The sequence below is a fragment of the Mucilaginibacter gossypiicola genome, from assembly GCF_900110105.1.
Classification (GTDB): Bacteria; Bacteroidota; Bacteroidia; order Sphingobacteriales; family Sphingobacteriaceae; genus Mucilaginibacter; species Mucilaginibacter gossypiicola.
In genome coordinates this window covers 922,389-1,153,074 of record NZ_FOCL01000001.1, presented here as the reverse complement: position 1 = coordinate 1,153,074, position 230,686 = coordinate 922,389, and the positions used below count along the sequence as shown (strand labels likewise).

Genomic DNA, 230,686 nt, shown 5'->3' with positions numbered 1-230,686 from the left:
AACAGTTATTTCCTTAAACCTGATGGCGGGTGGCCCGGTCTCTGTTGCTGATCAATACAATTCCATAGGGAGTAACTTATGGCTATATCAAAATACCGAGATGCTGGCGTTGAACCAGGATGGCTTTGTGGGCAAGCCGCTTAGCAATGATCCCACCAATGCCCTAAGCCAGGTATGGAAAGGGCAGATGAGCAATGGCGATTGGATAGTCGGCTTGTTTAATCGCGAAGACAACGCGCAAACCCGCAGCATAAATTTTGCCACCGATCTGGGTGTAACAGGTAATGCCACTGTAAGGGATTTGTGGCAGCATAGTGATTTGGGGGGGATGGGCTCTTATACTATCAGCGTACCTGCCCATGGTTGTGTTATTTTAAAAGTCGCACCCGAAATCGTATCCGGCGGTATTTATAAGATGATTAACCGAAATAGTAATAAAGCGCTTGATGTTTATCAGCAGTCTATAGCCGATGGTGCAATCATTCATCAGTGGGATTATCTTAATGCAAGCAGCCAGCAATGGAAGTTCACCAGCACCGGTAATGGTTATTTTACGCTCACCAACATCAATAGTAATAAGAACCTGGATGTTTACCAACAATCAACAGCAGATAATATTCAGATACACCAATGGACAGCAGCGAGTGTTAACAGCCAAAAATGGACCTTTGTAAGTGTTGGATCGGGGTACTATAAAATAGTAAACCTCAACAGTGGGAAGGTACTTGATGTTTATGGCGCTTCAACAGATAATGGGGGCTTGGTTAAACAATTTACTTATACCGGTGGCAATAACCAGCAATGGATTATTACCAGGATACAGTAAATAAATTCTTTATACCGCCGGGCTATACCGGCGGTATTTTTTCTATTTATCACTTTTTAATTTATTAACATAAACAGATGGGCTGACACCAAATTGCCGCTGAAAATCGCGCGAGAAATTGGTGGGTAAGCTATAACCTATCATGTTGGCCACTTCATTTATCTTAAGATCGCCTTCGGCCAGCAATTCTGCGCCTTTTTTTAGACGGGAAAGATTAATAAGCTCATTCGGTGTCATATCGGATATGCCTTTGATCTTTCTGTAAAGGGTTGGCCTGCTCATGTTCATCATATTTGAAAGCTGGTCTACGTCAAGGTCCATATCGGTTATATTATCATAAATAACTTTGTTCAAGCGATCCAGGAAATCTTTATCCGCTTTTGATACTGCAATACCTTTAATATGGGTAAGCGGCGACCGGGCAAAATACTCTTTCATCATATTCCGGTTCATCAGCAGGTTGCTCACCTGGGCCTGGAGATGTTCAAATGCAAAAGGTTTTTCTATATAAGCGTCGGCACCAACTTCCAGCCCTTCAATTTTTGAATTAAGGGAGTTTTTGGCAGTAAGCAGGATAATGGGGATATGACTGTATTCAACATCGGTTTTAAGCTTTCGGCACAAGGTTATACCATCCATTACAGGCATCATAATATCGCTGATCACCAGTTGAATGTTTTCTTTTTTTAACGTATCAATGGCTTCAATACCGTTATAGGCTTTTAATATATGGTAAGTACCGGCCAGTTCGCGCTGTATATAATTTATAATTTCTTTGTTATCCTCTACAAGCAAAATGGATGGTTTATCTTTTTCCCCCTCATTTTCTTTTTCTAAAGACTCTTCTGCTGGCAGGTTGACCGGTTCTTCGGCCATTTCAAGGTTTATCTCCGTTTCCTGGTGTATGGGTAGCGACAGTAAGAAGATATTTTGGTTGTTTGCTGATGGTTTTAATTCGAGGCTACCCTTGTGTAGTAATGTTAGCGACCGGGCTAAAGGCAATCCTATCCCTGTACCTGCTTCTTTCTCTGTTTCTTTGATGCGATAAAAAGGTTCAAATATCTTTTCCTTCAACTCGTCAGGAACCAAAAAACCGTCGTTACGTACTTCAATCCTGAACATTTCATCCTCGCTGCTAAAAGGCAAAAGTTTGATAGTTACCATTGCCGATGCATATTTGATGGCGTTATTGAAGAGGTTGCCCAGTATTTTCTTTAAAGCCTCGTGGTCAACAAAAGCATGTAGTGTTATCCTTGGTAGTTCCAACTTATAACTAAGCTCCTTTAACTCAGCGGCCGGTTTAAAGGTACTGTAAACCTCTTCCAACAGTTCGTTAATATCCGCTTTCGAAAAATTAAGACTGAATTTATTGGCTTCGGCTTTTCTGAAATCAAGGAGCTGATTGGTAAGCCCAATAAGCCTGTTGGTGTTTTTCTTTATCATGGCAAGGTTCTCCATTGTTTCCGGATTTTCTATTTGACTGCTGATGAGTTTATCAAGGGGCATTTTTATTAAAGTAAGCGGCGTCCTGATCTCGTGGGCTACGTTTGTAAAAAACTCGATCTTGGCGTTATAAATCTCTCGTTCGGTATTGATCTCAATGGTTTCAATACGCCGTTTATTTTTCTCGCTCACAGCCAAATGGTAATATCGTACTATCGTTATCACAATACCTGCTATTACCAGCAGGTAAATGGTATAAGCCCAGGAAGTAGCCCATAGCGGCGGCAAAATATGGACAGCCAATTGCACCACTTTGTTATTCCAAACACCTTCGCTGTTGGCGCCTTTCAGGTTAAATACATAATCGCCGGCGGGTAATTTGGTATAATATATTTTGCGGCTGTCCCTGAACGATATCCAGTTTTTATCAATCCCCTCCATCTTGTATGAATACTCATTCATTTCCGGAATCAAGAAACTAAGCGAAGCAACGTCTAAACTAATGCTTGAACTATTGTAAGGCAATGTTATTGATTTTGTATAAGTTATGGATTTCTGGAGTGCGGAATTAGGTTTGCTAATGCTTACATCAACGTTGTTAACTTGTAATCCGGTAATGTATACCGGCGGGATATATGGATTTCTAACAAACTTTGCCGGATCGAAGCTTACCATTCCTTTTACCGTACCGAAATACATGGAACCATCATTATCCCTGAACGATGAATTGTAATTAAATTGCTCGGTTGGTAAGCCATTAACTGTATGATAGTTGCTGAACGTATTGATTGCCGGATCAAATCTGGCCAATCCCTTTGCTGTTGAGATCCACAGTTTGCCTGCTTCATCTTCCTGCATCCTGAAGATCTGGTTGTCGGGTAATCCAGTTTCGGTGGTATAGTTTTTTATTTGGTTCGTCCTTCCGTCAAGTCTGCTTAATCCGCCTTCGGTACAAAACCATTTGTTGTTGCGGTTGTCAATAAACACACCGTTCACGTAATCATTTAAAATACTGTTTGATGTGCCTGTGCGATAACTGATATGGCCTTTTTTACCGCTCGTACTATTTTGGTAATATATGCCGCTTCCATAGGTACTAACCCATAAGGTACCATCCTGCTCTTCGCGAATAGACTGGATATGCCCAGTAAAAAACGACAGTTGACTGAATGTATCTGAATCCCGGTTATACTTGAAAAGCCCGTTCCAGGTACCCACAAGCAGATCGCCTATATGGGTTTTATAAAGTGTTACTATAAAATTACTGGTGAACGATTTGTTATTTTGAGCCGCGGTATAGTGTTTAATAATACGTTCGGTTCGTAGGTCCATAAGGTCGAGCCCGTGTTCGTAAGTTCCAATCCATAGCCGGTCGCCATCTGCCACCAGGCCATGAATGTTGCGATAGGCAATGCTGCCGGGAGCTTTGCCGGGCAGTAAATGCTTTGTAATGCCTGTTTTCTGATCTATTTTATTCAGGCCTGCGTCTTCCGTTCCAACCCATAAATTACCAAGTTGATCTTTAGTTATTTCGTGGACTATATTACCGCTGAGGCTGTTAACCCCGGGCTCGGGAAAATATTTCTTAAAATTATTGTACTGGCCCGAATAGTAGTTTATCCCGCCAAAGTATGTCCCTATCCAGGTGCCTCCTTCGCGGTCTTTATAGATAGCCGAAACAATATTATCAGTTATCGAATAAGGGTTACTATACTGTTTTTGTACAATTGTGGTATGGCTGCTTTTTTCATCGAATATGTAAAGCCCGTTTTCGGTGCCCAGCCAGTAGGTATTATCATTTTGATGAAAAATAACGTGCACGTGGATATCTCCAAGTGCATGTTGATCCTTTAATGCATTGGTGATGGTATTGTGCTTATAATTGAATAAAACCGCCTGATTCATAGTACCGATAATCAACGCGGTATCTCCCATCGGGTAAATCCCCTGTACTGTAGAGAATTTACGTCCTTTATTGGCGTTCGATAGATCGTAACTGGCCAACTGGCGGCCCGCTGTATTATAATGGTTAACAAGGCCCTGATTAGTCGCCGTCCATAACGAGCCGTCGCGGGCCATATTCATGGTAACGGTGATGTCGTTTTTTTGAGGATAGGCCGTTAGTTTATTAGTCAGTTCATCATACTGGTATAAATTAAGGTTGGATATGATCCAGATGTGGTGCTGTTTATCCCCGGCAATGTACCTTACCTCGCCTGGAGCAATTAGTTTGAAGGCACTGAATGTTTCGGTAAGCGGATCGAAAATATAAATTCCTTTGTAAGTGCCAACCCATAGTTTTTCATTCCTGTCTTCATATAAACTGAAAATAGAGTTACTGCCTATACTGGTACTGTCTCCCAGTTTATTGCCAAATAACCTGAACACGTTGCCATCAAAACGATTAAGGCCATTGCGGCTGCCAAACCACATGAACCCTTTTTTATCCTGTAAAATACTGGTGATGGTATTGCTGGATAAACCGTTTTGAACCTGGTAGTTTTTAAAATAATAAGATGCCTGCTGGCATTGGGCAACAGCAAAATAAAAAACCTGAAACAGTAAGATATAAGCTTTTTTCAAAATCAATTTATAATTCCGCCCGTGTTGTATGGCCTTGCTTTTCCAAGTTATGCGATTAATTAAGGATTATACCGGTTATGTAAATATAGTGACATTGATTGTTTGATATTTCCCGATTTAAACTTTGATACATTTTGAATTTAAATTGAAATGCTGTGATTGTAAGCTCAGTTAGTAAAGCTCTTACTTAGTGCCAGTCCAATACGGCCCGAACAGGCTTTGCTATAAACCAATTAAACAACATCAATATGAAGAAATTTTACAACACGCTTTTTTAACCTTTCATAATAGCAATTACTACAACCAATTGAAAAGGCTTCCTATGCCTTTAACTATAACCTAAAATACGATATATGAAATTTCGTTTACGAAAATTACATGCTGGCCTATACCCCAGGGTATTAGTCCTATGTCCGCTTATAGCGGCATGCCCATTACCCGCTTTTTCAAATGCAGCCATCAATAAAGCGCCGGTAACCATAAACGCCGTACAAACCATAGCCATAACCGGTAAAGTTACTGATGCTGCAGGCCCTATGCCGGGTGTTGCTGTTACCGAAAAAGGAACTTCGAACGGGACACTGACGGATGCCTCAGGTAACTATAAACTAACTGTTAAAGATCATAATGCTGTACTGGTGTTCAGTTTTGTGGGATATGCTGCCCGGGAAGTTGCAGTAGGGGATCAAACAGTGCTTAATGTGATGCTAACCGAAAATGTAAAAGCCTTAAATGAGGTGGTAGTAGTAGGTTATGGCACGCAAAAGAAAAAGGATGTTACCGGTGCCGTAACTTCGGTAAATGTTAAAGAAATTGCATCACAACCGGTGCCGGATATTGGCCAGGCTATTGAAGGCCGTGCCGCCGGTGTGCAGGCTGTTACTTCTGGTTCGCCTGGTAGTAATGTTACGCTGAGAGTGCGCGGTGTTGGTACCATCAACAACAGCGACCCGCTGTTGGTTATAGATGGCGTGCCTACCGATGTTCCGCTCAATACGCTTAACCCTGATGACATCGCTTCATTGGATGTATTGAAAGATGCCTCTGCTTCGGCAATTTACGGTTCGCGCGGCGCAAATGGGGTAGTGTTGATCACTACAAAAAAAGGTTCAGCAGGAGCAAGTCATCTCAATGTTAATGCATTTGCCGGGGTTCAGCAGGCTACAAACGTTATAAAGCTGTTAAATGCCAGCCAGTTTGCACAGCTGAACAATGAATTGTTGACTAACAATAATCAGTCGACCAATCCTGCTTATGCTGATCCTTCTTCATTAGGCGTGGGTACTAACTGGTTAAATGCGTTGTTCAAAAAATCTCCTATTCAAAGCTATACCATGTCCTATTCCGGCGGTACGGAAAAATCAGACTATTATGTTTCGGGTAGTATACTTGATCAAAAAGGAATTGTTACAAACACAGCCTACCGCAGGTACACCTTGCAATTCAATGGCAACGACAAAGTACTTAAATGGTTGAAATTCGGTCATAACATTACCTTAAATCATGACGAAAAGCCGAGCGGAGCATATGATATCCGCGCAACCATGGCCGCCAACCCTGCACAACCCATTTTCAATGCCGATGGCAGCTACTCGGGACCGGTTGGACAACCCCAGTTTTATGGCGATGTGAAAAATCCTATCGCAACTGCTAAACTGGTTCAAAATAATACTGAAGGTTACAACGTGTTGGGATCTGTTTTTGCGGAGGCTACCATTATCCCGGGTTTGACCTTTAAAAGCACTGCGGGCATACAGGCGTCATTTTTTAACAGCCGCAGCTGGTCGCCAAAGTATAATTACCAGCCAATTCCGCAGCCTAACTCTTACCTGGCCGAGCAGTACAATAAAAGTATTACCTATACCTGGGACAACTTCCTTACCTACGATAAATATTTCGGCGAAGATCATCACCTTACCGTTTTAGCCGGTACCGACGCGCAAACCAACAGTTACCATTTTGCGGGCGGCAACGTAAGCGGTTTTGCCAGCGATGTTACCCAGCAACTCAATAACGGCACATTAAACCCGGTACTTAACGGCGATGGTTCAGAATGGGCTTTGCTGTCATACGTTGGCAGGGCCAATTATGCTTATAAAGACAGGTACCTGGTAACCGGTACCATAAGGCGGGATGGTTCATCGCGTTTTGGGGATAATAATAAATATGGTACGTTCCCTTCCGGTTCCATCGCCTGGCGCATATCCCAGGAGCCTTTCTTTAAAAAGGTTACTTTTTTTGATGATCTGAAACTTCGTGCCGGCTACGGTACCACCGGTAACCAGAATATCGGTAATTATTCGTTTGCATCTGTGCTGACTTCGGCAGTTTACAATTTTAATGGTACAGTTGTGCCGGCGCAAATTGCTTTAAACGCGGCTAATCCTAACCTGAGGTGGGAAACAGTAAAACAAAGCAATATTGGTTTGGATGCAACCTTTTTTAAGCAGCGTATCACTGTAAATATTGATGCCTATATCAAAAAAACTACCGGAATGCTGGTGCCCGTTAACCTGCCTATTTCAACCGGGTATTCAGGGGCCGCGCCGCCAAGCAATGCCGGTGATGTAGAAAATAAGGGTATTGAATTTTCGGTAGCATCAAAAAACATAACCGGTAAATTCAATTGGACTACAAGCGCTAACATTTCCTTCAATCAAAATAAGATAACCGCCTTAAGCGATAACACTTCAATTTTTGGCGGTAACATTGGTCTCAACGGTAATATTAATATTAACGCCGTAGGCAGGCCAATCAATAACTTTTACGGTTTTGTAACTCAGGGCATTTTTCAAACCCAGTTTGATGTGGATGCGCATGCCGCACAACAAACCGGAGCCGACCCGTATAACCGCACCTCTCCGGGCGATATCAGGTTTAAAGATCTTAACAATGATGGAGTGATCAATGATGCAGATCGTACATTTATCGGTAACCCCAACCCCAAATTCATCTACGCCATGAACAATACCTTCAGCTATGCTGGGTTTGACCTAAGCGTGTTTTTACAGGGGGTGTACGGGAACAAGATTTTTAACGCCAACAATGTATACCAGGAAAGCATGGCTGTTGCCCAAAATCAAACCATCAGGGTTTTGGGCCGCTGGGAGGGACCTGGCACCAGCAATACTATGCCACGGGCTATTTATAACGACCCGAATAAAAACTCCCGCATTTCTGACCGCTTTGTAGAGGATGGCTCATACCTGCGCATAAAAACGGCCACATTAGGCTATACCTTGCCCAAAGAGCTTATTAAAAAGGCTGGTTTTACAAATGCTCATATTTATGTAACGGGCCAAAATCTGTTCACATTCACTAAATATACCGGCTTCGACCCAGAGGTGGGCAGCAACGGTATCGACTTTAGCGTTTATCCCGTTACGCGTACTATCAGCTTAGGTATCAATTTAACACTTTAACATTTAAAGCATTAAGTAATGAAAATCAACAAATATATTATCGCTTTAGTGTTTACTACCGCCTTTGTAGGTTGCAAAAAGGATTTTTTGGATAAAGCGCCGCTTGATTCTGTAAACACTTCTAATTATTATAAAACAGCCGAAGATGCTGTGAATGCCGTAAACGCTGCTTATCAACCTCTGCAACGCCCCAAATTGTATAATTTCCGGATCTGGACTACCGATATCATGGCCGGTAACAGCATAACCGGCGCAGGTGGCGGTACCGACGGGATAGAAACCCAGGACGAACAAAACTTCGTAACCACATCGGCCAATGCCGGGGTACTTGATGTTTACCGTGGCCCGGCCCCCGGTATTTTACAATGCAACATTGTTTTGCAAAAAGTACCGGCCATTAGCATGGATGAAACCCTGAAGAACCGTGTATTGGGCGAGGCCAGGTTTTTACGTGCCCTTTATTATTTTAATCTCGTTCGTTTATTCGGCGATGTGCCGCTTATTACCAAACCACAGGTTGTAGGTGATGATCTGAAAGTAAAACGCGCACCTAAAGCGGATGTTTATGCGCTTATTATCCAGGATTTGACCGAGGCAATAACAGCACTGCCTGCCGCAAGCAGTTATAGCGGCGCAGATATAGGGCGTGCGTCCAAAGGCTCGGCCACTGGTTTATTGGCCAAGGTATATTTAACCCTGGGCGATTATCAAAAAACTGTCGATCTGTGTAAGCAGGTTACGGCGCTGGGCTACTCGCTCAACTCCAATTATGCTGATAACTTTTCGGCAACGAAAAAAAACACTGCCGAATCATTATTTGAAGTGCAGTACAGCGGTGCTACTACTTATGGCTTTTTCGATGATTTTAACCAGGCTTCCTGGACCAGTACCTTTACTGGCCCGCGCAATTCGGATTTTGTAGGCGGCGCGTACGGCTGGGACCAGCCAACGCAGGAGTTTGTTAATGATTATGAAAGCGGTGATCTGCGTAAGGACTTGACCGTACTATATCCTGACTGCCCGGCCTTTGATGGTAAAACTTACCTGGCATCATATTCTACAACTGGTTTTAATCTGCGTAAGTTCCTGGTTCCTAAATCAATCTCGCCGGATTATAATACCAACCCTGCCGATTTTCCGGTTTTGCGTTATGCTGATGTATTGCTGATGCAAGCCGAAGCAATGAACGAGCTTGGCCAGGCCGGTGCCGAAGCGCCTTTAAACCTGGTACGTAACAGGGCAGGCCTAGCAAGCGTGGCTGGCGGTTTATCAAAAGACGCCTTTCGTACGAAGGTGCTGCATGAACGCCGCATGGAGCTTGCATTTGAGGGCCAGCGCTGGTTTGACCTCATCCGGGTGAGCAATGGGCAATATGGGCTGGATTTTTTGCATTCGATAGGAAAAGTGAATGCTACTGCTAAGTTCTTGCTTTTGCCAATACCTCAGCAGGAAATTGATGCCAATCCTAATCTTACTCAAAACCCAGGTTATTAATCATCAAAATACAGATCATCACAATGAAAGCTTTAAATTTCAACGGCATATACGCGCCGGGATCAAAAAATATAAAACCTTCATGGCCGGCGCTAATGATGGCGCTCCTTTGCCTTTTTACTTTCTCATGTAAAAAAGATGCGATAACAGCAAAGGTGACATCCACGCCGGTATTAACAGCTTCGTCGAATGCGGTAGTGCTTACGCGTGATAATGCGGCAAAGCCGGCGCTTACCTTAAACTGGTCGGCAGCTAATGTACAGGGTATGCAGGGATCGGTAACCTACTTTTTGCAGTGGGATATTAAGGGGAACAGTTTTGCCAATGCTGCTACTATTAAATTAGGAAAAGACACGCTGACAAAAGCCTATACCCAGGAGGCCCTGAATGATATGTTCATTACCTTGCCCGTTGCTACGGCTACCGCCGTGGAGATGCGTTTGGTTACAGCTACCTCGGATGGCTCGGTATCACCATTTAACTCCAATGTTGTTGCGCTTACAATAACTACCTATTCAAAAACCATCCCGCCGCCTTACAGCCAGTTGTGGATGGTTGGCGATGCCACGCCAAAAGGCTGGGACATAGGCAATGCAACACCAATGGTTCAGGATGGCAACGATCCTTACCTGTTTACTTACACTGGAGTATTGGTAGCCGGCGAGTTTAAGATTGCAACTGTTAAGGATTTCGGCGGAGCTTTTTATCGCCCGTTGGCAAATCATCCTGCTCTTACCGAAACAGCGGTACAGGTGGGCAGCGGAGATCCGGACAATAAATGGCAGATAAGTGCGGCACAAGCCGGTAATTATAAAATTACCCTGAATCTGCATACCAATACTATCAGTATAGTCAGTACCGATCCGCCTAAAGCGCCTTTCAGCCAGTTATGGTTATTAGGCGATGCTACACCCGGCGGCTGGAGCCTCGATGCTGCCACTCCATTAACTGTTGATGCCAACGACTCGTTTATATTTACCTGGACCGGCCCACTGACGGTTGGCGACTTTAAAATAGCAACAGCCAAAGATTTTAATGCGCCGTTTTACAGACCAACTACCAACGCACCAGATATGTCGGCAACTTCGGTACAACTCAATGCCGGCGATCCGGACAACAAATGGCACATTGCTACGGCCAGTACCTATAAAATTACGCTGAATTTGCATACCAGTACCATTAGCATCGTCAACACGGTTGTAACTACTCCACCTTACACCGCGTTATGGATCATTGGCGATGCCACGCCGGGTGGATGGAGTTTGGATGCAGTCACACCGATGGTGAAAAGCGCTACCGATCCGTTTGTGTTCAGCTGGACAGGGCCCCTGGTAGCTGGCGAGTTCAAAATAGCAACAGCTAAAGATTTTGGTGCCAAGTTTTATCGCCCGGTGGCCGATCATCCGGCCTTATCTGCAACAACAGTTCAGCTAAGTGCCGGCGACCCGGATAATAAATGGATAGTTACCGCTTCAACAGCCGGTAACTATAAAATAACACTCAATATGAAAGATCTGAGCGTAGCTATCGTAAAACAATAATCAATTGAAAACAGGAAATAAAATACTTGAAATGAAAATATACAGCGCAGGCGTATTGATGATGCTGGCAGCTATTAGCTGTGGATGCAAGAAGGATAAACTGGTTGATAATACCGACCTGATAAAAACAATAACTACAACCAACCTTGCCGGTATCAGTACGGATAAAGCTTTTTACAAACCCGGCGATGAAATCGTTTTTACGCTCGATAAAGCGTTACCTGCTACAGCAAAAGTAAGATATAAGCAGTCGGGCACCATTGTACAATCCGCAACGGTAACCGGCACATCATGGAAGTGGACAGCTCCCACCGCGGATTTTACCGGTTATATGGTGGAGCTTTTTGATACGGTGAATGGCCAGGAAAAAATCTACGGAACTATTGCTGTCGATGTATCGTCAGATCCGGCACGCTTTCCGCGAAACGGATTTTTATCGGCCTATGGTAAATTGAGCGATGCCGATATTAAAACAGTAATGAGCTCATTGAACCGTTATCATATGAACTATGTACAGTTTCAGGATTGGGAATATAAACACCACGAACCCCTCGCTGGTACAGTGGCCAAGCCCGATGCCAGCTGGAAAGATATAGCCAATCGTGATAATTATCTTGCAACTGTTCAGGGTTACATTACGGCGGCGCACAGTTACAACATGAAAACCCTGCATTATAATCTTGCGTACGGGTCTTTGAATGATGCAGCGGCAGATGGTGTAAATGAGCAATGGTATCTGTTTGATGATGCAACCCACTCTGAAAAGGAGGTGGCCTCACTGCCGCAGCCGCCGTTTAAAAGCGATTTGTATATTATGGATCCTTCAAATACCGGCTGGCAGCAATACTTAGCGGGTAAAACCAATGACATGTATAAAGTGTTCAATTTCGATGGTTATCAAATTGATCAGTTGGGTAACCGCGATAAAACCTTGTATAACTATAGCGGCGGAACGGTTGATCTGCCAACGGCTTTCAATTCGTTTATAAAGGCGATGAAAGTGGCATCGCCAACAAAAAGTTTGGTGATGAATGCGGTAACACAGTATGGCCAGCCGCAAATTGCTGATGCCCCGGTTGATTTTCTGTACTCGGAGGTATGGCCCCCCAATGAGGGATATAAAGATCTGGTCGATATCATTAAAAGCAATGATGCCCTCACCGGCGGTACTAAAAAAAGTGTATTGGCCGCCTACATGGATTATGACCTGGCAGCTAACCCAGGTTATTTTAGTACCCCGGGCGTTTTATTTACCGATGCAGTGATCTTCGCTCATGGCGGCTCGCACCTGGAGCTCGGCGAACATATGCTGGGCAAGGAATATTTCCCCAACAATAACCTGCAAATGCGCGACGATCTGAAAGTCGCGATGGTTAGCTATTATGATTTCTTAACCGCCTACGAAAATTTACTTCGCGATGGGGGCACATTTAACAATCCGGCTATTACGCCGGGCGATAGCCAAACCAAGCTCAATAACTTTCCGCCGCAAACAGGGCAGGTATCGGTAATTGGTAAAGATTTTGGTAACAAACAGGTTATTCATCTTATTAACTTTGCTAATGCTGCAAGTTTTGACTGGCGCGACCGTAACGGAACACAAGCCGTTCCGCATCCGGTTAGCAACGGCCGTTTTAATTTTACATCTGCTAAGACCGTTAAGAAAATCTGGGTAGCATCGCCGGATATCGATGGCGGAGCATCTAAAGACGTTGCCTATACCCAATCGGGCAATGCCGTTACTTTTACATTACCTATGCTAAAGTATTGGGATATGATAGTAGTTGAATATCAATAATAAAATAGGTCACTTTACTCTTTTTATTCCGCCGGGCTTGTTACACTGTCCCGGCGGAATGTTGTGTTTATAATCAAAATATGTTTAAATGAAATATTCTGTTCCTATAGTTATCAGTTTATTGCTAAAAACTGTTTGCGTAAATGCGCAAAATACAAAACCCATATACACCTCCGGTGCATATACTATTTATCCGGATAGGGTTGTGCAGGATAAATACACAGCAATAGCGGCATCGCCAACTGATCTGAAATCCAATTTCCAAAGCCCCGCCAACCTGTTTAAAAGCCCGATGGTTGATTTTAAGTTTAGCATCAACGGTAAGGATAATGAAATGCTATCAGGCAATGATCATCATTTTATTTGCTCAGGCACCAATAACGACACCCCTCTTATCAGGTTCGGACAGTCTGATGCCGATAAGAAGACTGTACCCCAAGGTCTTTATTTGAAACCATCCTCGCAATTCAGGATCCGTGTAGACATGCGTGCGGTGTTAGACGCGTTTACGACCAAGGGTTATTATACCTGTTTCAATGGCGACAAGATCTATAAAGATGATTTCAAAGGTGTATTTGTTGCAGGCAGTGCTGCCCCAATGATATGGGATTTTAATAACCTGATCAATCATCCCGAATTGGAGTTGAAAGATCCCGACGGGGATGGCATCTACGAAACCACTTTAGTATTAAATAAACCAGGGGATGTAAGCAGCACGGCATCAGCATGGAAACTGGATAAGGACCTGAGTGCCTTCCCTCAATATCATTCAACTTATCAGTTATCCGACGCGCTTTATAACCTTGCCCTGGATGAAATGCAGAATGCTGTTGAACCAGATAGCACATTTAGAACAGGGAAGGAGTGGAGCGGGGTATGGACACGGGATATCAGCTATAGTATTATTCTTTCTATGGCGGTTTTGCAACCCAAAGTAGCTATGTACAGCCTGATGCGAAAAGTAAAAAACGGTCGTATCATCCAGGACACGGGCACGGGGGGAGCCTATCCGGTATCGTCAGACAGGATGATCTGGGCTGTTGCCGCCTGGGAGGTGTACAAAGTAACCGGCGATAAGGCATGGCTTGAAAAAGTGTATCCCATCATTAAAAAATCGGCAGCAGATGACGCACTGAACGTATATGACAGGCAAACGGGCCTTGTGCGAGGGGAATCGTCCTTTTTAGACTGGCGCGAAGAAACCTACCCAAGATGGATGCAACCGGCAGATATTTATGAATCGGAATGTTTAGGCACCAGCGTTGTTCATTACCAGGTGAACAAAGTTTTGGCTGCAATGGCCGGGTTGCTGGGGGATGGTAAAGCTGTTTCAGGCTATCTTCATCAGGCTGATTTAATAAAAAAAGGACTTGATCATTTATGGCTGACTGATCAGGGCTATTTCGGCCAATACTTGTATGGCCGGAACAATAAAATCGTATCGCCGAGGTCGGAAGCATTAGGTGAGGCCCTTGCTGTGTTATTTGATGTTGTGGATGCCGGTAAGCAACAACGTGTTATCAACAGTACACCGGTGAATGGATTTGGTATTCCTTGCATCTATCCGCAGATTCCTGATATTTTGCCATATCACAATAACGCGGTGTGGCCTTTTGTTGAAAGTTACTGGGCTATGGCTTCCGCAAAAGCGGGTAATGAAACCTCGCTTATGCGGGCTATTGCGGCTATTTATCGCCCGGCCGCCCTGTGGCTTACCAATAAGGAGAATTTTGTGGCCAGTGACGGCGACTTTGCTGGCACCCAAATCAATAGCAGTAATATGTTATGGAGCTTATCGGGCAATATCGCATTGGTATATAAAGTGTTATTTGGTATCCATTATAATGAAGATAATCTGGTGCTTGCACCCTTTGTGCCTAAGGCATTGGCCGGTGAGCGCTCGTTGCTTCATTTTAAATACCGTAATGCTGTGTTGGATATCGACATGGCCGGTTATGGCAATCAAATTAAACGCATAACGCTTGATGGTAAAACAATAACAGAAGCTATAATCCCTGCCGACTTACAGGGAAATCATAAGATTAAGATCGAACTTATGAACAATACCTTTGCCGGAAAAAGCAATTTAGTTCCGGATTATACAGCACCCGAAACTCCGGCTGTTACTTACTACAAGGGCAAACTAACCTGGCCTAAAGTACAAAATGCCATAAGTTACAGGGTGATCAAAAATGGGAAACTACTTGCTGTAACTCAATCACTAACTTTTAAAGTAAATGCCGATACATATGGAGAGTACCAGGTGATTTCCATAGATGCTAAAGGTGTAGCCTCTTTTGCAAGTGAACCTGTTTTCGTTATCCCTGCCAATTCACAACAGATCATCGGTGCTGAAACCGTTGCAGATAAGTCAAACCTTCCTTACCTGGGTTTTACAGGTAGTGGCTTTGTAGAAATCAGCAAAACCATAAATACCACCCTAAATATACCGGCAAATATTACCAAAGACGGTATTTATATAATAGACCTGCGCTATGCTAATGGCAACGGGCCTATTAACACCGAAAACAAATGCGCCATACGCACGCTGACTGTTGATGGGCATTTTGCCGGAACTGCTGTATTGCCGCAACGTGGTAAAGGCGAATGGAGTAATTGGGGATATAGCAACGGGATAAGGATTAAACTAACCAAAGGCAAGCATCTTATTGCGCTATGTTTTAAGGATGCTAACGAGAACATGAATGTTGATATTAATCAGGCTATGATCGATCATATCCGTTTGATAAGGATTAGCGATAATTGATACCTTTTGATTGGAAGTTGATATTCAGAGATCAGTACTCCTCCGAAAAATATGCTTTATTTGAACTACGCTCAGGTGAGATGGAGCTATTTTTAGTTGATTAATTTAAATATTGCAAGGCGTTCTGTATTAAATACAGAGCGCTTTGCAATATTAACTTGCTTAGTTATCTAAGTCCTCCCAATTTTGGGTTTGTTTAAGATTAGGTGATGTTCAGCAAAAAATATTTATCGGATACTTGTATAAGTATGAAGAACGCTAAAATCATACATGCAATCAAGCATGTCGAAATGTCCAAAATGTGTCGCTTCAGGTAATGAGCTTATTGTTCGGATTTACTTCTTTGCAGGTGTTACTTTGTTTTCTCCGATTGGATATACGCACGGGTAGCTATGCCAAAAACTTTTTTGTCATTGCTGAAAAAATAGAAACTTTGCCTGGTAGTATTGCCGTTATTGTAATTTAGTTCGATGCAGTATCCGTCCAGCTTATAATTACCTGCTTTATTTTTACTGGAATAAGCTGTTACATTAGCGCCCGAACCGTTATAGCTTCCCCCGCCGGTACTTTCATAGGTGAACTGTCCGCTATTGTTAAACGTGATATCCGTCGACGACACGGTTATCGAACCGCCACCCATAGCTGTATTACCTCCTCCAGTTAAAGAATTGTAGGATGCATTCAACTTTTCATTTGGAGTGGCAGGGGTTGCCCAGGTCCACCAGCCACTTTTCCATTCTTCGGGTTTACCGGGCAAACCATTTTTGCTGCCCCGGTTAACGGTTATTATTTTTCCGTTGATTTTCCAGGTGCCCCATTTTTCCGGTTCCTGCTCCTTTGATTTTGCTACATCCAGATCATAAGGGCTTACGTCCGGATTTTGGTACATCATGCCGTTTTTTAATAAAAGGTAAGGTCTCCACACTATAAGAACCATTCCGCCTACACCAATGCCTGTTTCGCTATGCAACGCCATGCCCGCTATATCGCCTGCAGACAGACCTTTTCCTGGTGCGGTTGTAGGTGACGGCAGCCTTGGGCTATTTGATTTTGTTGTAACCGGATGCTGAACACCAGCATTAGAAACTGCCGCATTTACAGGACTTTTCTGTGTTTCCTGCTTCATTAGCCCCGCGAAATGACGGGTTGCCGTATTAAGTGAAGTCCCCTGAGCACCCGGAGCCCATATAACTTTGCCAAGCCGGATAGCATTATCGGGCAACTTGTATGCTATGTACATAATACCCCATTTTTTGTTTTGTTGATCGGTCGCCATTACGGTATAAGTTGCTGCCGATTGTACATATTTTGCTATAGGTGCCGGCGACATCGAAGGTTCTGAGTAACCGGAAGCCTGCAGGTCCTTCACAGAGAAAGCCTTGATCCATTCCATAAGGTTGCTAACCTGCTCTGTTTTAAGAGGCATGATATCGTATTCTAAATTACCGTCTGGCGGCGTAAATTTATATCGCCCGCTGACTTCTTCCATATTCCACCCGGAAATTGGCGGTAAGCTGGTTTGGGAAAAAAGTAATAAGGGGAATAGTAAGCAAATAATAAGGAAGCAAGGATATTTCATCGATAAAAGTTTATGCTGCCTGATAAAAAGCAAATTTCAGACCAAGTCTTACTACTTATTTTAAAAAGGGCGATAGAAAAATAGTTTGAAAATCACACCTCACCCTTTGGCTTCATTGTGGTTGTAGTGATAGCAGCTATTCCGGCATTTACGCATTTTTATACTAAAGTTCTCCTTGCCTTAATGAGTGGGAGCCTTAGGTTTGGCCCGGCCGGAAGCGAACAAATAACTGTCCGTTTTTGTTACACTTAAACGGATTTATAAGATGTATTTATTTGTTTTTCAGTTATATGTACTTTGGGATAAAGTATTGCTTTAACGTATAGCTTGAAAATGTTCACACTCCACATGCACCTCTATGACCTCGCTTTATTGGCTGTGGTTTTTGTTGGTATGCCTTTTAGCCTGATGCTGTTCTGTGTTAAAAGAGGAAATAAACGTGCCAACCGATATCTCGGTGTGATCCTGCTTATCATCATCCTGGATATGATCCGGGTTTTAGGCGCACAAATTTATCCGACAACCTTCCCCCAAAATACGGGCCTGACAGTGCCTGGATTTTCTTTAGCATTGGGCCCCCTTATATACTTTTATGTATCTGCCATAACGAAACCTAACTGTAAACTTCGTTACATCAGCTTGTTCCATTTTATCCCATTTCTGGCAGAGGCTATCTTAGCGTTTTATTATAAAATGAGTCTCCGGGATGGAATCACCGCATTTTGTTTACCGATATTTATATCCGTTGGCATTTATTTGTTTGCCGCCCGCAACCGGATCAAAGACTATTTCCGCGAGTTAAAGTTTAACGGTGCAGACCGGTTCCGGCATAGACTGCGCTGGCTGAATAATTTATTGTCATGTTTTGCATTGTCATGGTTATTATCGGTACCGGTGCTGATCGTCGTTTGGCTATATAATAATGCCGGGATGATCCCCGTACTTAGTATTATATATTTCCTTTACGCTGTGCCGGCGATAGTTGCGGCAGGAATGGTGATTTTAGAACCTGAAATCAGTTTGCCTGCAGAAGACCCTTATTTCTTGAGGTTGCAGCCCGACGAATCCCAGCGTAGGGGTAGCTGGCTAAAAAAAGTTGTAAAGGAAGCAGGGTACTACAGGGATCCTGACTTAAGCTTGACCTCCCTGGCTGCAAAACTGGAATTAACCACCCACGAATTGTCACGGCTCATCAATACTGTGCTTAAAACGAATTTTAATGATTTCATTAACGCTTACCGTGTAGCAGACATTGTAAGTAAGATGAAAGACAAAGCTTACGAGCACATCACCCTTGAGGGAATTGCTTATGATTCTGGTTTTAACTCGCCAAGAACATTCCATCGCGCATTTAAACAGCTGACGGGAGAAACGCCCGCAGCCTACAAAAAACAACTGCCATCTTATAATATGGCATATGGTTCACGACGCCCGGTAATAATTTCGGACCAGGTAAACCGTAATCATATGTTTAAGAATTATTTAAAGATAGCCTGGCGCAATTCGGTCAGGCACAAAGCTTCCTCATTTATTAATATCTCCGGGCTCGCCGTTGGCATGGCCGTGGCTATGCTGATCGGCCTGTGGATATGGGACGAAGTATCGTTCAACAAATTTAACACCGGTTACGACCGCATTGTACAGGTAATTGCTAATAAACATACCGGCGGCGGCCTGGTGTCGCAATCCTCGTTGCCTTTGCCTTTATCCGCAGAACTACGCAGAACGTATGGAAGTAATTTTAAGCAGATTGCCGCGGCCCTTACTTTCGAGCAAAATATCAACTATAATAACCATGCCTTTTCAAGGACGGGCTGTTATACCGAACCGGCATTTACTGATATTATCACTCTGAAAATGATCAGGGGATCGAAAACTGCATTTAATACACGCGGCACTGTATTAATTGATGAATCACTTGCAAGGACGCTATTTGGCGATAAAGATCCGGTAAATAAAATAATTAAGATCAACGATATTTACCTGGTACAGGTGGGCGGGGTATACCAGGACCTGCCGCCGAACACGCAGTTTAGTAATGTAGATTTTATCGCACCGATAAATATCTTGTTTCAAAATCCCGGAGACATGAATAATTGGTACGATAGCTCGTTCCAGATTTTTGCCTCGTTAAATTCTGGTAGTGACATACAACAACTATCGCATAAAATACAAAGCGTCCTTTACGAACACGCAAAAGATGCTGCCAGGCCAGAGCTGCTGCTTTTCCCGATGCGGCAATGGCATCTCTATGAATTCAAGGACGGCGCTGTCGTGCCTGGACGCTTACAGTACGTATGGCTTTTTGGCGTCATCGGCGTATTCGTGTTATTGTTGGCGTGCATCAATTTTATGAACCTTAGTACTGCGCGGAGCGAAAAACGCGCAAAAGAAGTGGGCATACGTAAAGCCATAGGCTCTCTACGCGGTCAGCTGATAGCGCAATTTCTCAGCGAATCTTTTTTAATAGTTGCCGTGGCGTTTCTGATTGCCGTCGTTTTAGCCTGGCTGGCTCTTCCTCTTTTCAATAATGTATCGGGCAAACAGCTCAGTCTGATCTGGGACGAGCCGCTGGTGTGGTTAATATGTTTCTGCTTTTGCCTGTTGACCGGCCTTATAGCAGGAAGCTACCCGGCTATTTATTTGTCGTCTTTTAACGCCGTTAAAGTATTAAAGGGAACTTTCAGAGTTGGCCCTGCAGCCTCGGTGCCCCGTAAAATATTGGTGGTTATTCAATTTGCTGTTTCTGTGGCTATGATTGTAGGCACCATCGTTGTTTTCAAACAAATTCAATTCGCCAAAAACAGATCGGTAGGATATAACCGGGATAACCTTGTATCAATTCCTTACAACGCTATCAAGGGATATGGTGCTTTCCGCGAAGAACTGCTGAGAACCGGTGCTGTATCCGGCGTGTCAGCGTCATCTAACCCAATGACAGGAATCTGGTCTGGGGCAGATAATCTGAGCTGGCGGGGAAAGGATCCCAACCGGCAGGAAGAATTTGGTACGGTGCTGATTGAACCCGATTTTGGCACTGTTGTCGGCTGGAAAATGAAGGAAGGCAGAAGTTTCTCCAGCGAGTTTTTAAGTGATTCGTCGGGATTCCTGTTTAATGAAGCCGCCATCAGGCAAATGGGACTGAAAAATCCGGTGGGAGAGACCATTAAATGGCACGGCAAAGACTGGAAAGTGCTGGGTGTGGTAAAAGACATGGTCATGACCTCGCCGTTCGATCCGATCACGCCGGTGGTGTTTTTAATGGATGACCGGCAGCGCTCTTTCAATGTGGTCAACTTGAAACTCAATTCGGGGCTGCTGGCTGCTCAGGCACTCGCCAGGGTAGAAGCGGTTTTCCGGAAATTTGCTCCGGAGGCGCCATTCAACTATAAGTTTACTAATGACGAATACGCCCGAAAATTTATGGCGGAAGAACGTACAGGAAGGCTTGCATCAGTATTCGCCGTGCTTGCCATTTTCATATCCTGCCTCGGTCTGTTCGGGGTAGCATCCTTCGTCGCAGAGCAGCGTGTTAAAGAAATAGGCATCCGAAAGGTGCTCGGAGCATCAGTGTTTGGCATCTGGGGCTTACTATCGAAAGAATTTGTGGTGCTGGTAGGTATCGCTTTACTTTTTGCAATCCCGCTTTCCTGGTATACAATGCACCAGTGGTTACAACATTATACATATCGCACAGAGCTGTCATGGTGGATATTTGCATTCACCAGCACAGGTGCCGTAGCCCTGACGATGTTGACAGTTAGCTATCACAGTTTCAAAGCGGCCCTGGCCAACCCGGTGAAAAGTCTTCGTTCGGAATAAGGTGCGGCAATTCAAGCCCGCTCTCGGAGCTTCGTGTAAGCGTCGATGAGCGGGCAATATTATTATGAATGTGACTTTAGGTGCCAAAAGCAACCTTGATTGGCTGTTTACTGAAATGCCATTTGCTTAATTTATTATATAAATTCTATAGATATAATGGGTTTTATTTTTTTCTTTTATTTTTGCTGAGTTTTTCATCATTACTCAATTAATTCTCTGGATGTATTTGAAATTTAAATCTTCATTAAAAGATAAAGTCGCAGGCTTTGATTCAAGTGGCAATTGTTGTTGAATTGTCGCTTTATCTCAACAGATAAGTCTTATATCAGACCTTTTTATCCAGATTACTTTTCAGCATACAACCCGATCATATGTCAAAGCCAGCCGATGAAGTTAACTTTTCTCAAGCTTCAGATGCCGCACTTTTAATACAAACAAAACAAGGCTCCAGGGCTGCCTTCAGCACAATCTATCACAAATATTGGGGGCCAATGTATGTGCATGCCTATAAAATGCTCGGAGACGAGGATGAAGCTAAGGATGTGGTCCAGGAGCTTTTTACCTCGATATGGGCGCAGCGAGCCGAACTGGAGTTAGTTACTTCATTGAAAGCCTATTTGTACACTGCTTTGCGTAACCGTGTGCTTAATGTATTTGATAAAAGGAAAGTTCGTGAAAGCTACCTTGAAGCTATGGCAATTTATTTCGATGAGAATCACCAGGTTGTGGAAGACAACCTTCGTGAAAAGGAGCTCGCCTGTATCATCGACAAAGAAATAGCGAACCTGCCCGAAAAAATGCGAAACGTTTTTGAGCTCAGCCGTAAACAAAATCTCAGCCATAAAGAGATCGCGTCTGAACTTCAGATCTCCGATAAAACCGTTAAAAAGCAGATCAACAATGCAATCAGGATATTAAAGCTCAAAATATCTTACCTGTTTTTCCTGCTGATATTCATGCGTTAATCAATCCCAAATAAAAAATAAAAATATTTACGAAAGCTCTACTACCAGGGCCTTCGGAAACTGTCTTATATACAACAGCAATGAAAACACTCTTTAATAAACAAACTGCCGACCAGCCGGATGTGCTGAAACGTTATTTGAGCGGAAGCTGTACAGATGAGGAGCGAGCGCTTGTTGAGCAATGGTATAACGCATGGGCCGCAAAAGGTGAAGATTTGCTGGTGGAGATCGATTTGGAAAAGATCAAACAGGAAATGTGGGAAAACATTGGCAGCCCGGACGCCATTGTTAGACCTATCAGGTATAAAATAGCTTTGGTTGCTGCATCGGTTACACTGCTGTTGCTGGTAGGGTTGGGGGTGTTTATCAAAAATGCCTATAAAGGCAACGAAAAACAGACATGGGTAAAAATAAATGCTCCGGGCGGAAGCGTGGTCAAAGCAGAGTTACCGGACGGATCAAAAGTTTGGCTTAATGCCGGTAGTACTTTGGCTTATCAGCGAGATTTTGGCAAAAAGATCCGCGTGGTTCAGTTGATTAACGGGGAAGGATATTTTGATGTTGCCCATGACCCGCAAAAACCGTTTGTAGTATCCACAGGAGAGATAAAAACGCAGGTGCTTGGCACCTCGTTCAATATTCGCGCGGCTGCCGAAACAAAAAAAATTACGGTAACAGTGCTTGGAGGAAAAGTAGCGGTGATAAAAAAGAATTCGGCGCCAATATTTCTTTTACCAAATCAGCAAGCGGATTTCAATAAAGCAACCGGTGAAATAACCCGGTCGAGTGTGATAGCGCAAAACACCAACGGATGGATAGCAGGAAAATTCAGGTTCCATAATGAAGAGCTTGAGGTGATAGCAAGCGAATTGCAGCGCAGGTATAATACTTCATTTGAGTTTGAAACAAGCAAGCTTAGGAGCATCAGGTTCAACACAGGTTTTAACGCTACCGATAATCTGAATGATATATTGAGTGATCTTGCAAAAACAGGAGATTTCCGCTATCGGATTTCCGGAAACCACGTAACTGTTTTTTCTGCCGTGGATAAAGAGAAAAAAGTTTAATAACCCCTTATATAATATGAATATAAATTTCCCTAACAAATTATTGACGATACAACGACTGGCCCGGGTGCTTATGCTCAGTTTCCTGTTAGTAACCAGCACATCCTTACTGCTGTTTGCCGGTACTATAAACGGGCAAACCATAAATGATACTAAAATTTCCGTAACATTTGAAAAGGTAAGTTTAAAGGCCGCACTTACACAGGTTGAACAAAAAAGTGGGTTCGTTTTTGTTTATAATGAAAGTCTACTTAATCCATATAATAACTTTACTTTAAATAGAGTAAACATACCGGTTGCCGATTTGCTGAATCTATTATTCAAAAACACTGGTCTCACCTATAAAACGCATGACAATAAGGTTTTAATTGTACAGAAAGAAAAGCCAAAGCCGGTAGTGTCAAAACCTGTCGTAAACATTTCGGTAAGCGGTAGGGTAACAGATGATAAAGGTGTAGCGCTGCCCGGCGTTACCGTAAAAGTTAGGGAAGCAAACCAGGCGGTGGTAACTGATGCGGATGGTAATTATAAGATTGCTGTCAACGAAGCAAACGCCACGCTTATTTTTTCATTTGTTGGTTTTAAAAGTCAGGAAATAGCGCTGAACGGCCGAACTGAAATAAATGTTCAACTTGCTGTTGCTGCCGGACAGCTGGATGCCGTAGTGGTTGTAGGCTATGGTACGCAGAAAAAGACCAGCCTTACCAGCGCCGTGAGCCAGGTAAGCGGCAATACGCTGGTGCAAAGGCCCGTATCAAATGTGCAGCAATCATTACAAGGCCTGGCACCGGGTGTAACCGTATTAGACAGGGGAGGTGCGCCGGGGCGTTCAAATGCCACCATACGTGTACGTGGTATTACTACTTTCAATATTAACAGCAGCAGCACCGGCGGGTACGACCTCAGTAAGAATGATGCATTGGTTATTGTAGATGGTATCGAGCAAAAACTGACTGATATTAACCCTGATGATATTGATAACGTATCTATTTTAAAGGACGCGGCGTCTACGGCGATTTATGGTTCAAGGGCCACTAATGGTGTTATACTAATTACTACTAAACGTGCTAAAGAAAATAAATTATCCATTAATTATAACTATTACTATGCTTCACAAAACGCAATAAACAAGCCCGAAATGATGGGGCTTGAGGCATATATGCGTTTGGAGCAAGTTGCTTATACTAATGCAGGCGCAGCTCTCCCGGACCGTTTTACTGATGCATCTATCAATACCTGGGTAAACGCTACCGATCGCTTGAAATATCCTTTGCCCAATACCTGGTTTCAAACCATGTTACATGCCGCGCCTCAACAAAACCACAGCTTGTCTGTAGCGGGAGGAGATGATAAGATCAAAGCGCGGTTGAGTGCCCGTTATATGGATCAGGATGGCATCGTAGTTAATTTTAAAGACCAGATCAAAGAGGTAAAACTGAATACGGATTATACCGCAGCCAAAATCCTGAAATTTAGCGGCGACCTGAATTACCGGAGCAATTACTCGACTGTACCTACGGTTGATCCTTTTAATAACTTCTACCATGGATCGCTTTGGGCTGTGCCAAAATATCCCGACGGCACTTACGGTTTAAGTACGCAGGGCAACAACCCATTGATGTTCGCTGAAATAGGAGGCTTGTCATCACAATACGATGATAACCTGATCGCTAATCTAAAAGCCGAACTGGAGATATTGCCTGGCCTTAAATTGTCTACACAGTATGGTGCAAGGGTAGAGTATATCCAGCAGAAGAATTTTACAAATGCTTATTCTAATACCGATAAAAACACCAATATCACCAAAACGGTTGCCAATAACAGTTTAACAGAGGTGCGCAATAATTTACGGGAATATACCTGGAATAACCTGCTTACCTATGAAAAAACAATCGGTAAGCACTCGTTTCGCGGACTGGTTGGATACTCCGAGATCTACGATACCCAAAGTTATTTGAGTGCTTATCGCGAAAGGTTTTACAATAATGATGTAGAATCGATAGGGCAGGGTGCCAACGATGGCACCAAGAGTAATTCGGGATATGACGCCAATTTTGGTTTGCGCTCTTATTTTGGAAGGATCAATTATACTTATGACAACAAATATCTTTTTGAGGCCAACGGCCGTTATGACGGTTCCTCGAAATTCACAGGCGATAAACGCTATGGTTTCTTTCCTTCATTTTCAGGTGGCTGGCGCATTTCGCAGGAAGGTTTCTGGGATGATGTGAAAAATGTAGTTAATGATCTTAAACTACGGGGATCATGGGGTAAAACAGGTAACCAGTCAGTCGATTTGTACAGCTATTATTCCGCACTGGCTTTAACAACTTACACCTTTGGCGGGGCATCCGTTCCTGGCTATCGCCAATCAACACTGGCCAATACCAACCTCGGATGGGAATCGACCACGCAGCTTGACCTTGGCCTGGACGCTACATTCCTGAATAATCGCTTAAACGTAACAGCAGACTACTACAGGAAAGTAACTAACGATATTTTATTAAATCTGGGGATCCCCGCAACGGTAGGTCTCGCAGCGCCTCCACAAAATGCCGGTTCTGTCGAAAATAAAGGCTTTGAGTTTAGTGTTGGCTACCATGGCGGCGAATCTGGTTTCAGGTATAATATCAACGCCAACCTTACCATTAACCAAAACAAAGTGCTCGATCTGAAGGGTACGGGACCTTATATTACCGGTTCTGATATCGACCCCCGGTATATCATCAAGGTAGGTTTGCCGGTGAATACCCTTTGGGGATATAAAACCGACGGTTTGTTTCAGACACAAGCCCAGGTTGACGCCTATCCAACCTATGCGGCAAATTCAAAACCGGGCGACGTGAAATATGTCGATCTGAATAAAGATGGCAAGATCGATGCAAACGACATGACCGCCATCGGCAACCCGTTTCCGAAATACACCTTTGGCTTAAGCAGCGACTTCGCATACAAAAACTTCGATCTGAACTTCTTATTCCAGGGAGCCGCAAAGGTGGATACCCGCCTGTCGGGGGCCCTTGCCGAAATGGGTAACCAGGAGGGTTTTACATCAGCTATTTATACCAATAACTATTGGACACCTGAAAACACAGGCGCGCGTTTTCCAAGGCCTATCAAGTTCGATCTGCGCAATGTTGCTACTTCAGACAGGCTGATCATCAATGGTTCATACCTGCGCCTTAAAAACATACAATTGGGTTACAGCCTTGCAAAAGAAACGGTGAGCAAATTGCATCTCAGCCGGATCAGGTTTTATGTATCAGCAACCAATCTGCTCACGTTCTCCAAACTTAACGAGTGGAAGCTGGATCCCGAAGTGGAATCGGGAAGGGCTACTTATTATCCTCAAACATCGCTTTATACCGCGGGTGTCAATGTTCAGTTTTAACCCATCAATCAAACGTCATGAAAAATACTTCATATAAATATCTTATTGCTTTAATTCTGGCCGGAGGCCTTTCATCCTGCCGTAAAAACCTGCTTGATTCTGTACCGAATGATCGTGTATCGTCCAATATTTTCTGGAAAACGGAAAGCGATGCCCTGCTGGCTGATAACGCCTTGTATACCGACCTCGATGGTACTAATATCTTTACCTGGGATGCATTAAGTGATATTGCCCACACCAACCAGAATTTTGATACGCAGGCATTCATCGAGCTGGGTACCTATGATATCGCGAACGCTAAAATATACAATGAGTGGTCGGCTGCTTATACAGGTATCCAGGCAACTAATTATTTCCTTGAGAATATTGATAAAGTTTCTTCAACAAATACTACGCTTATTAACCGCTTCAAAGGCGAAGCTAAAGTATTACGGGCCTACCAATACATTAAATTAGCAGGCTTTTTCGGTGATGTGCCCTTAGTTACCAAAACGCTTACCATTGCCGAAGGGCAACAAGTTACCCGTACGCCTGTAAGCCAGGTATGGGATTTTGTTGATAAAGAGTTGAGTGATGCCGCGGCTTTATTGCCTGCCTCATATGCTGCGGCCGACAAAGGACGTATTACTTCAGGGGCCGCCTGGGCGCTAAAAGCCAGGGCCGATCTTTGGGCCGGCAGATACCAGCTTGCGGCAGATGCTGCAACACAGGTTAAAGGTTATACGTTGTATAGCTCCTACCAAAACCTATTTAAATATGCTGCCGAAAACAATTCGGAAGTTATCCTGGATAAGCAATTTTTGAAAGATTCCTATTCGAACGGGGTATTTGCTTTACTTGCGCCGTACAGTCAGAAGAACGCGCAAAGTTATTATGTGCCTACCAAAACGTTGGTAGATGCTTACGAAACATCTGCCGGTAAAAACATCAATGATGCAGGCAGCGGTTTTGATCCTTACCATCCGTATGATAACCGCGACCCGCGACTTCGCTTCTCTGTTTATGTTGACGGAGATATACTACCAAGCGGCATTGCCTTTAAACCTGCTCCGGGTAGCGGTACCGCAGATGCGATTGGAAGTACTTACATTGCTTCAACAACGGGTTATAATATTAAAAAATATATAAATACCGAGGATTACGCTAATCCATCTAACAGCGGCATTAATATTATCTTACTACGCTATGCTGAAGTTTTGTTAACACTTGCCGAGGCTAAAATTGAACTGAACCAAATAGATCAATCGGTATATGATGCCATCAATACCGTACGTAACGGCCGAAGCGATGTTAAATTGCCAAATATCCCAACCGGTTTAACCCAGGAGCAACTCAGGCAAATTGTGCGCCATGAACGCACGGTTGAGCTTGCCTTTGAAGGATTGCATTTATTTGATATCCGCAGGTGGAAGACCGCAGAGACCGTGATGACCGGACCTGTTTATGGTATCACTTATGCCGATGCAGGCAACAAACTGGTTACGGTACAGGTGGTGTCTTTTAACCGTGTTTTTGATAAATCAAGGCATTACCTGTGGCCTATCCCCCAAAAAGAAACTAATTTGAATCCCAACCTAAAACAGAACCCTAACTGGTAAATGATGATAAGGAAACGAGATATGAGACACAAACAAACCTCTTATTTAAAAGCGGGCAAATGGATGCTTGCCGCGGCATTGTCATTAGTATTGGCTGGTGCAAAGGCGCAGCAACGTCCCAATATTATTTTTGTACTGGCCGATGATATGGGCTATTCAGATCTGAGCTGTTATGGCAACCCGGTTATCAAAACCCCTTTTCTGGATAAAATGGCATCTAAAGGTGTCAGGGAAACCAACTATGTAGTTACAAGCCCCTCATGCTCACCCTCACGTGCCTCATTGCTAACAGGCAGGTATGCTTCCCGGATGAACGTGCCTTATCCACTTTCGCCGGGATCAAAGCTTGGCCTGCCCGACCAGGAGGTGACCATAGCCGAAATGCTGAAGGGGGTAGGTTACCGTACAGCCATGATCGGAAAATGGCACCTTGGAGATCATTTTTCCTTTCAGCACCCCATGGCCCAAGGCTTTGACTCATACTATGGTTTGCTTTACAGCCACGATTACCGGTCGCCTTATGTAGTTACAGATACTACCATTAAACTATTCCGTAACCATAAACCCGAGGTCATTAAACCGGCCGATTCTTCCATAGTTGATCTGTATACCAATGAGGCAATTAAATTTGTTAAAAATCAGAAGAAAGATAAGCCATTCTTCCTGTACCTGGCCCATAATATGCCGCATTTACCGGTAGCATTTGCTTCATCTAAAAAGAATAAAGGCCGTTCGGATGGCGGGCACCTTGGTGATGTTGTAGAACAGTTGGATGCCAGCCTGGCCGAGATCTGGAAACAACTGGAAAAACAGGGACTGGCGGATAATACCGTGTTCATGTTTTCGAGCGACAACGGCCCATGGATAGAATTTCCATCGCGCATGAGTGGCGACGGCGCAACCAAACACTGGGATGCAGGCACTGCGGGCGTGTTTCGTGGCAGCAAAGGTTTGAGCTATGAAGGTGGCGTGCGCGAACCATTTATTGTTTATTGGAAAGGGCATACTGCTGCGGGGGCTTCTTTAACCAGTATGACCAGTAACCTTGATGTATTGCCAACCCTTGCCGAATGGGCCAAAGCGCCCCTGCCGAAAGGCCGTACGCTTGATGGGCAATCTATTTCGGGCTTGTTGCTGGGCAAGGAAGCTAAACCCAAACACCGGGAGATATATTACGTAAATAATGGTATTTGTGAGGCAGTAAGACAGGGCGATTGGAAATACCGTGAAATTAAAAGCAGTAACACGAACACCGGAATTGTAAAACAGGTTCAGGAATCTAAAACGGAACTGTTTAACTTAGCGTACGACCCAAGCGAGCGTACCAATGTTATAGAAGAATACCCCGAAATTGCGAAACAGCTTAAATCCCTGTTTGACCAGTTCCCGGGTAATACAGAAAATTAAATTAAAAATCTTATGAAAATCCCTTCCTTCGTCTGTCAAATCATAGCAGCGTTTTTGATGCTGGTTCCCATAGCTGCAAATGCGCAAAAAAAGCCTAACATCATCTATATTTATGCAGATGATCTGGGTTATGGGGAATTAGGTGCTTATGGTCAGCAAAAGATAAAAACGCCATTTCTGGATAAAATGGCGAAGGAAGGGATCAGGTTTACACAGCATTATACCAGTACGCCGGTTTGCGCACCGGCGCGCTGTATGTTACTTACCGGCAGGCACGGCGGCCATTCGTATATCCGCGGAAATTATGAGTTCGGTGGTTTTGCCGATTCGGTAGAAGGAGGGCAAATGCCCTTGCCCGAAGGTACGTTTACCATTGGCCACATGCTAAAACAGGCTGGCTATACTACCGGAGCGATAGGTAAATGGGGCTTGGGAATGAGTACTAATACCGGCGATCCGAATAAACAGGGATTTGATTATTTTTATGGTTATCTTGATCAAAAGCAGGCCCACAACTATTACCCAACCCATTTGTGGGAAAACGGCAAATGGGATACGCTGCATAACTCAAGCATTTTTGTTCACAAGAAACTTAAAGACGACGAAACTGATAAAGCAGCCTATGATTACTTTATAGGGAAAGATTACTCGATAGATCGCCTATCGGCCAGGGCGCTCGATTTTATTGGCAAGAACCGTGACAAACAATTTTTCCTGTATCTGCCGTTTACCATTCCGCATTTATCATTGCAGGTGCCACCTGAGGCGCTGAAACCTTACCTGGGAAAGTTTGATGACAAGCCTTACCGTGGTGAAAAAGGCTACGCGGCTACTTTATATCCGAGGGCTACCTACGCGGCCATGATCACTTATATGGATACACAGATCGGGAAGATTTTTGCTTTATTGAAAAAACTGGGTCTGGACGAGAACACCATCGTGATGTTCTCAAGCGATAACGGAGCCACCTTTGATGTTGGCGGTGCAGATACCCGTTATTTTAACAGTGTTGCGGAGCTTCGCGGCCGCAAACAGGACCTTTATGAAGGTGGCATCCGCGAACCTTTTATAGCCCGCTGGCCAGGTAAGATTTCCGCCGGTAAAGTGAGCGACCTTGTTTCGGTACAGTTTGATATGATGGCTACATTTGCTGATATCGCAGGTATAAAGCCACCGCAAAATGATGGATTATCTATTTTGCCCACTTTATTAAATAAGCCGGGGCAAAAGCTGCACGAGTATCTGTATTTTGAATTTCCTGAAAAAGGCGGACAAATTGCCATCAGATATGGGCATTGGAAAGGCGTAAAATCAAACATGAAGAAAAATACCGCGGCTCGCTGGGAGCTTTATGACCTCGATAAGGATCCGTCGGAAGAAAATGATATCGCTTCAGCACATACTGATCTTACTGCTTATTTTGATCAGGTTGTTAAAAAAGAACATCGCCAGTCGCACATTCATGAATGGGAATTTGTTGAACCGAAGTTTAAGGCCGACGATTGATAGCAGGGCCGCAGTTTTACTGCGGCCCTTTTCTATAAAAGATATCCGGATACTCTCGTACCGGTTAAAATCATATTCATAACTCCTGTTTCGTTGTTAAACACTGTACGGATTATATAAGTAGCGGTACTATATCGATACTTTGGAAAGTATAATTCTATAATTATCTTATTTTTAATTCTTTACGCAAGCGTTTGCGTTGGTGATTTAGTGCTGCTTCTCACATCTCTACAGCTATTTTTCCTTTCTGAATGAATCTGCCGGCAGGCAGTCCTTTTTACGGCTCTTTGCCGACACTAGCTCCTGTTATTTCTTTAAAAATCAGCTAAACTAAAGCAAACGTTTGCGCTATGTTAAAGTAAACCGGTGGTAGTTTTCGATATATATTCACTTCATGGAAATGAACAATTTTGTTTTTTAACATGTTGCAGAATAGCTCAATAGATACGGATAAAATACTTATGCAAAGGATTGCTTCCGGTGATCAGAAGTCATTTGCGTTTTTTTTTGAGCATTATTCCAAAATGATTTATCCATTTGCGCTCAAGCTTACACGGTCGGAGGAGCTCGCTGAAGAAATTTTACAGGAGGTTTTCCTTAAAATTTGGCTTAACCGCCAGAGCCTTCCGGAGATTGAAAATCTGGGAGCTTATCTCAATCGCATATGCCGTAATTATGCATACAATGCATTAAGGCGCATTGCACACGAAAACCTGGTTGCTTCTGAACTGGGCAAACAAATGACCGTGGAAGTAAATAATACAGAAGATGATGTTATTTACCGGGACATGGAGCGGGCGCTTAATGACGCTATAAGCGGCCTTACACCTCAGCAAAAACTTATCTACACGTTATGCCACCAGGAAGGATTAAAATATAGCGAAGTGGCCGGTCGTTTAAATATCTCATCCTCAACTGTTCACACCCATATGAAATTGGCCCTGAAATTTATCAGGACCCATTTTGTCCGTATTAATAGCCTTGTACTGTTCTATTGGCTTTTTAAATAGCGAAATTATATACTTGACTTTCAATTGGTTAATGTAAAAATCGAAAAAAAGTTATTTTCAGCTCACCCTCGCTTTCTTGCCGTGTGTCAGTGTATATAAAGGGCCACGTACGCGATCTGCTTTCCCGTAAACAATCCCTTTCATTATCATGGATAATAAACAACTCGGTAATTTACTGGACAGGTATATGAACAAAGAGGCATCGGAGCAAGAAACCCGGGAGCTTTTTTTATATATTAATGATCCGCAGAACGAGCAACAGGTAACAGAATTGTTTGGCGATTTTTTAAATAAAGAAAGCGAAGAACGCATATTACCTGCTTACAGGCAGCAAGAGATTCTGAACCGCATCTTTGAACATCAATCATCATCCGGAAAAAAGTTTAAACACGGCATATTAACCCAGACTAAATGGGCAGCTGCCATACTCTTGTTTATGTTATGCGGGGTATATCTTCTTAAAAGTAATAAACCCAAGCCCGCGGTGTTAACGGCAATAAATAAGCCAAAGACTTTTGATAAAAAACCGGGAAGCAATAAGGCCATATTAACGCTCGGCAATGGCTCGCAAATAGTTTTAGACTCGGCCCGGAACGGAATGCTTGTGCAGCAGGGCAATACGAAAATTATAAAATCGGCAAACGGGCATATCGCCTATAACAAAACACTTGCCGCCACCGCCGCCCCTATATATAATACCATGACAACGCCCCGCGGCGGCAAATATGATCTGCAATTATCCGACGGTACCAGGGTATGGCTCAATGCCTCGTCATCTATCACGTATCCAATTGCTTTTTCCGGAACCGAACGCAGGGTAACCGTTACCGGCGAAGCCTATTTTGAAGTGGCAAAAAATAAAAATATGCCATTTAAAATTAATGTAAATGATAAGGAAGAAGTGCAGGTTTTAGGTACACACTTTAACATTATGGCTTACAGCGATGAATCTCAGATCAAAACAACATTGCTGGAGGGATCTGTAAAAATTGTAAGAAACAAAATTATGGGAATGTTAAAGCCTGGCCAGCAGGCGCAACTGAGTAGCGACGGGAAATTATCTGTTACAGATGATGCCGATATCAATGCAGTTATGGCCTGGAAAAACGGGCAAACCCTGTTTGTAAACGAAGATATAAAAACCATTATGCGGCAGGTATCCAGGTGGTATGATATAGACGTGGAGTACCAGGGAGACATACCTGCACGCTTGTTTACCGGAGGTATATCCCGCGAATCAAACTTGTCTGTTTTATTGAAAGTGTTGGAAATAAATAAAATACATTTTAGAGCAGCTGGCAAAAAATTAATAGTAACCCCCTAAACCTTATCAAACTAACCAAATAATCACCTTAAACAAAAAATACATGGCATAAAAGATACTCACCACCCCATCATGCGGTTACCAAAAAAAATCCGGCAGTGCTTCCAACACCGCCGGGGTAGTATTTGGTTAACCCTTTCCTGATTTTATCAGGATAAAAAATCCAGTTTCAGATAATCTATTCAGTTAACCTAACTCCTAAAGTATGAATTTTTATACGCTTTTCAGGCCTTTGTTTTTTAAACACAGGCAACTCATTAAAACTTTCATGGTTATGAAATTTGTAGTTTTTTTTATGACATTGGCCTGCTTGCAGGCATCAGCTACAGGATTTGCGCAGCAAGTAACACTTTCAGAAAAGAACGTTTCATTAAAAAAGGTTTTTACTGCCATACAAAACCAAACCAAATTTATTATTTGGTACGAAGACCAGGTATTGCAGGGTACCCATAATATTGATATTTCATTAAGTCATGCTACGCTGCAACAGGCACTTACAGAGTGCTTTAAAGATCAGCCATTAACTTATACTATTGTTGACAAAACAATAGTAGTTCAAAGAAAGAACCCGCAAGTACCGGTTGTACAGGCTGCAAATATAATAGTGAAGGGACAGCTCACCGACGAAAACGGAATACCGTTGCCCGGTGTAACTGTTAAGGTAAAAGGATCATCTGTTTCAATGGCAACCGACAACAAAGGTAATTATGCCTTATCGCTGCCTCAAGCCAGTGGTGTACTCGTTTTTAGCTTTTTAGGCTATGAAACGCAGGAAATTGCTATTAACGGTAGGGTAGAAATCAATGTCCAGCTAATACCGCATAAAAGTGATCTTAACGAAGTTGTAGTTGTGGGCTTTGGTACCCAGAAAAAGGTTGACCTTACCGGCGCAGTTGATCAAATAAAAGGCAAAGATTTGCAAAACAGGCCGGTAACTAACGTAGGCGACGCTTTGCAGGGCATGATGGCCAATCTGAATATCACTACCAATTATGGCGGCGGTTCTCCCGATGCGAAAAAAAGTATCAACGTACGTGGTTTTACCGGTTACGGCGGCCAGCTTGCCAGCCCACTGGTGTTGGTTGACGGTGTAGAAACAGATATCAACTCTATTAATGTTAACGATATTGATAACATCAGCTTATTAAAGGATGCGGCTTCGTCGGCAGTTTATGGTTCAAGAGCGCCAAACGGGGTTTTGCTGATCAGTACCAAACAGGGCAAAAAGAACCAGGCGCTGCGTTTAAGCTACTCCAATAACTTCTCTTACTCGCAGCCATTAAATGAGCCCACAATGTCCAATTCACTTACCTGGGCAAATACTTATAACGAAGCTTATACTAACGCAGGTTTACCACCGCTGGTAACGGACGATGCTATAACAAGGATAAAAGCGTATCTGGCCGATCCGAAAAGCGTACCTGCTACCATCCCGGTACCGGGAAGCAATAGTTGGGCTACATATGATCCGGTATTTGGAAACGCAAATAACGATTGGTTTAAAATCTACCTTAAAAAATGGTCGGCCAGTCAACAGCACAATGTGAGCATGGACGGGGGCAGTGATAAAATAACTTATTTTATCGGATTAGGGTCGACCAAAAAAAACGGATTATTTAATTACGCTGATGACAGCTATCTGCGCAATAATATCAGGGCAAATGTCACTGCCGATCTTAATAAGTATGTGACCTTTAGCTTAAAAACATCTTTTTCACAAGAAAATGATCATTATCCTTATAATGGCGGCGCTAATACCGGCGGCAACTTTTTTCATCAGATAGCAAGGTTATGGCCTATTGTTGCTTTAACTGATCCTAATGGCGGCTATGATTCAAACTCGTACATAGCGCAGCTGCAGCAGGGCGGCACAAACAACAGCCGTACAAACAATAGTCGTATCAGCGGTGATATTACCATTAAACCAATATCTGGTTGGGATATTACCGGTCATTACAGTTATGATTATAACAGCTATAACATTACATCAACCGTTTTGCCGTATTACTATTCTACTCCTAATAATCCGCAAACGCTAAGTAATACTATATCTTCCATCAATGAAAATTATGGCTTAACCAGTTATTATAACTACAATGTTTTCACCAGCTATGAAAAAAGAATAGGCGGTCACTTTTTTAAAATATTGGCAGGTGAGCAAACCGAACAAAAAACCTATTCTAACCTGAGTGGATATAATCAATACTTATATAGCACTAATCAGCCATCGCTCGCACTTACCAGCGGCACAACGCCATCAACAACGGATGCCGGCGGATATAGCTGGGCTACTAACAGTACCATTGGCCGTATCAATTATAATTATAAGGAGAAGTACCTGGTTGAAGCTAATGCAAGCTATATGGGCACCTCGCTTTTCCCGCAAAGTTCAAGATACCATTTATTCAGTTCAGGATCTGTGGGATGGAACATTTCAAAAGAAGCTTTTTTTAAACCAATTGAAAAATGGGTGAGCAACCTCAAATTAAGGGCATCTTATGGCGGCTTAGGCGATATTTCATACTTCCTCAATGCCTCTCCGGCAGTTTATTATCCGGCTCTTAGTAGTTTACAAACTAACCCTGCAACAAATAGTCAATGGATATTTAACCCGGGAAGCGGAGGGCGTTTGCCTTATGTATCTAATCCCGGAAATTTGATCAGTCCTACCTTAACCTGGGCAAAACCATCAATGCTTGACATCGGGATTGACGTAGATTTCCTTACAGATTTCAGCATTACAGCCGATTGGTACAATAAAAAGATAACTGATCAGTTTGCTCCGTCTATCACACCTCCCGGGACATTGGGCATCGCTGCGCCAACAGTAAACAACGCTTCTTCAAGCACCAAGGGCTGGGATCTTACTGCTTCCTGGAAGCACCAGTTTGGCGAATTTGGCGTAATGGCGAGAGCCAATATCGGTCACTATTCGGGCAAGATAACGAAGTATGACGCTAACCCGCAACAATTTATCAACCAACCCTATGTTGGCCAGCAATTGGGTGCTATCTGGGGTTTCAAAACTGTGGGTAAATTTCAAACGCAAGCTCAGGTTAACGGCGCACCTAACCAGGATGCCATTAATGCCAGCGGTTATAAACCCGGAGATATACAATATGCAGACCTGAATAAAGATGGCAAAATTACCTACGGAAGCAATACAGTTGGTGATCCGGGAGATCGAACCATTATTGGTAACACTACACCGAAGTATTTGTACGGCTTTTCGACCGGAGTAAATTGGCGGGGAATAGACCTTTATATATTTATCCAGGGACAGGGACACACAGATTACGCACCTGGCAATAACTACTTCTGGGGACTTACTTCAGAATATCAAAGCACGATAACACCTAAATTGGACGACAGGTGGACACCTACTAACACGAATGGCTATTTCCCAAGATTGGATATCAACAACGGGAGCAGCAAAAATCAAATCACCCAATCAGGTTACCTGCTAAATGCCGCATACATGCGCTTAAAGAATGTGCAATTGGGCTATACTTTTCCCAACAGCCTTACCCAAAAATTCCATGTTTACCAGCTAAAGCTATATGGCAGTGTTGATAATGCACTCACATTTACAGGTGCTCTGAAACACCAATACGTTGATCCCGAATTACTGCAATCGGACGAAAAGATATATCCGCTGCAACGCAGCTTTTCTTTCGGCTTACAAATGAATATTAAATAACATTTAACGATTTGAGTTTATGAAACCGATAAAAATCACATATCTCTATATAGCAATTGTCTTGATGGCCATTGTTTCCTGCAAAAAGGATGCATTGTTAAATCAAACCCCACCTACAAAACTTACCGAATCATCGTACTGGCATACTGCTAATGATTTGCAGAACTATATGAATAACCTTTATGGCATTGACGGAATCTTTCCGCACTATCGGGGTTATAGCAGCTTAGGCATATACAGCGTTGACGAAAACAGCGACAATATGGTTCCGCAGGGTGAGAATGCCCGGCTGAACGGAGAATTAACTGTTGCCAGCAGCGGCGGCTATGCCGATTGGAGTAGCATCCGCAATGTGAATTATTTTTTGACCAATTACCAGAAAGTAAGTGCATCGGCAAGTGATGTTGCCCCTTACGTGGGCGAGGCTTATTTTTTCAGGGCTATGCTTTATTACAAAGCAGTTAAAAGTTATGGCGATATGCCATGGGTGAATAAACCCCTGAATATTGATGATAAAGATCTGTTAAATGCCCCCAGGTTGCCCCGGAACGTAGTGATAGATTCTATAGTTAATGATTTGGACAGGGCTATTGCAAAACTCCCTGCTAAAAGCAAAGCCCAGTCGCAACGTTTATACAAGGAATATGCCCTGGGTTTTAAAGCACGGGTATGCTTGTTTGAAGGTACCTGGGAAAAATATCATGCCAACGATGTGTTTGGCGTAAGCGGTCAGGATGGTAGTAAATACCTGCAACTGGCGTCTGATGCCGCCAATCAGGTCATCACCTCAGGTACATATCAACTTGATAATGCAGGAGTACCTAACGGCTATTTTAATTTGTTTAACCAAACGGATTATACAAGCAGCAAAGAGATCATGTTTTGGGGGGCCTATAATCAGCAGGCGGGCATCACCACTTACTGGCAAAATTATTACCAGTTTGGTTCCGATGGATCTGAATCTACAGGTATTTCAAAAAGCCTGGTAGATGATTATTTATGTACCGATGGCAAACCAGCCAGTATAAGCCCGCAATATAAAGGCGATGATTCGCTTAGTCATATTGTTAAAAACCGCGATCCGAGATTGAGGCAAAGTGTGTTTTTGTATGGCGATACGGTGATATCAAACGTGCCCGGCGGAACACCAATTAAGCTGTTCACTTATCCCGCACTGATAGCAGGCGACAATTGTACAACAGGTTTCCAGATTAGAAAAGGACTCAATACCGACTTTTTTCAGGATAGTCATAACGGGCCAGGAGGTACTGATGGGGTTATTTACATGCGTTATGCCGAAATCTTATTGATTTACGCGGAAGCGCGTGCCGAATTAGGCTTACTGACCCAGGCCGATGCAGATAATACCATTAATAAATTAAGGGATAGGGTAAAAATGCCGCATTTAAATATCAGCGCTATCGCTACAGATCCTAAATGGGCTTTCCCGGAACTGTCGCCCGTTATCAATGAGGTTAGGCGGGAGCGCAGGGTTGAATTAGCCTGCGAGGGTTATCGTTTTGATGACATATGCCGCTGGGCTGCAGCACCTGCACTTGTTGTACATAAACAACCATTAGGAACAATGGCCAAACAGTTCCTGACTGTTTTGCCAACCATTGTTATAGGAAAAAACCTGTTTGTTAACGCACAGGGGTATATACAGCCTTACGCACAGGTGAGCAGCATGGCCAATGGCTACAACTTTAACCCGGGCCGGGATTATCTTTTACCTATTGCGTTGCAGGAAACTACCGTAAATCCTAAAATAAAACAAAATCCGGGTTGGTAAATGACTAACAGCTTTAGCCGGGTTGGTAACGGCATTGTTGTTAAAAGAGCCCTTCTCCGGAAGGGTTCTTTTTAAATATGATACAGCAGGTTGCAATACAGGTGTCAACAGCTTGTAATTAACAGATTACGCAACCTATTATAGCGCAATTATGAAAAGAAGAGATTTAATAAAAAAGGTAGGGTTGGCTGCCGGAACAATAGCCTTGAATAAGCCCATGGCAGCCATGTCTGCTGTTAACGGCCATAAAAAGCAGAAGGTTTTAAGGATAGCACACATTACCGATGTTCATATCAGGCCTGAATATAATGCCGTGGCGCGGTTTAAAAAATGCCTGGAGATGATCCGCAAGGATAATGTAGACCTGATCCTGAACGGTGGCGACTCGATTTATGCAGCTGATTACAGCGATATAAAAAAAGAAAGGGTGTTGGAATTATGGTCATGCTGGAAAGATAGCGTGGCGCTGGTAAAAGATATTCCGATGTACAGCGTACTGGGTAACCATGACATGTGGTGGCAGGGAAAAGGCGACGAATTATTTGGTAAGCCAGGTGTGCTTAAAATGCTGGGGCTGCAAAATAACTATTACAGTTTTGACAAAAACGGCTGGCATTTTATTATGCTGGATAGTAATCATCCCAAAACTCCGGGTATGCTGGATGATGAACAATGGAACTGGTTTGTGCAGGATGTACAAAGCCACCAGGATAAACCAACACTCATCATGTCGCATTACCCCTTGCTGAGCTGTACGGGCATTACCGATAACAAGCCGGAGGCTATAGGGCCGTTTAAAGTAGAAGGTAGCTACAATCACCTGGATATTATGAAATTTATAGAGGTGTTTAACCACAATAAAAACATCAGGATATGCCTGAGCGGGCATGTTCATTTACTGGATAAAGTTTGGTATAACGGTGTAAGTTATTTGTGTAATGGGGCCACAAGTGGTTTTTGGTGGGAGCCCGGCGATGACGGTAAAAGTTCGTATAAGCAAACAGAACCGGGATACTCATTATTAAACCTTTATAATGATGGTAGCTTTGATGATGAATATATTAAATACGAAACGTTAATTAAGTAAATGAAAAATCTATTATTGGTATTAGCGATAAGCTTTTGCTCTGTAGCTCATGCACAAAATTACACAGCCATTATTCCCGAGCCGGTATCTTTGGTTCAGGGTAAAGGTACATTTGTGATTGACAACCATACCTCCTTGATCATTCCGTCAGGTAGCCCCGAGCTTACCGCCCAGTGCAACCGTGCTAATGAATGGATCAACACACTGGTGGGTTTTACATTGCCTGTAAAAAACAAAACAACTGCTTCGGAACGCTCCATTAAGCTATTGTTGAACCCCACATTAAACAATCCCATTAATGACGAAGGGTATGAGCTATCCATTACGGAAGATGAAATAAAACTGCAGGCACGTAAAACGGCTGGTATATTTTATGGCTTACAAACCATGCGGCAACTGCTTTCTCTTTCAAGCGAAACCAATAAGCAGCAGCATAGCCTGCCTGTTGTAGAAATCATTGATTATCCCCGGTTAAAATGGCGCGGGCTAATGCTTGACGTAAGCCGGCACTTTTTTTCAAAAGACTTTGTGAAAAAATATATTGATGACATGGCCCGCTATAAATTCAATATCTTTCACTGGCACTTAACAGACGATCAGGGATGGCGTATAGAAATAAAATCGCTGCCCCGCTTAACGGAAGTGGGTGCCTGGCGTGTGCCCAGAACAGGGCAGTGGTGGTCTTATGATCCGCCTCAAAAAAACGAAAAGGCTACTTATGGCGGGTATTATACGCAGCAGGATATAAAAGAAGTTATTGCCTACGCGGCCGAAAGAAATATAACCATTGTGCCCGAAATTGATGTTCCGGGTCATTCGTTGGCAGCCATTGCAGCCTATCCTTATTTGTCTGCAACAGGCTACATTTACCCCGTAAACCCCGGAAGTAAATTTTATAATATTGACGATAATACCTTAAACCCTGCAGACGAACGCGTGTATACCTTTCTGGATAAAGTTTTTACTGAAGTAGCTGCTTTATTTCCGGGAGATTACATCCATATCGGCGGCGACGAAGCTACAAAGTACTTCTGGCAGCAGTCGGCCGTTGTGCAGGATTTTATGAAGCAACAGGGGATAAAGACGGAGCATGAATTACAAAGCTATTTTATAAAAAGAGTAGAAAAAATCCTGAAGAAAAAGAAGAAAAAATTAATTGGCTGGAATGAAATTCTGGAAGGTGGGTTGGCCCCTGAAGCAACAGTGATGAGCTGGCAAGGTATGCAGGGGGGGATAGATGCCGCCAAACAAGGGCATCAGGTTATTTTTACTCCCAGCAGCAATACATACCTGGATCTTTACCAGGGAGATCCGCTGTTAGAACCTGACACATACGACATGTTGCGTTTACAAACAGCCTATAAATGGAACCCTGTCCCGACAGGAATAGACAGCACATTGGTTTTGGGAGGACAGGGTAATTTATGGTCGGAGTCTGTCCCTAACGGGCGACATGCCGAATACATGACATGGCCGCGATCCCTGGCATTATCCGAAGTTTTTTGGTCGCCGCAGGCAAAACAAAATTGGATTGGTTTTCAAAAAAAATTAGAGCCTCAATTTAAAATTTTAGATGCTGCTCAAATCAATTATTCCAAAGCAGCCTTTGATGTGCTTGCAACTGCAAAACTTGATGAGCAAAAACAGTTATTGGTTTCGCTTAGTACCGATATCGACAGTCTGGATATTTACTACACCCTTGATAATACCAATCCTGATACATCTTGCGCCCGTTATAACGGCACTCCAATAGTTATTCCCAAAGGCATCTACCAAGTAAGAGCACAAGCATTTAAAGGAAATGCTACCGCAGGAAAATTGTTAATTGCTCCGCGCGAAGAATTAGAAAAAAGGGCCAGGTAATAAATTGTCCGGTTTCCAAAATGTAAACTAAGTAAATGAAAAATCTATTATCTATAATAGCTATAGGCTTTTGCTCTACAGCTTATGCACAAAATTATACGGCCATTAGCCCACGCGATTCCAAACAGGAAATTGTAAATAAAGCCGCGCACATTACTCCTTCACCAAGGCAATTACGCTGGCAGCAGTTGGAATTCACCGCGTTTTTCCATTTTGGCATGAATACCTTTACCAATCAGGAATGGGGCAATGGCAAAGAAGATCCTAAACTGTTTAATCCAACGCAGCTGAATGCCTCCCAATGGGTACGTACCAGTAAACAGGCGGGGATAAAACAGGTAATCATTACGGCCAAACATCATGACGGCTTTTGTCTGTGGCCCAGTAAGTACACGGAACATTCTGTAAAAAATAGTCCCTGGAAAAACGGGCAGGGTGATGTGGTAAAAGAAGTTGCCGAGGCCTGCCATGCTCAGGGTGTTGGTTTTGGTATTTATCTTTCACCATGGGACAGGAATAATCCTGATTATGGCGATACCGAAAAATATAACGCCTATTTCATGAACCAGTTAACCGAATTATTAAGCAATTACGGCCGTGTTGATGAGGTTTGGTTTGATGGTGCGAATGGTGAGAGCCCTAACGGCAAAAAGCCGGTATATCATTTTGAAGAGTGGTATAGCCTGATTCGTAAGCTGCAGCCGGGCGCGGTTATAGCCATCATGGGGCCGGATGTACGCTGGGTGGGTACCGAAAGCGGTTATGGTCGTTTATCGGAGTGGAGTGTTGTACCAATTGACAAGCAAGCTAATGCCAGTACCGCTCAAAATTCGCAAAAGGATATCGCCTTTGCACCAAAAGGGGATATGACGGGCGATGACCTCGGTAGCCGCGATAAGATTGGCAACGCACAGGCCCTTGCCTGGTATCCCGCCGAAACAGATGTATCCATCAGACCGGGATGGTTTTATCATGAGGCGGAGGATGATAAAGTAAAATCTCCCGAAAAGCTATTAGATATCTATTACAGTTCTGTAGGCCGTAATTCGGTTTTACTGCTCAACATCCCGCCTGATAAAAGAGGCTTGATCAATGAGCACGATCAGAAAAATATCTTGGAATGGAAAAACATCATCAACAGAACTTTTAAAAACAACCTTGTAAAAGGAGCGCGGATCAGCTCAGAAAATGGCATCAATACCGCTGCCCTGGCAAAAGGCAGTCTGGACAATTACTGGACTACAAAAGGGCGGGATACTTCGTCGGTAATACAGATCACCCTGAGCAAACCACAAACATTTGATGTGCTGTGCCTCAAGGAAAACATCACCATTGGGCAGCGTATTGAAAAGTTTAGCTTTGAATATTTTAACGGAACAAACTGGGAGCAAGCTGCCGAAGGCACCACCGTTGGCGCGAAACGATTGATCCGCTTTAACGCCATAACCGCGCAAAAGGTAAGATTAAAAATACTGGCATCAAGGTTAAACCCAACTTTAACAACCCTGGGCTTATATAAACAATTTACAGGGAACTAAAACCAGTAATAAAGACTATTTAAAAGATGAAGGGCCTGCCCGGCAGATCGAAAGCATCTTATATAAAATACCATAACTCATAAAATGAAAAAAATATTAGTTTTAATCCTGCTTGCGTTTTTAAGTGCAGGATCTGTTTCTGCTCAAAATACTGCTAAATCCGGGAACATTATAGTTATATCTATAGATGGCCTCCGGTGGAAAGAGATTTTTCACGGTGCCGAAAAACAGCTCATTACCAGTAAAAAATTTAACTCGCAGGATTCTGCTCAACGTATCAATAAATATTGGGCCGAAGATCAGCAGGACCGCCGGGCCAAACTAATGCCCTTTGTTTGGAGCACCATTGCAAAAAATGGTCAGTTATATGGTAACCGCGATCTGGGAAGCCTGGTAAACGTTAAAAATACCTATTGGTTCTCGTACCCTGGCCGCAGTGAAAATTTAACAGGCTATGCTGATCCGAAAGTAAATTCAAATGATTATCCGGATAATCCTAACAAAAACGTGCTGGAATTTATTGATCAGCAAAAGGGATATACTAAGAAAGTGGTGGCTTTTGCCTCATGGGATGCCGTTGCCAGGATTATTAACCGTAACCGGAACGGTATGCTGGTAAATAACCCCTTTGAAGACCTGAAAGGAAACGATTTAACAGAAGCTGAGAAATTGGCTAACGAAATACAGCATTATGAACCTAAAATATGGGGTAATGGCGAACGCCTGGATGCTACAACTTACGCGCTGGCAAAATCGTACATTATGGCCAAACATCCGAAAGTAGTTTATCTTGACCTGGCAGATACCGACGACCACGCGCATGAAGGTAAATATGATTTTTACCTGGATGCTATACACAGCATAGACGCCATGATAGGTAAACTGTGGACTTATGTACAAAACGATCCGTTTTATAAAAACAATACTACCATTATGATTATGCCCGATCATGGCAGGGGCGATGGAAACCAATGGACCAGTCATGGTTCTGGTATTCCGCATGCAAATGATACCTGGTTAATGGTTTTAGGGCCTAAAGTAAAAGGTTTGGGGGAAGTAAAGGATAACGGACAGATATACCAGGATCAATATGCAAAAACCATTGCCAGGTTATTAGGATTCAACTTTACTTCCGTAAATCCTATCGGCGATCCAATTCCAAGTGTTGTTGAATAAGTTATTGATTGCCTATAAATAATCATTCGGCGCAAGTGGCCGGATAATACCTGATATAAATTTTTTATGAATAAGACCCTATTTTTATTTTTTCTGGTGCTGTGTGGACAGACCGCTTTTTCACAGCAAAGTAACGAAGTATCGATTATTCCCAAACCCGCCTTTGCAGAAAAAGGTGTTGGCCAATTTGTCATTAACCAGCGTACCAGTATAGTAGCCAAAGAAGCTGATGCCCAAAAGGTAGCTGGTATGTTCAATTATTTTTTGAAAAAAAAGTATGGATTTGCCTTAAAAATTAACGGTGTGGCGTCTGCTGGCGCCATTGTTTTAAATACAACCCCAACGGCAAAGTTATCAGGCGAAACCTATCAACTTAAAGTAACCGGTAAGGGCGTAAGTATATCCGGAAACCGGGCCGGAGTATTTTATGGTGCTCAATCATTATTGCAGCTCATGCAGCAAAAGGATAAGCAGTTATCAGTGCCGGTAGTAAACATTAATGATGAACCTGACTTTACTTACCGCGGTTTAATGTTAGATGTTGGCAGGCACTTTTTTGATACCGCTGAAATCAAGAAGATACTGGACGTGATGGCTTCTTTAAAGCTAAATACCCTGCACTGGCATTTAACAGACGACCAGGGATGGCGCCTGGAAATAAAAAAATATCCCAAATTAACAGCCATCAGTGCCTGGCGCGATTCGACAATTATTGGAGGCTATGGCGATTTTAAGCCATTTATTTACGACGGAAAAAAGAGCGGCGGTTTTTATACCCAACAACAGGCCCGCGAAATTGTAAAATATGCGGCCGAAAGAAATATTGAGGTGATACCCGAAATTGAAATGCCCGGCCATTGTACCGCGGTATTGGCCGCTTACCCTGAATTAGGCAACGGAAGCGCCGCTTATAAAGTACCAGGCTATTGGGGCGTACATAATACTATTTATAATCCGGGCGAACCCACCTTTAAGTTTTTGCAGGATGTTTTAACCGAGGTTATGGCTATTTTTCCAAGTAAATACATTCACATTGGTGGAGACGAAGTGCCTAAGGACGAATGGAAAAGTTCGGCCCCGGCGCAAAAAATTATCCATGAAAACAATTTGAAAGATGAGCATGAGCTGCAAAGCTGGTTTGTGAACCGCATAGAAAAGTTTTTAAATAAAAATGGCAAAAGCCTGATTGGGTGGGACGAAATACTGGAAGGGGGCCTTACCGCAAATGCCACTGTAATGAGCTGGAGAGGCGAAGCCGGCGGTATCCAGGCAGCAAAAGAGGGGCATAATGTAATTATGTCACCTAATAGCAATATGTATGTAGATCATGGCCAGGCTAAAGACGGCAAAACAGAGCCTTTAGTTATTGGAGGTTTCCTGCCATTAGATGTGGTTTATAATTATAACCCGCGCCCATCGGCATTAAATGCTGACCAGCAAAAATATATTTTAGGCGTACAGGCCAATATGTGGACGGAGTATGTGGCAACAAACAATAAACTGGAATATATGCTTTTCCCGCGTGCCATTGCACTTGCAGAGGTAGGGTGGACAAAAAACGAAAACAAGAATTACCAGGATTTCACGGAGCAGCGGCTTCCAATAGTACTGGCCGACCTGGAACGATCTGGCATAAACTACAGGATTCCGGAAGCTAATGTTGTTATTAGTAGCGATCCGCAAACCCAAAGAAAAAGGATAACTATTACGCCGTTGGTTGCAGGAAGCAAAGTATACTATACCATAGATGGCCATAAAGCCGACAATACCGCCAATCTGTATTCTGCTTCCATAATAACACCAGTTACCAATGGCAGGCCTTTAACTTTAAAGTATATCGTGGTAACTCCCGAAAACAGAACGAGTAATGAGTTTAGTGTTGATATAAAATAAATTATTTCCACTTTACGCATATAGTGCTGAATTCGCGGACATTAACAACTGCACAGGATTGAGATAATTAGCTTAACAAAGTTGCAGTGCAAATAAATTCAACGCCAATATGAAATCGCATAATCATCTGATGTGCAAAAATATTTTAATTTGATGCTCCAAAACCATGTTGTTATGAATAAGGGACTGTTAGCGGCTGCAATTATTACTATATCTTTTTCTGCGAGAGCTCAAATAAAAAGAACGAACCCCAAAGTACAACCCAATGTCATCTGCATTTATGCAGATGACCTGGGTTATGGCGATGTCAGCAGTTACAGTGCTACCGGTGTTCATACGCCTAATATTGATAAACTGGCAGCTTCAGGTATCCGCTTTACCAATGGTCATTGTACTTCAGCTACCTGCACGCCATCCCGCTATGCGCTCATGACGGGCAAATATCCATGGCGTAAAAAAGGTACGGGTATTTTGCCGGGCGATGCTGCCTTGATCATTCCTACAGATAAAACTACATTGCCTAAACTGTTTAAACAATCCGGTTATCATACGGCTATAGTTGGTAAATGGCACCTCGGGCTTGGAGAAACGGTTGCTAAAAACTGGAACGGAGAAATAAAACCCGGCCCCAAGGAAGTGGGGTTTGATTATTCCTTTATCTTCCCAGCTACCGCAGATCGTGTGCCGACGGTGTTTTTAGAAAACCACCAGGTAATTGCTTTGGATACAAAAGATCCTATTGAGGTTAACTACGAACATAAAATAGGGGATGACCCGACTGGGAAAGATCACCCTGAGCTCCTCAAGCTGCAGTCATCGCCGGGGCAGGGCCATAACCAAACTATAGTAAATGGAATTGGTCGGATTGGTTATATGAGTGGCGGAAAGCAGGCCCGTTGGGCAGATGAAGAACTGTCACCTACCTTTTTAGCTAAAGCCGAAGATTTTATCAGGGAAAATCAACATCACCCTTTCTTTTTATATTATGCGTTAACGGAACCCCATGTACCCAGAATGCCCGCCACCCGCTTTAAAGGTAAAAGTGGGTTGGGTTTGCGCGGTGACGCTATTTTGCAGCTGGACTGGGCGGTTGGTGAAATCATGAACCAACTGAAATCACTGGGAATCGAGAAAAATACGCTGGTGGTGTTTAGCAGCGATAACGGCCCGGTATTGGATGACGGTTACCAGGACGACGCCGTTGAAAAGTTTAAGGGACATGCACCCGCCGGTATATTACGTGGCGGGAAATACAGCGTACTGGAAGGTGGTACACGCATTCCCTTTATTATAAGCTGGCCTGGCGTTATCAAACCGCAGGTGTCGCCTGCTATGGTTAGCCAGGTTGATTTACTGGCATCTTTTGCTGCACTAATAAATCACCCAATACCTGCGGGAGATGCTACCGATAGTGAAAATGTATTGAATGCGTTATTAGGAGAAACACAAAAAGGCAGGTCGCAATTAATTGAACAGGGATTAAACAATTTGGCCATAGTTAAAGATGGCTGGAAATATATCACTCCCAATAATGGAGAAACCTATATGCCTCTGGTTGGGATAGAAACAGGGAATCTCTCAGAGGCACAGCTTTACAATTTAAATGAGGATCCCGCCGAAAAAAACAACCTTGCAGCTAAATACCCGGAAAAAGTAAAGGAGTTAGCTACGCTGCTTGATGCCGCCAGGCAAAATAAATGAGACAATCCAAAATAACACGGGAATTTAGTTATTGTAACCCTAATTCCTGGACAATGATAATTATACCGTGACCCGCAACGCGCCATTGTTGGATAATACCCCAATGATGGCTTTGAGGCAAAATTCGACAGCTTTTCCGTCAAATACCTGCCGGATCAGCATCGCTTAGAGTGGCTTGAAAATAATAGGTAAATAAAAAAAGCAGTATTAACGCTGCTTTTTTTATGCTTTCTGCTGTCTGGATTATTATTGAAAATAACTTACTGATAACCAAAAGTATGGCCTGTCTGTAAATAGCAAATGTTGAAGGTTCGTCTATTTAATAGGCTATAAGATGCAGATATTCCGCGTTATTAAAGATATAAATATCAAACGCGAAAGAGAAGAGATGTTTTATAGGTTTGACAGCATTTTTTTTAAACTGTTTCCAAATTTTGCGACCTCCTTTAATGCCTTACTGAAGCCATCGGTACTTTATTAAAGTATATAGATAGGAAAATCCATCTTTTTATACTAATCGTCCATTTTTAAATCGATTTTCTTCAATTATTTTAATCAAATCATTTATCTGTGTTGGTGGGGCAACTCATCTGCGAAAAAAAAATGCTTTAACCAATTGAATTACAAATCTGTTAAACCAAATAAATGTCTCAGTGATTAAAAAAGCTCGGTTTATTTATACGAAAGTTGTTTAAAGTGCTTTGATTCAATTGATTATTGAGGCTTATTTTCTATTGCCATGATTAGAATAAAATGCTCCGTCTTGTTTCTGTTTTTATTAACGCCTGTACTACGTTTCTTAGCCCAGAACCAAGGTATTAATCACCGTAATTTGGATGGGAATTCCAATACAATATCCCTTGCAGGCAAATGGGCTTTTGAGGTTGATTCCCTCGACGCGGGCGTTACGGAAAAATGGTATAACAGGCCGTTGAAAGATATAATCAGTTTGCCTGGATCCATGACAACAAATGGCAAAGGCAAGGATATTTCTATTACCACCCCGTGGACAGGCAGCATCATCGATTCTGGATGGTTTTATAAACCCGAATACAAAAAATATCGTGCTCCAGGCCATGTGAAAGTACCGTTTTGGCTTCAGCCTGTAAAATATTACAAAGGCCCTGCATGGTACCAAAAGGAAATATTAATTCCCGCCGGTTGGGCCGGCAATACAATAAAGCTCTTTCTTGAGCGCTGTCATTGGTATACGGATGTTTGGATCGACAATAAGTATATAGGCGAATTGAACAGCCTCGGCACCCCTGACATCTTCAATCTTGGTTCAGTTACCCCTGGGAAACATCGCCTAACAATACGCGTAGATAACGGTGTTCAGCAAGTTGATGTTGGTCAGAATTCCCATAGTATATCAGATCATACGCAGGGTAACTGGAACGGGATTGCCGGCAAAATTGTCCTCCAGGCGCTGCATAAAACCTATCTGGAAGATGTTCAGGTCTTTTCAGACATCAGACGGCAATCGGCAGCGTTAAAATTTAACATAGTCAGCGGAAGTAAATCGTTGCCTTTAAGGGTTGCCTGCGAAGTTTATGATAACGAAGAAAGAATAGTTGCACGTAAAAATCTCGATCTTAAAAATGACAGCGCTGTAATTCATGCGGGAGTGGATATTTTGATTGGTAAGCATGTAAAACTCTGGGATGAATTTCACCCGAACCTTTACCGTCTGCGTGTGTTGCTTTCCTCAAAAGGTTCAGTCGTTGACTCACGGGAAATTACATTTGGAATGCGGGAGTTTGCCACAAACAATACGCAGTTTACAATTAACGGGCGACTTACTTTCCTCCGGGGAACACTGGACTGTGCTGCGTATCCGATTACAGGTTACCCGCCAACCGATGTTGCTGCGTGGTCGAAAATTTTTAGACAGTGCAAATCTTTCGGACTGAATCATATTCGTTTCCATTCCTGGTGCCCTCCTGAGGCTGCTTTTACGGCAGCGGACCAGGCAGGTTTGTACCTTCAGATCGAATGCTCCTCATGGGCAAACCAGGGAGCGACAATCGGCGATGGCAAACCTTTAGATAAATTTATCTACCAGGAAAGTGAAAGGATTGTAAAAGCGTTCGGGAATCACCCGTCATTTTGTATGCTTTTATATGGAAATGAGCCTGACGGGCCGAAATTTACGCAATACCTTACCGACTTTGTTAAATATTGGAAAGGTAAAGACTCACGACGCCTTTACACTACCGGAGCAGGTTGGCCGATAATAGCGGGTGCTGACTACAACAGTTCTCCAGATCCTCGCATACAAGCGTGGGGGAGTGGTCTTAACAGTATTATCAATGCGCAACCTCCCGGCACTGACTACGATTGGCATGCGATCATAGCAAAATGGAATCACCCGACAGTAAGTCATGAGATTGGTCAATGGTGCGTTTACCCGGATTTTTCAGAGATTCAAAAATATAAAGGCGTTCTCCAGGCTAAAAATTTTGAGATATTCCAGGATCAATTGCAGCAAAACGGACTGGGACAATATGCAAAGGGGTTTTTATATAACTCGGGGAGGTTGCAGTCGCTCTGCTATAAAGCCGACATTGAAGCAGCACTTCGAACCCCTGGTTTCGGTGGTTTTCAATTACTGGGATTAAACGATTTTCCCGGTCAGGGTACTGCATTGGTTGGTGTCGTCAACCCGTTTTGGGAAACTAAAGGCTATATTAATGCCGACGAATACCGTCAGTTTTGCAATGCAGTTGTTCCGCTTGCGAGGTTTAGCAAAATGATTTGGGAAAGTAATGAAATACTGAGAATCTCTGTTGAGGTGGCGCAATTTTCTGAGAGTGTTATCAGGAAGCCGGATCTCAAATGGCGTATTTTAAGTTCGGACAAAAAAATAATGTTCCAAGGGACGTTTCCGGGTAAAGATGTGCCGAATGGTAACGGGATAAAAATCGCTGAGATCAGCCAGAACCTTTCCGGAATTATGAAACCATGCAAATTGACCTTAGAGGTTAACGTTGCCGGTTATAAAAATACCTGGGACTTCTTTGTATATCCACACCTGGAGACAACAAATCTACAGGATATCCTTGTGACCCAAACGCTGGATAAGAAAGCCGAGGATGTACTCTTACATGGAGGTAAAGTTCTGTGGTCATTGAAAAAGGGAAGTTTGAAAAAAGAGTTTGGCGGGGAAGTTCAAATTGGGTTTTCGTCCATATTCTGGAATACCGCATGGACCGGGGGGCAGGCTCCACATACACTGGGCATTATGTGTGATCCGGCGCACCCCGCTTTCCGGGATTTTCCGACACAATCTTACTCAAACTGGCAGTGGTGGGATGCAATTGTCCATTCAAATGCTATTGAACTCGATAAGGTGAAATCAGGTTTAAAACCGATAGTAAGGGTAATAGATGACTGGGTTACAGCAAGATCACTCGGGTTGGTTTTTGAAGCCAGGGTTGGGAACGGTCAACTGATAGTTTCAGGTATCGACCTGGTTTCGGAAATAGACAAAAGACCATCGAGCCGCCAACTCAAATATAGTTTGATAAATTATATGCATGGTACCGCGTTCGATCCGAAGGCACAAATCTCAATAGAAAATCTTAAGTCTATCACAAACTGACAAAACTAAATCCGGGTATCAGTAATTTGAGTGGATTAAACCTGGTTCTTTGGAACAGCGAGAGGTTGTTTTGAGATATTTAATTGGTCGGGAAGAGTGGGGGCCTATTCTATGGAGCATAGAAACGTAATTTTAAATTAGGTAACAAAAAGGCTTTTAAAATAAGACTCTGTCGAAAACCTTGTTCCATTATCCTAACCCTATAATGTGAGTGATGTGCGTGGCGCAGAATTTTTAATTTCACTGCGAATGGAGTTTATTGCATCCTTTGAAATCAATCTCCAAACAGGATTTCCGTTTCATCGATAACAGTATCTGTTATTTCGTGTTTAAATCTGGTAAATGAGCTAAAACCAATTCTAAATTCACCTCTTCCTGCTGCTGGTCATTATTACACTGTATAATAATTCGTGTTCCGGACGCATTTTTGATGGTTATTTTTGCATCGATATCTTCGCATAAACCCCGTATTAATTTAAAACCCGTGCCGCCGTTTGCTTTGGTTTTCAATGGGTTGTCTATGCCTACGCCGTTATCAGCTATTTCCAGCCTTATCTGTTCCTTAATCTTTCCGAATGCAATAAAAATTTCACCATGTTTTTGGTTAGGGAACGCATATTTAAACGCATTAGTCACAGCTTCGTTGACAATAAGGGCTAAGGGCAGCGCCAAAGAAACATCTATAATCAATTCTTCGACGCTGGTTTTGAAATTTATCTGGGCTGCGCCCTGAAAACTCTCCCTGATATGCTCGATCAGTTGCGGCAGGTATATGCCCATGTTTACTGATTTTAACTTTGAAGATTCGATTAGTTTTTCATGAACGAGCGACATGGCATAAATACGATGCCTGCTAATATTTACCGCATCAAACGCATCGCCTTCAAGCGTTGCAGCCTGGTTTTCCAATAATAGCATAACCGACTGCAGGTTGTTTTTTACGCGGTGGTTAACCTCTTTAAATAAAAGTTCCTTTTCTGACAATAGCTCGTCCTTATCCTTCAATAGTTCGTTTTTATCTAAAATCAGTTGTTGAAGCGCGCTGTTCTTTTGATCGATCTCTTCTTTTTGTTGTGTCAGCAAAGTATTGCTGCGCTGCTTCAATCTATATTGGCTGTAGATCAGACCGGTAATGATCAAGAGCATTACCGAACCGAAAATAGTTACCTTCTGAATAAGCTGGTTACGCTTTAGTTTGATCTCTTTTATTTGAGCATCGAGGGTAAGTGAGTCGATATGCCTGTTTTTTGCCAGGGTTTCGTTTTCCATTTCCAGCAAAAATGCCTGATAAGCTTTTACTCTATTATAAACAGAATCCCTGAACTGCTGGCCTTTTAGAAAATGCCCGATCACAGAATTCGGATCGCGATTTACAATAGCCAGCTTGTAATACCGGTTTTCCGCCATATCGATATCTTCAATATAACTGAGCTGATGTGCCAGTGCCGTGTATAGGTTCGAATATCGATAAACCTCATTAAATTGATTTGTTTCCGAGTAATAATAAGCAAGCCCGTTATAGGCATTCAAGATTCCCGCTATATTATCCTTCGAAATTAGCGGCAGTATTTTTTTTACTTCCTGCACATACACTCCGGCCTCTGATAATTTTTTTGCATAAATCAGGCTATAAAGAAAATCCACGTTTACCGAAAGCCTGTCATCATCACTTTTGGCATTACTTTTAATTTCATTCAGAACAGTCAGCGCTTCAGCTAATCTGTTTAAGTGGATATACTCAAAAGCAAGTGAAGATGATTCCAATATTGTGAAAAAGGGGGCGTTGAAACGTTTCGCCATTTTCATTACCTCGACTGAATATGGAATTGCCCGCTTATAATCTCCAAGTCTTATAAAAGTGGAGGCGACCAGATGCTTTATCCAGGCAACCTGCATGGTAGTGTCATTAACCTCTTTGGCGGTTTTAATAGCTAATAAATTATATTTTAAGGCATTGGCGTAATCGCCTGTTCTCATTGATACCCTGCCGATATTCCAGTAGATACCTTCTACGGTTCTCCGGCTCACAGCTTTACCTAGATTTAAAGCTTCAAAAAGTAATTTGAGACCTTCCGAGTTTCGTCCGCCCTGGAACAGCAAGTCGGCGTTATTTGTTAACATAAAAGATAGCCACAGCGAATTTCTGTTCTTTCGGAAAATGGTAACCGCCTTGTTTACGTAATATAATTTCTTCTCAAGTGAGTTGGAAGTGGAATAGTACCTTGATATAAGATAGTATGATCTCGCCTCACCGTCACTATTTCTGTGTTTTATGGAAAAGGCAAGTGCGTTTTGAGCAATCATTAAAGCATTATCGGGGGCTTTCTGAGAATATAAAATTTCCGTATTCAGCAGCATTGCGTTGATAATCCCAAATTGAAAGCCCAGCCTTCGGCTGAGCGCCGATGCCTGAGTCGAAAATCTTTTAGCCGAATCAATGTCATTTGCACTTGTCGAAGCTTTCAAAAGCATTAAATGGCCTAATGCGAGCTGAAGTTTAACGGTGGTCGTATCGCTTTTACTTAATGCAAGTTTTTGTCGAAGTATGGGCAAAGGCAATTCATCAAAATTGCTGGTTTGCGCAAATGATGATTTTATAAAGAATAGGAGCAGGATAAACAGTTGACACTTTTTCATGAATGTGTGGGTAACAAATGCTCATCAACCACCATAAATTTAGAGATTATAATACGTATAAACAATGAATAATAATTCGCGATATCTGTCAGCTTATTTAACAACTGAACTTTTCGTGATACCCAGTTTTTTCATTTTTGAATTGAGTGTGGAAGACGGCAGCCTTAGTAATTCGGCCGCGCCGCCTTTTCCGGATACTTTGCCATTACATCTGGTTAAAATTTCGATGATGTGTTGTCTTTCAACGCTTTCCAGGTTGTTCATATCAACTGATCCCGCGCAGTCACCGGCTTTTGAATCCGGCAGATAAACTTTAGTCAGATTTTTCGTTGTAGAAAGCAGTACACTCCGCTCAATCATATGTTCAAGCTCTCTTACATTTCCGGGCCATGAGTAAGCTTTAAGCTCATTCATCGTCCCTGCTGAAATTCCCGTAACCTTAAATGAATGATTTTTGCTGTACCTGCCCAGGAAGAAGTGAGCAAGATAGGGTATATCCTCCCGTCGTTCGCGTAGTGGCGGCAGTTGTATAGGGAAAACATTTAGCCTGTAGTAAAGGTCGGAACGGAACCTGCCGGCGTCGACTTCCTTTTTTAGGTCACGGTTAGTGGCCGTGATGATCCGGACATCCACCTTAATGGTCACTTTTCCCCCTAATCTTTCAAATTCGCGTTCCTGAAGCACCCGTAAAAGCTTTACCTGAACTTCCAGTGGAAGTTCGCCGATCTCGTCCAGGAAAAGCGTACCGCGGTGAGCAAGTTCAAATTTACCAATCCGCTTTTCATAAGCGCCGGTGAAAGCCCCTTTTTCGTAACCGAACAGCTCCGACTCAATCAGGTTTAAAGGCATTGCCGCGCAGTTCACTTTAACCATGATCTGATTTTTCCGTTGCGAGGATTCATGGATACCTCTTGCGATCAACTCCTTGCCGGTTCCTGTTTCACCCTGTATAAGCACGCTGGCATTTGAATTTGCAACAAGCGACATTAATTGATAAACCTCCTGCATAGCGCTGCTTGTGCCGATGATTTCTGAAGAATTATAGATCTGCCGGATTTGTTCTTGTAAATACTCATTCTCAACCTCTAACCGCTGTTTGAATTTCAACAGTTCTTCATTTGCCAGGATGTTTGACATCGCAATGGATATCTGCGCACAAATGCTGCCTATCATCTTTACATCCGGATATTCAGAATCCACCCAGAAAATTCCAAGGTTACGGCCACCCGTCTTCAAAGGTGTCGCCACACATTTCTGAGCGCCCAGGCCCCGCCAAAAATGAATGCAGGAGGATGCTTTTCCCGCATCGATCCACTCCTGAAGTTCAAATACCATGGTCTCGTTACCCGCAAGAACTACTTCCGAAATACCGTCATTTAATGGAAATACTTTATTCAGAATAAACTGCTGACCATTTTCTTCAACTCCTTTCTTAACCTTATCATCATAAATGTATATGGTCATCGTTTCCTGGTCGTCGTTGATGCCGCGTATAACGAACCGGGCAATGCTCGACAATTGCCCGCTTACTTTTTCTATCGCTTTCCTCAGATCATCCTTATTCCTTACCGATGCTATATCATGACTGAAGGCGAGCAGTATCTCTTTGTCTTTCTCCCGGCGGGCCAGTTCTTCATGCATTACCACGTTCGAAACCGCAGTGGCAAGATGACCTGAAATGCGAAGGATCAGCGCCCTGTCAGACAAATCAAATACGTTGGTTTTATTGGATACAAGAATGAGTCCGAACTGTGAGCCGGAAGAGCCTGGAAGGATTTTCAAAAGCAACTCTTCCGACTTTTCATTGCCCCGTGAGCCAAAACATAGCGGCGGGTCTGTCGTTTCGAAATCCGACAATTGAAATATCAAGGGCATGTTAAGGTCGGCGGTTTCCCTGAATAAATCTTTAATAAAGGAATTTGTATACAACCACTGCAACTCGGCTGCCTCTAATAGCAGGCTGGAAAAAATGAAGTTCGGATGCGCCTCATCAGGCACCAGCTCGATAATGAAAAAATCATTAAAAGTGATCAACTTTTTTAATCCATCTGTTACAGCCCTCGATAGGTCCTCGCGGGTTTTAACTTCCGCCAGATCGCGGCTGAATGCAAAAAGCAATTCGTTCGACCACTCCCTCCGTGTCAGCATTTCATTGATCATCGTGTTTGAGACCGCGAATCCGAGGTCCAATGAAATCGCATCCATCACATCTGCTAAACCTTCCTGAAATGGATCTTGATTATCAAACCATATATAACAAACCCCTACAACCTCATCTTTGATTCGCAACGGGGTAACCAAACCCTTTCTGATGCCGTACTCAAAATTTATCTTTATCCAGTAAGGTACAGCGGCCATGCTCGCAAAGTCTTTCAGAGCAACAACAAAGCTATGCTTAGCCTTCATAGCATCACATACAATAGGGTCCTGAAGCGATGCTCTTGTATTAGAAAGCGCCTTAAATTCATTTAAATCGCGAGCTTTTGAATGATGGTCGATTAGAAAGGGGTAATAAGTTCCGGTATGAGGGTCGACCGACTGAATAAATATCCCGTTGAAATTAAAATGAGTTTTTAATAAGTCTGTTAACATTTTAATCAAGCCGGCACGTTCATGAACATCCTCGATGCGCAAACGCAATTCTGCTGCTATTTGCTTCGGCCTGTCTTGTTCATTGTTTATAGATTTTTGCATGATCGCAATGTGTTACACCTGAGTTGACAGATAAAGGTTGACCGGATATGAAAAACCACGTAGCTGTGCCATCCTGACTCCCGCTTAGCTGGAATTAATAAAAAAATAAAACTTTTTTGAACCTTTTATTGCAAACCTTATGCCCTGTTTGTATGGTGTTAATAATGAGGTGTTTGATGGAAACTGGCGCGAATCGTTGTTGGTATATCATTAAATGGGAAATATAAATTGACGATATATAAACAAAATCAATGCAGAATTAAATTTTTCAATGCTATGGTAAAGCAGCCCTCAGAATGTACTTTTTTAGGACTGGCTGAAATTTGCTAATATTACTTTAAAATTTAATTTCTGAAGCTTGAAACCAACTTTCCGGGGGGATTTTAAATGAAATATAAAGCTAAAATACTGATCGTCGAGGATCAATATATTGAGGCTAACAATCTTGAGGTGTTGTTGAGAAGGGCCGGCTACCGCGTTTGTTCTATTGCGCGTTCAGTTGCTGAGGCTGTTGAAATTATTAAAAAAGAATTGCCAGACCTCGTCCTGATCGATATTCAGCTAAAGGGCCGGCAAACGGGCATCGATCTTGGCGGCCTGCTTTCGAGGAAAAATATTGCTTTCATATACCTGTCAGGGAATTCAAAGCAACAAATCCTTGATGCGGCCAAAACCACCCGTCCATATGGCTTTCTGGCCAAACCTTACCGGGAAAAGGATATTCTGATTATGCTCGAAGTTGCTTTATATGCCCATAGTGAAAATCAGTCACTAAACAGGCCGCAGTCTTCAGCCGTTGACCAAAAGGCAACTGATTATTTGATTTCGGATGTAATCGGCCAGTCATCATCCATGGTTGAATTGCATAAAAACATAATGCGCGTCGCCCATTCCAACGTTTCTGTACTGATATGCGGTGAAAGCGGAACCGGAAAGGAGCTGATCGCCCGAAACATACACCTTCTGTCGCCCAGGTGCAAAAATCCCATGATATCAGTGAATTGTGCCGCGCTGCCCGCAAGCCTTATCGAGGCTGAGCTGTTCGGTTATGAAAAGGGGGCCTTTACGAATGCGTTGGACAAACGCGCGGGACGCTTTGAACAGGCGGATGGTGGCACTATATTTCTCGACGAGATCGGTGAGCTTCCCTTAGAAATGCAGTCCAAATTTTTGAGGGTCTTGCAAGAAAAGGAAATAGAAGTAATCGGCGGTACTACAAAAAAAGTGGATGTCAGGGTTGTAGCCGCAACGAACCGTAACCTGCAGGAAGAAATGGTAGCGGGTAGGTTTCGTGCTGATCTTTATTACAGGCTGAATGTTTTCCCCCTGAACTCGCCACCGCTTCGTGAACGTAAGGATGACCTTCCTTTGCTGGTGAATCATTTTATTACTAAGCTTAGCCGAATTGAAAACAGCAAGGTTGCCGGGGTGAGCGAACAGGCAATGCAGGAGATCATGAATTATGACTGGCCTGGAAATGTCAGGGAGCTGGAAAATCTTATTCACCGCCACATCCTGCTTTCGGGCGAGTCGATGATCCGGAGTTTTGGAAACCTGACCGCTCAGCCCGCAAAACCTGGCAGCGGAACGGATTACATGAGAACCATTGAAGAAGTTGAGCGCGAACATATCCTCGCAGTTTTGATGAAATGCAACTGGAAAGTTTATGGGCCGGGCGGCGCGGCCGAGATACTTGGGATCAAGGTTCCGACACTGAATTCACGCCTTAAAAAACTAAATATTGAAAAGACCGGCTTAAAAAAAAACAGCAGGCCATATAAAAGCTGAACAATGAGAAAGATCCGTAAAAATTTGCATGATCAATCTTAAATAACAGAAGAGGCCGCGATTAGCGGCCTCTTCTGTTATGGGTAGTTTATCTCTTATACAGCTGCTGCTGCCTGATTAATAACGTCTGCAACTACGTCAGGGTGCGACAGCATTGGCACGTGGCTACTTTTAATCTCGGTCACTTTTGCACCCATGCGTTTAGAAACCCAGCGCTGAAGATCCGGGTGAACCGTGTGGTCTTCGGTACATAATATGTACCAGCTTGGTTTAGTATCCCAGGTGTTAACTTCTATGTTTTGCTGATCAAACAGATCCGCAGCTGGTGCATAATGGGTAGCCCAAACTACTTTTTGCTCATCTTCCGGAAGGTCACCGGCAAAGAACTCGGTACCCGACGGAAGCATCCAAACACGGCCATCGGCAACTTCAATACGGGTGAAAATATCAGACGGGAATTTATTTAACTGGGTATTAACCGTTTCACCGGGAGCAGGTGCCACTGCAGCAATGTATACCAGGCCAACAACGCGCTCATCATTTGCCGCGGCAGTAATAGTAGCACCGCCATATGAGTGACCAACCAGTATAACAGGGCTGCTTACGCGGCTGATCGTACGTTTAATTGCTGCAACATCATGATCAAAAAAAGTCAGGCCATATTGAACTGAGATTACTTCATGCCCGTCGGCTATTAATTTAGGAAGTAACTTGTTGAAGCATGATGCATCTGCCCATATACCGTGGCATAATACGATTGAAGGTTTTTTTGTTGTGCTCATAATTTTAAATTTTTAAAGATTGATAATTTATGCCCTTTGGAAATTTATATCTGCCGGAACATGGATTTGTTGGATATGATTATTTAGTTTGATACGCTTTCGGCTGCTTCAATAATAACTTCGGCCACTGCTTCAGGCTGAGACATGAAGATCACGTGGCTGCCTTTAATCTCTTTCGTCTTGGTGTTCGAGCGGCTGTACATATTACGCTGTATATCCGGGTTAATGGTTTTATCCTCCGTGGCGATGCAGCCCCATGATGGCTTGGTTTTCCAGGCCGCGTTGGTGATGGGCGAAGTAAATGCCCTGGCGTAAAACGCACCTTGCGATGCATACATGAATGCAGCTTTCCTGGCGTCAAGATCGCCGCAGAAACCGGCGTGAAACTTTGATTTTTCATTATAAACAACACCATTATCATCCGGGGGCAGGATACCGTTTTCTGGCGAGGGCGCTATAGTCTGGATCCAGTGAAGTGCCGATTCTCCATTGTCTGGCTGGAAGGCTGCAACATATACCAGCGCAGCTACATTAGGGTGATTGCCGGCTTCAGTGATCACCGCACCGCCCCATGAGTGGCCAACCAGCACGGCTGGCCCGCCAATTCTGTCCAGAACAAGCTGGGTCTGGCGAACATCATCTTCAAGCGAACTCAGTGGGTTTTGTACAACAAGTACATTGAAGCCCTTGTCTGTTAATACATGGAACAGCGGCTCCCAGCCTGATCCGTCTGCGAATGCACCGTGTACCAGCACTACATTTTTAATTGGTGATTTCATGTTGTTTTAAGTTTTGTCATCATCCTATAGGCACTTTTGATGCCATTGGCTTATCTGTCAAGTAATCAATTGTTTATGTTTTTTTGGAACAAGTAAAAAACGTTGTATGTCGCAAACGGGGGGATCTTTTTGTTGATATTTGAATAATTTAAGCTTCGTAATCAACCCTGGTTTGGCGGGTGGTATTCTGTATTATTTAGCGTTGAATGTGCTGGGCCTGCATTTTTATGCGGGCACAGGTAGCACTAAAGAATTTCAGGTTTGGGAAAATTAATTCGGGGCCATGATTTACATCAGGATTTGTTGGCTGAGACTTATAATAATATCAGCAATGATGCTATTATTCATCATTAGGTTGTTCACAATTTGCAAAGAATATTAACTATCAGTTATTCAATAATATTCAGGCACTTAAGGAGATGCTTTTAATTCAGAATAGCCTTAAGTGGCGAGGAGAGCCCCCGTCGAACAGCTGATATTCTTGCTTTTGTTTTTTTACTAATTGATAATCAATTAGTTTTTTATTTTATTGATTCGGAAACCGGGAACTTGAAACAGGGCGTTTCGGTACAGATGTGATCAAAGCATAAAAAGCATATTTCCTTAAAGGGAGTGGTAGCCTTTAGATGCCACCCTTTGACTTTAGTAAGTTATGAATGCGGCTCACAACCGGAGTTTGGCATGTACAAGGATCAATTTTGCAACAAGTAACACGGTTGGATAATGCTTGAAATGCGGTTTCAAGTATTTGACAGCGAGGGAAATTTGATTTTCAACCGCCCTTTTTGAAATGGACAGCCGCTCGGCAATCTCAGTATTGGTCAGTTGGCTAACCCTGCTTAAAAGGAAAATCTCTTTACACCTTGCCGGCAGTTTGTCAAGCAATTTGTCAAGATCAGTGCTTAGTTCATCCGCCTGGAAATTGCTTTCGGCATTGTTATATACAACACTTAAATCATCCAGCTTTTCATAGTCTTCAACATATTTCAATGGCGATGCACTGCTTGCTTTAATGGAATTGTATACACGGTAGCGGGCAGCGGATGTGAGGTAATTTTTGAATGTAATAATGTTTAACACCTCCCTCTTTTCCCATATGTTAACAAATATGTCGTTCACAATACCCATACAGGTTTCGGTATCATGTAAATAAGAAAAAGCTTTTTTATAAACCACCTCCCAATAACGATCATAGAGCTGGTTAAACGCTTTTTTATCATGGCGTTTAACTGCTGCAAATAAATCTTCATCTGTTTGTTGAGGATAGTTCATTTAAAAGGATTTCAATCTAAGCTTGAACCGTGCAATTTAATAACAAACTTTTATTGTTGAGGGATAGCTGGCTGCCTGTTATCGATTGCATGAAAAAAATCTAAAAAAAATAAAAAAGTGTGTGAGTTATACCGGGGAGAATTGTCTATAAGAATAACCGTTATAGCCATGTCATACGAAGAATTTATTAAATTATATGAGCGCTGCACTTCGGGCAACTGCACGCCGGAAGAGCAAAAATTATTTGAAGAATATCGTGACAACTTCGATTTGTCCGATATCCCCTGGATCTCTGATTTCGGAGATAAAGGGGAAGTTGAGAGACGTCTGAAGATAGATTTGCATAACAGACTTTCTAAAAACCAGGTAAAAAGGCTTACGCCGGTACGTTGGTGGGCCGCAGCAGTCATAATTTTTGCTCTTGGAGGATTACTTGTAGCCATTAAGTATTTCGGCGGAAATACTAAACCTTACGAATTAACATCCGATAAAAACATCATTAAGCCCGGCAGCAATAAAGCTACGCTAACGCTTGCCGACGGAAAACAAATTACGCTTGATGGGTCAAAAAAGGGACGATTGTTTACGCTTAATCATGTTTCTGCCAATAATGATGTAGATAGCAGTGTGACCTATCAGAAAAATACGACCGAAATTACCGGTTCTCCACAGCCTTACAACGTTTTGACAACTCCCCGTGGCGGAAAGTATCAGCTGATACTGGCAGATGGCACAAAGGTTTGGCTAAATGCCGGCAGTATAATCAAATTTCCGGTTGATTTTGCAGGCAGTGAAAGAGTGGTTGAGTTTTCGGGCGAAGCGTATTTTGAGGTTGCACATGATGCTCGCAGGCCATTTAAAGTGGTCAGCACTGGCCAGCTGGTACAGGTGCTCGGTACACACTTTGATATCAATGCTTATCAGGATGAGGACGCAGTGAAAACAACCCTGCTGGAAGGTAGCGTTAAAGTTTATGGAAAGAGCCGGACTTCAACTTCTGCAGCTACAGAAATAATTATAAAACCCAATGAGCAGGCAGTTTTTAAAAATGATCAATTATCTAAACAAACTGTTGATGCTGATGAGTTTGTGGCATGGAAAAACGGCCTGATCCTATTTAGGAACGCTGATATCCATGATGTTATGCGTAAAATTTCAAGGTGGTACAATGTTGAGGTAGAATATCAGGGCCAGATAGGCAACGATACCTATAACGGCGAAATTCCCAGGAATGCGGCTTTTTCTGAAGTACTCAAAATCCTGAAACTGGACGATATCAATGTAAAACTGAACGGACGAAAACTTATTGTTTCCCAATAACAGCTTATAATCCCCAAAATACAATCATAAAACCAATAACCAATTATTAACCTCAAAACCCAATTACGATGAAGAAAAAAGATACTTAAAAAGCTTCCATCAAAATCTCATTCAAAAAAAATGCCGGCAGTGCTTCCAACACAACCGGCTGACTCCGCTTGCGCGGTAGTTTCTGGATCAGAGATTAATAGAAAACCGACACAGTTCAATTTTAATCAAACCAAAAACCTAACGAAACTATGAAAATTAATCAACGTAGTTCAAAAAACTGCGAATTTCTGTTTTTATGTCGAAGAACATTTTTAGTGATGAAGCTAATTATTTTGTTAACGATTGCTTTTACTTTTCAAGTTAAAGCAGATGTGTTCGCCCAAAAGATCACCTTGTCAGAAAACGGGGTATCGCTCGAAAAAATATTAAAGGATATCAATAAGCAAAGCGGCTATACCTTCTTTTATAAGAACAAGCTGTTGCAAAATAGCCCTCCCGTATCTATCAGCGTTAAAGATGCCGATATCAGGGATGTGCTCGATCTTTTGTTAAAGGGGCAGGCACTATCATATAGTTTTGCCGAAAAAACCATTGTCATAAAAGGCAACGGAGAAGCTAATGCGACCGATGCCGATAAAAACAAAGCCGCTGTTGCAAATATCGAAGTTAAAGGAACCGTGGTAGACGAAACGGGCAAACCTTTGCCCGGCGCTTCTGTAAAAATCAAAGGAACAGCGCAGGGGATGACCACCAATGAAAAAGGTGAATTTGCCTTTAAAAACATTCCCGACAATAGTACGCTTGTCATCTCTTTTATAGGTTACGTAACCAAAGAAGTTCAGGTAGCTAAAGACCTCGGTATTATTGCGCTTAGTCCGGGCACCGGCTTGCAGGAAATTGTTGTGGTAGGCTACGGCACCCAGCGGAAAGAACGGGTAACAGGTGCCATAGTTGCCGTTGGCACCAAAGAGTTACAGCAAAGCCCTGTTGCTAATTTAAGTAATGCGCTGGCCGGTCGCTTACCAGGCTTATTAACCATTCAAAATAGCGGTGAGCCGGGAGCTGATGGATCCTATTTAAATATCAGGGGCTTTGGTACAACCAATAATTCTGCGCCATTGATCCTCGTTGATGGTATTCAGAGGGATTTTAGCGGCCTGGATGCCAATGAGGTAGAGAGTGTAAGTATCCTGAAAGATGCGGCCTCTACTGCAATATATGGCATACAAGGCGCCAATGGCGTTGTGCTGGTGACCACCAAACGCGGGAAAATAGGCACATCACGTATCTCTGCAACGGCTCAAAATGGCTGGCAGTCGCCAACCGCACTGCCGCAATATGTTGATTCGTATACAGGCCGCAAGCTTTATAAAGAAGGCCTGGTAAACGACGGCCTGTTTGCAGATACCAGCGCCTATACTGATGTTTTATTGAATAAATACCGCGACAGAACATATCCGGCCTATCAATATCTGTACCCAAATGTCAATTGGACAAAAACAATGTTAAAGCCGTTTTCCTACCTGTCGCAGGGTAATTTGAACGTGACCGGCGGTACCGAAAAAACAAGATATTTTATCTCCTTATCCTATCTGCAGCAAAATGGTTTATATAATTATGAAGACGCGGTAAGCCAGTACGATATCCAGGCCATAACCCACAAATACAACTTCCGTTCAAATATCGATCTAAACCTTACCAAAAACCTGTCGATGGAGCTTAACCTGGGCGCCATAGTATATGACAGGAATTACCCGGGTGCAAATGCATCGCAGATCTTTAACGATATTAAACAAACGCCTTCATGGTATTACCCGATTACCAACCCCGATGGTTCGCCGGGTGCAGCGCCTAACACTAATCAATCACCTTATGTCGACCTAACACAATCGGGTTATCAACGGAACTTTGAAACCTCACTGCAATCAACAGCTGGTTTCAAATGGGATCTGGGTTGGTTAACCAAAGGCCTGAGTACGCGTGTTCGGTTATCTTTTGATAACGATAACTTCCGGAACGTAAGCAGGTCCTTATCTAATATCACTTATCAATATTTATTGAACCAGGGAGTTGCCGATACCGAAACCGATTTGGCCGCCAACGGGCATTATGTAATTGTGAACAACGGCAATGGTACCCTCGGGTACGATGTAAATGCCAACGGATCGCGCCGCACAGTACTGGAAGCCTATATTAATTATGATCGCGATTTTGGCAAACACTCTGTAAAAGCAATGGCCATCTATAACCAGTCGAGCTTTTTTGATGCCGTAGGTGGTGGCGTTGGAAATGCGAGCGCTGGTTTGCCTTATAAATACCAGGGCGTTTTGGGCCGTGCCGCTTACGCTTATGATGATCGTTACCTTGCCGAGTTCAACTTTGGTTATAATGGGTCTGAAAACTTTGCGGCGGGGCACCGGTTTGGATTTTTTCCGGCGGTTTCGGCAGGTTGGATAGCATCAAATGAGCATTTTATTAAAGACAATCCATCACTTAGCTTTATTGATCAAATTAAATTAAGGGGATCGTACGGTATTGTTGGTAATGATAAAATAGGATCGAGCAGGTTTCTTTACTTAAGCACCTGGGTAAAAGAAAGTAATGCTTACAAGTTTGGTTTTAATAGCGATGGAAACGGCTATGACGGTTACCTGGAAGGCCAGGCAGGGAATACCCTTTTAACCTGGGAACGATCAAAAAAACTAAACGTTGGCCTCGATCTGAGTTTATGGAAAGGGATGTTCTCGCTTTCTGCAGATGTGTTTAAAGAACGCCGTAATAATATCCTGGCCACCTCTCAATTGATACCCGCATTTATTGGCTTGCCACAGATACCAGCGGTTAACGCGGGCATAACCGATAACCGGGGGTATGAAATCTCAATTACACACAGGCATGACTTTAACAAAAAACAGGGGTATAGCATCACCATCAATTACGCCTACGCCGCCAACAAGATCCTGTTTTATGCCCAACCCGATTACCCCGGTCGCGAATGGCAGGCCTTAAAAGGTACCAGCATCAACGAGATTTATGGGTATACAGCCCTCGGATTGTTTAAAAGCCAGCAGGATATTGACAACAGCCCTTCGCAATCAAGCCTCGGCGTTACCAAACCCGGCGATATTAAATATAAAGATCTGAATGGCGACGGCGTTATTAACAGCCTTGATGCAGGCTATCTTCCAGGTAAAGTGGCCAATCCAAAATCGCAGTTTGGTGTAGCATTGGGTTATCACTACGCTAATTTTGATTTAAGTGTATTATTCCAGGGAGGTTTGGGTGGTTCTACTTTACTCTCCGGATCAGGGGTATATGCCTTTTCGAGATTTGCCAGTGCGTTAACACAGGTTGTTGACAACCACTGGGTAGCCTCAAACCCGGATGCTAATTATATGTTCCCGCGTATTTCATCTGCCGATAATGTAAACAACCAGCAGGCATCTACTTTCTGGATCTATTCATCAAATTACCTCCGTTTAAAAACTGTTGAACTGGGCTATACCTTGCCCTCAACCTGGATGAAAAAGATAGGAATAGATAACGCGCGCATTTTTGTGAACGGTATTAACCTGTTAACCTGGAGCAAGCTTAAAGATTTCAATTTCGACCCTGAAATTGGCAACAACGGTACTGGAACCTATCCGCAGCAAAAGGTAATCAACGCCGGTTTAAGATTTACATTTTAAAACATTCAACATGAAAAGCAATAAACTTATATATCTGTTTTTAATTGCCTGCATCACTGTGGTTTCCTGCAAGAAATATCTCAATGTAGTGCCTACAGAACTCGTTACCCAGGATGCTGTTTTTAGCAATATTCAAAATGCCGAAGATGCCTGGGTCCACTTATATAAATCCTTAAACAACAACGATGTTCAATTCATCCATGGTGGCGGAACGATTTTAGGTGCCTGTACCGATGAGTGCAAAAATCATTGGGAAAACGTGCCCGAATTGTCTTTTAACTCAGGAGCCTGGAATGCTACCAACAACTCGCTTGACATTTGGGGCAGCGCTTATCAATACATCCGTTCGGCCAATATTTTTTTAGCAAGTATTGATAAAACTCCTATCCCTGCCTCCCGGAGTGATTATTACGCGCCAAGGATCCCGGCTTACAAAGCCGAGGCAAGGTTTCTGCGAGCCAATCAGTATTTCGAATTGTTCAGAAGATACGGTGCAGTACCTTTGGTAAACACAGTTTTAGCTACTACCGATCCGGCTGCTACCACCACGTCAAGAAACACGGTTGACGAAGTGGTGAAATTTATCACTTCGGAGTGCGATGCCATTGCCGAAATTTTACCTGTAAATTATGGCAGTGGCTCAGCCGATTACGGGCGCATTACCAAAGGAGCGGCCTTAGCCCTAAAAGCACGCGCTTTACTTTATGCGGCCAGTCCTTTATTTAATGGTAATACCATGTATGCCGGCGTTAAAAATACAGACGGAACCCAGTTGTTTCCACAAGCTTATGATAATAATAAGTGGCTATTAGCAGCCAATGCGGCTAAAGCAGTGTTGAACCTGAACACCTATTCATTATCCAATCCAAACCCATCCAACCCGGTTGATAACTACGCTCAATTATTTTTTACCCGTAATTATAATGAGATCATATTGCCGCTGATCATTGGAAGTAACCGCGATTTTGAAGGCACTTATATGCCCAACGGTCGGGATGGGAACGCCGTTAATGGCAACGGAAAGATGAGTGTTTTTCAGGAACTGGTTGATGCTTACGAAATGAACAACGGCAGACCAATAACCGATGCTCAATCCGGTTATCAAACCACAGGCTTTTGGAATGGCCAGCTTTGGGATGGTGTGAGGAACACATCAGTTTCCAATATTTCGAACATGTATAAAAACAGGGATCCCCGCTTTTATGCCACTATATTTTTTCAGTACGATGTTTGGAATTATACCAACAATGCACGGCCATTGAAATTTGCCTGGTTTGGCAATAATGGCGGAGGCTGCGACGGATGGCCTAAACCCGGTACTAACTGCGAAACAGGTTATAACTGGCGAAAATGGGCCGACCCTGCTGTTAATTTAAAGGGTAACGGCAGTGCTAACCGCAATTTTCCGCTGATACGCCTGGCCGAGATCTATTTGATCTATGCTGAAGCGATGAATGAGTATTTGTCGGCACCTAACAGTGACGTGTACAACGCCGTAAATGCGGTAAGAAGCCGTGTATCTATGCCAGGGCTGCCTATCATTGCGTCTGATAATACCAAAGAGGGCATGCGCAAAAGGATCCAAAATGAAAAACGTGTTGAATTTGCCTTTGAGAATCAGCGTTTTTGGGATGTACGCCGGTGGTTAATAGCCAAAACTGTAGACAATGGAAATATGCACGGCATGAACGCGAGGCCAACTCCTGAAGAACTGAACTCAACCGGGTTTGATGCAAACAGCGAAGCGGCTGGTGTAGCTGTGTTTTACAAAACAGTGGTTGACCAAACGCGCGTTTTTGCCGATCGTCATTACTTGATGCCAATACCACAAACGGAGATCAATATTGATCCTGCGTTGGTGCAAAATTATGGATGGTAACCTAAGCCCAGATAACGGCGACAACTCTTTTACCAGTGATTTGAAATAATATTCATGCAGAAGATTAAGCCCGGTCAGTTGATAAAGCGGTTGTTCTGAATAAGACAACCGCTTTAAATTGACTGTTAAAAACCGTGAAGCAAATGCTTAATACGGAGGTTTGCGTTTACTCTTTAATTTTATAATAACCCTTATTTTTTCCTTTAATATCAGATACAACTGGATTTTTTAACCCGGCCAGATATGCTATGCTCAATCCTGATGGGTGTTCCTAATCACAACTTAAATATTCATTTATATGATCGTTACCTATAAACAAAAACTAATTATAATTTTCAGAGCGGTGGTTTTGGCACTCGTTCTGCTCAGCACCCAAACATATGGCCAAAGCGGCAATCAATTAACTCCAGACCCTAAAGCGGTAATACAATTGGGGAATGCCCGCTTTACTGTGCTTACTGATCAACTGGTAAGGTTACAATGGGGCCCGCCCGCAAGTTATGATAACAGGGCCTCGCTTGTTGTGGTTAACCGTAAGCTTCCTGTTCCAACATTCAGCACCCATACAGAAAATAGCTGGTTTCATCTGAAAACGAAGAAGATCGAACTTGCCTATAAAATCAATTCCGGGGTGTTCGACAGTACCAATCTAAAGATCCGTTTTTTGAATGCCGATACGGTTTCCTGGAAACCAGGGCAAAAGCAGAAGTACAATTTAAAAGGGACTTACCGCACTTTGGACGGGCGGGATGGTGAATTGGATCAGTACAGCAGGCAAAAGATCCAGCTGGAAGATGGGATCCTTTCCAGGGATGGCTGGTTTTTTCTGGACGATTCCCGATCCCTCAGATTGGATAATTCTGATTGGCCCTGGGTAACTACCCCCGGCGCTCCAAAATTGGACTGGTATTTTCTTGCTTATGGCGACGATTATAAATCTGCTTTACTTGATTTTAGTAAAATTGCAGGCCATGTGCCGATGCTGCCACGATATGTGTTTGGCTACTGGTGGTCGCGGTATTGGAGCTATTCAGATAACGAACTTCGGGAGTTGGTGCAGAACCTTAAGCGGTTTGACGTACCTACTGATGTTTTGGTAATTGATATGGACTGGCATACCAAAGGTTGGACAGGCTACACCTGGAATAAAAACCTTTTCCCTGATCCTTCCGGGTTTCTCAAATGGACAAAAGAAAATCATTTGAAAACAACATTGAACCTTCATCCTGCAGATGGGATCCAACCAACCGAAGAACGCTACAACAGTTTTGTCGCCTACATGAAAGCAGACACTTCTCAAAAGAAGCCGATTCCGTTCGAAGCATCGAACAAGGCTTTTATGCGTGGTCTGTTCGATATTGTATTAAGGCCGATAGAGAAAGCAGGCGTTGATTTCTGGTGGTTGGATTGGCAACAATGGCCAAATGATAGTAAGATCCCGGCGCTAAGTAACACATGGTGGCTTAACTATACTTTTTTTACTGATAAAGCCATGCATGGTCAAACGCGACCGTTGTTGTATCACCGTTGGGGAGGCCTCGGTAATCATCGTTACCAGATAGGATTTTCGGGAGACACCTTTATGTCGTGGGAATCATTAGCCTATGAACCCTACTTTACAAGCACTGCTTCGAATGTTTTGTACACCTATTGGAGCCATGATATTGGTGGGCACATCCTCAAGGGGAATGAAAAAGGGGTAGAGCCAGAGCTGTATACGCGCTGGCTGCAATACGGGGGTTTTAGTCCGATTATGCGAACGCACTCTACCAAAAATGCTGCGATCAAAAAAGAAATCTGGAATTTTGGGCCGGAATATGCCAAACCTCAGCATGATGCCATCAGGCTGCGATACGCGCTCGTGCCCTACATCTATACCATGTCCAGAAAAACCTTTGAAACAGGCATTGGACTTTGCCGGCCCATGTATTACGATTACGCAAAACAGGCCGAATCATATATCTATAAGGAAGAATACATGTTTGGGGATAATATGCTGATCAGGCCGGTAACAACGCCGTCGCGGGATGGGTTTGCTGCGGTTAAAGTTTGGCTTCCGTCAGGAAACGACTGGTATGAATGGCAAACCGGAACTTTGCTAAAGGGAGGGCAGGTGATTGAGCGCTCCTTTTCTATCGACGAATATCCCATATATGTTAAAGCGGGCGCTGTGATACCCATGTACAATGACCAGATACAGAACCTCGACAAAAATCCCAGTAATTTAACCATAGGGATTTTTCCGGGTGCTACCGGCAAGTTTCAGCTTTACGAGGATAATGGAAACGATAAAAATTATGGAAGCGAATTTGCCACAACAGCTATAGAGATGCAGAAGACGGGCATTGAACAGGTTGTAAATATACATCCTGCCGTTGGGAAGTATCAGGCGATGCCGGAACGTAGAAACTTTACGGTGAAATTGTTCGGCACTCAGTCTCCTTCAAAAGTATTGCTGAACGGCAAGTCGCTGCAATTTAATCCGGAAAAGCGGGAAGGCAGCTGGAATTACGATGGCTCCAATTTGTGTTTAAATATCCTGTTGCCTGATCACGATTGTAAGGTTGCGCAGCAAATTCGTATAAGCTATGATGCTGTACAGGCACCTGAGGTAACGGCGGGACTTGTAGAGAAATTTAAACGCCTGGCCATGATAACGGCTGCGCTCAAAAGCGGCGATAATGGTAACGAGGGTATGTACATTCCAGAAAATCTTGGCATTGCAGAGGAAACCAATCGCTTATTAGGATATCATCCTGCTCAGTTTTTTAATTATTTGAAGCAATTTGAACACTCTTACAAACTCGTACCCGAAGAAATAAGATCATTAAAGTCATTAGACGAGCAAACAAAAAATAAGTTAATCAGGCTGCTTCAGTAATTATGTAAAGAAATTATTTTAATGACGATACGTCGGGTTCATTCTGTTGATTTACAGATCGTAGCTCAATAAAACGTTAGTTTAAATCTGATGTTAATATGATGACATTAGATTTAAACTAACGTTATTAGGCAGCAAATAAAATCATAAATGATTTTGTTTAAACCTCTATCATCGCTTTAATTACTGCGTTCGCAGGATCAAGCCAACTTTCAAAGTTATCTATCACTTCATCAAAGCGTACGCTATGCGTAATGTAATTTCCCGGCTGCACTAACCCATTTTTTATTGATGCGATCACATGCTCAAAGTCCTCCCTGGTAGCATTGCGGCTACTCATCAGCGTAGCCTCGCGTTTATGAAATTCGGGGTGGCTAACTTTGATCTCACCCTTTTGCAAGCCAACAAGTACATATCTTGCTCCATGGGCCATATAGTTAAACCCAGTATTAATTGCATTTAAGCTGCCGGTTGCATCTATAACTACAGTAGGCATATCGCCTTGCGTTATTGCGGCCAAGCGCTCATTAGCGTTTTCGGTTGATACATTGATGGTGTGATCTACCTTTAATTTGTCGCTGCAAAATTTAAGCCGCGCGGCATTTAAGTCCATTGCAATCACCCTGCCACCGGCAATGCGGGCAAATTCCATGATGCCCAGGCCTATTGGGCCTGCGCCGATGACCAGGACATACTCTCCCGGCTTAACATCCGCCCGCCTTACACCATGTGCACCTATAGCCAGCGGCTCCACTAAAGCCAGCTCATCATAGCTTAAACCTTCGCCACGTACAAGCGAGTATGTGGGTACATTCAGGTATTCAGCCATTCCGCCATCAATATGCACACCGCAAACATTGATCTTTGCGCAACAATTAGGCTTGCCAGATCTGCATGCTATACAGGAGCCGCAGTTGAAATAGGGGATAAATGTAACAGCGTCTCCTTTTTGAAAACCTGCTGCGCCGCCTGTTTCAACCAACTCGCCGGAAAGCTCATGGCCCAAAACGCGCGGGTAGCTAAAATATGGCTGCGTTCCCTCAAACGCATGCAGATCTGTTCCGCAAATTCCTATTCTCCTGATCCTGATCTGTGCATAGCCTTCTTTAATTTCGGGTTTTTCCTGTTCTTTAAAAGCTAACCTTCCCGGTTCCTCACAAACTATTACCTGCATTTGATCTGTTTTAAAGCTTGAAAATCTGTTTCATGAGTACCCATTTCTCTCCTTCTTTTGCCCAGGGGAGGGGCTGCTGAAATAGCCACATTAACTGCTCCCATTCCTGTACTTTGGGATTAAGCGCATCCATTGCTTCTTTTCTTTTTGCCTCGTAGCCATCACTCGTTTCCATAATCATAAATAACCGGTTTCCGGTACGATAGATCTGCATGTCGAGGATTTCTGCATCCAGTATGCTTTTGCGTATCTCCGGCCAGCTATTTTCTGCCTTATGCCAATGCTCATATTGGGCTATCAATTGCGGATCATCCTTTAAATCAAGGGCCAAACAGTATCTTTTCATAGTGATATTTAATTTTTTACAGATAGATAGAAGCGTACGATTCGTCAATTAAACCGCATTGTTTCATTTCTTTCCAAAATTGTGCTGGGACCTTTAAAGTGGCCAATGCAACATTTTGTGCAACCCTATCAGGATTAGTAGTATTCAGGGCGATACTTTTAATGCCTGGCCCATTTAACCCAAAAGCTACACAAGCATCTGCCGGTTTTATTTTGTGATCTGCACATAAGCCATAAAATAATTCCCGCCAATTATATAAATGCTTGTCTTTTACCGGATCTGTCAACCGGTAATTATAATAGGCTGATCCGGTTAAAAAGCCGCCATTAAAAACTGCTGAATTAATGATCAATGTTCCCTGCTTTTCAAGCTCCTGCATAAACTCTATTAATTCAGGGGGATGGCTGTGAACAGTCATACTATTAGCTATCATTGCCCAATCCAGCTTTACATCATGGGCTATCTTTTTAATGATCCGCCAGTCCTTCGAACCTACGCCGATGCCTTTAACCTTACCATCCCGCTTCAGGTCATTTAATGCACGGTATGCTCCCAATATATCCTGGTAGCGTTGCGCTTGTTCGCTCTCATTACTCGCTGCGTTAAGATATTCGTCCGGGTCATGTACAGATACCAGTTCTGCATGGTAATTGCCCAGCAGTTCATTTCCCTGTTCGTAGCATTCCAGGATGCCTTCATAACTGATTTGTTGAACAGCATCGTATTTCAGGTCACGCCAAACGCCCGGTTCAAAAGTAGGTTCGGATGTTTTTAATTCGGTACGCAGCCAACCTAATTTATTGCTGATTATTACATCCGAAGGCTTTACATTCAATTGTGCCAGTGCGCTTCCCAGCGATTCGAGCGCAAGCCCTGCACCGTATTTACCGGCAGAATCAAATACAGCAGGTTTAGGGGAGTACCTGATGCTTTCAGCAACAATTGAACGTTTAACTTCGTCAGAAAGTGCTACGTATAGATTTCCTAATCCGCTGGTTCCAAAAATTATTTTAGGTAAATTAATTTCCTGCATATTGAAAATGGATATTGTTAGAGGATAGCTGCAACCGATACATTTTCTGGCTTCACTTTTACACGATGCCCTTTTAATCCGAAAAAGGCCACTACCGCAAAGCATACCAATGGTACCACATAGCCATATTGAATATTACCGGTTACATCGCTGATATAACCGAATATCCTTGGCAAAACAGCACCACCAACGATGGACATAATGATCAGGCTGCTGCCAAATTCGGTATCGGCTTTTAAGTCCTTTATGCCCAGCGCAAAAATTGTTGGGAACATGATCGACATGAAAAAGCAGATGCCAATTACAGTGTAAACGGTGATCATACCATGGCTTAAGATAGCTATCGCGCAAAGCAAGATATTAATACCCCCATAGGCAGCCAGTAAACCTGCCGAGCTGTAGTATCGCATTAAAAATGTGCCGATAAACCTGCCGATCAGGAATGCAGCGCCGCATAAACCGAGATAGTAGGTCGCTTGCACTTCTGTAAGGCTGGCAGATTTTGTCGCATAAAGGATAAATAAACTGAATACACAAACCTGAGCGCCAACATAAAAAAACTGAGCGGCAACACCCCAGGCTAAATGACGGTGCTTTAACGCATGGAAAATGTTTTTACTGGCCGTATGCTCTTCATGCTGTTGGATCCGGGGCAGATGTGTAAATGCGAAAATGATAGCAATTATTACCAACACGCTGCCAAGTATAAAATAGGGCATTTTCACGGAAGAGGCCTCGGCGGCAAGCGCTAGTTTTCGGCCTTCTTCTGTCATTGTACCCAGTTGTGCCGCGGTATACCCTTTGGTTAGTATAATACGTCCACCAATGATAGGGGCCAGGGTAGCAGCCAACCCGTTAAATGATTGTGCAAAGTTAAGCCTTTGTGTAGAGGTCGCGGGATCGCCCAATGAGGAAGCATAGGGATTGGCGGCAGTTTCTAAAATGGTCAACCCGCAGGCAATGATAAACAAGGCCACCAGGAAAAATGTGTACTGCTGCGTATTGGCTGCAGGTATAAACAAATAAGAACCAAACGCGAAAATTAGCAGGCCGGTTATAATGCCTGTTTTGTAACCATATTTTTTCATGATGAAACCTGCCGGCAAAGCCATCAAAAAGTAGGCAATAAACACTGCGGAATCCACCAACGTAGCCTGAACTGTTGTAAGCGTAAACGACTTTTTTAGGTGCGGTATCAATATAGGGTCGAGGTTATGGGCGAAACCCCACAAAAAGAATAAACTGGTAATTAATATAAATGGAAAGAGCGTTTTATTCTTTGTCATGATTGGATCATTATGTTTTATGTTTCTGTTGCTGGGTGAAAGGGCCATTCTTATTTATTGGCTGTAATTTTGGCTACCCATCCGCCCGAGGTATCCAAATGGATATTTATAACTGAACTTGCTGACACCTTGCCTTCAGACTGGGTTAAACTTTGAGGTGAGGATAATACATCCGCCCATGACGACAATGTATATTTACCCGATGGTAAAAAATCCATTTTCAATTGAATTGTCCTTTCTGCATCGTTGGTCATTGCGCCGATATACCAGTTTTTACCGCTTCTTTTGGCGATAATGACATATTGGCCCGGGTAACCGCCAAGCACCTTCGTGTCATCCCAAACGGTAGGGATATTGTTTAAAAAATCGGCTCCTTGTTTGCCCAGAATATGTTCAGGTGCATCGCAGTAAACCGTAAACGGGCTTTCATAAATCACAAATTTTGCCAGTTCGGCACAGCGGCTATTCATTACCTGGGTAGGACTACCTTTTCTGAACTCACTCTTCTTTACATTCAAGAACCCGCCAGGCGTATAATCCATTGGCCCTGCCAGCATGCGGGTGAACGGTAAGGTGGTGTTGTGCCCTGCTGTTATCCTGGTCGAAAACTTGGAGTATTCTTCTCCTAAAACTCCTTCACGGGTTATCATGTTGGGATAGGTGCGGTCAATGCCATCAGGTTTATAAGCACCATGAAAATCAACCATCAGGTGATATTGTGCGGCTGTTTTAATGATCCGACGGTACCAGTTCACCATCTGCTGATCGTCCCTGTCCATAAAATCAATTTTAACCCCGGCAATGCCCCATTGCTCGTAAATCGGGAAAGCTTTTTCAAAATTATCATTGCGGTTAACATCCGAGCTGTATAACCATAGCCAGCATTTAACTTTTTTGGCTTTGGCATAAGCTAAAATTTCAGGCATGTTCAATTGCGGGGCAGGTTTGGTAATATCGGCTTCCGGTTTGTTAAACGGACCATACCATTGCCAGTCGATAAGCATGTAAGGCCAATGTTGTGCCGATGCCAGGTCGATGTACTTTTTAATTGTAGGCATATCCATCTTTACCTCACCGCTCCACCAGTTATCCCAGGCGCTCATGCCAGGTTTGATCCAGCTTGCATCTTTTAGTGCGCAGGGAGGGTTCAGGTTCTGGATCAGTTCCGATTCGATTAATTTACCCGGCGAAGCTGCCAGCATTACCACACGCCAGGGTGTGAGCAGGTTATTAGCGAAACGCGCCTTAACCCCGTTCTCACTTTCGCCTGGCAGAGGGGATAATTTGGTAACCAGATCAACTTTATCAGTTGCGTTGGTATCTGTTTTTAGCGAGCCGATATAAAAACCTGGATAGTTATCGATATTAGCCTCTGTAATTGCAGTATAATGGCTTTGATCTAACTCCACCAGCAGCGGTAAGCCTGCAATTGTTTTATCTGTGATATGGTTTAGGTTTTTTGGTTGAAATTCAGTCTCTTGAGATGAGGTATAACTGCCATAGTCTGCCAGCCAGGTCTTTGCTTTGGCAGGTAAGTTGAAACTGGTCAGTTCCCTTACTATCTGCCGGTCGCCGATGTTATCGGCCCCGAATAACTGGTAGCGAAAGGCGATCCCGTCATCATAAGCCCTGAACCAGATCTTCATCCGGCGCATTGGCCCTGATTTTTCTACCAGTGACAGCTCTAATTCATTATAACGGTCAGCTACGGTTCCGTGCTTTGTTTTTACTACCGGTACCCAGATTTGGCTAACCGAGTGCTCTACATGATTGGTTACGGTCATGTTGGCACCCATAGCCGGTTCATTTTTAAACTCGAAACCCAGTGAAGAAGGATGGATGATGGTTAAGCCGTTGCTGGAAACAGTATATTGCAGACTGTTGGTATTGTTTATCTCGACAACGTTTTTTTTATCGGGCGATACCAACTTAAAAGTTTGAGCTAAAGAAGGGACTGTCAATGAAACAGCAGTGATCAGGACGTAGCAAATTTTCAGGTTCATGATATTGATTAAATAGCGCCTTCTATTTTTAAAACGAATGCATCTTTACACGGAGCATTTTCAGGCATTTTTACCTTAAGGCCCGCTTCAGTTTGCTCAAAGCTTAACTTATCGTTTCCAAGCAGGCTTACGCTGCTTATGTTACCTGATTGGTTGCCTTTTGCTAACTTTTTAATAAGGGCTTCGTTCCCTGCAGGCCAACCCAGCATAGTAGCGTAAAGAGTTTTACCTTTTGTAGTATACCTAATGTCTTCGGCCCCGAACGGTTTGCCTTTACCTTCGTTAAAACCCTGAGCGTTAATAGGCGCTGCCGAATCTGTTGCCGGGCCTTCTCCAAATACCTTCCATGGCCGGGTACCGTAAATTGCCTCGCTGTTAACCTGCATCCAGGCACCTATACCATCAACTACTGCACGTTCTTCGCTATCAAGTGTGCCATCGCCTCGTAATGGCATGTTTAAGAGTAGATTACCGTTTTTACTTACAATATCAACCAGGGTATGCACTACCGTTTTGGCGCTTTTGTAGCCTTTATTATCAAATATGCGGCGATCATAGTGCCATGAGCCAATACAGGTATCAGTTTGCCATGGCAAAGGCTCTATCTGGTTGCTTTGCCCTCGCTCTATATCCCATATCATGCATTTGCGCTGTTGTTCATTCAATACTTTGCCAAAGAGTGCTGCCTGTAGTTTGCCATGCTTTTTAATACTGGTATTGTACATATGGGCTGCTATTTTTAAGCCGGCATCACTTACCGGCCAAAGAGGCAACGCAGTATCATCAAAATAGATCAGTTCGGGGCCGTATTTATCAATCAGCTCTATAGTGCGGTTCAAAAATTTATCACAATAAGCTTTATTTGGTACACTTGCGCCATTTCCCCAGTCCCAGTGAGCACCCATGCTGTTGTCATTAAGGCTATCCGTGCTCAGAGCATGATTTTGTGCATATAATTCCTGCGGGTCATAACCGCTCCACCATTTGCCCGCGCCGTCTGCTTTGGTGAGTTTACCGTCATAAGGCACGCCTGCATATGGTCCGCTTTTATCTGAGCGTTGTGCAACCTCATACCAGGTCCAGGGGTGGGAGGCGTGTACAGTTACGCCGAATGGCAGGCCATGCTCTTTGGCTGCTTTGGCCCAGCCGCCGATCAGGTCTTTTTTGGGGCCCAGTTTGGTAGCGTTCCAGCTTTGATATTTGCTATCGTAAAGGTCAAAATTATCATGGTGATTGGCCAGCGCCATAAAATATTTGGCCCCGGCCTGTTTGTATAGGCCTACCAGTTCTTCGGGGTTCCAATTTTCGGCCTTCCATTCGTTAATAACATCTTTAAAACCAAATTTTGAAGGGTGGCCATATTTTTGAACATGATATTTATACTGATCGCTGCCTTCCTGGTACATACCTCGGGCATACCAATCGCCGCGTTCGGGCTGACATTGCGGGCCCCAGTGTGCCCAGATGCCAAACTTGGCATCGCGAAACCAATCAGGTACCTGGTATTGAGCCAATGAACTCCAATCGGGTTTAAAAGGGCCGGAGGCAATATCAGCATTTAAATTTGGTTGCAGTAAACTACTGCCAAGAGCCCTTGACAGATACAAGGATGAAAATCCTGTGGCTAAGCCTTTTATTAGTGTTCTTCTCTTCATAATTAAGTTTGACCGTTAGAAAAAACAGCTACGCTGATCAGCCATACGGATGAATAGCCGGAGCTTTAATTGAAATTCTATACCTGGTTATCTATAATTGGTTAATCAGCAATTTGCGTTATCGGATCAATAATTGATAATTATCCAAATTTCTTTGAAAGAATAGCTAAATAATTGGCCTAATGGGACTTTTTTTTGTATGAAACCGACTTTTTGCGCGAGAAGAAATGTGAATTGTCGAAAAGAATCGAGGTTGCTAAATCGAAGTTTATATTTGGGATTTGATTGTAACTTGTTTATTTAGTGGTTGTTGATGTTGAAGTAAAGGTGATGGCTTGTACGATCTATAACATATTGATTATTTATGGCCTGGTATCTATAAATGCATTGGCGATGGTTATTTCAGACCATGCTTTTTAATAACAGCTATGTTTTTCCGGGCTATTATGATATCCGTATCTCAATGATCAATGATTAAAACCAACCTGGTACATCTGCTTTCTATACTCACTGGGCGACATGCCGGTAAGTTTTTTGAATGTTTTGGAAAAATAAGAAAGGTTATCAAATCCGGTTTGAGTACAGATTTCTGAATATGACATCCTGCTTGTTGCCATCAGGTACTGTGCACGCTCAACGCGTTTTTCATTGATATAATTTAATGGCCTGGTTCCTGTGTGCTGTTTAAATTGTCTTGAAAAATAATCAACATTTTGATTTGCCCGGGATGCAAGCAGCTGAACCGAAAGGTCCAAATGCAAATTAACAAGTATATAATTTAATGTTTCTGCAATTTTTACCGGGATAAGTTTATGTTCCGGGCTTTTGAACAGCTGAGGGTTCAGGAATTTTGCAGTTAACATCATCAGGATACCTTGGGTTTCCAGGTATGTTGATGTGTTTTGTTGATTGTTAAGTTCCTGGTATTCCTTATAATAAATATCTTTTTCATACACCTGGGGATTGTCGGACCGGTTGATTCCCCTCCCCGGGTTAATTTCAAGCAATCGGTTAAAAAGGTTAATATCCATTTCGGTAGCTTTTGTTTTCAATACAGCCCTGTTGTTGGCAAAAAGCGAGCTCCCATCTATCGAATCTTCGAAAAACTGAACAAAAAACTGCCCCAGATAATCACTGCACCCTAAGTTACATAGCGTGAAACTTGGAATGATGTACAGATAGCCTGGTTCAAGTTTTAATGAACTGGCTGCATCTGATATTTCACCTTCACCATCATCTATATAATAAATACGGTAGTATGGGCTTATTACATTTCTATAATTCCATTTACTGTTAAGCCTCACATAGTCAACGTTAAGGAGCGAGAAAGTATGTTTTAAATTTCTTTTAATCATCTGAATCACAAATATGCAAATTGCTTTGATATAGCAGAATGTATATAAGGGCAGGATTATCAGATCTATAGCAGGAACAGCTTTAAAGCGCTGGAATTTGCCGGTTGGGGGCACTGCCAATTAAACAAAGGTCGATCAATGGGATTATTTAGCGGGGGCAAATCAGCAATTTAAAGTAGAAGACGCGGGAGCTGGCTACTATAGATTAACTTCCTTTATGGTCGTAAATGTGAAAGAAAACGTCGGTTATGAAATACTTTTTTTATGTTTTTGAGTTTAGTTTTGAGTGTTTGCAGTGATGGGTTATTGCAAACAGACCAATTAATACTAAAAAATAAGATAAGCACTATATATAATGCGTCATTGCGTGTCGGTATTTTGACTTCTCATTTCTTTATCAACAACATGAAATTGCGGGTATTCACAGTAAGTATAATTGCATTTGTTTTCATTAATCTATCTTCTTCAGGACAATCCGCTATAACGGCTCCTGCATGGGGGAACTGGACATCCTGGGGAGATCAGCGCGATGGTACTTTTCGGAACCCTGTATTACCCGGCGATTACAGCGATATAGATTGTATCCGTGTGGGCGATGATTATTACGCAGTTTCCTCTACTTTTCAATACTCCCCGGGTTTTGTTATTCTCCATTCAAAAGATCTTGTTAATTGGAGTATTCTTGGCCACGTAGTAAATGACATTTCGGTTATCTCGCCTGAAATGAACTGGGATAGGATGAATCGTTACGGTAGGGGCGTATGGGCTGGGGCAATACGATATCATCAAAACAGGTTCTGGGTGTACTTCGGGGACCCGGACGAAGGGTATTTTATGAGTTCATCGGTTAAACCGGAAGGTCCCTGGGAGCCAGTGCATAAGGTGTGGGCCGAAAAGGGCTGGGATGATTGCAGCCCTTTTTGGGACGATGATGGCCAGGGATATCTTATCGGTACAAATTTTAGCGACGGATATAAAATACATCTGTTTAAAATGTCGGCTGATGGGAAATCCTTATTGAAGGAATCGGATAAGGTTATTCATCAATCAAAAGGCAGCGAGGCTAATAAATTATACAAAATCAACGGTTATTACTACCACCTTTTTAGCGAGGTAAGGGCTGGCGGACGTGCGCTGATGATGGAACGTGCAAGAAAAATTACTGGCCCATATGAAACACCACAACAACTGAGTGAAGTGCAACTACATTTTCATGAACCCAATCAGGGCGGATTAATACAAACAACTAAAGGTGACTGGTATTTCCTCACACATCACGGAACGGGGGACGACTGGTCGGGGAGGGTTGTAAGCCTCTTACCGGTTCATTGGATTGCAGGTTGGCCTATCATAGGCAGCCCCGATACCGCAGGTATAGGTGAGATGGTATGGTCTGCAAAAAAGCCGGTAAAATCAAATAGAATAATTAGCCCGCAAACCAATGATGAGTTTGAGGCACAAGTATTGCAACCACAATGGGAGTGGAATTATCAGCCACGGCAGGATAAATGGTCGTTAACAGAACGAAAGGGCTGGTTACGGCTTTATGCTTTTCGGCCGTTAGCCGATAATATTTTGAATGCCGGTAACACCCTAACGCAGCGTACTTATAGAACCACTCATAACGAGGCAAGTGTTAAAATTGATATTAGCAGAATGACAAGCGGGCAAAAAGCAGGACTGTCGCATTTTGGGGCTCCCAACTACTCCGCCATTGGCGTTCAATGTGAAGGCTCCGTCAAAAATTTGATATTTATGAACAAAGAAGTAGTTACTATTGGTCCCGAAATTACTGTAGACAATATCTGGCTAAAATCTGTTTGGGGATTGGACGGTAAAAGTCATTACTCCTACAGCCCGGATGGTGTGACATTTACTCCGTTCGGAGATAGTTATCAATTAAGGTGGGGGGCCTACCGGGGCGACCGGTTGGCCTTATTCACTTACAATACAAAGGACGATACCGGTAGTGTTGACGTTGATTACTTTCATTATGCTTACACTAAATAAAGCGGGTTCTGACTGTTCATTCCAACCCGCTGAAATGCCCATAATGGTAAACTACGGAGCCTTGGCTTCGCTATTTTCTTAGTAAAACAGGCAACTGATATTACCCGCGTAAAATGTTAGCGCTAAAAGTCCACTTTTAATTGTCACTGTGCATATTAAATTTTGCCGACGCCGGCATGCTATCTCCGGAGTCACCAGGGCTAAGGGCCCTTTTTATTTATTAAAATATCGCTTCGCCACCAACTAATGACTGTCCAAAGCTTTAATAAAGCTAACCAATTCCTTTTTTTCTTTTAGCGAGAGCTGCAGGTGTTCCGGGGCCAATGTTTGGTTCGGAACCTTTAACCCCATGCCAACACCACCCCCCTGATCATAAAAGTCAATGACTTCTTCCAGTGTTTTGTATACCCCATTGTGCATATAGGGCGCCGTTTTCGAAGCGTTTCTAACGGTTGTTACTTTAAAAGCATGATGGTTAAACCTCAGTGGCTGTATAGCGAACAATCCCGGATCAGGGTCAATCATTTTGCAGTTTTTAATTTTAGGCACACCAATAACCTCGGCATCCATCTGTACATACCTCGGTGGCAGTGTACTATTAAACAAAGGCATATAGTGACAGGTTGAACACCGGGCCTTCCCCATGAAGAGGTTAAAACCATTAACCTCGCTTTGATTAAGCATTGTTTTGTCTCCATGCATATATTCATCAAAGCGGCTGTTAAGTGAAGTAAGGCTACGGATATAAGCAGCCAGCGCGTTTATGGTTTCTGCAGTGTCAATAGCCGCCCGGCCTGGAAAAGCCTCAGCAAATAGTTTACGATATGTTCGATCTCGCCAAAATGTTTGAGCTGAGAGGTGGATATTGCCGTGCATTTCATCCGGATTACGAATTACGTCAACAATTTGGTCTTCGAGCGAGTATGCCCTGAGGTCATAAAACTGTGCCGGCTGTAGCGCGGCATTGATCAACGTAGGGGTATTTCTGAAAATTGTTTTTTTACCAGTGATATCAAGGTTTTTAACAAAACCGTCTGTAAAGGCCTTATCCGGCTGATGACAGGAAGCACAGCTCCGGGTCATGGTGCCTGAAAGCTGGCTATCAAAGAACAGCTTTTTGCCTAATACAATTTTTTGTAAGGTGGCCGAATCTTCGAGAGCATTAATGTAGGCATTTCTGTTAAAAGAGTTCTTTTCAAACAAGGTTGCCGCATCTTGATTCAACAGGCGATTATAACGAACATCTGGCAAATTCAATTGTTTATTTAAATAGCTCAATTCCCTGGTTAAGGGGTTTGCATAAGCAGTAATAAATTCGGCCCGGTTAAACTGGTTGAATGCCACAGCGCGCGAAAGATATTTTACTGCCTGTTTAAAATATTCGATTAAACGGCTTTGATCACTCCTCGTATAATGTTGGGTCACCTCACTTAGGCTGCTTAAAGCAGTTGCAGACTCTCTAAAGCATTGCCGGGCAAGCGGATCATCAAAATCATTCAGACCCAAAGTCTCTATCCTGAAAACCTCCAGCTTCGTCGCGTCTATAATCTGCCAGTCTTGAAGACTGCTGCGCGTAAAATAGTCTTTGTATTCTTCGGCGCTGACTGCGAGTTTATCCAAATAAAGACGAAGCTGTTTGCTGGAGGAAGGGCTAAAAGTAGGAAAAAGTAACCCTTCGATCACCTGCAACCCTTCGGGTTGGATGACCTGTCCGCCAAGTTCCGTTTCGGGCACGGGCGGCCCGTTAACTCGTTTGGATGTTAACGGATCAAAATATTCCGTTGCCCATTCCAGCCGTTTGTAGGCCAAACGTACCTCCCTGAAACGTTGTTGCATTAGCGGCTTATTATCCGCTTGCGCAACAGCTTGTTGTAATTGTGTTACGGATATCAGAAAACTATCGGCCTGTAACACCAGTTTTTTACGGACGGCTTCAGTTATCACCTGCGGACTGCTGTGAAAACCCAGCAAGCCGCAGGAGGCAATAACTATCAGGCCTGCTGCAATTATTTTAAAAGTTAAACGCATTGCTTAGTGGATCGGCATGTTGGTCGCGGCTGTTGAGTGGCTTCAGCCCCCACCTTTTCTCAATAAAAGCCAGGATACTCACCGTTTCGTAATTGGTATGGTCCACATAGGCTTTTTTTGCAAATGGCGAAATGATCAAAGCAGGGATACGCGAACCAGGTCCCCATTTATCAATTTTCGGCGGGGCTACATGGTCCCAAAAGCCTCCGTTTTCATCATAGGTGAGTATGATTACCACATCCTTGCCGTTAGGGCCATTGAGTACCGCATTGATTAGCTTAACGGCATGGCTCTCTCCGGCTTTAACGGTCGAGCCTCCCGGATGTTCATTCTCCAGCCCAATCGGCTTAACGAAAGATACGGCAGGCAGGGCACCTTTTTGCGCAGCTTCCAGAAATTCTGTTTCATCTCTAAGGTGTTTTTTTCTTTCCTCTGTACCTTCCGCATAACGTGTAAAATAAGCAAAAGGCTGATGGTGATAGGTAAATGTCGGATCTGGCTTTCCTGCTATGACGTCGTTCCAGCCGCCTGAATACCAGGCCCATGAAATACCCTTATCTGTAAGGCGGTCGCCAATGGTTGGGCCGTTTTGATTGGGTACCAGGTTAGCGAGAGGCGCTCCTTTGGGGTGCAGATTTACAGAGTTGGATGTATTAACGGCGTAACCGTCTGGTGTAACAGAACCATCTTTGATCATTTTACCGGAAGCATCTACCTGGGCTTTAATGGATTCGGGTGCATCTGTAAATACCGGAGAAGCTGCTGCTATCAGCCACTGGTGATTAAGGAATGAGCCGCCAAAAGCACTATGGAAAAAATGATCGCAGAGCGTGTATTTTTTTGCAAGGTCATACAATGGCAGATTGGCCGTAGTATAATATCCCATCGTTAAACCTTTCGTGTAATTATACAGTGCAAATTTGTTCATCTTTCCGCCGTTTATTTGCATCTGCTCCTGGTAAAAGGCATGGGTTACATCGGGGGTAGCTTGGTCGGCAGCTACATATTGGTCAATATTATAATAAGTATTGGCCAGGTTTGTAGGAAACGCACTGCTTCGCGGCACCGGGGGCAGCATGGTATAAGGCTTACCTTCTGCATCCAGTTGAATAATGCTTTCTTTTTTTGCATCAGCCAGGCCATCGGCTCCCTTAAACTGTCCGTAAAGGTTATCAAAGCTGTGGTTTTCCATATAGATAACAACTACATGTTTTACCTGGTTAATAGCGGGGGGATCCGGGTACTTCCAGGCCGAGATTCCAACGTATGTTACAGCAGCGAGCGCTATTGGTCCAAGGAGGTATATTTTGTTTAAAAGTCTCTTTTTCATTTGTTCGGTAATTGAATTAGGGTTTCTGGGCTTTTAAAGGTATTTGTTTGTTGATATAATCCATGCCCTGTTGAAATGTAGGCATCCAGATTTCTTTCTTTTGGGTTTTGAGGTATTCGATTAGTTGCCGGTGGGCACCAGCTGAAACAGTGATATAATCTCCGCCAACACCATGCAGCATAATTATTCCCATGCCGCCGTTTTGTTGAACTTTCTTCACAAAGGCGATAAGCTGCACGCCGGTTTCGCCGCCTTCCAGTCCGTACGATGGCACGCGGAAAGGATCCAGATGAGTGAAATCTGTTATGAAAGCAGTGGAGTCGCCACCCGCGCGGGCGTATTTTACCAACGTATATTTCCGCAATGAATCTACATAATCTTTTCCTCCCATCATAGTTTCAGCGCAGGGGTAAGCAAAGGTTCTTTTAGTTTTACCATCTACAGCAAACAGAAATCTATCCATAACCTCTATTTCGCGGATGATCTGGTAAGCTGTATAATGGTCTGCTGGCACCGGGTTATCATCTGTGCCGGCACAGGGGTGAAAAACTGTGTGATTACCCAGCTCAAACCCCATTTTACTTAGCGCACGCCATTGTGGAATAGAGATACTGTCGATATCGCTGGTGAGGAAAAAAGTTGCCGTTATTTTTGCCGTTTTTAACTGAGGTACCGCCGTATTCAGTTGCGAAGGCAATGCATCATCATAAGTAAGGATGATGGCCGATTTTTTTTGATCCGGCCAACTGATTTGCCCATGTGCTTTGAAGGCTATAATGCTGATCAACAGCAGAACAATCTGTTTCATAGAGTATTGTTGTAAAAATAGATTATTAATCGAGGAATGGCGCTTTCGGCAAAAAACGTGTATGTCTGCAAGAGCAGTTTGCTGGCTGTTAACGACTTGTTTTAGCCATTGAAAAATATTCAGATCCGGAAACAGGAAAGCAGGCAAAACCGCTGCCTGGGGCACGGTTTTAAAACAATCCGCACCGCTTGAGGCAACGAGGCCAAAAACGGAACGCCTAAAAAAAAGACGTCATGAAAATTTCGTAAAGTTATCCGCCTTACCGGAGCCTGAAAGTTGAATCCCGGCTTCCCAGACTCTATCACGCTATTTTCCGGACATTCATAGTGCTCGTCCTTTTTTTTAATCATGCGCTGCAACAGGCTGGTTTTGACGGGATCTTTGTCCTTATTACGGTAACCGATAATACGATAAACTACATAAGGGCGCAATAAGAGCATCAAAAGCCCCAGGCCAAATACAAGTAGGTTTACCGTTTTTCTGTTCATTTATATCAGATGTATTATCAGGAATCACAATATTAAAGCAAGATATCCAAAAAACAAACATCTATAATCAAGTTCAACTACTTGGTGATGGACTTTGACGTATTTACGATTTAGCTGGTTGCTAAATAATAAGTATAGCTTCTGTTATTTCAATAAATAAACTGGGAGTAAAGCAATACTCGCTAAAATGTAACATTTGCGTTGCTTAGTCATTTTGAATGCTTCGACAGCTATTAATGACTGTTGTTGTTAAAATAAATATCAATTTAATATTAACAAGCCGGTGGGCGATATGGATGTTAGGAAGCAGTAAAAACTTATTGATAATTAAAAAAGAGGATTTTCCTGAGAAAATCCCTTCGGGTGGAGGTGCGGGGATCCCTGTCAAACGGCTAACTCTTACTTTTTTTAATGAATCGGTAATCAGTTAATTGATTTTTTTTGTCTTGGTTTTAAAAATGGAATGCAATAGTGTGATTGCTTGGTTATCATTTTAATTCTAAAGCCAATTAGTAATAGTATTTTATGTGATCGAAGTGTTCGATATTCGAACATTTATATTGTTTTGTAAATCAGGCGCTTATGTTTTTTGTGACTTAGTTGGCCGAAAGGATTCCCATTTATAAAACGCCTATTACCTGAGAATTAAATAGGCAAACCAAAATCTATGGATTTATAAAGGCAATTAAGGTTATTCTCTTATTGGATCGCAGCTCAAATTAGCTATTGAGTTGAGCCCAGTTAAGGGGCACTAAAGTGTTCCGATTCATTTAAAACGCAAAGGTTGGTTCAAATTCCAGCCAGTTAAAGGGGCAAAATCAATGATTTAGCCCAATTCTGTCAAGTTCGTTTTTTTATTTGCACAAAATTTACATAAAAATGCGCCATGAGATTTTTGTCGATATTTTACATCTATTTTGTCAGAAATTGTCTGCCTTACAATATGCAGTTGTTTCCCCATAAGTGCTTTCAAAGCAAAAAAAAATCATTCAGAAAGAGTTTCGATATTTATTTTAGAACGCACAATCATTATAGTATAAAGCAGCTTCTTTATGATAACAGCAGTAATTACTTTTTTCTGCTTCCACAATTTCATTGAATGGTATAGTTGTAATTCGAAGCAGTTCTCCTTTAATGTTGACTGTTTTTTTAAAAAAAGCTACCTTTGCACCTTGAAACAAGGATATGATTTACTTTTTCTTTAATAAAGCAAATACGGTGTTTGCCGTACAACATAATCAAACGCTCCATCCGACAGATATTTCAAAACTAAGCTGGCTTTTTGCAGGCGCGGAATTAAACCGGGATACAATTGTGACCGGTTTTTTTGTTGGCCCCCGGGCGGCGATGGTTACTCCATGGAGTACCAACGCGGTTGAAATTACACAGAATATGGGCATTGAAGGTATTATCCGCATCGAGGAATTTGCAGCGGTTGATCCTGATTTTTCGGCTTTCGACCCGATGCTGTTTCAAAAATATGCAGCGCTTAACCAGGAGATCTTCACTATTAATATTAAACCGGAACCGATCCTGGAAATTGAAGATATCGCCCAATATAACAAGCAGGAGGGACTCTCTTTAAGTGACGAAGAGGTTCAATACTTAAATGGCCTTTCTGAAAAATTAGGTCGTAAGTTGACCGACTCTGAAGTATTTGGCTTTTCTCAGGTGAATTCGGAGCACTGCCGCCACAAAATTTTTAATGGCACTTTTGTGATTGATGGACAAGAGCAGCCTGTTTCGTTGTTTAAGCTCATCCGCAAAACGTCTGAGGCCCACCCGAACGGGATTGTCTCGGCTTATAAAGATAACGTAGCCTTTGTAAAGGGGCCCGTAATTCAGCAATTCGCACCAAAACGCCCTGATGTACCTGAATACTACGAAATCAAAGATTTTGAATCGGTAATTTCCCTGAAAGCAGAAACTCACAACTTCCCTACCACTGTTGAGCCTTTTAACGGTGCAGCTACAGGATCAGGTGGTGAAATCAGGGACAGGATGGCCGGTGGCCAGGGTTCTATTCCGCTGGCTGGTACAGCAGTATACATGACAGCGCTTTCGCGCTTAGCAGCAGACCGCCCTTGGGAAAATGGCGTTGCCGAGCGTAAATGGCTTTATCAATCGCCGGTTGATATTTTAATTAAAGCCTCAAACGGAGCATCTGATTTTGGTAACAAGTTCGGTCAACCGCTGATCACGGGTTCGCTGCTCACTTTCGAGCATGAGGAAGAGTCACGCACCCTGGGTTATGATAAGGTAATTATGCAGGCAGGCGGTATAGGTTATGGTAAGCTGTCGCAAGCCAAAAAACACAGCCCGCAGGTAAGCGATAAGGTGGTGATTTTGGGTGGTGATAATTACCGCATAGGTATGGGTGGTGCAGCCGTTTCGTCGGCAGATACCGGCGCTTTAGGTTCGGGTATAGAGCTAAATGCTATCCAGCGCTCAAACCCGGAAATGCAGAAGCGCGTAGCAAATGCAGTTCGTGGGATGGTGGAAAGTGATATCAACCCGATTGTTTCTATCCACGATCATGGTGCAGGCGGTCACTTAAACTGCCTTTCGGAACTGGTAGAAGAAACCGGAGGTAAGATTAACCTGGATAAACTGCCTGTTGGCGACCCAACCCTTTCGGCGAAAGAAATTATCGGAAACGAATCTCAGGAACGTATGGGGCTGGTGATCGGGCAGGAAAACATAGAGATCCTGCAAAAGATTGCCGACCGCGAACGCTCTCCGATGTATACGGTGGGCGAAGTGACCGGCGACCATCGTTTTACCTTTGAATCAGCCACTACGGGCGCCAGGCCAATGGACCTTGACATGGGGGATATGTTTGGTAGTTCGCCAAAAGTGGTGATGCAGGATAAAACGATCGAACGAAAGTATAGCCCGGTAACCTACGACGTATCTCAATTGCAGGCGTACCTCATGCAGGTACTGCAACTGGAGGCAGTAGCGTCTAAAGACTGGCTGGTTAACAAAGTAGACCGTTGCGTAGGTGGCCGCGTGGCGAAGCAGCAGTGTGCCGGTCCATTGCAATTGCCGCTTAATAATTGCGGTGTAATGGCGCTGGATTTTCAGGGTAAGGATGGTATTGCTACTTCAATAGGCCATGCGCCGCTTTCGGCGTTGATTAACCCGGCATCGGGAAGTCGTAATGCCATTGCAGAATCGCTTTCTAATATAGTTTGGGCTCCCTTGAGGGATGGCTTGGAGAGCGTATCGCTTTCGGCCAATTGGATGTGGGCTTGTAAAAATGCGGGAGAGGATGCCCGTTTATATGCGGCTGTAAAGGCCTGCTCTGAGTTTGCAATTGAACTGGGTATCAACATCCCAACAGGCAAGGATTCGCTTTCCATGAAGCAAAAGTACAAGGAAGGCGAGGTGATTGCGCCTGGTACTGTGATCATTTCGGCAGCCGGACATTGTGACGATATTACCGGGGTGATAGAGCCTGTGCTGCAAAAAAATGGGGGCGCAATCTATTACATCAACCTATCGGGCGATACCTATAAACTGGGCGGTTCATCATTTGCTCAAATTTTAAATAAAATAGGTTCCGAAACACCGGACGTATTAGATGCCGGGGCTTTCAAAAATACGTTTAACACCTTGCAGCAACTGATCAAAGCAGGTCAAATTCAGGCCGGCCATGATATAGGCAGCGGCGGCTTGATCACTACCTTGTTAGAACTTTGCTTCGCTGACCGCGATTTAGGTGCAACGATCGATCTTTCCGCATTAGGCAACCAGGATATCATCGAAACGCTGTTTGCTGAAAATATCGGAATTGTTTTTCAGGCTGACACAGCAGCAGAAGCTGTGTTGGAACGCAATGGTGTTGCTTTCAGCAAGATTGGTACTGTTGAAACGGCAGCTACGCTGACCGTGAAAAACGCTAACGGTAGCTGGTCGTTTGATATTGATCACCTGAGGGATGTGTGGACTAAGACCTCTTACCTGTTGGATCAGAAACAAAGTGGTCCGGTGAAAGCCAGAGAGCGTTTTGAAAATTACAAGAACCATGTTTTAAAATATAAATTCCCGGCAGGCTTTACCGGAAAGAAACCGGTTATAAATGAAGGCAAGCCACGACCAAAAGCAGCCGTAATCCGCGAGAAAGGCAGTAACTCCGAGCGCGAGTTAGCTAATGCTATGTACCTCGCTGGTTTCGACGTGAAGGATGTCCACATGACTGACCTGATCTCAGGCCGGGAAACACTGGAAGACATCCGATTTATCGGAGCCGTAGGCGGCTTTTCCAACTCGGATGTATTGGGATCAGCCAAAGGCTGGGCTGGTGCCTTCCTGTACAATGAAAAGGCCCGTGTAGCCCTTCAAAACTTCTTTGAACGCGAGGATACGCTCTCCGTGGGTATCTGTAACGGTTGCCAGCTGTTTATTGAGTTGGGCATGATCAACCCTGACCATGCCGAGAAGCCAAAGATGCAGCACAACCAAAGTCATAAACACGAAAGCGGCTTTACTTCACTGACCATACAACCAAATAACTCGGTGATGCTGTCTACGCTGGCCGGTTCAACGCTTGGCGTTTGGATCTCGCACGGCGAAGGACGGTTCCAGTTACCATATGCCGAAGATCAATACAGCATCGTAGCTAAATACGGCTATGAAAGCTACCCCGCCAACCCCAATGGCTCAGACTACAACACTGCCATGATGTGCGATAAGACCGGCCGTCACCTGGTAATGATGCCACACATTGAGCGCTCCCTTTTCCAGTGGCACTGGGCTAACTATCCAAACGGGCGTAAAGACGAAGTGTCGCCATGGATGGAAGCATTTGTGAACGCAAGGGTTTGGTTGGAGAAATAGGAAAAGTAACTTGTTTTTAGAGAGCCTCAACTTTGGTTGGGGCTTTTTTTTGAGAACGAAGTGAGGGTTTATATGCTATATCTCCACATTAAAATCACTCTTAATGAATTGGTTGAAAAGAGCAGATCAACGAGTTCAAGCGTTCTTCTGCGGTATCGATATTGCGCTTATCGTGCAGCGGCAAATTCGTGCGGGTTTAAGTGTTCCGGTCTTTTAATAACTACTGTTCTAATAGCATTAGAATTGTCAGCGTTGGCAAAAATAAGGCCCCGCTTGTAGTTAATTGATACAGGCAAGTTTTGTTATTGAAAGATCGAATTATCATTTGATAAAAGTTAATGTGTTGATATTTAACATTTCAGACACTTAGGAGGATATTGAACACCACAATCATCGAACTAATTATTCAGATATGATTTTCAAATACCGGTAGGAGTTTAATAAGGAATTTTCGAATACCTGTTTTTGATGTATGATTATTCGATAAATTACTTTTAATCAGATAGTTAATATAATTAAAAAAGGAGATACTTTTTATTTAGTATCTCCCATAGTGAAGCTGGAGGTCTTGAAATTGAACCACTTATACCCTTACTGGTACTGTTTGACGAAGTGAAATTTTAGTCTTGAGATCGGGTTATAGCTCTTTAAAATAGTGGAAAGTGATCTTTTTTACTGTCCTGATTCGGGTGCGCTTAAATTCTGATAACTTAAATATGACGATTATGGGACTTAATTGTTATAGTATTTCCCCAGCTCTCAACGATCTGTAATAGGCAACTGTTTAATTTCTATATTCCTGAAATCGACCGGTTGTCCTTCGCTTTGCAGGGCGATGAAGCCGCTATTCAATAGTTTTCCGTCCTGCTTGTACTTAGGATCGTATCCATGTGCAACACCACCGCCAATAGTAGGCCTTGAATATTGCAGTACGGTATCACCGTTGATGATGTGCGTGATCAACTTATTGCCCTGCACAATCAGTTCCGCTTTTACCCACTGCTCGCCGTCGTATGTCTTTGAAGTAGAGTTGATACAATGGTCGGGCGATACTTTTCCTTTATAAACCACGTCGGTGCCGGGTGAGCACATATTACCTGTTGGTCGTGGTTTGCCATCGCCGAGGCCGCCTAATAACTGAAATTCAATAGAGATGGGCCAATCCTGGTCCTTCAACATCGTCCTTGGGTCCTGTGAATGGAACATCATACCGCTGTTGAGAATTGTATATGGAGGGGCGGTTGTTTGCCATTTGCCAACAAAACGGTACTCAAACCGTAAATGATAATAAGAGAATGGCGTTTTGTAGTACAAGTGGCCAAACTGATCATTGAAATTTCCATATTGATCATACCTGATTTTGATGATACCGTCTTCAACTCGAAAAGTATTTCCGAAATTCTCGCCTACCTCGTGATGATTGATCTTGACAAACCAGTCTTTAATGTCATGGCCATTGAACAGCTTTGTCCAACCTGTATCTGTATCGTTGCCGCTTATTTTTCTTGCACTGCTGCAACCCAGGATAAGAAAGCAGGAAAACAGCGCAAAAAAAACTTTTCTGTAAATCGATTTGGTGGTTTTGCTCTTCCGCGTTAATGTAGGTTCCATATTCAAGTGGTTATATAATTTAATTGGTTAATTTTCTTCGATAATCAAAACACCCCAGGGTTCAATCTCAATTGTACTCCCGGAAGTTACAGATTTATTGCTAATCAGTTCCGCACCATTTTTATGAGGATAGGTGAGGCTGGTAGTTGTTGAACTGTAATTATAATAATAATGGACCTTCTTACCGGCCTCATTGATCCCGGCTTTGGTTACCAATGGCCAGTGCATATTTTGATCCATTGTTTTAATTCCGGCGCGTTCTATTTCCTGTAAAATAAGCTTTTCCTGAATGGAATCCGAAACATTAGTTGCTTCATAAAGCAGTGTACCTTTCCCCCAGTTATTGATAGTCACAGCGGGATATTTGTTAAAGTAGGGATGGTCATAGTAGGCCAATGGCTTTGCCGTTTCCGGGATAATGTACTCGCCCCAATTGTAAACCTTGTTGTCAGCATCAGCCACATTGAAAGGGTTGCCCTTCAGACTTAACTCATTAAAACTGGTGAATTCCTGGTAATAAAACCCACAGGCCTTACGCAACGGCCCCGGAGCAAGTACGGGCCGTACCATCGAATTTTCGTCGCAAAAACCACTTTTGAATTGCATGATCACATGGCCACCGTTGGCCACATAATCACTGATCTTATTCAGCAATTCATCACTGGCTATATAAAGCGATGGAATAATGATCAGCTTATAATCGTTGAAATTTGTGTTTTCCGGGAAGATAAAATCGGTGCCGACACTGTTTCTGAAAAGTGCCTTGTGAAACTGGCCTACCAATTCATTCCGGTAAACATTTGCAGGTTTGTTCGGAACGCTAATTCTCGGATCCTTAAAGGGCATGATGTTTAACCCTGCATTTGCATCGTGGCTAAACAGGATAGCTACGTTGTTCCTGATCTTCAGATTTACCAGCTTGCTGCCGAACCGCTGCAATTCATGCGCCGTTTTGGAATATTCGGCATAGGCACGGTTGGGCTGAAGATCGTGCGACAGGATACCTTTCCAATAAGTTTCATGGCCATAGTGGATCGAGTGCCAATGCCAGTATTCAACCATATTGGCACCAGACCCGAGGTGGGCATATACGTTCATCCTAAGCTGGCCGTCATATGGGGGCATTTGTGCTTTGGAATCCCAACCTGTTGTTTGGGCATTGGTTTCCGTGATCAGATAGTTTTTCATTTTAACCGAGCGGAAAAAATCGCCGGCAAAAGCGATCTCTTCGCCGGTCAGGTTATCCTGCGAGCCATGGTAAACATTAACCGCCATAACATCCATATTTTGGGCACTTGCCACCTGGTCAATGTCTTGTACGGTTGGCATAAAACAATGTGTTACGAATTGATCAGGGCGCTTATATTCACGTACTATGTTAGTCTGCCAATTCAGGTAATCAACTACAGATTTACGTTTAAACCGTTCCCATTCGAGTTTATAACCAGGGTTGGTTACGCCATCTTTTTGCGGAAATTCCTCCCAGCCATTCATGGTCATGCCCCAATAATTCATTCCCCATAGCTTATTAACGTGGTCGATGGTGCCGAATTTCTTTTTCAGATAGTCTACAAAGCTGATCTGAAAATCATAGTTGTTTACATTATAAGAAGTGGTTTCATTATCCACCTGGAAACCAATGATTGCCGGGTTTTTAGCATAATGCTCCATCAGTTTCCGGATGATCCGTTCGGCATAGAATAGGAAGGTTGGGTTAGTGATATCCATATTTTGCCTGATGCCATAATAAGCTTTGCCGCCTTTCTCGTAATCAAGCAAAATTTCAGGATGTTTATGCCATAGCCAGGCGGGTATGGAGTAGGTTGGCGTCCCTAAAATGACCTTTATGCCATTTTTTTGAAGTCCGTCAATGATCTTGTCCATCCATGAAAAATCAAATTCACTTTCCCGCGGCTCAAACAGGCTCCAGCTGGATTCTCCCAAACGAACAACCGACATCCCCGATGCCTTCATAAGTTTCAGATCCTCCTGAAGACGCTCTTCCGGCATGTATTCCTGGTAATAGGCTGCTCCGTAAAGCACATTGTTCAGTTTCTTGGTTTGCGCCGTGACCAATTGAGAAAAAAAGCAAGCAATTAATAGCACTGTGATTAATTTAAAGATTTTCATCGGCTGGTTGTTTCGATATTATTGATTGATTTCAATAAATTCCGGTTCGTTGGGTTTTAAAAGAAGTTGACCTTTGTAACCCTTTCCGGTTAAAATGCTTTTTGCTTCTCCCTTAAGATCTATTTTCTGATCCCGGTTAGTTATATTCAGATATAAAACATGTTTGCCATCTATAAACCGGGCCAGTACACCCCGTGGGGCAGCGGGGCCGCTCTTCAGAAATAGCGATCTGGAAAGATCATCGATCAATGGTGCAAGTACACTTTCCCGGGCCGGGATGCCAATATAAATCGCAGTTCCTTTGCCATAATTGTTACTGGTAATCACGGGGTAGTCGTGATTCAGGTTAGTTATACTTGCAAGGACCTTAGCTTCTTTGGGTTGGATCACATCGAAACGTGATGAGGAAACCTGTATCTTTTGATCTTTATATTGAATTTTAAGCTGATTGCCGGTAGTGGTGTCCCTGGCTATTTCATTCATATAAGCAGTCTCTTCATAAGAGGCTACCCTTATCCCAAAAACATCGCTCAATAGCCCGGGATGAGTAGTGGCGAAGACTTGGTTATGGGTATCGACCAAACCCGAATAGGAGGTCATGATGACTGTTCCTCCATCTTTAACGTACTTACGGACTTTTTCAGCAGTCAGGCTGTCGATGACTGCCATTCCAGGCATGATCAACAATTTATAATGCAAATCGCTCTGCTCAATGTTCAGTATTTTACTATCGATGTTACGAACGGCGATCTGATCAAAACAGGTTTTCAACTGATCGTCGTGCTGTTCAGGATAGGCATAACTTGCTATCTGGCTGGGAAAAGAAAATGCCAAACCGATCTCCGCTTTGTTTTTATAAGGAAACCCATATTTTTCGATCTTTTTGAATTCCTGCGCTATGGTTTTGTATTCCTCGTATTTTCGGTTAGTCAGGCCATCCCAGTCGGTCATGCCTTCCAGGTATTGTTCTTCACCACCATGCATACTCTGCCAGGTCCAGCCGCAAACCATTTGATTGCCAAACAACAGCGTGGCGTACGCTGAACGGCGAATGGAGTTAGGCACAGCGGTCATGGTAGTAAATTCCACTCCCCAATATGGTGTTTTGCTTTCCAGTTGCATTTTGGCCATCTCAAACAGGCCTTTATACAAACCCGTATTGTTTTTAAGCGAACTTCCCGGATAAAAACCGCCGCCATTACGGTCCATTTTGCCGCTGTAGGTTACCTGGGAGTAGTCGAAGTACTTTTTGGCGGAGAAATACCATGCGTTCGTTGTGGTTAGAGCACTGGGTGCATTGGCGTGTGCTTTGTCCATCAGGCTGGCTAAAAATTGATTGATCTCGTCCGACTCAAAAAGCCGCCAGTCCATTACACGCTCAGGCGGCCCCAGAATACTGCCCGACATCGGGAAACCGATTTCCTCAAAATCAGCGATCCGTCTTGACCAGCGCTGGCTTGCCCAGGCTTTGTTTAAGGCATCGAGGCTGAAATATTTCTTTTTAAGCCAGCTGATAAAGCGTTGCCTGGCCGGCTCCGAAAACGAGAACTGGCCGTCGCCGGATTCATTATCTATGCCAAAGGCCAATAAAGCCGGGTGATGGGCATATCTTTTGGTAATCGTATCGGCATAACGCAGGGCATGCCGTTGATAGTCGGGGTCCCCGATATCTTCCATGTAACGGTGGTTGGCGTAAAGGCGGTTCCCGCTCGCATCGGTGATATCAATGCCCGGATATTTGTGGTGCAGCCATAACGGAGCAGGCCTTACTGCGATATCCAGTATCACCTTGATGCCGGCTTTATTCATCATATCCATTATCTGGTCAAACCAGGCGAAGGTAAAATGACCTTCAGTAGGTTCATAGCTATCCCAGGCCAAATGGCCCATACGTACCACTTTGAATCCCGCAGCCTTCATTAATTCAATGTCTTTTTGCCATTGGATGGGATTACTGTCATGCGGGTGGTAATTTGTACCGACGTAAAGCTCCTGTGCTTTGATGCTTCCGGAAAGGAGGCACATCGTTAGCACTGCAATAATCATTTTTTGTACTTTCATTGTTCACTTTAAGGTTTTGGGGAAGATTTTAATCGTGTTTATTTTCAGGTCTGATCGTTACGGGGCCCAGCAAGCCAGCAGACATCAGCTGATCATTTTTTCCTTGAACTGAAGGTATCGCGGGTCGCCATTATTGGCCTTGCCAATAAATCCGTTCAACTGCCCGGGAACAACCCGCACTTCAAGAGTATTTGTCCCTTTAACCAGGTATTTGCCCATATCCAGCACATAAGGAGAATAGATCACTTTTCCGGCGAATTTGGCGTTGATATATACTTCGGCAGTAAATGAAACATGACCAAAATCCAGGAAAAAATGACGGCCGGAGGTATTGAATGGCCATTGAAACGTGGAGGTATATATTCCTGTTTCCGATGAGTATTTTAGCTGCTCATTCGTTCGCCAGTCAAATAATTCCGAGTTTTTTATTGTTAAGCTATTTGTTTTAAGACTCCATTTCCTGATACTGAGTATTGACCTATTAGGATTAACAGTAACAGGGGGGGCAGTTCTTATTTGATGATCAATGTTATTAGTAGATGCAAACAGCAAGACTGACCCGTAGGGGGGGAGTTGATAAGAGATTGACCGGCCATTATTTTTGCATATAGTTCCGGCATCTGCATTTAGCCAATAGCTTTTTGTGTACTTTTTATCCAGGCGTAGACGGATCGTTTGCCATCCATCACTTTTGTTCCAGATAAATTTGATCCGGCTGCCATCGGTCATTTCCCGTTCGGTCTGACGGCTGAAGCGGCAGTCCTTCTGATATTTGATTGACCTGGACAGCTTGCTGATCCAGTTCCTGATGCCCTCGCTATCGTTCAGGTATTGACTGTTATGCATCTGGAGTGCCATTGAAATGCTTTGCATTGTTTTTTGATCATTCTCCCGCCAATTCAAAAAGGAGAACTGTTGAACCGGAATGGCCCCGGTAACCAGTAAGCGCATCCCTCTTGCTGCCAGCTGTTTGATTTTTTCTGCAGATTTGAGTTGAATGGTTGAGTCGTTCGCCAGGATCACGGCGGCTGACAAATTACCGCGGATATCGACAGCATTGTCTTTGTTAAGTTTCGCCGCCTGGATCGATTCGTCATTTACCCACGCCCAGGAAACACCGGCGGCTTCCAGTTGGTTGATCAGCGGGTATACCTTGCTTGCCCATTTTATTTTGGCAGGATCGGGGCCCTCATATTTTTTTGGTGGAGGTAGAGGCCCTTCTACATCTTTCAGGTAACCGGTGGTCAAAATTTCCTCCTCGTTATCAGGAGCGCCTTCTATATTTAAAAATGGATAGTAAATTAATACATCGGCATGCGGTTTCCCCGAGCGCAGGGCATATTGAACCCTCGAAACATATGTATTAACTCTTTTTTGATCTTTCCAGAAAATATTGCCCTCGCCAAGGTTGGATGAAAAGTTGATATGAGGCCCCAGGGGTGAAGAAAATAGATACCAGTTTTCGGACCCGAATTTATCTGAGACATACCGATAGGGAACGCCATGGTAGATGATCTGGTTAACTCCTGCTGCAAAAAGCTTATCAACAGCCAGCCTGATCTTTTGCGGCGTATTGGTATAAGCCCGGCCCGCAAACACTACGGCTTCTGCACTAACAACCGGTCGGTTGTATAAAAGTGCTCCGGAAGTCATGATTTTCAAATTGGCTTCAGAGCCTAACATACTTTCGGTTTCGGGGATGGAAGCGGCACCGGCCATAGCTATCATGTCCATATTAAAACCATAGGCTTGTGTGCGGAAAAGCAGGTGCCGTTTTTCGGCCCAGTTACGGCTGCTTTTGAAAAAGTGATCACGCAGGAGATCATTCAGGGTAAGATCATAGTCATAACGCAAACGCCAGTCCTGGTTGGTAAAAGAAAAATCCGGTTTTGAATCAGGTCTTGAAAAGATCACGGTATTATAGCCTTTCTGCATATTTGCAGGTAGCCAGGGTATAAGGTCGTATCCACGGCGTGTTTTGAAGTATGCAGTCAAATCATAGGCATAGAACCGATTGGCCGTAAATTCATAACTATCACTGAATACGGCCCGCATCGGGTTGCCGAAATAGGGCTGCAAGCCGGTTTGCTCACCATACAAATGATTGTAAAATTTGAGCACGCTCAGCGAATCAAAATGGTTGAGGATAGGCCCTTGTCTGGGTGAGGCAGCCATTTCGGTACTTTCTCCGGTGCGTACTGCCCAAAATCCAATCACCTTCCAGGTGCCTTTGGAGAAAGCGTAATGCAGTGTATCTTTTTGCACATACGAAGTAACCTCTTTCATGTCAGCCGTATCCAACCGTATGGTTTCATTATTACCGGAAGCCTGACCCGCAATTTGTTTAGCTATAACAACAGCGATCAGTCGGGGTAAAACTTTTGTTGGATTATCCGGCTTAATCAAAGGGACTTTTAGCATTTGCCCGCCGGTTACAGTGGATGCACCAAATTCCAGAGAAATAAAGCCGTCTTCGGGTGTCAGAAATGACCCACCCGGCGGCCAGCCGCTACCATTGGTAACATCAACAATCAGGTGCCTTTTGCGTGCTTCCTGCATTACCGTACGCAGGTTGTCATAATAATCAGGGGTGTCCCAACTTAATTTCCTTGCTTCGTCTTTTTCGTTTTTGACCGGGATCCTTCGGTTGAGCGGTTGAACTTCAACTCCCGCAAAACCATTATCCGCAAACAGGTTAAGCTCCCGTTTTAGTTCCTTTTTTTCAACCAGGTTGCCGGGCCACCACCAACGGCACATCGGCCCGAACTTCAATGGAGGCTGACTAAAGTTCTTTAATGTAAAATCATAAATGGGCAACCAGTTTTTTATTGGGGGACCTGCTTTGCTTTGCCCATAAGATAGCTGGGCGCCCATTAAAAAGGCACCAAATAAGATAATTTTGCTCCGCATTTTTATTGAATTTTGGGAGAATAATGCAAACCATTGCTCGTTGTACAGAGCAATGGTTTACTTAGCTGAATGGACTTTTGTAACTTATAACTTATCGTTAGTCAGTTTTTCAAGGGCCGGGATTGGAAATAAAGTAGAAGGTGGTAGCCTTTTACCGGCCGCCGGAATTTCTGTTTTATATCGGCCGGTTCTAAGCAGATCAAACCATCGTTTGTCCTCTTCCATAAATTCATACCCTCTTTCCCTGAATACCATATCATCGAAAGTACTTTGGGTTAGTCCTGCCGGAAGATCAACAGCGGCATTGGCAGTTGTAATGCCGACGCCATAACCTCTTCTCCGAACCATGTTAACCGCGTTGTAAGCATCTGCCGAAGGGCCGTTGACTTTATTTTCGGCTTCAGCGAAGATGAGCAGAACGTCTGCATAACGGTATAAAAAGAAATCATTGCCTGCTCCGGTTTCGGATGGAGCGAGCGGGTCCCGGAATTTGCCGTACAAGAGATCGTTTGGCGGGGCTACATTAATGACCACGTTAGTACCATTTACAACGGCTTTGTTGTACAGGGTCCATGCCTTTCTGGGATCATTATCATCCCAGTTTTTGATAAACGGAGTAGTGCTTAATGCCCCAAATGTTTCATTGCCGGCTGCCGCAAACCCTTGGAACTGATTGATTGATGCTGCATAATCTGCAACAAAACTGCCAAGTCCGTTTGATCTTGAAAATTTTAATGCGAAAACTTCTTCAGAACTTGTTGCCGAGGTTGGCGAGAAAATATCACTGAATGAGGCCAGCAGATCATAACCATAAACAGATTTGTTATCCATCACTTCTTTGGCTTTGGTACGGGCATCGGCATAACGGGCTAAGGTGAGATAAACATCAGCAAGTGTAACCTTTGCTGCTCCTGCAGTGGCCCTTCCATATTGGGTGGTAGTGTTTGGCAGGTTAGCTTCCGCAAATTGAAGGTCGCTGATGATCTGGTTATAAACTTCGGCTACCTCTGCCAGGGGCTGCCCTGTATTTTGGGCATCAGCAACCGGCTGCAAGCGCAACGGTACTTTGCCCCAGCACCTTACGAGTTGGTAATAACAAATCGCCCTTACAAACCGGGCTTCGCCGATATATTTGTTCCCATTGGCGAATGTTCCGCCCTGTAAAACATTGATCAGAATGTTAGCCCTGGAAATAGCCTGGTAAAATGTCGGCCAAAAATTATCCTGGTAGGTGATCTGTGTGAAATCGTAATTGGCATATGCTTCCTGCGGAGTATACCGTGAATGAGCGTAATCTTCCAGCAGCGTCAGTGCTGCTGTATAGTGAGATTCCCATAAGCGTCCGCGGCTGCGGGTTAGGGGCTCGTAAATGCCGACCGTTGCCGACTCGATTGACTGTGCATCAAAGTTTCCGTAAAGCAGCTGGCTTTGTGGTTGTTCTGCAAGGAACTTTTTGCATCCTGTGCCGGTGACGATACCTGCTAATAATATAATGGAGAAAAGTTTTTTCATGACCTGAGTAAATTAAAATGTTGCACTTAAACCCAATGTGATTGTCTTGGCGGTAGGGTATTGAAAATAATCTATGCCCTGACGATTGTTGGTGCCGCTGAAGGCATTTACCTCTGGATCATAGCCTGTATATTTAGTAAAAGTGATCAGGTTTTGACCGCTGACATAAAATGAAAGATTATTGATCTTCAATATTTTCGATGGTACCCTGTAAGACAACCTGATGTTTTTCATTCTGAAAAAGGAAGCATCTTCAATAAACTGGTCCGATTCGCGGGCTACAAAACGATCTGATACAACAGGATAATAGTTATTAATAGTTGATAACTTGTTAAATTGAACATCGGGCAGCGTTAGCTGATAAGCTGTAAGGTTATTGATTTTCCCTCCCTGTACGCCCGCCCAGGTCATATTCAGGCTGAAACTTTTATACTTGAAATTGAAATCGGCACCGTAGAAAAAATTAGGAAGCGAACTGCCTGCAATTTGATTGTCTGATGCGTTGATCAAACCGTCGCCGTTCACATCCTGATAAATCGGGAACCGGTTACTGTCGTAACCTACAAAATGAGGGGTGTAGAACGAGAATAATGGCTGGCCGACACGGACAATAGTTAAGGCATTATTCCCGGCATTCAATGGGTCTGAAAGGATGTCACGATTCCTGTTAGTCGCTTTAACAACGTTCACGTTTTTCGAGAAGTTAAGGTCTACGCTGAATGAAACATCTTTGGTATTGACAAATGTTGCGCCTGCTGTTACTTCCACACCTTTATTTTGCACCCTGCCAACGTTTGCAGAAATGCTGCTGAAGCCGGACGATTGCGGTAATTGAACCGTAGCCAAAAGGTCTTTGGTATCTTTGATATAATAATCCAGCGACAGGCGGTATTTATCCTGTTTGATACCAAAATCAATACCGATGTCTGTTTGGGTTGTCGTTTCCCAGGTTAAATTCTTATTAGCCAAATTAGGCGCTAACCCTACGCCAACCCCGCTTCCGCTGCCCTGAGCGGTATTGACTACGGTTGCCAGGTAAAGTGACTGGTATGGACTTATCGCCTGGTTACCGGTTTGTCCCCAGCTGGCACGGAGCTTTAAGTTAGAAACTTCTGTGTTTTTAAGAAATTCCTCTTCGCCGATACGCCAGCCGCCCGAAAAAGAACTGAAATTTGCCCATTTGTGAAGGTCCGAAAACACGGATGCTCCATCACGTCTGAAGCTGGCTGAAAACAGGTACTTGCTGTTGTAATCTAACTGTGTCCTGGCAAAAAAAGATGCAATGGTTGTTTTAGTAATAGAAGTAACCGGAATGGCAGCCGAAGTTGCGGCCTGAATGGCATTATCACTTAACTGATCGGACGGAAAGCCTGTACCTGCCAATATAATAGAACTGAAGTTATCCTGCTGGGCAGAAAAACCGGCCACGGTTTCCGTGCGCAGCTTCCCAAATGTTTTGGTATAGGTTAAAAAATCCTCAAACAGGTAGCCGTATTTTTTGGATTCAGCCAATCTTGCGCTTTGTTTGGTCACAACAACCATTGTAGACGGGTAATAGGTATCGCCTCTTGTGTTGGTATAATTAAATCCTAACCTTGTTGTATTTGATAATCCTTTTATCGGGTTGGCCACCAGATCAATGCCTCCCTGGTAATAATACGTAGTGGTTTTGTTTAATACATCCAGTAAAGCAGCCGGGCTTTCGGTAGCCGGACCACTGAAACTGTAGGGCGACACTTTTGAGTAACTGCCGCTGGCATTCCGCACAGGAACGGTTGGTACAGCAAGGAGGGTAGCTCCGATCCCGTTTGCGCCGCCGCCGGTACTATTGCTCCCGTCGGTATTTACAAATCCATTTTCTGTAGTCCTGCTGGCGGTTGAACGCGTAATGATCGTTAGCCAGTCGGCAACTTTATTATTCAGGTTCATTCTCAATGCGTAGCGGCCGAAATCAGATTTTTTGATGATCCCATTCTGGTCGTTGAAATTAGCTGATATGAAATACTGGCTATTGTCGTTACCGCCGGAAATCCCGAGGTTATAACTTTGGTTCAGCGCTGTGCGCATCGTTTCATTTTGCCAGTCGGTATTAACTCCGCCGCCTATGTTAGCCAACTCATTTAAATAAGTAGTTTTCGCAGCCGCTGAAAAATTAGCCGCACCGTTAATAAAGTCTGTTGTATAAGCTTTAAAGGCGGTTGCATCCATTAATGGCAACTTTTTCCTAACGTTCTGCACGCCGAAATAGGTATCAAAGGTGACTTTTGCTGAACCTGATTTTCCTTTTTTAGTGGTTACCAGTACAACGCCGTTAGCAGCGCGTGATCCGTAAATAGAGGTCGCCGCGGCATCTTTCAGTACTTCGATCGATTCGATGTCATTTGGATTAATGGAATTTAAACCATTGGCAGTTCTGACATCTGAATTGAACTGTGGTAATCCATCAATCACATATAAGGGTTCGTTTCCGCCGGCTATCGAAGCTGCGCCCCTGATCTGGATACTGATACCTGCACCAGGCTGTCCCGAACTTTGCTTTACTTGTACCCCCGAAAGGCGGCCAGACATACCCTGTTCAATCGACGCAACAGGCGCCTCGGTTAATATGTCGCCTTTAACGGATGAGATTGCCCCTGTTACACTTGCCTTTTTTTGTGTTCCATAGCCGATCACTACCACATCATTAAGTGATTTTTCCTGTTCTGTGAGGGTCACGTTTATAACAGTTTGGTTATTGATGTCAACTTCTTTGGTAACATAGCCTATGTACGAGAATACAAGCGTTCCCTTTAATTCGGTCAATCTGATCGAGTACTTACCATCAGTACCCGTTACCGCAGCCACATTGGAGCCTTTCAACTTCACCGTAACGCCTATCAGTGTTTCACCTTTGGTACTGGTAACAACCCCTGTGATAGTTTGCGCTGCTGGAGCCGGCTGATCGGATTTTTCGGCCTGGGGCAATGATGCTGTAACAGGTTTGGGGATAACAACGATTGTTTTTTGGTTGATTCTGTAATTGAAGGGCTGATTAGTGAAACAAGCTTTCAGCACATCTTCAAGTGATGCGTTTTTTACATGAAGCGTTAAAGGTCTGGCGTTCTTAATGAGGTCAACATCATAAAAAACACTATAGCCGCTTTGACGGTGGATATCGTTAAGCACTTCACGAAGCGAGCCATTATTTTTGTCGATGCTGATTTTTTGCGCCATTGAAGCCGCGCTTACCTGCATAAAGGATATCAGACACAAAAAGAATGACAGTTTCATGATCAATAATAATTTAGGGGCAATACAGGACATGCGCCCGCATTTCAATGCAGTATATTTTTTATACATTTGAATGTTAGGTTAATCAGAAAATTGGTTGTTTGAACGATGATCATTTGCGGATATCTAACGACAGTTTTCAAACTGTTGCCGGGGGCGGTGGTACGCTTCCGGCTATTTTGTCAGATAGCCTATGTGTTAGTAAGCTTAGTTAGTCAATAAAATCCTCCTTCCTTCAATTTGATAATGGATACCACCAGACTGGCTCATATTGTCAAGCAGTTCGGTAATCTTTTTATAGCGCGATATGGTACCGCCAAACTTTTTATTCTCAACGCTGCCGCGGAAGCTTACCTCAACGTCATACCAGCGGGAAACTATTTTCATCACCTCTTTTATGCTGAGGTCGTCAAAAACAAAATAGCCTTCTTTCCAGGCCATTACCTGCTCAATGTTGGCTTTTTGGATTGAAATATTGTTCTGGTTATGGAGGGCAATGCCTTGTAAACCAGGAGTAAGCAAGGTATTTGATGAGCCTTTACTCAAACGTACCGAACCTTCCAGCAAGGTTGTTGTAGTAGCCGCGTCATCGCTGTAGGCCGTAACATTAAAATGTGTGCCCAATACTTTTACATCTACATTATTAGCAGTAACAATAAAAGGCTTTTGTTTATTTTTTGCTACTTCAAAGTACGCTTCACCCTGCAATTTTACCGTTCTTGTTTTGCCGGTAAACGCAGTAGGATATATAATTGAAGAGGCCGAATTGAGCCAAACCCGCGATCCATCTGGCAATATCACCTGGAATTGCCCGCCACGAGGTGTAGTTAAAGTATTATATTCAATTTTTCCGGCGTTGGCAGGAGCATCCTGCCTGGCAGATGTGTAAACAAGCTGTCCATTGGCAGATTTGGTAATACTAATGCCTCCGCCTTTAGCCAACACGCCACTGCCGGCATCGGTAAGGTTGATTTGTTTGCCTCCGGGCAGGGTTAATATGGCTTTGTTGGAGCCCGGAATTATGGGGGATGACAGCTGATTGGCGGTTAATTGTGGTTTAGTGTATTGTCTGAATAAAAAATAACTTCCGAATGAAATCATCAGCAGTACAGAAGCTGCAGCCAGCCATACTTTAATTACCGGCCTGATCGGCCTTATCTGAGTCAGGCGAGTTGGTGTTGATAAAGAAAGGCGTTTGCTCAGTTCCTCAAATGATCGTTCAGCAGAGGCTTGCATCTCATCTGTGTCATTGTTACGGTATTTCTTATTGCCTGCATCATATTGGTCATACCAGCGTTCAACTTCTTGCTTTTCGGAAGGAGTACACTCGCCTGCTAAATACTTTGCGATAAGTTGGTTGAGCTTATCGTCGTTCATAATTGGTGCTTTTAATAACTTATTGCATCAAAACGGCGTTACCCCCATATACCTCAAAAAAAAACTTTAAATTACCTTTAAATTTATTTGATTTGTAAAACCAATTATTTCCAAAAGTGCCGCGTACAACTGATTTTACAGACAGTCAATTGCTCGAAATGATACGCGACGGTGATGTTGCGGCCTTTAAATTACTTTACCTGCGTTATTTTTCGGCCCTTTGTAAATCCGGGTTTCGTAAAATACAGGATGATAAAGTTGTTGAAGAAATAGTACAGGATATTTTTGTTGACCTGTGGCGAAAACGTCAGGAACTTGAAGCCGGTCAGGAAATCGGCGCATTTTTAAATGCACTTTTAAGAAATAAAATTTTACATGAATGGCGAGCACAGCAAATCAGGCAAAGGCATGTTGAAATGTTTTCTCAACTAAATACTACTGTCGGTGATGAAAGTGTATCGGAGCAATTTTATGCCAACGAGATCCAGGAAAGATTAAATGCGGCTATCTGTAATTTATCACCTCAGTGCCGCCAGGCATTTGAATTAAGCCGTTATGAACACTTGTCGTACCGTGAAATTAGTGAGCGAATGGCTATCTCCGTTAAAACAGTGGAAAAGCATATTGGAAAAGCTTTAAAAATATTGAAACTGGAATTAAGGGAATACCATATTACGGTCGCCATGTTAATCAGCATATGGCTGCAGATGTGAATAACCTCTCTGTTTTTGATAATCAGTTGTATTATATTGAATAATGACATTTTAGTTGATTCCCAATTATGACAAAAAATGCAGACGGGAGTCTCATTTGATCTTATCAAAACAATTACAGGGTATTACTTTTTTATTTGCTTCGAAAGATAAAACGCCTATAGGACATATGTGGAAAGCCGGAATATATGCGATTTGGCTAACCCATAAGAGAATGGAACCCCTTAGATAGTTGGTTCGAAAAGTGCACAGTCAGGGATCGTTAAAAGCGTTCTAATTCGTTTAAAACGCGCATTTGGTCAATTAAGTGGTTCGAATTCCGCCCAGTCAGGGGAAAGGGGACATCGAATATTATGTCAGTATCATTGTCAATTATAAGAACGAGTTCAATCATTATAGGTATAATTGCCCCTCTAAAACTTGCCTTGGTGAGTTGTAACGTTCTTAAAAATCTCATATTAAGCAGGTTTATTGTACAGCTTTTTTTATGAGCTACAGAAACAACATTTTTTTCAATTTTCCACCAACCTTTAATACAGCAATCGAATCGGATATAATTTTTACAGATTGTACGGAGTCTTTTGAATATATCAATTTTCTAAGAGATATCTGGGTTCAAAAACTTTAATTTCGGGGATTTTTTGTTAAAACGCTGGTAAAAAAAAGAAAGAGATTAATGTAATTAATACAACTTGTTTCATGGTAGTTTAATGTTGGTAACGGATAGGATGCCAGATGTTTAATAAATAAATGATGGATAGTTTATAACACAGGCCAATTATAAAAAAAAGCCTGTTATATAAACTATAACGGGCTTTGACATGAAGGTGTGGACTAGCAGGACTTTCAGTTTTACCCGAGCTAAACTGTGGTTTTGATCATTTAGTTAAGCTAAAATAATCTAATCCGTATGATATGATCAAAGGAGACTCCTCTGTTCCTAACACTATACCCTTAATCCAGACCTTATTTGCTTGAAATGCATGAACATATTTTTGTTCTAAAGGAGCTTGGGATTTATTTAGGTAAATGAACATTAAACGTGGTGTATTCGTTTTTTTTCCAACTTGACAAACGGCGATGGAATCCTGGTAGATTTTTGCGCTATAAATGCTATCATGCACGATGACAACTTTGCCAATATATTTATAGGCATCTTTAACATCGATATTTAAGGCGTTAGGATCATTTTCATAAAGTGTTGGTATTTTCTTTTGTACAAAAGCTATTTGACCAATTAATAGAATAAAGGCGACTAATAATGTACGTTTCATGGTGGATTAGTGTTGATAGGGATTAGCGGGCGTAGGATTGTTGTTATCCCCCATTCCTGAAGGAAAACTCAAGTCCTTCAAAAATTGAGGAAGTGTATTCGGATCATTGGTTACCGTCCTTACGCCGGTGCCATCATTGTAAGTTGTATATCCTGCAATTCTTAAATTAAAGGCTCTATCGTTCGGTTTCTTGGGTGCTGGTTAGTAAAGTACGTTTATCGTAAATGCTTTGCGTTTATTATCTATCACTTATCCCTTTTGAAAAGTGTTTACCTCCCAATAACCTTTTTTGAAATGAAATTCTCAAAAAAATAATTCCGGTATGAATTCCCGATCGGGATCTCGTAGTTTCTTATCAGGACAGTATTGTTATCAAACGAGCTGATCTCTTTGACGTTGATGACATAGGATTTGCTGATCCTGACAAAAATATGCTGGGGAAGTTGCTCATGAATTGTTTTGATATTCATTGCTGTCATCACCCGCTGGTTTTCGGTTTGAATAACCACATAGTCTTTCAGTCCTTCGATAAAGAGGATTTCCTTAAAATAGATCTTAACAAATTTCCTTTCCGATTTCACGAAGAAATAGTCGTCGCCCTGATGCGGTAATTCAGGTGTCGAAACCTCGCCTTGTAGAAGTTTGTTGTAAGCGAAGGCTTTATTGACCGCTTTTTGAAAACGTTCGTCCTTAACCGGTTTAACCAGGTAGTCGATAGCGTCTAACTCAAATCCTTCCAGTGCATATTCAGGGTAGGCGGTAGTAAAGATGACAAGTGTTTCGGCAGGGATACTTCTGGCGAATTCAATTCCATTTATCCCGGGCATTTCAATGTCCAGAAAAATCAGGTCAACAGCCGATGCGTCCATGTGTTTTTTTGCCGTCATTGCATTATTGAACGTTGCCACGATTTCCAGATCTGGTATCTTACTGGCCAGCAATTGTATCGCTTCTCTCGCCAGCGGTTCGTCGTCAACAATTATCGCCTTCATATTTTTATAGTTAAATGCACATTAAAGGTTTCAGTATTATCTGTGATCCATAGCTCATGCCTTTCCGGATAGATCAGTTCCAGCCTGCGCTTTACATTGGATAAACCCAAACCACCGCTAACACTCCGCTTAACTGGTATCCTTGGTTTGGAATTGATACAATGAAAATTCAACTCCTTTCCTTTAAAGGCGAACAATACGTGTACAAAAGAACGTTCCTCCGCGTCATTATTGTGTTTTACCGCATTTTCTATAAAGGTGATAAACAATAACGGTGGTACTTCAACTCCCTGTAAACCGCCCTCCATAGTAATGGTAAAGTCAAAGTTATCACGCCTGATCTTCTCCAGGTTTAAAAAATCCTCCAAAAAATGAATATCCGAACTTAAAAATATCTTGCCGCGGGTGCTGTCATAAAGTTGGTAACGCAGCAGGTCGCTCAGTTTCATTAATACCTCAGAGGCTTTTTCAGGGTCTTTATAAATCAGTACGTTAGCGTTATTTAAAGTATTAAAAAGAAAATGGGGATTGATCTGCTTTTTCAGGTTCTCTAACTCCGACTGTATCGTTGCCGTTTCTAATTCGTTGATCCGCTGCGAGTCTATGATCCATCGTTGAAACAGTTTGACCGCCGCCGAAGCGCCCATCAGTACGGTGAAAACTAAGTAAAATGCCACCCAGTTGGATTGCTCTTTCGGGGTGACAACCTGGCCGAAATAACTGGCTATGAGACGCCTGGTGTAAAAGCCGGCTATATGGGCCAATCCAAATAAGATAATATTCCATAAGCAGTAGCCCATGTAATTATCCTTGAAAAGAAATTTAGGAACCAGCCAATACATGTTGACATATAACAGGCCCAATACGATAAGCGAGATACTGAACTTAACATACAGACTTGCCGGGGCAGGGTACCCGATCTTACTATTATAAAAGGCAGCGCACAAAAGAGTGACCAGTATCAAATGCCGCAATACACGGTATTTCCGGTCTATGATAAACTGGAGAATAATATCATTGTTAAAGGTCTTTACCCTGTTCACGGAGTCCATAGTGCTAAATTTATTCAAACTTAAAGGTAAAGAATCCAGCTTATCCCATTTGATGAATTATACGAAAACCCGTGGTTATTATACCAAACAGGGATATCCGCTTTATTTATATTTCAGGTTGAGTATCAAGTCACCTGCAGATCAATACAGTGTTTTTCAATTCTATAAACGGAAAGTACATTGGTATAATAATTAGCTGCTTTGGTATAATATGAAAAAATGGCATCTGAGCCGCGCATAGTTTTGGCTCAAATTTGATTAACCATGCCCAGATGCTTTTTATTTTTTGTTGCTTTTTTATGTTTAATTTCAACAGCCTACGGCCAGAAAAAAGTGACTATCAGCGGTACCATTAAAGATGCCACAACAGGTGAAACCCTTATCGGCGCATCTGTACGTATCAAAGAATTACCGCAAAGCGGTACCTCCAGCAACAACTTCGGCTTTTATTCCCTATCGGCACCAGAAGGAGAGTATACACTGATCTATACTTATATCGGCTATGATACGCAGACCAAACAGCTGTCGCTGCATAAAAGCCAGGCCATAGATATTAAGCTGGAATCCAAAAGTACATTGAACGAAGTAGTGATAAGTGCCAGCCGGCCGAACAATGATCAGATCGTTTCTCCCCAGATGGGCGTAGAGAAATTGAATATGTCGCAGATCAACAAAGTACCGGTTGTTTTGGGCGAAAAGGATATCCTGAAAACCATTGCACTAATGCCGGGCGTCAAATCCGCCGGCGAAGGGAATACAGGTTTCTATGTGCGCGGCGGTTCTTCTGATCAGAACCTGATCCTGCTGGATGGCGCACCTGTTTATAATGCTTCACACTTATTTGGCATCTTTTCTACTTTTAATTCGGACGCCATAAAAGGAGTAGATATTTACAAGGGAGGCATGCCCGCAGAATACGGTGGCCGCTTGTCATCTGTGCTGGATGTCAACATGAACGATGGCAATAGCAAGAACTTTACCGTACAAGGTGGATTAGGACTGATCGCTTCACGTTTAAAAGTAGAAGGCCCTATCGACAGCGGCAAAGGCTCATTTATGGTCAGCGCCAGGGGAACTTATATTGACGTATTCACCAAGCTCGCTAAAGATTCGTCGATCAAAGGCAGTTCGCTGTATTTCTATGATTTCAACGCCAAATTTAATTACCATTTCAATCAAAACAATGCCATATTCCTTTCCGGGTATTTCGGTAAGGATGTTATCGGCCTTGATAATATCTTCGGGACTAACTGGGGCAACAAAACAGGCACCATCAGGTTTAACCATATCTTCAGCCCTAAACTCTTTTCAAACACCTCACTGATCTACAGTAATTATAACTATCAGATCCAGAGTTTTGAAAGCAATGACAGTTTTGAAGCAACCTCCAAAATAAATGATATCAATTTTAAGGAAGACTTTCAATACGCCGCCAGCGACCATCACCGCATCAAATTCGGTATCAACGTTCTTCACCACTCAATTGCGCCGGGTAATATATCTTCATCGTCAAACACGGTAAATAATATTAATGTAGAGCAGCGGTATGGCTTTGAAAGCGCTGCGTATATAAGCGATGAATGGAAGGCAAGTAACAGGTTAAGCATCCTTTATGGGGTGAGATTAAGCGACTTTTCTTTGTACGGGCCCGGTTCTTTTAATACTTATAATGCGGCAGGAAATGTAAGCGGAACCAAATCCCACGGTTCCGGCAGCATAGTAAAAAATTATTTTAATCCGGAACCCCGGTTGTCTGCCAGTTATCAGTTGGACAGCGTTAGCTCATTTAAGTTCTCTTATAACCGCAACACCCAGAATATCCACCTGCTGACCAATTCCACCACCAGTTCACCTACCGACCTGTATGTGATGAGCAGCAATAATATCAAACCCGAAATTGCCGATCAGATCTCAACCGGCTGGTTCAGGAATTTTAGTGATAACCAATTTGAGTTTTCGGCAGAGGTTTATTATAAATGGCTGCAAAACCAGATCAATTATAAAGATGGGGCACAGCTGGTTGCTAACCAGGATGTAGAATCGCAATTGGTGTATGGTTCGGGCAGGGCTTACGGCCTGGAACTGTTTCTGAAGAAGAAATACGGCAAATTCAATGGATGGATAGGCTATACGCTTTCCAAAACGGAGGATAAGTTTGCCGCAATAAACAATGGTAATTATTTTGCAGCACCACAGGACCGTCGGAATGATCTTTCGGTAGTGGGGATTTACCAGCTGACCAAACGCTGGTCGCTTTCAGGTACATTTGTTTACAGCACCGGGCAGGCCGTGACCTTTCCGACGGGTAAATACGAAGTAGGCGGTTTAACCACATTCTCCTATTCGGCCCGCGACGCATCCCGTGAACCGGCTATTAACCGTCTCGATATAGGTGCCACACTGGAAGGTAAACAACATAAGAAATACCACTCCAGCTGGACTTTTAGTATTTACAATCTGTATGGCAGCCGCGAGCCATATTCCATCACTTTCCGGGACAGCAAAACAGTCCCTAATACCACAGAAGCTGTACAAACCAGCATTTTCGCAACCCCAATTCCATCAGTAACCTGGAACTTTAAATTTTAATCTCCAATGAAACACATTCCATATTATATCCTGACTGCCTGTATCTTGTTATTCGCTTCGTCGTGCACGAAGGTAGTCGATCTGAAACTTAATGATGAAAGCGGTAAACTGGTGATTGAAGGTAACATTACCAATGGTACGGGGCCACAAATCTTTAAGTTAAGTACAAACGTGCCATTCACTAACACAAATACGTATCCGGCAGTGTCGGGCGCTACTATAACGGTTACTGACCAGGCCGGTAACAGCTACTTGTTTGTGGAAGGTGTTGCTGGCACTTATACCAATACACAGCTAACAGGTATTCCCGGCAACACCTATACAATGACTGCGCTGATCAAAGAAATTACCTATACGGCTGTTTCCACCATGCCGCAGGTTGTTACCCTGGATTCGCTCAGTTCAAAAAATCAGGCGATCAGCACTGGTGATAATCCTAAAAAGCAAGTTACCGCTTATTATCGTGATCCGGCTGGTTTGGCAAACCAATACCGCTTTGTAGAATACGTGAACGGGGTGCAGGTAAAAGATGTATTTGCGACGAACGACCAGTTTAATGACGGCCTGGCAACGAACATGGTGCTTCGGGGTGGAGACGGGGATGAAAACGCGATACACGCAGGTGATACGGTTACAGTCGAAATGCAGTGCATCGATCATCCGATGTATCTGTATTGGCTCACCCTATCACAACAATCGCAGGTAGGGCCGGGGGGGAGCGTTACGCCGTCTGATCCGCCCACAAATATCACTCCGGTAACTTTAGGATATTTCAGCGCCCATACAACACAGACAAAAACAATAGTTGCCAGATAGGTTAAGGTATAAACTGGCTATAGTCAAAGAGATGAAAGCCAACTGCTGCTATTTCTAAATTACGTCATCGATGGATAAGCACCCAGTTGGGTGCACTGAACGGCCTTTGCGATATTGTAAAGGCCGTTTTCTATTTTCGTTTTTTTTGCAATCTGCCTTTAAAGCTGTAAAGGCACTTTTTGGTTTGAGCACAATAAGGTCAACCCAACTGGGCAAAACCCAACAAACCCTAAATTTTCCATTTGTAAATCTTTGCATTTGAGTTAAATACTGTATTTTTTATTGGAGCTTTCTGGTTCGATGTTCCGAAGCCAGCAATTAATTATCTGGTTGAAGATGATTTATTGCTCATAACATCGAACCATAAATTTTAACTAAAGACTCAGCGAGATTTTATTTTCGGGAATGATATCTAATATAGTTGCTGAAAATTTACAAAGAAATTCTGTCGCCATTTTACCTTCATCTAAAATTGTAATTATCTCATGTTTTCGAAGCTAATTTGGGCCCCCATTTTGGGGATTTGTTTTTCATGGAAGGTATTATGGTTTCAGTTAGTCCTAAAATACTAACTCAACCCCGCTTTTAAGCCCCTCGTCGTATTTTTCTTTATTGAATTTATACAGATAAGGTGGGCGGTGTCCGCTGATTTGTCTTTTTTCATTTAATTTGGTAATGATGCCGGTTGCCAATAATTTTTTGGTAAAGTTTCGGTCATCAAGCGGCTTAGCCAAAATGGTTTCATAAAGGTTATGTATTTCCGGTAGGGTAAACTTCTCTTCCAATAATTCGTAACCAATAGGGTAATGGGCGATGTGCAATCGCAATGCTTTCAGTGCTTCTTTTATGATCAATTCATGATCAAACATCATGAGGGGTAATTCGCTCACCGGCCACCATTGGCACTCTGCCTCGAACTCGGATTTTGTGATTTTGACTTTAGAGAATTCAGTGAGGGTATAAAATGCAATGGATACGAAATAGTCGAATATCCAGGAGTTTTCCGGAATATCATAGCCGGTTACCTCTGCGATATGTTTTGCTGTAAAGCCATTATCTTTTACACGCTGTGGGTTGCCGAATGATTGAAATTGCTCCAGAAACAAACCTGTTAAACCCGTCCTCATGTGTGCAACCCTGGCGGCGGCTTCTGCTATGGATTCGGTTTTCTGAATGTAACCACCGGTAACTGTCCACTTATCCAGGGCAAAAGGCTGTTGTAATAATACTTTTAATTCCTTCTCGTGGTAGCCGAATATCACGTTGTCAACGGCTACGTTAAGTAAGAAATTACTTGAGTTTTTGAAAAAGTCTTCAGCTGCGTTGGTATCCATCTTTCTTTTTTCCGGTTTGCAAATATAAGTAATTTTACCTTATCGTAAAAAATACGGATTAGTATTTGGAATTGAGATTTCTTTTCATTTACCTTTACGTAAATAATACGAAAAGGTAAATGGAGGCTTTTTTAAAAGTAATAGTTTCATTCTGCTTCTTGTTGATTGCGGGTATTTCTGTAAGCCATGCGCAGGATTCACGCGCGATCAGTTTTGACAGGAATTGGCGGTTTAAAAAAGATACGATCTATGGCGCTGAGCGTCCGGGCTTCAACGATACCGACTGGAGAACACTGAATTTGCCTCATGACTGGAGCATTGAAGATCTGCCAGATCAAAAGGAAGGCGAAGTGCAAGGTCCGTTCACCAAAGCATCCATAGGAAAAGCTGCCACCGGATTTACTGAAGGTGGTATTGGCTGGTACCGTAAGGCTTTTACATTGGATAAATCCTACATCGGGAAAAAAACTTACTTGCTGTTTGACGGTGTTTACATGAATGCGGATGTTTGGATTAACGGCCATCATTTGGGCAATCACCCCTACGGGTATACCTCGTTCTCCTATGACCTGACTGAATTTCTTAACCCGGCCGGCAAGCCAAATGTGATCGCTGTACGGGTGGACAATACCGGGAAGAACAGTCGCTGGTATTCCGGATCTGGTATATACAGGCACGTATGGTTACTACCGGTTAACCCAACGCATATTAAATTATGGGGTAACTATATCACCACATCTGAAGTGTTCCCGGACAAAGCTGTAATAGGCATTACAACGACTATAGAAAATCAAAAGCCTGCTGATGTTAAGGTCGATATTTTGGATCCGGGCGGTCGGGTTGTTGCATCACACAAGGAGCGCGCAAGTCAGTCCGACATTATTCAAAAATTAATAGTGAACCATCCTAAGCTTTGGGACCTGGATAAACCGGTATTATATAAAGCCAGAGTTTCCCTGATCTCAAATAATCAGATCGTTGACCAAACGATCACAACATTCGGTATTCGCAGCCTGGTGTTCGATCCCCAAAAAGGCTTGTTGCTGAACGGACAATCGGTAAAATTAAAAGGCGGCTGTATTCATCACGATCTCGGGCCATTGGGTGCAGCGAGTATCGACAGGGCCGAAGAACGTAAAGTGGAACTGATCAAAGCCGCAGGTTACAATGCCCTTCGTTTGAGCCATAACCCGGCGTCGCCAGCGTTGCTCAATGCTTGTGATAAGTTAGGGTTGCTGGTATTAGATGAAGCATTTGATATGTGGGAACTACCCAAAAATCCGCAGGACTACCACCTGTATTTTAAAGAATGGTCGCGAAGGGATCTGGCTTCGATGGTTTTAAGAGACAGAAATCACCCGTCAGTCATGATGTGGAGCATCGGTAATGAAATTTACGAGGCCCCCGATTCATCCGGCTATGTAAATGCTAAACGGCTGGCTGATGAAGTAAGGGGGCTTGACCCAACCCGACCGGTAACAGATGCCATCGTTTTTTTGCCACCATATACAAAGAAGCCCTGGACAGCTTATGAATCCCACCTGGCAAACCTTGATATTGACGGTTATAACTATTTCCTTGACCCCTCTGTTTATTTCCAGCGTGATAGCACAATCTTGCACAGCTTTGAAACAGAGAGAGCTAAGCATCCTCAAAAGCTCTACATGGCTACCGAATATTTGGCGAATGCCGCCTTAGAAAATTGGGACGCTGCAGAAAAATATCCATGGTTCCTGGGCGGTTTTTGTTGGACGGCGATGGATTACATTGGCGAAGCCGGGATCGGCAATTCGATTTACGTACCGGAATCACAAAAGCTGCCAAAAGGCTTGATGGGCATGGGATTATTCTATCGTAATAACTGGCCGGTTTATAATGCCTATTGTGGCGATCTTGATCTGATCGGTGATCAAAAACCAGAGGCGTATTATAAGAAAGTGGTATGGCGGCATAGTCCAATAGAAATGTTGGTGCATCGTCCAATTCCCGATGGCCAAAAAGAAGTTGTCGCCACCTGGGGTATGCCTGACGAACTTAAGTCATGGACATGGTCGGGGCAGGAAGGAAAGAAAATACAGGTTGATGTTTACACGAGAGGGAAAACGGTGAAGCTTGAGTTGAATGGGAGAATCATTGCCGAGCAAAGTGTCCCTGGAGGTTCTATCACCGCCACATTTCAAATCGAATATCAACCCGGAACTTTGGTTGCAAAATCTTTTGACAATGGGAAAGAAACAGGGTCGAGCACATTGTCGACTGCCGGGAGTCCTGTCGGTATCCGCCTGATCGCAGACAGGAAAAAAATAAGAGCCAGTTTAAATGATCTATCCTTTATCAGGGTTGAAGTGGTTGATGCCAAAGGGAATTTAGTTCCGTCAGTCAACGGATTAGAGATCAGTTTTAAAATTTCCGGCGCAGCAACTATCGCAGGTGTGGGTAACGGGAGCCCTGCTGATATGTCCAGTTTTCAGCAGCCACGTAAGCAGGTTTACCAGGGTAAAGCATTGGCGATTGTGAGGCCGTTGGGTGCCCCCGGAACCGCGACGTTAACGGCATCGGCCAGGGGATTGCAAAGCAGTTCAGTGCATATTGAAATCAAATAATAACATAATCAAATCAATAAACTCAAAATCATGAAAAAGCTAAACTTCGTTTTTACACTCATTATCGGACTATTTATTTCTTTAAATATCCACGCGCAAACCAAATCAGATTATTACCCGGGCAAATGGAATGTGCTGGTTATGGGTACACCAAATGGTGATTCCAAAATGACTTTTGTACTGGAAAGAAAAGATGGCAAATTGGGCGGCGTTGTTCAGGATTCAACCGGCAAGGAATTGACAAAAATCACTTCTGTAGAAGAAAAATATAAGACCATCACAGCGGCGTTCACGATCCAAAGTTATGATGTAACGCTTACGCTTGACCCTGTAGATGACGACCACGTGAAAGGCAGTTTAATGGGAATGTTTGATGCCAAAGGGGCGCGCGTGAAAGAAACCAAATAAATTTTTTAATCTGTAAAAAATGAAAAGATCAATGATCGCCCGTTTCGCCGCAATAGCTTTGGTATTATCGGGACAAGGCGTTTTTGCACAGGGAACCGCACCGCAGTTTGGTAAAGACCCGATCAAGGCCATCGTAAAGGCGATGTCACTTGATGATAAAGTAAAAATTGTTGTGGGCAAAGGTTTCTCCTTACCTGGAATGAGCATGGGTTCCAATGATGAAACGCCTGATAAAATTTTTGCAATCTCAGGTCACACAATACCTCTTGCCAAATTTGGCATTCCATCAATCAGCATGGCTGATGGTCCTTCAGGTATCCATCGCTGGGCAATGACAGCTAAAGACTCTGCTAATAATAATTTTTCTACTGCCTGGCCCGTAGGCACTTTACTTGCTTCAAGCTGGGATACCACGCTGATTCACAAAGTAGGGGTAGCCTTTGGTGAAGAAATTAAAGATTACGGTATTGATTTTATATTGGGGCCCGGCGCTAATATTCATCGCAACCCGTTGGGGGGGCGAAATTTTGAGTATTATTCCGAAGATCCGCTCGTATCGGGTTCTGCGGCAGCGGCCATCATTAATGGAATCCAATCGCAGGGAGTTGGGGCGACATTGAAGCATTTTGCGGCTAATAACCAGGAAACTAACCGCGCTTCGGTAAACGAAATCATTAGCGAACGTGCTTTGCGTGAAATATACCTGCGCAACTTCGAGATCGCGGTAAAAAGATCCCAACCGTGGGCGATCATGAGCTCTTACAATTTGGTTAACGGTACTTATACATCGGAGAGCAATGACCTGATCACCAAAATACTGCGTGATGACTGGGGTTTCAAAGGAATGGTTATGACCGATTGGTTTGGCGGTAAAGATGCCGTGGCCCAGATGCAGGCCGGTAACAACCTGCTCATGCCCGGTTCGCCGGCACAGATCAAAGCCATTACTGAGGCTGTTAAAAGCGGCAAGCTGTCTGAAGCCGTACTGGATAAAAATGTTGAAGGCATTTTAAATGTCTGGCTGAAAACATTAACGGCTAAGGGATTTGATTATCCGAATAAAGCCGATTTAAAAGCCCATGCGCAGGTAGCAAGAATGGCCGCCGCAGAAAGTATGGTTTTATTAAAAAATTCAGCTCAGGCACTACCGGCACATAGCGGCGCTACTGTGGCATTATTTGGCACACATGGTTACGACTTGATTGCCGGCGGTACAGGTAGCGGGGACGTAAATAAACCTTATGCTATTTCGTTGGCTGACGGATTGACTAACGCTGGCTTTAAAGTCGACGCATCACTTCAAAAAAGCTATAAAGACTATTTGAGCGATTACGCAGCAAAGCATCCTAAGAAGCCTTTGATACAGGAAATTATGAACCCAAGTCCGTTTGCCCCAGAATATATAGTTGATGGTAGTGTTGTGACCCAAAAAGCTGACGCTTCCGATTTGGCGATCGTCTATATCGGTCGTAATGCTGGCGAAGGCAATGATCGCAAAGTAGAAGGCGATTACCGACTAACCAGCCAGGAAGCTGATATGATTAACCAGGTTTCAGATGCTTTCCACGCCAAGCACAAACCGGTAATTGCCGTATTGAATATCGGAGGGGTGATCGACGTAACCACATTTCGCGATAAGGTAGATGCGATCTTACTTGCCTGGGAACCGGGCGAAGAAGGAGGCAATGCAATCGCAGATGTTTTGAGCGGGAAGGTAAACCCATCCGGAAAACTGGCGACCACTTTTCCTACGGTTTACAGTGATGTGCCATCTGCCAAGAACTTCCCTGGTAAAGAATTTCCAGAAAAAGCTACCATGGGAATGATGGGTAAATCGATTCCGGCAGAAGTAATTTATCAGGAAGGTATTTACGTCGGCTACCGCTATTATCATACTTTTAAAATAAAACCTGCTTATGAGTTTGGGTATGGCCTATCGTATACCAAATTTACCTATAGTAATCTAAAACTAAGCGGCCTTACTTTTCATGATAAACTAACAGCCTCTGTTACTATAACCAATTCCGGCAATACCGCAGGCAAGGAGGTTGCGGAGCTTTATTTGACGGCCCCTAAAGGACAATTAGATAAGCCTTCAGAAGAGCTAAAGGGATTTGCCAAAACACGATTGTTAAAGCCTGGCGAATCACAAACCCTGACCTTCACTTTAAATGCAAAAGACCTGGCTTCGTTCAATACCGGCAAATCGGCCTGGATAGCTGATGCAGGGAAATATGTAGTAAAGATAGGCGCGTCAAGTGAGGATATCAAACTGCAAAAGGGATTCACGTTACCAGGATCACTGACCGTTGAAAAAGTTCATAAAGCGTTGGCACCTCAAGCGTCAATAGACGAGCTGAAAAATTAAAGATCAAATCATGAATGCTTTCCGAAAACTAATTGGGTATATCTTGTTGCTGATCCCTGTTTCGTTGTTTGCGCAGGAAAAATCAACCCGTTGGTTTCCCATATATGATTTCAACCCTGCGACTTTTCATAAACCATCAATTCAATTTGCGCCATTCGCACGTTGGTGGTGGCCAGGGAACTTTGTTGATTCGGTGGAGCTGAAACGCGAGATCAATCTCTTCGCTGATCATGATTTTGGCGGCATGGAAATCCAGCCACTTAATTTCTTTATACCCGGAACGCCGGAAGCAAAAGCTAAGATTGTGACCTGGGATACGCCTGACTATTATGCCAATGTAGCTGCAGTCATGAGGGAAGCCAGGAAGCGTGGGTTAACTATCGATATGACTGATGGCAGCGGCTGGCCGCCGGGCGGGCCGTTCCTTAAAGATGAAGACGGTTTTATTACGCTTGCATTTGCTGAAAAAGATGTAACAGGCGGAGATATCGCTATTGTTGTTCCATCGGTGGCCAATAACACTTCAGGACCTTCGCATTTGGAAGCTGTATTGGCTGTCAAAACGCTCTCTAAAAAAGGGGATGATAAAAACACAACGGTTTCGCTTGATCCTAAATCGATCATTGTGCTAACCTCACAAGTTAAAAAGGATTCGCTTTACTGGAACAGCCCTGCGGGGAGTTGGAAAATCATCGCTTTCTGGAGCAAACCGCAGGGCGAAAAAACAATGGCGGCAACACCCGTTCAAGGTCCGGTAGTAAATCACCTTGATTCAGCCAAAGTACTTAAAAGCTACCGGCATTTATTTGGTGAGCGGACAGGCTTAAAAGCCTATTTCGGCAACCCGATGAGGGCCGTTTTTGACGATAGTTACGAGTTTGCCGTTGACCGTTTTTTCTCTCATGGTTTTATCGAATATTTTAAAAAGCATCGTGGGTATGATATTACTCCATGGCTGCCTGCAGAAATGCAGAAGAAGTATAATTACGTGGACTACATGAACCCGCATGCCGCACCTGATTTTACTTTTTCAAAGGAGGACTGGCGTTTAAAATACGACTACGACCTAACTGTCAGCGAATTATTTACTGATCAGTTTTTAGATGTTACCAAAAACTGGCTTGAACCACAAGGTTTGTTGCACCGGGCTCAATCATACGGCTTTAATCTGGACATGATCGCGGCAGCAGGGCATGCCTCGATCCCGGAAACGGAGAGTATGCTCGGGCCGGAAGCCAATGTGAAAATCATGACTTCGGGAGGGCACTTGTACAATAAACCCATCATATCGTCCGAATCGGTAGTTTTTAATGGGAGAGCTTATACGAATACGCCGCAGAAAATTAAAGTCGCCGTTGATAAATTGTTTGCGGTGGGTGTCAACCAGATTATTTATCATGGTGTGCCTTATCGTTACACGCCGAAAGATTTAGGCCCCGAAGGCTGGTACGCATTCTCAACACCGTTGATTTCAGCTGTAAATTTTTCTTCTAACCTTGGCGAGGGCAATATCTTTTGGAAAGATCAAAAGCAGGTTAATGAATATATCAACAGAACCCAATACGCGCTGCGTTCCGGAAAAGCGCACGTCGATGTGCTGATCTATTTTCCTTTTATGGATGTGAATGGTTTGCCGGCTAACCCTGAAGAAATATTGGCCGATGGCTACTTGGCCAATGTTGAGGGACCGCTTCCTACAACCAAAGAAGCAAAAAATGCGACTAAGGAAGCCTGGGCTGCAAAAGTTTACCCGCTCATCAATCAATTATATGCTAACGGGATTACCTGGGATTGGGTAAACGATGAATCTATCCAAAAAGCCGAATTAACAAATGAGCATCAGATCAATATACGCGGAAACAGTTACCAGTCACTTATTTTAGCCGACGATTCTGTCATCCAGCTAAAAACCGCGCAAAAAATAAGATCTCTTGCTGCAAACGGTATGAGGCTGGCTGCTATGGGGCAATTGCCACAGGTTCAACCTTCTTATTTAGATTGGCAGCGCAACGATAAGCTGACCAGTCGGGCCATAAAGGCGGCATTGAGATCCGCTAATAGCCAATATCTTGGAAATAGTACCGCTTTAACGAAATGGATAAAGGGCTTGCGCAACGCCGTTAAGTTCAACGGAGAATACCATTTTACGCGTGAGGTACAGCGGGATATGACCGACGGCAGTCGCATCGAATTTATCTGGAATAAGAGCGACCAATGGCAAACACTTTCCCTGTCGCTGGATAAAAAATATAAAAGCAGCTACTGGATGAATGCTGATGAAGGGACAACGATTAAAAATAGTGGCTCTCTGATCAGCTATCGGATGCCACCTTATGGCTCGATTATTTTATACGCATCTACTAAATATATTACAACTATCCCCGCACAGAAACCTCCAATAGATGACCGCGCAAAGAAAATCATTACGGTTGATCAATGGGACTTAAAAACAGATAGTCTCGAATTGAAAAACAGTCCCCTCTTTGACTGGAGAATGAATGATAAACTGAAATTTTCATCATCAGAGGGCATTTATACTTCATCATTTCAATGGGATAATATCCGTACAGGTTCACCGGTTTATCTCGACCTCGGCAAGGTGTATTACACTGCTGAAGTTTATATCAATGGCAAATTTGCAGGTAAACGGCTATTTGCACCATATATGCTTGATATAGGTCCGTTTCTTATTTCTGGTGATAATAAGATCGAGGTTCGGGTTACAACTGGTCAATTAAATGGCTTTATAGGCAAGGCAAAGCAGGGAGACGTTCACTATAAACAATTCAAAGGTAAAGAAGACCAGACGATGGCTGCCGGCTTAGCAGGCCCTGTTGTCATTAGCGAAAAGCAATAAAATGAAAGTTCAAAATAAAACCATTGTAGTTACCGGCGGCGGGAGTGGTATGGGTCGCGAGTTAGTACTTGCCTTATTGTTAAAAGAAGTAAAAGTTGTCGCATTAGATATTAATGAAACCGGGTTGGAGGAAACGGCAAAACTTGCTGGACAGAAAAGCGCAAGCCTGACTACCCATGTCATTGACATTACCGACAAATCAGCGGTTGAGGAAAGGGCTGTAAAGCTTATTGCAGAAAACGGATATATCGATGGGCTAATCAATAATGCCGGTATCATACAACCGTTTGTGCGGGTAAATGATCTGAGTTACGATTTGATAGACCGGGTAATGAATGTCAACTTCTATGGTACACTCTATCTTATAAAGTCATTATTACCCCATCTGCTCACACGGCCGGAAGCACATATCATCAATATTTCGAGCATGGGCGGATTTTTGCCAGTCCCCGGTCAAACGATCTACGGTGCATCAAAGGCGGCAGTAAAGTTGCTGACCGAGGGGCTTTATGCTGAATTAACTGGTACAACTGTGAAAGTTTCAGTCGTGTTTCCAGGTGGCGTGAATACAAATATTCTTAGCAACTCGGGGCTCGAAATGCCAAAACCCCAAGAGGGAAAAGCTAAAGCCCGTAAAATATTAAGCGCTACAGAGGCTGCGCAAATGATGATTGCTGGGATTGAAAAAGATAAATACCGGATTATAGTAGGCAAAGACGCCCGGATCATGGATATATTATACCGGTTAAATCCAAAATCGGCCGCGACAATGATCACCAAACAAATGAGTAAAATTCTTTCGCATTAACATTGTCACAATCATCGTGTCAATGGGCGGTTATATCCAATCAAATATTAATAAACAAAGAATCGATAAGTACGCATGTTTTCGGCAAAAGATTTTGATCCAGATAGGGCTTAGAATAAACTTTAGACCGGGCAGTTTTCGAACCATAATATATACAGTTCGCAGACTGTTCGGTAAGCGTTTTCTAAAATGAGCTTAAAACACGCTCTTGCTCAATTATATAATTCGAATTTCCCGTCAGGAGATGTACGGTATCAGCCCGGGCAAGACTAACTTCGAACCGCTTGATTGAATCGATACGCTTTTTTTAAAGAATTTGAGAAAATCTAAACGGTTCGAGAATTCAGAAAAGTCCTCTTCGGTTCAATAATTCGAGCATATCAACTAAGTAGTTTAAAATGCAATGCCATTGCAAATAAATAAACGGAACTGCATCAGTAAATTAATTCTTTACCTTTGCAGGATATGAAATACTTGGCTATCATATTCAGCGTCTATATGACGATCCTTGCCATCCTGCCCTGTCAGGATAGAGAGGATATGATTGCCAGCGTAATGCATGTGACGGTTCAAAAAAGTCATTCTGCGAACGATGAAAGAGGTCAAGAAACCTGCCCACCTTTTTGTACTTGCTCTTGTTGCTCTACAGCAAGAACGTTAACTGCAAGGGTTGCCATCAGTATTTTTATCCAATCGATAATTCGGGAATATCCTAATTATAGCATAGCTGCTATTCAGGATCAGCCAATCAATATCTGGCAGCCCCCTCAAATAGGTTAATACGATTTTCTTAAATGTTTCGCCTGCAATCAAATTTGCAAGGCTATCCCTTATTCGTATTAATTTTTACAATTTATGTTTGATAAGATTATCTCGTTCTCTATCAGGAACAAGGTAACAATCGGGATCATGACGCTGGTTTTAATACTGGTGGGTATTTATTCCGCTGTCAACCTGCCGATTGACGCGCAACCCGATATTACCAATAACCAGGTACAGATCATTACACAAGCGCCGAGCCTCGGCGCACAAGAGGTGGAGCAATTTATTACTGCTCCCATAGAAATATCCATGGCCAATATAGCCGGGATCATTGAGAAACGCTCGATATCCCGTTCGGGCATATCCGTTATCACCATTGTATTTAAAGATAACGTGGACATTTATTGGGCAAGACAACAAGTTAACGCCCAATTAAAGGAAGCTGAAAGTAGTATTCCAAACGGTTTTGGTGAGCCCGTTTTGGCGCCTATCACCACTGGTTTAGGAGAAATATACCAATATGTAATTCATGCCAAAAAAGGGTATGAAAATAAATATACTGCCACTGACCTGCGGACTTTGCAGGATTGGCTGGTTCGTACGCAGCTGGCAGGCACAGTTGGCGTGGCCGAGGTAAGCGGCTGGGGTGGTTACGTCAAGCAATATGAAATTGCATTAGATAATGATAAACTCAATTCATTAGGCTTAACCATTCCTGAAATATATCAGGCACTGGAGAAGAACAATGAAAACACCGGCGGTTCTTACATCGAACAACAAAGTAATGCCTATTTCATTCGTGGTTTAGGCCAGGTTCAAAATCTGGATGATATCCGCAAGATCGTTGTAAAAAACAGCAAAGGTTCACCGATATTGATCCGGGATATAGCTACGGTGCAATTCGGCAGCGCGACCCGTTACGGCGCAGTAACCCGTAATGGCGAAGGCGAAGTCGTTGCTGGTGTTACACTGATGTTGAAAGGAGAAAACTTCAGTCAGGTGATCGATAATGTGAAAGCCCGAATGGTGCAGATACAAAAGTCCTTACCTGAAGGTGTGGTAATTGAGCCATTTATTGACCGTACTGAACTGGTTGGCCGGGCTATTGGCACCGTTGAGCGCAATTTATTGGAGGGTGCACTAATCGTCATATTTGTATTGGTGTTGCTTTTAGGCAACCTTCGTGCGGGGTTAGTGGTAGCTTCCGTTATTCCCCTGGCGATGCTGTTTGCCTTTTCAATGATGCGTCTATTCGGGGTCTCCGGCAACCTGATGAGCTTAGGTGCCATCGATTTTGGCCTTATAGTAGATGGCGCAGTAATCATTGTTGAAAGCGTTGTCCATCACATTACTACGGGCAGCTACAAACAAAAAGGTGTAGAACAACTTACAACCGAACAAATGGATAGTGAGGTTCGGGACAGCGCCAGTAAGCTGATGAAATCAGCGGCATTTGGGCAGATCATTATCCTGATCGTTTACCTGCCATTATTATCCCTGGTAGGAATTGAGGGCAAGATGTTCCGCCCAATGGCACAAACCGTTGCCTTTGCAATTTTGGGTGCATTTGTCCTATCGCTAACCTATGTACCAATGGCAAGCGCTCTGTTGTTAAGTAAAAAAACTTCGCACAAGCCAAATATTTCCGACCATATTATTGGCTTTCTGCAAAATATCTACCAAAAAACATTGGTAGTCATCCTTAAAGCCAAAGTGATCACGGTAACCATTGTATTTATCCTGTTTGGCATAGCTATCTGGACATTCAGCCGAATGGGTGGTGAATTTATTCCTACACTCGAAGAAGGTGATCTGACTGTTGAAATATCCATGATGCAGGGCACTTCCTTAACCGAAGTGGTTAAAACATTTAGTAAAGCCGAAAAAATCCTCAAAGACCAATTCCCTGAAATTAAACAGGCCGTTACCCGCATCGGTAGTTCGGAAATACCGACAGACCCGATGCCGATTGAAAAGGGTGATATGATGTTGGCCATGAAGCCAAAAGCAGAATGGAAAACGGCAAAGACCCGCGAAGAAATAACCGAGAAAATGGAAGAGGCATTATCCGTTATCCCAGGCATTAACGTGGAGATTTCACAGCCGATGCAGATGCGGTTTAATGAATTGATGACCGGTATCCGGCAGGATGTTGCAATCAAAATATATGGCGACGACCTCGACGTATTAGCGACCCAAGCCAATAAAATAGCCAAATTGATTGACCATGTGAAAGGTGTGCGCGAACCTTATGTAGAAAAGGTAAGCGGTTTACCACAGATACAAGTTGCCTACAACCGTGATAAGATGGCGCAGTATGGTTTAAATATTAGTGATGTAAATATGATCCTCAAAACTGCTTTCGCCGGAAGTGTGGCAGGTGTGGTATTCGAGGGGGAAAAACGCTTCGATATGGTGGTTCGTTTGAACCGCGACCTGCGGGAAAATATATCGGGTGTAGAAAACCTGCTTATCCCTTTACCGTCTGGTAACAAAGTTCCTTTGAGCCAGGTTGCTGACATTTCTTTTAAAGATGCACCGGCACAGGTTTCGCGCGAGGATGGGAAGCGCCGTATCTATGTAGGCTTTAATGTAAAAGACCGCGATGTAGAATCAACGGTTAAAGAAATTCAGGCCAAGCTCAATAATAGTTTGAAACTACCATCCGGTTATTACTTAACCTATGGCGGTCAATTCCAGAATTTACAGGCAGCTAAAGCAAGGTTATCTATAGCTGTTCCAGCAGCCTTGCTATTTATACTGATCCTGCTTTATGTAACCTTTCGTTCAATAAAAGAAAGCCTGCTGATTTTTACGGCGGTGCCATTAGCTTCAATGGGTGGCGTGGCCGCTTTGCTGTTACGTGGTATGCCTTTTAGTATATCGGCCGGAGTTGGTTTTATTGCCCTGTTTGGCGTGGCGGTACTCAATGGCATCGTACTGATCGGCTATTTCAACCAGTTAAAAGAAGAAGGCTGGGATAATATCTATGACAGGGTATTAGAGGGGACTAAAACCCGATTAAGGCCTGTATTGATGACAGCCTCGGTAGCATCTTTAGGCTTTTTGCCGATGGCCTTATCATCCAGCGCCGGTGCGGAAGTTCAAAAGCCATTAGCTACCGTCGTGATCGGGGGGTTAATAACTGCAACTTTTTTGACACTCTTTGTATTGCCCTGCCTTTATCTCTTATTTAACCGCAAGGAAACGATTCTCGTTAAAACGCCGAAAACCTTAATAGTGCTCTTTATAGTTGGCGGCGCTTTGCTTTTACAACCAGGTCGCTCACAAGCACAAAACAATCCACCATTAACGCTGGATAGTGCTATCGCCAAGGCGTTGCGCAATAACTTACAAATACGTTCAGTCAGACTTTCGGTAGAACAAAGCCGCGTCCTGCAAAAATCAGGTACTGATATTCCAAAAACAGACCTAACCATAACGCAAGACCCAACAAGTGGGGGCAACATGGATAATGCCATCGGTATCACCCAAAATATTGCCTGGCCAGGTTTATATAAAAACCAGCGTAAGCTGTTGAACCAGCAAACAATATTAGCGGAACGGACAGGTGATGTCGCCCGAATGGAAATCACCCGTAATGTACGCAATGCTTACTATGCTTATCTGCTTAGCCGGGAAATGATGCGCATATTAAACTACCAGGACAGCATTTATAACGGTTTCGTGAAACGCGCCGAGGTCAGGTTAAAGACCGGTGAAACGTCTAACCTGGAACTATTCAGTGCCAAAAATAAATATCAGGAAGTGCAGGCCTTGAAAATAGGCGTACAAGCTGATCTCAAAAGCAATGAGTTAGCTTTAAAGCAACTGCTGAATACGAATCAACCGATTTTGATAGCTGAAAGTAAATTGCCAATGCTTCTAACCGCCTCAAGCGATACTCTAAATACCAGCCGCAATGCACAGGTGAATGCAGAATTGCAAAACATTGAGGTAGCCAATGCCCGTATTGCGGTCGAAAAATCTAAAGGAATGCCTGACCTAAAGTTGGGCTATAACCAACAATTACTGATCTCCGGCTTTAACCCGGCAGGTATTGACCGAAGCTATTCTCCCGGTACCCGCATTGCCGGTATTCAGTTCGGTGTAGCTTTGCCAATTTTTAATGGGGCCAACCGCTCACGGATTAAAGCCGAAAAAATATCCAGCCAGATCGCCCAGGCAAATTATCAAAATACTCAAAGCCAGGTGCGACTACAATACGAACAGGAAATACAGCAATATCAAAAGTTCAGGCAGGCTGTAGACTATTACACAAGCGGAGGGCTAAAACAAGCCGATGAGCAGTTACGCATTACGCAGGTTTCCTTTAACCTGGGTGAGATCGGCTATATCGAATATATTCAAAACATATCTGCCGCTGTGCAAACTAAATTAGCTTATGTCGAAGCGGTTAGCCGATTGAACCAGTCTGCCATTCAAGTACAATATTTAAGAGGAGAATAACATGAAATATCAAGCATATAAAATATACGCAGCCACTTTGCTCATCGCAGGAACACTGCTGGCTTCTTGTTCCGGAGGTTCAGAAAATAAAGAAAAAGAAAATCCTAAAACTGAAATTAAGGATAAAGAAAGCGGGTTGGAACTTTCCGACGCGCAAATGAAATCAGTTGGGATTGTCATAGGCCCAATTGAACAAAAGAACCTGGATGCCGTCGTTAAGGCTAACGGACAATTGGCCGTACCACCTCAAAACAAAGCCGATGTCAGTATCCTGTCGGGCGGGATCATTGGCAATATTAACGTATTGGAAGGTCAGCAGGTTCAAAAAGGTCAGGTATTGGCAACGATTAAAAACCAGGACTTAATAAAAATACAGCAGGATTATTTGGCAGCTAAGAACAACTTTACCTATGTACAGGCAGAATATGACCGCCAGAGTCAATTGAAAGCCGCAGGTGCAGGTACCGGTAAGTATTTTCAATCTTCAGAAGCGACCTACAACGCGGAGCGTTCCCGGCTTACGGCCTACGAAAGCCAATTAAGGCAATTGGGGGTTTCTCCAGGCAGAATCACCAGCGGCAATATCGTTTCCCAATTCCCTGTTTTATCGCCTATTAGCGGTACAGTTGGTACGATTACTGCAAATACAGGTGCATTTGTTCAACCGGGTACCTCTATTATGGAAGTGGTAGACAATTCCAAAATCCATTGCGATCTGACCGTGTTTGAAAAAGACCTGATGGCGGTCAAAGTCGGTCAGAAAGTAAGCTTCCAATTGACAAACCAAAATAACCAGGTCATCAATGGCACCATCAATGGTATCAATAAATCATTTGAAAATGAAAGTAAAGGTGTAATTGTTCACGCGGTTATCAACAATAAAGAGCATCAGAACCTGATTCCCGGCATGTATGTTACCGCGCTGATCAGTACCGGTAGCAAGTTAACCGATGCGGTGCCTGTCGATGCGGTAGTTCGCTCTGAAGGTAAGCAATACATTTTTGTTACCTCAACCCATGCCAAAGACGGCAAGACCATTTTTACAAAAACCGAAGTTACAACGGGTGTAGCCGAACTCGGCTATATCCAGGTTACTCCGTTAAACGCATTACCTGCCGGGGTGCAGATCGCTACAAAAGGGGCATTTTATTTACAATCAAAAGCAGCAGGCAGCGGCGAAGAAGAATAAGCCATGAAGGAGTTAGAAAAGCAACTGCAGGAAAAACAGATCAAGCCAACCGCGATGCGGTTGGTTGTACTGGACTATTTACTAAAGCAAACCAGCGCGGTAAGTCTGACTGACATGGAGGTTAGTCTGAAAAAAACAGACCGGGTGACTTTATACCGGACAGTTAAAACTTTTGAAGAACATGGATTAGTACACCGTGTCGAAGATGGTACAGGTGTTACCAAATTCGCCCTCTGCCAGCCGGATTGCACAGCCAATGGCCACCATGACCTGCACATTCATTTTTATTGTACTAATTGTAAAGAAACACATTGCCTGCCAAGAACCCATATTCCTGAAATTATGTTACCAGACGGTTATGATAGACAGGAGATCAACCTTTTAGTAAAAGGGCTATGTGCAGCATGTAAGAAATAATGCACTACGATTGCATGCGTTGCCTACTTAATTTTGATAACATAATGATGAATTAGAACCTATGAAAAAGGAACACATAAAGAAAAACCCACCGGCGCAAAGCAACCGAGGATTGATATATCACCAGCAAAAGAAAAAGAAGAAAGGCACGAGATCATCGACACGACGAGGACGAAACGGGGCACGACCATGAACATGGTGGCATCTTTGGCAAGAATACAGAGTTGATATTTGCGATCCTTTCCGGTATGTTCCTGGCTTTAGGGTTTGGACTATCATTTATCCATTCTTTGCCACCATTAACCAGTACAATCTTATACAGCATTTGTTATTTCTTCGGCGGATTCTTCACCACCAAAGAAGCTTTCGAGGCCATCAGCAAAGGTCAGTTTGAAATAGATCTTTTAATGCTGGTCGCTGCTGTTGGTGCCGCTTTTCTCGGTCAATGGGCAGAGGGCGCATTATTGTTATTCCTGTTTAGTTTCGGCCATTCTCTGGAACATTATGCGATGGGCAAAGCGACAAAATCTATCGCTGCATTAGCCGACCTCGCACCAAAAACGGCTATTGTGCGCAGGGATGGCAAGGAAACCGAAGTTCCGATTGAAGAATTGGTCTTGGCAGATATTATCATCATCAAACCTAACAGTAAAATATCTGCCGACGGGGCGGTTATTAAAGGCGAAAGCAGTGTAAACCAAGCGACGATTACGGGTGCAAGCGTACCGGTAGATAAATCCCCGGTTACCGATCCCGAAAAAGATTATGATGATAAATCCCTGAGAGCTGAAAATAAGGTATTTGCCGGAACAATTAATGGTAGTCAGGTTTTGGAAGTTAAGGTAACAAGATTGGCAGCTGATTCCACGCTATCCAGGTTAGTTAAACTGGTGAATGATACAGAGGCGCAAAAATCACCTACCCAGTTATTTACGGATAAACTTCAAAAGTATTATGTTCCGGCTGTACTTATCCTGGTCGTGATTCTGCTATTCGCCTATCTCGTTATTAACGAGCCCTTCAGCAAAAGCTTTTACAGGGCGATGGCAGTGTTAGTAGCTGCCAGTCCCTATGCATTAGCGATCTCTACACCAAGCGCTGTATTGAGCGCCATAGCCCGCGCAGCACGTAGTGGAGTCCTCATTAAAGGCGGGGGCCCGTTGGAACAATTAGGGGGCTTAACAGCTATCGCTTTTGATAAAACTGGTACGCTTTTTGGTTTCAAAGGTGTTCGACAGCAATTTATACTACAAAAACGGCATCTATCGAACCCCTACACTGTTACTTGTGTTTGTGTGTAACTATCTGATAATGAGTGGTAAGTAGTTGTTGGTGATCGACAAAAAAAGGGATTTTCCTGCGAAAATCCCTTCGGGTGGAGGCGAGGGGATTCAGGTAGAACCTCTTTTATCTCTTCTAATATTTATTAGTGAATTGAAAATAAAATAGTTAAATATAAATTATTGAAGATTCTAAATGGCCTGAAAAAGTATAAAATTTGATAGAAATCGGATTTTATACCCCCCTTTTTTAATTTCCAGCTTAAAAAAGTTCGATTATCGAACTCTCGTTAATTATCACTGTGTTAATCCTCACGTTGTCAATTTTATATTATGGATAAATAAAGAATTTGATAGCGACATCTTCAAGCTCAAATCATCATCTTGTTTTCAACTTTAAATTTTACAAGTACTGTAACTCCAGATTGGCTTCTAATCTCAAAACTACCCCCCAACTGTTTACTAAGCGCCCTCATCATCTCCATTCCCAATGATGCAGTTTCGGCTAAATTAAAATTCGGAGACAGCCCCTTGCCGTTGTCGGTAATACGTAATGTAATGGTTTCCAGTACCGATAATTGGGCGTCAATAGATATTTCTCCGCCATCTTTCCCAAACGCATATTTTATACTATTGGTAATGGCTTCGTTTAATATGAGGCCCATAGGCACTGCCTGGGAAATATCAAGATTCACATGATCCAGATTTTCTTTAAACCTGATTTTCCGGCGTCCACAGTCATAGCAAGTGTAAAGATATCTGACCAAATCAGTAATATAGTCGGCCATAACAATGGTGGCTACATTAGTTTTACTATAAAGTTTTTGGTGGATGATTGATATGGCCTGTACCCGGTTTTGGCTATCCCTTATGGCATCCCTGGCATCGGTATTTTGCAAATAAGCGGATTGCGTATACAGTAAGCTCATTACAATTTGCAGGTTATTTTTAACCCGGTGATGAACCTCCTTAAGTAGCCATTCCTTTTCCGTGAGCAAGTCCTGCTGGCGATTTAACAGATCGTCCTTATCCTCAATTAGCTTTTCTTTTTCGTTCAGCAGGGAGAAAAGAGAAACATTTTGATGGTTAATTTCCTTTTGCTTAATTTTTAGCTTAAAATTGCTACGCTGCTTGCTTCGGTAAGCCAGGTATAACACCCCGGCCAATATAAAACCTATCAACACACCTGCAAAAGTGATGTTTCGTTGCTGATGAATTTTCTCAAGATTGTTTTTTTGTATGGTTGATTGATTATTTAATTCCTGTATCTTTTTATCTTTTTGTACTGATAAATATTTGGCTTCAAGCTCATTGATCTGCTTGCCTGTTGCAGCATTGGTAAGGGAATCTTTGATGGTCTTAAGTTGCTGAAAGCCTTTTAACGCGGCCCGGAAGTCGCCCTTAGCCGAATCAACTTTGAACCGGTGCTGATAGATGGTCATTTTTGAAAGCACAGACATTTTACCGGAAGGCAGCGCTTCAAGCATCTTTAATTCATCATTCAGCTTCGCCCATTGTTTGGTAAGCAGGTAATGCTTAGGTAGCGGATCATAGGCGGCAATAAAATTATCCATGGCGTAATAATTCTTTTTGGTCTGCTCGGGAACATCTTTATAAACCTGCTGAAATACCTTTTTGAACCTCGGGATCATTTTTTCGGCGCCATTGCTGTTGTTCATGTGATTGTATAGCTTCAACTCGGCCGAGAGAAACATGCCTTCCTGAACTACAGTTTTTTTGGGGTACCTGTTAAATGTTTTTTTGAGGTAGGCGAAGGCTGTTGCGTACTTTTTAAGGTTAATATAGCAGGTTAGTATCTCGTGAACCCCCAGGTTGTACAATTCCTGGTTGTTAAGTTTGGCTGAAATATCAACACATTTTTGGTGATAGATCAACGCTTGTTCAAACTGACGCTTGTTATAATAGGCAACGCCCAGTGTAAAGTAATAATATTGTCCCCAGTTAAGATCTGGCTTAGGGGAGGCTTCGTAGGCGTTTACACAATTAATACGGGCAAGTAGTTCTTTTGGCATATCGCCTTTTCTGTAATAGTTATCCGCCAGTCTGTAATAAACAGATGCTACCTTTGGGCTTTTTAAAAGCTGATATTGCTTAATAACAGTTATAAATCCCTGTTCGGCCTTATCAAACTGATTGGCATTTTGGTAAGTAAACGCTATCCGGAACTGTTCATCAGCGGCATGAAGATTAAATCCATTTTTTCGGTAAATTTCATAGGCTTTATTATGGTTCTTTAACTTACCTTCAACCTCTGCCTTGTCCGATACAGGCATACGGTCGGCATAATAATGCCATAGATTTGCTTCCTTTACCGGCTGGTGACTTGCCTGGTAATAGTTGGCAACCTGGGTGAAAACCTGGCCGGCCATGCTCCAATTGTTCTGTTTTATGTAAAGTTCTCCTTTGGTAAAAAGCGTAAGGTGCAGATGCTTTGTGGCATGGATAGTTTTACTAAGTGTTTCGGCTTGTGTTATATAATAAGCGGCGCTATCAATATTTTTAGATAACTCTCCTTGTCTATTTAAGTAATACTCACCTAATTGAAGTTGCACATTGATCCGGTTGGTGTCATTTGTTGTTTTTTGAAGCTTTTGAATTAGCTCGGCCGCATTTTGAGCGCCCGCGATGAATGGATAGCTTATTAAAAAAAAGCAAATGGCAAGCTTTCTCATCGTGTGATATATGGTTTAAATAAATTGTTTTGGTCATTACTATTCACGAGGCATTCAAAATGAAGCCGTTTAATTGATTACCGCAACCAATTCGATCAGGCTGCTTTTAAAATGAAAAAATATAAGCGACGAAAGATTATGCCATTTATTTAATTGGTTGTAATAGAGTGTCTTGTTGTTTGTTTGAAAGGTAATTCGGGCGATATATCGGACGGGGAGGAGGTTACCGTTCGATATATGGTCGGTATCGCCATCGGCGAGATTGCAGAAGGGCGATAACAAGAGCTGAAAACGCAGCGTTAACGCTACCTGTTATTCAATAACATTTACTAAGCACTATTAAAATAATATGCCGTTTACTTAATACCTAACCTTTTCATTTTTGAATGGAGAGTGGTTGGGGGCAATCCCATTACAGCTGCGGCGCCGCTGGCACCTCTGATCCTGCCATTACAGCTTTTAAGCACGGTGATGATGTAATCCCTTTCATTTTCGTCGATAGTTTTCATTCTTGCACCAACCTCAACCTCCGGTTCGGTTGCTTTACTGCCGGGATATTTGGGTAGTAAAACCTGTTCAATAATTGGTGTTTTTGATAATAGTATGGTTCTTTCAATAAAATGTTCCAGTTCCCTTACGTTTCCGGGCCATGAATAATCAAGCATCTGAGCCATCGCTCCGGCCGAGATCCCATTAATGGCTTTCCTGTACTTTTTTGAATAGTAGGAGATGAAATGATTGCTGAGCGCCGGTATATCGTCAATTCGTTCCCTGAGCGAAGGGATGATGATCGGGAACACAAAGAGGCGATAATATAAATCAAGCCTGAACCGTCCTTCTTCCATTTCCTTTTCCAGGTCGCGGTTGGTGGCCGCTATGATCCGCACATTTATTTTTATAGGTCCCTTGCCTCCAAGGCGTTCTATTTCCTGCTCCTGTAATACGCGAAGCAACTTTACCTGGAGGTCTATGGGTAATTCGCCTATCTCGTCCAAAAAAATGGTGCCCCCGTCTGCCATTTCAAATTTACCGGTTCGCTTTTCAAGTGCTCCGGTAAAAGCGCCCCGTTCGTGACCAAAAAGTTCGCTTTCGATCAGGTTTGCAGGGAGAGAAGCACAATTTACAACAACCAGCGGTTTGTTTGCCCTGCCCGATAGCGAATGAATGCTTTTTGCTACTCTTTCCTTACCCGTGCCACTTTCTCCAAGGATGAGTACAGATGTATCCAACGGTGAAATTGTGTTGATATGATCAAGTACGGTTAGCATAGGACGGCTTTGCCCTACAATACCGTCAAAATCACGTAGACGTTCTTTGGGAAGCACCGGTTCGTTGGCTGGGTAAGAGATCAGATTACTTATATCAGGATTTTGCCTGTCTCCTTCAAGTACGCTGCCTAAAGCGTTAAGCAGGCGGCTTAGCAACGCCACATGCTGCTGCCCGTAAGTATTGCCTCTTCTGCTGTAAAACTCATATCTTACCAAAGTTGAGTTAGCCTGTGAAACCGGGAAAAATAACGCTGATTCAAAATCATAGGTATCAGTGATAATCTTACTCAGTGGATTTTGATTGCATAGCAGATCAAGTTCTTCGCTATTAATATATTGAGCTTTATTTGTTGCGGGCAGTGAGCTATAAATGTTTTTCAGCGAGTTGCCATCGGTACCAGTTACATTCATTAACTCCTGTTCTCCCAAAGCCTGGTATTCATTAAAACCTATCCTTAAAAAACCAATACTGGTAACTGTTGTGTTGTTTGTGGTTTTAAGTATAAAATTCAGGTAATCAAAGGGGATATAGGCTTGCAGATTATCGGCAATGCGTAGCAGTTTTTGCATCCTATCGCCCTCATGATCGCGGATCTCCTTCAACTTCTGGTTCAGTTCCATTTCCTGTTGCCTGCTGCTTTCGAGGCTGTTTTGATACCGGTAAAAAGCAACATCAAGCGTGGTTAGCAGGTCATCCTCCCGAAACGGCTTAATAATAAAGCCGAAGGGCATCGTTGATTTAGCTTCTTCAAGTAATGCGCCCTGAAAGTTTGCAGAGAGGTACACAAATGCCATATTTTTTTCGGTAAGCTTCCTGGCAAGGTCAATACCGTTTAGTGCACCTTTCAGGTGGATATCAAGCAGCACCAGGTCGGGCTTTTGTTCGTCGATAGAAGTTAAGGCCTCACCAACAGATTCTGAAATGCCGGTAACTTTGTACCCGGCCGATATTAAGATCAGTTTTAGGTGATGCCCTACAAGAGACTCGTCTTCTACTATCAGTATTTTCTTCATCGATATATGTTACAAAATAAAGCTATTTCGGAATACCCTGCTCCCGAGCCAAATTCATCCGGGCGGATAAAATCCATTAAATAACTTTCTGGTTATAAAATATCCAATCCAATATGTGTGCCGCGGGCCAAATAATCTTATACAATTTCCGGCTATTTTAATGAATTGCCAAATGTATCCTAAAAACTAAGCTATTTGAGTAACATGGATAAATTTTGAAAGTGGGGGTGGCAGGATAAGTACCGGGTACCCGTTGATGAAAACCGACGAAATAGAATTTTTAAAAAACGAAACCGCCGAAATATCGTCGGGTAGCATGCTGAAAAGCCCCTTTTTTCAATTTTATGCCAGTGGCATAAAATTCGAAGCATTTAAAACGAAGTCTCCCTAAACAAAATTAAAATGATCACTGAAAGAATAACATCCAACCCGGAAACAGAATCGCAAAAATCGAATTTGTATTTTGACCTGCCTCAGGGCGTGTTTATTGATTCGGGTCTGAAAACAGGTAAAGATCGATCAGCAATGAAACCTGTTTTCAGCAATCAATACCCCGGCATCATCGGTAATTGCCTCGAAATGCAAAAAGTATATCGGCTGATGACCATGGTAGCACACAGTAATTCGACGGTTTTGCTGCTTGGCGAAACCGGTACGGGAAAGGAAGTTATTGCCCGGGGAATCCACCAGGCATCAACCAGAAAAAGCAAGCCGATGGTAACGGTAAACTGTGCGGCATTACCGGCAAACCTGATAGAAAGTGAACTTTTTGGTCACGAACGGGGATCATTTACCGGGGCTATGGATAGGAGGATAGGTAAGTTTGAGCTGGCACATCAAGGCACTATTTTTCTCGATGAGATAGGCGAGCTTCCGCTGGAGTTACAGGTGAAATTACTACGGGCTATTCAGGAGCGGGAGTTTGAAAGAGTAGGAGGGAAAACAACGATAAAGGTTGATGTACGGATCATTGCTGCTACCAACCGCGATCTGGAGGCCGAAGTTGATGCAAACCGCTTTAGGGCCGACCTGTATTATCGCCTCAATGTTTTCCCAATTAGTTTACCGCCTTTGCGCCATAGGCAGGATGATATTGCCGAACTGGCAAACTTTTTCCTGGTTCGTTATTGTAAGATAACAGGTAAGAAAATCAATTTCATATCCAATAGGGTATTGCAGCAGCTTAAAAGTTATTCCTGGCCTGGAAATGTGCGGCAGCTGGAACATTTGATAGAAAGGAGCATCCTATTATCAGATGATAGCGTATTAAGAGAGATCTGCCTGCCGAACGACACGGGGAAGAACCTCAGCGATCAGGAGATCTTCAAGAATAAAACGCTTATTGATGTGGAGAAGAACCATATCATCGCTGTACTGAAAAAATGCAGCGGTAAAATTGCCGGGGAAGGCGGGGCGGCTGAATGGCTGGATGTACCGCCGACTACGCTGCATGCTAAAATGAAAAAGCTTAATATCGTCAAGCAGGATTATTTTCCGCAAAAGATATAAGTTGCGACATATGCTTCCGCGTGGTCTTTATCATTTTTAAAAGTAGTTTAATGAATTAATGAAACTGTTTGTATTTGGCTATCTATTTGGATACTTACGTAAAAGTTGTCCTGTTATTTATTTTCATTCATTAAAAATATCTACTTTTAATCTCCTGCATTTGCCAGGGCATAAACTATGTCCAGTTAGTAAATTTCATGAAGCATTCGCTGATACGTCGTTTTGTTTTGTTGTTATTTTATTGCCTTTTGTTTTGTTGGCAATACTCAGCCCATGCCCAGGAGTTTAAAAGTTTAATGGGTGATTTAAACAAAACAAAGCCCGACACAAACCGGGTTAAAATCTTTATTAAACTGGGGCAGTATTTTATAAACAAGCAGGCTCTAACGGATAAAGATATTGATTCGTCCCGTTACTATTTAAACGCGGCAACGGCCTTAAGCAAATCTATTAATGCCGCCGACTTCTTTAACCAGGCACGATCTCAGCAAGCGTTAACCTATATTTTACAAAACGATTTCAAAACTGCCGACTCATTGTTTAACCAAATAACTGGTTACTATAGTAAAAAAGGCGATCATGATAAAGAGGCTGAATATTGGACCACATATGGGAATTATTTAAGATACGACAATCCATCCGTATTGGAAACCAGGGCAAAATGTTTTAACAAAGCATATGAGCTTTACCGTAAAGGGACCGACAGGTTAAAAATTGCTGATGCGCTTGGCAAAATAGCCGATGCCGATTTGAACGAAAAGCGGTATGACAAAGCCGAACGCGAAATGATAACGGTAATAGCTGAATACAAAGCCCTGAAGTTTCCGAGAATTTATTACGGATATTATATGTTGGCTGAAGTGTATTCGCGGAGAGATCAGTACCAGAAAGAATTGCTTACAAGGATAGCGTGTATGAATGCCTGTGACGCCGATCCAAACCACAGCGATGGCGATGCCGCTTTTTTTAGCATTTACCTCGCTTTATCATACCAGAAAAACCATAAAGACGCGCAGGCTATCCCATATTTTAAAAAAAGTGCCGATCTGGCGGTTAAAATTAACGAACAGGACTTTTATTATAAATCTATTGATGGTATCATCAATAGTTACATCAACCTGAAAAAGTATGGTGCTGCGCTTACCTATTTAGCAAATACACCACCTGATAAATTCCCGGAGCAAACAATTGAAAATAAAAGCCGGTACGTTGCGCGCAAAATGCAGCTATACAACTTTTTGGGGCGTGACAAAGATGCGGCCAACCTGGTGCCGGAATTTAAGCACCTGTTTGGCAAACTGTACGGTACGCTTGATAATGACCCGTCGTTTTATGTAGTTGATGGCTTTGTAAAGAATTATGATCCGCTTCCGCGATACTATATCCGCACAAAGCAATGGGATAAATTATCGGCCGAATTAAAGTTTCTGCAAAATTTGCCCCTGAAAAGAATCTCGCCGTCGTCGCGTATTATTCTTAACGGTTATAAATTTAAAATTGATTCGGCAGCCGGCAACTTTGCATTAGCGCTAAAGGAGTTTCAGCAAATTCGCCTCATGCAGGACTCGTTAACCAACGCGGCCACAGTAAAACAGATCAATGAGTTAGAGGCCAGCTACAATTCCATTAAAAAAGATAAAACCATCCAGGCACTTAATAATAGCGCTACGATGCAAAAAAATAAGCTGGAAAAGGTTAACCAGCAACGCAACATCACCCTCGCAGGTGTTTTAGTAGCGGTTGTATTTGCCTGTGTTATATATGTTGCGTACCGGGGTAAACAGCGAAGCAATATCCGCCTGGAAAAGAAGCAGGATGAGATCAACCGTCAAAACAATAAATTATCAACCCTGCTTGAAGAAAAGGAAAAGCTAATAAACGATAAAGACACTTTATTAAAACGGCAGGAAGACCTGATCACAGAAAAGGAGTGGCTATTGAGAGAGGTGCACCATCGCGTTAAAAATAACCTGCAAATAGTGATGAGCTTACTGTATACTCAATCAGCCTATTTGCAAAATACCGATGCCATTGAGGCTATAAAGGACAGCCGAAACAGGGTACAAGCCATCTCCATTATACATCAAAAGCTTTATAATAAAAGTAACGTGGCCACCATTGTAATGGCCGATTATATTAATGATCTGGCCCGGTACCTGAACACCTGTTACGATTGTAACAGGCGGAGAATAAGATTCAGAGAAGAACTGGACGCGGTAAACCTGGATATCTCCCAGGCCGTGCCCATGGGCCTGATATTAAACGAGGCCATTACCAACAGCATTAAATACGCCTTTGATGAAAATGGGGGTGAAATTTATCTTAAAGCACTGCTATCATCACCTGAGAATATTACCCTAAGCGTTACAGACAATGGCCGGGGGCTGCCACCCAATTTTAACCTGGCCAAAACCTCGTCATTGGGTATGGAAATGATGAAAGCCCTCAGCAAACAATTAGGGGGGGCTTTTGAGATTAGAAACGACGATGGCGTTACTATAACCATTCAATTCAAAATAGAAAACACTTCATCGCCAATACCAGTCAGCGAGCTCTGAAATTGAATTTTATTACCATTGATATTTCTTTCAAATCATAATTAATTCCTTTTGCGCCCTTTTCCCGGCAATACCAGTTGGACCCTCTCCCGGCTTCCCCCTGGACCAGTTTAAGCACTTTTACACCACCTAATTTTGTCTTACAAACTCAATAACGGGTTTGGGTATAATTATTCTATTATGAAAAAAATAAGTTTAACCTTATTGGCGTTCTGCGCTGCATTAGGCGTTAGCGCCCAAGCAAAAAAGGACCCCAAATGTGCTAATGTGAATGTTACACAGTACGAACCTGAAGTTATTTTTAAACGAATCATCACCACGCCGCAAATTAAAAGTCAGGAAGTTAAAATGGTGATCGTGAAGTTTGCACCCGGCGAAGTTTCCGGAGCCCACAGACACCCGATCCCTACTATAGCCTATGTATTACAAGGAAATATATCTTCAACTTTTAATGGCAAAACCCATATTTACAAACAAGGCGAAGCGTTTTGGGAAGATCCTAACGGCCTGCATGCCGAAAGCAAAAATATGAGCAAAACCGAAGAAGCTAAACTGTTGGTGTACTTCATCGGGCCTAAAGAATTACCATTCATAACCGCAGCGAAATAAACAGCCATCAGCCACATCAACCAACGTTATGAAAGTTTATGGTTTAACCACCTGCAAGCGTACAAGGCAGGCTTTGGCCTGGCTAAAAGCTCAAAACGTAGATTTTGAATTTCAAAATTTCAAAACGGAGGGGATCTCGCCAGGTAAACTCAAAGGCTGGGACGCAACATCCGGTTACGCCACATTTCTCAATAAAAAGAGCCTTACCTGGAAAAGATTGCCCGCAGAAGTTAGGGAGTCGATAAAAAACAGTGAAAACGCGCTTGCGCTATTAGTTGAAGAGCCGGCCATTATCAAACGCCCGGTTATTGAAGACGAAAACTTTCTGTTGTTTGGCTTTGATGAAAAGGTTTATCGGGAGCATTTTCTGCATCATCAATAAAAAAAAATTATAAAACGGCTTACAAAGGCCATTAAAAAATACAAATTATGAAAATAGTAGTAATAGGAGGCAGCGGGCTTATAGGTTCGCAAGTTGTAAATAAACTTACAGATCAGGGGCATGAAGTGATAGCTGCTTCGCCGGCAACAGGTGTTAACACAATAACCGGCGAAGGCCTTGCCGAAGCTTTAGACGGAACAGATGTGGTAATAGATGTTGCAAACTCTCCTTCATTTGAAGATACCGCCGTAATGGAATTTTTCAAAACATCGGGTAAAAACCTGCTTGCTGCCGAAATTGCAGCAGGCGTTAAACACCATCTCGCCTTATCGGTTGTTGGAACTGATCGTTTACAGGAAAGCGGATATTTTCGTGCAAAACAGGCACAGGAAGATCTGATCAAAGCCTCTGGTGTTCCTTATTCAATTATACACTCTACACAGTTTTTTGAGTTTTTAAGTGGGATTGCCAACGCCGCAACTGATGGCGATACTGTTCGTTTGTCACCCGCTCATATTCAGCCAATAGCATCTGCTGACGTAGCTACTGCTGTTGCCAAAGTAGCATTGATGGATCCTCTTAATAAAACTGTAGAAATAGCTGGTCCTGATAAATTCAATCTTTCAGACCTTGTTCAGCAATATCTGACCAAAAATGGCGATCCGCGTAAAGTTGTTGCTGACGTACATGCAAGTTATTATGGAGTGGAACTGAATGACCAAATGTTAGTGCCGGGCAACGATGCTAAAATCTTTAATATCAATTTCGAAAATTGGTATGTGAACCAGCCTAAAAAGGCATAGTTCATCTTTTTATGTTTTATGGTTTGGGCGCTCGTCATTATTAAGTGGCGGGCGTTTTTTATGGTAAAATTTCCGCTTTATATGGTGTAAGAGAATATCGGGGTACCAAATATGGAGTCATTTAGAATGGCTAGTATTTATAAATGATTGAAAATTAAATAGTTATATACTGGTATGCGCATTGCAAAACTGCTGAGTCTTGCATTGATGATATTTTAATGTAGTTTTCAAAGCAGGGCGGCAAATCAATTTAATTATAAAAATACGATGCTTCCTTACCACAACCTGATAGTAATCGATAAGCAAAACCAGATTCCTGTTTACAGGCAGATCACCAATCGCCTCATCAGCCTTATACGGGAAGGCTTAATTCCGCCAGGTACTTTCTTCCCAGGCACCAGGCAAATGGCCGAATTTATTACGGTTAACCGTAAAACGATTATCAATGCATACGAAGAGCTGATGACAGAAGACTGGATAGAACCCGTGGACAGGAAGGGCTACCGCGTAACACCCGAACTACCGGTAATTAAGCCAAGGTCATTTCAACCACCCAACTCTTTTTCATCACCCGATAATATTACATCAAGAAACCTCGCCTTGCAAGCTGCACTGCAACCGGAGCACCGGCTAACCAAAAGCTCGGATATTGTGGTTAATGATGGTTTTCCCGACGCAGAACTCGCGCCTTTTAATGAGATCAGTAAAGTTTACAGGGATAAGGCCACCAGTGCCAGAATTAAACAATTGATGTGTTTGAGAGACCATGGCGGCCTGCCGCTACTCAAAGAAGGAACCGCCTTGTTTTTAAACGAAACCAGGGGTTTAAACATCCGTAAGGACGACCTGTTAATTACCCGCGGGGCTCAAATGGCTATTTATTTAGCGGCTACGGTATTGCTTAACAAAGGTGATCATGTAGTGGTAACGGAACCTAATTATCGTTATGCCGACGAGATTATAGAAAACACCGGTGCCCGTATCTCAAAAATAGGAATTGATAATGAAGGGCCCAACCTGGATCAACTGGAACACATCCTTAAAAAGTCGCCGGTAAAAATGCTTTATATAGTTCCTCATTTGCATCATCCCACTACTATAACCATGTCGGTGGGGAGAAGGCGACGATTGCTTCAATTGATTGAACAGTACGGGTTTTATGTAATTGAGGATGATTACGGTTACGATTTCCATTATACCAATAACCCGATCCTTCCCCTGGCCAGTGCTCCTCATGGTGGGAAAATAATTTACATTGGGTCGTTTACCAAGCTGCTTGCTCCTTCAATAAGAGTTGGCTACATGATAACTACACCCGATATTGTAAAAAAAGCAACCGATCTGAAGCGATTGATCGATTTGAGAGGCGACACTTTTATTGAATTTATGCTGGCACAGATGATCATCAACGGCGACCTGGTGCGGCACATTAACCGATCGAACAAGTTATACGCCCGGCGCTGTGACTTTATTTGCGATCTGCTTATCAAAAAATTATCGCACGCTGTTGAATTTACCCGGCCGCTTGGCGGAATGGCTGTATGGCTTAGATTTAAGCAGCAATATCCTGTAAACAAAATAATTAAAGATGCTGCCCATGCAGGGCTTTGCATGATCGGTATGTCGTTCAGGCTTCCCGGCAATCCGAATGATAACGGAATCCGTTTTGGGTTCGCTTCGCTTTCTGAAGAAGAGATTTCAAAAGCTATAGATATCCTGGTCAGGTTAACTTCCTGATTTTGAACCGCCATTACGGATAACGCATTTGTGATGGCGATTAGTACAGACGCCTGGATTACCTGCAGGGTGCCTGTCTGGTCTCCTTTAAGCAGGTCCGGTTTCAATAATTTTGCAAATTAAAACATCTAAAATATGAATAACCCAACTCAACGTGAATCAGTAGTTAAAGACGTAGAAAGCAGGGAGGAGCTTATTTATTTACTCTCGAGGGCGGCCGAATTGGAGCATGGTTTGGCCTGTGTTTATCTCTATGCAGCATATTCCCTAAAATCGAACCTTGATGAAGGGGGGATGACGGAAGAGCAACTCACCATGGTTAAAACCTGGAAGCGAAAGCTTGCTATGGTAGCAGTTGAAGAGATGCTGCACCTTGCCCAGGTTAACAATATGCTTACAGCTATAGGCGGTGCGCCTAATTTTAAGCGGGCAAATTTCCCATTACCTGTATCCGCTTTTCCTTTTGGCATTAAGTTAACGCTTGAACCTTTCTCGCTTGCAACAATTGAACGACTGGTAATATTTGAATTACCCGAAGAGGGCGTGCTTGAACCGGTTTTACATGCTCAATATGATGAACTGCGCAATAAAGTTGTTAGGGAACAGGAATTAGAATATGCTGAATTGAAACCCAGGCAGTTTAAGGCCGAACCAGAATTGGTAGCACGTTTTGGCCCCGAGGCTTTTAAATTTCAGGAGCCTTATGAAATTGACTTTACAACCGTAGGCGAGTTTTATCACAAGGTGGCATCGGGTTTTAAATGTATTCCGGAAGATGTGCTATTTATCGGGCCAAAAGAAGCGCAGGCAAATGCCCGCTATGTTGATTTGAGCGGCAAATTAATTCCGGTGGTAAACCGGGAATCTGCATTACAGGCTATTGAAATGATAGTTGAGCAGGGAGAAGCCCCCACGCAACAACACCCCGATTGCCATTTTGAGGTATTTGATACTATCAGGAAGCAGTTCATCAGCGAACTGGAAAAAGCTGAGAATACCAATACCGTGTTTGAGCCGGTAAGGAAAATGGCTTCGAACCCCATGACCCGGTTTTATGACGATACAACCGACGGCACGTTAATACTTGACAGCGATACACATTGCGCTGCAGATATTTTTAACATGAGTTACGATACCATGCTACAAATGCTGCTCCGCTTTTTTGCCCATACCGATGAAACCGAGGAAGAGCTGGAAATGCTATCAAGGGCCACCCTGCGGATTATGACCACTGTGATACGCCCAATGGGCGAGGCGCTTGCCAAAATGCCTCTCGGCGACGCTGCAAATGCGGCGTTAATGGCTGGTCCGGGGTTTGGGTATAACCGGGATATAACCTTGCTGCCGCATAAAGAATCGGCATGGGTGTTTTTCTGCGAGCGGCTTTTTAACCTCGCAAAAGAGACCACAGCATTGGCCGAACAGAAAACTTCACCGCCCGAAGTTAAAGAGGCTTCGGCGGCGTTGCAGGCACTTTCCGAGCTTTTTATAAAAAAAACGGTGCAGGCACAAAAAATAATTCCTAAGGTTGAATTTGCTGATTCCGCAAAGCTTGAGCCCGAAATTAATCCCTCTGCCAATGGGCCATACCTGGTTAAAGGTGTAAGTAACTTACTCAACTCGAAAGGGGAACGGTTACCGGCCGAACCCCAGATGGCTTTATGCCGTTGCGGTGGTTCGGCAAATAAACCTTTTTGTGACGGCACCCACGCCCGCATAGGTTTTGATAGCAGCAAGCTACCCGGCAGAACGCCCGATAGGTTGGATAAATATCCCGCTACCGATTTTACGGTATGTGATAACCGCGGTATTTGCCAGCATTCGGGCTTTTGTACCGATGAACTGCCCGAAGTTTTCAGGCTTGGAAAAGAACCCTTTGTTGATCAAACGGCCGCCGGCGGTGAAAGGATCAGTCAGCAAACAAAAAGATGCCCTTCAGGAGCATTAAGCTTCAGCTTTGCCAACCCAGGTTTAAACCAGCCTGTAATTAACGAGCCAACGATTACAGTTTCGAAGAATGGCCCTTACCGTGTTAAAGGAAGCATAAAACTGGATGCCGAATTTCTGGCAGGTGCATCAAAGGAGCATTACACATTGTGCCGTTGCGGCGGCTCGAAAAACAAACCGTTTTGCGATGGCACGCATTGGTATAACAATTTTACGGATGATAAAAACTAATAAAAAACAACTGAGATCAGAATAACTACGAACTAATCAACAAAACAACAATACATCAAACATGAAAACTAACATTGGAATTAACGAAGCCGGCAGAAAGGCGGTATCCGACGAGTTGGCAAAATTATTGGCCGACGAATTTATCCTGTACACTAAAACCAGGAACGCTCACTGGAACATTGAGGGCGCCGACTTTCACACCGTTCACGTATTTTTTGAATCGCAATATCAACAGCTTGAAGAAGTAGTTGATGGTGTTGCCGAGCGGATGCGCAAAATTGGTCACTATGCCCCGGCTACATTAACCCAGTTTTTGCAGCTTACCCATTTAACCGAAAAGCTTGAAAACGGCAATAATAGCCAGGGCTATATCAAAGAACTATTGGCCGACCACGAAAGTATCATCATGTTTTTGCGAGGTAATATCACACCCTTTGCCGAAAAGTATCAGGACATGGGCTCCAGCGATTACCTTACCCAGCTTTTGGAAACTCACGAAGAAATGGCCTGGATGCTTAGGGCTCATTTAACAAAGTAAAGTAAATTAAAACACGGTTTATTATTTTATAGCGGGAGAACATCCCGCTATTTTTTTGCCCAGTGGATTCTGAGGCCGCCAAAACAGATCATTTTCCAGCTGTCAACAAATTGAAGCGGGAAAAATGTCCATTAGTAGCATCTCTTTGTCCATTGATGAGCCTTTGTGCACAAAATACCTTTGTCAAAAAATAACTATGAAAATGAAACAATCAAACCAATCGAAATTAAGTATGGGCCGGAAACTTATCGCGGCATTCGTACTGAGCTACCTGTTGCTACCGCCAGTTTTATCAAACGCGCAGGAAAAGATCAAAAACGTTGTACTTGTGCATGGGGCCTTTGCCGACGGCTCGGGTTGGAAAGGTGTCTTTGAGATCCTTACCAAAAAGGGCTACCATGTAACGGCTGTACAAATTCCGCTTACTTCACTTAAAGATGATGTGGATGCAACTACCCGCATTCTGGATAAACAGGATGGCCCTGTCATTTTAGTAGGTCATTCATGGGGTGGTGTAGTGATTACCGAAGCTGGTATGCACCCTAAAGTTGCCGGTTTGGTTTATGTTGCAGCCTACCAACCTGACAAAGGTGAAAATACTTTGAAGTGGGCCGCAACTGCGCCTACATTGCCCGAGTACGGTATCTTGCCGCCAGACGAAAAGGGGTTTGTTTACTATGACAAAGCCAAATTTCATGCAGGTTTCGCCGGCGACTTAAGCCTGGCCGAAACCGACTTTATGTTCGCCTCGCAGGAGCCCATTTTTGGCGGAAGCTTTGAAACCCCTGTTGCAGATGCTGCCTGGAGAACCAAACCGGCTTATGGCATTGTAGCAACCGAAGATAAAAGCATCAATCCAGAAATCGAACGTAATATGTACAAGCGTTCAAATACACGCACTACAGAGATCAAAGGGAGCCACGTGGTTTTCATATCTCATCCGGATGCTGTAGCTAAAGTGATCATTGCCGCATCGGAGAAAAAATAAGCTGACCCTATTTGCCTTGATAAACAATTTTATAGCTCCATCGCGCAAAAGCGGTGGGGCTTTTTTATTTAATGATAAGCTTTTTGAGATGGTTGCTTTTGTCGACGCGGGAAAAAAGTCCATTGCTTTTAGCCGTATGTGCATTGAGTGGCTTAATTGGACAGGGTAATTTAGCAGAGTTAAACTCATATACCAACTCAAAAAATGAAAACAAAAATTACAATTTTAGCGTCCTTTTTTGTGGCGATTGTTTGCGGTAATGTTGCCGCGCAAACTATTGATCCGGCGCAGGATCCACACATCGAAAGCAATATCAAAGCTTTTTTAAATGTGCTCAATTCTGGTAAAGGCAAACCAATTGAAGAGCTTACCCCGGCTGAGGCAAGGGCTGTACTTACAGGTGCCCAGGAATCGGTAAAGTTTGATTACTCAGATATTAAGGTAAGCCAGAAAACCATTACTGCCGGGGGAGGCCGCCTGGTTTTAGATGTGGTTAAACCTGCTAACGCCAAAGGGATATTGCCGGTATTTATTTTTATCCACGGTGGGGGCTGGGTATTAGGCGATTTTCCTACCCATAAGCGTCTGGTGCGCGACCTTGTAGTTAATTCTGGCGCGGCGGCCGTTTTTGTAAATTATACGCCCTCGCCCGAAGCGCATTACCCTACGGCTATTAACCAGGAATACACGGCCCTGCAATGGGTTGCCGCCAACGGATTAGAAATAGGTGTTGATGGCAGACGCCTGGCTGTAGTTGGCAACAGCGTTGGTGGTAACATGACCGCGGCTGTAGCCTTGATGGCTAAGGATAAAAAAGGCCCGCAAATTAAGCTGCAGGTTATGATGTGGCCTGTTACCGATGCCAGTTTTGAAACCGCATCATACAACCAGTTCGGTACGCAGCGCTTTCTTACCAAAAAAATGATGCAATGGTTCTGGGATAATTACACTACCGATCCTAATGAGCGTAAACAAATCTATGCGTCGCCATTACAAGCAACCAACGAGCAGTTAAAAGGCTTACCACCGGCATTTATTTTGGTAGCCGAAAACGATGTGTTACGTGATGAAGGTGAGGCATATGCCCGTAAACTTGACGAAGCTGGGGTGAAAGTTACATCAGTACGTTACAACGGCATGATCCATGACTTTGGCTTGCTTAATCCAATTGCCGATGTACCCGGCACAAGGGCCGCCATGCTGCAGGTTGCTTCCGAGATCAAAAAGGCGCTTAAATAGTTATTTTATCATCATTTTAAAGTTAATGCCTCCGGAATAACTTCGGGGGCATTCTGTTTTATTACTCAGCGTTTAAACCCGGTTTAGATAATTTTTACCCGGCATGTCCAATTCTGGAAAGTCGATTGTCAATGACCTATAAATGCCGGTGGTGGGATTATCCGAGGGTGGGATTTGAGGCGTGGTGATCCTGGATTGAATGGATGTGAATTGTGCCAGATATGAAATCGTTTGTTAAAATACGGTTTAAGACAGATCGCCTAGACAAACCATTAATGTTTGAACCCGCCACGGCATTATTTTATGATCGCAGTTTTTGCCGGCCGTCTTTATCACAGCGGCAATACCTGCCATGGTGTACCCCTTACCCAATTTTTTGCAAGATGGAAAAGCCCGGATTTTTAAAGGTAATAGATGATTTCGAAAATCAACAGACAGATAAAAAGAGTTTCCTTAGAACACTTAAAAAACACGTTAACTGCTATGAAAAAGAGAAAGAGGTACTGCTTGAATTAAGTAATGACATTACCAAAGTAAGGACTAAGGTAGATTTGATCAAGGTTTTTTCATCGGGGCTTAAAAGCTTGTTTTATTTTACACATGCGGTGGTATCACTGGTAGATAAGGAAAAGCAAACCTATTATCCTTTTTTAATTGACAGAGAGGCGCTAAAGATCAAACACCGCGACGAATTACCATCGTTACTTGCTTCTCGCTTTGTTCTTGATGATCCATTTATCAGTAAGGCCCATGGTTCTGATATACCGGTATCGTTTTTATTGGATGATATCATAAACAAGCCAGGTATTCCAGGTTTTTTAAAGGTGAATTACGAATGCGGGATAAAAGAAGCTATGATAGTGCCGCTGAAAAGCAAAATGGAAACTATCGGGCATGTATTGGTTTACTCAGACCGTCCGGGTTCTTTTTCTGACGATTTTAAGGCTGTTATATCGATGATCAGCCCGCAGCTTTCCAGCGCGGTATCCAACATTAAAATAAATGAAGAAATTGAATTTAAAGAGTGGGTTAATGAAGTTTTACTGGATATAAGCAATAATCTGGTAACAGTACGCCACAAAAAAGACCTGCTTACCGTTGTTAATGCCGGCCTTAAAAAGCTTGTAAAGTTTACGCATAATGTAATGACTATTGTAGACAAAGCGGAAGAATATTACAGCGTATATGTAACGGACCCGGATTCACCCACACAAAAATTCCCTAAGTACGGTGAAGCCGTTGAGTTGCCAAACCTGGTTAATGATGGTATTTATGATGCCGCGTCAGATAGTGAAGGTCCCGTTGTGCTCGATATGACTTTATTTGACCTGGATAAGGCACCCCTTTGGTTTAAACTTAACTATGCCGCCGGGGCCCGTGAAATGGTGGTCAACATCCTCCCTGGTAAAGCCGAACACAAACTGGGGCTGATATTATTTGCTGATAAAAAGGGGGCATTTGATGCTGCAGCTTTAAATATTGTTGAACGCATTTCCAGTCAATTATTTACGGCGGCAAGTAATATCGCGGCAAATGAGGAGATCGCCAATAAGGAAAAAGAAAAATCTTTCCTGCTGGATTTTAGCCATGACATTGCTGCTGTACGCAGCAAACACGATTTGTCGGCGGCGGTAGAAAGGGCAGTAAAAAAGCTGAGTTCGGTAAAAGGATATACTGTCAGGCTAATCAATTGCGATGGGGCAACAACCAGCACGTACATCTATGACAGCACTAACACTTTTAAAGATGATCCCGAATTCAGGCAAATGATCGCCGCGAAATTTCCTATAAAAGATGGCATACAAGATAAGGTATTGAGCAACACTGAGCCCGTCCTTTTTATCACTAATGAAGAAATGCGCCGTGCTGTTGTTCCTCAATACGTGCGCACCTGGAGTGATATGGGGTTAAGAAAGATGCTCGGTGTGGCCCTACGAACAGGAAATAAAGATATTGGGGTACTTTTTATGGAAACAGACATTGTCAACCTGCCGATATTGAAAGGGATTTGCGCGCAGATCTCCACCGCGATATCAAATGTGTTGGTTAATGAGCAGCTTATTACCTACAAAAGCATGCTTGAGGTTGAAAATGATCATCTGAAAGAGCAGATAAATACCATTTACAATGCGGCCGAAATTGTTGGCAACGGCCCCGAAATGCAACAGGTTTATCACTTAATGTCAATTGTTGCCAAAACAAATTCGACGGTGCTGCTTACCGGCGAAACAGGGACAGGCAAGGAGTTGGCGGCACGTGGGATCCACAAGAGCTCGCCACGAAAGGATAAGTTAATGATCAAAGTTAATTGCGCCGCGCTTCCGGCAAACCTTATCGAAAGCGAACTTTTTGGGCACGAAAGAGGCGCGTTCACCGGGGCGGTAGAACGACGGATAGGCAAATTTGAACAGGCTCATAACAGTACCTTGTTTTTAGATGAGATAGGTGAGCTTCCTTTAGAACTTCAGGTAAAATTACTGCGGGTTATCCAGGAACGTGAATTTGAACGGATTGGCGGTAAAACTACTATTAAGGTTGATGTAAGGATAATTGCGGCAACAAACCGTAACCTGGAAGAGGAGGTAAATGCCGGGCGTTTCAGGGCTGATCTTTACTACAGGCTCAATGTTTTCCCTATCAGCCTGCCGCCCTTAAGGAACCGGATCGAAGATATAGCCCAGCTGGCTAATTATTTCCTTGCCCGGCACAGCAAAAATACCGGAATAAAAGTAACTGCTATATCAAGTAAGGTAATGCAGGAATTAAAAAGTTACCTATGGCCCGGTAATGTAAGAGAACTGGAGCACCTGTTAGAACGAAGCGTTTTGTTAACCAACGGCAGCACGTTGAGAGAGATATACCTGCCTAAAACCCGTTTTGGAAAAGACCTGTCTGTTAATCAAACTCTTGAAGAAATTGAGCGCGCCCACATCATCCAAACACTTAAAATATGTGGAGGCAAAATAGCCGGATCGGGCGGAGCTGCAGATGTGTTAGGCACCCCCTCAACTACGCTGCATGCTAAAATGAAAAAGCTGAAGATCTCAAAAACGGATTACTTATCGCAGGCATCCTGATGGCAATTGCTCGCAATATCGTTAAAGTGCTTTTTGATCCGCTGTATTAGGTGTGTTGTGTAAGATGATTTTGATTTATGTTGTTGATAATCAAGTATTTTTAATGTGGTATGTGGATTGTAATTCAATGCGCAGAGCGGCATTGCCGCCAGTACAGATTATCAAGATGCAGCACTTCAAACAAAAAAAACTTAAAAGATTTGGGATCCTGGATTTTTATGCACAAAACCATCCAGATCAATTGATCGATCAGCTCAGTGATTTTATTAAAATAGTATATGTACGGGAGGGGAGCAAATTGAATATCGATTTTACAGACCTTGCAGCAAAACAGGATGCGATAGTTTTTGTAACAGCAGGGCAAATACTCCGGCTTGCCGAAAGTTTTAGAGGCAGCATCATATACTACAACCATGATTTTTATGGACTACGCCTGCACGATCAGGAAATAGCATTTGATGAAATGCTTTTTGATAAAGTGCAAAAGGTACCCTCTATCACACTTAACACGGCAGATTCGAAGTCGATCTTGTCTGTTTTTGATGAGATAAGGCGGGAGATAACCCAAAATGATATCAACCAGGAAGAGATGGTGCGCGTTTTATTAAAACAGGTCATCATCAAGGCCACGCGTATTTGTCAACACATGAAGGGAGCAACCGATCTGTCGGCTCAGCAGGATTCAGGTTTTTGCAGGTTCTTTATTCAGTTGGTTGAACGTAATTTTTTTAAATACCATGATGTGGCATCATATGCTAATATTTTAAATATCAGCGCAAAAGCATTGAATAAAAGGGTTTGTAAGCATAGTTGTTATACTCCCAATGAAATTATAAAGCGGCGAATTATACTGGAAGCTAAACGGCTTTTGGTTTATACGCATCTCTCGGTAAAGGAAATTGGCTACAAGCTCGGTTACGAGGACCCTTCTTATTTTATTCGCTTTTTCAGCAAACAGGTTAAAGCAGCCCCGCAAACATTCAGACTTCATTTTCAGGGTTCTTTTAACGCGGTTGCCTGAAGTGGGATTTAAATAATTTAATCAAGAGAATACCGCTTTTATCAGTGAGTTGCGGCAGACATTGATCTTAACAAATAATAATAACTCAAATTTTAGATGTACAGAAAATGCAAAAGAACATTGTAATAACAGGAGGATCTTCGGGCATAGGAGAGGGGCTTGCCAAACATTTTTATAACAAAGGCTGGCAGGTATTGATAACCGGACGAAACAACTCGAAATTATCAAAACTCGCGGCAGAATTGCCCGGAATTTATACCATAGTATATGATAGCCTGAAAAATGGCCAGGAAAGCAAAATTATCGATTTCATAAAAGATGAGTGGAATGGCAAACTTGATGTGCTGGTTAACAATGCCGGCCACGTAGCGCTTACACCATTACCTGAAATAAGCCGCGACCAGTTGGAAGAGATGTACCAGGTTCACCTGATAGCACCCAGTTTACTGGCGGCGGGTTGCGTGCCATTTTTGTCGGTCACCAAAGGGCAAATCATTAACGTAAGCAGCAGTCACGGTATCAAAGCTTACGCGCAACTCAGTGCTTATGGCTCGGCAAAAAGCGGTCTTAATATGCTTACCAAAATATGGGCGTTGGAACTGGCTCCGCTCGGCATCCGCGTAAATTGTGTTGCTCCCGGGCCTACAGATACTCCTGTTTTGGAAAATGCCGGCCTCGCGGCAGATATCATTCTCGCCATCCAGCAAAGCGAAGCAAAAACTATCCCGCTGCAAAAAAGAGGAGATGTTGAAGATATTGTGGCCAACACAGCGCTATTGATTGATTCGGGATCTAATTGGGTTACCGGGGTAGTGCTGCCCGTAGATGGCGGCATATCGGTTAGTTAAATCGATACGACATATTCAGGAGATGTTGAGGTAGGTTCATGTAACTCAAATTAAATGCCGGCAGGTTTTCCAGTTAGAACCGTAAGGCCTCCTGATATAGCCGCTCCTGAGGGAGCGGTTTTTTGTTGTAACCGCTGACTGTTGCAGGGGTAAAAAAGCCAGTGTTTGGGGCTCATTGTCCATTGTTTCGGTTAAATGGTTAAGGGAACTTTGTATTGTTAATAAGGCATCAGGTTTAAACACTTTGTGTTTTTGCCCATGTGATTGTTGATACAATGAATTTAAAATCAACCGAAAAATATGAAAATTACAAAATTATCCTGGGCGGGCCTGATGCTTGAAAGCGGCGATACGACCCTTTACATTGACCCTTTACAAAATCTTGATGTGATATCCCCATTTGTTGGCGTGGCAAAATTTCCGGCGTTCCCGGTGCCGTATCCAAAAGCCAATATGGCTAATGTGCTTATTACCCACATCCATGCAGACCACTATGATGAGCAGCTGTTAAAGCAATTGTTGGCGGATAAAGGTTTGCTTTGGGGGCCGGAGCAAGTACGCAAAAGCGCGGTGAACATAAGTTTACGAGCATCGATAGCCAGGCTTTACGATACGTTTTATGTAGGTGAGTTCAAAGTAACTCCAGTACCTGCCGTAGATTGGGTTGGCGAAGACCAGGTTTCGTACGTCATTAGCGATGGGATCCATACCGTTTTTCACGGCGGAGATACCAACTGGCATGGTTACTGGTGGACTATTGCGGAACGTTTTGGGCCATTTGACGCAGCGTTTTTGCCGGTAAACGGTGTTGTTGGCTCGTTGCCCGGCCAGGATCTTATCAGCGATATGAGCGGTACCATGAACCCCGACCAGGCGGTTACCGCCGCGCGCATTTTAAAAGCAGGATATCTGGTGCCTATCCATTACGCCCAATTTAATAACCCGCCAACATACAACGAGTTTCCTGAAGTTGATAAAACGCTTGATCAGGCCGGGTTAAAACAACATGTTACTATCCGAAAGCTTAAAGATGGCGATACAATTTAAATCGACGGTTTAATGATAACTAAAAGGACGTTATTGTCTGGTGCAAAAATAATTGCTTTTACCCGGGATGTCGGGCAGGCCTTTTAGTTTTACATCTCCGGAGTTCAGGCTCCTAAAACAACAACGGATTCATTGCTTTAATGAATCCGTTGTTGTTTTGTTTGCTCAATGGCAAAGGTTACTGCATTTGCTTGAAATATTCCTTTTTGGTAATATTTAATTTTCGCATTTTAGAGTGCAGCGTGGTTGGCTGTATGGCTAATACCCCGGCTGCACCACCTATCCCCGAAATTTTACCCTCGCATTGTTTCAAAATGTTGATGATGTGGCTTCGTTCCATTTCCTCGATGGTTTGATTAAAGAGAGCAACTGTTTGTTTATCGCCCTGTTTAGCATGGGGTAAATGTACCTCACGCAATACGCTATCATTAGCCATCAAAATGCTTCTTTCAATAATGTGTTCCAGCTCCCGTACATTTCCGGGCCATAAATACGATCTCAATTGCTGCAATACTTTAGGTGCTATTGAATTGACTTTGCAGCCGATTAGCTTGCTGTATTTATTGAGGAAGAAGCTTGCCAACGCAGGTATATCTTCGGTGCGCTCACGCAACGACGGCAGAATGATCGGAAATACGTTAAGCCGGTAATACAGATCAGAACGGAATTTACCGGCTGCTACTTCCTTTTCAGGGTTGCGGTTGGTGGCCGCTATGATCCGTACATTAACCTTTATGGTAGCTTTACCGCCCACACGTTCAAATTCCCGCTCCTGGATCACACGGAGTAGTTTAACCTGCAATTCCAGTGGTAATTCGCCAATTTCATCCAAAAATAAAGTGCTGTTGTGCGCCAGTTCAAACTTGCCGATGCGTTGTTCAAAAGCGCCGGTAAATGACCCTTTTTCGTGGCCAAACAACTCGCTCTCGATAAGATTTGGTGGAAGGGCCGCGCAGTTCACTTTTATCATTAATTTGTTTTTCCGGGGTGAGGCATTGTGGATTCCCCGTGCGATCAATTCCTTTCCTGTTCCCGTTTCTCCAAGTATAAGCACCGTTGAGTTAGAATCGACAACCCGCGACATTAGCTGGAAAACTTTCTCCATTTTAGGGCCGCTGCCAATGATCTCTGAAAAATCGTAGATGGTTTTGATCTGCTCTTTCAAGTGATCGTTTTCCATTTCCAATTGCTTTTGATAGGCCAGTAACTTTTCGTTGGCTTTAATGTTGAATATGGCTACCGATATTTGCGAACAAAGGCCTTTTAGCAGGTCGGTATTCAATTCGTTTGTCAGGAGCCAGAGTGTTCCTATATTTTCGTTTCCTACACGCAAACGGGTGCCATAGGCGTTCTTTAATCCGGCGGTTTTCCAAAAGTTCATATAGGTAAGGTACCTGCCATGCCGTCTTTCCTCTTCAATATCGAAAATAATGGGTAGCTTATCATTAAGGGCCCTTGCTGCCAGGGGCTCATGAATGGTGATATTTTGAGGCGATAGTTCAATTGCCGATTCCTCGTTTGGATAAACCGCATTTTTATTATAAATGTACCGGCTAAGAGAAATGCCATCATCCTCCATCACCCGTATCACGCACATTTTCATTCCCATCAGCTGGTTTAATACACTGGAAATCGCGGTTTCCAGGTCTTCTTTTTTTCTTACCGAGGCCAGGTCGGTAGCAAACTTAAGCAGGCATTTTTTGTCGCGTTCCTTGTTTAATACCACTTCGTAGGCGGCAATGTTATTGATGGCTTTACCCAACCAAACCGCTACTGTTTCAATAACTTGTATATCATCGTCATTAAACGAATTAAGTTTATCTGCAAAAAGTACAAAGGAATGTTTTACTCCAGGGGTGTCGGGCAGGTTCTTTGCAAGTATTTCACGGGCTCCCGAGGCGTAATTTAACTTAAGCCATTGAGATGCTACCGATAAATTGAATGTACGGATATCGCAAATTTGCGCCTTGTCGGCTCTTGAAACCAAGTCGAGCAAATCATGGCAAAACGAATACGATCTGGAGATAAGTTCATTATAGCTTGAATATCCCGCAGATCCTCCGGAGGGTTTATCCATAAAAAAGATCCTGTAAGTTTGTTCATTGTTCACGCACGACAGCAATGCGGCCTGGCTGAAGTTTACCAGCTTTTTTAGGGTGTTGTCAAGCACTATCATCAATTGTGCCTGTGTTTTTACTTTGGACAGCTCTCGTTTTAATGAAAGTAATATTTCATCTCTATAGCCATTTTTTTCATCGCTTTCACTTAGCATTTTCGCCTCCTTTTTGTTTCTCTTTCTTTGCCTTTTTCATAATAAGCGGGGCTATTTGTAATCTTTTTTAGTGATCTTCAATCTTCTCATTTTGGAGTGGAGGGTAGTTGATGGTATATCCAATATTTCGGCCGCTCCGCCTTCGCCGCCAATTTTTCCGCTGCAACGTTTTAATGTACCGATAATATGATAGCGTTCCATAGCCTCCAAGGCCTGCGGTGGTGTAATATCCAAAACAGATGAATCATTGTTAATTCCTGGAAGATGAATTTCTCTGAGTTTGCTGTCGTTTGATAGTAATATGCTGCGTTCAATTAAATGTTCCAGCTCGCGTACATTGCCCGGCCAATCGTACTTTTGCAGCATGTGGGCAACTTCGGGAGTCATACCCTTTATCGCAAGTCCGTTTTGCCGGCTGTAACGGCCGATAAAAAAATTAGCTAAAGGAACAATATCTTCTTTACGTTCGCTCAAAGGTGGTAATTGAATAGGAAAAACGTTTAGGCGATAATAAAGGTCCGCCCGGAAACGGCCGGCGTTTACCTCCTCTTCCAGGTTACGGTTTGTTGCTGCAATTATTCTCACATCAACCTTAATAGTAGTTTTACCGCCAATTCGTTCAAATTCACGTTCCTGGATAACCCGCAGTAATTTTACCTGAAGTTCTAAAGGAAGCTCACCTATCTCATCTAAAAATAGGGTACTGTTATGCGCCTGTTCAAATTTACCTGTACGACGTTCAAACGCGCCTGTAAACGATCCTTTTTCGTGGCCGAAAAGTTCGCTCTCGATCAGATTTACCGGCATTGCCGCGCAATTGATCTTGACCATCAATTTGTTGCTTCGGCGTGAGGCCTGGTGTATGGCCCGCGCAATGAGCTCCTTACCTGTACCTGTGTCACCCAGTATCAATACCGAAGATGTTGCACCTGCCACACGGGAGATCAGTTTATATACATCCTGCATTTTTGGATGCCGACCCACAATTTCAGCATTATAGATATGGCCAAGCTGCTCATTGAGATGCCGGTTTTCCTGCTCCAATTTTTCCTTAAGAACCATGACCTGCTCGTTGGTTTTAATATTTGAAATAGCGATCGATATGAGGGAGCAAAGGCTTTCAACAAGCGGGATATTTTGTTCTTCCATGGCAAGCCAAAGGATACCCCATTTTTGAGAAGCGGTTTGTAAGGGCATCCCGACAACCTTTATAAAGCTTACGCTTTTCCAGAAATGCAGATATCCGGCGTTGCAGCCCCTGGCTATTTCTTCATCAATTGTTAAAAAAACGGGGCCGCCGCTATTCAACACCATGTTTTGGATGCCATCATTAATAGGATATCTGGCCTTTGCAACTTCAAGTATCAGCGGATCATCTGCAGCGGTAACGGTACGGTCATGTACATAAGTACTCATGGTTTTACCATCGTCGTTAATCATCCTTATGGCATATCCACGTACTATGTTTAGTTTTCGCAGAAACAGTTTTACGGTACCAAAAAGATCTTCCTTGCTTTTCACTGCAGCTATGGCGTTACCAAAATCAAGCAGGAGGGTAGTTTCCCATTCCTCGTCAGTTACCAGTTCACCATCCTCTATATTCCCCGCCAAGGTGATAAGATCTTCAGCAAAATGTTTGGTAATTATTTCTTTCATATAAATTAAAACGGCTTTTCTGAAAGGTTAAAAGCTGCTTGGGGTTTATATAAAACTATGCCAGTTATGGTAAACGCTCAGTGACAACTGTATTGAGGTTTTAAGGGTATCAGGCGCGAACGAAATACCGCCCGGCTGTGAGTTCCGACACCAAATAACGCCTAACTCCCTTTAGCTATATTTTCCTCAGTGTATCTGATTTAAGCATCCGTCTAAAAGGATTTCGATTAAAATTTAGCCGTTTTGTCCAAAAATGAAATGCTGCTTGTCGTTAGGTTTTTCAAATCAATTTAAATAAACATGGAACAAAGCAAAAGGAGCGGAGCGAATGTTATCCGCACAATTTTAATAGCTGGGATTATTGCAGGCATTCTGGATAGCGCTGCCGCCTCTGTAGTATTTTATTTTAAGCTTGGCCTCAGTCCGGCGCAGGTTATGCAGTATATAGCGAGCGCGCTTTATGGCTCCGACGCATTTTCGGGAGGTACGGCGATGGTAATTATTGGCACATTATTGCATTTTGCAATATCATTTGTTATTGCCGCTGTTTATTTCTACGCGTATCCGGTGATAAGTCAATTAAGAAAATGGCCTGTTATTTCAGGACTATTACTGGGCTTTGCCGTTTGGCTGTTTATGAACCTCGTTGTTATTCCGTTCAGTAAAATTCAGCGAACCCCGTTTGAATTAAGTGCTGTTCTTATCAGTGTTGTCTGGCATATGGTGTTGGTTGGTTTGCCAATTTCATTAATAACAAAAAGGCATTTTGAACGTACCCATAGGTTTAATTAGCCATTTTTATTTTGAGTAGTTCGATGTTCTTTTGGATCGTTGCCTTATCTGAATTGGAAGCTGAACGGTTCAATGCGATTTGATAACTGCTTATTGCTTTACCATCGTTAATATTAGTATACAGGTTGCCCAATAACGAATAGAAAAAAACATTGTCAGTAAAGTTCAGCTTTTCAGCCTCCACTATGGCTTTTTGTTTTCCTTTTATCTTAGATAGTGCGAAAATACGGTTTAGTGCAGCGGTAGGAGAGTATTCGATAGCCAATAACTGATCATATAGCCGTAGGATATTCTCCCATTTCTCAGGCGAATCGGCTTTACGGGTATGCCAGTAAGCAATCCCGGCTTCGCAGTGGTATTTACTTAAATGATTGCCGTTTGATGATCGATCTAAAAAGTAAAGACCTGTATTAATCAATTCCTGGTTCCATAAACTTTCGTCCTGATCGAGGTAAAGTATGGCATCGCCGGCATCACTTAGCCGGGCATCAAAACGGGATGAATGAAAACACATTAAAGCTAATAGCGCATTAACCTGAGGAGTATTGGTTGCGTTGTTCCCGGCAAGTAATAAAGCAAGACGCATCGCTTCCTCACACAGATCTTTACGCAGAGGGATATTTTGTGATGTAGAGTAATAACCTTCCGAATACAAGAGATAAAGTGTTTTTAAAACATTATCAAGTCTGCTGGCGATCTGGCTAAGCGAGGGGGGCTCAATTTTAATTTTGGCTTCTTTAAGTTTTTCTTTGGCGCGGTTTATCCGTTTGTATATCACCTCCTTGTTAGTTAAAAAAGCGTCTGCAATTTCCTGTATCCCAAAACCGCAAAGCAGGTTTAATGCCAGTGTAACCTGCGAATCGGCAGATATAATAGGATCGCAAATGGTAAAGATCATCGCCAGCTGGCTGTCGGCTATGTTTTTTACAGAGAGATCGATCTCAATTTCTTTACTTGCGGTTTCGTTTGTTTTTAATGCGGCCACCAATTTTTGTTCAAAAACCTGGTGACGTTTGATATAGTTTCGGGTTTTGTTTTTTGCAACAGTATAGAGCCAGCCAATCGGATTTTCAGGCACGCCTTTTTTATCCCAAAGTTCGGTCGCCGAAAGAAAAGTATCGCTCACGATATCCTCGGCTATTTCAATGTGTTCGACGCCAAATAGGTAGATGAGTACCGATACTATTTTTTGATACTCGGTACGGAACAGATTGGGAATCAGCTCTTGTTTACTCATAAAATATCCATAAATATGGATCTATTAGAATCCCATCCTTATCTCTACAGAACCATTGAACTCAAATATTGGGCAGCCCCGTGCAATTTTTTCGGCTTCGTCATAATCCTGCGCTTTAATAATAATTATGCCGCCAATTGATTCCTTAATTTCTACAAAGGGGCCATTGGTAGCGCTTTTGCCGCGTTCAACAATTTTTCCGGCTCCGTCCCAACGCTGAATAGGCCTGGCAAGTATGCCTTGTTTCGAAAGATCATCAAACCAGGCTTGCCAATGCTCCAGATGTTTTTTTAACTCATCCGGGCTTGGCTGTTTTTCGGCCGTTGTAAAATCTCTTCTGAAAAGAAACAGAAATTCTTTCATAATTTTTTTCTTTATAATTAGCTAATCGGCTTTACAAAAATCGGTATTTACTGGTACAAATACTGATCGTTACTTCGACCCTGATCTGCGATCCATTTTTCAATATACGAAAGAAGTTCTGTAGTACCGGCAGGAATCTTCATTTCAGTTTGTACACCCAGCATAATGAGCCCAAGGGCTACACACTGCTGGATATCAAGCTTGCTAAGTAACCCAAAACTAAAGCCTGTAATAAATTTATCCCTGGCGTCGGCGGCAATTTCAGCTATCTCCTCAAAGTCTCTTCGCGCAAATATGAATTGCTGGTCTTCTGAAAAAAGAATCACGCTATTTATTGAGTAGATGAGCAAACGGTTGATATTCATTGTTCGCAACAATGAAAAACATTTCTTTTTTAAACCATTTGGCGTATTGATATTAAAGGTTGTATTGGGCATTTCGCCGTTCAATACCATCCAAAGGTTAACCGCCTCAAACTCATCAAGTACAAAGGTGACCTTCCCCTTCATGTTAAATTTTTCAATTACATGAAGTATATTATCTATTTGAAAAAGTAACTTTTTGCCGGGATCGTCCAGATAAAAGATAAAATCCAGATGCTGTTTAACAAGTGGTTTTATTACGTCATTAAATAACCCGCTCAACAAGCTGGATGTATCAGCCAGATCAGTCCAATGGTTAAAAGTTATGGCCCTGCATTTCTTGAACAGCAGAAAAAGGTCGGATATTAATTGTTCATTTTTTATATCATGCCAGGTATTTTCATGGTTGTTTTCGTTTAGAACTATAAACTCATATTTGGTCAATGAAGTCATATCATAGCCATCACACATCATCAGGCTTCTTATGCCTAACTTTTTAAAAAAGTTTGGCAACGCTAATTCTTTTATTCCCAATAAATTTTGTGATGCTTCCTGAAATTTTAAGCTTGTCATTCTTTTTTTCTTTTCACAGAGCAGATATGTATCCTTTGATCGGCCTGCCTGTTCTATTGTTTTTATGAGTGCTGATAATACCGGGACCGAATTCACAATTTCTATCTCAAGCGCTTGCATCATTTTGATATTTGGCATTAATATTTGCGGTTGGATTATGCTGTTTGTGGAAAGGTGCCCACCAGTAGTGTTAAATTACGCTGTGTACTTGCGTTATATAATTCGCAAACCCGGCCCTCAGTAGGTATAGCTTCCTGCTCCTGCGCTTCGAGGTATTGATTTGTAAATAGTGCGCTGATAGGCATTACAGCTTTACTTTTTAACAAATTACGAATGCCGGTTATCGTAGTTCCGCGTAACTTTGAGAGCTCTTTTTTTGACAGGTTGCCTGGGGCACAATAGTGTATAATGAACCTAACAGACGCCTGATGCGCTGCTGGAAAATAATATCTTAATAAATTCAATTCGGCACTAAACGATGTAAGAATTGCTTCCAGTTGCTGTAAAATTACCCGCGTCGGGAAAGCAGGCCCATGGCGAAAAAAAAGTATGATATCATCTTCCATCTCCGATATCAAAAACGATAAGCGGTTGCCCCTGATTATTGATCTTAACAATTTATCGATAATGCATGAACGCATCTCATTATCGATATCATTTATGTAGTTTATATGATTTATATAATAGCTGATATCGATTATTAAGATGGTGCCCTTTAGGTCTCTTTCCATGGTTGATCAGTTGGGTTTTGTATTAAGCAACGCTAAACCAAGCGAGCTAATGCAGTGTTGAGACTGAACTTAACAATTGAGGTGCCATATGGTAATTTATTGATTATTATGTATTTGTATCATTTTCCAAAAAGGTTTTACACCTCATTTCGACGATAGGAAGCCAAGGCCACGAAATATGGTGGTTTAACAGGATCGGATCCCGCATCCCATCCTGCTTATTATTACACTATAAGGTTTATAAGTATGAAATAAATATTATAAAAGTTGTCCAATCCAATCTTATGGGTTGTTATCCGTACTAAACGTAACACATTGAAAATAGAAGTTTGGTTCGATATAGCTTGCCCTTATAGCTATATCGGTTTAAAGCATTTGGAAAAGGCAATTGAGTTTTATGCAGGCGGGCAACCAACTGTTTTACTTCGCAGCTTTGAGCTTGAGCCTGAAATAGCAGTTGATAACGATGAAACACAATGTGCAACCTTAATGCGTCAATATAAACTATCCCAATTAAGGGCTCAACAAACAATTAACGCGATAATGATGGCTGGTCAGAAAGCCGGGTTGACAATTGATTTTGATAAAGTGATCCGTACAAACACTTTTGACGCGCATCGCTTAATACATTTTGCTGCAGATAACGGCAAAGGAGCGGAGATGGCTGGCCGACTTTTTAAAGCATATTTTGAAGAGGGAAAGCGAATCGGTAACAAAAAACAATTGATCGGGCTGGCGGCTGAAATAGGAATCGACGCGAAACAACTTTTGGAAAGTAATAGCTATTCGGCAGAGGTAAGGGCGGATGAACATCTGGCCCAACGCATTGGTATAGGTAAAGTTCCCTTTTTTTGGTTCGAGGAAAAGTATTCAATAACCGGCGCTCAATCCATAACGGTTTTTACGGAATTGATGAGCAGGATCAAAGCTGCTGATGATAATCGGTAAACAAGCATAGTTAAAGGTGTTACCGCCCGCCGACCTATCGCGTTGCTGACCGGTTTTCACAGCTAAGCTATGCCGGCGTAGGTTCATTCATGCACGAACGGGTGGAAAGTGCATACCCATTACAACATCCTCGATAAGCTGGCACCCGTCATCTTCGTTACGGCGGGTGGCAAGCTATCCTTTAATGTATTTTATTAAAAAGAAGAGGGTTTTATAACTTGTTGATCATCAAATAGATTTTGGGCTTTATTGATAGTTTGGAGTAGGTCAATTCCGTTATTTAATACCCCTTTAAAAAGATCGCCGGTTTCTTTAAGGCGGTCGATGGCGTTGAAGATGGTAAAATCGCTCATTTTTAGTCCCGGTTTAACTTCATCCCAATGCAGTGGCATGGAAACTGTAGCTCCCGGTTTCGGCCTGAGCGAATACACACCCGCTATTGTTGCCTCGGGCCGGTTTTGTAAAAAATCGAGATACATTTTGCCATGCCGCGCTGATGTCATTCTTTCGAGCGTGGTAAAACCAGGCAGTTGGCTGTTAACAGCAGATACAATGAGTTTAGCAAGCATTTGCGATTGTTCATAAGTATATCCGGAACCTAATGGGATATAAATATGGATGCCGGTTGATCCGGAGGTTTTTGGAAACGACGGAACGCCAAGTGAATCGACAATTCTTTTTACCATGAGTGCCGCTTCAATTACCTGATCAAACGTGTTTTGCTCGTCAGGGTCAAGATCTATTACGCAATGATCCGGGCTTCCTGGCGAACTTACACGGCTAAGCCAGGGATTGATCTCGATACATCCCTGCCCGGCCATCCACAGCAAACTTGAAATATCATTCCCAACTATATAATTATGATGTTCGCCCTTTGCCGTATCATGAGCAAAGGTTGTGGCCCAGTCGGGGGCCTTACCCGTAACGTCTTTCTGGTAAAAATGCGGGCCGCTAACACCATCAGGAAAGCGATTTAACGACATCGGCCTGTCGCGGAGATGCGGAAGCATATATTCGGCAACTGCTATATAATAGTTCAGCATATCGCGTTTGGTTACAGCTTCCGGCAACCAGTAAATTTTATTTAAGTGGGTAAACTGGATTTTCGATCCATTAAAAGTAAGCGTTGCCGAATCATTGCCCCGCGGAATGAAAGTAGCAACAGGCTTTGGATGAGATGAAAGCGGACTACCGGTTTTTTGTTCCTCTTCTACAACCGCTTCTTTCGTATTTTGAGGCGTCTCTAATGTTACATCAACAGCGTTTTTATCAATGCGCATCCCTTTAAATGATGCCTGCCTGAAAAGTCCGTCTTTGGTAATTTCGGCAAAATTAACTTCACAAATCAGCTCGGGCTTAAGCCAGGTAAAGGTTTCGCCCGGTACTTTTTTGGTTAAAGGTGATGTTTGTGCTTTATTTTCGATATCAAAGGGATTAGTATCTGTAATATATGACGAAAAATTTTGCAGCATTTTAGCCTGTTGATCAATGGAAAAACCAGTGCCAACTTTTCCAACAAAGCGCAATTTACCGTTTTCATAAACGCCCAACAGCAAGGCGCTAAAAGGTTTGATGGTGCTTTTATTTTTGGTAAAACCGCCTATCACTACTTCCTGCCTGCGCTGCACCTTTATTTTCAGCCACGCTTTTGAACGTTTGTCGGGTGCGTAAATGCTGTCGGCCTGTTTAGCAACTATCCCTTCATAGCCATGCTTTTCGGCGTTTGCAAACAGGTCTTTACCTTTAGTGGCAATAGGAATACTTCGGCGGATAATATGGTTGCCTGGTGGTATAACGTGCTTTAAAATGGCTTGCCTTTGGTTTAACGGTAAACCCATAAGGTTCCGGCCTTCGTACCATAGCATATCGAAAACCTGGTATACTAACGTACTGTCTTTTTCATTTTCCCAATTTTGCAAAGCTCCAAAATCCGTTGTTCCGTTTTTGCCCATTACTACGATCTCGCCATCTATTACCGCGTTACATGGCCATGTGTTAAGTACATCAATAATGGGATAGTATTTGGCGAACGAAATGTCGTTACGCGACAGTAACCGCGTGTTGTGTTTATTAATAACGGCAATTGCCCGGTAGCCGTCCCACTTGTTTTCAAACAGCCAGCCGGGATCGTCAAAAGAGGTATCCACCAGCGTTGGCTTCATTGGTTTAAAATTTTGTGGTAACGCTGTTAAGGGGGCCTTCGCCAGCAGTTCGTCCAGCGTTTCTGTATCAAAATTGGAGTGGCTATCCATATCAAGCTTCTTAATTATCATTATGGTAGTGCTTAGTATAAAATTTACATAGGCCGATAATGATCCGGCCTATGTAAAAAATTGATCAACCAAACTGACCTACCTGGTAAGTGCCCGCAACTTGCGGGAAAGAAAGGTTAAACCTGTTCCAGGTGTTAATGGTTGTAACAGCAAGTGTAAGATCGATCAGCTCTTCTTCAGTAAAATGAGGTTTTACACGTTCGTAAACGCTGTCGGACACCTCGCATTTGGTTACGGCCTCGGCCCAGCCGAGGGCAGCACGTTCACGATCTGTAAAATAAGGTGTTTCACGCCATGCGCTGATACCGTAAAGCCTTTGTTCGGTTTCACCATGTGCGCGGGCATCTTTGGAGTGCATATCCAAACAGTATGCGCAACCGTTCATTTGTGATACCCTGAAAAATACCAATTCCTGGAGAGGTACTTCTATCGTTGAGTGTTTTAAGTAAGCTCCTGCTTGAAACAGGGATTTCAGGGCATTTTGCCCTTTAGCAAATAAGTTGATTCTTGGTTCCATTGAAAATTTAAATTAAGGTTTGTTATTTATTCGTACAGATGTATGCTGTCGGGTTTTTGCAGATCGTTAATCCAGTTTTGGATATATAGTAGCAGGCCGTGTTGATCTGGTTTAGTATTAAACTCGCCGCTGCAGCCAAAAACAATAAGGCCAAGGGCAATACAGTGCGCAATATCAAGGTGCTTTAATAATCCGATACTGAAGCCGGCAATAAAGTCTTGCCTGGCGTTTGCGCTTATTTCAATATGGTGTTCAACTTTTTTTCGGCTAAGGATAAATTGCTCGTCGCTGGAGAATACTATTGCATTGTCGGCCGAGTATATCAGCAGGCGGCTAATATCCATCGTTCTGAAAATGGAGAAGTATTTTTTGTTGAGATCAGATGGTGTTTGACCATCCAAAGGTGTATCGGGGTTTACGCCGTTTAACACCATCCATAATTTCATTGCCTCACTTGCATCAAGGGCAAAGGTTACCTGACCGTGATATGAAAACTCGCTGATGAGATCAATTGCTTCATCTACCTGGAAGGAAAGTTTATTTCCCGGGTCGCCGAGGTAAAAGATAAATTCAAGATCTTTTTTGCCCAGTGGCTTTATGACATCGGCCAATAAACCGTTCCAAAGGCTGGAGGCGCCTGTAATAGCCGCCCAATCATCAAATGCAATAGTTCGGCAGTTGCTAAACAGCGAGCGAAGTTCTGCGATAACAGTTTCATCCTTAAAAAATGCCCATAGGTATTGTTCAACCTGCGCTGGCGGTAATGTAACCGCGAGTTTTGACAGCGCAGTGAAATCATGACTGGCATTTAATGTTATGCTGCGGATACCCAAAAGTTTCAAAATTTCGGGGAGCGGTGCTTCTGTTACTCCCAGCTTATTAATCCTTAACCCTGATGAAGATTGATCTGAGTCTTCGTCTATTAGGGTGAGGTAAATGTTTTCTGACAGCAAACCGCTTTCAACAATCTGTAACAGATTGGTTAAAACAGGTGCTGTGTTTTTAATTTCCATGTTTAATGTTTCCATCTTCAAATTATTTTAGGTTCTGTAATTTTTTCCATGTTTGTAGGTGGATGTTATTTACACCATAATGTCATTTTGGGCCGTTAACTCGGCAGGCAGTTCCCCTTCTCCTAAAAACTCTCTCAGCTCAATTTCAATGCTTCGGCTCATTTGCGAAATGGGTACGTCATTAGCGCTGCCTTCAAACGGGTTTTCGGTACTTTCGCCAACCTGTTCAAGAGATGTATAGATCCATGATATCACCGTACTGAAGGGGGCCACCAGCCAAACCATGTATCCTTTCATTATGCCATGTACCTCGTTATTGAGCTGGTCAAAATCCTTCAGCATACCAAATGGGAGAATGATGCAAAACATCCAAACAAAAAAGGTATTAATGATAGCATACTGGCGGGGATAAGGCGAGTTTTTTAGCTGTTCGGCTTTGGCCTGCTGCGTATAAAAATCGCGGATGGCGCGTTCCATTTCTACAAATTGTAATACGGCTATTTCGCCCTGCCCGTACAGTTGTTTAATGGTTTCGCTTTGCAGCGAAAGGAGTTGGGTAGCTTTATTATTGGTGCCGAGAATGCGCCTTAGATCATCATCCGAAAGATAATTTATAAGCTCGCCCTCCAGTGGTGTTTTCCATTCGGGTACTGTGTAGTATTGCTGGTATTCGGCATTGTGTTTTTTATTTACGCTTTCCCAAATACGCTCTTCCCGTAACTGATAACGCAGCACAGTGAGCCAGGCCATGTGACGATAAATAAGCAGCTTACTTTTTTCGGGATTATTAAAAAAATCCCGACTGATGAGCCCCCAGGCCCGGCTTTGGCTAAATATGCTGGTCCACATTTGTTGCCCGTCGTCGGTTCGCCGGTAAGTTTGCGTATTGGTGAAACCAACTATGAAGGCGGCACTGGTACCTACCAATCCTATAATGGCCCAGGGGATATCAAGCCATTTAAAGCCCAAAACCTGGTAAAGGATAACGGGTATGAGGCCAAGTGCAAAGAGCTTGTATATTTTTCTCCTCGTCCAAACCAGGAACTCTGGTAGTTTATATGATTTTCCGGCGTGCATAATTCAATTATTAAGCCGGTTTCAGGTATCGTTTTAATTCTGTAGCTACCTGGTAAAACGCAGAGCGTGTTTGAGGCAGGGTTGCAAGGGCATTCAGTAATCCAAAATCATGGATCATGCCGTTATAACGAATCGAAGTTGTAGGTACACCAGCAGCGTCAAGTTTTTGTGCATAAGCCTGCGCGGCATCGCGTAAAATATCGCTTTGCGCAACAATAAGTAATGCGGGAGGGAGGCCTTGCAATTGTTCGAGAGTGGCATTTAATGGCGAAATGTATATTTCTTCGCGTTGTTCTTTATCAGGTGCGTATTGATCAAACATCCATTGCATCATTGCGGAAGTTAAATAGCGGTCGGCGCCAAACTTTTCGTACGATCTTGAGTCGAACCTTGCATCGACAACAGGCCAAAGCATTACCTGGAGCTTGATTTGCGGACCTTGTTTTTCTTTGGCGAGCATAGTGGTTACCGTAGCCATGTTACCGCCTACGCTATTGCCGACAATGGCCATATTGTTGCCGTCAACATTGATCTGCTGCCCGTTTTCGGCTACCCATTTTGTCGCGGCGTATATTTCGTTAATAGCCTTTGGGTACCGTGCCTCCGGTGACGGAGTATAGTTTACAAACACCGCGGCAAGTCCGCTTAATACCACAATGTCGCGCACCATGCGTTTATGGGGTTGATAGTCGCCCAGGATCCATCCGCCGCCATGTAAAAAGATAAATACCGGGAGCTTTTCGGTGTTACCCGCAGGTCTTACAATATTCAATTTGATATCGAATCCGTCGGCAGTAATTTGTTTCTCCATTTCGTCGATACCTGACAGATCAACATTTACAGATGCCTGCGCGTTTATTAATACCTGGCGGGCTGCTTCTTTAGTTAGGCTTTCGACCGGTGGGGTTTCAGGATTGTTCAATATTTTTAAAAAATCTTTTACCTGCTTCGATAACTTACTATCTGTAGTGTAATCCTGAATTTTTTGTTTAAGTTCTTTAGTTTTCATATGTGTAAATGCTTGTTTTTAGTAGAGAATATTCTTTGCCGGGTTTCATGTCCCCGTTTGTCCGAGCCTAAAACTTTGGAGATATGAAAGTGGTCCGGCATCGAAAGGGTAGGCGAAATAAGTATAACAAAGGCGGCCAACATCATATAACTCGCAAATATCCTTAGCTTCAGCAGGGAGGATAAAATCGTCCTGGTCCTGTTGGTAATAGTCCTTTGTAATCAGCGCATAGGTATGTGTACCAATGCTGTTTTTCAGTAGACGATGAGCTTCCACCACGGCCTGCCCAAATAGTTTGGAATAGCTACCAACGGCAAATCTGCCGATCACGCCATAATGCACTACCAGTTTAATCGAAAGGGCGCTGGTTTGCGGAAAGTTATCTTTAAAAGTTTCGAGTTTATTTTTAAATGCCTGGAGCATAATCTCAAACTGAGCGAGAATATCTTTAACCGGGAAGGCCGGACCATGCCTGTAAAAAAGGATGGCATCGCCTTCTATTTCTGAAATATTGAATGATAGACGATTGGCTTCAATTATTGATTCGAGCAGGGCGCAAATGATCAGGCTACCTGCCTCATTCTCAGTTTCTGCAACAAATTTCGAATAGCCGCTGATGTCAACAATAAAAATGGTTCCCCTATGATCTTCGTTCATTACTGCAATATTGTTTAATGAGATTTTATGTGAATGTTAACGCGGTCTCTGTGATCACAATGCCTGGACTATTTCAAAGAGCTCCGCCGGTGGTATGATCGGGTTGGTTTATTCATCCTGTAAAGGTTGTTCAACCATCCGTAACGAGTCATCCATATATTCGCCTCCTTCGCTAAAGCTTTCTTCATTTGGATCGTAATCTTCCGATGCCATTTCTCCCGATTGATCGCCCTTTTTGTGAGGATCGCTATGCGATCCGAATAACCAGTTTTCGATATTCATCTTTCTAAGTGTTAATCTGTACCCCCCCCCTTGATTTATAGCCAGATTCAGGTCCGTACACGCTATCCTGAACCGTCGACCAGGCGGCTTTAGGCTTTTTACAAGTGTTGTGCCGTGTGTTAAATAATTGATTTTTAGGATATTGCTGTTTTGATCTAATTTCAATTGCACCTTATATCGCCGAACTAACCGATGTTGCACCAAATACAGCGCATTGGCCGTTAAGAAGGCAGGATGACGTAAACAAATGGCGGGGTAAGGAATTTTTCCAATGCAAGGAATGGGGCTTGCAAATGCAGTGCATTTTTATATCCAATAAAATGCTATCGGGGAATCGGACAGATATTTTGAATACTAAACGACCGCACAAATGATTTGATATCCTATTTGTGCGGTCGTGGAATTAGTAAAGTCGATCGGGCTAACTAATTCATCTTTGTAGAAAATGAAAGATACTGCCGAAGCTAAATGCGGTTTTAATATTTTCAAATACGAACTACAGCTGATTCTTTAACCACCTGCCATCTGTCCGAAAGATATTCCCAAATAACAGTGAAATATTTTCTGTTCAATTTGCCTTCAAACACCAGTTCGCGAGTAATTACTACCATACCCATGTTACCATCACATACTGCGTAATGATATTCAGTTTTGGTAGAAAATGGTTCAGCGTTTGAATCTTTGTTTTGCTGTATAAAAGACATGAGTTGTTCTTTGTTCATTGTATCAACGCCCCCGTCTTCATCAACTTTTACTATTAGTAATTTATCAGCATAGGCTTTATCAACGTATTGTACATCAAAATGCGTTGCATGATAAATTAGTTCCCGGGTTAATTCAATTAATTGTTCGCTGTTCATCTTTTAATTTTTTTAAGATTAATTATTGTTTGTCTGGAATTGTAGTTAAACTATGTGTTTACGCTACAGTTATCGCAGATGAGCGGAGACAAGATTAATGCCTTGTGCTAATATATTGATTTACAAATTTTTTTGTATTTGACCATCAAGTTTTACACGTTATTTCGACGATGAAATAGTTATTGGCGAAATAGAGCGCCTTCATTGGATATTTACCATGTTGATTGTATAATATGATCGCGATATATCAGGAAGATATTGTCAAACTATTATATGATCCCTGTTAACACGGCATTGAAAGAATACTGTGATGAGTAAACGTATAAACACTGGTATGGAAATCCATGCCAGTGTTTCTTTGATGAATGAATGGAAATTTAATGTGTATGGATCACTCTCGAGATAAAATAGATCAGATACGTAAAGGGATTTCGAACCCCATAATCGCCTTGAATCATATCAAAATGCGGTTTCTAAAAAAGAACTTAAAATCGTTTTATTTAAAATAGTATTTTTTCGAACCGCTTTTGATGCGATAAATTTTCTTTATAATTGGTTGGTTATAAATTAGTTATATTCAATAAAAAAGGAGATAAACAAATCCGTTCATCTCCTTAAGCGGGGTACTTGGAGCCCTGCTGAACAGCTAATATCTTTGCTTTTTTTTTGATGAATTGATAATCAGATAGTTATTGTTTTTTTATTGGTTTTGGAGTTGAATGTAAAAGTGCGATCGTCCTATTATCATTTTGATTCTATAGCTAAATAGTAATGGTCTTTTATGTGATCGTAGAGTTCGATAATCGAACACTGTGATTGTATTGTAAATCAGGTTTTTATATTTGCAACTTAGTGAGATGAAGCAATTCTTATTTATAAAACACATATTACTCGGGGAGTAAATAGCCAAATCGAAATCTATCGATTTATAAAGCTAATTAAGACTCGTCTGTTATTGGATCGCAGCTCAAATTAGCTATTGATTCGAGCCCAGTAAGGGGAATCAAATTAAATGCAACTGGCAAAAGAAGATTTTTAATTTAGATGTTTTGGGAAAGTAAATCTTGAAAAACGTTGTCCTAATTTCACGAGACAGGCTCTTCAATAGCTATCTTTGAAAAAAAGCTTGCTAAGCTTTAAATTATAAGATTTTTACAAAATTATTTAAAGATAATCTAATCGAGCCGATGAAAAAAGACCTGCCTGCTGACCTTATTGAGCGTTTTTTTTTAGGGGAATGTACTGATAAGGAAAACGAAGATATTTTACTCTGGTATAATTCATTCCAAAATTCGGCTGTTGATCTGGATTGCATGTCGACCGTTGAGCGAGGGCTTTTTAAAGCTATCATGTGGGCCGAAATTACCAAGAAGACAGGTGGTTTCAGTTAACATCTCGTCTGTATTTATTCTATGACTGCCGAGGATGTTTGATCTTTTGTCAATGCTTAGCCTTCTACAATCAATTTAGCTATCAAAACTGTTAGTTTTTGTTCTTATTTTCATGGGTAGTAACTGTACCAGGATAAAGTTTAACGAGTCTATTTTTTGCCTATTGAGATTGATTTTACGAGGTTATAATATACGCGATTAAAAAGAGTCATGTCCCGTGTAACGATAAGCGCTTGCGCTTTTAGTCCGCTTTTATAGGGGATTTCATTGTTGTTGCTGGTTTTTAGTCCTTTAGATAGCCTGATCATAGCACGAAACCCGCTGTCAGAGGGGACGTTTGAAATGTAAAATAATTTTCCTGGCACATATCCCACTTCCTCGTAAGGATATGCGTCAAAGCGTAATTGCACAGATAAACCAGTTGTAATCTTTCCGAAATTAAATTGAGATAAGTTTGTTTCTGCGTAAAAACCATCTTCTTTAGGGTTGATATAGCCTAAAAGCCTATTGGTTTGTATATATTGATTTTCCTGGAGAGGTATAATAAAGTAAGCTTTTCCGTCAACTGGTGATTTTATGACATAATTTTTCAGCCATTCATCCACATGGCTTTTAAGTGATTGTAAGATCTGACGGAAAATGATTTTTTGCTGTGCAAAGTCGTGGTCCAGTTGATTGATTTCACTGAGTTTACTCCTTTTTTGAGTCTCATTCTCCAAAAGAGTATTGTCTAATTGGGGAATCGCTAATTGCTTGTTAACAAATTTACTTGTTTGCGTTCTGAACTCTTCCTTAGTGAGAACATTTCGATCAAGAAGGGTTTTATTCATTTTATAACTTTCCTCTGCAAGTTCAACGTCTTTCTCGGTAAGTTTTTTTTGATTTTGTATCGTTGACTTCATCCTCTCTAAGGAATTAACATCGCCCAGCAGTTTTCGTTTTTTAGTCGAATAGAAACCATCGGGCTTGTAGTCGTTAAATTCCTGCCAAGCTGCTATAAATTGTTGATAATAGGTTTGTAATTCACCGAGATCAGTGAAATTTACGCTGAATATTCTAGCTGCCTCATCCGTTTGGTTTTTATTCATTAAATCGATGCAGCTGTCAATTTCCCTGGAAAGTTCAATAACCTCAGCATGATCTGCTGTACTTTCTATCCAGCCTATGATTTGATTTTTTGAAACTATTTGATTGTTCCGGACAAATAATTTCACTAAACGGCCTTCCTGTCGTGAAATGATCTCTTTGGGGGCATTTTTTGCAGTTAAAATCGCTTTTACTTCAATAACTTCGGGATATTTAATAATCCAGGTAAAAGCAATTATACAAAGAAGGAAAAATAAAAAAATATACAATGACCACTTTTCCCAGAAATCAGGCTTGCTTGAGATGATCTCCTGCGCAAGCTCAGAGCGTTCTTCGATTATTGCGCTTTTAATAAGGGAGGGTTTCCCTTTACTGGCCCCGTTCAATTTTACTGTTTCCTCGTTCATAAGACAATATTTTAAATTACAAACCTAATTCCAGTTGGTTCTTAACCAGCTCATAGTAACGCCCTTTAAGAGAAGTTAAATAATGATGGGAGCCTTCCTCTTCTATTTTTCCTTCATTCAAAACGACAATCTTATCTGCATCTTTTACAGTGCTCAACCGGTGAGCCACAATTACCACTGTCCTCCCTTTAAAAAATTGACTTAGTTGGTTTACAATCGCTTTTTCATTGTTAGCGTCGAGGGAGTTGGTAGCTTCATCAAAAAAGAGATATTGAGGGTCCTTATAAATAGCCCGCGCTATTAAAATTCTTTGCCTTTGGCCTTCACTTACGCCGACTCCCTCTGCGCCTAATCGGGTGTTGAATCCATTTGGCAAAGCCTCAATGAAAGATAAGATATTCGCAGTATTACAGCTTGTTATTAACCTTTCGTGATCTATAATCTCATCGCCGACAGCAATGTTACGTGCAATGCTGTCATTGAAAATATACCCCCCCTGAAGTACTGCCCCGCATTGACTGCGCCAGAATGATGGGCTGATATATTTAAAATTGTTCTCGCCTATTCTGATTTCACCCTCATAATGTTCTGAAATTTTTAATAACAATTTCAACAAAGTTGTTTTACCACTACCACTCATACCAACAATCGCAGTTACCTTTCCTTCAGGTATCATTAAATCCAAATCCGATATAACCGGGTCGTTTCCTGCTCCGGGATAGGTAAACCAAAGTTTTTTTATGATGATGCTTTTATTTTCAGGGAGATAAGTTAGAAGGTCGTTGTTTTTCGGCTCTTCGTCATCCATTTCATGAATCTCATTTAGCCTTTCCAGACTGATTTTTGCGTCTTGAATGTTTTGGGACAATTCGATGAGCTGGCTTACGGGGCCATTTAACTGACCGAGGATGTATTGAACTGCCAACATTGTGCCAAAGGTTAACTGCCCTTCGACAACTAATTTTGCTACAATGAACGTTATCAGGATATCTTTTGCCTGGTTAATGAAAAGCGCTCCAGTGGTTTGCCATTGAGTGAAGTTTAGATTTTTAAAGTTCAATTTGAATACACTTACCTGCAAATTCTCCCATTCCCAACGCTTTAATTTTTCTGCATTGTTTAACCTGATATCCTGCATTCCCTGGACAAGTTGCAAAGTGGCATTATTTTCCCTTGAAGCGACATGGAACATCTGATAATTTATTTTTCGCCTGACTTTGAGGAAAAGGCGTATCCACATAAAATAAATGATGCTGCCAACGATAAATATGGAAAGCAATTGAATGCTATATAACATCAATATTATTGAATATACAAAGAAGTTGAATATTGCGAATAGGGTAGTAAGTGTCTGGCTTGTCAAAAAAGATTGAATTTTTCGATTATCATCGATCCTTTGCAATGTATCTCCTACCTGGTGCCTATCAAAATAAGAAACCGGCAAACGCGTTAGTTTGATCCAAAAATCGGAAAGAATAGATATATTAATCCTGTTGGAAATCCGCAACTGTAAACGGCTGCGGATAAATTCGATAACTGTGCTACTGAAAGTCAGCATCAACTGGGCAAACAATACAATAGTAATATATTGCATGTTTCTGGTGTTTATCCCGGTGTCGACTATGCTTTGGGTAAGAAAGGGCAGAATCAACTGCAAAATTGAAGTGACAAGTAATGATATGAAAACCTGAACAAGCTGAAACTTGCTTTGCCTCAGATATCCACTTATTATTTCCCAACTCAACTTGTGTTCCTTTTCCCCTTCCGAATCAAAAAAAGCCATCCCCGGTTCTAATAATAATGCTGTTCCTACCTGTCCCGACTCGTGGGTTTGCGTTGAGAACCAAAACTTCTTGAATTCTTCTGTATTATAGGTGATAATAGACCTGGCAGGATCAGCGATCATTGCTTTTTTTTCTGTTAAAGACACAAGGACAACGAAATGATTTTGGTTCCAGTGCAAAATGGCCGGTAGGGGCGCAGTCAATAGTTTCGTGAAGTTAATTTGAACACCCCTTGTCCTAAAGCCCATTTTTTCGGCTGTTTCACTTATTCCCAATAATGTTACCCCTGATTTATTGAAGCCCGCCTTTTGTCTGATTGAGTCTGCATTAAAATGCCTTCCGTAGTGCTTGGATATCATCCGTAAACAAGTTGGGCCGCAATCCATTTCATTTAACTGCTTATAAAAAGAAAATGACATAATTAGGTTTGATGAAGATTAAGGTAGGTAAATCTAAAAGATTTTTCTTATAATTTATTTTTATCCATTTATTTATATATATATTTAAAAAATATAAACTTAAACCTGAAGTAAACCTAGACGATTCGCTCAATCAGATATTATTTCATGGAATGCAAGGCATGTAAGCATTGGCAGTTGCCGTTGTTTCTTGGCGTCTGAATCAGACGCCAATGGTATTGCGTCCGATATTGAGGAAGGTTAATTCCGGCTTGGGCGTATTGTTTTGTTGTTCTTGACATTTGCCATTTAATATTATATTATGAGTTTTTAACCTTTATGAAAATAAAGACATTTGCCATCAATCTGAGAAAAAGGCCAGATCGGAGAGGATCCGTCCTGGAGCAATTTGACCGGAAGCCGGAATTCGATTTATCATTGGTTGAAGGATATGAACATCCGATAGGCGCTATGGGGCTATGGATAACCATACGACAAATTATTCTGAATTGTATGGATAGGCAGGACGAATATATTCTTATTTGTGAAGATGATCATGAGTTTACCGACCAATATTCTTTAGAATATTTGGCATCCAGTATAGCACTGGTTAGCGAATTTGACGGTGACCTCCTGGCTGGCGGGGTAAGCTGCGTGAAGAGCACGATTCAGGTACGGCCCGGTTTATATTGGATGGAACAATTTACTGGCTTCCAATTTGTAATCATTTTTCGGCGCCTTTTTCGTTCCATTATCGAATTTAACTTCAAAGAGGGCGACGATGCTGATATTGTCGTTTCCGATATAGCTCGAAATAAATTCTTGCTTCATCCTTTTATCTCGGTCCAAAAGGAATTTGGGTATTCTGACGTGACACATAAAAACGCAAGAATGGGGCATGTTCATCAATTATTCGCAAAAAGTTCAGAGCGTATATCGGACTTGAATACGGTAGATGCTTTTTATAATGGAAAAAGTATTGAATTTGAATATAATGAGGAGCATCTGTATGAGGGAATTAGCATTCCAACTTTTATTATAGGTTGCTCTGATAGTTTGCCGCTGAAAGAGGTGATTTTTCGCGAATTTAAAGATAAACCTGAATTTGACCTCAAATTTATTACTGATCCTATTGCAGGGAAGCCCGACTCAGCTTTTGTAGCAAGCATCGGACATATTTTGAGGTCCGTATCCTTGAGCGATGAAGATATAGTTATCATTTGTAATTCCGGGCATCGTTTTACAGCAGATTACGCCAGAGGGAAATTTATTAACAATATTATAGAAGCCCATCAGCAAGGCGTTGGCCTTTTATTAGGGGGGATAAGCGGTTTCGATAGTGCAGTTCCAGTATGTGAAACGAGATTTTGGATTAGCAGTTTTCAAGATGCGGGTTTTATTGTTGTTTATAATAAGCTCTTTGAGAAAATCCTGAGTGAATCCTTTAACAATCAACCCAGTATCAATCATCCATTATCCGAAATTACCAGTCATAAAATGGTGATGTACCCGTTTATCTCCGTTCCGAGCGGCCTGTCAGATGAGAAAAATGAATCAAGCGCAAGAGCGGATATTGCGCCGCTTTATGAACTATCGTCAAATCGATTGAGTTATATACAGGCTGCAAAGGGCTTTATCAGTTTGTATAAACAAAAAAGGGAGTCTCCAAGGTTGATTAACCCTTAACCGATATTTAAACCTATGCAAAACCAAAACTACGAAGGCATATCAGTAATCATGCCTACCTACAATCAGGGTGCGTTTATATCAAGAGCTATTGCCAGTCTGCGTTTACAAACATTTGAAAATTGGGAATTAATTATTATCAATGACGGAAGTTCTGATTACACTGATGATATTCTTAAAGATTATATACAGGATAATAAAATCCGTATTTATTCGAACTCCACAAATGAAGGCGTAGGCTTTTGTCTCAACTGGGGAATGGAACTTGCCCGGTTTAACTTAATTTCATACCTGCCCTCCGATGATATTTATTATGCAGATCACCTAAGTTCCTTAATGGACGCAATTGAAAATTCGGATGCTATTTTAGCTTATTCAGGAGTATTGCATAATTATTTCGATTCATCGTCGGATAGCAGAGGTATTGCGTCTACAGGTAAAATCAATGGGATGCCCTTGCAGCTCGTGCAGGTATTGCATCAAAAGTGTAAGAACAGGTGGACGGAGCGTAGCGAAATTGTCCTGGATGACCTCGACCAGATGTTTTGGGCCAAACTCAAAGCCTTCGGGAGTTTTGTCGCTACCAATCAAATTACGTGTGAGTGGGTAGATCACCCGGAGCAACGGCATAAAATCATTAATGAGCTGTATGGAGGCGGACTTTATTTGTATAAGCAATACTATAATGTTAAACATCCCTTGCGATTCAAGTCTTCAGCAGGCATTCTTATTGATGAATTTCTGGAATACGAGCGCTTCAGAGGCAAAATTACTGTAGAAGCGGAGAATCCACTTAAAATTTTGCTTGTTGGCGAGCTGTCATATAATGCAGAGCGGATCAGAGCGTTCGAAGAACGAGGGCATCAATTGTATGGCCTATGGCTGAGTAACCCTGCCTATTACAATACAACAGGGCCATTACCTTTCGGTAACATTATCGACATATCTTTAGATGACTGGCAGCAACAGGTCAAAGAGATCAACCCGGATATAATTTATGCTTTATTGAACCATCAGGCTGTTCCTATAGCCAATTATATTTTAAGAAGCGGGCTCAAGATTCCTTTTGTTTGGCACTTTAAAGAAGGTCCATTTAATTGCCGGCAGAACGGTACATGGAAGGAGCTGATAGAGCTGTTTGTAAATGCCGATGGCAGAATATTTATCAACCCCGAGAGCGAAGAATGGTTTTCACAATTTTTACCTGCGGATGCGTCTAAAAGCTTCATTTTGGATGGCGACCTACCCAAAAGAGAATGGTTCATGGGGGAAAAAGCGGAATTGTTATCCGACCTAGACGGTCAAGTTCATACCGTAATTCCAGGACGACCGTATGGATTGACCGGAGATATTATCAGCTTGCTTGTCAAAGAAAAAATTCATCTACATTTCTACGGTGATATGTATAATTCGTTTTGGAAAGGGGAGATTAATTCAAATTTCCTTCATTCAACGGGTTATATCCATGTCTATCCTCAATGTGCACCGAAAGACTGGATCACTGAATTCTCTAAATATGATGCTGGGTGGTTACATTTATTTGCAAGTAGCAATAGTGGACAATATATGAAAGCAAGCTGGCCTGATTTGAATTATCCTGCAAGAATGTCGACACTCGCTGCTGCTGGTCTCCCCATGATCCTTAAAAATAACACAGGGAACATCGTCGCAACACAGTCTCTGATTGAAAAACTGGATATCGGCATCTTATTTAATTCAGCGGAAGAGCTCGCAAGCCAACTGCGTGACAAAGTGCAAATGCGGAAACTGAGGAATAATATTGCATCCGAACGCTTAGTTTTTTCATTTGATTATCACGTCGACAAACTGATAGCATTCTTCAGAATGACCATAGCAAGATTCGAAAAGAACGCCTGCGATGAAATGATAGCTTAAATGAAAAATGGGAAACATCTTTTGAATAATGCTTTGACTTAAATACTGTCAGGATGTATATCAGATAGATAGTCCCCAATTAACACAGTAGAGAAATAAAAAAATCATACCGTCTATGGCACAGATCAACAAGAGAATGAAGTTATTCTCAATTTATACTGACGAACTAAGTGAAATTAAAGATGTTTTTTCTGGTAGTATACGAGATGACTGGGATGTTCATATTAAGTATATGGGTCGGGCCGGGGACGGGAATGGCGACTTCGCGTCCAAAGGGTTTTACTATATCCAGCAAAGAAAAATAGAATTCTTAATTGAAAAGATAAAGGAGAATTGGGACGATGTCATTATTTATGCGGATATCGATATTCAGTTTTTTGATAAATGCTCAGGATTGATCGAACATGCTATATATGGTAAAGATTTTGCATTTCAGCCCGAACACGGTTCAGGGAATGAAGTTAATGTCGGTTTTTCCGTCATCAGATGTAACGAAAAGACGCTTGCTGTTTACAAGTTGATTTTACAATACGATTTTGAAATACTTCCAATTGCTGATCAGTCAGCCATGAACGATATACTTCAGGAGAATAAAACAGATGTAATCTGGGGGCTGCTACCCAAACAGTTTTGGGCGATGTCACACTACATGAGTGAATTGTTTGCCCCTCCAAATGATATCGTAATCCACCATGCCAACGGTACCCGCCCCAGATTGGTAAATGGCGAGCGAATAGGATCCGTACAGCTTAAAATGGAACAATTTCAAATGATTAGAAATTATATCGATGCGCAAAAGGAACTGGAACTCGTTACCGCGATGCTGCAAACTAAGAATTCCGTATTTAGTGATTTACTCTCAGCAATCGAAGGGAAGGCTATGGGAAATGAAGCTTCTGATGAGGAAACACAAATTACTTTTGCATTTTACCTGCATGTTTCCCTTATTAAAATTATTAATCTTTTTGTACCGGAATTGTTCGGTAATACGCCCTTGTTATATGATGGGATGATGAGAGCGCTCTTCCTGCCATTCTTTGATAGCGAAGAGGTAGGTATTTCTTATCTGCAGAACAAGGAAATGTTATCAGAGATCTGCCAGGATGTCCAATCTATCGAATTGGAACAGCCCGGAGATATCCCTGCATGGCTAATCTCCTGGACTGCGCTATGTAACGAAATGCTTTTGGAACCGGCAATCAATACAGGGGATTATAGGGGGACGCTCAAAAGAATGGGATGCCTGATAAATCAACATCTTAAACTGTCCGAAAGATCGAAATATGTTTTGTTTTATTTCATCCGAGAGACTTTTTCAGAACTGGCACGATCCGGGCAAGAAGCAAGTTATTCTTAGTCAAAAAGACACATAAATAAATACAGGTTAGCTCAATATTGGGAATTGTGCCCGGAAGGAACGGGGCGTTGATAACTTAAAAAGCAAATTCAACATGGCAGTTTATGATTATTTGATAGTCGGAGCTGGATTATTCGGTGCCGTATTTGCCAGGGAAATGACTGATGCCGGTAGAAAGTGCTTGGTCATCGATAAACGGTGTCATGCCGGAGGGAATGTCTACTGTGAACAAATTGAAGGGATTAATGTTCACAAATACGGCCCTCATATTTTTCATACCAACGATAGGACGATATGGGAATATGTGAATTCTTTTGTCCCGTTTAATCACTTTATTTATTCTCCGCTTGCAGAATATCAAGGAGTATTATATAACATGCCATTTAATATGAATACTTTTTACCAAATGTGGAAAGTTAAAACACCGCAGGAGGCGATGGACAAAATAGCAGAACAAGTGAAAGAAGCTGGCATCATCCATCCTAATAACCTCGAAGAGCAGGCAATCAGTATGGTTGGAGTGGATATTTACAACAAGCTCATTAAGGGTTATACAGAGAAACAATGGGGACGAAAAGCTATTGACCTACCAAAATTTATTATCAAGCGCCTGCCTGTACGTTTTAACTACGATAATAATTACTTTAATGACACGTACCAGGGTATTCCCGTCGGAGGCTATAATAAGCTGATTGACGGCTTGTTATCTGGGGTGGAAGTAAGATTGAATTGTGATTTTTTCAAAAACAGGAATGAGGTCGCCGGAATGGCAAACGCTATTGTTTATACCGGTAAACTTGACGAATTCTATGATTACAAATTTGGGCTGCTCGAATACAGGAGCCTTCGTTTTGAACATGAGGTATTAGGTGTTGCGAATTATCAAGGTGTGGCCATCATTAATTCAACGGATATTAAGGTTCCCTATACGCGTACCATTGAGCATAAACATTTTGAATTCGGTACGCAATCAAAGACTGTTATTACCCGGGAGTTTTCTGATGAATCATCCGTCGAAAAGGAAGCTTATTACCCAATAAATGACGTCAGAAACGAAGAGATCTTGAAAAAATATGTAGAATTAAGCAAGCTTGAACAAAATGTGATATTCGGAGGACGTTTGGCAGAATATAAATATTATGACATGCATCAGGTAATCGCTGCAGCGTTAAAAAAGGCGAGGCATATATTGAATAAACAGCCCGTGGGCGCTTATCAGGCAAAATTAAAAACTATTTCAGTATAAATGTAGAAAATTGTTTGTGCGCAGTAATTCAAGGATAGCTCGAGGGTGTTCTCCTGATGGCGGTGTATTGTGTGACGCCATGTTTGCTGGACCTCTGCTGCCAAGATTATACCAAGTCATAATTGGAAAACATTTATGCCAGTTTAACTGACAATATTAAAAATAGAACAAGTGGAAGAGAGTTATCTAATCATCTACAATGTTATCAAACGTTTTTCTCGCCGTTTTCAATTGCTACCGGTAAATCGGACTCCGTTAAACGGATACATTGCGCTATGGTAAAATTGTTTTAAGTGTGATTCCAACAATATTAAAGCAATAAAAATTTGGTTTTTATCAAATGGAAATTTAAATTGCTGCAGCCAATTTGAGATTAGGAAAAGTTTCCTATTGATGACCTTGATTCGTGTTGTTTTTACAGTAATCAAGTTAGGACTTTGTCTCAAAAAAATTATAAATAGAGCTTAAACCTGTCCCGGTAAATAAATACTGAAAGTTATTGCCGTAGAGTATCACAAAATTGCATTTTGCTTATGAAAGCCGATAATTTCGCATCTGTTGTTGCCCGATTCATCCAAGCGCTTAAAGTACCTGTAACTTCAAAAAGTGTGCGGGAACAACTACTGATCCATCCGGATTATGGAACATTCAGAGCTATTAGTGATGTGCTGGATAACTGGAAAATTCCCAATGCTGCATACTGCCTGAAATTTGATCAGTTAGCAGATGTGCCGACACCTTATATCGCCCAGCTTAAGGGTGCGGAGTTTGCCGTTGTTACAAAGAGAAGCGAGCGGGCTTTCGTGGTATCGAATGAGGATTGGCGAAACAAAAGTTTAACTATCGAAGAATTCAGAGATTCATATTCCGGATATATCCTCGTTGCGGAAAAGGAAGCCCATTCAGCTGAACCGGGTTATCTGTCCAAACGGATGAACGAAGTTTTAGAAAGTATCCGTATCCCCTTTGTAATTGCTTGTATTATATTTTTTTTGATATCCTTTTTTGCACTCAACTCTTCGTATTTGCGGTCCTTTAATGCGAGAATCACAACCTTGTTGCTTATAAAAACCTGTGGTGTTCTGGTGTCGATGGTTCTTCTGATTCAAAATATAGATGAGAATAACCCTCTGATTCAAAAAATTTGCGGAGCGAAGGAACAAAGATGTAATGCGATCCTATCTTCCCGGGCTGCAAAAATTACTGCACAGTTAAGCTGGAGTGAGGTTGGCTTCTTTTATTTTGCAGGAACATGGTTGTTAACGCTGTTCAGCCAGGGCAGTCTTAACTATTTAGCTACCATTGCTTTACTTAATGCATTGGCATTGCCATATACCTTCTTTTCTATTTATTATCAGGGTGTTGTCGCAAAGCAATGGTGTGTACTATGTTGCTCCGTGCAGGCTATTTTTTGGATCGAGTTTTTCCTGACTTCGAATCAATTATTTCATCATTTTAATTTTAATGGTTGGAGGGAGCTTTATTTGATTTTTCTGCTATTGGCTGTGCCGGTTATCATGTGGATCTTCGTTAAACCATACTTGGCGGCAAGTAAACAAATTGCCCCCCTTCAATTGCAACTACAGCAGTTTAAATTCAATAGAAATCGATTTCATCAATTGCTGGAACAGGAAGCAAATTACAAGTTACCCGATGGAATGGACACACTAATATTAGGTGACCCGGATGCCAAACTGACGTTGACCATGGTTTCAGATCCCTTTTGCGGACCTTGCGCTAAAATCCACAGGACCTTAGAGGAATGGCTTCCTTTGAGGAGTGATATAAAGTTGCAAGTTGTTTTTTATACGCCAAGTGACGAAGATGATGAAAGAAATAAGGTTGCGTCAACCTTATTGTCGCTACAGGATACCGAAAATGATAATTACCTGAGGAAGGCGATGCATGACTGGTACAGAAAGCGAAAGTTTCAAAAGTGGAGTAAAAAATACAGGAAGGATATTCACCGGAATACCCAGCACATGCTTAACATGTCCAGAGAATGGTGTCGGATGGCTGAAATTGCGACAACCCCCACGCTGTTTTTGAACGGACGGCGTTTGCCAAAAGGCTATCAGTCAGAAGATCTTAGATATTTCATTTAGTAAAACTATTTACCATACAAAAAGAGGTGCCTGCCTCATTAAGGACAGGATAGGGCATAACCATACCCGAATAAACATGGATTATTAATTCAATTACAAGATGAAAAAACTAAAATTGAAAATGGAAGGCATCAGTGAAATGCTAACCAAAGACCAAATGAAAAAAATCAGCGGCGGTTATAGCGGAGCCTGCGGTAGCTATTGCGATACTGGCGCACAATGCACAACACCGGACAGATGCTTCAACTATTGCTATGGAGGGGGCGGTCTTTTCTATCAAGGCGTTTGCACTTTCCGTTAAAATGTAGTTAGCCGGTTTGCAGGATGATATCATAATATTCATTATTTATGCGATTACGCAAATTGAGGCATCTAAATAGGGGCGTAAGATCGGGTCCTTTCCGCAACGCGCAAAAATGAGATGGTAACAGATTATTGAATTTTCTAGAACCTAACTTTCAAAATATGAAAAAGCTAAAACCAAGAATGGAAGGTATCAGTGAAATGTTATCTAAAGATCAAATGAGAAAGATCAGTGGAGGTTACGGTTAGGCGTGTGGAAGCCCTTATGACACTGGTGCTCAATGCATGTGCAGCCGATGCTATATCATTGTAGAGGAAAGTCGAGTTCTACTGGCTCCTGGAGGGGATTTTGCACTTGGCAGTAGCGAAACGTTAAGGGAACTGCTGCGCTTTAGATCAAAGTTTGCTGAGAAAGCGATGCCAAAAATTGTACCGTTCTTGGAACGCACGGTAATGAAATGGTAATGATTTGTAACTTCATAATGAAAGCAACCTTCACCTTATGGAAAGTTAAATTGAAATTAGAATGCAAAAGTAAAATGTTAGCCAAAAGCAAGATAAGGAAAGTTAGTTGAGGTTACCCGTAGGCTCGTGGAAGTCCTTTCGATACTGATATTCACTGTGGAATTGCAGGCCGGCGCTTTGATCATCGTACAGGCAGTTCTAATTTCATTTGCTCCTGAATGGCAACTTGCACTATACCATAGCGAATCTTTAATGGATTGGTTGCAACTTCTTTTAATCGCAACCAATCCTTTGTTTATTGCAGCGTGTAAAGTCTTTCTGCCAGAATTCAGGATAGATAGCTTTTGATTTTTTAATTGATATGGGCGAAGGCTTTAATCTAAGAATATAGACATGTTCAATTGTTGCAAGGTAGACGGTTTGAGATGATTGCCAATAAATACAAGATATCTTTCTGTACAGTTTGTATGAATCGTTTGCACCATCTCAAGCAAACGCTTCCTCTCAACCTTATGGATAGCTTCGGTTATCCAGATACGGAGTTTGTATTGTTGGATTATAATTCGTCAGATGGGTTAGAACAATACGTTTTAAGCGAGCTCAGTGTATATATTAATAATAACAAATTGATATATTTCAGGACTGAAAGTCCACATTATTTTAATCGAAGCCACTCTAGGAATCTGGCTTTTCGCCTTGCGTCGGGCGATATAATTTGCAATATCGATGCCGATAACTTTACGGGAAAAGGACTCGCAAATTATATAAACCAAGTATTTAACAAAGAAAAAAATATATTTCTCACCAATATAAAGTCTGGTGCTTTGATTGATTCGCAAAAGGATATTTTGGGTAAAGTCTGCTTGAGAAAAGAAGATTTCATTAAGGTTTGTGGATATGATGAATCAATGGTCAATTATGGATTCGAGGATTTTGATTTGGTAAACAGGTTAGAACTTTCAGGGCTGTTATCCCAGTCATTTGGATTTAATTCAATTGGTCAGTCTGCAATAGCTCACCAGGTCGAAGAAAGCTTGAAAAATGAGGAGATTTCCTGTAGGCTCGAGTCAATTCTTCTTAATTATATAACTCCATCCAGTACGGAATTAATTTTCCTATTAAAAGACGGCTTTTTTTTAAAAGGAGTTCTGACCGATAATTTTGCCTACAATCTAGAACTTGATACATTTCAGTATAAACAGTCTCTGTCTAAGTACCAATTTTCGTTGAAAAATGATGAATTGATCAGGGGGAAATGGAAAAGTGTTTCTGATAGAATTTTAATAACAAATGACAGTGATCTTCATGTAATACAACTAAAACACACGAATATTCCTTACTTATTGTTGGATAACAATAATTCGAAACCTTACTATAAGTTAGCTGATGCAGAAATGGTTCAGACGGCCATCATGATCTTTTCTCAAATTCCCAACCGCGTAATTATGGAAAATAATATTCGTAAAAAAAAAATAGTAGTCAATGAAGGAGGCTACGGCAGGGGAAGGGTGTTTAAAAATTTTGATTACCATTCTTTTATAGATCTATAATATGGTAGTAATTGAAGTGGTTTCGGTGTCAGTTTTCTATAACCAATCACTGTGGCATCGTTTACTGAGAGATATGTTAAGCCCTTATCTGAAAGGTTATGACCTGATTGCTTGCCGGTACAGTTTGTTTTTTAGTCAGGAACGAGGAGATCACGTAACTATTCTCATTGAATCCCCTAAAAGCTGGCAAACAGAAGCCGATTTTTCAGAGAAGGTCAAAAGCTATCTGGCGGAATACCCCGGTAATGAAAAAGAAATCCAGCTGCCTGTCAGAACATTTTTTATGGATTATCCGACGAATACATTTTTATCTGATTTTGAAAATTTTGCAGATGTATCTTTTGTTAAAAAAAATGATATCAGAATTCGCGAATCAATTTCTTTAGCTATGCTGGGCGCTTTTGAAAGTGACGAGGTTGATTTGGAAAGTATTTGCAGCTTTTTAATCTGTATGCTATTCGGAACCATAAAAGCGGCGTTCCCGCAATGGGATGACGTTTTGCTTAATATTTCTGATCTTTTTAAATGTTTAGATGAATTTGATGATAGCACCTCAGCGCATGTTAATGGTAGGACGGTAAAGGTAGATCAAACGGAATTAACACTTTTTTTCTCTAACAACTTTCAAGTTGTGTTCCAAATGATCGACATGCTTTGGCCGAAAATCACGGCGAACGTAGATTTAGATTGGCTGAATGTTTGGATATCCAATATTAAGTCTTTTATCGATATTGAAAATCCAGCCGCGTCGTCAATTAGCATTTGCCAGATGTTATATGTGCATCTTGGGATTAATGATCATCATCTTAAAAGCAGATTTACTTTTTACTTATTAAAAGTGGTTGAAACAGGTATTAAGAACTAAGATGAATTCTACCCGATATCGCAATGCATAAGTATAACAACGGCATCCTGGCTAGTAGATATTGCTCAATTTAGAGATATGGAAAATGCTTAGTTTATCAATAACTGGCCGTCTTTTGCGAATATTTAAGAATGGCTTTTATTATTGTTGTACAATACCTACCCCGAAAATTGCGTTAATGATGTTTTTTACATTGGTGGTAGTTTGCTAGTTGTTTTAGCAAAGCATAAACTATGTCGAAAAATGGATTTGAAATCAATGTTATCACTATCCACTTGCCAACGACATTTTAAGAAGCGAGCTCCCCCCTTTGTGTGGCATTTTAAACAAGGCCACTTCAATTGCAGGCAGAACAGTACCTGGATGGAATTGATAGAGTTGTTTGTAAATGCTGACGGCAGAATATTTGTCAATCCAGAGACACAGAGAAGTGGTTTGCCCAATTTTTACCTGTAAATGCCTCCCGAAGTCTTATTCTAGATGGCGACTTGCCAAAAATAGAATTGTTTACAGGCAAGAAAGCGGGATTGCTATCCAACTTGGACCGTGAAATCCATACAGTGCCTCCGGGAAGACATGCGGGTTAACCGGGGAAATTATTAGATCGCTTGTCAAAGAAAAAGCTCGCCTTCAATTTATGAGGATATGTGTAATTCGTTTTGGAAAGGTGAAATTGATTCGAATTTTAATGATTCACAGAGCTATATTCACATTTACCGCCAGTGTGCATGGAAAGATTGGATCAGTGAATTTCCTAAATAGGATGCTGGTTGGTTGCATTTATTTCACAGCAATAACAAGGGGCGATATATGAAGGCGAGTTGGCCTGATTTAAATTATCCCACGCGGGTGTCGACGCTCGCTGTAGTGGGTCTACCCATGATCCTCAAAAATAACAAAGGTAACATTCTCCCAACGCAGCCGCTTATTGAAAAGTTGGATATTGGGATTTTATTTGACTCTTCAGAAGACCTCGCAAGCCAATTACGTGATAATGGGCAGATGCAAAGGCTGAGAAGTAATCTTGAATCTGAACACCTCATTTTTCATTCGATTATTACGCAGACAAATTGATTGCATTTTTTAGAAAGACCATAACAAGATTTAAAAAAATACATACGATGAACTGGTAGCCTAAATAACGAACATAAGCATCAAGTATGCTGCTTATAACAGGTAAAGCCGCGGGTCCAGCCTGATAGTTAGCTTCAATTTAATGAGTATTCCGATGAGTCATCGGGTAACAAGGCCGCTTATTAACCGACAAATGATATCCAGAATGAGCAAATGTTAAAAAAATATAGAATTAAGCAAGCTTGAACAAAATGTGACATTCGGGGGACGCTTGGCAGAGTATAAATAATATGATATACACCAGGTAATTGCAGCAGCATTAAAAAATGCGAATCAAATATTGAATTAACAACCGGGAAGATTTATTTGGCCGAACGCAAAATAGACAGCCTTATCTCGGCATAATATAGGTAAAGTACTGCTGTCAGGGTATTGCACGTTGGTTAATTCATTAATGACTATACGTTGAATTGGTTTATTAAATTGTAATTTTATTATTTTATATAATATTTGTATGTATATTTACTCACAGATACTTAGAAGCCAGTTATAAATATTCATAAGAAAAGCCTCTGCCACTAATATTGCCTTGACGTAGTTTGGGCCGGTGTTTTTTTGTATCTTTTCGTTAAACCTAAATTTTTACACGAATGCAACATTTCCTGACAAGGCTTTTAGAGCCTAAGACCAATGGACCTCAGATAGCTATTTTACTAACCTCCATTTTGAAGGTTAAAATATCGGCCAGTACGCTTACTAGGGAAATTGAACAACATCCGGATTATCCGAGCCTCTTAAGTATTAGTGATGTATTAAATAATTTCGGAGTTGAGAATATAGGGATAAGATTGGAAAAAAGTAAAGTCGCTGAAGTTCCGGTTCCGTTCATCACACAAATTAAGGGGTTGAGAAGTTCGGAGAAACTCTTTACAGTTGTCAACGCAATCGATAACATCCATATTCATTTCTTTGACCCTGAAACCCATAAGTGGAGCAAGCTGCTCAAAGAAGATTTTATTAAAAGGACTTCGGGAGTGGCAATGATGGTGGAAGTTGGAGATAATGCTGGCGAAAGCGACTACCAAACAATAATTAGAAAGGAGTATAGAAAGGTTGTCATCCAGATGCTTAACATTTTTTGCATACCTGTCCTTCTACTTCTCTCAGTTGTCGTTTCATTATTTAAATATGGTGGGTATATGCTGTTGCCCGCGGTCTTCACTGGTTTTACGCTCGTCGGGGCAATAGCAGGAGTTCTACTGCTCTGGTACGAATTTGATCAGTACAACCCTATATTGCAGCAAATTTGCAGTGCCGGTAAAAAAATTAACTGTAGTGCAATTTTGCAATCAACTGCTTCGAAAATTGCAGGGATAAGTTGGAGTTCGATTGGTTTCAGCTATTTTGTTGGCACCCTACTTTTGTTACTTTTTGGAGGACTGAATACCCCAGCCATTTTATTTATAACAGCCTGGATGGCAATGGGAGCTAGTCCCTATGTTATATTTTCAGTTTATTATCAATGGCGAATCGCGAAACAGTGGTGTATTTTATGCTTAGTCGTTCAGGGCGTATTGATTTCGCAACTATCAATAGTTCTTGCAGGGAATTGGCAAAACTTATCGGATTTAAGTGCGTTGGAGTCCGGATTTATAATCTCATGTTTAACGGCATTTTTGATTCCTTTATTGGTAACAAATTCCGTGTTGCCAGCTATGAAAAAAGCGAAAGAAAGTAACTACCATTATACTGAATTGCAAAAGTTAAAACACAATGCTCAGATTTTTGGAGCCCTATTGCAGAAACAAAAAGTACTCTCAGAAACACCAACCGGATTAGGTATATCATTAGGAAATGTCAATGGCACGTACAAATTGATAAAGGTGTGCAATCCCTATTGCGGCCCATGTGCGAAAGCTCATTTGCCTGTCGAAGAACTGCTTCAAGGCAACCCAGAAGTACATATCCAAATTCTATTTACAGCAACTAGCGAAGAGTGGGATTTCAAAGCGCCTCCTGTAAGGCACTTGTTGGCCATTGCCGAAAAGAATGATGAGCAGGTTGTCAAGAATGCATTGGGGGACTGGTATCTGGCAGAAAAGCGGGATTATGAAACATTCGCAGCGAAATATCCAATGAACGGCGAGTTGAAAAGACAAGATGAAAAAGTCGATGCGATGACTAATTGGTGCCTTAAGACAGGAATAGATTTCACCCCTACATTTTTTGTTTCCGTACGGTCGGAGGATAGCGAGAAAGATCAATATTTTCAGTTGCCCGATATCTATAGTGTTAAAGATTTAAAATATTTTTTTTCCGTGTAAGTCTTCTTTTTCAAAACTAATTACCGGATACATAAAAAGTTAATTAACAAACAATCTTTAATATTTTAATAGAGAGATATGGGTATACAAAAGCCGCTTTATGCGTGAAAAAGAGCCGGTAACTCGACCGGTATTTTAAAAGAATGAAAATAATAAATTATTTACTTTACCAATTTAGAAAACATGAAAAAATTAAAATTGAAAGCTTTACAGCTTGGAGCTACAGAATTATTGAGCAGAACACAATTGAAAGATGTAACAGGTGGAAGTGGTGGCCCTTGTCTTCCAAGATGGACTGGTTGCAGTAATGTCACTGAAGATAACGATTGTTGTGGAAGCGGCAAATGTATGATGTATATGGGCCACGAGCAATGCGTTTAGAATAAAAGGAAAGAGCAGGATATTAGTGTTCCTGCTCTTTTCATTTTTAATATTTATGACGACCTCAACTTTATTCATTCCCTGCTATTAATAAAGTGTTAAGTAAGATAAGGGAATAAGTAATTGCGATGCCGGATATTTAAATTCTAAATTACTTTACAATATGAAAAAACTAAAATTGAAAGCGCTGAAACTGGGCGTTACTGAAGTTTTGAGTAGGATTCAGTTAAGAAATGTAAGCGGAGGAAGCGGAAGCGGAGGAAGCCAGTGCATACCTGCTGGTTCCTCCTGTAGTACAGTATTGGGAGATGACGCCTGTTGCGGAACATCCAGGTGCATCCAGTATTCGGGCCGCCAACAATGTGTTTAGATAAATCAATGGACCCGTTAAACGAAATTGGCCACTATGCTATTGATCCTCTATATAAGCCGGCGTGGCAAAGATGTTACCACCATGAAAAAACTCCACATAACAGCTCTATTGACATTCCTTTCGACCTGTACGTTTGCACAGTCTTCAAATGGTATTTTTAATATCACCGGACATATTTCGAATTTGAATGCAGGTAAGATTTTTATTATGTACAATTCATCTGCCCAACAATCAATTAAGGATAGTTGTAATATCTTGAATGGTAATTTCCATTTCAAGGGAACGGTGGCAGGACCAGTCTTGGGTTATCTTCGCTTAGATAACACTAATTACGTCGATAAGGAGGCAATATATATTTATATAGAGCCCTCGGATATTCAAGCCGAACTTTCTGCCGGCCCCTTTAGCGCTATCAGCATCAGTGGTTCAAAAAGTCAGGACGAACTTATGCGATGGAAAAATGCTGATTTGGCACTAAAACGTAAGTTTATTAACATCCTTTCGGGCGAAAGTTTTAAGAGAAAGGGCATCAAAAAAAAAGCGGAATCGGACAGTTTATTACTGTATGAGGAACAGCGGGCTTTACAAACTTACGCGTTTGTAAAGGGTCATCTGAAATCATATGTTACGCCATATTTGTTGAACTTCTTTTATCGAAATTATACTAGGGTTCAATTGCAGGAGGTTTATGCTGGTTTAAGCGATAGTGTTAAAAATTGTACCAGAGGGAAAGAGTTAGCTAATCATATCCTACAGATGAAAGACAATTCAAAGGGGGGGATGGCGGCGAATCTTGCCGGGAAAGATTATGTTACCAATTTGGATTTCGATATGGTTCATTTAAAAGGTAAATATATTCTGGTAGATTTCTGGGGATCCTGGTGCCAGCCTTGTATCGCATTATTGCCAGAGTTGATTAAAGAACAACAAAAATACAAAAGAGATGACATTGTATTTATGAGCGTAGCGGTTGATGAGGAAAATAACAAAGCTAAGTGCGCGGGAATTGTCAGATCTATTGGACTCAATTCAATTAATATTTGGCAAAATATTTCCGATAAAAGCAAAGACAGTATTGCTACAATTTATGACGTTGGTGCTTATCCGACATTTATTCTTGTCGACCCCACAGGAAAAATCGTAGAGAGGGGGACTGGAGAATCAGGTTTTTTAAGTTGTAGAGTACGGTTGGATGAATTGCTTCCGAAAAATTAAAGAAGTAAAAGCGCTGAATATAGAGTGGATTAGCCGATTTCTAAAATATCCTATTGAACATTTTGCGTTTAATAAGGTTTTCTTTATTCCGTTTTATCGAGCTGTAGACGAGCGTTGTATATATATAAGCAATGCGAATGACGGCAGAATATAACGGAGGTCTGCCAGATACGGAAGTTCTGCTAACCAAGAAGCCGATCCCCTTAGGAGTTTGGGATAAAATTCATTACGGTTCGGATCATAAACGGCAAGTAGAGCGGCCAAACCGATGAGGATAAACCCTAACCAGGTTAGCCTGCGTTTGGCATTACTGAGCATTACAGCGCTAAAATAGATCCCGGCACAGGAAAGTATTACCGACAATAACGCACTAACCGGATGAAAAGCATCTGTAAATTCACCTGCCATTCCACTCATGCTGGTGCAAAAGTCGTCAGCTAGGGTCGGCCAATCAAGTAACTTATTGGCAAAACCGTTTGGCGCAAAGAAGGCTGCGCCAAACTCTGTTAGGTAGTAGCCAAGTTGGTAGGCATTTATCGTAGTCATTTCCGTTGCAAAAAACAAGGCGATGGCAATAATCCCGCTACGACGCAGGGAAAGGTGTAATCCTTTAACCCCCGCAGATTAACATTGCAAATAGGATCAAATGTAGCACTAAGATGCTTGCCGCAACAAATAGGTGGTCAATGGCACCGTTGTAAAGCATTGGCGTAAATGAGTTTAATGGTACAAGCAACGCCAGAAAAAGCGATAATCCAAAATAATGGAGCTTTGGAGACATTATCCTATCATCTGATTTGAGAATGTTAAAACGTTCCGTTTCCGATATATGAGAAATACTATCAGAAAAAGTGTCGCACATTGAAAGCCTATTAGAAAAAGATAAAGGAAATAGATTTTTTAACGAAACAATAACGACCAAAAAAGCCGCTAAATTACTGGATGTCTCAGTGTCAAGCTTATATAAAATGACACATACAAACGAGATTCCATTCTATAAGCCCGGAGGTAATAAACTCTATTTTAAAAAAGAGGAACCCGTAAACCGGATTTTACAACACAGGATTAAATCGCAATCTGAAATTGAACTTGAAGCGATTAATTATGTAGTGAACAACCATTTGAAAAAGTTTAGGTGATCTCTTTATACAAGTATCATGGCTTATAAGCTATTGACGCCCAGTAATTTTAGTTGTTTGATTATTTTGTCTTTGCCACTTTTTATCCTTTTAGCATCAAATTTATATGATGATTTATCATAAATATACAGGTAGTCCTGTGATTTATTTCTGGCGGCATCAGCAGTATACCTTTTCTCTATCATAGCATCAGTCTTATCATAGAAATTCACCGCTAATTTTAAGCATTCAATTTGTGTTTTGGTTTTATCAACATTTATTTCATACAAATTCGCCAAATCTATTTCAGAACTAATAAAACAAGAGAAATCCGATCGGAAAAATATTTTGATATAATTGTTAGTATATAGGCTGTCTATCCATAACCTGCATATCAGACTCATTTGGATATTGCTGTTTTGCGGTGAAGGGGTGTAATGAAGTGATCTGGCCAAATCATCCAATGCCCTGATAGCATAACCCAGTTCGATGTCTTTTGATGACCACGCGTTATTTGTTTTAGTAATAGCATTGGAGGCTTCTGCGTATGTTCTTTTTTGTGCAAGATCAAATGCCCTGTATAATAAAGTGCTGGCTGTAGCATCATTTTGAGCAAGTCCATACCCGAAGTGATAATCATCGGCCAATTCACAAAGTCCGCTGATATTATCCATAGCAGCAGCTGCTGCAAAATAATAGTTCGCAGTTGTATAATCTTTTGACACTTTAGAATGAATACCTTTATCAACCAACTCTCCGGGGTCGGCTGTTCCATCTGCAATGGCTTGCCGGTTGTTTTCTCTTTCAATGGCTTCTATTTCAGTATTTTTCTCCTTTTCATAATCCTTCCGTTGTTGTCGCTGGGATATTAAATTGGAAACCGAATTTATTAACTCACCTGTACTTTGTACTACAGCTTCCGTATTTGCTTCTTTTTGTTGATTTTGGAGCTGCTGAACTTGCAGCCTTTGCCCTGTTGTTGCTCCATTCGGTTTCACGGCATTTATTTTTGCCTGATTAAGTGCCAGTACATTTTGTATGGCATCATTATTTGGGTTTTGCGCATTATTGATGTATGTCTGTGTTTGTGCATGAGTGGCATTAGTTACATTATCAGAATTATGAATATTGACCTGGGGAACGTTCGTGTTCACTGCAATGTGATCAGACGAGCGTGTTTGCTGCATATTACCGCAAGAGCTGTTATTTGAATTGCTTTGAACCCCATTGACATCAGTGGTCTGAGAAGCTATATTAACATTGTCGGTACTATTATTGCCCGAGGGGGTATCGCTGCTATTATGACCACAATCGTCCGTGGCAAAGGGCTTGTTATGGTCATCATCGCCAAAGCGCACATTGGATACTACAACATATAAAATAGTATTGGAATCAAACAAGCCTCCTCCTGCAAATGGTTGTACGCCAAATCCATCTTTTGGGTCAGTTGATTGGTCTTCACCTGCACCTAAAGTTATACGGCCCTGTTGCCCTAATCTTGTTTGCTGCCATGTTTTATTTTTATAAGCTGCGAGCTCATTGGGAGCTAACAGGGTAAGCGTAAAACTAATAGGCTGTGAATAATCACTTTTAAATTGACATGTCCAGTTATACTCTTTCGCATTTGTATTATAATCGCCTTTCGATAAGTGAAAATGCAACCCCTTCCAGCATGATACTGGGTTCCATGGCCCCCAATGATCTTGCGCTTTTGTAACGTGGCAGCAAATACAGAATAGCCCAATGGCAATATACTTTTTCATTAATATCTGAATTAGGAGTTCAACTCGGGGACACTTATGGGACACACAGCCGATTTTATCAGCTAAAAATACTCGCCTTTTCAATTCCACACAATCACCATTAATAGTGATTTTTTACATGAAAACTTTATTTTAGTAGCTATATTTCAACCTGAAACCCTAATGAAACTTGAACTATTTAACAATGAGGCTGCCAAGATATGGAAGCGTATATCAGACAGTGAGGAAAAAGTCAGTGACCTACTACAGCTGGAAATAGAACTTTATAAAAAGCTGCTTATCTTTTTTCAGATTGGTGAAAGTTGTTATCATATTTTCAATTTTCAGCAAGTTCGCTTTGATTTTGTAAGTGAGGAAGTTACAGGCGTTTTTGGATATTCCAGGTATGCATTTACCCCCGAACAGCTATTAGAAAATATACACCCTGAAGACCGGGGCTGGTTTCTGAACTGCCAAGAAACAGCTGGTCAATTTTTGCAGGGCTTAAGCCCTGATAAACAAATGAAGTATAAACTAAGGATGGATTACAGGATCAAAAAGCAAGACGGTGAATATATCCGCGTAATGCTTCAATCTGTTGTGATTCAAAATGACGATGCCGGAAGTGTCCTTAGAACCTTAATTGTGCACACAGACATTACACACCTTAAAAAAGATGGCAGACCGGTGATGTCATACATCGGTATGGACGGTGAACCTTCTTATCTGGATGTAGACGTTAAAAATCATTTTAAGGAAGAAAGCCATTTGTTAACCAAACGCGAAAAGGAAATACTTTATCTTTTAGCCGAAGGCAAAGCAAGTAAGGAGATCGCCGAATTGCTATATATCAGTAAGAACACTGTCGATTCACATCGCAAAAGCCTGCTCCGTAAAACCGGGTCTGCAGGTACTGTTGAACTGATTAATAAAACAATACGAGACGGATTGGTTTGACGATTGAATTATGCTGAATTAGACTTTTTGAATTAAGTGTTTGGGGGTAAAGTACTTTAGCTGTCTATTCACTCACTTTTTTATAGATATGATAATGACTTGCTTATTGGATATATAAATACTGATGACGCTATCACATTCTAGTTGTCTCTGAGTTACGAATAAAAACAGGACTGGTAAAACTGCGATAGCCCGAGGATTGGGCGAGTTCTCCAGTATAGTGTTATCATATCGAATTGAAAGTCTGATAAGACGGTCGGTTTCATGACCTTTAAGGAGTATCTTTTTAAATGCTCTTTAAAGGTGTTTATGTATCGTCTGGTATTTTTTATTTTCTTTAATATCGCAGCAGGAAAAGCCGGATACAAAAATTGGTGTTACCGAGCGCAAATGGAGCAGCCACCCATAACAACGCCATTATTAAAATGGTATTCGTAATACGTCTCATTCGCAGACGCACCGGGCTCACCGCAACTTCCACATTGCCAATAAACAACAAAGTCTTTTGGCTGATATTGGTGTAACAACGGTTGAAATACTTTGTTTAACGGTACTGGTAACCTGATCCATGCCTGTCCATACCAGGTATCAGATTCTTTTTCTGCAATCTGTGTTTGTGCCTGATCAGCATACAGGCTGTCTGCTAACTCCTTCATCAGGCCAGCCCGCTGCAACCTAAGGTTATCGGCTGTTGTCTGTGCCTTTTTTCCATTTTGCCTGTGAACTGATAATCAGGCAGGTGCTAAGATCTGTTTTCTGCAGCTATTTTAAATTTATTGATGCTGTTTTTCCCCGGAGCGCCGTTCCTAAGCTTCTGACGCCTATTTGCCGAAGGCCGCCGGCGTAGTTTGAACGTTGTGGCTTTTTACGGTTTCCTGTAAAAACGGCCTCAGTTTCTAAACTAATTTTGAACCGACAACTAATTAACAAACCTGGTTATGAAAACATATTATGTAAATACCAACGCCCGGGCCTGACTCTCCAAATTACTCGCTAACTCTAATTTGAGTTTGTAGCTGTAAGCCGTTAATCTTAGTTAATTAAACAATTCTAAGTATCAAACAACATCTACAAAGAAATGGCCGGTTCAAAACGCATAGGGCTTTATTTTATGTACTGATAAAAAATGGCCTAGTTACTGGTTTTTAATGCAGCATCTTTAAATACACCCTTTCTGGCGATGGCAAACGGCAATGAAATGTTTGCCAGAACCCACTCATGAAAATCCTTTATATTAAATTTATCTCCTAATTTGACCTGTAATACAGCTTTCCATTGGGCTATTTGTGCAGCACCGTAATTGTAGGTAATGGCCTGAGCCGGCCAGTGCCTTACCCTTTGAATTTCGCGCACGGCAATATCATCCTGATTATTTACATGCTTTTTCCAGAACGCCAGTGCTTGCTGATCCGTCCAACCATAATAATTCACTCCAATATCCATTGGGATTCTTACCGCCCTTACCAGATCCCATTCCCAGTGGCCGAGCTCATCATAAGGCGTTTTGTAAACACCAAGTTCCTTGCCATATCTTTCCACATAGGCGCCCCATCCTTCAGCGGAACCTACGTAAAAAAACAGGTCCTGCACGTTACTATGCGGCTCCTTCTCATTTATGGAAGTTTGATAATGATGCCCCGGTATCGCTTCATGAAGAAAAAGCCATCCGATCTGCCTGCTGTTATAGGGCTTATCTGATAAATTATAATAAAATGTTCCGTCTCTGTAAAAACCACGGGTGTGCACCACCAATTCTTTCGGCCCCTGTTTAATTTTTACTACGGGGATTTGATGGGGGTAAAACAAGACGTTCAACCTGCTGTCTATATTTTCCCGGGTCTGTTCGAAACATTCCTGAATAATCTCCGGATCATTTATCAAAAATTCGGCGCTGTTAATTTTACGGTAAAAAGCAATTGAATCCAGTCCTGTTTGCAGGTGAATAAGGTTTATGTGTGTGTGTGCATCATCTACCTCACTCAATCCAAACTTGAAAATTTCATCCGGAGTAACGGCTGCACCCAGCCACCTCTTTAATAGATAAGCGTACCATGCTTTGCCGTCTGGAATTGCAGCTATATTATTGTCTGGCACAGTCGCCGGAGAATAGGTTAACCATTTTTTTTCCAATTCCAGCCTTTCCAGGTTCATGGTAGTTTCGAACTTTATTTGAAGATAGTCCTGTTGCTGAGCGGCCGAAAGTGTAGTCAGTTTATATTGACGCAATTGATTTTTGATACTATTAAAAAATGCAATTTCTTTTTTGATGGTATCCTTTGGTTCTATCCCGTGCAGATCATCGATATAGCCATTTGCTAATCCTGGTATAGGAAGAGCATGGTAACTATTAACAAAACAATGAGTAAATGTGTCGAAACTTGATTGCGGTTTCGGATTAAACAAGGAAAAAGCGGTAAAAATTAAGGCGGCCTGAATTTTCATGGAATAATAAAGATATATAAGTGCTTAATTGGTTTTGTTTAAACTGGCTATATAAGCCCTGATCAGTTCCACACCTTCCGTATGAATGATCGTAGACCCTGCTTTTGGCATAGAGCGGTTACCAGTTTTTCTCAAAATGCTTTTTTGGTCCCTTAGGATACTGGTCTGATGTAAGGGGAGTGAATAGGATAGGTAAAGCCTTGTTTCTTTTGCCCGTCCGGTCGGATTATGACAATGAGCACAGTTTATTTCCATATAGGCCCTTGCTTGGTCCTCAACGGAATAATCCGTGTTGAATGCCTGTGGAAGGGAAGCCGATTTATGGACATCAAAATGATTGAGTATCCCGATTTTCTGAAATGCTTCCAGCTGATTTTCTGTTTTGCCCTCTGCGGGCACATCAAAATTCATGTTCCGTACTTTCGGCCCTATGGGAAAGATAGTGCCGTTCGAATTATGGCAGGTAACACAGTTTTTTTTGCTGGGTATCTGGTAGGGTATGGAACGCATTGCCCCGCTTTTATCGGTATATGTCACCAATTTACTGCCGCCGGAAGGGAACAGTTGCGCGTCACTTTGCCCATCTGTCCATTTGTAATCGGCGGTGTTCCATTTCCCTTTACTTTTTACCAGTAAGCGGGTTTCTACAATATGTAGTCGCGAAAAGTTGTCGCGTTTGTCAAAGGGGTAATAAAATGTTTTTACTATCATAGACCCTTCCGGAAAATCAAGTAAGCCGTCATTGATCCTGCTCATTTTTGTGCCGGGAGGCAGCCAGATGAGCCGTTGCTTTTCAGCATAGTCGGTAAAAAGTGTGGTGGCGAGCGTATAGCTGTAAAATCCAGCGGATGGGATAAGGTTATTCATTTTACCCTTAAAAATATGATAGTCGGAAAGATTGGGTTTGAAGATATAATCATCCTTATCCCCTGTCAGTCCTGCGTTTTCAACAGTTGCGCTTGTGGATGCGATGATCACCACGAATGCGGAAAGCAGGGAAATCACTATAGTTCTTTTTGGAAATTTCATTTTACTCCTTATTAATCCCAGCCTTCTTACTGCTCATTTGCCAGCTGAAAAGATAAACAAGGCTGAAAAGTTTCCTTTTAATTCATTTCTGATTGTCACCCTGCTAACGCAGAGGCTTCATTTTGTTATGTTTTCAATAACACCCCAGATAGCCTGACCAATAGGTAAGTTCCTGCCGCTTGACTGGTCGATGGAAGACATTTCGTCGAATCCGTTCCAGGCTTTAAGACAAACCCTGCAATTCATATTCTTTGACATTTCCCAAAATCCTCACTTGGTTACTTTATTATTTTTACCATTCTATGAATAGCTGCATCACATCGTTTAGCGACATGCCCTTTTTGGTAAGTGTGTATTCCACCTTTGGCGGTACTTCGGCGTATACCTTCCGATTGATGATGCCGTCAGCTTCCACTTCTTTTAAATGCCTGGATAAAACCTTTAGTGCTATACCTTGAATTCCTTTATAAAGCTCACCAAATCTCCTCGAACCTGACAATGACATCCAGATAATAATGGGTTTCCACTTGCCACTTATGAAGCTAAGAGCTCTTACATTTATCCCGGTACGTCATACCCCAGTTTACAAAAGCGGTTATCAGACTATCAAAATCAGCATCCTTCATACTTGTTAAAGGCCCGAATCGCGCGTCCCCGGCAGCACAAATTAAGGCGTCAAATTTTCCGACCTGTTTGTAGAAATTTTCTATCGACTCGATTGACGATATATCAACCTGCACATCAGCGCTTTTTGAACCTGCCTTAATTACTTCATGATCCTGTAATGCGGCGGTTACGTATTTCCCGATGGTACCTGTGGCACCTATTACTACTATTTTCATATTCGTTTTTTTTGACAAAATTGAGCCAATACTTTACCTTTGTCAAGTAATGGAACAAATGTCAAGTATTGACATATTAGACACCAATACTCGTTATCAGTATGTTAGCAGAAAAAATAATTGAAAAAAAAGCAGAGCCGGATTGTGATTGCTCTATAATAGGGTCAATCAATATCATCAGCGGGAAATGGAAACCGGTTATTATCTGGACGTTATTATCAGGCCCCAGGCGGTTTGGGGAGCTTTATAAAGCTATTGATGGTATAGCACTAAAGGTATTATCCAGGCATTTAAAGGAACTGGAAGCTGATGGTATTATCAACCGGAAGGTATATGCTGAAGTCCCGCCAAAGGTGGAGTATACCCTCACTGAAAAAGGTATGTCGCTCAATGATGTGATGCAGTTATTAGCAGAATGGGGCAAGAAGAATATAGTGGCCGAATAGAATTTGAATTAGCCAGATCATTGCCGGGAAACTGAGTTCAAGTCTGCCAACTATTGAGGAGATAGAAAATGAATTAAAAAAATGATGTCAATTACACCACATTTGACCTTGCTTTCCGTGCGATCTTTGCAGTTTTAATCGACAATGACATGTTGGAATATAGAATAAATATACCGACGCGATCGTTAGAAAATCTTCGTTGAAGGTAGCTGGTTTTGTGGTTCGATAGTCCGACTGGAAATTCCGGACTCGTTGACCAGTGCGTTCCGGAGAAGAGTTCAGGGCGTTCCGATACACTTTGATCATGCTATCCGCCTGAATTAGATACTTTAATATTCATTAACACAACCCGTTGCTCAAATGAGCACGGAAGATCATGGTCAAGTATGCCGGAATATCCACTACGAAGCCCGGCTCGAACTAACCTGAAATGGTCATTCAAAATATTGAGAATTTGGCAGAATGCAAGGACACGGTTCGAGTCAAATATTGTTGAGCCCCAACAAGGCTAATGTCGAACCGCTTGATGACCGATTTGAGAATTTTCTCGGCTATTTAGCTATCGGTTCGAGCCCAGTTTCGGGATACTACAGGTCGAGCGGGAGCAGGACTAATATCGAATCGGGTGATAGAGTCAATTCGCTTTTTTTCAATAATTTAAGAAAACTAAGCGGTTCGAGATTTAGAAAAAAAATTATGTACCAGATACTTTAAAGCGAAACATTCAAAAGCAAAAAGCCTTGAGTTTAAAAACTCAAGGCTTTCTTTGTAGGCTCGAAGATAGAAATTTCGGAGCATTTTTTAGAGGACATCGAGCTTCTAGGCCTTTTAATAGCATAAAGTCTGATAGGTGGCGGGAGGATTATCCAAACAAAAACGATTGGGATAAAGACAGCATTCTTAAATTTCAACATATGAGGCTACAGTACTCTTTTCAGAATATCAAGTGCTCTACCCATCTCATCTTCCCGCAGTGATGCAAAGCCGAGACGTTGAGCATTCGGCGAAAAGTTCTCATTGTGATAATAGGTGCCATTGCCTATGTATAGCCCTTTTCGGGCCGCTTCTTCTGCCACCTTCTTCAGCTCAACCTTCGCATCAAAGTTTGCCCAGATACCTAAACCACCCTCAGGAACTTTGAATTCAATCATATTATTAAAATCAGCTTTAAGTATTTCACAAAAGCTATTCCTTCGTTGCCGGTAGATCTTTAATGATCGCCGGAAATGCCTGTCCATTTCGCCCTCGTTATAAAGCGTGGCCAAAGCCTCTTCCAATAAAGTATCACCCTGTTTGTCTATCAGCTGCCTCAATGAAGCAGCAGCTTTTATAAATGCAGGCGGACCGCTCATAAAGCCGATGCGCAATGCCGGTGCAAAGGTTTTTGATATGGATCCAATGTAGATCACCTGATGGTGATGGTCTATACTGGCCAGTGGCAGGAAAGGTTTATTATCATAATGAAAGTCAAAATCATAATCGTCCTCAATAATCGCAAAGCGATATTCTTTGGCCAGATTCAATAGTTTTAGCCTACGCTCCATACTTAATGTTACCGTTGTCGGGAAGTGATGATGCGGAATTATATAAACCGCTTTTATCTTTTTCCGCTGCAAGGCTTTTTCCAGTTCATCAATATTCATTCCCTCCTCGTCAACAGGAATCCGCAGCAATTTGGCACCGCTGTTTCTGAAAGTATCATCGGCCGAACCGTAATTGGAAACACCCACCGCTATTTGATCATCAGGATTGAGCAACAACCTGGATGCTAAATAAATGCCCATCTGACTGCCTTTAGTGATCATGAGCTGTTCTGTTGAGATCACCAGCCCTCGGCTGTGTGCCAGATATCGTTGAATCGCTGATCGCAGTTCTTCGGAGCCCATTGCGGTACTGTATTTCAGGAAACCTTTGCCGTAGAACTTCCGGGAGAGGCTGCGGTATTCGCGCATCAGCAAGTCTACAGGTGCAAGGCGTACATCAGGAAAGCCGTCATCAATAGCCAATGTAAGATGCTGTAACTGCTCATTGGGGAATATGTGGCCCAGATTATTATTCCAGGAGAACGCGTTTTTTTCATCCTGATCTGTGGCCGGCCTCGCTATCGGTGCTTTTGAACCCATCGGTAATTTGGAAAGCACAAAAATCCCTTTACGTTCAATAGATTCTGCCCATCCCTGGCTGATGAGCTCATCGTAGGCCAGCTTAACCGTATTGCGGTTAATGCCGATCAGTCCGGCCAGCACCCGAGAGCCGGGCAATAGATCGTTGGGCTGCAATGTGCCATTGGTGATCAGCGAAATAAAGCTGTTGCATACCTGTATGTGCAGAGATAGCCGAGCATTCCGGTCGACCACGATCAATGATTTATAAGGTAACGTCTGGGCCATTGTTTTTCTAAAATCTGGTCTGTAAATATAGTCCAGATTCGCGATAATTTTGTCTAAAATAACAACGATGAAAAAAGTATTGATCATAAACGCAAGCGCGCGTACGCTTGAATCGAAATCCAGGGAACTGACTTCCGTATTTGTTGACCACTGGAAAACCATACGCGAAAACACAAAGATCATTTACCGGGAGTTGGGCAACGTCCATGTATCACATATCAGTGAAGCATGGATCGCCGCCACTTTAAAACCTGCTGCAAATCGTTCTGAAGCAGAAAATAATATCCTTGCGGAAAGCAGTACTTATGTTGCAGAATTAAAAGCGGCGGACATTATTGTGCTGGGTACACCGATGTACAACTGGTCTATCCCCAGTGCATTGAAAGCTTATATAGACCAGGTGTTCAGGGTAAACGAAACCTTCAGCGTTAATCCGGCCAACCCGGAAAACCCTTATGTAGGACTGCTTGAAAATAAGACCTTGTTTTTATTATTAGCCAGGGGCGGCCAGGGATATGAACGGGGTGAAGCCAATGCACACCTGAACTTCCAGAGCACCTACCTGAAAACGGTATTTAATATCATGGGTATTCATAACATCCATACCATAGCAATTGATGGCGCCTCGCTTGACAAACAAAAATTCAAACAAACGATAGCGGCAGCTCATCAAAAAGTGATGGAAATGATTGAACAGGAAGCCGTTTGATCATGAAAAGCGAGTCGCTGAAGGGAAGTCTTTTCGTAGCGCTGGGCGCTTGTTGCTACGGTATGCTGGGCAGCTTTGTAAAAATGGCCTACCGGGATGGTTTCACTACGGCTGAGGTGGTGCTATCGCAGTTTGGTCTTGGTTTGAGCGGTCTTTTTGTACTAACGCTTTTTTCAAAACAGCAGGCTACACAGGAACAGCGACAACCCAGCTCTAAAAGTAAGATCAGACTGATCATTGCCGGCACCTCATTAGGGCTGACTAGTTTTTTCTATTACATGGCTGTGAAACTCGTTCCGGTGAGCGTTGCGATCGTGCTGCTGATGCAAACGGTTTGGATGAGCGTTGTTCTGGAGATGTTGGTACGTAGGCAGCTATCTGATGGGCGAAAAATAATAGCTGTTTTATTGGTATTATGCGGAACTATCCTCGCCACGCAATTGCTGAAGCAGTCCGGGACTATCAGTTGGGTCGGATTGGGATGGGGTTTATTATCGGCGTTAAGCTATACCGCTACCATGTATTCCTCCAACCATGTAGGGCTGCAAAGCCCGCCTTTAACCAGAAGTTTTTATATGATCCTGGGCGGGTTTATCATTATTGTCCTGATTTTTCATGCCTCCATCAATACCAGTTTTTCCTGGCGGATATTGTTGAGCTGGGGCATCCTGATTTCGTTGTTCGGCACCATTTTGCCGCCCTTGTTATTTACCCGGGGAATGCCTTTAACGGGCATGGGGTTAGGCGCTATCATTGCCACTCTTGAAATACCGGTGGCGGTGGTTACCGCATATTGGCTCCTGCATGAAACAACTGTCTTATCTCAATGGGTAGGGATTGTATTGATCCTTGCCGCCGTCGTACTAATGAATTTAAAAACTTTAATACATAAATAACAAATAAAATGAGCACAAGAATTAAAATTGACCAGGTAGAACCTGCGGGATACAAAGCAATCCTGGGATTAGAAAAATTTATAGAAAGCACACCGCTGACGAGAACCCACAAAGACCTGATAAAGATCCGGGCATCCCAAATAAATGGCTGTGCATTTTGCATCGATATGCACACGAAAGAAGCTCGTAGGGCTGGAGAAACCGAGCAACGCATTTACGCACTGAACGCCTGGCGCGATGCACCGTTCTTTACGGAGGAAGAACGCGCTATCTTGGCCTTGACTGAAGAAGTGACGTTGATCAGCAACCATGTAAGTGATGAAACTTACGCTAAAGCAGCGGAGGTTCTGACAGACACTTACTTGGCGCAGGTGATTTTAAGCATAATCACTATTAATGCCTGGAACCGCATAGGGATTACCACGCTATTAATTCCAGCTTGAGTTTAGTCTTTGGGACTGATGATAACCTGTGATCGAAAGATTACAGGTTATCCAATTAGTCGACTTCGTTTATATCTCTATAAACAAAATGATGTATGACACCTAAAAATAACACTGTTACTCCCCAAAAGGCTATTGAAATACTTAAAAGGAATGGGACGATAGTTACCATCGAAGAGGCCGAATTAGTCTTAGCTTTCATGAAGAAAATAGCTAAATTAAGTATAGATCAGTATATGAAAATTTAGTTTTTAGGGCAAGACTTAGTTTTTAGTGCGAAAATCAGAAGACTATAAATGAAAAACGTTCGCAAGAGTTTAGCAACTTGCGAACGTTTGTACAGTGTGCGATACAAATTTCGGAACATTTTTTAGAAGACATCGAGCTTCTTTGCCGTTTAATCGCATAAAATGTGATAGGCAACGGGAAGTTTATCCAAACATTTTCATGTTTAGAAGCTAAAATAGCTTTTCTTCTAACAGGGCTTTCCAAACAATCAATGCTTTATTGTGTCGGAACAATCATGAACAATACGGTTAAATTGTACTGGATTAGTGTCCAATTATTCTTGTCGGCCTTTGGCCCGTATCTGTCCGAACAAACCATCTATCCGCTTTATATTCCGTTATAGTTCATAAATTGATTTCTCGAATCTGAACTTTACACTTTCAATAATCTCACGATTTATTTTATTAAGGTCATTAGATGAGGCTGATTTAAACACAAGCCTATTATGCTGGAATGTAGTATATGAACACTTTAAATATAGCAAAGTCGGTTTTTTACAAAAGAAAGTCCATTTTAATCAAATTTTTAAATTGGGGTTACCGTAGGTTTGAATCAACCAATATAAAGAAGGAATACCTAAAAACTTTGCATTAATACTTTGCATCAATGGACATTGCTTTGTATATTAAAGATTGATATTTACCGAACATTGCATTCTATTGATTAATTTTATGAATACCCCTAAGCTATGAGATATAAATTATCGCTAAGCGTGTTTATATTACTGTTGTTGCTTCATGTTGCCTTTGCGCAAAATGGCAAATACCAATTTTCGCAATTAAACAGAAGCAATGGTTTGTCTAATAATCAGGTTAACTCCGTTTTTAAAGATTCTGAAGGCTTTATGTGGTTCGGCACGGCAGCTGGCCTCAACCGTTATGATGGCTATACTTTTAAAGTATTCAAACATGATGTTTATAATAAAAAGTCCCTCAATGATGATTTTATAACCGGTATTTTTGAAGGGCCAGGTAAAAAATTATGGGTATCAACGCGAAGGGGGTATTGTTTTTATGACCTCGAAACTGAGGAGTTTAATAGCGATATATCGCGAATGACCGGTTCTTTAAAGCTTCCGGCATATCCTTTCGTATCTAAGATAATCCGCAATGGCAAAGGCGAGTTTTGGTTTATTTGCCCCGATTCCGGCATTTATCGGTATAATGAGTTAAGCAAAACAACCAGGCGTTACTACCACCATCGTTCTGGTGCTTCATTACATTCAAATCTTGTTGCTGATGTTACGAGGGATGCAACTGGTAACGTATGGTTAGCATACCGCGACGGTGTGGTTGAGAGATTGGACATCAAACAAAATAGAATCGCTTATCGCACGGATATTTTTAGTAAAGTTGCCAGTAATAGGGATGGGAATTATTCAATTACCGTAGACCGGGATAATGATCTATGGTTTTATTCTTCCAATTTTAATTCGGGAGCATATTATTATAGTCCTTCCTCGGGAGCATTCAGGCATATTACTGACGAATCGGCCGGCGCGAAGTTGAAATCCAATATCGTTAGCAATATTATCCAGGCCGATGATGGCCTGATATGGATAGGTACGGATCATGGCGGTATAAACGTATTAGATAAAAAAAACTTCACCATAAGCTATTTACTTAACCGGGAAGATGATGCCAAATCGCTAAGTCAAAACAGCGCAACCCTTTATAAAGATGATTCCGGGATTATATGGGCTAATACATTTAAAGAAGGGGTGAGTTATTATCATAAAAATATCATCCGGTTTCCACTCTACAGGCATTTTGCCTCGGATCGCGAAAGTTTAAGTTTTGAAGATGTTAACAAGTTTGTTGAAGATAAAAATGGCAATCTCTGGATTGGTACAAACGGCGGCGGGCTGATTTACTTTAATCGCAAAACCGGCAGTTTTAAGCAATATAAATATGAGCAGGGAAATCCAAACAGCCTTAGCAATGATATCATTGTTAGTTTATGTATTGACCATGATCAGAAATTATGGATAGGAACCTATTTCGGCGGGCTGGATTGTTTTGACGGGAAAAAATTTATTCATTATAAACATGATGATAAGGTAGCCGGCAGCATTGCTGATAACCGGGTATGGAGTATTCTTGAAGATTCGTCCAACAGGTTATGGATAGGGACATTTGCCGGCGGGCTTCAAATATTTGACAGGGAGAAAAAGATATTTTCCGCTCCTTTTAAGCAAACTGATATCAGATCGCCTTACATAGCCTCACTTTTTGAGGACAGGAAGGGTAACATGTGGGTAGGAGGATACTTTGGTGTTGATGTAATATTGAAAAATAGGGGCGGGTTCGTCCATTATAGCGCTGATAACAAGGGCTCAAACAGTTTGATCAGCAACAGCATAAATTGCATTACACAAGATAGCCGCAGCCTCATCTGGATAGCAACGCGCGAAGGGGTGAGCATTGTTAACCCTCAAACCGCATTTATCAGGTCGTTAACAGCACAAAACGGGTTGCCCGACAATACCGTAATGGATGTCCTGGAGGATAACCGGGGGGCAATCTGGTTAAGTACGGCTAATGGATTGAGCAGGATAACCTTTATCCAAAAGCAAGCACCTTATGCTTTCCGGTTTGAAAATTTTGATGAAACGGATGGTCTGCAAGGTAAGGAGTTTAACACACGCGCCGCCCTTAAAACCAGTAAGGGCGAATTGATATTTGGAGGCGGGCATGGTTTTAACATTTTCGACCCTTTAACCATACATGCTAATATATATAAGCCGCGATTGGTTTTTACCGATTTTTTGCTGTTTAACAAAAGTATTGCGGCTAATGAGGAGGTTGATGGGCGCGTTGTGTTGTCAAAAGCTATTTCGGCAACCCGTGAGTTGACATTGACCCACAGTGAAAATGTATTTACCATTGAATTTGCCGCATTGAACTTTTTTAACCCGAATAAGGTAAAGCATCAGTATATGATGGAAGGTTTTGATAAAGACTGGCTTGATGCGGATAATGCTATACGAAAAGCTACATACACCAATCTCGATGGTGGCGACTATATTTTTAAGGTGCGCGCAATTAGCCAGGAGGGAAAATTGGAGCCTGATTATATAAAATTAAAAATTAAGGTATTGCCCCCGTTCTGGAAATCGACAATAGCTTATTTTATTTATGTATTGGCCTTATTTGGAATACTGTTTTTCATGCGCCGGCGCGGAATTCAAAAAATAAGAAAGCAGTTTGAAGTTGAAAAGGAGAAGCGGGAGGCCAAATTATTAATTGAGCAAGAGCGCCAGGAGGCCCGTCGTATGCACGAACTTGATATGATGAAAATCAAGTTCTTTACCAATGTTAGCCATGAATTCCGAACCCCCTTGTCATTGATCATGGCTCCGGTTGATAAGATTTTAAAGCATACTGAAACCGAGGAGCAAAGGCATCAGCTGCAATTGATAAACCGTAACGCCAAACGTTTATTAAACATGGTAAACCAGTTGCTTGACTTCAGAAAAATGGAAGTACAGGAACTCAGGCTGCATGCACGGAACGGGGATATTATCAGTTTTATTAAGGAAATGGTCTATTCCTTCTCCGATGTTGCTGAGAAAAAACACATCAGGCTGGTATTCGATTCGGAAATCCAAAGCCTGGTGATCAACTTTGATCACGATAAAATAGAGAGGATCCTTTTTAACCTGCTTTCCAATGCATTTAAGTTTACGCCCGACGATGGGCATGTTAGTGTTTTATTGGCAATAAATGAAAAAGCATCTGAAAAAGCATTGCTGGAAATAAAGGTTATCGATACAGGCATTGGGATCCCCTTAGATAAGCAGGACAAGATTTTTGAACGCTTTTTTCAGAACGAAATTCCCGGCTCGATGGTTAACCAGGGGAGTGGTATCGGTTTATCAATAACAAAGGAATTTGTAAAGCTGCATGATGGCAAAATATCAGTGGAGAGCGAAGCCGGAAGGGGTAGCTGCTTTATCATATTGATTCCTGTTGACTTAACGGCTGACGAACAAACTTCTGCTAATAAAACCAATTTGCCGGTGCCGGAGATGACTGATAACCAGGCGTGGCTACAAGCAGGAAGCGGTAACATTACTAAGAAGCTTACTGTTTTACTGGTTGAAGATAACGAAGATTTTCGTTTTTATTTAAAAGACAATTTAAGCGATACTTTTAATATCATCGAGGCCGCTAATGGCAAAGAGGGTTGGCAAAAGAGCCTGGCCCTGCACCCCAACCTGGTAGTCAGCGATATCAGCATGCCTGAGATGAACGGCATCGATCTATGCCGGAAAATACGTAACGATAAGCGAACATCGCATATACCTGTTGTATTACTCACCGCTGTTACAGGCGAGGAGCAACAACTGCAAGGGCTTGAGACTGGTGCCAACGACTACCTTACCAAGCCTTTCAATTTCGAGATCCTGATGTCTAAATTGAAGAACATACTGGCTATGCAGGAAGACATGCGCAAAACTTATCAAAAGCAGCTTGATGTTAAGCCAACAGAAGTAGAAACCGAATCATTTGATGAGGCGTTTATCAAAAAGGCAGTACAATTGATTGAAAAAAATATTGACAATGCCGATTTTTCGGTGGAAGAGCTAAGTAGTGAGTTATTTGTAAGCCGGGTTACTTTATACAAAAGAGCATTGGCTTTAACAGGTAAGTCGCCGGTAGATCTTATAAGGTCAATCCGCTTGAAGCGTGCTGCTCAATTACTTGAAAGCTCACAATTAACCATATCACAGATCTCATACAAGGTTGGCTTTAAAAGTCAGAAGTATTTTGTACGATGCTTTAAGGCCGAATTTAATTGCCTTCCGTCTGCATATGTCAGCAATAAAAATAAATAGCGTTTTAGTACGCCTTGTAACCGTTTTCATAATCTATTCCACTTTGAATTTTGGGGGGCTTTTTGTTAAATTTTTTATAACATCTGTTTAAAATCTGACTGTTTTAAGGCAGGTGATTTAGTTTAAAGTGTTGTAAATAAGTGTAGTATGGTGTCTTAACATTTGTGTCCCTATTTATGAACAATCGATTGCACGGCGGTTTTTAGTTTAGCAGGATCAACCAGTTCTCATTTTATTGCTACATGCAATTAAAGCCAGCATTGGTTATAGCCAATTTTTAAACAAAACCTGCTTAATTAACTATGATGTTAAAACGTATACTGTGGTGTACTTCTGCTTTTTTTTCGATCGCTTTACCGTTCAAAGCCGCTTCTTGTGATATTCCTCAAAAAGCAATAAGGGATACAACCGTTGTCAGAACAATTTATCCATCATATAATATATCGCCGAAAGCTCCCGATATAACGGGGATGAGTAATACTGCGGTGCAACAGGCAGCTCACATCAAATTAGGCTGGAACATAGGCAATACGATGGAAGCACCCGGTAGCGAAACCGGCTGGGGTAACCCTTTAATCACAGAGGATTATATCAAATTGATTAAGCGGAGCGGTTTTAATGCTGTTCGCATCCCCTGTGCCTGGAACCAATATTCAGATAAAAAAAGCGCCAAAATACAGGATGCATGGTTAAACCGCGTAAAACAAGTAGTACAATATTGTGTAAAAAACGATATGTATGTGTTGCTCAATATTCATTGGGATGGCGGTTGGCTTGAAAATAATTGTACAACTGCTAAAAAAGATTCGGTTAATGCCAGGCAAAAGGCGTTTTGGGAACAAATAGCCACAACAATGCGTGATTTTGATGAACATTTGATGTTTGCCAGCGCTAATGAACCCAGCACCAATGATGCCACCCAAATGGCGGTATTGCTTTCATATCATCAAGCTTTTGTTAATGCAGTGAGGTCAACAGGTGGCCGAAATGCTTACAGAATATTGATTGTCCAGGGCCCCTGCACAGATATCGCCAAAACAAACAAGCTGATGGGCTCCCTGCCAAAGGACGGGGTAGCAGACCGGTTGATGGTGGAAGTACATTATTATTCTCCCTTTAATTTCTGCCTGATGGAGAAAGATCAATCATGGGGACACATGTTTTATTATTGGGGAAGCGGGCATCACTCATTATCGGATACCTCAAGAAATCCAACCTTTGGAGAAGAGTCTGAAGTTAAGAGCGCATTTCAGCTTATGAAAGCCAAATTTGTTGATAAGGGCATTCCTGTTATTATAGGAGAATATGGAGCCTACAGACGAAATACTCCCCAAGATTTAGTGGTTCACAATGATGCAGTAGATTATTGGATAAAATTTACTACCCGGCAGGCTATTGCAAACGGACTTAAGCCATTTTTCTGGGATATAGGTGTTGCTATAGACCGACGAAATAATAAGATACTTGATCAGCGTACCATTAATGCCCTTGTAGCCGGTGCCAATTGAAAACTTGTTCAAGGATAATAAACCCGCTGCTTATTACTTGTTTGCGCTTTCACCATTGATGTTCATATTGATAACCTCATCCAAATCCATACTTACAAAATGAAACCCATCCGTTTATTGTGTTTTTTAATTTTAGCTTTCGTTGTTACAGAGAAAACTGCTGCCCAATCTCCCGAAACATCAGCTTCAAAACGCCAGCATCTATCCATGGATAATGATTGGCGGTTTGCTTTAGGCCATGCTTATGATCCCTCAAAAGATTTCTACAACGGCACGGGTGGCTTTTCTTATTTGGCTAAAACAGGTTACGGGGACGGTGCCGCATCAGCAGAATTTGATGACAGGGGCTGGCGCAAAATTAATCTTCCGCATGACTGGGCCGTTGAACAACCCTTTAGTCCTAAAGGCAGTTTTAGTCACGGATCAAAAGCAATCGGTCGCAACTTTCCTGAAGCCAGTGTGGGCTGGTACCGCAAAAGTTTTGTTATTCCGGTTGCTGATCTTGGTAAACGGATATCTATTGCATTTGATGGCGTTTTTCGCAATAGCATAGTTTGGGTAAATGGCCATTATCTGGGCACCGAACCCAGCGGGTACAACAGCTTTGAATATAATATTTCTGAATACTTAAACTATGGTGGCAATAATATCATTGCTGTACGGGCCGATGTAACCATGGAAGAAGGCTGGTTTTATGAAGGTGCAGGTATCTATCGCCATGTTTGGCTTAATAAAACAGACCAACTGCATATCGTTTCTGAAGGAACATTTGTTACAACCCAGGTAAAAAACAACATTGTGGATGTTACGGTAACATCCGCAATCATCAACGACGATAAACAATCAAGGAATTTTAATGTAACCCAAACCATTATCGATGATAATGGAAAAGTCCTCGCATCAAAAACAACTACCGGGCTTACTTTGCAGCCTTTTGCATCGCAGGATATCAAAAATATTTTACCCGTTGATAACCCCAGGCTCTGGAGTATAGAAACTCCAAACCTGTACAAGCTGGTGACTACTGTTGAAGAAGGCGGAGCAGCTACAGATAGCTATAGAACAACCTTTGGGGTCCGTAGCATCAGGTTTGACGCCAATGATGGCTTTTTTCTGAATGGAAAGCATGTTAAAATTAAAGGTACCAATAATCACCAGGATCATGCAGGTGTAGGGGTTGCTATCCCTGATGCTTTACAGGAATTCAGGATCTGTACTTTAAAAGAAATGGGCTGTAATGCTTATCGCTGTTCGCATAATCCGCCAACGCCCGAACTGCTGGACGCGTGTGATAGGTTGGGGATGCTGGTTATTGATGAAAACCGATTAATGGGTGTGGCATCAACCCAACTAAATGACCTGAAGAGGATGATCCGGCGCGACCGTAACCACCCCAGCATTATCAGCTGGTCGATAGGGAACGAGGAGTGGGGTATTGAAGGCAATATTACCGGGGCGCGAATAGCTGCCACGATGCAGGCCTTTGCCAAGTCGATTGATTCAACACGCTACATCACTGCAGCGATAAGCGGGGGGATTGGCTCCGGAATATCAACTGTGATAGATTTATTGGGATATAATTATGTTGCTACTAAAAATACTGATGAGCAGCATAAAAAGTACCCTAACCAATTTAGCTGGGGTACCGAAGAAGGATCAGCGGTTGCTTCAAGGGGAATTTATGAGGACGATATGGAGAAGCATCAGCTTGTAGCGTATGACAGAAAGCAAAATGATTTTTTCTACAGCCTGGAACAGGGCTGGAAATACTACGCTGCGCGTCCGTACCTGGCAGGAATGTTCATTTGGACAGGTTTTGATTACAGGGGCGAACCCACACCTTTTGGTTGGCCTTCTGTCGGTTCATATTTTGGGATGCTTGACGCCTGTGGTTTCCCCAAAGACGATTACTATTATTTAAAGTCATGGTGGACTGATCAAACCGTTGTGCACCTGTTGCCACATTGGAACTGGCGTGGTAAAGAAGGCCGGGAAATACGGGTGTGTGCTTATAGTAATTGCGACGAGGTTGAGCTTTTTCTGAATAAAAAGAGCCTTGGTAAAAAGACTATGGATTTAAACGGGCACCTGGAATGGCAGGTGAAATATGAGCCGGGAACGCTTGAAGCGATAGGTTATAAAAAAGGTGTAAAAGCAGGTAGTGGTGTTGTTAAAACTACCCTGGAGCCGGTCGGCATTAATTTACAGGCTAACAGGGATGTCATCAAAGCCGATAGCAAGGATATCGCTTTAATTGCGGTACAAGCTACCGATAAAAATAAGCTGAGGGTGCCAACGGCCGATAATGAGGTAGGCTTTTCAATTGAAGGCCCCGGTAAAATTATAGGTGTTGGTAACGGAGATCCTACCTCGCTGGAGCCTGATCAATATTTAGAACGGGTCAACCTTGTTCAGATAGGCGATTTTAAAGAGAAGTTCGTAGATGATTTAAATGTAAAAGCAGAGGTTGCAGCCGACTATGATGACAGTAGCTGGCAAAATGCTTTTAAAGATACCCGGGACGACGAATTTGGCCGAAAGGTGAAAGCGATAGTTTACAGGGCAGGTTTCACTATGCCTTCCGACGGAGCTGCCGCTACCGCTACATTTTTTAATAAAAATATAGGCAAGGCACAAAGCATTTATATCAACGGTAAAGAGATAGGCCATGAAATCAAAGAGAATGCAGGGAAGACTGAATTTAAACTTGAAGCCGCACTACTGCACCCTGGTAACAACACCATCGCTATAGTGGCCACACCGTTGCTTAAAGGTAATATCTGGGCAGGCGTTAATACCGATCCCGGTCTGATTCAGCTGGTTTACCCCGCGGCTTCATATAAACGAAAACTGTTTAGCGGGTACGCCCAGGTTATCGTGCAATCAACAGGGCAACCCGGAACAATCGTTTTAAAGGCAACCTCACCGGGATTAAAGCAATCGGCTATTGAGATAATAGCTAAATAATGTTAAAAAGTAACTCTAAAGAAATAATATTTATGAAATATACAATTGCCTGTATTATAGCATTTTTTTTGTTCGGTGAAGTTTCGGCACAAAGTAAAAGTGAGGCAGCCCTCAAAGCTAAGATCAATAGTATCATCAGTAAAATGACACTTGAGGAGAAGATAGCAATGCTGCATGGAAATGCCTTGTTTTCTTCAGCAGGAGTACCCCGTTTGGGCATTCCTGAACTCACATGCGATGACGGGCCTTTAGGCGTGCGTGAAGAAATAAAACGTTTTGACTGGGCTTCGGCTAACTGGACAACTGACTCCGCTACTTTTTTGCCCAATGGTTCGGCAATAGCGGCTACCTGGAACCCCTTAATGGCTAATAAGTATGGGGTAGTGATCGGGGAGGAAGCGAACGCACGTAAAAAGATTATAATGCTTGCACCTGCCTTTAATATTTGCAGGATGCCCCTTTGCGGTCGAACGTATGAGTATTACTCTGAAGATCCGTATCTAAACAGTCAATTGGCTATTCAATCCGTAAAAGGGATTCAAAGCCAGCATGTAGCAGCCTGTATAAAGCATTTTGCCGCTAATAACCAGGAGCTTAACCGTGACAGCGTAAATGCCTTAGTTGACGAAAGAGCTTTATGCGAAATTTATTTCCCGGCGTTTAAAGCTGCCATACAGCAGGGTAATGCTTACACTATTATGTCGGCCTATAATAAGTTAAATGGTTACTGGTGTTCAGAGAATGATTTTTTGTTAAACAAGATATTAAAAAATGAATGGGGCTTTAAAGGTGTGGTCATGTCTGACTGGGCCGGGACGCATCATACCGTTGCTGCTGCGAACAATGGCCTTGATATTGAAATGGGATCAAGCGGACCGTATGATCAGTGGTATTTTGCCAAACCCTTGTTGGAAGCTGTTAAAGCAGGCCAGGTTTCTGTAAAAACCATTGACGATAAAGTGAGCAGGATTTTATGGTTAATGTATCATACCTCCATGAGTGCCAATCATCCTAAAGGATCTATAGCCACGCCTGAACACGCCAAAGCCGCGTACGAAATTGCATCGGAATCTATCGTTCTGCTAAAAAACGATAGCCATTTATTGCCTTTAAAAACAAGCGCAATCAAAAGCATTGCTGTTATAGGCGATAATGCCATACGCACATTTGCTTTGGGAGGCTACGGCGCGGGTGTAAAGGCTAAATATGAGGTTACCGCGTTAGCGGGTATAAAATCAAGATTCTGCAAAACCACCAACATTGGTTTTGCGCAGGGTTACAGGGCAAATTACATGGCAAGTAAAACTGACGAACAAAACCGTGGCTACGACAAACCTGATCAGAACCTGATTGATGAGGCCGTAGCGCTTGCAAAGACGAGCGATGTCGCCATTTTGTGTGTAGGCTCAAACCGTGAATATGAGAGTGAGGGCCATGACCGCAAAACCCTGGAGCTTCCTTTTGGAGAGCAGGCACTGGTTGATGCGGTGAGCGCCGTTAACCCTAACACTATTATTGTTATTATGGCCGGCGCACCGTATGATCTGGGTGAAATAAAAAAAACAAATCACACCATTGTTTGGTCATGGTTTAACGGATCGGAAGCGGGTAATGCGCTGGCCGATGTATTAAAGGGAGTTATCAATCCTTCGGGCAAGCTGCCGTTTACCTTCCCGGTTTCGTTAAATGATTCACCTGCATTTAACCTTGATACCTATCCCGGTAAGGGCCTTACGGCTGATTATAAAGAAGGTATATTGGTTGGATATCGCTGGTATGATACCAAAAAAATTGAACCGCAATTCCCTTTTGGATATGGTCTTTCCTATACCGATTTTTCTATCAGTAAACTTTCCACAGATAAATCAAGCTATAAAAAGGATGAAACAATCCATGCGAGGTTTATTATCAAAAATACAGGTGACAAATCAGGTGCCGAAGTTGTACAATTGTATGTAAATGCCCCGGTTTGCTCGGTATTACGCCCTGAAAAAGAGCTTAAAGCTTTTGAAAAGATATTTTTAAAACCCGGTGAATCAAAGAATGTAGAAATGCAGGTGAAAGTTGCCGGCCTTGCGTTTTATGATGAATCAAAAAAGGGATGGAATGTGGAAGCCGGCGACTATATTCTTGAGTTAGGTAATTCATCCCGCAATATTATTCATACAACAAAAATTGTAGTTAAATAACCTTGTTAAACATTTCATTTTTATGAAAGCAATAATCATAGCCATCCTGTTCTTGACCGGCGGTATGGTAAGTTTCGCGCAAACGCCGGGTGGTATTGAACGAAAACAACTGTTTGATTACAATTGGAAATTTAAGCTGGGCGATGATTCGCTGGCTAAATTGAAAAATTTTAGCGATACAGACTGGCGTAGTCTCGATTTGCCACATGATTGGAGCATTGAAGGAAAGGTAAACCCTAAAAACCCAACAGGCGGTGCAGGAGGTTATTTTCCGGCGGGCATTGCCTGGTACAGAAAAACGTTCAAGGTTCCCGGTGAATGGAAGGGAAAAAGCGTTTCCATTTATTTTGAAGGCGTCTACATGAATTCAGAGGTGTTTATCAATGGGAAATCACTCGGGATCCGCCCTTATGGTTATTCTTCATTTAGGTATGATCTGTCACCTTACCTGGATTTTAGCAAACAAAACGTGATAGCTGTTCGTGTAGATAATTTACAACAAATAAACAGCAGGTGGTACAGTGGCTCGGGGATTTATCGCCATGTATGGATGAATATTGCCAATCCTTTACATGTAGCCGATTGGGGAGTTGCGGTTACCACGCCTGAGGTATCTTCAAAACAAGCCTCTGTACAGGTTAAGGTTACGATAAAAAACGAAACAGCCTCTTCTCAAAGCGTTGCTGTAAATATCCGGTTACTATCCGGACGTTTTAAAGATGAGGGGAGTAGCGTGATAAAGTTAACATTACCGGCTCAAAGCGAAAAGGAAATAACACAAACTATAAAAGTATCAAAGCCCCTGCTGTGGGAACCGGAAAACCCCAATTTATACCAGGCGCAGATCCAGGTGTTGAAAGGTGATGAGCTCGCAGATGAAACGAAAACCACATTCGGCATTCGTTCCTTAAAGTTTACAGCTGAGCGTAGCTTCCAGCTCAACGGTAAAACTGTAAAGATAAGCGGTGGGTGTGCACATCATGATAATGGCTGCCTGGGAGCCGCGGCTTTTGACCGGGCCGAAGAGCGTAAGGTGGAGTTGTTAAAAGCTGCCGGGTTTAACGCCGTAAGAACATCTCATAATCCCCCTTCCGAAGCTTTTTTAGACGCTTGTGACAGGTTGGGTTTATTAGTTATTGATGAGGCCTTTGATGGTTGGAGAATCGGTAAAAACAAGCACGATTATTCGGTGTATTTTGATAAGTGGTCGAAGCTTGATCTGCAAACAATGGTGCTGCGCGACCGTAACCATCCATCAATTTTTATGTGGAGTATTGGTAACGAGGTTGTTGAGCGAAATAAGCCAGAGGCTGTTGTGACTGCTAAAATGCTTGCCGGCACTGTTAAAAGTATCGACAGCACAAGACCTGTAACATCGGCAATTGTAAAATGGGGCAACGACTGGGAATCGTTGGACTCCCTTATGGCCGTTCATGATGTTTGCGGTTATAATTATCAACTGCAAGGCGCCCCTGCCGATCATAAAAGGATTCCTTCCCGCGTTATTTTTCAGACAGAATCATATCCTCGCGATGCTTTCGCCAACTGGAAGCTGGTACAAAACAATAATTATATCATCGGTGATTTTGTATGGACAGCGATAGATTATTTAGGCGAATCTGGAATTGGCCGCTGGTATTATTCGGGCGATGTGCCCGGAGAACATTGGGAAAATGATTTTTTCCCCTGGCATGGTGCTTATTGCGGTGATATCGATTTAACGGGATGGAGGAAGCCTATATCACATTACAGGAGCCTGCTGTACAATAATAAAGATAAGTTATATATGGCTGTTCGCGAACCCCGACCGGAGCCATTGGAAATCAAAGAAACTTGGTGGTCGGTGTGGCCTACCTGGGAAAGCTGGACCTGGCCAGGTTTTGAGGGGAAGAATATTGACGTAGAGGTTTATTCAAAATATCCCAAAGTGAGGCTGTACCTCAATGGCAAACTTCTCGGCGAAAAGTCTACAACAGAAGATCAGGAATATAAAGCTACTTTTTCAGTGCCTTATGTTTCCGGAAACCTAAAGGCAGTCGCCGTTGAAAATGATAAGGAAACAGAATCCGCTGTTTTGCAAACTTCCGGCCAGGCTGCAAAGATCAAATTAATTGCCGATCGCAAAGAAATACTGGCTAACGGGCAGGATCTGTCCTATGTAAGAATTGAGGTAACCGATAAGGACAGCGTAATTCAGCCGAATGCTGCAAACCGATTGAATTTTAAGATTGAAGGGCAAGGTACAATAGCCGGGGTTGACAATGCCGATGTAAAAGATTTTGACGCGTATACAGGTAACTCACGTAAAGCATGGCACGGGCAGGCGATGGTTGTTATCAGGAGCACCCACAATGCGGGTGATATTAAACTTACAGTTAGTTCGGCAGATCTCTCTGAAGCAACTTTGGCTATTAGAGCAATTGAGAAATAGCGCCTGTGGAGAGTTGTAATGCTGTCTGTGATATGATTTAACTTAAAAGGCCTTCGCTGAATGCGAGGGCCTTTTAAGTGCTATTAATAAGGTGCACGCGATAGTATTTAATTAATGTTTTTGGCTGCCAAATAGGATCGGGCTATAAATATCTATCAGCTTTGCCGCGGCGTAAGAAGGATATGCCGCTAACAAGGCTTGCTTGTATTCTTCTGCATCATTTGTTTTAGAACGTATTTCAATGCACTTATCAAGATAGATCAGTGCGTTGTCGATAGCTGACTTGTCTGCGGGTTTTCCGTGACCGGGCAGGATGATATCATATGCTTCATCTTCTCTAAGTTGTATCAACTCAGTCTTCCAGCCGTCAACGGGGCCGGTAATAAAAGCATGGGCATCGTGGTAAAGGATATCCTGGGCAATTACAATACCTAAGTCAGGAAGTTTAATAACCAATGTGCTGGGTGATTCGGTATTCAAAACACGTTCAAAGATAAATTTGATCTCGCCAATCATTTCTTCACCTGGCTCAACGGTTTCTGTGGGAAGCGCAAGCTTGCTGGCAATCAGCTGACCCATCTGTTGTTGCTTTTCCTGCAACTCCTTTGGGGCGTGTTTTAATAGTGATTCAATAATTTCCGGCAGCGCATAAACTTTTACGTCTGCGAAAGCGTCGCCCATGCCCAGATAGTGGTCGGGATGGTCATGCGTTATATAAAAACGGGTTATAGGCTTTTGAAGACTGTCGGCCAGTGCACGAAATTCCTGGCCATATTGAGCGAAAAATTGTCCATCCACCAGAATTAATTCTTCTGGCAGTTCGATAATATGCGTTGCATTGGCAAACATTGGCGCCGGAGATACCAGTGTGTGAACTCTTACATTTCCATTATCCTTTACAAGGTAACTGGTTGCTTTTGGGAGTTGATTTGTCATCGTTTTATTTAGTTAAATATTACGATGCAAAGCTATCGCTGTGAAAACCGGTAATACTATCAGTATGCTTTAGTTGTTATCAATTTGCATACTCCTGCCGATAACTGGTCGGGGATTGCTTTGTTAATGATTTAAAAAAACGAACAAAGTTAGATGGCGCGGAAAAGTTATGTTCATAACTGATTTCCGAAATGGTTTTGCCGGTGGTTAATAAATCGCCTTTGCAGGATTTCAGCAATTCATCATGGATTATTGCCAGCGCATTTTTTCCAAAGGTTTCCTGGCATAAATGATTAAGGCGGTTTCGGTTAATGCCAAGCAAATCTGCATATTGTTTAACTGTTTGCACCATCCGGATATTCTGTCTCAATAACTCTCTGAATTTTAAAATTTCAATGTTTCGATAAAGGTTGCCCTTTAATTGGTAATGATCTGTATAGCTTCTATTAACCAGGATAAGCAGTTGATAAAGATATGCCCTCAATAAGTGATAACTATCAGTGGCAAGCAGATCAATTTCATTTTTGATGTTTTTCGATAACTCAAGCAATATATTTGTTTCTTCTTCTTTTAAGGGTAAAGTGGCTGAAGCATCATAGTTGCCAAAGTAATAAAGCCGGTTCAGGAAATAATTATCTTTAAGAAAAGCCTCCATAAACTCCCCTTCAAATATTACAACCATACCTTCGGGAGAACCTTGCAGGTGCCATTGCCGCGGTTGGGCAGGAGGTAAGAGTAAAGCTACTGGTCCGACAAGTTCCAGTTTGATATCTTCCAATAAAATGTGCCCGGCTACTTCTTTAAAGAAAAACATCTCATAAAAGGAAGTTGCGTGAAGCTCCTGCAATGATAAGCTTCGATGGGCTATTTCGGCCACATTAAAGCAATCAATGAGCAATTCTTTACCATATTTATTTTTAAAAAAGTCAAACCGGATCACATCTGTAAATTAAAAGAAGCTTTGTTAATTTAACAAACGTTGTTCAAGATGAGAAAAGTGATTAAACCGGTCGGAGACGCCGTAAATCAGATCTGTTAGCCGCAAAAAAAATGCCGGGACCTCCTGTTAAGGCCCCTGGCATTTACTTATAATCAACTAACTCTTGCTTGTTTAATTTTAACTACCTGATATTGATATTATCAATAGTTATTTTAAATACCTCAACCAAACCCAGTTCCTTTATCCAAGCCTATTGTAGATAAAGGGAAATTAGAAGTGGTTGTTTTAAAAATGCCGGGACCTCCTGTTAAGGCCCCAGGCATTTACTTATAATCAACTAACTCTCTCTATTTATGTGTCACCTGCAGGGTGGTGCAGATAGCAGGTGTGGGAATCGAGTTTTTTACGGTAAATGTGCATATGCATCAGAAACCTCCGCCTCTTTTCAACGAATCCAGTGTACGCTGGTTGCCGATTTTATTAGTTTGACGGTTAAAAACGTCACTCGCCCACAGGAAAGGCAGTACGCCGTTAGTTTTCGCCTGCTGTGTAACATATCGATAATAGTGCATTTGCGAATTTACAGACAATAACGAATCGACCGGAAAGCCTTTCAACTTGTCCGCATGATACTCTGTCCCGAATTCACCCATAATTACAGGTATACCCTGATCTACAAAGTTTACTTTTGCAGTATGGAATATGGAGTCCACATAATGTTCTTCTGTAGAAGCCGCTGAATTTCTGTCCAGGAAAAGCGGATTTTTAGTGTGGAGGCTGGCCCCCCAAAAATAATTTTCTTTTCCCCAACTTGCATCGGCACTAAGAATGCAGAAATTCGAAGGAGTATAGTAATGAAATTCAAGAATCATTTTGTTAGGTGTCGGATCTACCGGTAACTGCACTACCTTATACACATTACTTGCTTTCAGGTATTGGTTTGCCAAATCTATTGACGTTGAAGGGGATTGAATTACGAGGGTACGATAAGTGTTTCGGCCGCCGGTACTACGCACAGCATTAATGAACGTTTGATGATAGCGCATTAACACAGTTGCTGTAGGTATATCCGTTGCGTTGGGTTCATTGGCACTTGCAAACAGTAAATGTTCGTCGAAATCCCTTAAGGTCGTAGCGATCTGTTCCCAATAAGCTTTTTGCTTGGCATTTATGGAGTCCTGTTTTGCACCTGTGGCTGTACAATCGAGCCAACCGCCGTCCCAATGGATATCGACCATTGCATACACATTATCATTGATACAGTATTGAACCACTTCCTTAAGCCGGTTGAGCCAGGCCGGATCTATTTTCGCCTTTGACCGGTCAATAATATGTGACATGTCATACTGTACAGGAATTCTGACTGCATTCATTCCGCTGTTTTTCACCAAATCAATGAGTTGCTGGCTAATCGCCGGGTTTCCCCATCCTGTTTCGCTACCGGGCGCCTCCATTGTATTATATATATTGTATCCCATCTTAATATTTGCTGCCAATTGCGTCACGGTGCTGCTCATGCCACTTGCGTCCGCTGGTTTTGGAGATATGTTATAGGATGGGTAAATTTTAGCGTTTTGTATAACGCTTATTCTTCTGTTTTGCCCGTTGCCGCTACTTAAGTTTAAAAGGACCGATCTGCTCATGCCGGACGAGTTTGCCGCGGCTGTTAAATTAACAACAACATCACCGCTATTTCCTGATGTCTGATTTAAATGTAACCATCCGATGCCCGAAGTATCTACGCTCCAGCTTGCATTAGTGGAAAATTTTAAGGCAATAGTGCCGCCAGCTTCCGGTATAGTGTCCGTTATGTTGCCAAGTGAAAGTTGTGCAGGCATCGTATTACTTTTTTTACAGGAAGCCACAATTAAAATTGCAAAAAACGCCCCTATAATCTTATATCTTGTTTTAATTCTCATTATCATAGTTCTGTGTACTTTAATAGAAATAATATCTTTTAATGCCCCATAGTAGTGTTACCTGGCTATGGGGCTTAAACTTTTTACTTAATTTTCACAACTCTAAAATTGTCAAACGCCGCATAAAAACCGGTTGCCGTATCTGAAGTACCATAATTATGTATGTAAACCAAACAAGTACTATTTCCTGAAGCGGTTAATAAATCGGCAATTTTAGCTATAGGAGCTCCTTTGCCTTCTCCAAGAGTAGGATCTGCTTTGCGGAACGAAGACAACGGAATAGTTACAGTTATCCACCCATTAGTAGTATATGGCGCGGTGATTGTGGCGGTTTTTTGCCATGGTTCCCACCTGGCTATAGGGCTGTTATCTATTCCGCTCAAAATATCAATCGTACCTCCGTTCCATGGTTTTGATACATTTACCTCAAACTTAAACGCCCAATTATCAACCGGATCATTCATATTGGATGACGGTACCCATTGTGCCGCCCCCATACGAATCGCATAACTTGAGTAAGTATTGCCTTCACCAGCAGACAGAACGCCGGTTTTCAGGACCATATACTGCGTAGAATTGCCAGGAAAGTCGGGGCTTCCGTTGGTATAATAGGAGCCGCCCCACCACTGCCAGTTGAAATTGCCACCCCATTCCCAATCAGATATTCTGCCGGTCGCCACATCATTCACGTTATACACAGTAGCCGCTGCACCAAACTTTGTTGTAACAGAAACCGGCCCGCTTTTCGTTAATGCCGGCAAAACAAAACGGACAGAACTGCCGTCGGCTGAAGACTTAAAGGACGTAACCGGTGTTCCTGCAAAAGATAATGACTCTATATTCTTAAGATAGGTGCCATAAACAAACACAGAATCGCCCGGAGTGGCGTTTTCGTTTGAAACGCCTGTGATCGTAGGAGAAGCAACTATTTTAAAATTGGCACTTCCAGCCTTTGCTGTCACCATTATCTGGTCGGTAGGCGTGGCCGCTGGCATCACAAAGCCAAGGGCGGTTCCGTCCAGGCTTGATTTAAATGATGAAATCTGGGTGCCACCATATAAAAAGCGTTGAACGAGTACCAAATTGGTGCCATATAAATAAACAGAATCTCCCGGGGCGGCGAATACATTCGATATAGCAGTGATCGTCGGCGCTGCAGGCCCTAATTTGAATGCGAAGCTTGTAGAACCTGCGGTTGTCGTGTACTTCACTGTATAAAGCTTGGTTGTATCAATGGTTGAGAACTGTATTACAGGGATTTGCACTACAGCACTGTTAGAAGCAAACAAAGCAGTATTAAAACTGGCAGGAACCCCGTCAAAATAGATTTGAGTGGCATTTTGCAGGTTTTGTCCGGTTATTACTACCCATTGACCTTTTGCAACTGCATTGTGCAACACCGTATCATTTGGCGATGCTACGTAACTCCTGATATTTGCGATAACCGGCGGAGCGCTAACATTTTTGTCTTTTTTACAAGCCGGTAATAATGCCACTGCCATCAGGAATAGCGGCAAAAAACACAAGCGTAGGTATGATTTTTTCTTCATCACAATATGTTTTAATGTTTTTAATTAATAATATGGTACCGGTGGCTCAGCTAATTTCGGGTCACTGGTCAACTCTGATGACGGAATTGGCAACGTAAATGAATTGATAGTTGCCGGAAGCGTAGATGGTAGCTTAGTGGTGTCCCTTGTAGCTATTTTCGTTGCCGGGTCATAAGTAAACGAAATCCGACCGTGAGTTGCATCCTGATCATTAAGAAACTTCACAGCATTAGTTGGATCATAATAAGAATACCTAACGAGGTCTATCCAATATTGTCCTTCAAAGGCCAGTTCAACTCTTCTCTCCGTACGCAGTGTAGCAGGGGTCAGTACAGTCACAATATCCACACCGGCCCTTGCCCGCACTTTATTAAAATAGGTTAGCGCGTCACCGTCGCTTGTTGTAGTATTATTGCCCAAAATAGCTTCGGCATATACCAAATACACATCGGCCAATCTAAGAATCGCATTGTGTTCGATGGATGACCATGTATCCATTGTTGGCGAATTGTTATCTTTCTCGTTGCCAATAATGTGTTTTTTCAGGCCCGTACCTGTCGCCTTATAACCACCGCCGGCAGCATTCAATTCGGGATAAAAATCTCCGTTGAGCATAATAGTGGCTTTGCGCCTTACCGTATCCTTAGCAGAATACATCCGGTATAAATCATATGTTGGCTGTAAGGGTTGCCAGCCACCTTGTTGTTGAGGAAGTACAACGGCCGTTGGCGAAAAATAAGTTTGTAAATTGTTGCCGTTTCCATAACCAACACCTGCGGCCCATTGAAGCGAAAATAATGATTCAACGTTATCGTTGTTTTGCGCCTTGAAAAGGTCATAATAACTGGGAAGCAAACTCAACCCACTATTTTTACACACATTGCCCGCATACTTTTTGGCACTATCTAATAAAGCCTGGTCGCGGCTGCCACTTTTGCCTAAACCCGCCATCGTCAAATATACCTTGCCCAGCATTCCCTGCGCCGACCATGTAGTAACCCGCCCTTTTTCATCTGTTTTGGGGAGGTATTGTGCTGCATAAGTCAGGTCTTTAGCAACGAATTTATAGACATCTGAAGCAATGTTGCGATTACGCAGCGGATCTTGTATCAGTTTGCTGTTATCTTCAATAATTGGCACTGCACCCCAATATACCGCCAAATGATAATAAGCTACGGCACGAATAAATTTTGCCTCACCAATGGCAGCATTTCGGTCTGCTGCAGAAATGGACGGAGACGCCTGTTGTTGTATGGCATTGATAACCCCATTACATTGCGCTATAACATTGTACAACCCAACCCAACCAGTTGTCACGAGGCCATTTTGCGGGGTAATAGTGCGTGTAAAAAGCTGTACCAAATCGTTACTATACTGAAAGCTGCCGGTGCCGCTCAATACGTCGCCAAGTGGTAACCAGGCGCCATTGTGCCATTGCCACCACAACGAACCGCCGTAGAGGCTTGCCGTAGCCAGTCGTAAATCGGAGGTGGTTTTGTAAAAATTATTAGAACTTATCTGCGAGTTGGACGGACGGTCCAAAAAGCTCTTTTTACATCCGGCCACTGCTGCCGCACATAGCAGGATGATAATAATTTTGTTAATTAATTTCATAAACATATATTTTTAATCGGTGATCGTTTTATTATTTCAAGGTTATGTTTGCACCAATAGTAAATACCCTTGGCTGCGGATAATAACCGCTGTCCCAACCTGCCTGAAGCGGGTCCCACGAACCAATTTCAGGATCCATACCTTTATATTTTGTAATTATGAATGCATTGGATACATTGGCATATATCCTAACAGACTGCACAGATATTTTTGATAAAAGACTTTCCGATAAGCGGTAACCTAAGGTGATATTTTTGCACCGCAGGAATGAACCATCCTGGATCATCAAACTATTAGGACGATTATTGCTGTTGGTATTGTCATTTCTCAACCCTACAACGGTAGTATTCGGATTGGTAACATATACATTGTTAACATCGGATGGAGAGCCGTTAGGATCTACCATAGCCAATTTTGCATAATTTAATACCGATGTAAAATAGGTAGTATGATTTTGCGGATCTGTTTGCGGTACCGCCATTTGATTGAACACCTTGTTGCCGTAACTGCCACTGAAGAAAATATTCAGATCAAAATTTTTGTAGTTAAATGTATTATTGATACCATACTGGAATTTGGGGATTGGGGAACCCAAAAAGGTTTGGTCTTTTGAGTCGATAATACCGTCACCATTCAAATCCTTGAACATACGGTCGCCGTACCAGATACCGCCGCCCGATGGAGAAATCGGATAAGGGTTACCATTTGGGTCGGCAGGCCGGGCATGGTTTTGAAAATCTTTTGGAGTTGCAAAAACCCCGTCAAATACATAGCCATAAAATTCGCCAATGGGCTGGCCAACCGTAGTTTTTTCAATTATATCGTTAATTACATAAGATTTCTTGCTTAAGTTGGCCTCACTTCCCCCCGCACCTAAGTAGATTACTTTATTAATATTCCGCGATATGGTAAAAGAAGTTTTCCAGGTGAAATTTTTAGAATTAATATTGGTAGAGTTAATTTGCAAATCAAATCCTTTGTTACTTAGCGAGCCGACATTGGCATAAGGCGCTTGCATGGACCCCGGCCCATAACCCGCAACAGTACCAGTGTATCCTGGAAGCGGCACCTGTAATAAAAGGCCGTGTGTTTCGCGGTCGTAAACGTCTAATGAAAAACCTAACCGCCCATTCCAAAACGATCCGTCTATCCCGGCACTGTAATAATCTGTTTTTTCCCATTTTACAGACGGGTTTGCCAAATTGTTTTGAAACTGCGCTGTACCTGATAGGCCATTAGCAACCGATGCAAGTTGGGTTACAAAGGTGTTGCCCGGTATGCCTTGATTGTTGGTAAGACCATAACCGAGTCTCAATTTCAATTCATTTATACTTTTCACCCCTTTCAAAAATGCCTCATTATTGATTTTCCAGGCAAATCCACCTGAATAGGTAGTAACCCAACGATTATTAGCTGGAAAATTTGAAGAACCATCGTTTCGTAAATTGCCGGTGAGCAGGTATTTATCAGCCCATGAAAAATTGATACGGCCGAAATAGGATTCCTGTGCAGAGCCGCCAGTGGGGTTTGAATTTGAATTATCGCCGAAGTTTGTGGCCGTAGTAGCATCCCCTGCACTAAGCGCCTGTACATTGTTTGAAGGAAAATTCCTTCGCCCGCCGCCAACATTTTCAAAAGTGCTCTCCTGCGATTCATGCCCTGCTAAGGCATCGATATGAAATT

147 protein-coding genes (2 of these 147 only partly in view) are annotated in these 230,686 nt (G+C 42.4%); 85 read left to right on the top strand and 62 right to left on the bottom strand.

Features of this window, described 5'->3' with window-relative positions:
* A protein-coding gene (locus BMX50_RS04665; RefSeq protein WP_143065085.1) for an RICIN domain-containing protein crosses the window boundary here: on the top strand, nt 1-826 show its end. The gene continues 1,016 nt to the left of window position 1, outside the view; the window shows 826 of its 1,842 coding nt (coding positions 1,017-1,842); its start codon lies off the left edge, out of view; its stop codon occupies nt 824-826.
* A 42-nt stretch (nt 827-868) separates the two neighbouring features.
* Here BMX50_RS04665 and BMX50_RS04660 read toward each other — a convergent pair whose 3' ends face one another.
* A complete protein-coding gene (locus BMX50_RS04660) occupies nt 869-4,852 on the bottom strand; it encodes a hybrid sensor histidine kinase/response regulator transcription factor (protein ID WP_244280849.1) in 3,984 nt (1,327 codons plus the stop codon).
* Nucleotides 4,853-5,205: 353 nt separating this feature from the next.
* Here BMX50_RS04660 and BMX50_RS04655 point away from each other — a divergent pair, with 353 nt between their 5' ends.
* The 5 genes from BMX50_RS04655 (at nt 5,206) to BMX50_RS04635 (ending at nt 15,874) form a co-directional block, all read left to right on the top strand.
* On the top strand, nt 5,206-8,274 hold the full coding sequence (locus tag BMX50_RS04655; RefSeq protein WP_091208263.1) for a SusC/RagA family TonB-linked outer membrane protein: 3,069 nt from the start codon (nt 5,206-5,208) through the stop codon (nt 8,272-8,274).
* Nucleotides 8,275-8,292: 18 nt separating this feature from the next.
* Nucleotides 8,293-9,768 carry a RagB/SusD family nutrient uptake outer membrane protein gene (locus BMX50_RS04650; RefSeq protein WP_091208259.1) on the top strand — a complete coding sequence of 492 codons (1,476 nt, stop codon included), beginning with the start codon at nt 8,293-8,295 and terminating at the stop codon, nt 9,766-9,768.
* 23 nt (nt 9,769-9,791) lie between these two features.
* Nucleotides 9,792-11,309, top strand: a complete 1,518-nt coding sequence (locus tag BMX50_RS04645; protein ID WP_091208255.1) for a SusE domain-containing protein — start codon at nt 9,792-9,794, stop codon at nt 11,307-11,309.
* A gap of 31 nt (nt 11,310-11,340) precedes the next feature.
* The gene (locus tag BMX50_RS04640; RefSeq protein WP_244280848.1) at nt 11,341-13,107 is read left to right on the top strand and encodes an endo-dextranase; all 1,767 of its coding nucleotides are present in this window, start codon (nt 11,341-11,343) and stop codon (nt 13,105-13,107) included.
* 88 nt (nt 13,108-13,195) lie between these two features.
* A complete protein-coding gene (locus BMX50_RS04635) occupies nt 13,196-15,874 on the top strand; it encodes an alpha-L-rhamnosidase-related protein (protein WP_091208251.1) in 2,679 nt (892 codons plus the stop codon).
* A gap of 352 nt (nt 15,875-16,226) precedes the next feature.
* Here BMX50_RS04635 and BMX50_RS04630 read toward each other — a convergent pair whose 3' ends face one another.
* Entirely contained in the window at nt 16,227-17,300 is a 1,074-nt protein-coding gene (locus BMX50_RS04630) for a hypothetical protein (RefSeq protein ID WP_091208248.1), read from the bottom strand.
* 486 nt (nt 17,301-17,786) lie between these two features.
* Between BMX50_RS04630 and BMX50_RS04620 the strand changes: the two genes are divergently transcribed.
* From BMX50_RS04620 to BMX50_RS04530, 19 genes are all read left to right on the top strand, one after another.
* Complete coding sequence (locus BMX50_RS04620; RefSeq protein WP_091208243.1) at nt 17,787-21,275, top strand: ABC transporter permease; 3,489 nt, start codon at nt 17,787-17,789, stop codon at nt 21,273-21,275.
* 371 nt (nt 21,276-21,646) lie between these two features.
* On the top strand, nt 21,647-22,240 hold the full coding sequence (locus BMX50_RS04615; protein WP_091208240.1) for an RNA polymerase sigma-70 factor: 594 nt from the start codon (nt 21,647-21,649) through the stop codon (nt 22,238-22,240).
* 80 nt (nt 22,241-22,320) lie between these two features.
* On the top strand, nt 22,321-23,307 hold the full coding sequence (locus BMX50_RS04610) for a FecR family protein (protein WP_091208238.1): 987 nt from the start codon (nt 22,321-22,323) through the stop codon (nt 23,305-23,307).
* A gap of 16 nt (nt 23,308-23,323) precedes the next feature.
* Complete coding sequence (locus tag BMX50_RS04605; protein WP_208864641.1) at nt 23,324-26,698, top strand: TonB-dependent receptor; 3,375 nt, start codon at nt 23,324-23,326, stop codon at nt 26,696-26,698.
* A 17-nt stretch (nt 26,699-26,715) separates the two neighbouring features.
* Nucleotides 26,716-28,296 (top strand): RagB/SusD family nutrient uptake outer membrane protein, encoded by a 1,581-nt coding sequence (locus tag BMX50_RS04600; RefSeq protein ID WP_091208233.1) that lies wholly within the window; start codon nt 26,716-26,718, stop codon nt 28,294-28,296.
* A gap of 21 nt (nt 28,297-28,317) precedes the next feature.
* Entirely contained in the window at nt 28,318-29,703 is a 1,386-nt protein-coding gene (locus tag BMX50_RS04595) for a sulfatase family protein (RefSeq protein ID WP_244280846.1), read from the top strand.
* A 12-nt stretch (nt 29,704-29,715) separates the two neighbouring features.
* Nucleotides 29,716-31,209, top strand: coding sequence for an arylsulfatase (locus BMX50_RS04590; protein ID WP_091208230.1), 1,494 nt, complete (start codon nt 29,716-29,718; stop codon nt 31,207-31,209).
* A 461-nt stretch (nt 31,210-31,670) separates the two neighbouring features.
* Complete coding sequence (locus BMX50_RS04585; protein ID WP_167667808.1) at nt 31,671-32,219, top strand: RNA polymerase sigma factor; 549 nt, start codon at nt 31,671-31,673, stop codon at nt 32,217-32,219.
* Between the two features lie 148 nt (nt 32,220-32,367).
* Entirely contained in the window at nt 32,368-33,543 is a 1,176-nt protein-coding gene (locus BMX50_RS04580; protein ID WP_091208225.1) for a FecR family protein, read from the top strand.
* 274 nt (nt 33,544-33,817) lie between these two features.
* Nucleotides 33,818-37,243, top strand: coding sequence for a TonB-dependent receptor (locus tag BMX50_RS04575; protein ID WP_167667807.1), 3,426 nt, complete (start codon nt 33,818-33,820; stop codon nt 37,241-37,243).
* Between the two features lie 19 nt (nt 37,244-37,262).
* On the top strand, nt 37,263-39,035 hold the full coding sequence (locus tag BMX50_RS04570; protein ID WP_091208220.1) for a RagB/SusD family nutrient uptake outer membrane protein: 1,773 nt from the start codon (nt 37,263-37,265) through the stop codon (nt 39,033-39,035).
* A gap of 151 nt (nt 39,036-39,186) precedes the next feature.
* Entirely contained in the window at nt 39,187-40,122 is a 936-nt protein-coding gene (locus BMX50_RS04565; RefSeq protein WP_091208217.1) for a metallophosphoesterase family protein, read from the top strand.
* Nucleotides 40,123-41,985 carry a beta-N-acetylhexosaminidase gene (locus BMX50_RS04560; protein WP_091208214.1) on the top strand — a complete coding sequence of 621 codons (1,863 nt, stop codon included), beginning with the start codon at nt 40,123-40,125 and terminating at the stop codon, nt 41,983-41,985.
* Nucleotides 41,986-42,020: 35 nt separating this feature from the next.
* Complete coding sequence (locus BMX50_RS04555) at nt 42,021-43,523, top strand: alpha-L-fucosidase (protein WP_091208211.1); 1,503 nt, start codon at nt 42,021-42,023, stop codon at nt 43,521-43,523.
* Between the two features lie 84 nt (nt 43,524-43,607).
* Complete coding sequence (locus BMX50_RS04550) at nt 43,608-44,699, top strand: alkaline phosphatase family protein (RefSeq protein ID WP_091208209.1); 1,092 nt, start codon at nt 43,608-43,610, stop codon at nt 44,697-44,699.
* Between the two features lie 66 nt (nt 44,700-44,765).
* A complete protein-coding gene (locus BMX50_RS04545; RefSeq protein ID WP_091208206.1) occupies nt 44,766-46,592 on the top strand; it encodes a beta-N-acetylhexosaminidase in 1,827 nt (608 codons plus the stop codon).
* Between the two features lie 174 nt (nt 46,593-46,766).
* Complete coding sequence (locus BMX50_RS04540) at nt 46,767-48,293, top strand: sulfatase family protein (RefSeq protein WP_091208635.1); 1,527 nt, start codon at nt 46,767-46,769, stop codon at nt 48,291-48,293.
* A 334-nt stretch (nt 48,294-48,627) separates the two neighbouring features.
* Nucleotides 48,628-48,774, top strand: a complete 147-nt coding sequence (locus BMX50_RS35180) for a DUF6377 domain-containing protein (RefSeq protein ID WP_394332293.1) — start codon at nt 48,628-48,630, stop codon at nt 48,772-48,774.
* Nucleotides 48,775-49,032: 258 nt separating this feature from the next.
* Entirely contained in the window at nt 49,033-51,897 is a 2,865-nt protein-coding gene (locus BMX50_RS04530) for a sugar-binding domain-containing protein (protein ID WP_091208203.1), read from the top strand.
* A gap of 318 nt (nt 51,898-52,215) precedes the next feature.
* On the opposite strand, the gene BMX50_RS04525 is transcribed toward BMX50_RS04530, so the two are convergent.
* Complete coding sequence (locus BMX50_RS04525) at nt 52,216-54,534, bottom strand: histidine kinase dimerization/phosphoacceptor domain -containing protein (RefSeq protein WP_091208201.1); 2,319 nt, start codon at nt 54,532-54,534, stop codon at nt 52,216-52,218.
* Between the two features lie 93 nt (nt 54,535-54,627).
* Nucleotides 54,628-57,228, bottom strand: coding sequence for a sigma-54-dependent Fis family transcriptional regulator (locus BMX50_RS34740; protein WP_208864640.1), 2,601 nt, complete (start codon nt 57,226-57,228; stop codon nt 54,628-54,630).
* A 387-nt stretch (nt 57,229-57,615) separates the two neighbouring features.
* Here BMX50_RS34740 and BMX50_RS04515 point away from each other — a divergent pair, with 387 nt between their 5' ends.
* Entirely contained in the window at nt 57,616-59,016 is a 1,401-nt protein-coding gene (locus BMX50_RS04515) for a sigma-54-dependent transcriptional regulator (protein ID WP_091208198.1), read from the top strand.
* 95 nt (nt 59,017-59,111) lie between these two features.
* On the opposite strand, the gene BMX50_RS04510 is transcribed toward BMX50_RS04515, so the two are convergent.
* The 3 genes from BMX50_RS04510 to BMX50_RS04500 form a co-directional block, all read right to left on the bottom strand.
* Nucleotides 59,112-59,798, bottom strand: a complete 687-nt coding sequence (locus tag BMX50_RS04510) for an alpha/beta hydrolase (RefSeq protein WP_091208196.1) — start codon at nt 59,796-59,798, stop codon at nt 59,112-59,114.
* Nucleotides 59,799-59,881: 83 nt separating this feature from the next.
* Nucleotides 59,882-60,577 (bottom strand): alpha/beta hydrolase, encoded by a 696-nt coding sequence (locus BMX50_RS04505; protein ID WP_091208193.1) that lies wholly within the window; start codon nt 60,575-60,577, stop codon nt 59,882-59,884.
* A 663-nt stretch (nt 60,578-61,240) separates the two neighbouring features.
* Nucleotides 61,241-61,849, bottom strand: coding sequence for a sigma-70 family RNA polymerase sigma factor (locus BMX50_RS04500; RefSeq protein WP_091208191.1), 609 nt, complete (start codon nt 61,847-61,849; stop codon nt 61,241-61,243).
* Between the two features lie 168 nt (nt 61,850-62,017).
* On the opposite strand from BMX50_RS04500, the gene BMX50_RS04495 reads away from it, so the two are divergent.
* The 4 genes from BMX50_RS04495 to BMX50_RS04480 all read left to right on the top strand — a co-directional run bounded on the left by BMX50_RS04495 (nt 62,018) and on the right by BMX50_RS04480 (nt 71,609).
* The gene (locus BMX50_RS04495) at nt 62,018-63,169 is read left to right on the top strand and encodes a FecR family protein (RefSeq protein ID WP_091208188.1); all 1,152 of its coding nucleotides are present in this window, start codon (nt 62,018-62,020) and stop codon (nt 63,167-63,169) included.
* Nucleotides 63,170-63,477: 308 nt separating this feature from the next.
* Nucleotides 63,478-66,849, top strand: a complete 3,372-nt coding sequence (locus BMX50_RS04490) for a TonB-dependent receptor (RefSeq protein WP_167667806.1) — start codon at nt 63,478-63,480, stop codon at nt 66,847-66,849.
* 10 nt (nt 66,850-66,859) lie between these two features.
* Nucleotides 66,860-68,728: a RagB/SusD family nutrient uptake outer membrane protein gene (locus BMX50_RS04485; RefSeq protein WP_091208182.1), complete on the top strand. Its 1,869-nt coding sequence runs from the start codon at nt 66,860-66,862 to the stop codon at nt 68,726-68,728.
* Between the two features lie 298 nt (nt 68,729-69,026).
* The gene (locus BMX50_RS04480) at nt 69,027-71,609 is read left to right on the top strand and encodes a glycoside hydrolase family 31 protein (RefSeq protein WP_091208179.1); all 2,583 of its coding nucleotides are present in this window, start codon (nt 69,027-69,029) and stop codon (nt 71,607-71,609) included.
* A 160-nt stretch (nt 71,610-71,769) separates the two neighbouring features.
* Here BMX50_RS04480 and BMX50_RS04475 read toward each other — a convergent pair whose 3' ends face one another.
* The 7 genes from BMX50_RS04475 to BMX50_RS04445 form a co-directional block, all read right to left on the bottom strand.
* Nucleotides 71,770-72,783, bottom strand: coding sequence for a zinc-binding alcohol dehydrogenase family protein (locus tag BMX50_RS04475; protein WP_091208176.1), 1,014 nt, complete (start codon nt 72,781-72,783; stop codon nt 71,770-71,772).
* A gap of 10 nt (nt 72,784-72,793) precedes the next feature.
* Nucleotides 72,794-73,129 carry an L-rhamnose mutarotase gene (locus BMX50_RS04470; protein WP_091208174.1) on the bottom strand — a complete coding sequence of 112 codons (336 nt, stop codon included), beginning with the start codon at nt 73,127-73,129 and terminating at the stop codon, nt 72,794-72,796.
* A gap of 16 nt (nt 73,130-73,145) precedes the next feature.
* Nucleotides 73,146-74,162 carry an aldo/keto reductase gene (locus tag BMX50_RS04465; protein ID WP_091208172.1) on the bottom strand — a complete coding sequence of 339 codons (1,017 nt, stop codon included), beginning with the start codon at nt 74,160-74,162 and terminating at the stop codon, nt 73,146-73,148.
* A gap of 17 nt (nt 74,163-74,179) precedes the next feature.
* Nucleotides 74,180-75,448, bottom strand: coding sequence for an L-fucose:H+ symporter permease (gene fucP, locus BMX50_RS04460; protein WP_091208629.1), 1,269 nt, complete (start codon nt 75,446-75,448; stop codon nt 74,180-74,182).
* Nucleotides 75,449-75,498: 50 nt separating this feature from the next.
* On the bottom strand, nt 75,499-77,451 hold the full coding sequence (locus BMX50_RS34735) for a glycoside hydrolase family 97 protein (RefSeq protein WP_091208169.1): 1,953 nt from the start codon (nt 77,449-77,451) through the stop codon (nt 75,499-75,501).
* An 8-nt stretch (nt 77,452-77,459) separates the two neighbouring features.
* On the bottom strand, nt 77,460-79,106 hold the full coding sequence (locus BMX50_RS04450) for an alpha-L-fucosidase (protein WP_091208166.1): 1,647 nt from the start codon (nt 79,104-79,106) through the stop codon (nt 77,460-77,462).
* A gap of 467 nt (nt 79,107-79,573) precedes the next feature.
* Nucleotides 79,574-80,461 carry a helix-turn-helix domain-containing protein gene (locus BMX50_RS04445; RefSeq protein ID WP_091208627.1) on the bottom strand — a complete coding sequence of 296 codons (888 nt, stop codon included), beginning with the start codon at nt 80,459-80,461 and terminating at the stop codon, nt 79,574-79,576.
* A 405-nt stretch (nt 80,462-80,866) separates the two neighbouring features.
* Here BMX50_RS04445 and BMX50_RS04440 point away from each other — a divergent pair, with 405 nt between their 5' ends.
* Nucleotides 80,867-82,471 (top strand): glycoside hydrolase family 43 protein, encoded by a 1,605-nt coding sequence (locus BMX50_RS04440; protein WP_091208164.1) that lies wholly within the window; start codon nt 80,867-80,869, stop codon nt 82,469-82,471.
* Nucleotides 82,472-82,714: 243 nt separating this feature from the next.
* Here the strand turns inward: BMX50_RS04440 and BMX50_RS04435 are convergent, their stop codons facing one another.
* The 4 genes from BMX50_RS04435 to BMX50_RS04420 all read right to left on the bottom strand — a co-directional run bounded on the left by BMX50_RS04435 (nt 82,715) and on the right by BMX50_RS04420 (nt 87,125).
* Complete coding sequence (locus tag BMX50_RS04435; protein ID WP_091208161.1) at nt 82,715-84,499, bottom strand: cytochrome c peroxidase; 1,785 nt, start codon at nt 84,497-84,499, stop codon at nt 82,715-82,717.
* Nucleotides 84,483-85,829 (bottom strand): alkaline phosphatase family protein, encoded by a 1,347-nt coding sequence (locus BMX50_RS04430; RefSeq protein ID WP_091208159.1) that lies wholly within the window; start codon nt 85,827-85,829, stop codon nt 84,483-84,485. The genes BMX50_RS04435 and BMX50_RS04430 overlap by 17 nt, the downstream gene beginning before the upstream one ends.
* 16 nt (nt 85,830-85,845) lie before the next feature.
* Nucleotides 85,846-86,637, bottom strand: coding sequence for a polysaccharide deacetylase family protein (locus BMX50_RS04425; RefSeq protein ID WP_091208156.1), 792 nt, complete (start codon nt 86,635-86,637; stop codon nt 85,846-85,848).
* A gap of 119 nt (nt 86,638-86,756) precedes the next feature.
* Complete coding sequence (locus tag BMX50_RS04420) at nt 86,757-87,125, bottom strand: hypothetical protein (RefSeq protein WP_091208154.1); 369 nt, start codon at nt 87,123-87,125, stop codon at nt 86,757-86,759.
* Between the two features lie 1,185 nt (nt 87,126-88,310).
* On the opposite strand from BMX50_RS04420, the gene purL reads away from it, so the two are divergent.
* Nucleotides 88,311-91,967 carry a phosphoribosylformylglycinamidine synthase gene (gene purL, locus BMX50_RS04410; RefSeq protein ID WP_091208148.1) on the top strand — a complete coding sequence of 1,219 codons (3,657 nt, stop codon included), beginning with the start codon at nt 88,311-88,313 and terminating at the stop codon, nt 91,965-91,967.
* A gap of 759 nt (nt 91,968-92,726) precedes the next feature.
* Here the strand turns inward: purL and BMX50_RS04405 are convergent.
* From BMX50_RS04405 to BMX50_RS04375, 7 genes are all read right to left on the bottom strand, one after another.
* Entirely contained in the window at nt 92,727-93,578 is an 852-nt protein-coding gene (locus BMX50_RS04405) for a 3-keto-disaccharide hydrolase (RefSeq protein ID WP_091208145.1), read from the bottom strand.
* Nucleotides 93,579-93,605: 27 nt separating this feature from the next.
* Nucleotides 93,606-95,708: a beta-galactosidase gene (locus BMX50_RS04400; protein ID WP_091208143.1), complete on the bottom strand. Its 2,103-nt coding sequence runs from the start codon at nt 95,706-95,708 to the stop codon at nt 93,606-93,608.
* A gap of 18 nt (nt 95,709-95,726) precedes the next feature.
* Entirely contained in the window at nt 95,727-97,769 is a 2,043-nt protein-coding gene (locus tag BMX50_RS04395) for a beta-galactosidase (protein WP_091208140.1), read from the bottom strand.
* 84 nt (nt 97,770-97,853) lie between these two features.
* Nucleotides 97,854-100,679 (bottom strand): glycosyl hydrolase, encoded by a 2,826-nt coding sequence (locus BMX50_RS04390; protein ID WP_091208137.1) that lies wholly within the window; start codon nt 100,677-100,679, stop codon nt 97,854-97,856.
* 84 nt (nt 100,680-100,763) lie between these two features.
* Nucleotides 100,764-102,191, bottom strand: coding sequence for a RagB/SusD family nutrient uptake outer membrane protein (locus BMX50_RS04385; RefSeq protein ID WP_091208134.1), 1,428 nt, complete (start codon nt 102,189-102,191; stop codon nt 100,764-100,766).
* Between the two features lie 12 nt (nt 102,192-102,203).
* Nucleotides 102,204-105,530, bottom strand: coding sequence for a TonB-dependent receptor (locus BMX50_RS04380; protein ID WP_091208131.1), 3,327 nt, complete (start codon nt 105,528-105,530; stop codon nt 102,204-102,206).
* A 138-nt stretch (nt 105,531-105,668) separates the two neighbouring features.
* A complete protein-coding gene (locus tag BMX50_RS04375) occupies nt 105,669-106,838 on the bottom strand; it encodes a FecR family protein (RefSeq protein WP_091208128.1) in 1,170 nt (389 codons plus the stop codon).
* Between the two features lie 116 nt (nt 106,839-106,954).
* Between BMX50_RS04375 and BMX50_RS04370 the strand changes: the two genes are divergently transcribed.
* Entirely contained in the window at nt 106,955-107,551 is a 597-nt protein-coding gene (locus BMX50_RS04370; RefSeq protein ID WP_143065084.1) for an RNA polymerase sigma-70 factor, read from the top strand.
* A gap of 878 nt (nt 107,552-108,429) precedes the next feature.
* Here the strand turns inward: BMX50_RS04370 and BMX50_RS04365 are convergent.
* From BMX50_RS04365 to BMX50_RS04355, 3 genes are all read right to left on the bottom strand, one after another.
* Entirely contained in the window at nt 108,430-108,825 is a 396-nt protein-coding gene (locus tag BMX50_RS04365; protein ID WP_091208123.1) for a hypothetical protein, read from the bottom strand.
* 269 nt (nt 108,826-109,094) lie between these two features.
* On the bottom strand, nt 109,095-109,817 hold the full coding sequence (locus BMX50_RS04360; protein ID WP_091208120.1) for a LytR/AlgR family response regulator transcription factor: 723 nt from the start codon (nt 109,815-109,817) through the stop codon (nt 109,095-109,097).
* On the bottom strand, nt 109,814-110,869 hold the full coding sequence (locus BMX50_RS04355) for a sensor histidine kinase (RefSeq protein WP_091208117.1): 1,056 nt from the start codon (nt 110,867-110,869) through the stop codon (nt 109,814-109,816). The genes BMX50_RS04360 and BMX50_RS04355 overlap by 4 nt, the downstream gene beginning before the upstream one ends.
* A gap of 264 nt (nt 110,870-111,133) precedes the next feature.
* On the opposite strand from BMX50_RS04355, the gene BMX50_RS04350 reads away from it, so the two are divergent.
* A complete protein-coding gene (locus BMX50_RS04350) occupies nt 111,134-113,458 on the top strand; it encodes a TonB-dependent receptor (RefSeq protein WP_091208114.1) in 2,325 nt (774 codons plus the stop codon).
* A gap of 6 nt (nt 113,459-113,464) precedes the next feature.
* Nucleotides 113,465-114,274 carry a DUF4249 domain-containing protein gene (locus BMX50_RS04345; protein ID WP_091208111.1) on the top strand — a complete coding sequence of 270 codons (810 nt, stop codon included), beginning with the start codon at nt 113,465-113,467 and terminating at the stop codon, nt 114,272-114,274.
* A 560-nt stretch (nt 114,275-114,834) separates the two neighbouring features.
* On the opposite strand, the gene BMX50_RS04335 is transcribed toward BMX50_RS04345, so the two are convergent.
* Nucleotides 114,835-115,608: an NUDIX hydrolase gene (locus tag BMX50_RS04335; protein WP_091208105.1), complete on the bottom strand. Its 774-nt coding sequence runs from the start codon at nt 115,606-115,608 to the stop codon at nt 114,835-114,837.
* Nucleotides 115,609-115,727: 119 nt separating this feature from the next.
* Here BMX50_RS04335 and BMX50_RS04330 point away from each other — a divergent pair, with 119 nt between their 5' ends.
* The 10 genes from BMX50_RS04330 to BMX50_RS04285 all read left to right on the top strand — a co-directional run bounded on the left by BMX50_RS04330 (nt 115,728) and on the right by BMX50_RS04285 (nt 132,791).
* Complete coding sequence (locus BMX50_RS04330; protein WP_091208102.1) at nt 115,728-118,211, top strand: glycoside hydrolase family 2 TIM barrel-domain containing protein; 2,484 nt, start codon at nt 115,728-115,730, stop codon at nt 118,209-118,211.
* 30 nt (nt 118,212-118,241) lie between these two features.
* Complete coding sequence (locus tag BMX50_RS04325) at nt 118,242-118,619, top strand: hypothetical protein (protein WP_208864639.1); 378 nt, start codon at nt 118,242-118,244, stop codon at nt 118,617-118,619.
* A gap of 19 nt (nt 118,620-118,638) precedes the next feature.
* Nucleotides 118,639-120,987, top strand: coding sequence for a glycoside hydrolase family 3 C-terminal domain-containing protein (locus BMX50_RS04320; protein WP_091208100.1), 2,349 nt, complete (start codon nt 118,639-118,641; stop codon nt 120,985-120,987).
* 10 nt (nt 120,988-120,997) lie between these two features.
* Nucleotides 120,998-123,844, top strand: a complete 2,847-nt coding sequence (locus BMX50_RS04315) for a glycosyl hydrolase (RefSeq protein ID WP_091208097.1) — start codon at nt 120,998-121,000, stop codon at nt 123,842-123,844.
* Between the two features lies 1 nt (nt 123,845).
* Nucleotides 123,846-124,652, top strand: coding sequence for an SDR family NAD(P)-dependent oxidoreductase (locus BMX50_RS04310; RefSeq protein WP_091208095.1), 807 nt, complete (start codon nt 123,846-123,848; stop codon nt 124,650-124,652).
* 465 nt (nt 124,653-125,117) lie between these two features.
* The gene (locus BMX50_RS35175) at nt 125,118-125,432 is read left to right on the top strand and encodes a DUF6660 family protein (RefSeq protein WP_091208092.1); all 315 of its coding nucleotides are present in this window, start codon (nt 125,118-125,120) and stop codon (nt 125,430-125,432) included.
* A gap of 75 nt (nt 125,433-125,507) precedes the next feature.
* Nucleotides 125,508-129,884, top strand: a complete 4,377-nt coding sequence (locus BMX50_RS04300; protein ID WP_091208089.1) for a CusA/CzcA family heavy metal efflux RND transporter — start codon at nt 125,508-125,510, stop codon at nt 129,882-129,884.
* Nucleotide 129,885: 1 nt separating this feature from the next.
* The gene (locus BMX50_RS04295; protein WP_091208086.1) at nt 129,886-131,073 is read left to right on the top strand and encodes an efflux RND transporter periplasmic adaptor subunit; all 1,188 of its coding nucleotides are present in this window, start codon (nt 129,886-129,888) and stop codon (nt 131,071-131,073) included.
* A 3-nt stretch (nt 131,074-131,076) separates the two neighbouring features.
* The gene (locus tag BMX50_RS04290) at nt 131,077-131,490 is read left to right on the top strand and encodes a Fur family transcriptional regulator (RefSeq protein WP_091208082.1); all 414 of its coding nucleotides are present in this window, start codon (nt 131,077-131,079) and stop codon (nt 131,488-131,490) included.
* 224 nt (nt 131,491-131,714) lie between these two features.
* Nucleotides 131,715-132,791, top strand: a complete 1,077-nt coding sequence (locus tag BMX50_RS04285; protein WP_244280844.1) for an HAD-IC family P-type ATPase — start codon at nt 131,715-131,717, stop codon at nt 132,789-132,791.
* 350 nt (nt 132,792-133,141) lie between these two features.
* Here BMX50_RS04285 and BMX50_RS04280 read toward each other — a convergent pair whose 3' ends face one another.
* Both BMX50_RS04280 and BMX50_RS04275 read right to left on the bottom strand, forming a co-directional pair.
* Complete coding sequence (locus tag BMX50_RS04280) at nt 133,142-135,463, bottom strand: tetratricopeptide repeat-containing sensor histidine kinase (RefSeq protein ID WP_091208079.1); 2,322 nt, start codon at nt 135,461-135,463, stop codon at nt 133,142-133,144.
* 356 nt (nt 135,464-135,819) lie between these two features.
* Complete coding sequence (locus tag BMX50_RS04275) at nt 135,820-137,745, bottom strand: sigma 54-interacting transcriptional regulator (protein ID WP_091208076.1); 1,926 nt, start codon at nt 137,743-137,745, stop codon at nt 135,820-135,822.
* A 402-nt stretch (nt 137,746-138,147) separates the two neighbouring features.
* Here BMX50_RS04275 and BMX50_RS04270 point away from each other — a divergent pair, with 402 nt between their 5' ends.
* The 14 genes from BMX50_RS04270 (at nt 138,148) to BMX50_RS04200 (ending at nt 156,279) form a co-directional block, all read left to right on the top strand.
* Nucleotides 138,148-139,254, top strand: coding sequence for a sigma-54 interaction domain-containing protein (locus BMX50_RS04270; protein WP_091208073.1), 1,107 nt, complete (start codon nt 138,148-138,150; stop codon nt 139,252-139,254).
* A 296-nt stretch (nt 139,255-139,550) separates the two neighbouring features.
* A complete protein-coding gene (locus BMX50_RS04265; RefSeq protein ID WP_167667805.1) occupies nt 139,551-141,812 on the top strand; it encodes a histidine kinase dimerization/phosphoacceptor domain -containing protein in 2,262 nt (753 codons plus the stop codon).
* A 180-nt stretch (nt 141,813-141,992) separates the two neighbouring features.
* On the top strand, nt 141,993-142,421 hold the full coding sequence (locus BMX50_RS04260; protein ID WP_091168741.1) for a cupin domain-containing protein: 429 nt from the start codon (nt 141,993-141,995) through the stop codon (nt 142,419-142,421).
* A gap of 28 nt (nt 142,422-142,449) precedes the next feature.
* Nucleotides 142,450-142,803, top strand: a complete 354-nt coding sequence (locus BMX50_RS04255) for a Spx/MgsR family RNA polymerase-binding regulatory protein (protein ID WP_091208064.1) — start codon at nt 142,450-142,452, stop codon at nt 142,801-142,803.
* 47 nt (nt 142,804-142,850) lie between these two features.
* On the top strand, nt 142,851-143,606 hold the full coding sequence (locus tag BMX50_RS04250) for an SDR family oxidoreductase (protein ID WP_091208061.1): 756 nt from the start codon (nt 142,851-142,853) through the stop codon (nt 143,604-143,606).
* Nucleotides 143,607-143,873: 267 nt separating this feature from the next.
* The gene (locus BMX50_RS04245) at nt 143,874-145,343 is read left to right on the top strand and encodes an aminotransferase-like domain-containing protein (RefSeq protein ID WP_091208059.1); all 1,470 of its coding nucleotides are present in this window, start codon (nt 143,874-143,876) and stop codon (nt 145,341-145,343) included.
* A gap of 135 nt (nt 145,344-145,478) precedes the next feature.
* Complete coding sequence (locus BMX50_RS04240) at nt 145,479-147,521, top strand: ferritin-like domain-containing protein (protein WP_091208056.1); 2,043 nt, start codon at nt 145,479-145,481, stop codon at nt 147,519-147,521.
* Between the two features lie 61 nt (nt 147,522-147,582).
* On the top strand, nt 147,583-148,059 hold the full coding sequence (locus BMX50_RS04235) for a Dps family protein (RefSeq protein ID WP_091208054.1): 477 nt from the start codon (nt 147,583-147,585) through the stop codon (nt 148,057-148,059).
* A gap of 202 nt (nt 148,060-148,261) precedes the next feature.
* A complete protein-coding gene (locus BMX50_RS04230; protein ID WP_091208621.1) occupies nt 148,262-149,047 on the top strand; it encodes an alpha/beta fold hydrolase in 786 nt (261 codons plus the stop codon).
* Nucleotides 149,048-149,251: 204 nt separating this feature from the next.
* Nucleotides 149,252-150,286, top strand: coding sequence for an alpha/beta hydrolase (locus BMX50_RS04225; RefSeq protein ID WP_091208051.1), 1,035 nt, complete (start codon nt 149,252-149,254; stop codon nt 150,284-150,286).
* 383 nt (nt 150,287-150,669) lie between these two features.
* Nucleotides 150,670-153,363 carry a sigma 54-interacting transcriptional regulator gene (locus tag BMX50_RS34730; protein ID WP_208864638.1) on the top strand — a complete coding sequence of 898 codons (2,694 nt, stop codon included), beginning with the start codon at nt 150,670-150,672 and terminating at the stop codon, nt 153,361-153,363.
* Nucleotides 153,364-153,529: 166 nt separating this feature from the next.
* Complete coding sequence (locus BMX50_RS04215; protein WP_167667804.1) at nt 153,530-154,384, top strand: helix-turn-helix domain-containing protein; 855 nt, start codon at nt 153,530-153,532, stop codon at nt 154,382-154,384.
* A gap of 107 nt (nt 154,385-154,491) precedes the next feature.
* Entirely contained in the window at nt 154,492-155,232 is a 741-nt protein-coding gene (locus BMX50_RS04210) for an SDR family NAD(P)-dependent oxidoreductase (RefSeq protein ID WP_091208046.1), read from the top strand.
* A gap of 300 nt (nt 155,233-155,532) precedes the next feature.
* Nucleotides 155,533-156,279, top strand: coding sequence for an MBL fold metallo-hydrolase (locus BMX50_RS04200; RefSeq protein ID WP_091208040.1), 747 nt, complete (start codon nt 155,533-155,535; stop codon nt 156,277-156,279).
* A 178-nt stretch (nt 156,280-156,457) separates the two neighbouring features.
* On the opposite strand, the gene BMX50_RS04195 is transcribed toward BMX50_RS04200, so the two are convergent.
* Both BMX50_RS04195 and BMX50_RS04190 read right to left on the bottom strand, forming a co-directional pair.
* On the bottom strand, nt 156,458-158,551 hold the full coding sequence (locus BMX50_RS04195; protein WP_208864637.1) for a sigma 54-interacting transcriptional regulator: 2,094 nt from the start codon (nt 158,549-158,551) through the stop codon (nt 156,458-156,460).
* A gap of 51 nt (nt 158,552-158,602) precedes the next feature.
* A complete protein-coding gene (locus BMX50_RS04190; protein ID WP_091208037.1) occupies nt 158,603-160,207 on the bottom strand; it encodes a sigma-54 interaction domain-containing protein in 1,605 nt (534 codons plus the stop codon).
* Nucleotides 160,208-160,507: 300 nt separating this feature from the next.
* Between BMX50_RS04190 and BMX50_RS04185 the strand changes: the two genes are divergently transcribed.
* Nucleotides 160,508-160,999, top strand: a complete 492-nt coding sequence (locus tag BMX50_RS04185; RefSeq protein ID WP_091208034.1) for a hypothetical protein — start codon at nt 160,508-160,510, stop codon at nt 160,997-160,999.
* On the opposite strand, the gene BMX50_RS04180 is transcribed toward BMX50_RS04185, so the two are convergent.
* The 4 genes from BMX50_RS04180 to BMX50_RS04165 form a co-directional block, all read right to left on the bottom strand.
* Nucleotides 160,992-162,236 carry an RNA polymerase sigma factor gene (locus BMX50_RS04180; RefSeq protein ID WP_091208032.1) on the bottom strand — a complete coding sequence of 415 codons (1,245 nt, stop codon included), beginning with the start codon at nt 162,234-162,236 and terminating at the stop codon, nt 160,992-160,994. The two genes, BMX50_RS04185 and BMX50_RS04180, sit on opposite strands and share 8 nt — an antisense overlap.
* Nucleotides 162,237-162,260: 24 nt before the next feature.
* A complete protein-coding gene (locus BMX50_RS04175; RefSeq protein WP_091208029.1) occupies nt 162,261-162,599 on the bottom strand; it encodes a YciI family protein in 339 nt (112 codons plus the stop codon).
* Between the two features lie 47 nt (nt 162,600-162,646).
* A complete protein-coding gene (locus tag BMX50_RS04170) occupies nt 162,647-163,534 on the bottom strand; it encodes a hypothetical protein (protein ID WP_143065083.1) in 888 nt (295 codons plus the stop codon).
* Between the two features lie 155 nt (nt 163,535-163,689).
* Complete coding sequence (locus tag BMX50_RS04165; protein ID WP_091208024.1) at nt 163,690-164,265, bottom strand: DUF2652 domain-containing protein; 576 nt, start codon at nt 164,263-164,265, stop codon at nt 163,690-163,692.
* A 315-nt stretch (nt 164,266-164,580) separates the two neighbouring features.
* On the opposite strand from BMX50_RS04165, the gene BMX50_RS04160 reads away from it, so the two are divergent.
* Nucleotides 164,581-165,213 (top strand): DsbA family oxidoreductase, encoded by a 633-nt coding sequence (locus tag BMX50_RS04160; protein ID WP_167667803.1) that lies wholly within the window; start codon nt 164,581-164,583, stop codon nt 165,211-165,213.
* Nucleotides 165,214-165,407: 194 nt separating this feature from the next.
* Here the strand turns inward: BMX50_RS04160 and ligD are convergent, their stop codons facing one another.
* From ligD to BMX50_RS04125, 8 genes are all read right to left on the bottom strand, one after another.
* Nucleotides 165,408-167,486 (bottom strand): DNA ligase D, encoded by a 2,079-nt coding sequence (gene ligD, locus BMX50_RS04155; protein WP_091208019.1) that lies wholly within the window; start codon nt 167,484-167,486, stop codon nt 165,408-165,410.
* Between the two features lie 64 nt (nt 167,487-167,550).
* On the bottom strand, nt 167,551-168,003 hold the full coding sequence (locus tag BMX50_RS04150; RefSeq protein WP_091208015.1) for a carboxymuconolactone decarboxylase family protein: 453 nt from the start codon (nt 168,001-168,003) through the stop codon (nt 167,551-167,553).
* A gap of 26 nt (nt 168,004-168,029) precedes the next feature.
* Nucleotides 168,030-169,031, bottom strand: coding sequence for a hypothetical protein (locus BMX50_RS04145; protein ID WP_091208013.1), 1,002 nt, complete (start codon nt 169,029-169,031; stop codon nt 168,030-168,032).
* A gap of 54 nt (nt 169,032-169,085) precedes the next feature.
* A complete protein-coding gene (locus BMX50_RS04140; protein WP_091208010.1) occupies nt 169,086-170,093 on the bottom strand; it encodes a bestrophin family protein in 1,008 nt (335 codons plus the stop codon).
* Between the two features lie 10 nt (nt 170,094-170,103).
* Nucleotides 170,104-171,102 (bottom strand): alpha/beta hydrolase, encoded by a 999-nt coding sequence (locus BMX50_RS04135; RefSeq protein WP_091208007.1) that lies wholly within the window; start codon nt 171,100-171,102, stop codon nt 170,104-170,106.
* Nucleotides 171,103-171,147: 45 nt separating this feature from the next.
* Nucleotides 171,148-171,759, bottom strand: a complete 612-nt coding sequence (locus tag BMX50_RS04130; RefSeq protein ID WP_091208004.1) for a DUF2652 domain-containing protein — start codon at nt 171,757-171,759, stop codon at nt 171,148-171,150.
* A 108-nt stretch (nt 171,760-171,867) separates the two neighbouring features.
* Nucleotides 171,868-172,041: a hypothetical protein gene (locus tag BMX50_RS34430; protein WP_167667802.1), complete on the bottom strand. Its 174-nt coding sequence runs from the start codon at nt 172,039-172,041 to the stop codon at nt 171,868-171,870.
* A 485-nt stretch (nt 172,042-172,526) separates the two neighbouring features.
* Complete coding sequence (locus tag BMX50_RS04125; RefSeq protein WP_091208001.1) at nt 172,527-172,901, bottom strand: hypothetical protein; 375 nt, start codon at nt 172,899-172,901, stop codon at nt 172,527-172,529.
* 1,187 nt (nt 172,902-174,088) lie between these two features.
* Here BMX50_RS04125 and BMX50_RS04120 point away from each other — a divergent pair.
* The gene (locus BMX50_RS04120) at nt 174,089-174,292 is read left to right on the top strand and encodes a hypothetical protein (RefSeq protein WP_091207999.1); all 204 of its coding nucleotides are present in this window, start codon (nt 174,089-174,091) and stop codon (nt 174,290-174,292) included.
* A gap of 149 nt (nt 174,293-174,441) precedes the next feature.
* Here BMX50_RS04120 and BMX50_RS04115 read toward each other — a convergent pair whose 3' ends face one another.
* The gene (locus tag BMX50_RS04115; protein WP_091207996.1) at nt 174,442-175,785 is read right to left on the bottom strand and encodes an HlyD family secretion protein; all 1,344 of its coding nucleotides are present in this window, start codon (nt 175,783-175,785) and stop codon (nt 174,442-174,444) included.
* 16 nt (nt 175,786-175,801) lie between these two features.
* Nucleotides 175,802-177,988, bottom strand: a complete 2,187-nt coding sequence (locus BMX50_RS04110) for a peptidase domain-containing ABC transporter (protein WP_091207993.1) — start codon at nt 177,986-177,988, stop codon at nt 175,802-175,804.
* A 318-nt stretch (nt 177,989-178,306) separates the two neighbouring features.
* Between BMX50_RS04110 and BMX50_RS04105 the strand changes: the two genes are divergently transcribed.
* The 12 genes from BMX50_RS04105 to BMX50_RS04045 all read left to right on the top strand — a co-directional run bounded on the left by BMX50_RS04105 (nt 178,307) and on the right by BMX50_RS04045 (nt 194,807).
* On the top strand, nt 178,307-179,653 hold the full coding sequence (locus tag BMX50_RS04105) for a glycosyltransferase family 25 protein (protein WP_091207990.1): 1,347 nt from the start codon (nt 178,307-178,309) through the stop codon (nt 179,651-179,653).
* A gap of 15 nt (nt 179,654-179,668) precedes the next feature.
* A complete protein-coding gene (locus BMX50_RS04100) occupies nt 179,669-181,549 on the top strand; it encodes a glycosyltransferase family 2 protein (RefSeq protein ID WP_091207987.1) in 1,881 nt (626 codons plus the stop codon).
* A 115-nt stretch (nt 181,550-181,664) separates the two neighbouring features.
* On the top strand, nt 181,665-182,906 hold the full coding sequence (locus tag BMX50_RS04095) for a putative nucleotide-diphospho-sugar transferase (RefSeq protein WP_091207983.1): 1,242 nt from the start codon (nt 181,665-181,667) through the stop codon (nt 182,904-182,906).
* A gap of 94 nt (nt 182,907-183,000) precedes the next feature.
* The gene (gene glf / locus BMX50_RS04090) at nt 183,001-184,152 is read left to right on the top strand and encodes a UDP-galactopyranose mutase (RefSeq protein ID WP_091207980.1); all 1,152 of its coding nucleotides are present in this window, start codon (nt 183,001-183,003) and stop codon (nt 184,150-184,152) included.
* Between the two features lie 533 nt (nt 184,153-184,685).
* Nucleotides 184,686-186,257, top strand: a complete 1,572-nt coding sequence (locus tag BMX50_RS04085) for a vitamin K epoxide reductase family protein (protein WP_091207977.1) — start codon at nt 184,686-184,688, stop codon at nt 186,255-186,257.
* A gap of 100 nt (nt 186,258-186,357) precedes the next feature.
* A complete protein-coding gene (locus tag BMX50_RS04080; protein WP_091207974.1) occupies nt 186,358-186,558 on the top strand; it encodes a hypothetical protein in 201 nt (66 codons plus the stop codon).
* Nucleotides 186,559-187,450: 892 nt separating this feature from the next.
* Nucleotides 187,451-188,575, top strand: a complete 1,125-nt coding sequence (locus BMX50_RS04070; protein WP_091207969.1) for a glycosyltransferase family 2 protein — start codon at nt 187,451-187,453, stop codon at nt 188,573-188,575.
* Between the two features lies 1 nt (nt 188,576).
* Nucleotides 188,577-189,440, top strand: a complete 864-nt coding sequence (locus BMX50_RS04065) for a hypothetical protein (RefSeq protein WP_091207966.1) — start codon at nt 188,577-188,579, stop codon at nt 189,438-189,440.
* 1,724 nt (nt 189,441-191,164) lie between these two features.
* The gene (locus BMX50_RS04055) at nt 191,165-192,838 is read left to right on the top strand and encodes a vitamin K epoxide reductase family protein (protein ID WP_091207961.1); all 1,674 of its coding nucleotides are present in this window, start codon (nt 191,165-191,167) and stop codon (nt 192,836-192,838) included.
* 183 nt (nt 192,839-193,021) lie between these two features.
* On the top strand, nt 193,022-193,219 hold the full coding sequence (locus BMX50_RS04050; RefSeq protein ID WP_091207958.1) for a hypothetical protein: 198 nt from the start codon (nt 193,022-193,024) through the stop codon (nt 193,217-193,219).
* 163 nt (nt 193,220-193,382) lie between these two features.
* The gene (locus tag BMX50_RS34185) at nt 193,383-193,589 is read left to right on the top strand and encodes a hypothetical protein (protein WP_143065082.1); all 207 of its coding nucleotides are present in this window, start codon (nt 193,383-193,385) and stop codon (nt 193,587-193,589) included.
* Nucleotides 193,590-193,673: 84 nt separating this feature from the next.
* Nucleotides 193,674-194,807 (top strand): TlpA disulfide reductase family protein, encoded by a 1,134-nt coding sequence (locus BMX50_RS04045; RefSeq protein ID WP_167667801.1) that lies wholly within the window; start codon nt 193,674-193,676, stop codon nt 194,805-194,807.
* A 93-nt stretch (nt 194,808-194,900) separates the two neighbouring features.
* On the opposite strand, the gene BMX50_RS04040 is transcribed toward BMX50_RS04045, so the two are convergent.
* Nucleotides 194,901-195,353, bottom strand: a complete 453-nt coding sequence (locus BMX50_RS04040; protein WP_091207954.1) for a hypothetical protein — start codon at nt 195,351-195,353, stop codon at nt 194,901-194,903.
* Between the two features lie 305 nt (nt 195,354-195,658).
* On the opposite strand from BMX50_RS04040, the gene BMX50_RS35170 reads away from it, so the two are divergent.
* Complete coding sequence (locus tag BMX50_RS35170; RefSeq protein WP_167667800.1) at nt 195,659-195,946, top strand: helix-turn-helix domain-containing protein; 288 nt, start codon at nt 195,659-195,661, stop codon at nt 195,944-195,946.
* A 23-nt stretch (nt 195,947-195,969) separates the two neighbouring features.
* On the opposite strand, the gene BMX50_RS04030 is transcribed toward BMX50_RS35170, so the two are convergent.
* Nucleotides 195,970-197,778, bottom strand: coding sequence for a hypothetical protein (locus tag BMX50_RS04030; protein WP_143065081.1), 1,809 nt, complete (start codon nt 197,776-197,778; stop codon nt 195,970-195,972).
* Nucleotides 197,779-197,850: 72 nt separating this feature from the next.
* Here BMX50_RS04030 and BMX50_RS34855 point away from each other — a divergent pair, with 72 nt between their 5' ends.
* Nucleotides 197,851-198,624, top strand: coding sequence for a LuxR C-terminal-related transcriptional regulator (locus BMX50_RS34855; protein ID WP_091207946.1), 774 nt, complete (start codon nt 197,851-197,853; stop codon nt 198,622-198,624).
* Between the two features lie 377 nt (nt 198,625-199,001).
* On the opposite strand, the gene BMX50_RS04020 is transcribed toward BMX50_RS34855, so the two are convergent.
* The 6 genes from BMX50_RS04020 to BMX50_RS04000 all read right to left on the bottom strand — a co-directional run bounded on the left by BMX50_RS04020 (nt 199,002) and on the right by BMX50_RS04000 (nt 202,937).
* Nucleotides 199,002-199,280 (bottom strand): hypothetical protein, encoded by a 279-nt coding sequence (locus tag BMX50_RS04020; protein WP_208864636.1) that lies wholly within the window; start codon nt 199,278-199,280, stop codon nt 199,002-199,004.
* Between the two features lie 475 nt (nt 199,281-199,755).
* Nucleotides 199,756-201,066: a DUF885 domain-containing protein gene (locus BMX50_RS04015; protein WP_091207944.1), complete on the bottom strand. Its 1,311-nt coding sequence runs from the start codon at nt 201,064-201,066 to the stop codon at nt 199,756-199,758.
* A 24-nt stretch (nt 201,067-201,090) separates the two neighbouring features.
* A complete protein-coding gene (locus tag BMX50_RS04010) occupies nt 201,091-202,095 on the bottom strand; it encodes a hypothetical protein (RefSeq protein WP_091207941.1) in 1,005 nt (334 codons plus the stop codon).
* 117 nt (nt 202,096-202,212) lie between these two features.
* On the bottom strand, nt 202,213-202,353 hold the full coding sequence (locus BMX50_RS34425) for a hypothetical protein (protein WP_167667799.1): 141 nt from the start codon (nt 202,351-202,353) through the stop codon (nt 202,213-202,215).
* Between the two features lie 34 nt (nt 202,354-202,387).
* On the bottom strand, nt 202,388-202,633 hold the full coding sequence (locus BMX50_RS04005) for a winged helix-turn-helix transcriptional regulator (RefSeq protein WP_262494029.1): 246 nt from the start codon (nt 202,631-202,633) through the stop codon (nt 202,388-202,390).
* Nucleotides 202,634-202,637: 4 nt separating this feature from the next.
* Nucleotides 202,638-202,937: an NAD-dependent epimerase/dehydratase family protein gene (locus BMX50_RS04000; RefSeq protein WP_091207937.1), complete on the bottom strand. Its 300-nt coding sequence runs from the start codon at nt 202,935-202,937 to the stop codon at nt 202,638-202,640.
* Between the two features lie 101 nt (nt 202,938-203,038).
* Between BMX50_RS04000 and BMX50_RS03995 the strand changes: the two genes are divergently transcribed.
* Nucleotides 203,039-203,383, top strand: coding sequence for a winged helix-turn-helix transcriptional regulator (locus BMX50_RS03995; protein WP_091207934.1), 345 nt, complete (start codon nt 203,039-203,041; stop codon nt 203,381-203,383).
* Between the two features lie 920 nt (nt 203,384-204,303).
* Here BMX50_RS03995 and pdxR read toward each other — a convergent pair.
* Nucleotides 204,304-205,773, bottom strand: a complete 1,470-nt coding sequence (pdxR, locus tag BMX50_RS03990) for a MocR-like pyridoxine biosynthesis transcription factor PdxR (RefSeq protein ID WP_167667798.1) — start codon at nt 205,771-205,773, stop codon at nt 204,304-204,306.
* A gap of 67 nt (nt 205,774-205,840) precedes the next feature.
* On the opposite strand from pdxR, the gene BMX50_RS03985 reads away from it, so the two are divergent.
* From BMX50_RS03985 to BMX50_RS03950, 8 genes are all read left to right on the top strand, one after another.
* Nucleotides 205,841-206,482 (top strand): FMN-dependent NADH-azoreductase, encoded by a 642-nt coding sequence (locus BMX50_RS03985; RefSeq protein ID WP_091208613.1) that lies wholly within the window; start codon nt 205,841-205,843, stop codon nt 206,480-206,482.
* 2 nt (nt 206,483-206,484) lie between these two features.
* Complete coding sequence (locus BMX50_RS03980) at nt 206,485-207,378, top strand: EamA family transporter (RefSeq protein WP_091207929.1); 894 nt, start codon at nt 206,485-206,487, stop codon at nt 207,376-207,378.
* Nucleotides 207,379-207,386: 8 nt separating this feature from the next.
* Entirely contained in the window at nt 207,387-207,821 is a 435-nt protein-coding gene (locus tag BMX50_RS03975) for a carboxymuconolactone decarboxylase family protein (protein WP_091207926.1), read from the top strand.
* 976 nt (nt 207,822-208,797) lie between these two features.
* Nucleotides 208,798-212,949, top strand: a complete 4,152-nt coding sequence (locus tag BMX50_RS03970) for a hybrid sensor histidine kinase/response regulator transcription factor (RefSeq protein ID WP_091207923.1) — start codon at nt 208,798-208,800, stop codon at nt 212,947-212,949.
* Between the two features lie 302 nt (nt 212,950-213,251).
* Nucleotides 213,252-214,457: a glycoside hydrolase family 5 protein gene (locus BMX50_RS03965; protein ID WP_208864635.1), complete on the top strand. Its 1,206-nt coding sequence runs from the start codon at nt 213,252-213,254 to the stop codon at nt 214,455-214,457.
* A gap of 99 nt (nt 214,458-214,556) precedes the next feature.
* On the top strand, nt 214,557-217,424 hold the full coding sequence (gene galA / locus BMX50_RS03960; protein ID WP_091207920.1) for a beta-galactosidase GalA: 2,868 nt from the start codon (nt 214,557-214,559) through the stop codon (nt 217,422-217,424).
* Nucleotides 217,425-217,456: 32 nt separating this feature from the next.
* Entirely contained in the window at nt 217,457-219,613 is a 2,157-nt protein-coding gene (locus BMX50_RS03955) for a glycoside hydrolase family 3 C-terminal domain-containing protein (protein WP_091208608.1), read from the top strand.
* Nucleotides 219,614-219,635: 22 nt separating this feature from the next.
* The gene (locus BMX50_RS03950; RefSeq protein ID WP_091207917.1) at nt 219,636-222,044 is read left to right on the top strand and encodes a glycoside hydrolase family 2 TIM barrel-domain containing protein; all 2,409 of its coding nucleotides are present in this window, start codon (nt 219,636-219,638) and stop codon (nt 222,042-222,044) included.
* A 111-nt stretch (nt 222,045-222,155) separates the two neighbouring features.
* Here the strand turns inward: BMX50_RS03950 and BMX50_RS03945 are convergent, their stop codons facing one another.
* The 6 genes from BMX50_RS03945 to BMX50_RS03920 form a co-directional block, all read right to left on the bottom strand.
* On the bottom strand, nt 222,156-222,980 hold the full coding sequence (locus tag BMX50_RS03945; protein ID WP_091207914.1) for an MBL fold metallo-hydrolase: 825 nt from the start codon (nt 222,978-222,980) through the stop codon (nt 222,156-222,158).
* A 79-nt stretch (nt 222,981-223,059) separates the two neighbouring features.
* Nucleotides 223,060-223,920, bottom strand: a complete 861-nt coding sequence (locus BMX50_RS03940; protein ID WP_091207911.1) for a helix-turn-helix domain-containing protein — start codon at nt 223,918-223,920, stop codon at nt 223,060-223,062.
* Between the two features lie 425 nt (nt 223,921-224,345).
* Entirely contained in the window at nt 224,346-225,758 is a 1,413-nt protein-coding gene (locus BMX50_RS03935; RefSeq protein ID WP_167667797.1) for a cellulase family glycosylhydrolase, read from the bottom strand.
* A 164-nt stretch (nt 225,759-225,922) separates the two neighbouring features.
* Entirely contained in the window at nt 225,923-227,389 is a 1,467-nt protein-coding gene (locus tag BMX50_RS03930; protein ID WP_143065080.1) for a glycan-binding surface protein, read from the bottom strand.
* Between the two features lie 24 nt (nt 227,390-227,413).
* Nucleotides 227,414-229,003: a RagB/SusD family nutrient uptake outer membrane protein gene (locus BMX50_RS03925; protein ID WP_091208605.1), complete on the bottom strand. Its 1,590-nt coding sequence runs from the start codon at nt 229,001-229,003 to the stop codon at nt 227,414-227,416.
* A gap of 31 nt (nt 229,004-229,034) precedes the next feature.
* Nucleotides 229,035-230,686: the 3' portion of a SusC/RagA family TonB-linked outer membrane protein gene (locus BMX50_RS03920; protein WP_091207906.1), read on the bottom strand. 1,540 nt of this gene lie beyond the right edge of the window; the window shows 1,652 of its 3,192 coding nt (coding positions 1,541-3,192); the start codon falls outside the window, past its right edge; its stop codon occupies nt 229,035-229,037.

Bases quoted from the DNA above. Each gene is read 5' to 3' on its own strand.
- BMX50_RS04655 (WP_091208263.1), top strand. From the start codon at position 5,206: ATGAAATTTCGTTTACGAAAATTACATGCTGGCCTATACCCCAGGGTA.
- BMX50_RS04235 (WP_091208054.1), top strand. From the start codon at position 147,583: ATGAAAACTAACATTGGAATTAACGAAGCCGGCAGAAAGGCGGTATCC.
- BMX50_RS04180 (WP_091208032.1), bottom strand. From the start codon at position 162,236: ATGAGTAAACAAGAGCTGATTCCCAATCTGTTCCGTACCGAGTATCAA.
- BMX50_RS04345 (WP_091208111.1), top strand. From the start codon at position 113,465: ATGAAACACATTCCATATTATATCCTGACTGCCTGTATCTTGTTATTC.
- BMX50_RS04175 (WP_091208029.1), bottom strand. From the start codon at position 162,599: ATGAAAGAATTTCTGTTTCTTTTCAGAAGAGATTTTACAACGGCCGAA.
- BMX50_RS04210 (WP_091208046.1), top strand. From the start codon at position 154,492: ATGCAAAAGAACATTGTAATAACAGGAGGATCTTCGGGCATAGGAGAG.
- BMX50_RS04630 (WP_091208248.1), bottom strand. From the start codon at position 17,300: ATGCCTCTTAAAACAGAGCAGGTTAGCAACCTTATGGAATGGATCAAG.
- BMX50_RS04240 (WP_091208056.1), top strand. From the start codon at position 145,479: ATGAATAACCCAACTCAACGTGAATCAGTAGTTAAAGACGTAGAAAGC.
- BMX50_RS04425 (WP_091208156.1), bottom strand. From the start codon at position 86,637: ATGAAACAGATTGTTCTGCTGTTGATCAGCATTATAGCCTTCAAAGCA.
- BMX50_RS04480 (WP_091208179.1), top strand. From the start codon at position 69,027: ATGATCGTTACCTATAAACAAAAACTAATTATAATTTTCAGAGCGGTG.
- BMX50_RS04380 (WP_091208131.1), bottom strand. From the start codon at position 105,530: ATGTATAAAAAATATACTGCATTGAAATGCGGGCGCATGTCCTGTATT.
- BMX50_RS04595 (WP_244280846.1), top strand. From the start codon at position 28,318: ATGAGACACAAACAAACCTCTTATTTAAAAGCGGGCAAATGGATGCTT.
- BMX50_RS04225 (WP_091208051.1), top strand. From the start codon at position 149,252: ATGAAAACAAAAATTACAATTTTAGCGTCCTTTTTTGTGGCGATTGTT.
- glf (WP_091207980.1), top strand. From the start codon at position 183,001: ATGGCAGTTTATGATTATTTGATAGTCGGAGCTGGATTATTCGGTGCC.
- BMX50_RS04490 (WP_167667806.1), top strand. From the start codon at position 63,478: ATGAAGCTAATTATTTTGTTAACGATTGCTTTTACTTTTCAAGTTAAA.
- BMX50_RS04350 (WP_091208114.1), top strand. From the start codon at position 111,134: ATGCCCAGATGCTTTTTATTTTTTGTTGCTTTTTTATGTTTAATTTCA.
- BMX50_RS03930 (WP_143065080.1), bottom strand. From the start codon at position 227,389: ATGAAGAAAAAATCATACCTACGCTTGTGTTTTTTGCCGCTATTCCTG.
- BMX50_RS04230 (WP_091208621.1), top strand. From the start codon at position 148,262: ATGAAACAATCAAACCAATCGAAATTAAGTATGGGCCGGAAACTTATC.
- BMX50_RS04040 (WP_091207954.1), bottom strand. From the start codon at position 195,353: ATGACTACGATAAATGCCTACCAACTTGGCTACTACCTAACAGAGTTT.
- BMX50_RS04070 (WP_091207969.1), top strand. From the start codon at position 187,451: ATGATTGCCAATAAATACAAGATATCTTTCTGTACAGTTTGTATGAAT.
- BMX50_RS04560 (WP_091208214.1), top strand. From the start codon at position 40,123: ATGAAAAATCTATTATTGGTATTAGCGATAAGCTTTTGCTCTGTAGCT.
- BMX50_RS04290 (WP_091208082.1), top strand. From the start codon at position 131,077: ATGAAGGAGTTAGAAAAGCAACTGCAGGAAAAACAGATCAAGCCAACC.
- BMX50_RS04430 (WP_091208159.1), bottom strand. From the start codon at position 85,829: ATGAAAAAGAGACTTTTAAACAAAATATACCTCCTTGGACCAATAGCG.
- BMX50_RS04375 (WP_091208128.1), bottom strand. From the start codon at position 106,838: ATGAACGACGATAAGCTCAACCAACTTATCGCAAAGTATTTAGCAGGC.
- BMX50_RS04525 (WP_091208201.1), bottom strand. From the start codon at position 54,534: ATGAAAAAGTGTCAACTGTTTATCCTGCTCCTATTCTTTATAAAATCA.
- BMX50_RS04000 (WP_091207937.1), bottom strand. From the start codon at position 202,937: ATGAAAATAGTAGTAATAGGTGCCACAGGTACCATCGGGAAATACGTA.
- BMX50_RS34185 (WP_143065082.1), top strand. From the start codon at position 193,383: ATGAAAAAACTAAAATTGAAAGCGCTGAAACTGGGCGTTACTGAAGTT.
- fucP (WP_091208629.1), bottom strand. From the start codon at position 75,448: ATGACAAAGAATAAAACGCTCTTTCCATTTATATTAATTACCAGTTTA.
- BMX50_RS04475 (WP_091208176.1), bottom strand. From the start codon at position 72,783: ATGCAGGTAATAGTTTGTGAGGAACCGGGAAGGTTAGCTTTTAAAGAA.
- BMX50_RS04270 (WP_091208073.1), top strand. From the start codon at position 138,148: ATGATCACTGAAAGAATAACATCCAACCCGGAAACAGAATCGCAAAAA.
- BMX50_RS04450 (WP_091208166.1), bottom strand. From the start codon at position 79,106: ATGAAGAGAAGAACACTAATAAAAGGCTTAGCCACAGGATTTTCATCC.
- BMX50_RS04310 (WP_091208095.1), top strand. From the start codon at position 123,846: ATGAAAGTTCAAAATAAAACCATTGTAGTTACCGGCGGCGGGAGTGGT.
- BMX50_RS04565 (WP_091208217.1), top strand. From the start codon at position 39,187: ATGAAAAGAAGAGATTTAATAAAAAAGGTAGGGTTGGCTGCCGGAACA.
- BMX50_RS04145 (WP_091208013.1), bottom strand. From the start codon at position 169,031: ATGGAAACATTAAACATGGAAATTAAAAACACAGCACCTGTTTTAACC.
- BMX50_RS04445 (WP_091208627.1), bottom strand. From the start codon at position 80,461: ATGATTAAAAGAAATTTAAAACATACTTTCTCGCTCCTTAACGTTGAC.
- BMX50_RS04365 (WP_091208123.1), bottom strand. From the start codon at position 108,825: ATGAAACGTACATTATTAGTCGCCTTTATTCTATTAATTGGTCAAATA.
- BMX50_RS04465 (WP_091208172.1), bottom strand. From the start codon at position 74,162: ATGCAGGAAATTAATTTACCTAAAATAATTTTTGGAACCAGCGGATTA.
- BMX50_RS04055 (WP_091207961.1), top strand. From the start codon at position 191,165: ATGCAACATTTCCTGACAAGGCTTTTAGAGCCTAAGACCAATGGACCT.
- BMX50_RS04500 (WP_091208191.1), bottom strand. From the start codon at position 61,849: ATGAACTATCCTCAACAAACAGATGAAGATTTATTTGCAGCAGTTAAA.
- BMX50_RS04510 (WP_091208196.1), bottom strand. From the start codon at position 59,798: ATGAGCACAACAAAAAAACCTTCAATCGTATTATGCCACGGTATATGG.
- BMX50_RS04080 (WP_091207974.1), top strand. From the start codon at position 186,358: ATGAAAAAACTAAAATTGAAAATGGAAGGCATCAGTGAAATGCTAACC.
- BMX50_RS04150 (WP_091208015.1), bottom strand. From the start codon at position 168,003: ATGGAACCAAGAATCAACTTATTTGCTAAAGGGCAAAATGCCCTGAAA.
- BMX50_RS04605 (WP_208864641.1), top strand. From the start codon at position 23,324: ATGAATATAAATTTCCCTAACAAATTATTGACGATACAACGACTGGCC.
- BMX50_RS04585 (WP_167667808.1), top strand. From the start codon at position 31,671: ATGCAAAGGATTGCTTCCGGTGATCAGAAGTCATTTGCGTTTTTTTTT.
- BMX50_RS04580 (WP_091208225.1), top strand. From the start codon at position 32,368: ATGGATAATAAACAACTCGGTAATTTACTGGACAGGTATATGAACAAA.
- BMX50_RS04620 (WP_091208243.1), top strand. From the start codon at position 17,787: ATGTTCACACTCCACATGCACCTCTATGACCTCGCTTTATTGGCTGTG.
- BMX50_RS04555 (WP_091208211.1), top strand. From the start codon at position 42,021: ATGAAAAATCTATTATCTATAATAGCTATAGGCTTTTGCTCTACAGCT.
- BMX50_RS35175 (WP_091208092.1), top strand. From the start codon at position 125,118: ATGAAATACTTGGCTATCATATTCAGCGTCTATATGACGATCCTTGCC.
- BMX50_RS03965 (WP_208864635.1), top strand. From the start codon at position 213,252: ATGATGTTAAAACGTATACTGTGGTGTACTTCTGCTTTTTTTTCGATC.
- BMX50_RS04515 (WP_091208198.1), top strand. From the start codon at position 57,616: ATGAAATATAAAGCTAAAATACTGATCGTCGAGGATCAATATATTGAG.
- BMX50_RS04570 (WP_091208220.1), top strand. From the start codon at position 37,263: ATGAAACCGATAAAAATCACATATCTCTATATAGCAATTGTCTTGATG.
- BMX50_RS04275 (WP_091208076.1), bottom strand. From the start codon at position 137,745: ATGAAGAAAATACTGATAGTAGAAGACGAGTCTCTTGTAGGGCATCAC.
- BMX50_RS04485 (WP_091208182.1), top strand. From the start codon at position 66,860: ATGAAAAGCAATAAACTTATATATCTGTTTTTAATTGCCTGCATCACT.
- BMX50_RS04385 (WP_091208134.1), bottom strand. From the start codon at position 102,191: ATGAAAAAACTTTTCTCCATTATATTATTAGCAGGTATCGTCACCGGC.
- BMX50_RS04245 (WP_091208059.1), top strand. From the start codon at position 143,874: ATGCTTCCTTACCACAACCTGATAGTAATCGATAAGCAAAACCAGATT.
- BMX50_RS04020 (WP_208864636.1), bottom strand. From the start codon at position 199,280: ATGAAGGAGTTAGCAGACAGCCTGTATGCTGATCAGGCACAAACACAG.
- ligD (WP_091208019.1), bottom strand. From the start codon at position 167,486: ATGATAATTAAGAAGCTTGATATGGATAGCCACTCCAATTTTGATACA.
- BMX50_RS04540 (WP_091208635.1), top strand. From the start codon at position 46,767: ATGAATAAGGGACTGTTAGCGGCTGCAATTATTACTATATCTTTTTCT.
- BMX50_RS34425 (WP_167667799.1), bottom strand. From the start codon at position 202,353: ATGTCAAAGAATATGAATTGCAGGGTTTGTCTTAAAGCCTGGAACGGA.
- BMX50_RS04170 (WP_143065083.1), bottom strand. From the start codon at position 163,534: ATGACAAGCTTAAAATTTCAGGAAGCATCACAAAATTTATTGGGAATA.
- BMX50_RS04325 (WP_208864639.1), top strand. From the start codon at position 118,242: ATGAAAAAGCTAAACTTCGTTTTTACACTCATTATCGGACTATTTATT.
- BMX50_RS04050 (WP_091207958.1), top strand. From the start codon at position 193,022: ATGAAAAAATTAAAATTGAAAGCTTTACAGCTTGGAGCTACAGAATTA.
- BMX50_RS04550 (WP_091208209.1), top strand. From the start codon at position 43,608: ATGAAAAAAATATTAGTTTTAATCCTGCTTGCGTTTTTAAGTGCAGGA.
- BMX50_RS04135 (WP_091208007.1), bottom strand. From the start codon at position 171,102: ATGAAAACTAAAGAACTTAAACAAAAAATTCAGGATTACACTACAGAT.
- BMX50_RS34740 (WP_208864640.1), bottom strand. From the start codon at position 57,228: ATGCAAAAATCTATAAACAATGAACAAGACAGGCCGAAGCAAATAGCA.
- galA (WP_091207920.1), top strand. From the start codon at position 214,557: ATGAAACCCATCCGTTTATTGTGTTTTTTAATTTTAGCTTTCGTTGTT.
- BMX50_RS04085 (WP_091207977.1), top strand. From the start codon at position 184,686: ATGAAAGCCGATAATTTCGCATCTGTTGTTGCCCGATTCATCCAAGCG.
- BMX50_RS04640 (WP_244280848.1), top strand. From the start codon at position 11,341: ATGAAAATATACAGCGCAGGCGTATTGATGATGCTGGCAGCTATTAGC.
- BMX50_RS04195 (WP_208864637.1), bottom strand. From the start codon at position 158,551: ATGCTAAGTGAAAGCGATGAAAAAAATGGCTATAGAGATGAAATATTA.
- BMX50_RS04590 (WP_091208230.1), top strand. From the start codon at position 29,716: ATGAAAATCCCTTCCTTCGTCTGTCAAATCATAGCAGCGTTTTTGATG.
- BMX50_RS04280 (WP_091208079.1), bottom strand. From the start codon at position 135,463: ATGAGAAAGCTTGCCATTTGCTTTTTTTTAATAAGCTATCCATTCATC.
- BMX50_RS04110 (WP_091207993.1), bottom strand. From the start codon at position 177,988: ATGTCATTTTCTTTTTATAAGCAGTTAAATGAAATGGATTGCGGCCCA.
- BMX50_RS04575 (WP_167667807.1), top strand. From the start codon at position 33,818: ATGAAATTTGTAGTTTTTTTTATGACATTGGCCTGCTTGCAGGCATCA.
- BMX50_RS04645 (WP_091208255.1), top strand. From the start codon at position 9,792: ATGAAAGCTTTAAATTTCAACGGCATATACGCGCCGGGATCAAAAAAT.
- BMX50_RS04440 (WP_091208164.1), top strand. From the start codon at position 80,867: ATGAAATTGCGGGTATTCACAGTAAGTATAATTGCATTTGTTTTCATT.
- pdxR (WP_167667798.1), bottom strand. From the start codon at position 205,773: ATGGCCCAGACGTTACCTTATAAATCATTGATCGTGGTCGACCGGAAT.
- BMX50_RS04100 (WP_091207987.1), top strand. From the start codon at position 179,669: ATGCAAAACCAAAACTACGAAGGCATATCAGTAATCATGCCTACCTAC.
- BMX50_RS03995 (WP_091207934.1), top strand. From the start codon at position 203,039: ATGTTAGCAGAAAAAATAATTGAAAAAAAAGCAGAGCCGGATTGTGAT.
- BMX50_RS04615 (WP_091208240.1), top strand. From the start codon at position 21,647: ATGTCAAAGCCAGCCGATGAAGTTAACTTTTCTCAAGCTTCAGATGCC.
- BMX50_RS34735 (WP_091208169.1), bottom strand. From the start codon at position 77,451: ATGAACCTGAAAATTTGCTACGTCCTGATCACTGCTGTTTCATTGACA.
- BMX50_RS34430 (WP_167667802.1), bottom strand. From the start codon at position 172,041: ATGAATATCGAAAACTGGTTATTCGGATCGCATAGCGATCCTCACAAA.
- BMX50_RS03955 (WP_091208608.1), top strand. From the start codon at position 217,457: ATGAAATATACAATTGCCTGTATTATAGCATTTTTTTTGTTCGGTGAA.
- BMX50_RS04470 (WP_091208174.1), bottom strand. From the start codon at position 73,129: ATGAAAAGATACTGTTTGGCCCTTGATTTAAAGGATGATCCGCAATTG.
- BMX50_RS03950 (WP_091207917.1), top strand. From the start codon at position 219,636: ATGAAAGCAATAATCATAGCCATCCTGTTCTTGACCGGCGGTATGGTA.
- BMX50_RS34855 (WP_091207946.1), top strand. From the start codon at position 197,851: ATGAAACTTGAACTATTTAACAATGAGGCTGCCAAGATATGGAAGCGT.
- BMX50_RS03935 (WP_167667797.1), bottom strand. From the start codon at position 225,758: ATGCCTGCACAACTTTCACTTGGCAACATAACGGACACTATACCGGAA.
- BMX50_RS04530 (WP_091208203.1), top strand. From the start codon at position 49,033: ATGATTAGAATAAAATGCTCCGTCTTGTTTCTGTTTTTATTAACGCCT.
- BMX50_RS04260 (WP_091168741.1), top strand. From the start codon at position 141,993: ATGAAAAAAATAAGTTTAACCTTATTGGCGTTCTGCGCTGCATTAGGC.
- purL (WP_091208148.1), top strand. From the start codon at position 88,311: ATGATTTACTTTTTCTTTAATAAAGCAAATACGGTGTTTGCCGTACAA.
- BMX50_RS04255 (WP_091208064.1), top strand. From the start codon at position 142,450: ATGAAAGTTTATGGTTTAACCACCTGCAAGCGTACAAGGCAGGCTTTG.
- BMX50_RS04165 (WP_091208024.1), bottom strand. From the start codon at position 164,265: ATGGAAAGAGACCTAAAGGGCACCATCTTAATAATCGATATCAGCTAT.
- BMX50_RS04505 (WP_091208193.1), bottom strand. From the start codon at position 60,577: ATGAAATCACCAATTAAAAATGTAGTGCTGGTACACGGTGCATTCGCA.
- BMX50_RS04320 (WP_091208100.1), top strand. From the start codon at position 118,639: ATGAAAAGATCAATGATCGCCCGTTTCGCCGCAATAGCTTTGGTATTA.
- BMX50_RS04130 (WP_091208004.1), bottom strand. From the start codon at position 171,759: ATGAACGAAGATCATAGGGGAACCATTTTTATTGTTGACATCAGCGGC.
- BMX50_RS04010 (WP_091207941.1), bottom strand. From the start codon at position 202,095: ATGAAATTTCCAAAAAGAACTATAGTGATTTCCCTGCTTTCCGCATTC.
- BMX50_RS04315 (WP_091208097.1), top strand. From the start codon at position 120,998: ATGAATGCTTTCCGAAAACTAATTGGGTATATCTTGTTGCTGATCCCT.
- BMX50_RS04395 (WP_091208140.1), bottom strand. From the start codon at position 97,769: ATGAAAGTACAAAAAATGATTATTGCAGTGCTAACGATGTGCCTCCTT.
- BMX50_RS03925 (WP_091208605.1), bottom strand. From the start codon at position 229,003: ATGAAATTAATTAACAAAATTATTATCATCCTGCTATGTGCGGCAGCA.
- BMX50_RS34730 (WP_208864638.1), top strand. From the start codon at position 150,670: ATGGAAAAGCCCGGATTTTTAAAGGTAATAGATGATTTCGAAAATCAA.
- BMX50_RS04140 (WP_091208010.1), bottom strand. From the start codon at position 170,093: ATGCACGCCGGAAAATCATATAAACTACCAGAGTTCCTGGTTTGGACG.
- BMX50_RS04185 (WP_091208034.1), top strand. From the start codon at position 160,508: ATGGAACAAAGCAAAAGGAGCGGAGCGAATGTTATCCGCACAATTTTA.
- BMX50_RS04335 (WP_091208105.1), bottom strand. From the start codon at position 115,608: ATGGATACCAACGCAGCTGAAGACTTTTTCAAAAACTCAAGTAATTTC.
- BMX50_RS04265 (WP_167667805.1), top strand. From the start codon at position 139,551: ATGGGTGATTTAAACAAAACAAAGCCCGACACAAACCGGGTTAAAATC.
- BMX50_RS04330 (WP_091208102.1), top strand. From the start codon at position 115,728: ATGGAGGCTTTTTTAAAAGTAATAGTTTCATTCTGCTTCTTGTTGATT.
- BMX50_RS04545 (WP_091208206.1), top strand. From the start codon at position 44,766: ATGAATAAGACCCTATTTTTATTTTTTCTGGTGCTGTGTGGACAGACC.
- BMX50_RS04405 (WP_091208145.1), bottom strand. From the start codon at position 93,578: ATGGAACCTACATTAACGCGGAAGAGCAAAACCACCAAATCGATTTAC.
- BMX50_RS04390 (WP_091208137.1), bottom strand. From the start codon at position 100,679: ATGCGGAGCAAAATTATCTTATTTGGTGCCTTTTTAATGGGCGCCCAG.
- BMX50_RS04125 (WP_091208001.1), bottom strand. From the start codon at position 172,901: ATGAACAGCGAACAATTAATTGAATTAACCCGGGAACTAATTTATCAT.
- BMX50_RS04250 (WP_091208061.1), top strand. From the start codon at position 142,851: ATGAAAATAGTAGTAATAGGAGGCAGCGGGCTTATAGGTTCGCAAGTT.
- BMX50_RS04435 (WP_091208161.1), bottom strand. From the start codon at position 84,499: ATGCGTTTAACTTTTAAAATAATTGCAGCAGGCCTGATAGTTATTGCC.
- BMX50_RS03985 (WP_091208613.1), top strand. From the start codon at position 205,841: ATGAAAAAAGTATTGATCATAAACGCAAGCGCGCGTACGCTTGAATCG.
- BMX50_RS04095 (WP_091207983.1), top strand. From the start codon at position 181,665: ATGGCACAGATCAACAAGAGAATGAAGTTATTCTCAATTTATACTGAC.
- BMX50_RS35180 (WP_394332293.1), top strand. From the start codon at position 48,628: ATGCAGATATTCCGCGTTATTAAAGATATAAATATCAAACGCGAAAGA.
- BMX50_RS04610 (WP_091208238.1), top strand. From the start codon at position 22,321: ATGAAAACACTCTTTAATAAACAAACTGCCGACCAGCCGGATGTGCTG.
- BMX50_RS04650 (WP_091208259.1), top strand. From the start codon at position 8,293: ATGAAAATCAACAAATATATTATCGCTTTAGTGTTTACTACCGCCTTT.
- BMX50_RS04065 (WP_091207966.1), top strand. From the start codon at position 188,577: ATGGTAGTAATTGAAGTGGTTTCGGTGTCAGTTTTCTATAACCAATCA.
- BMX50_RS03970 (WP_091207923.1), top strand. From the start codon at position 208,798: ATGAGATATAAATTATCGCTAAGCGTGTTTATATTACTGTTGTTGCTT.
- BMX50_RS04400 (WP_091208143.1), bottom strand. From the start codon at position 95,708: ATGAAAATCTTTAAATTAATCACAGTGCTATTAATTGCTTGCTTTTTT.
- BMX50_RS04360 (WP_091208120.1), bottom strand. From the start codon at position 109,817: ATGAAGGCGATAATTGTTGACGACGAACCGCTGGCGAGAGAAGCGATA.
- BMX50_RS04495 (WP_091208188.1), top strand. From the start codon at position 62,018: ATGTCATACGAAGAATTTATTAAATTATATGAGCGCTGCACTTCGGGC.
- BMX50_RS04200 (WP_091208040.1), top strand. From the start codon at position 155,533: ATGAAAATTACAAAATTATCCTGGGCGGGCCTGATGCTTGAAAGCGGC.
- BMX50_RS03975 (WP_091207926.1), top strand. From the start codon at position 207,387: ATGAGCACAAGAATTAAAATTGACCAGGTAGAACCTGCGGGATACAAA.
- BMX50_RS04045 (WP_167667801.1), top strand. From the start codon at position 193,674: ATGAAAAAACTCCACATAACAGCTCTATTGACATTCCTTTCGACCTGT.
- BMX50_RS04420 (WP_091208154.1), bottom strand. From the start codon at position 87,125: ATGAACAGAAAAACGGTAAACCTACTTGTATTTGGCCTGGGGCTTTTG.
- BMX50_RS04215 (WP_167667804.1), top strand. From the start codon at position 153,530: ATGCAGCACTTCAAACAAAAAAAACTTAAAAGATTTGGGATCCTGGAT.
- BMX50_RS04300 (WP_091208089.1), top strand. From the start codon at position 125,508: ATGTTTGATAAGATTATCTCGTTCTCTATCAGGAACAAGGTAACAATC.
- BMX50_RS04115 (WP_091207996.1), bottom strand. From the start codon at position 175,785: ATGAACGAGGAAACAGTAAAATTGAACGGGGCCAGTAAAGGGAAACCC.
- BMX50_RS04190 (WP_091208037.1), bottom strand. From the start codon at position 160,207: ATGAAAGAAATAATTACCAAACATTTTGCTGAAGATCTTATCACCTTG.
- BMX50_RS04105 (WP_091207990.1), top strand. From the start codon at position 178,307: ATGAAAATAAAGACATTTGCCATCAATCTGAGAAAAAGGCCAGATCGG.
- BMX50_RS03945 (WP_091207914.1), bottom strand. From the start codon at position 222,980: ATGACAAATCAACTCCCAAAAGCAACCAGTTACCTTGTAAAGGATAAT.
- BMX50_RS04015 (WP_091207944.1), bottom strand. From the start codon at position 201,066: ATGAAAATTCAGGCCGCCTTAATTTTTACCGCTTTTTCCTTGTTTAAT.
- BMX50_RS03980 (WP_091207929.1), top strand. From the start codon at position 206,485: ATGAAAAGCGAGTCGCTGAAGGGAAGTCTTTTCGTAGCGCTGGGCGCT.
- BMX50_RS04635 (WP_091208251.1), top strand. From the start codon at position 13,196: ATGAAATATTCTGTTCCTATAGTTATCAGTTTATTGCTAAAAACTGTT.
- BMX50_RS04120 (WP_091207999.1), top strand. From the start codon at position 174,089: ATGAAAAAAGACCTGCCTGCTGACCTTATTGAGCGTTTTTTTTTAGGG.
- BMX50_RS04355 (WP_091208117.1), bottom strand. From the start codon at position 110,869: ATGGACTCCGTGAACAGGGTAAAGACCTTTAACAATGATATTATTCTC.
- BMX50_RS04600 (WP_091208233.1), top strand. From the start codon at position 26,716: ATGAAAAATACTTCATATAAATATCTTATTGCTTTAATTCTGGCCGGA.
- BMX50_RS04295 (WP_091208086.1), top strand. From the start codon at position 129,886: ATGAAATATCAAGCATATAAAATATACGCAGCCACTTTGCTCATCGCA.